General features: G+C 34.7%; 215 protein-coding genes, 1 tRNA gene, 3 pseudogenes and 3 riboswitches (1 of these 222 cut by a window edge). Of the genes and pseudogenes, 86 read left to right on the forward strand and 133 right to left on the reverse strand.

Annotated elements, in window-relative coordinates; all coding sequences use genetic code 11:
- The first annotated feature begins 957 nt into the window (after positions 1 to 957).
- The 4 genes from ACTXGU_RS03795 (at position 958) to nspC (ending at position 4925) form a co-directional block, all read left to right on the forward strand.
- Positions 958 to 1650, forward strand: a complete 693-nt coding sequence (locus ACTXGU_RS03795; protein ID WP_443480174.1) for an MgtC/SapB family protein — start codon at positions 958 to 960, stop codon at positions 1648 to 1650.
- A 414-nt stretch (positions 1651 to 2064) separates the two neighbouring features.
- Positions 2065 to 2137, forward strand: a tRNA-Ala gene (locus ACTXGU_RS03800).
- A gap of 438 nt (positions 2138 to 2575) precedes the next feature.
- A complete protein-coding gene (locus ACTXGU_RS03805; RefSeq protein WP_443480175.1) occupies positions 2576 to 3775 on the forward strand; it encodes a saccharopine dehydrogenase C-terminal domain-containing protein in 1200 nt (399 codons plus the stop codon).
- A gap of 10 nt (positions 3776 to 3785) precedes the next feature.
- Positions 3786 to 4925 (forward strand): carboxynorspermidine decarboxylase, encoded by a 1140-nt coding sequence (gene nspC, locus ACTXGU_RS03810; RefSeq protein ID WP_443480176.1) that lies wholly within the window; start codon positions 3786 to 3788, stop codon positions 4923 to 4925.
- Positions 4926 to 5038: 113 nt separating this feature from the next.
- Here the strand turns inward: nspC and tlp are convergent, their stop codons facing one another.
- The gene (gene tlp / locus ACTXGU_RS03815; protein WP_443480429.1) at positions 5039 to 5269 is read right to left on the reverse strand and encodes a small acid-soluble spore protein Tlp; all 231 of its coding nucleotides are present in this window, start codon (positions 5267 to 5269) and stop codon (positions 5039 to 5041) included.
- 246 nt (positions 5270 to 5515) lie between these two features.
- Here tlp and ACTXGU_RS03820 point away from each other — a divergent pair, with 246 nt between their 5' ends.
- On the forward strand, positions 5516 to 6937 hold the full coding sequence (locus tag ACTXGU_RS03820; RefSeq protein WP_443480177.1) for an Ig-like domain-containing protein: 1422 nt from the start codon (positions 5516 to 5518) through the stop codon (positions 6935 to 6937).
- A 47-nt stretch (positions 6938 to 6984) separates the two neighbouring features.
- Here the strand turns inward: ACTXGU_RS03820 and ACTXGU_RS03825 are convergent, their stop codons facing one another.
- Positions 6985 to 7980 carry a zinc-dependent alcohol dehydrogenase family protein gene (locus ACTXGU_RS03825; RefSeq protein ID WP_443480178.1) on the reverse strand — a complete coding sequence of 332 codons (996 nt, stop codon included), beginning with the start codon at positions 7978 to 7980 and terminating at the stop codon, positions 6985 to 6987.
- A 148-nt stretch (positions 7981 to 8128) separates the two neighbouring features.
- Here ACTXGU_RS03825 and nfsA point away from each other — a divergent pair, with 148 nt between their 5' ends.
- On the forward strand, positions 8129 to 8869 hold the full coding sequence (gene nfsA, locus ACTXGU_RS03830) for an oxygen-insensitive NADPH nitroreductase (RefSeq protein ID WP_443480179.1): 741 nt from the start codon (positions 8129 to 8131) through the stop codon (positions 8867 to 8869).
- Between the two features lie 52 nt (positions 8870 to 8921).
- Here the strand turns inward: nfsA and ACTXGU_RS03835 are convergent, their stop codons facing one another.
- Both ACTXGU_RS03835 and ACTXGU_RS03840 read right to left on the reverse strand, forming a co-directional pair.
- Positions 8922 to 9530, reverse strand: a complete 609-nt coding sequence (locus tag ACTXGU_RS03835) for an alpha/beta hydrolase (RefSeq protein WP_443480180.1) — start codon at positions 9528 to 9530, stop codon at positions 8922 to 8924.
- Between the two features lie 16 nt (positions 9531 to 9546).
- Complete coding sequence (locus ACTXGU_RS03840) at positions 9547 to 10164, reverse strand: flavin reductase family protein (protein ID WP_443480181.1); 618 nt, start codon at positions 10162 to 10164, stop codon at positions 9547 to 9549.
- A gap of 1355 nt (positions 10165 to 11519) precedes the next feature.
- Between ACTXGU_RS03840 and ACTXGU_RS03845 the strand changes: the two genes are divergently transcribed.
- Genes ACTXGU_RS03845 through ACTXGU_RS03855 form a run of 3 tightly spaced genes read left to right on the forward strand, consistent with a single transcriptional unit; the run spans position 11520 to position 13131 of the window.
- Positions 11520 to 12095 carry a chromate transporter gene (locus ACTXGU_RS03845; RefSeq protein ID WP_443480182.1) on the forward strand — a complete coding sequence of 192 codons (576 nt, stop codon included), beginning with the start codon at positions 11520 to 11522 and terminating at the stop codon, positions 12093 to 12095.
- A complete protein-coding gene (locus ACTXGU_RS03850) occupies positions 12092 to 12628 on the forward strand; it encodes a chromate transporter (protein ID WP_443480183.1) in 537 nt (178 codons plus the stop codon). Before ACTXGU_RS03845 ends, ACTXGU_RS03850 begins: the two co-directional genes overlap by 4 nt.
- Positions 12629 to 12654: 26 nt before the next feature.
- On the forward strand, positions 12655 to 13131 hold the full coding sequence (locus ACTXGU_RS03855; protein WP_443480184.1) for an Lrp/AsnC family transcriptional regulator: 477 nt from the start codon (positions 12655 to 12657) through the stop codon (positions 13129 to 13131).
- Between the two features lie 24 nt (positions 13132 to 13155).
- On the opposite strand, the gene ACTXGU_RS03860 is transcribed toward ACTXGU_RS03855, so the two are convergent.
- Genes ACTXGU_RS03860 through ACTXGU_RS03875 form a run of 4 tightly spaced genes read right to left on the reverse strand, consistent with a single transcriptional unit; the run spans position 13156 to position 16762 of the window.
- Complete coding sequence (locus ACTXGU_RS03860) at positions 13156 to 13734, reverse strand: 5' nucleotidase, NT5C type (protein ID WP_443480185.1); 579 nt, start codon at positions 13732 to 13734, stop codon at positions 13156 to 13158.
- A gap of 34 nt (positions 13735 to 13768) precedes the next feature.
- Positions 13769 to 14884, reverse strand: a complete 1116-nt coding sequence (locus ACTXGU_RS03865; protein ID WP_443480186.1) for an FAD-dependent monooxygenase — start codon at positions 14882 to 14884, stop codon at positions 13769 to 13771.
- Positions 14885 to 14914: 30 nt separating this feature from the next.
- Positions 14915 to 16009 (reverse strand): bifunctional diaminohydroxyphosphoribosylaminopyrimidine deaminase/5-amino-6-(5-phosphoribosylamino)uracil reductase RibD, encoded by a 1095-nt coding sequence (gene ribD, locus ACTXGU_RS03870; RefSeq protein WP_443480187.1) that lies wholly within the window; start codon positions 16007 to 16009, stop codon positions 14915 to 14917.
- 12 nt (positions 16010 to 16021) lie between these two features.
- Positions 16022 to 16762: a GTP cyclohydrolase II gene (locus tag ACTXGU_RS03875; protein WP_443480188.1), complete on the reverse strand. Its 741-nt coding sequence runs from the start codon at positions 16760 to 16762 to the stop codon at positions 16022 to 16024.
- 508 nt (positions 16763 to 17270) lie between these two features.
- On the opposite strand from ACTXGU_RS03875, the gene ACTXGU_RS03880 reads away from it, so the two are divergent.
- Positions 17271 to 18263, forward strand: coding sequence for a potassium channel family protein (locus ACTXGU_RS03880; protein ID WP_443480189.1), 993 nt, complete (start codon positions 17271 to 17273; stop codon positions 18261 to 18263).
- Positions 18264 to 18775: 512 nt separating this feature from the next.
- On the opposite strand, the gene ACTXGU_RS03885 is transcribed toward ACTXGU_RS03880, so the two are convergent.
- Both ACTXGU_RS03885 and ACTXGU_RS03890 read right to left on the reverse strand, forming a co-directional pair.
- Entirely contained in the window at positions 18776 to 20122 is a 1347-nt protein-coding gene (locus ACTXGU_RS03885; RefSeq protein ID WP_443480190.1) for a glucose-6-phosphate isomerase, read from the reverse strand.
- A gap of 385 nt (positions 20123 to 20507) precedes the next feature.
- The gene (locus ACTXGU_RS03890; protein WP_443480191.1) at positions 20508 to 21671 is read right to left on the reverse strand and encodes an iron-containing alcohol dehydrogenase; all 1164 of its coding nucleotides are present in this window, start codon (positions 21669 to 21671) and stop codon (positions 20508 to 20510) included.
- A gap of 454 nt (positions 21672 to 22125) precedes the next feature.
- On the opposite strand from ACTXGU_RS03890, the gene ACTXGU_RS03895 reads away from it, so the two are divergent.
- Positions 22126 to 22359: a DUF378 domain-containing protein gene (locus ACTXGU_RS03895; protein WP_443480192.1), complete on the forward strand. Its 234-nt coding sequence runs from the start codon at positions 22126 to 22128 to the stop codon at positions 22357 to 22359.
- Between the two features lie 469 nt (positions 22360 to 22828).
- On the opposite strand, the gene yugI is transcribed toward ACTXGU_RS03895, so the two are convergent.
- From yugI to ACTXGU_RS03915, 4 genes are all read right to left on the reverse strand, one after another.
- A complete protein-coding gene (gene yugI / locus ACTXGU_RS03900) occupies positions 22829 to 23239 on the reverse strand; it encodes a S1 domain-containing post-transcriptional regulator GSP13 (RefSeq protein ID WP_443480193.1) in 411 nt (136 codons plus the stop codon).
- A gap of 175 nt (positions 23240 to 23414) precedes the next feature.
- Positions 23415 to 24599, reverse strand: a complete 1185-nt coding sequence (locus ACTXGU_RS03905; RefSeq protein ID WP_443480194.1) for an aminotransferase — start codon at positions 24597 to 24599, stop codon at positions 23415 to 23417.
- Positions 24599 to 25099, reverse strand: coding sequence for an Lrp/AsnC family transcriptional regulator (locus ACTXGU_RS03910; RefSeq protein ID WP_443480195.1), 501 nt, complete (start codon positions 25097 to 25099; stop codon positions 24599 to 24601). The genes ACTXGU_RS03905 and ACTXGU_RS03910 overlap by 1 nt, the downstream gene beginning before the upstream one ends.
- Before the next feature lie 437 nt (positions 25100 to 25536).
- Positions 25537 to 25797 (reverse strand): DUF1871 family protein, encoded by a 261-nt coding sequence (locus ACTXGU_RS03915; RefSeq protein WP_443480196.1) that lies wholly within the window; start codon positions 25795 to 25797, stop codon positions 25537 to 25539.
- 144 nt (positions 25798 to 25941) lie between these two features.
- On the opposite strand from ACTXGU_RS03915, the gene ACTXGU_RS03920 reads away from it, so the two are divergent.
- Together ACTXGU_RS03920 and ACTXGU_RS03925 are read left to right on the forward strand one after the other, a co-directional pair.
- Complete coding sequence (locus ACTXGU_RS03920) at positions 25942 to 27036, forward strand: iron-containing alcohol dehydrogenase family protein (protein ID WP_443480197.1); 1095 nt, start codon at positions 25942 to 25944, stop codon at positions 27034 to 27036.
- 649 nt (positions 27037 to 27685) lie between these two features.
- Positions 27686 to 28957: an Nramp family divalent metal transporter gene (locus tag ACTXGU_RS03925; RefSeq protein ID WP_443480198.1), complete on the forward strand. Its 1272-nt coding sequence runs from the start codon at positions 27686 to 27688 to the stop codon at positions 28955 to 28957.
- Between the two features lie 213 nt (positions 28958 to 29170).
- On the opposite strand, the gene ACTXGU_RS03930 is transcribed toward ACTXGU_RS03925, so the two are convergent.
- Positions 29171 to 29683, reverse strand: a complete 513-nt coding sequence (locus ACTXGU_RS03930) for a superoxide dismutase family protein (protein WP_443480199.1) — start codon at positions 29681 to 29683, stop codon at positions 29171 to 29173.
- Positions 29684 to 29813: 130 nt separating this feature from the next.
- On the opposite strand from ACTXGU_RS03930, the gene ACTXGU_RS03935 reads away from it, so the two are divergent.
- Positions 29814 to 30197 (forward strand): kinase-associated lipoprotein B, encoded by a 384-nt coding sequence (locus tag ACTXGU_RS03935; protein WP_443480200.1) that lies wholly within the window; start codon positions 29814 to 29816, stop codon positions 30195 to 30197.
- Positions 30198 to 30277: 80 nt separating this feature from the next.
- Here ACTXGU_RS03935 and kapD read toward each other — a convergent pair whose 3' ends face one another.
- The 3 genes from kapD to ACTXGU_RS03950 all read right to left on the reverse strand — a co-directional run bounded on the left by kapD (position 30278) and on the right by ACTXGU_RS03950 (position 35456).
- Complete coding sequence (gene kapD / locus ACTXGU_RS03940) at positions 30278 to 30895, reverse strand: 3'-5' exonuclease KapD (protein ID WP_443480201.1); 618 nt, start codon at positions 30893 to 30895, stop codon at positions 30278 to 30280.
- Positions 30896 to 31520: 625 nt separating this feature from the next.
- Complete coding sequence (locus ACTXGU_RS03945) at positions 31521 to 33047, reverse strand: Ppx/GppA phosphatase family protein (RefSeq protein ID WP_443480202.1); 1527 nt, start codon at positions 33045 to 33047, stop codon at positions 31521 to 31523.
- A 195-nt stretch (positions 33048 to 33242) separates the two neighbouring features.
- The gene (locus ACTXGU_RS03950; protein ID WP_443480203.1) at positions 33243 to 35456 is read right to left on the reverse strand and encodes an RNA degradosome polyphosphate kinase; all 2214 of its coding nucleotides are present in this window, start codon (positions 35454 to 35456) and stop codon (positions 33243 to 33245) included.
- Between the two features lie 707 nt (positions 35457 to 36163).
- Between ACTXGU_RS03950 and ACTXGU_RS03955 the strand changes: the two are divergent.
- The 9 genes and pseudogenes from ACTXGU_RS03955 to ACTXGU_RS03995 all read left to right on the forward strand — a co-directional run.
- Positions 36164 to 36643 (forward strand): annotated as a pseudogene (locus tag ACTXGU_RS03955) (response regulator transcription factor); the annotation flags it as partial.
- A 318-nt stretch (positions 36644 to 36961) separates the two neighbouring features.
- On the forward strand, positions 36962 to 39355 hold the full coding sequence (locus ACTXGU_RS03960; protein WP_443480204.1) for a Na+/H+ antiporter subunit A: 2394 nt from the start codon (positions 36962 to 36964) through the stop codon (positions 39353 to 39355).
- Positions 39342 to 39767: a Na(+)/H(+) antiporter subunit B gene (locus tag ACTXGU_RS03965; protein ID WP_443480205.1), complete on the forward strand. Its 426-nt coding sequence runs from the start codon at positions 39342 to 39344 to the stop codon at positions 39765 to 39767. Before ACTXGU_RS03960 ends, ACTXGU_RS03965 begins: the two co-directional genes overlap by 14 nt.
- On the forward strand, positions 39767 to 40108 hold the full coding sequence (locus tag ACTXGU_RS03970) for a Na(+)/H(+) antiporter subunit C (RefSeq protein ID WP_443480206.1): 342 nt from the start codon (positions 39767 to 39769) through the stop codon (positions 40106 to 40108). Before ACTXGU_RS03965 ends, ACTXGU_RS03970 begins: the two co-directional genes overlap by 1 nt.
- Positions 40101 to 41573: a Na+/H+ antiporter subunit D gene (locus tag ACTXGU_RS03975; protein WP_443480207.1), complete on the forward strand. Its 1473-nt coding sequence runs from the start codon at positions 40101 to 40103 to the stop codon at positions 41571 to 41573. Before ACTXGU_RS03970 ends, ACTXGU_RS03975 begins: the two co-directional genes overlap by 8 nt.
- A 5-nt stretch (positions 41574 to 41578) precedes the next feature.
- Entirely contained in the window at positions 41579 to 42055 is a 477-nt protein-coding gene (locus ACTXGU_RS03980) for a Na+/H+ antiporter subunit E (protein WP_443480208.1), read from the forward strand.
- Positions 42055 to 42342, forward strand: coding sequence for a Na(+)/H(+) antiporter subunit F1 (locus tag ACTXGU_RS03985; protein WP_443480209.1), 288 nt, complete (start codon positions 42055 to 42057; stop codon positions 42340 to 42342). Before ACTXGU_RS03980 ends, ACTXGU_RS03985 begins: the two co-directional genes overlap by 1 nt.
- Positions 42326 to 42682, forward strand: a complete 357-nt coding sequence (gene mnhG / locus ACTXGU_RS03990; RefSeq protein WP_443480430.1) for a monovalent cation/H(+) antiporter subunit G — start codon at positions 42326 to 42328, stop codon at positions 42680 to 42682. The genes ACTXGU_RS03985 and mnhG overlap by 17 nt, the downstream gene beginning before the upstream one ends.
- Before the next feature lie 242 nt (positions 42683 to 42924).
- On the forward strand, positions 42925 to 43308 hold the full coding sequence (locus ACTXGU_RS03995; RefSeq protein WP_443480210.1) for a hypothetical protein: 384 nt from the start codon (positions 42925 to 42927) through the stop codon (positions 43306 to 43308).
- Between the two features lie 30 nt (positions 43309 to 43338).
- Here the strand turns inward: ACTXGU_RS03995 and ACTXGU_RS04000 are convergent, their stop codons facing one another.
- Entirely contained in the window at positions 43339 to 43521 is a 183-nt protein-coding gene (locus tag ACTXGU_RS04000; protein WP_443480431.1) for a hypothetical protein, read from the reverse strand.
- Between the two features lie 402 nt (positions 43522 to 43923).
- Here ACTXGU_RS04000 and ACTXGU_RS04005 point away from each other — a divergent pair, with 402 nt between their 5' ends.
- The 3 genes from ACTXGU_RS04005 to ACTXGU_RS04015 are packed head-to-tail and all read left to right on the forward strand — an operon-like array spanning position 43924 to position 46257.
- The gene (locus ACTXGU_RS04005; protein WP_443480211.1) at positions 43924 to 44691 is read left to right on the forward strand and encodes an SDR family oxidoreductase; all 768 of its coding nucleotides are present in this window, start codon (positions 43924 to 43926) and stop codon (positions 44689 to 44691) included.
- 57 nt (positions 44692 to 44748) lie between these two features.
- Complete coding sequence (locus ACTXGU_RS04010; protein ID WP_443480212.1) at positions 44749 to 45237, forward strand: hypothetical protein; 489 nt, start codon at positions 44749 to 44751, stop codon at positions 45235 to 45237.
- A 3-nt stretch (positions 45238 to 45240) separates the two neighbouring features.
- The gene (locus ACTXGU_RS04015) at positions 45241 to 46257 is read left to right on the forward strand and encodes an alpha/beta fold hydrolase (RefSeq protein WP_443480213.1); all 1017 of its coding nucleotides are present in this window, start codon (positions 45241 to 45243) and stop codon (positions 46255 to 46257) included.
- A gap of 295 nt (positions 46258 to 46552) precedes the next feature.
- On the opposite strand, the gene ACTXGU_RS04020 is transcribed toward ACTXGU_RS04015, so the two are convergent.
- Positions 46553 to 48058, reverse strand: coding sequence for a leucyl aminopeptidase (locus tag ACTXGU_RS04020; protein WP_443480214.1), 1506 nt, complete (start codon positions 48056 to 48058; stop codon positions 46553 to 46555).
- Between the two features lie 256 nt (positions 48059 to 48314).
- On the opposite strand from ACTXGU_RS04020, the gene ACTXGU_RS04025 reads away from it, so the two are divergent.
- Positions 48315 to 48791 (forward strand): divergent PAP2 family protein, encoded by a 477-nt coding sequence (locus tag ACTXGU_RS04025; RefSeq protein WP_443480215.1) that lies wholly within the window; start codon positions 48315 to 48317, stop codon positions 48789 to 48791.
- Positions 48792 to 48817: 26 nt separating this feature from the next.
- Here ACTXGU_RS04025 and ACTXGU_RS04030 read toward each other — a convergent pair whose 3' ends face one another.
- From ACTXGU_RS04030 to ACTXGU_RS04050, 5 genes and pseudogenes are all read right to left on the reverse strand, one after another.
- Positions 48818 to 49519 carry a 3D domain-containing protein gene (locus tag ACTXGU_RS04030; protein WP_443480216.1) on the reverse strand — a complete coding sequence of 234 codons (702 nt, stop codon included), beginning with the start codon at positions 49517 to 49519 and terminating at the stop codon, positions 48818 to 48820.
- 216 nt (positions 49520 to 49735) lie between these two features.
- A pseudogene (locus ACTXGU_RS04035) lies at positions 49736 to 49897 on the reverse strand (cupin domain-containing protein); the annotation flags it as partial.
- A 380-nt stretch (positions 49898 to 50277) separates the two neighbouring features.
- Complete coding sequence (locus tag ACTXGU_RS04040; RefSeq protein ID WP_443480217.1) at positions 50278 to 51111, reverse strand: hypothetical protein; 834 nt, start codon at positions 51109 to 51111, stop codon at positions 50278 to 50280.
- Between the two features lie 253 nt (positions 51112 to 51364).
- Positions 51365 to 51544, reverse strand: a complete 180-nt coding sequence (locus ACTXGU_RS04045) for a hypothetical protein (RefSeq protein WP_443480218.1) — start codon at positions 51542 to 51544, stop codon at positions 51365 to 51367.
- 175 nt (positions 51545 to 51719) lie between these two features.
- Positions 51720 to 52085, reverse strand: a complete 366-nt coding sequence (locus tag ACTXGU_RS04050; RefSeq protein WP_443480219.1) for a HesB/IscA family protein — start codon at positions 52083 to 52085, stop codon at positions 51720 to 51722.
- A 461-nt stretch (positions 52086 to 52546) separates the two neighbouring features.
- Here ACTXGU_RS04050 and ACTXGU_RS04055 point away from each other — a divergent pair, with 461 nt between their 5' ends.
- Positions 52547 to 53227: a DUF2225 domain-containing protein gene (locus tag ACTXGU_RS04055; RefSeq protein ID WP_443480220.1), complete on the forward strand. Its 681-nt coding sequence runs from the start codon at positions 52547 to 52549 to the stop codon at positions 53225 to 53227.
- 62 nt (positions 53228 to 53289) lie between these two features.
- Here the strand turns inward: ACTXGU_RS04055 and ACTXGU_RS04060 are convergent, their stop codons facing one another.
- Entirely contained in the window at positions 53290 to 53526 is a 237-nt protein-coding gene (locus ACTXGU_RS04060; RefSeq protein ID WP_443480221.1) for a YuzB family protein, read from the reverse strand.
- 176 nt (positions 53527 to 53702) lie between these two features.
- Here ACTXGU_RS04060 and ACTXGU_RS04065 point away from each other — a divergent pair, with 176 nt between their 5' ends.
- Entirely contained in the window at positions 53703 to 54779 is a 1077-nt protein-coding gene (locus ACTXGU_RS04065; RefSeq protein WP_443480222.1) for an NAD(P)/FAD-dependent oxidoreductase, read from the forward strand.
- 179 nt (positions 54780 to 54958) lie between these two features.
- Here the strand turns inward: ACTXGU_RS04065 and ACTXGU_RS04070 are convergent, their stop codons facing one another.
- Entirely contained in the window at positions 54959 to 55282 is a 324-nt protein-coding gene (locus ACTXGU_RS04070; protein ID WP_443480223.1) for a YuzD family protein, read from the reverse strand.
- 149 nt (positions 55283 to 55431) lie between these two features.
- Between ACTXGU_RS04070 and ACTXGU_RS04075 the strand changes: the two genes are divergently transcribed.
- Entirely contained in the window at positions 55432 to 55668 is a 237-nt protein-coding gene (locus ACTXGU_RS04075) for a NifU family protein (protein WP_443480224.1), read from the forward strand.
- Between the two features lie 58 nt (positions 55669 to 55726).
- Here the strand turns inward: ACTXGU_RS04075 and thrB are convergent, their stop codons facing one another.
- The 4 genes from thrB to yutH all read right to left on the reverse strand — a co-directional run bounded on the left by thrB (position 55727) and on the right by yutH (position 60252).
- Positions 55727 to 56650, reverse strand: coding sequence for a homoserine kinase (gene thrB, locus ACTXGU_RS04080; RefSeq protein WP_443480225.1), 924 nt, complete (start codon positions 56648 to 56650; stop codon positions 55727 to 55729).
- The gene (gene thrC, locus ACTXGU_RS04085) at positions 56647 to 57708 is read right to left on the reverse strand and encodes a threonine synthase (protein ID WP_443480226.1); all 1062 of its coding nucleotides are present in this window, start codon (positions 57706 to 57708) and stop codon (positions 56647 to 56649) included. The genes thrB and thrC overlap by 4 nt, the downstream gene beginning before the upstream one ends.
- On the reverse strand, positions 57708 to 58997 hold the full coding sequence (locus tag ACTXGU_RS04090; RefSeq protein ID WP_443480227.1) for a homoserine dehydrogenase: 1290 nt from the start codon (positions 58995 to 58997) through the stop codon (positions 57708 to 57710). Before ACTXGU_RS04090 ends, thrC begins: the two co-directional genes overlap by 1 nt.
- 247 nt (positions 58998 to 59244) lie before the next feature.
- Complete coding sequence (yutH, locus tag ACTXGU_RS04095) at positions 59245 to 60252, reverse strand: spore coat putative kinase YutH (RefSeq protein WP_443480228.1); 1008 nt, start codon at positions 60250 to 60252, stop codon at positions 59245 to 59247.
- A gap of 407 nt (positions 60253 to 60659) precedes the next feature.
- Between yutH and ACTXGU_RS04100 the strand changes: the two genes are divergently transcribed.
- Positions 60660 to 61151 carry a phosphatidylglycerophosphatase A family protein gene (locus ACTXGU_RS04100; RefSeq protein ID WP_443480229.1) on the forward strand — a complete coding sequence of 164 codons (492 nt, stop codon included), beginning with the start codon at positions 60660 to 60662 and terminating at the stop codon, positions 61149 to 61151.
- 91 nt (positions 61152 to 61242) lie between these two features.
- Here the strand turns inward: ACTXGU_RS04100 and ACTXGU_RS04105 are convergent, their stop codons facing one another.
- From ACTXGU_RS04105 to lipA, 4 genes are all read right to left on the reverse strand, one after another.
- Positions 61243 to 62019: a TIGR01457 family HAD-type hydrolase gene (locus ACTXGU_RS04105; protein ID WP_443480230.1), complete on the reverse strand. Its 777-nt coding sequence runs from the start codon at positions 62017 to 62019 to the stop codon at positions 61243 to 61245.
- Between the two features lie 18 nt (positions 62020 to 62037).
- The gene (locus ACTXGU_RS04110; protein ID WP_443480231.1) at positions 62038 to 63342 is read right to left on the reverse strand and encodes an EAL domain-containing protein; all 1305 of its coding nucleotides are present in this window, start codon (positions 63340 to 63342) and stop codon (positions 62038 to 62040) included.
- Between the two features lie 195 nt (positions 63343 to 63537).
- On the reverse strand, positions 63538 to 63816 hold the full coding sequence (locus tag ACTXGU_RS04115) for a YutD family protein (RefSeq protein WP_443480432.1): 279 nt from the start codon (positions 63814 to 63816) through the stop codon (positions 63538 to 63540).
- A 521-nt stretch (positions 63817 to 64337) separates the two neighbouring features.
- Positions 64338 to 65252: a lipoyl synthase gene (lipA, locus tag ACTXGU_RS04120; RefSeq protein WP_443480232.1), complete on the reverse strand. Its 915-nt coding sequence runs from the start codon at positions 65250 to 65252 to the stop codon at positions 64338 to 64340.
- A gap of 805 nt (positions 65253 to 66057) precedes the next feature.
- On the opposite strand from lipA, the gene ACTXGU_RS04125 reads away from it, so the two are divergent.
- Positions 66058 to 66996 (forward strand): M23 family metallopeptidase, encoded by a 939-nt coding sequence (locus ACTXGU_RS04125; protein WP_443480433.1) that lies wholly within the window; start codon positions 66058 to 66060, stop codon positions 66994 to 66996.
- 338 nt (positions 66997 to 67334) lie between these two features.
- On the opposite strand, the gene yunB is transcribed toward ACTXGU_RS04125, so the two are convergent.
- The 23 genes from yunB to ACTXGU_RS04240 all read right to left on the reverse strand — a co-directional run bounded on the left by yunB (position 67335) and on the right by ACTXGU_RS04240 (position 95350).
- Positions 67335 to 68087 (reverse strand): sporulation protein YunB, encoded by a 753-nt coding sequence (yunB, locus tag ACTXGU_RS04130; RefSeq protein ID WP_443480233.1) that lies wholly within the window; start codon positions 68085 to 68087, stop codon positions 67335 to 67337.
- A gap of 145 nt (positions 68088 to 68232) precedes the next feature.
- Positions 68233 to 69318, reverse strand: a complete 1086-nt coding sequence (locus ACTXGU_RS04135; protein ID WP_443480234.1) for an HD-GYP domain-containing protein — start codon at positions 69316 to 69318, stop codon at positions 68233 to 68235.
- 201 nt (positions 69319 to 69519) lie between these two features.
- Positions 69520 to 70977 (reverse strand): RNA-guided endonuclease InsQ/TnpB family protein, encoded by a 1458-nt coding sequence (locus ACTXGU_RS04140; protein WP_443480235.1) that lies wholly within the window; start codon positions 70975 to 70977, stop codon positions 69520 to 69522.
- 710 nt (positions 70978 to 71687) lie between these two features.
- Positions 71688 to 71990 carry a YunC family protein gene (locus ACTXGU_RS04145; RefSeq protein ID WP_443480236.1) on the reverse strand — a complete coding sequence of 101 codons (303 nt, stop codon included), beginning with the start codon at positions 71988 to 71990 and terminating at the stop codon, positions 71688 to 71690.
- 65 nt (positions 71991 to 72055) lie between these two features.
- Complete coding sequence (locus tag ACTXGU_RS04150; RefSeq protein WP_443480237.1) at positions 72056 to 73408, reverse strand: bifunctional metallophosphatase/5'-nucleotidase; 1353 nt, start codon at positions 73406 to 73408, stop codon at positions 72056 to 72058.
- A gap of 75 nt (positions 73409 to 73483) precedes the next feature.
- A complete protein-coding gene (locus ACTXGU_RS04155; protein ID WP_443480238.1) occupies positions 73484 to 74329 on the reverse strand; it encodes a DUF72 domain-containing protein in 846 nt (281 codons plus the stop codon).
- A 366-nt stretch (positions 74330 to 74695) separates the two neighbouring features.
- Positions 74696 to 77293, reverse strand: coding sequence for a phosphoenolpyruvate synthase (gene ppsA / locus ACTXGU_RS04160; RefSeq protein WP_443480239.1), 2598 nt, complete (start codon positions 77291 to 77293; stop codon positions 74696 to 74698).
- A gap of 586 nt (positions 77294 to 77879) precedes the next feature.
- Positions 77880 to 79277 (reverse strand): Fe-S cluster assembly protein SufB, encoded by a 1398-nt coding sequence (gene sufB / locus ACTXGU_RS04165; protein WP_443480240.1) that lies wholly within the window; start codon positions 79275 to 79277, stop codon positions 77880 to 77882.
- Between the two features lie 63 nt (positions 79278 to 79340).
- A complete protein-coding gene (gene sufU / locus ACTXGU_RS04170) occupies positions 79341 to 79772 on the reverse strand; it encodes a Fe-S cluster assembly sulfur transfer protein SufU (protein WP_443480241.1) in 432 nt (143 codons plus the stop codon).
- Positions 79762 to 80991 carry a cysteine desulfurase gene (locus ACTXGU_RS04175; RefSeq protein ID WP_443480242.1) on the reverse strand — a complete coding sequence of 410 codons (1230 nt, stop codon included), beginning with the start codon at positions 80989 to 80991 and terminating at the stop codon, positions 79762 to 79764. Before ACTXGU_RS04175 ends, sufU begins: the two co-directional genes overlap by 11 nt.
- Complete coding sequence (gene sufD / locus ACTXGU_RS04180) at positions 80991 to 82298, reverse strand: Fe-S cluster assembly protein SufD (protein WP_443480243.1); 1308 nt, start codon at positions 82296 to 82298, stop codon at positions 80991 to 80993. Before sufD ends, ACTXGU_RS04175 begins: the two co-directional genes overlap by 1 nt.
- A 16-nt stretch (positions 82299 to 82314) precedes the next feature.
- Positions 82315 to 83100 (reverse strand): Fe-S cluster assembly ATPase SufC, encoded by a 786-nt coding sequence (gene sufC, locus ACTXGU_RS04185; RefSeq protein ID WP_443480244.1) that lies wholly within the window; start codon positions 83098 to 83100, stop codon positions 82315 to 82317.
- Between the two features lie 711 nt (positions 83101 to 83811).
- A complete protein-coding gene (gene metQ, locus ACTXGU_RS04190) occupies positions 83812 to 84648 on the reverse strand; it encodes a methionine ABC transporter substrate-binding lipoprotein MetQ (RefSeq protein WP_443480245.1) in 837 nt (278 codons plus the stop codon).
- A gap of 14 nt (positions 84649 to 84662) precedes the next feature.
- Positions 84663 to 85331 (reverse strand): methionine ABC transporter permease, encoded by a 669-nt coding sequence (locus tag ACTXGU_RS04195; protein ID WP_443480246.1) that lies wholly within the window; start codon positions 85329 to 85331, stop codon positions 84663 to 84665.
- A complete protein-coding gene (locus ACTXGU_RS04200) occupies positions 85328 to 86350 on the reverse strand; it encodes a methionine ABC transporter ATP-binding protein (protein WP_443480247.1) in 1023 nt (340 codons plus the stop codon). The genes ACTXGU_RS04195 and ACTXGU_RS04200 overlap by 4 nt, the downstream gene beginning before the upstream one ends.
- Positions 86351 to 86514: 164 nt before the next feature.
- Positions 86515 to 86623: riboswitch (SAM riboswitch) on the reverse strand.
- A gap of 160 nt (positions 86624 to 86783) precedes the next feature.
- Positions 86784 to 88103: an O-acetylhomoserine aminocarboxypropyltransferase/cysteine synthase family protein gene (locus ACTXGU_RS04205; RefSeq protein WP_443480248.1), complete on the reverse strand. Its 1320-nt coding sequence runs from the start codon at positions 88101 to 88103 to the stop codon at positions 86784 to 86786.
- 161 nt (positions 88104 to 88264) lie between these two features.
- Positions 88265 to 88367: riboswitch (SAM riboswitch) on the reverse strand.
- A 104-nt stretch (positions 88368 to 88471) separates the two neighbouring features.
- The gene (locus tag ACTXGU_RS04210) at positions 88472 to 88822 is read right to left on the reverse strand and encodes a hypothetical protein (RefSeq protein WP_443480249.1); all 351 of its coding nucleotides are present in this window, start codon (positions 88820 to 88822) and stop codon (positions 88472 to 88474) included.
- Positions 88823 to 89264: 442 nt separating this feature from the next.
- Complete coding sequence (locus ACTXGU_RS04215) at positions 89265 to 89582, reverse strand: thioredoxin family protein (RefSeq protein ID WP_443480250.1); 318 nt, start codon at positions 89580 to 89582, stop codon at positions 89265 to 89267.
- Between the two features lie 2 nt (positions 89583 to 89584).
- On the reverse strand, positions 89585 to 89932 hold the full coding sequence (locus tag ACTXGU_RS04220; protein WP_443480251.1) for a toprim domain-containing protein: 348 nt from the start codon (positions 89930 to 89932) through the stop codon (positions 89585 to 89587).
- A gap of 159 nt (positions 89933 to 90091) precedes the next feature.
- Positions 90092 to 90475 carry a glycine cleavage system protein GcvH gene (gene gcvH, locus ACTXGU_RS04225; protein WP_443480252.1) on the reverse strand — a complete coding sequence of 128 codons (384 nt, stop codon included), beginning with the start codon at positions 90473 to 90475 and terminating at the stop codon, positions 90092 to 90094.
- Between the two features lie 174 nt (positions 90476 to 90649).
- Positions 90650 to 91006, reverse strand: a complete 357-nt coding sequence (locus ACTXGU_RS04230; RefSeq protein WP_443480253.1) for an arsenate reductase family protein — start codon at positions 91004 to 91006, stop codon at positions 90650 to 90652.
- Positions 91007 to 91221: 215 nt separating this feature from the next.
- The gene (locus ACTXGU_RS04235) at positions 91222 to 92976 is read right to left on the reverse strand and encodes an acyl-CoA dehydrogenase family protein (RefSeq protein ID WP_443480254.1); all 1755 of its coding nucleotides are present in this window, start codon (positions 92974 to 92976) and stop codon (positions 91222 to 91224) included.
- A 16-nt stretch (positions 92977 to 92992) separates the two neighbouring features.
- Complete coding sequence (locus ACTXGU_RS04240) at positions 92993 to 95350, reverse strand: 3-hydroxyacyl-CoA dehydrogenase/enoyl-CoA hydratase family protein (RefSeq protein ID WP_443480255.1); 2358 nt, start codon at positions 95348 to 95350, stop codon at positions 92993 to 92995.
- 321 nt (positions 95351 to 95671) lie between these two features.
- Between ACTXGU_RS04240 and ACTXGU_RS04245 the strand changes: the two genes are divergently transcribed.
- From ACTXGU_RS04245 to ACTXGU_RS04255, 3 genes are read left to right on the forward strand one after another with little or no spacing between them, the layout of a single operon-like run.
- Complete coding sequence (locus ACTXGU_RS04245) at positions 95672 to 95806, forward strand: YuzL family protein (RefSeq protein ID WP_443480256.1); 135 nt, start codon at positions 95672 to 95674, stop codon at positions 95804 to 95806.
- Between the two features lie 46 nt (positions 95807 to 95852).
- A complete protein-coding gene (locus ACTXGU_RS04250; protein ID WP_443480257.1) occupies positions 95853 to 96134 on the forward strand; it encodes a hypothetical protein in 282 nt (93 codons plus the stop codon).
- Between the two features lie 46 nt (positions 96135 to 96180).
- Positions 96181 to 96516, forward strand: coding sequence for a spore coat protein (locus tag ACTXGU_RS04255; RefSeq protein WP_443480258.1), 336 nt, complete (start codon positions 96181 to 96183; stop codon positions 96514 to 96516).
- A gap of 792 nt (positions 96517 to 97308) precedes the next feature.
- Here ACTXGU_RS04255 and ACTXGU_RS04260 read toward each other — a convergent pair.
- The 4 genes from ACTXGU_RS04260 to ACTXGU_RS04275 form a co-directional block, all read right to left on the reverse strand.
- Entirely contained in the window at positions 97309 to 97662 is a 354-nt protein-coding gene (locus tag ACTXGU_RS04260) for a hypothetical protein (protein WP_443480259.1), read from the reverse strand.
- A 99-nt stretch (positions 97663 to 97761) separates the two neighbouring features.
- Positions 97762 to 98076, reverse strand: a complete 315-nt coding sequence (locus ACTXGU_RS04265; protein WP_443480260.1) for a hypothetical protein — start codon at positions 98074 to 98076, stop codon at positions 97762 to 97764.
- A 531-nt stretch (positions 98077 to 98607) separates the two neighbouring features.
- On the reverse strand, positions 98608 to 99774 hold the full coding sequence (rodA, locus tag ACTXGU_RS04270; protein WP_443480261.1) for a rod shape-determining protein RodA: 1167 nt from the start codon (positions 99772 to 99774) through the stop codon (positions 98608 to 98610).
- Between the two features lie 375 nt (positions 99775 to 100149).
- Entirely contained in the window at positions 100150 to 101430 is a 1281-nt protein-coding gene (locus ACTXGU_RS04275; RefSeq protein WP_443480262.1) for a methyl-accepting chemotaxis protein, read from the reverse strand.
- Positions 101431 to 102219: 789 nt separating this feature from the next.
- On the opposite strand from ACTXGU_RS04275, the gene ACTXGU_RS04280 reads away from it, so the two are divergent.
- The gene (locus ACTXGU_RS04280) at positions 102220 to 102408 is read left to right on the forward strand and encodes a hypothetical protein (RefSeq protein ID WP_443480263.1); all 189 of its coding nucleotides are present in this window, start codon (positions 102220 to 102222) and stop codon (positions 102406 to 102408) included.
- 632 nt (positions 102409 to 103040) lie between these two features.
- Here the strand turns inward: ACTXGU_RS04280 and ACTXGU_RS04285 are convergent.
- From ACTXGU_RS04285 to ACTXGU_RS04300, 4 genes are all read right to left on the reverse strand, one after another.
- Positions 103041 to 104912, reverse strand: a complete 1872-nt coding sequence (locus ACTXGU_RS04285) for an ABC transporter ATP-binding protein (protein ID WP_443480264.1) — start codon at positions 104910 to 104912, stop codon at positions 103041 to 103043.
- Positions 104909 to 106639 (reverse strand): ABC transporter ATP-binding protein, encoded by a 1731-nt coding sequence (locus ACTXGU_RS04290; RefSeq protein WP_443480265.1) that lies wholly within the window; start codon positions 106637 to 106639, stop codon positions 104909 to 104911. The genes ACTXGU_RS04285 and ACTXGU_RS04290 overlap by 4 nt, the downstream gene beginning before the upstream one ends.
- A gap of 21 nt (positions 106640 to 106660) precedes the next feature.
- Positions 106661 to 107110, reverse strand: a complete 450-nt coding sequence (locus ACTXGU_RS04295) for a MarR family winged helix-turn-helix transcriptional regulator (protein WP_443480266.1) — start codon at positions 107108 to 107110, stop codon at positions 106661 to 106663.
- A 583-nt stretch (positions 107111 to 107693) separates the two neighbouring features.
- Positions 107694 to 108632 (reverse strand): NAD(P)-dependent oxidoreductase, encoded by a 939-nt coding sequence (locus ACTXGU_RS04300; protein ID WP_443480267.1) that lies wholly within the window; start codon positions 108630 to 108632, stop codon positions 107694 to 107696.
- Between the two features lie 239 nt (positions 108633 to 108871).
- On the opposite strand from ACTXGU_RS04300, the gene ACTXGU_RS04305 reads away from it, so the two are divergent.
- Together ACTXGU_RS04305 and ACTXGU_RS04310 are read left to right on the forward strand one after the other, a co-directional pair.
- A complete protein-coding gene (locus tag ACTXGU_RS04305) occupies positions 108872 to 109753 on the forward strand; it encodes a methyl-accepting chemotaxis protein (RefSeq protein ID WP_443480268.1) in 882 nt (293 codons plus the stop codon).
- 12 nt (positions 109754 to 109765) lie between these two features.
- Positions 109766 to 110245 (forward strand): PDC sensor domain-containing protein, encoded by a 480-nt coding sequence (locus ACTXGU_RS04310; protein WP_443480269.1) that lies wholly within the window; start codon positions 109766 to 109768, stop codon positions 110243 to 110245.
- Between the two features lie 128 nt (positions 110246 to 110373).
- Here ACTXGU_RS04310 and ACTXGU_RS04315 read toward each other — a convergent pair whose 3' ends face one another.
- Positions 110374 to 111321 (reverse strand): carbohydrate kinase family protein, encoded by a 948-nt coding sequence (locus ACTXGU_RS04315; protein ID WP_443480270.1) that lies wholly within the window; start codon positions 111319 to 111321, stop codon positions 110374 to 110376.
- Positions 111322 to 111820: 499 nt separating this feature from the next.
- Between ACTXGU_RS04315 and ACTXGU_RS04320 the strand changes: the two genes are divergently transcribed.
- On the forward strand, positions 111821 to 112657 hold the full coding sequence (locus tag ACTXGU_RS04320) for an undecaprenyl-diphosphate phosphatase (RefSeq protein WP_443480271.1): 837 nt from the start codon (positions 111821 to 111823) through the stop codon (positions 112655 to 112657).
- Between the two features lie 592 nt (positions 112658 to 113249).
- Positions 113250 to 113429, forward strand: coding sequence for a Spo0E family sporulation regulatory protein-aspartic acid phosphatase (locus ACTXGU_RS04325; RefSeq protein ID WP_443480272.1), 180 nt, complete (start codon positions 113250 to 113252; stop codon positions 113427 to 113429).
- A gap of 17 nt (positions 113430 to 113446) precedes the next feature.
- On the opposite strand, the gene ACTXGU_RS04330 is transcribed toward ACTXGU_RS04325, so the two are convergent.
- From ACTXGU_RS04330 to ACTXGU_RS04350, 5 genes are all read right to left on the reverse strand, one after another.
- Complete coding sequence (locus ACTXGU_RS04330; protein WP_443480273.1) at positions 113447 to 114478, reverse strand: AI-2E family transporter; 1032 nt, start codon at positions 114476 to 114478, stop codon at positions 113447 to 113449.
- Positions 114479 to 114660: 182 nt separating this feature from the next.
- A complete protein-coding gene (locus ACTXGU_RS04335) occupies positions 114661 to 116343 on the reverse strand; it encodes a DUF6044 family protein (RefSeq protein ID WP_443480274.1) in 1683 nt (560 codons plus the stop codon).
- A gap of 2 nt (positions 116344 to 116345) precedes the next feature.
- Positions 116346 to 116768: a GtrA family protein gene (locus tag ACTXGU_RS04340; protein WP_443480275.1), complete on the reverse strand. Its 423-nt coding sequence runs from the start codon at positions 116766 to 116768 to the stop codon at positions 116346 to 116348.
- Complete coding sequence (locus ACTXGU_RS04345) at positions 116768 to 117757, reverse strand: glycosyltransferase family 2 protein (protein WP_443480276.1); 990 nt, start codon at positions 117755 to 117757, stop codon at positions 116768 to 116770. The genes ACTXGU_RS04340 and ACTXGU_RS04345 overlap by 1 nt, the downstream gene beginning before the upstream one ends.
- Positions 117758 to 118458: 701 nt before the next feature.
- Positions 118459 to 121593 (reverse strand): MMPL family transporter, encoded by a 3135-nt coding sequence (locus ACTXGU_RS04350; protein WP_443480277.1) that lies wholly within the window; start codon positions 121591 to 121593, stop codon positions 118459 to 118461.
- A gap of 506 nt (positions 121594 to 122099) precedes the next feature.
- Here ACTXGU_RS04350 and ACTXGU_RS04355 point away from each other — a divergent pair.
- The gene (locus ACTXGU_RS04355) at positions 122100 to 122498 is read left to right on the forward strand and encodes a hotdog fold thioesterase (RefSeq protein ID WP_443480278.1); all 399 of its coding nucleotides are present in this window, start codon (positions 122100 to 122102) and stop codon (positions 122496 to 122498) included.
- Between the two features lie 123 nt (positions 122499 to 122621).
- Positions 122622 to 123452 (forward strand): pentapeptide repeat-containing protein, encoded by an 831-nt coding sequence (locus ACTXGU_RS04360; protein WP_443480434.1) that lies wholly within the window; start codon positions 122622 to 122624, stop codon positions 123450 to 123452.
- A 130-nt stretch (positions 123453 to 123582) separates the two neighbouring features.
- Here ACTXGU_RS04360 and ACTXGU_RS04365 read toward each other — a convergent pair whose 3' ends face one another.
- Together ACTXGU_RS04365 and ACTXGU_RS04370 are read right to left on the reverse strand one after the other, a co-directional pair.
- Entirely contained in the window at positions 123583 to 125250 is a 1668-nt protein-coding gene (locus ACTXGU_RS04365) for a glycoside hydrolase family 13 protein (protein WP_443480279.1), read from the reverse strand.
- 38 nt (positions 125251 to 125288) lie between these two features.
- On the reverse strand, positions 125289 to 126320 hold the full coding sequence (locus ACTXGU_RS04370; RefSeq protein ID WP_443480280.1) for a LacI family DNA-binding transcriptional regulator: 1032 nt from the start codon (positions 126318 to 126320) through the stop codon (positions 125289 to 125291).
- Between the two features lie 298 nt (positions 126321 to 126618).
- Here ACTXGU_RS04370 and ACTXGU_RS04375 point away from each other — a divergent pair, with 298 nt between their 5' ends.
- A complete protein-coding gene (locus ACTXGU_RS04375) occupies positions 126619 to 127335 on the forward strand; it encodes a 3-ketoacyl-ACP reductase (protein WP_443480281.1) in 717 nt (238 codons plus the stop codon).
- 83 nt (positions 127336 to 127418) lie between these two features.
- On the opposite strand, the gene ACTXGU_RS04380 is transcribed toward ACTXGU_RS04375, so the two are convergent.
- A complete protein-coding gene (locus ACTXGU_RS04380; RefSeq protein ID WP_443480282.1) occupies positions 127419 to 128381 on the reverse strand; it encodes an LLM class oxidoreductase in 963 nt (320 codons plus the stop codon).
- The gene (locus ACTXGU_RS04385; protein WP_443480283.1) at positions 128378 to 128524 is read right to left on the reverse strand and encodes a hypothetical protein; all 147 of its coding nucleotides are present in this window, start codon (positions 128522 to 128524) and stop codon (positions 128378 to 128380) included. Before ACTXGU_RS04385 ends, ACTXGU_RS04380 begins: the two co-directional genes overlap by 4 nt.
- Positions 128525 to 128792: 268 nt before the next feature.
- On the opposite strand from ACTXGU_RS04385, the gene ACTXGU_RS04390 reads away from it, so the two are divergent.
- A complete protein-coding gene (locus ACTXGU_RS04390) occupies positions 128793 to 129038 on the forward strand; it encodes a HesB/YadR/YfhF family protein (RefSeq protein ID WP_443480284.1) in 246 nt (81 codons plus the stop codon).
- 177 nt (positions 129039 to 129215) lie between these two features.
- Here the strand turns inward: ACTXGU_RS04390 and ACTXGU_RS04395 are convergent, their stop codons facing one another.
- Positions 129216 to 129566 carry a winged helix-turn-helix transcriptional regulator gene (locus tag ACTXGU_RS04395; protein WP_443480285.1) on the reverse strand — a complete coding sequence of 117 codons (351 nt, stop codon included), beginning with the start codon at positions 129564 to 129566 and terminating at the stop codon, positions 129216 to 129218.
- 123 nt (positions 129567 to 129689) lie between these two features.
- On the opposite strand from ACTXGU_RS04395, the gene ACTXGU_RS04400 reads away from it, so the two are divergent.
- Positions 129690 to 130313 (forward strand): nitroreductase family protein, encoded by a 624-nt coding sequence (locus ACTXGU_RS04400; protein WP_443480286.1) that lies wholly within the window; start codon positions 129690 to 129692, stop codon positions 130311 to 130313.
- 181 nt (positions 130314 to 130494) lie between these two features.
- Here the strand turns inward: ACTXGU_RS04400 and ACTXGU_RS04405 are convergent, their stop codons facing one another.
- On the reverse strand, positions 130495 to 130989 hold the full coding sequence (locus tag ACTXGU_RS04405; protein WP_443480287.1) for a hypothetical protein: 495 nt from the start codon (positions 130987 to 130989) through the stop codon (positions 130495 to 130497).
- Between the two features lie 309 nt (positions 130990 to 131298).
- On the opposite strand from ACTXGU_RS04405, the gene ACTXGU_RS04410 reads away from it, so the two are divergent.
- From ACTXGU_RS04410 to ACTXGU_RS04430, 5 genes are all read left to right on the forward strand, one after another.
- Positions 131299 to 131502 (forward strand): hypothetical protein, encoded by a 204-nt coding sequence (locus ACTXGU_RS04410; RefSeq protein ID WP_443480435.1) that lies wholly within the window; start codon positions 131299 to 131301, stop codon positions 131500 to 131502.
- Positions 131503 to 131524: 22 nt separating this feature from the next.
- A complete protein-coding gene (locus ACTXGU_RS04415; RefSeq protein ID WP_443480288.1) occupies positions 131525 to 131971 on the forward strand; it encodes a MarR family winged helix-turn-helix transcriptional regulator in 447 nt (148 codons plus the stop codon).
- Positions 131972 to 132069: 98 nt separating this feature from the next.
- Positions 132070 to 132906, forward strand: a complete 837-nt coding sequence (locus tag ACTXGU_RS04420) for a permease (RefSeq protein WP_443480436.1) — start codon at positions 132070 to 132072, stop codon at positions 132904 to 132906.
- A gap of 11 nt (positions 132907 to 132917) precedes the next feature.
- Positions 132918 to 133070, forward strand: coding sequence for a hypothetical protein (locus ACTXGU_RS04425; RefSeq protein ID WP_443480289.1), 153 nt, complete (start codon positions 132918 to 132920; stop codon positions 133068 to 133070).
- Positions 133054 to 133548: a GNAT family N-acetyltransferase gene (locus ACTXGU_RS04430; protein WP_443480290.1), complete on the forward strand. Its 495-nt coding sequence runs from the start codon at positions 133054 to 133056 to the stop codon at positions 133546 to 133548. Before ACTXGU_RS04425 ends, ACTXGU_RS04430 begins: the two co-directional genes overlap by 17 nt.
- Positions 133549 to 133727: 179 nt before the next feature.
- On the opposite strand, the gene arsC is transcribed toward ACTXGU_RS04430, so the two are convergent.
- The 6 genes from arsC to ACTXGU_RS04460 form a co-directional block, all read right to left on the reverse strand.
- Positions 133728 to 134147 carry an arsenate reductase (thioredoxin) gene (gene arsC, locus ACTXGU_RS04435; RefSeq protein ID WP_443480291.1) on the reverse strand — a complete coding sequence of 140 codons (420 nt, stop codon included), beginning with the start codon at positions 134145 to 134147 and terminating at the stop codon, positions 133728 to 133730.
- 21 nt (positions 134148 to 134168) lie between these two features.
- The gene (locus tag ACTXGU_RS04440; RefSeq protein ID WP_443480292.1) at positions 134169 to 135467 is read right to left on the reverse strand and encodes an arsenic transporter; all 1299 of its coding nucleotides are present in this window, start codon (positions 135465 to 135467) and stop codon (positions 134169 to 134171) included.
- Positions 135468 to 135483: 16 nt separating this feature from the next.
- Positions 135484 to 135828: an ArsR/SmtB family transcription factor gene (locus ACTXGU_RS04445; RefSeq protein WP_443480293.1), complete on the reverse strand. Its 345-nt coding sequence runs from the start codon at positions 135826 to 135828 to the stop codon at positions 135484 to 135486.
- Between the two features lie 393 nt (positions 135829 to 136221).
- Positions 136222 to 137277 carry an iron-containing alcohol dehydrogenase family protein gene (locus ACTXGU_RS04450; protein WP_443480294.1) on the reverse strand — a complete coding sequence of 352 codons (1056 nt, stop codon included), beginning with the start codon at positions 137275 to 137277 and terminating at the stop codon, positions 136222 to 136224.
- The gene (locus ACTXGU_RS04455; protein ID WP_443480295.1) at positions 137274 to 137927 is read right to left on the reverse strand and encodes an MtnX-like HAD-IB family phosphatase; all 654 of its coding nucleotides are present in this window, start codon (positions 137925 to 137927) and stop codon (positions 137274 to 137276) included. The genes ACTXGU_RS04450 and ACTXGU_RS04455 overlap by 4 nt, the downstream gene beginning before the upstream one ends.
- Positions 137928 to 138140: 213 nt before the next feature.
- Positions 138141 to 139808 carry a ribonuclease J gene (locus ACTXGU_RS04460; protein WP_443480296.1) on the reverse strand — a complete coding sequence of 556 codons (1668 nt, stop codon included), beginning with the start codon at positions 139806 to 139808 and terminating at the stop codon, positions 138141 to 138143.
- A gap of 915 nt (positions 139809 to 140723) precedes the next feature.
- Between ACTXGU_RS04460 and ACTXGU_RS04465 the strand changes: the two genes are divergently transcribed.
- The 3 genes from ACTXGU_RS04465 (at position 140724) to ACTXGU_RS04475 (ending at position 144120) form a co-directional block, all read left to right on the forward strand.
- Entirely contained in the window at positions 140724 to 142265 is a 1542-nt protein-coding gene (locus tag ACTXGU_RS04465) for a glycoside hydrolase family 68 protein (RefSeq protein WP_443480297.1), read from the forward strand.
- 539 nt (positions 142266 to 142804) lie between these two features.
- The gene (locus ACTXGU_RS04470; RefSeq protein ID WP_443480298.1) at positions 142805 to 143233 is read left to right on the forward strand and encodes a VOC family protein; all 429 of its coding nucleotides are present in this window, start codon (positions 142805 to 142807) and stop codon (positions 143231 to 143233) included.
- A gap of 179 nt (positions 143234 to 143412) precedes the next feature.
- Positions 143413 to 144120 carry a hypothetical protein gene (locus ACTXGU_RS04475; RefSeq protein WP_443480299.1) on the forward strand — a complete coding sequence of 236 codons (708 nt, stop codon included), beginning with the start codon at positions 143413 to 143415 and terminating at the stop codon, positions 144118 to 144120.
- Between the two features lie 359 nt (positions 144121 to 144479).
- Here the strand turns inward: ACTXGU_RS04475 and ACTXGU_RS04480 are convergent, their stop codons facing one another.
- Both ACTXGU_RS04480 and ACTXGU_RS04485 read right to left on the reverse strand, forming a co-directional pair.
- Positions 144480 to 144974, reverse strand: coding sequence for a hypothetical protein (locus tag ACTXGU_RS04480; protein ID WP_443480300.1), 495 nt, complete (start codon positions 144972 to 144974; stop codon positions 144480 to 144482).
- Between the two features lie 6 nt (positions 144975 to 144980).
- Positions 144981 to 145568 carry an NAD(P)H-dependent oxidoreductase gene (locus ACTXGU_RS04485; protein WP_443480301.1) on the reverse strand — a complete coding sequence of 196 codons (588 nt, stop codon included), beginning with the start codon at positions 145566 to 145568 and terminating at the stop codon, positions 144981 to 144983.
- A gap of 121 nt (positions 145569 to 145689) precedes the next feature.
- Between ACTXGU_RS04485 and ACTXGU_RS04490 the strand changes: the two genes are divergently transcribed.
- Complete coding sequence (locus ACTXGU_RS04490; protein ID WP_443480302.1) at positions 145690 to 146118, forward strand: MarR family winged helix-turn-helix transcriptional regulator; 429 nt, start codon at positions 145690 to 145692, stop codon at positions 146116 to 146118.
- A gap of 98 nt (positions 146119 to 146216) precedes the next feature.
- Here ACTXGU_RS04490 and ACTXGU_RS04495 read toward each other — a convergent pair whose 3' ends face one another.
- The 3 genes from ACTXGU_RS04495 to ACTXGU_RS04505 form a co-directional block, all read right to left on the reverse strand.
- Positions 146217 to 147032 carry a lipid II flippase Amj family protein gene (locus tag ACTXGU_RS04495; protein ID WP_443480303.1) on the reverse strand — a complete coding sequence of 272 codons (816 nt, stop codon included), beginning with the start codon at positions 147030 to 147032 and terminating at the stop codon, positions 146217 to 146219.
- Positions 147033 to 147562: 530 nt separating this feature from the next.
- Entirely contained in the window at positions 147563 to 148900 is a 1338-nt protein-coding gene (locus ACTXGU_RS04500) for an RNA-guided endonuclease TnpB family protein (RefSeq protein WP_443480304.1), read from the reverse strand.
- 85 nt (positions 148901 to 148985) lie between these two features.
- Positions 148986 to 149180 carry a hypothetical protein gene (locus ACTXGU_RS04505; protein ID WP_443480305.1) on the reverse strand — a complete coding sequence of 65 codons (195 nt, stop codon included), beginning with the start codon at positions 149178 to 149180 and terminating at the stop codon, positions 148986 to 148988.
- Positions 149181 to 150398: 1218 nt separating this feature from the next.
- Here ACTXGU_RS04505 and ACTXGU_RS04510 point away from each other — a divergent pair.
- Entirely contained in the window at positions 150399 to 151850 is a 1452-nt protein-coding gene (locus ACTXGU_RS04510) for a glycoside hydrolase family 68 protein (protein WP_443480306.1), read from the forward strand.
- A 307-nt stretch (positions 151851 to 152157) separates the two neighbouring features.
- Here the strand turns inward: ACTXGU_RS04510 and ACTXGU_RS04515 are convergent, their stop codons facing one another.
- Positions 152158 to 153279 carry a 3D domain-containing protein gene (locus ACTXGU_RS04515; RefSeq protein WP_443480307.1) on the reverse strand — a complete coding sequence of 374 codons (1122 nt, stop codon included), beginning with the start codon at positions 153277 to 153279 and terminating at the stop codon, positions 152158 to 152160.
- 252 nt (positions 153280 to 153531) lie between these two features.
- Here ACTXGU_RS04515 and ACTXGU_RS04520 point away from each other — a divergent pair, with 252 nt between their 5' ends.
- Complete coding sequence (locus ACTXGU_RS04520) at positions 153532 to 153840, forward strand: (2Fe-2S) ferredoxin domain-containing protein (protein ID WP_443480308.1); 309 nt, start codon at positions 153532 to 153534, stop codon at positions 153838 to 153840.
- A 236-nt stretch (positions 153841 to 154076) separates the two neighbouring features.
- Here the strand turns inward: ACTXGU_RS04520 and ACTXGU_RS04525 are convergent, their stop codons facing one another.
- Positions 154077 to 154463 carry a YidH family protein gene (locus ACTXGU_RS04525; protein WP_443480309.1) on the reverse strand — a complete coding sequence of 129 codons (387 nt, stop codon included), beginning with the start codon at positions 154461 to 154463 and terminating at the stop codon, positions 154077 to 154079.
- 621 nt (positions 154464 to 155084) lie between these two features.
- On the opposite strand from ACTXGU_RS04525, the gene ACTXGU_RS04530 reads away from it, so the two are divergent.
- From ACTXGU_RS04530 to manZ, 5 genes are all read left to right on the forward strand, one after another.
- Positions 155085 to 157904 carry a sigma 54-interacting transcriptional regulator gene (locus ACTXGU_RS04530; RefSeq protein ID WP_443480310.1) on the forward strand — a complete coding sequence of 940 codons (2820 nt, stop codon included), beginning with the start codon at positions 155085 to 155087 and terminating at the stop codon, positions 157902 to 157904.
- 329 nt (positions 157905 to 158233) lie between these two features.
- A complete protein-coding gene (locus ACTXGU_RS04535; protein WP_443480311.1) occupies positions 158234 to 158665 on the forward strand; it encodes a PTS sugar transporter subunit IIA in 432 nt (143 codons plus the stop codon).
- Positions 158662 to 159135: a mannose/fructose/sorbose PTS transporter subunit IIB gene (locus tag ACTXGU_RS04540; protein ID WP_443480312.1), complete on the forward strand. Its 474-nt coding sequence runs from the start codon at positions 158662 to 158664 to the stop codon at positions 159133 to 159135. Before ACTXGU_RS04535 ends, ACTXGU_RS04540 begins: the two co-directional genes overlap by 4 nt.
- A gap of 65 nt (positions 159136 to 159200) precedes the next feature.
- A complete protein-coding gene (locus tag ACTXGU_RS04545; RefSeq protein WP_443480313.1) occupies positions 159201 to 160013 on the forward strand; it encodes a PTS mannose/fructose/sorbose transporter subunit IIC in 813 nt (270 codons plus the stop codon).
- A gap of 77 nt (positions 160014 to 160090) precedes the next feature.
- Complete coding sequence (gene manZ, locus ACTXGU_RS04550; RefSeq protein ID WP_443480314.1) at positions 160091 to 160960, forward strand: PTS mannose transporter subunit IID; 870 nt, start codon at positions 160091 to 160093, stop codon at positions 160958 to 160960.
- Positions 160961 to 161059: 99 nt separating this feature from the next.
- On the opposite strand, the gene ACTXGU_RS04555 is transcribed toward manZ, so the two are convergent.
- The 3 genes from ACTXGU_RS04555 to rpoN all read right to left on the reverse strand — a co-directional run bounded on the left by ACTXGU_RS04555 (position 161060) and on the right by rpoN (position 164487).
- Positions 161060 to 161878, reverse strand: a complete 819-nt coding sequence (locus ACTXGU_RS04555; protein WP_443480315.1) for a Cof-type HAD-IIB family hydrolase — start codon at positions 161876 to 161878, stop codon at positions 161060 to 161062.
- A gap of 31 nt (positions 161879 to 161909) precedes the next feature.
- Positions 161910 to 162665 carry a DeoR/GlpR family DNA-binding transcription regulator gene (locus ACTXGU_RS04560; protein ID WP_443480316.1) on the reverse strand — a complete coding sequence of 252 codons (756 nt, stop codon included), beginning with the start codon at positions 162663 to 162665 and terminating at the stop codon, positions 161910 to 161912.
- A gap of 484 nt (positions 162666 to 163149) precedes the next feature.
- Positions 163150 to 164487, reverse strand: a complete 1338-nt coding sequence (rpoN, locus tag ACTXGU_RS04565; RefSeq protein ID WP_443480317.1) for an RNA polymerase factor sigma-54 — start codon at positions 164485 to 164487, stop codon at positions 163150 to 163152.
- A 482-nt stretch (positions 164488 to 164969) separates the two neighbouring features.
- On the opposite strand from rpoN, the gene ACTXGU_RS04570 reads away from it, so the two are divergent.
- Together ACTXGU_RS04570 and ACTXGU_RS04575 are read left to right on the forward strand one after the other, a co-directional pair.
- Positions 164970 to 165596 carry a DUF421 domain-containing protein gene (locus ACTXGU_RS04570; RefSeq protein WP_443480318.1) on the forward strand — a complete coding sequence of 209 codons (627 nt, stop codon included), beginning with the start codon at positions 164970 to 164972 and terminating at the stop codon, positions 165594 to 165596.
- 152 nt (positions 165597 to 165748) lie between these two features.
- Positions 165749 to 166282 carry a hypothetical protein gene (locus tag ACTXGU_RS04575; protein WP_443480319.1) on the forward strand — a complete coding sequence of 178 codons (534 nt, stop codon included), beginning with the start codon at positions 165749 to 165751 and terminating at the stop codon, positions 166280 to 166282.
- 43 nt (positions 166283 to 166325) lie between these two features.
- Here ACTXGU_RS04575 and ACTXGU_RS04580 read toward each other — a convergent pair whose 3' ends face one another.
- From ACTXGU_RS04580 to ACTXGU_RS04605, 6 genes are all read right to left on the reverse strand, one after another.
- Positions 166326 to 167414, reverse strand: a complete 1089-nt coding sequence (locus tag ACTXGU_RS04580; RefSeq protein WP_443480320.1) for a nitric oxide synthase oxygenase — start codon at positions 167412 to 167414, stop codon at positions 166326 to 166328.
- A gap of 114 nt (positions 167415 to 167528) precedes the next feature.
- The gene (locus tag ACTXGU_RS04585) at positions 167529 to 168917 is read right to left on the reverse strand and encodes an aldehyde dehydrogenase (protein WP_443480321.1); all 1389 of its coding nucleotides are present in this window, start codon (positions 168915 to 168917) and stop codon (positions 167529 to 167531) included.
- A 180-nt stretch (positions 168918 to 169097) separates the two neighbouring features.
- Positions 169098 to 170231 (reverse strand): Fic family protein, encoded by a 1134-nt coding sequence (locus tag ACTXGU_RS04590; RefSeq protein WP_443480322.1) that lies wholly within the window; start codon positions 170229 to 170231, stop codon positions 169098 to 169100.
- Positions 170232 to 170420: 189 nt separating this feature from the next.
- Positions 170421 to 171191, reverse strand: a complete 771-nt coding sequence (gene aroD, locus ACTXGU_RS04595) for a type I 3-dehydroquinate dehydratase (protein WP_443480323.1) — start codon at positions 171189 to 171191, stop codon at positions 170421 to 170423.
- A 109-nt stretch (positions 171192 to 171300) separates the two neighbouring features.
- Complete coding sequence (locus ACTXGU_RS04600) at positions 171301 to 171882, reverse strand: shikimate kinase (RefSeq protein WP_443480437.1); 582 nt, start codon at positions 171880 to 171882, stop codon at positions 171301 to 171303.
- A 285-nt stretch (positions 171883 to 172167) separates the two neighbouring features.
- On the reverse strand, positions 172168 to 172650 hold the full coding sequence (locus ACTXGU_RS04605) for a hypothetical protein (RefSeq protein WP_443480324.1): 483 nt from the start codon (positions 172648 to 172650) through the stop codon (positions 172168 to 172170).
- 340 nt (positions 172651 to 172990) lie between these two features.
- On the opposite strand from ACTXGU_RS04605, the gene katA reads away from it, so the two are divergent.
- Positions 172991 to 174445 (forward strand): catalase KatA, encoded by a 1455-nt coding sequence (gene katA, locus ACTXGU_RS04610; protein ID WP_443480325.1) that lies wholly within the window; start codon positions 172991 to 172993, stop codon positions 174443 to 174445.
- Between the two features lie 102 nt (positions 174446 to 174547).
- On the opposite strand, the gene ACTXGU_RS04615 is transcribed toward katA, so the two are convergent.
- The 5 genes from ACTXGU_RS04615 to ACTXGU_RS04635 form a co-directional block, all read right to left on the reverse strand.
- Entirely contained in the window at positions 174548 to 174685 is a 138-nt protein-coding gene (locus ACTXGU_RS04615; RefSeq protein WP_443480326.1) for a hypothetical protein, read from the reverse strand.
- 100 nt (positions 174686 to 174785) lie between these two features.
- Positions 174786 to 177230: a heavy metal translocating P-type ATPase gene (locus tag ACTXGU_RS04620; RefSeq protein WP_443480327.1), complete on the reverse strand. Its 2445-nt coding sequence runs from the start codon at positions 177228 to 177230 to the stop codon at positions 174786 to 174788.
- 126 nt (positions 177231 to 177356) lie between these two features.
- Positions 177357 to 177563, reverse strand: coding sequence for a copper chaperone CopZ (copZ, locus tag ACTXGU_RS04625; protein ID WP_443480328.1), 207 nt, complete (start codon positions 177561 to 177563; stop codon positions 177357 to 177359).
- A gap of 13 nt (positions 177564 to 177576) precedes the next feature.
- Complete coding sequence (locus ACTXGU_RS04630) at positions 177577 to 177915, reverse strand: metal-sensitive transcriptional regulator (RefSeq protein ID WP_443480329.1); 339 nt, start codon at positions 177913 to 177915, stop codon at positions 177577 to 177579.
- Between the two features lie 344 nt (positions 177916 to 178259).
- Positions 178260 to 179042 (reverse strand): TrmB family transcriptional regulator, encoded by a 783-nt coding sequence (locus ACTXGU_RS04635; protein ID WP_443480330.1) that lies wholly within the window; start codon positions 179040 to 179042, stop codon positions 178260 to 178262.
- A gap of 175 nt (positions 179043 to 179217) precedes the next feature.
- Here ACTXGU_RS04635 and ACTXGU_RS04640 point away from each other — a divergent pair, with 175 nt between their 5' ends.
- The 3 genes from ACTXGU_RS04640 (at position 179218) to ACTXGU_RS04650 (ending at position 180819) form a co-directional block, all read left to right on the forward strand.
- Complete coding sequence (locus ACTXGU_RS04640) at positions 179218 to 179589, forward strand: hypothetical protein (protein ID WP_443480331.1); 372 nt, start codon at positions 179218 to 179220, stop codon at positions 179587 to 179589.
- The gene (locus ACTXGU_RS04645; RefSeq protein ID WP_443480332.1) at positions 179577 to 179867 is read left to right on the forward strand and encodes a TauD/TfdA family dioxygenase; all 291 of its coding nucleotides are present in this window, start codon (positions 179577 to 179579) and stop codon (positions 179865 to 179867) included. The genes ACTXGU_RS04640 and ACTXGU_RS04645 overlap by 13 nt, the downstream gene beginning before the upstream one ends.
- Before the next feature lie 181 nt (positions 179868 to 180048).
- Entirely contained in the window at positions 180049 to 180819 is a 771-nt protein-coding gene (locus tag ACTXGU_RS04650; protein WP_443480333.1) for a TSUP family transporter, read from the forward strand.
- 221 nt (positions 180820 to 181040) lie between these two features.
- Here the strand turns inward: ACTXGU_RS04650 and ACTXGU_RS04655 are convergent, their stop codons facing one another.
- Positions 181041 to 181805: a MerR family transcriptional regulator gene (locus tag ACTXGU_RS04655; protein ID WP_443480334.1), complete on the reverse strand. Its 765-nt coding sequence runs from the start codon at positions 181803 to 181805 to the stop codon at positions 181041 to 181043.
- A gap of 192 nt (positions 181806 to 181997) precedes the next feature.
- On the opposite strand from ACTXGU_RS04655, the gene ACTXGU_RS04660 reads away from it, so the two are divergent.
- From ACTXGU_RS04660 to ACTXGU_RS04690, 7 genes are all read left to right on the forward strand, one after another.
- Entirely contained in the window at positions 181998 to 182384 is a 387-nt protein-coding gene (locus tag ACTXGU_RS04660; RefSeq protein WP_443480335.1) for a GntR family transcriptional regulator, read from the forward strand.
- A complete protein-coding gene (locus ACTXGU_RS04665) occupies positions 182381 to 182911 on the forward strand; it encodes an ATP-binding cassette domain-containing protein (RefSeq protein ID WP_443480336.1) in 531 nt (176 codons plus the stop codon). Before ACTXGU_RS04660 ends, ACTXGU_RS04665 begins: the two co-directional genes overlap by 4 nt.
- A gap of 51 nt (positions 182912 to 182962) precedes the next feature.
- Positions 182963 to 183283, forward strand: coding sequence for a hypothetical protein (locus ACTXGU_RS04670; protein WP_443480337.1), 321 nt, complete (start codon positions 182963 to 182965; stop codon positions 183281 to 183283).
- Positions 183264 to 184004 carry a hypothetical protein gene (locus ACTXGU_RS04675; RefSeq protein ID WP_443480338.1) on the forward strand — a complete coding sequence of 247 codons (741 nt, stop codon included), beginning with the start codon at positions 183264 to 183266 and terminating at the stop codon, positions 184002 to 184004. The genes ACTXGU_RS04670 and ACTXGU_RS04675 overlap by 20 nt, the downstream gene beginning before the upstream one ends.
- Positions 184004 to 184681, forward strand: a complete 678-nt coding sequence (locus ACTXGU_RS04680; protein WP_443480339.1) for a hypothetical protein — start codon at positions 184004 to 184006, stop codon at positions 184679 to 184681. Before ACTXGU_RS04675 ends, ACTXGU_RS04680 begins: the two co-directional genes overlap by 1 nt.
- Positions 184682 to 185023: 342 nt before the next feature.
- The gene (locus ACTXGU_RS04685) at positions 185024 to 185248 is read left to right on the forward strand and encodes a hypothetical protein (protein ID WP_443480340.1); all 225 of its coding nucleotides are present in this window, start codon (positions 185024 to 185026) and stop codon (positions 185246 to 185248) included.
- A 402-nt stretch (positions 185249 to 185650) separates the two neighbouring features.
- Entirely contained in the window at positions 185651 to 185788 is a 138-nt protein-coding gene (locus ACTXGU_RS04690) for a hypothetical protein (protein ID WP_443480341.1), read from the forward strand.
- Between the two features lie 197 nt (positions 185789 to 185985).
- Here the strand turns inward: ACTXGU_RS04690 and ACTXGU_RS04695 are convergent, their stop codons facing one another.
- Together ACTXGU_RS04695 and ACTXGU_RS04700 are read right to left on the reverse strand one after the other, a co-directional pair.
- Positions 185986 to 186885, reverse strand: a complete 900-nt coding sequence (locus ACTXGU_RS04695) for an SDR family oxidoreductase (RefSeq protein WP_443480342.1) — start codon at positions 186883 to 186885, stop codon at positions 185986 to 185988.
- Positions 186886 to 187245: 360 nt separating this feature from the next.
- Positions 187246 to 187452: a TOBE domain-containing protein gene (locus ACTXGU_RS04700; RefSeq protein ID WP_443480343.1), complete on the reverse strand. Its 207-nt coding sequence runs from the start codon at positions 187450 to 187452 to the stop codon at positions 187246 to 187248.
- Positions 187453 to 187709: 257 nt separating this feature from the next.
- Between ACTXGU_RS04700 and ACTXGU_RS04705 the strand changes: the two genes are divergently transcribed.
- The 3 genes from ACTXGU_RS04705 to ACTXGU_RS04715 all read left to right on the forward strand — a co-directional run bounded on the left by ACTXGU_RS04705 (position 187710) and on the right by ACTXGU_RS04715 (position 190333).
- Positions 187710 to 188420 (forward strand): DUF542 domain-containing protein, encoded by a 711-nt coding sequence (locus ACTXGU_RS04705; RefSeq protein ID WP_443480344.1) that lies wholly within the window; start codon positions 187710 to 187712, stop codon positions 188418 to 188420.
- A gap of 190 nt (positions 188421 to 188610) precedes the next feature.
- A complete protein-coding gene (locus tag ACTXGU_RS04710; RefSeq protein WP_443480345.1) occupies positions 188611 to 189477 on the forward strand; it encodes a permease in 867 nt (288 codons plus the stop codon).
- Between the two features lie 13 nt (positions 189478 to 189490).
- On the forward strand, positions 189491 to 190333 hold the full coding sequence (locus ACTXGU_RS04715; RefSeq protein WP_443480346.1) for a TIGR03943 family putative permease subunit: 843 nt from the start codon (positions 189491 to 189493) through the stop codon (positions 190331 to 190333).
- Between the two features lie 68 nt (positions 190334 to 190401).
- Here ACTXGU_RS04715 and ACTXGU_RS04720 read toward each other — a convergent pair whose 3' ends face one another.
- A complete protein-coding gene (locus ACTXGU_RS04720; RefSeq protein WP_443480347.1) occupies positions 190402 to 192054 on the reverse strand; it encodes an alkaline phosphatase in 1653 nt (550 codons plus the stop codon).
- Between the two features lie 160 nt (positions 192055 to 192214).
- On the reverse strand, positions 192215 to 193114 hold the full coding sequence (locus ACTXGU_RS04725; protein ID WP_443480348.1) for a LysR family transcriptional regulator: 900 nt from the start codon (positions 193112 to 193114) through the stop codon (positions 192215 to 192217).
- Between the two features lie 186 nt (positions 193115 to 193300).
- Between ACTXGU_RS04725 and ACTXGU_RS04730 the strand changes: the two genes are divergently transcribed.
- Entirely contained in the window at positions 193301 to 194323 is a 1023-nt protein-coding gene (locus ACTXGU_RS04730) for a dimethylarginine dimethylaminohydrolase family protein (protein WP_443480349.1), read from the forward strand.
- A gap of 73 nt (positions 194324 to 194396) precedes the next feature.
- Here ACTXGU_RS04730 and ACTXGU_RS04735 read toward each other — a convergent pair whose 3' ends face one another.
- The 14 genes and pseudogenes from ACTXGU_RS04735 to ACTXGU_RS04800 form a co-directional block, all read right to left on the reverse strand.
- Entirely contained in the window at positions 194397 to 195587 is a 1191-nt protein-coding gene (locus ACTXGU_RS04735; protein ID WP_443480350.1) for an aminotransferase-like domain-containing protein, read from the reverse strand.
- A 188-nt stretch (positions 195588 to 195775) separates the two neighbouring features.
- Positions 195776 to 196742: pseudogene (locus tag ACTXGU_RS04740) on the reverse strand (bile acid:sodium symporter family protein).
- Between the two features lie 86 nt (positions 196743 to 196828).
- Complete coding sequence (locus ACTXGU_RS04745; protein WP_443480351.1) at positions 196829 to 198001, reverse strand: aminotransferase A; 1173 nt, start codon at positions 197999 to 198001, stop codon at positions 196829 to 196831.
- Positions 198002 to 198233: 232 nt separating this feature from the next.
- Positions 198234 to 199514: an aspartate aminotransferase family protein gene (locus ACTXGU_RS04750; RefSeq protein WP_443480352.1), complete on the reverse strand. Its 1281-nt coding sequence runs from the start codon at positions 199512 to 199514 to the stop codon at positions 198234 to 198236.
- Positions 199515 to 199535: 21 nt separating this feature from the next.
- Positions 199536 to 201248, reverse strand: coding sequence for a M20/M25/M40 family metallo-hydrolase (locus ACTXGU_RS04755; RefSeq protein WP_443480353.1), 1713 nt, complete (start codon positions 201246 to 201248; stop codon positions 199536 to 199538).
- On the reverse strand, positions 201220 to 202176 hold the full coding sequence (locus tag ACTXGU_RS04760; protein WP_443480354.1) for a D-2-hydroxyacid dehydrogenase: 957 nt from the start codon (positions 202174 to 202176) through the stop codon (positions 201220 to 201222). Before ACTXGU_RS04760 ends, ACTXGU_RS04755 begins: the two co-directional genes overlap by 29 nt.
- A gap of 29 nt (positions 202177 to 202205) precedes the next feature.
- A complete protein-coding gene (locus ACTXGU_RS04765) occupies positions 202206 to 202844 on the reverse strand; it encodes a GntR family transcriptional regulator (protein ID WP_443480355.1) in 639 nt (212 codons plus the stop codon).
- Positions 202845 to 203133: 289 nt separating this feature from the next.
- A complete protein-coding gene (locus ACTXGU_RS04770; RefSeq protein ID WP_443480356.1) occupies positions 203134 to 204417 on the reverse strand; it encodes a (Fe-S)-binding protein in 1284 nt (427 codons plus the stop codon).
- 5 nt (positions 204418 to 204422) lie between these two features.
- On the reverse strand, positions 204423 to 205859 hold the full coding sequence (locus ACTXGU_RS04775) for an FAD-binding oxidoreductase (RefSeq protein ID WP_443480357.1): 1437 nt from the start codon (positions 205857 to 205859) through the stop codon (positions 204423 to 204425).
- A 5-nt stretch (positions 205860 to 205864) separates the two neighbouring features.
- Complete coding sequence (locus ACTXGU_RS04780) at positions 205865 to 207295, reverse strand: NAD-dependent succinate-semialdehyde dehydrogenase (RefSeq protein ID WP_443480358.1); 1431 nt, start codon at positions 207293 to 207295, stop codon at positions 205865 to 205867.
- Between the two features lie 541 nt (positions 207296 to 207836).
- Entirely contained in the window at positions 207837 to 208559 is a 723-nt protein-coding gene (locus ACTXGU_RS04785) for an amino acid ABC transporter ATP-binding protein (RefSeq protein WP_443480359.1), read from the reverse strand.
- A complete protein-coding gene (locus ACTXGU_RS04790) occupies positions 208556 to 209212 on the reverse strand; it encodes an amino acid ABC transporter permease (RefSeq protein ID WP_443480360.1) in 657 nt (218 codons plus the stop codon). Before ACTXGU_RS04790 ends, ACTXGU_RS04785 begins: the two co-directional genes overlap by 4 nt.
- 156 nt (positions 209213 to 209368) lie before the next feature.
- Positions 209369 to 210193: a basic amino acid ABC transporter substrate-binding protein gene (locus ACTXGU_RS04795; protein ID WP_443480361.1), complete on the reverse strand. Its 825-nt coding sequence runs from the start codon at positions 210191 to 210193 to the stop codon at positions 209369 to 209371.
- 220 nt (positions 210194 to 210413) lie between these two features.
- Positions 210414 to 211229: a basic amino acid ABC transporter substrate-binding protein gene (locus tag ACTXGU_RS04800; protein ID WP_443480362.1), complete on the reverse strand. Its 816-nt coding sequence runs from the start codon at positions 211227 to 211229 to the stop codon at positions 210414 to 210416.
- Positions 211230 to 211584: 355 nt separating this feature from the next.
- On the opposite strand from ACTXGU_RS04800, the gene ACTXGU_RS04805 reads away from it, so the two are divergent.
- The 3 genes from ACTXGU_RS04805 to ACTXGU_RS04815 are packed head-to-tail and all read left to right on the forward strand — an operon-like array spanning position 211585 to position 214089.
- A complete protein-coding gene (locus ACTXGU_RS04805) occupies positions 211585 to 212535 on the forward strand; it encodes an ABC transporter ATP-binding protein (protein ID WP_443480363.1) in 951 nt (316 codons plus the stop codon).
- Positions 212536 to 212539: 4 nt separating this feature from the next.
- The gene (locus ACTXGU_RS04810; protein WP_443480364.1) at positions 212540 to 213304 is read left to right on the forward strand and encodes an ABC transporter permease; all 765 of its coding nucleotides are present in this window, start codon (positions 212540 to 212542) and stop codon (positions 213302 to 213304) included.
- Positions 213304 to 214089, forward strand: a complete 786-nt coding sequence (locus ACTXGU_RS04815; RefSeq protein WP_443480365.1) for an ABC transporter permease — start codon at positions 213304 to 213306, stop codon at positions 214087 to 214089. Before ACTXGU_RS04810 ends, ACTXGU_RS04815 begins: the two co-directional genes overlap by 1 nt.
- Positions 214090 to 214308: 219 nt before the next feature.
- Here ACTXGU_RS04815 and ACTXGU_RS04820 read toward each other — a convergent pair whose 3' ends face one another.
- Positions 214309 to 215178, reverse strand: a complete 870-nt coding sequence (locus ACTXGU_RS04820) for a cation diffusion facilitator family transporter (RefSeq protein WP_443480366.1) — start codon at positions 215176 to 215178, stop codon at positions 214309 to 214311.
- A gap of 225 nt (positions 215179 to 215403) precedes the next feature.
- Here ACTXGU_RS04820 and ACTXGU_RS04825 point away from each other — a divergent pair, with 225 nt between their 5' ends.
- Together ACTXGU_RS04825 and glnA are read left to right on the forward strand one after the other, a co-directional pair.
- A complete protein-coding gene (locus tag ACTXGU_RS04825; RefSeq protein WP_443480367.1) occupies positions 215404 to 215574 on the forward strand; it encodes a hypothetical protein in 171 nt (56 codons plus the stop codon).
- Between the two features lie 159 nt (positions 215575 to 215733).
- Complete coding sequence (gene glnA, locus ACTXGU_RS04830) at positions 215734 to 217068, forward strand: type I glutamate--ammonia ligase (protein ID WP_443480368.1); 1335 nt, start codon at positions 215734 to 215736, stop codon at positions 217066 to 217068.
- A gap of 200 nt (positions 217069 to 217268) precedes the next feature.
- On the opposite strand, the gene tenA is transcribed toward glnA, so the two are convergent.
- From tenA to ACTXGU_RS04865, 7 genes are all read right to left on the reverse strand, one after another.
- Positions 217269 to 217943, reverse strand: coding sequence for a thiaminase II (gene tenA, locus ACTXGU_RS04835; RefSeq protein WP_443480369.1), 675 nt, complete (start codon positions 217941 to 217943; stop codon positions 217269 to 217271).
- Positions 217933 to 219222 (reverse strand): acetylornithine deacetylase, encoded by a 1290-nt coding sequence (locus ACTXGU_RS04840; RefSeq protein WP_443480370.1) that lies wholly within the window; start codon positions 219220 to 219222, stop codon positions 217933 to 217935. The genes tenA and ACTXGU_RS04840 overlap by 11 nt, the downstream gene beginning before the upstream one ends.
- Before the next feature lie 260 nt (positions 219223 to 219482).
- Positions 219483 to 219583, reverse strand: a riboswitch (TPP riboswitch).
- A 189-nt stretch (positions 219584 to 219772) separates the two neighbouring features.
- Entirely contained in the window at positions 219773 to 220960 is a 1188-nt protein-coding gene (locus ACTXGU_RS04845) for an aminotransferase-like domain-containing protein (RefSeq protein WP_443480371.1), read from the reverse strand.
- A 107-nt stretch (positions 220961 to 221067) separates the two neighbouring features.
- Positions 221068 to 222993: an FtsX-like permease family protein gene (locus ACTXGU_RS04850; RefSeq protein WP_443480372.1), complete on the reverse strand. Its 1926-nt coding sequence runs from the start codon at positions 222991 to 222993 to the stop codon at positions 221068 to 221070.
- Entirely contained in the window at positions 222980 to 223744 is a 765-nt protein-coding gene (locus ACTXGU_RS04855; protein ID WP_443480373.1) for an ABC transporter ATP-binding protein, read from the reverse strand. The genes ACTXGU_RS04850 and ACTXGU_RS04855 overlap by 14 nt, the downstream gene beginning before the upstream one ends.
- Before the next feature lie 304 nt (positions 223745 to 224048).
- Positions 224049 to 225068 (reverse strand): ATP-binding protein, encoded by a 1020-nt coding sequence (locus ACTXGU_RS04860; RefSeq protein ID WP_443480374.1) that lies wholly within the window; start codon positions 225066 to 225068, stop codon positions 224049 to 224051.
- Positions 225065 to 225748, reverse strand: coding sequence for a response regulator transcription factor (locus ACTXGU_RS04865; RefSeq protein WP_443480375.1), 684 nt, complete (start codon positions 225746 to 225748; stop codon positions 225065 to 225067). Before ACTXGU_RS04865 ends, ACTXGU_RS04860 begins: the two co-directional genes overlap by 4 nt.
- Before the next feature lie 542 nt (positions 225749 to 226290).
- Between ACTXGU_RS04865 and ACTXGU_RS04870 the strand changes: the two genes are divergently transcribed.
- The 3 genes from ACTXGU_RS04870 to tatC all read left to right on the forward strand — a co-directional run bounded on the left by ACTXGU_RS04870 (position 226291) and on the right by tatC (position 228935).
- Positions 226291 to 227928 carry a PhoX family protein gene (locus ACTXGU_RS04870; protein WP_443480376.1) on the forward strand — a complete coding sequence of 546 codons (1638 nt, stop codon included), beginning with the start codon at positions 226291 to 226293 and terminating at the stop codon, positions 227926 to 227928.
- A gap of 12 nt (positions 227929 to 227940) precedes the next feature.
- Complete coding sequence (locus ACTXGU_RS04875) at positions 227941 to 228123, forward strand: twin-arginine translocase TatA/TatE family subunit (protein ID WP_443480377.1); 183 nt, start codon at positions 227941 to 227943, stop codon at positions 228121 to 228123.
- A 65-nt stretch (positions 228124 to 228188) separates the two neighbouring features.
- The gene (tatC, locus tag ACTXGU_RS04880) at positions 228189 to 228935 is read left to right on the forward strand and encodes a twin-arginine translocase subunit TatC (protein ID WP_443480378.1); all 747 of its coding nucleotides are present in this window, start codon (positions 228189 to 228191) and stop codon (positions 228933 to 228935) included.
- 637 nt (positions 228936 to 229572) lie between these two features.
- Here tatC and ACTXGU_RS04885 read toward each other — a convergent pair.
- A protein-coding gene (locus ACTXGU_RS04885; RefSeq protein WP_443480379.1) for an MGDG synthase family glycosyltransferase crosses the window boundary here: on the reverse strand, positions 229573 to 230686 show its 3' portion. Its footprint extends 44 nt past the window's final position; 1114 of the gene's 1158 nt are visible here — the last part of the coding sequence; its start codon lies beyond the right edge, outside the window; the stop codon is at positions 229573 to 229575.

Here is a 230686-nt window from a genome sequence, read left to right on the forward strand (position 1 = left end):
TTTTTCGCTTGATAAGCGACTTTACTAATTTATCACATCATATCGTTTCTTGTCAACAACTTCCCAAAAAAAGTTTTTCATATTTCCTTTGTCTCGTTGAGGACGAGATTTAATATATCATGTATATTTCAACAACACAACCCTTTTTTCTATTTTTTTAAAAAAGAATTCAATTACTTACTTACCAAACCAAAAAACTTCCTATATTTATATAAATAAATTCACTTCAATTAAAAAAATCGAAGACTATTTTGTAAATGTACATAGTTCCATTAATATTAATAAGCCAATTTTGAACTTCGACGTTTTTTGTCGAAATAAAGCCTTCTTCTCATCTACACTTTGATTGGAAAGCAAATAGGTTAATAGTTGATATATTCAATTATTACAAAAATGTAAAGAAATATAAACCAAAAATATCAAGTGGAACTACTATAAATAATATATCATTATACTTATTCCTAATTGCCTCTATTAAACAATGTAAAGTTGCAGTTAATGGTGGGGTAAATAGGAGTAGTCTTTTGGTTAAACTTGTGTTAATTTAAAAGGCTGTTTTCGTATAGATTATTGCTTTTAAAATCGCAGCTTGAATACACTTCGTCCGTTTAGAGAGCGTCGATCCCCCTATAGGAGTCTACGTGTATACAGGTTGCTAAGAAACACTTATCCAAATGTTTTTTATGTAAAAAACAACTAACTTTGAGAAAACAGCCTATATATAAAAAAATAAAACACCTCTTCCCCTAATAGAAAACGATTCATTCCTCCATGTGCTTTTTTAATAACCCTACTTACTCTTAGTAATAAATTAAGCATTCTTTACATACGTTTAAAAAACAACCTACTATCGATGATTTTTTCAAAATAAGATTAAGAAAGAATCCCGTTTAATTTTTATAAAATTCATAAAATATATTTTTAAAATTGTACTTAAGAGGAAGGACGGGAGACATAATGCATTTTGAATTAGATTTTTTTATTAAATTAGCAATATCAACAGGTTTAGGAATTATCATTGGTTTAGAAAGAGAGATTAAACGCAAACCAGTTGGGTTAAAAACAAGTCTTGTGATATCTATCGTTAGCTGCTTATTAACCATCATTTCTATAGAAGCTGCTTATAAATTTCCCGGTAGCAAAGAAGTAAATATTCAGATGGATCCATTGCGTTTACCTGCACAAATTGTCTCTGGAATTGGTTTTTTGGGAGCTGGGGTCATCTTAAGAAGAGGAAACGACAGTATTTCAGGTCTTACTACTGCTGCGCTTATTTGGGGAGCTGGCGGAATTGGAATAGTTGTAGGTGCTGGTTATTATTTGGAAGCAATTTCTGGTGTTCTACTTTTAATAATCGGCGTTAAAGTAATTCCGTTTTTAATGAGTTTAATTGGTCCAAGACAATTAAGGGAAAAAGACATTAAAGTAAAACTAAAAGCCCATGAAAAACAAGATATATCATCGATTGTTAAATCCATTTCAACACTAGAAATCGGTATTAAACATGTTCGAATTAAAGATTTAGAGACAGGTGAGCACTCTATTCTTCTTATGCTGATTGTAGATCATAAAAGAGAAGTCACCGATGTATACCAAAAAATTTCAGAACTGCACGGTGTGGAACAAATTGAAATTGAATGCTTAAATTAACAAAGATTAGGATAAGGAAATTTCTATTAGCACTTGTTTGAAAGGAAGACGATAAGAGCCAAGAAGTTCAAGAAAGTGCAGCTTAAAGAAGTAATAAGAAAAGCTTGCGCAGAAATTCGACAGCTATATTCCCGGACTTTTTGAACAACCTTTAATAATTTGAACAACAAATTGCATTTAGTTTTTGGTTCTGGTAAATTCCATTGTTGATTTTCAAAAGATCAGGGAATCCACTCCCTTTCCGCGGACAAACTGGCAAGAGTCTCGCAGATTCCCTTCCCATAAACAACATTATCGTTAAACAGAGCCTAGTTTTTAAGATTTCCTTTTTTTTAATATCCCAGTAATAATCCATTAAAAAAGATTGAAAAAATGACAATAATCTGTATAATTAATATTGTCTTTAAATTCTGTGGGGGCTTAGCTCAGCTGGGAGAGCGCTTGCATGGCATGCAAGAGGTCGTCGGTTCGATCCCGATAGTCTCCATCTATTCAAACCTATCAAAACACTAAATTGTTTTTGAAATATGCGCATATAATTTGCAAACTAATCAAAGCGATATTAAATATTGTCAACAGTTGACAATATTTAATATCGCTTATTTTATTTAGGCTGTTTTCTAAAAGTTGGTTGTTTTTTTACATAATACATTAGGAAAAGCGTTTCTTAGCAGGCTTCGCGTTTAAAAGCAACAATGCTATACGAAAACAGCCGTTATTTATTTTTACTTTTTCCACAAACCCCATTATTTTTCATTATTTTATAAAAACATTTGTATCATTCTCCCTTATCTTCTATCCTTCATAATATTTACGAAAAAAAAAAATTATATTTTGTCGGATTTTATGGATTATTTGACATACATTCTGTATAATCAGCGCATATTGAATTTTTTCAAAACGATTATTAAGGAGGTTTTTCATTTTGGGAAAAGCATTGATCATTGGTGCTGGTGGTGTTGCAAGTGTTGTTGCACATAAATGTTGCCAAGTGCCAGACGTATTCGAAGAAATTTGTATTGCAAGCAGAACGCTTTCTAAATGTGAAGCGCTTAAAAATAAATTAGATGGTGGCGAAACAAAGGTTTCAGTAGCCCAAGTTGATGCCGATAAAACCGAAGAAGTTATTGAATTAATCAATTCTTTTAAACCTGAAGTTGTTATAAATGTAGCTCTTCCATATCAAGATTTAACGATTATGGACGCATGTCTTGCTACAGGAGTTCATTATCTGGATACAGCAAACTACGAGCCGCCAGATACAGCAAAGTTTGAATATAAATGGCAATGGGAATACAAACAAAAATTTGAAGAAGCTGGGTTGACTGCATTATTAGGCAGTGGATTCGATCCAGGTGTAACGGGTGTATTTACTGCATACGCTCAAAAACATCATTTTGATGAAATTCATTATATCGATATCGTGGATGCAAATGGCGGAGATCATGGCTATCCTTTTGCAACAAACTTCAACCCAGAAATCAACATTCGCGAAATCACAGCAAATGGACGTTATTGGGAAAATGGACAGTGGATTGAAACAGCTCCTCTTTCTGAAAAAAGAGAATATGATTTAGATCAAGTTGGAACTAAAAATATCTATCTTTTATATCATGAAGAATTAGAATCCCTTGCTGTTAACATAAAAGGTCTTAAACGCATCAGATTCTGGATGACATTCTCTGACAACTATTTAAACCATTTAAAAGTGCTTGAAAATGTTGGAATGACATCTATTGAACCAATAATGTACGAAGGAAAAGAAATTATTCCGCTGCAATTTTTAAAAGAAATTCTGCCAGATCCTGCTTCTTTAGGACCTAGAACAAAAGGAAAAACAAATATCGGCTGTATTATCCAAGGGGTAAAAGATGGCAAGCCGAAATCTTATTATGTATACAATATTTGTGATCACCAAGAATGCTACAAAGAAGTAGGATCACAAGCTATTTCTTATACTACTGGTGTACCTGCAATGATTGGTGCAATGTTAATCATGAAAGGTGTTTGGAAAAGACCAGGGGTTTACAATGTAGAAGAATTCGATCCAGATCCATTCATGGATGCATTAAATAAATACGGATTACCATGGCAGGAGAACTTCTCTCCAACTCTTTTAGATTGAGAGGAAAGAAATGACAAACATCGATTTTAACCAAGTACCTTCACCATGTTACGTAGTAGACGAACGTCTGTTAAAGAAAAACTTAGAAGTGCTGCATTCTGTTCAAGAGCGTACAGGAGCAAAAATTCTTTTAGCCTTAAAAGGATTTTCGATGCATTCCGTCTTTCCTTTAGTAGGCAAATATTTAGCAGGTGTTACATCAAGCTCCCTCTTTGAAGCAAGACTTGGCTTTGAAAAGATGGGCAAAGAAGTTCATGCATATGCACCAGCATACGTGGACAGTGAGTTTGACGAATTGCTTCAATATACAGATCATATTGTCTTTAATTCATTTGATCAGTGGAATCGTTTTAAAGATAAAGTAAAAAACGCTGGCAAAAAAATCGAAACAGGTCTTCGTATTAATCCAGAGTACTCAGAAATTGAAACACAACTTTATAATCCATGTGCTCCCTACTCACGATTCGGCGTGACATTGGACAACTTTAAACCAGAAGAATTAGATGGCATTGATGGTCTTCATTTTCATACAATGTGCGAACAAAATTCTGATACGTTAAAACGCACGATTAAAGTGGTCGATGAAAAGTTTGGCGAATACATTAAAAAAATGAAGTGGATCAACTTTGGCGGCGGACATCATATTACGAGACCTGATTATGATATTGAAACGCTTGTTGAGACTATTTTGTTCATAAAAGAAAAATACGATGTCGACGTTTATTTAGAACCAGGTGAAGCAATTGCTTTAAATACTGGCTACTTGGCTACAACTGTTCTTGATATTGTGAATAATGGGATGGATATTGCTATCTTAGATACATCTGCAACATGTCATATGCCAGATGTACTAGAAATGCCATACAGACCAAATATTATTGATGCAGGAATGCCTAGTGAAAATGAATACACATACAGACTTGGCGGAATGACTTGTTTAGCTGGAGATGTTATTGGCGACTATTCATTTAAAGAACCGTTAAAACCAGGAGATAAATTAATATTCTGTGATATGGCACATTACACAATGGTAAAGAACCATATGTTTAATGGTGTAAACCTACCTTCCATAGCATCTTACAATGATGAAGAAGGTATTAAAGTGGTAAGACAATTTAAGTTTGAAGATTACAGCAACCGATTATCTTAAAAGAAAAGCTTCAGCGCTGAAGCTGAACATCTATGTAACTTCAAAGATTTATTCATTCTTTTACAAAAAATACACCTCTCAAGGTGTATTTTTTGTTTATAATAAGTTTCACTTTATTGATAGCCATTTTCCCGATCAGATGCTTCATCTTTTATCTCTTCTTTAAATGCTTGAAGAGATTGTTCCCGTCTTTTATTTTTTTGTTCAATTTGTGCTTTTTCTTCTTCACCAGCAAATGATAATGTTTGTTCCGATTTTTCGATATTTTCAACTGTATTTTCTGCCATATCTTGCAGCTTTTCCACATTATCTAAGCGATTATCTTGGTTTGGTTTATTCAAAATACATGACCTCCTTAGTAATTAAATACGTATGTATTTTGTATGTTTTCAACTTATTTTATTCGGTGCATATTGATTTTTTTTCGCTTATCTGCATTTTCTCAACTGAAATTTTTACGAAAAAGCAGTTTCGATATGAAGTCAATAATTTCCCAATATTTTTTTCATTTCCCAGCTTTTATATCCATCTAAATATAGTAGAATTATAGAATAGGAATTTATCAGGAAAAACAGGGGGATATTTCATTCATGAACAAAATTTTCAAAGTCAGCTTAAGTCTTCTATTTGGACTTTATTTATTATCTCATTCCGTCTCTATAGCAGCTGCAGAAGATAGCACGGAATGTGGCAACATCCTTCAAGGACAAAACCCCTCCAATAAGCAAATAAATTGCTTATTAACAACTACCTCATTAAAAGCAGGTATTCCTCCTGAGGTGGCAAAAGCAATTGCTACTCAAGAAAGTGATTGGAAACAATTTAAAGATAACGGGGAAGCCAGTATATCTGCAGATGGTGGAATTGGCTTAATGCAAATTACCAACCAAACAAATTATGATCAAGAAAGATTAAAAACAGATATCGTTTATAATATTTCAACAGGCATAGAAATATTAAATAGTATGTATGATCGAACCGATTTGCCAAAAATTTCCGGAGCAAATAAACAAGTATTGGAAAGCTGGTATTTTCCAATTATGGCCTATAACGGTACAAAGCCGATTAATAGTCCGATTGTTCAGAGCACAGGGAACATAAATTCAGAAGCTTATCAGGAAAAAGTATTGCGCCAGCTATATGAACATAGCTTTTTAAGTAGTCATACCCTATCACCTATTCCTTTAATTAAAGAAGATTTTCAATATAATCCTGATACTGAAGATAATATTATTTTTCAAACATTGAACTATAATCTTCAATCGGAATTACATGAATCCATCTATTCCTTAAATAAAGGGGATAAAGTAGTAACAATAAATGATCATGTTCGTTTAAGAAAAGAGGCAAATACGTCTAAGTCCATCCACAAATTAGCAAAAAATGCGACTTTAGTGATTGATGGCACTTTCGTATATGATTCTGATCCTAATATCTCTAATCAATTTGTCTGGTATCCAGTAAAAACTTCTAATGGAAAGTATACTGGTTATATTTCGTCTGCTTACATAACAAAAAAGGTGGATGCACCGTCCGTTAATAAGATTGATGATAATGATAAATCCATTACAGGAAAAGCACCGGCAAATGTTAATGTTATGATTAAGAAAGGAGCAACACTCCTTAATTCTGCTGTTTCTGATAATAACGGGCAATTTACAATTAATATACCGCATCAAAAAGCCGGTACAAAACTTGAAGTTATGTATACAAATTATTTACATGCATTAAGTGAGAAGAAAAAAGTCACAGTGGTGGATAAAACAGCCCCTTCTGCTCCAAAATTAGATAAAGTCAAATCGACTTCAAAAATGGTAACAGGAAAAGCTGAAAGCTCATCCCATGTTATTCTGAAAGTAAATAATAAAAAAATCGGTTGGGGAACTACGGATAAAAAAGGAAGATTCAGATTTACTATTAAACCGCAAAAAGTAAACACAAAGATTTATGCAACAGCAACAGATGCCGCCAACAATACAAGCAAAGCCAGCATTATTAAAGTGGTAAAATGATGAAAAAGAAGACATCCAGTTTAATTATGCTGAATGTCTTCTTCTTTTCACCATGTATTTTTCAAAATGATTTTTCCTATTGCTTTACCTGATTGTAAATAATCATGAGCTTCTGACACATTATCAAAAGTAAACACTTTTTTATCAATAAGTGGACGAAGCTTGCCTTCTTCTATTATGGTGGCTATTTTCGTTAATGCAGCACCGTGATCTTTACGTTTCTCTTTATTTAATATTTTCAACAGCATAAACTCAACATGCAAGGATAATCCTTTACTATGTAATGGGGATAAATCATGAGTAGATCTTGCCGCAATCGCCAACACGGTTCCATTAATTGCAGCTGCTTCAAATGAATAGTCTAAGTTTTTTCCGCCTACCGTATCAAATACAACAGAAAATCCTTTTCCATTCGTGTATTGCTCTACATATTCCTGCACCGATTGTTCCTTATAATTTATCGCAGCATCCGCACCTAATTCCTTTGCCAATTCCATTTTCTTTGGGGAAGAAGCAGTTGTATACACTTTTGCTCCTGCCCATTTTGCCAGCTGAATAGCTATATGCCCGACACCACCAGTTGCACCATGAATTAGTATGTCTTGTCCGGCTGCTAATTTCCCTTTTTCAAATATAGCTTCCCAAGCAGTGATTGCTACTAATGGAATGGCAGCAGCCTCCTCCATGGAAATATTTTTTGGTTTATGTGCCAGCAATGCTGCATCAGCAAGCATATATTGTGCAAGTGCGCCGCCAGTTCCTCTAAAACCGCCTGCACAACCAAACACTTCATCGCCGACTTTAAAGTCAGTTATTCCCTCTCCAACTGCTTCTACAATGCCGGCTACATCTCCATGTATAATGGCAGGAAGCTCCGGTGCAGCAGCAGGAACAGCTCCGCTTCTTACCTTTGTATCAATCGGATTTACACTTGTTGCAGCTACTTTAATTAACACATGTCCAGAAATAACTTCTGGTTTTTCTGTTTCCACTAATTGAAATACAGACGAATCTCCAAATTCTTTTATCATTTGCGCTTTCATCTTCATCTCTCCTCTCTCTTTTATTTTACAGAAAATTTTAATACGAGAACAATAGCATTTGCTTTTTAATGATCCAAACAAAAAATTATCTCAATTAGGATGAAGTTTGTTAAGATAATAATTAGTACATAAATAAAGGAGTTTTTAGATGAATAACGTTATTGAAACATTAAAAAATCATCGTTCTTATCGAAAATACACAGAAAAACTTGTATCCTCTGACCTATTAGATACGATTATAACAACAGCTCAAGCTGCCCCATCTTGGATTAATGGCCAACAAGTATCTATTATTGTCATTGAAGACATAAAACGAAAAGAACGACTTGCAGAGCTATGCGGCAATCAGCAGCATATTAACGAAGCACCTGTTTTTTTAGTATTTTGTGCAGATTTTTATCGTGCAAAACTTGCCAGTGAGTTAGAAAATAAAAAAATGCAAGCAGTGGATGATGTAGATGCGCTATTAGTTGGGGCAACGGATGTGGGACTTGCCATGGGTAACGCAATAGCCGCTGCTGAATCACTTGGATTAGGAATTGTTGCAATTGGCGGAATTAGAAGAAATTCCATGCAAGTGATTGAGCTTCTACAATTACCTGAATATGTTATCCCAATTTCCGGTTTATGCCTTGGCTATCCTGCAGAAGACCCTGGGGTGAAACCACGTTTGCCAAAAGAAAGCATTATGCATAAAGAACATTATGATAAAGATCAACTACCTTTATTACAATCTTATAATGAAACATTTAATAAGTATTTAAGGAATCGTGGAGACAAAGAAGCCAACTGGACAGAACGTATTGCCTCCTTCTATAATCAACCCTATTATCCAAGTATTGCTGAAATGCTGAAAAAACAAGGATTTCCGGCAAAAGATTTACGGTAATAACGATTTAATAGAAGCTGTCCCGATTTATCCCTGGGCAGCTTCCTAACTTTTAAACAAAATATTGCTGAAACCATTTTGCAGCAGCTTCCACTTCTGTTCTTGTTAACTGATGTCCAAAATTTTCCCAATGCATTTCAACAGCTGCGCCTGCTTTTTCTAATAAGTCTTGTAATTCTTCTGATTCTTTTAATGGACAGATTGGATCATTATTTCCTGCTGAAATAAAAACTGGCAAATCAAATAGATTTGGAAGTTCTATTCCTTTGAGCGGCACCATCGGATGATGAAGAATAGCTCCTTTTAATCCATTTGCATAATGAAATAAAATACTTGCAGCAATATTTGCGCCATTAGAGTAGCCAATTGCAACAATGTTATTTCGGTCAAACCCATATTTTTCTGCACTTTCATCTAAAAAGGCATGAAGCTCTTTTGTACGAAAAACCAAATCTTCTTCATCAAATAGGCCTTCAGCCAATCTACGAAAAAAACGAGGCATTCCATTTTCTAAAATATTTCCACGAACACTTAATACAGACGCTTCTTGATCCACCATATCTGCAAGTGGAAGTAAATCCTGTTCATTTCCACCTGTACCATGCAATAATAAAAGAACGGGTTTATGGGGATTTCTCCCTTTTTTAAAAATATGTTTCAAATCTTGTGCTCCTCTCCTATATTAGTTTTGGTCTTTCGATTGTAAATGTTTCGCCAAGTTTACTATAATCATTTCCAGCCATCCTGCTGACGGGTTTTAAACGTTTTGCATCGATTTTTCCATCCTTATACAAATCATCTGAAATATGAAAATAAACTGCACGACCTAATATTAGATCACAAGCAGGTTTTCCTTCCTCATTATTAATCGTTATTATTTTTTCCAGTTTGCATTCTATTCTAATTTTCGCTTCCATAATTCCTGGTGTTGAAATCAGCCAACTATCAACTGGTTGTAATTTCGCTTCTTCTATTTCGCTTATATCACTTGGAAAATTTGCTGCCGTTTCGTTTATTTTCTCGATGTTATCTTCATCACAAATATGAATCACAAATTCTTTCGTTTGCTGAATATTACGTGCTGTATCTTTTTGTATCATTTCTTTTCTTTGCACCGCAATCGAAAGAATAGGTGGATCAGAAGAAACAATATTAAAGAAGCTAAACGGTGCTCCATTTAAAATAGTTCCTTCTGTCAACGTTGTCACAAATGCGATTGGTCTTGGAATAATGCTTCCTATGAAGAATTTATAGACTTCTTTTGCCGATAAAGCAGCTGGATCAATTGATTGCATCGTGTTTTACCTCCTAATTTCGATTTAAAATATCTTGAATTCGAGATAATAATACTATTTCTTTGCTTATCCTGTCAAGAAAATATACTTGGACCTGAAAGGAAAATAAAAACAAGTAACAAAAAATCGAAATCAAACTAGATGAGCTAACCTCCACTGACAATACTAATTGATTAAGAGTTGCTGACACAAATGGCCTGTTGTCAGTTTAGTTTCTATAAATAGAACATTATTATTTTTGAATAGATTCATTCCATTAGTTTAAATAAGAAAAAACCTCTACACTTAGGAGGTTTTTTTCGAATATTTGTTTAAATGTAACTTTTTAGCAAAATCACATCCATGAAAATAATAAATCATCTTCCTATCCTTAAAAGCCAAAAGTGGACTGCTTATCGTCAAATTATAAGGTATATCATTTTTAACCAGCCGAAAAAGGAAATCCAAAGAGGTATACTAATAATAACTCCCCATTTTAATCCTTTTAAAAAATTTCGTTGTTCTTCCATTTCTATCCACTCCTTAATGGTAAGTAGATTAACTAATAATTCATATCCAATTATTAAAAGAGAGCGTTTTCAAAACACGGTATTTAATATCAGAATTAGCTATTGGTTCCATTTATTATACTTCCATCTTTTCCTTATTATTAGCTTTTATACACTTTAATTTCATCCTACATGAAATATACCAAATAATTATGACCAATTTATGAAGGTTTTTTTTGGATTTCTGTATACTAGCAAAGAATATTTTTTAAATTTTATTCATCTATTCATAATTTGTTCATTATTTTTTCATAATTATCTTTTAAGATAATACTTGTTAAGAGTTTCCCCTCTTTACTATATATTTTTTTGAGGTTGCCTTAAAATTTGGACAACCTCTTTTTTATGCAAGATTTACTTCATTGCAGGAAGTTTAGCCAACTAAAAAAAGGGTTGAAAAGATTTATGCAGCAATCTTTTCAATCCTTTTTTAAACTTCAACTGATATATAAGAGAAAGATTCAAAATTAAATAGTCCTTTGCCTTTTAATTTTAATGTCGGAACAACAGATAAACATAAAAAGTATTCCCCATCGTATCATCTGCTATTGCGATATCTCCTTGCATTAACTCTCCAGTAAAAACATTTCGATATTTGCATTTTGAATCACTAAATTTGCTTTTTCCGTTTTTGCAGCACCACGTATTCTTTTTTTATATAGAATCTACAAAAATCAAAAAGCAAACTGTAATTATTTTTCTCATTTTTTATTATTTATCCACATAAAATATGCTATTATATTTACGTATTGTTTCTCTTTATTTTTAAAAAATTACAAAACGTTATCATATCGAAAGGAGAAAGTGATGTTATATAAAGAACTTATTATTGGAATGATGCGATCAGGACTTTTTGGTTTTGGAGGAGGACCTTCTGTTATTCCACTTATTCGCCATGAAGCGGTTAATCGTTTTAAATGGGTTAATAATGATGAATTTGGTGAAGTATTAGCCATTGCAAATACGCTGCCAGGACCCATTGCTACTAAAATGGCTGCTTATTTAGGATACAAGGTAAAAGGACCTCTTGGTGCCATTGTCAGCGTTTTAGCGCATATTCTTCCTACTTGTTTAGCGATGGTATTATTAATCACCTTCGTTAATGAATTAAGCAACTCCCCAATTGTTAGAGGCATGATTTCTGCTGTACAACCGGTCATTGCAGTGATGTTGGGAATAATGGCATACGAGTTTGGGGAAAAAGCTGTCAAAGGGTTAGGAATATATATTGGAATATTATTATCAGTTGTTTGTTTAATCCTTATCCAAACCATCTCTATTCATCCAGCAATCGTTATTTTAATTTCTTTAATATATGGAGCTTTCCATTTTAAAATTAAAGAAAAAGTATTTCAAAGAAAGAAAGAGGTGCGTAAAGGATGATATTAATAAGCCTATTTTTAAGTTTTCTTCTAGCAAATCTGCTTGGTTATGGAGGCGGTCCTGCATCTATTCCATTAATGTATGAAGAGATTGTTAATCGATACAACTGGCTGTCTAATGCAGAATTTTCCAGTATGCTTGCATTAGGAAATGCTTTACCAGGGCCAATTGCAACAAAGGTTGCTGCCTATGTTGGCTACGGAATGGGTGGTTGGCCAGGTTTTCTCATTGCCTTAATAGCCACTGTTTTACCATCTGCAGCTGCGCTTATTTTCTTGCTAAACGTAATGAGTAAACATAGAGATTCAGCAATTGTTAAAGGAATGACTATAATGGTTCAACCAGTCATCACAGCTCTTATGGTTATGCTTACATTTGATTTTTTTCAAGAATCACATGATTCATTAGGACTTTTTCAAACGATAGCAATTGCTGTTATTGCATTATTATTATTCCAAAAGGTTAAACTGCATCCTGCATTAGTAATTATTCTTGCTTTTCTTTATGGCGGACTTGTTGTTCCACATATTTAAAGACTTGAAAAAAAGAGGAGAATTTTATGTCAAATGACTTTCAAATTCCTAGCTTTACATTGGATAAAACAGATCAAGCCATATTAGCATTGCTTCATGAAAACAGCCGCCTTTCATATACAGATATCGGAAAATCTGTCGGTATTTCCCGTGTAGCGGTACAAATGAGAATTCAAACATTAATGGAGCAAGGAATTATTGAAAAATTCACCACAGTTATCAACCCAACAAAAATAGGGATGACTGTATCTGCTTTTTTTAACGTAGATGTAGAACCAAAATATTTAGAACATGTTGCGGACCTTTTATCGCTTGAACCTGCTGTTTCGAGTCTTTATCATATGACAGGTCCAAGTAAATTGCATATGCATGGCATCTTTGCCGATAATCAAGAAATGGAAGCATTTTTAACAGACAAATTATATGCAATTGAAGGAATTGTAAGTGTAGACTGTCAACTTTTAATCAAAAGGTACAAAAGTAGAATGGGAATGAAGCTTTAATTATAAAAAGGAAGTCGGCTGTTATTAAGCCTGACTTCCTTTTTGTTTTAGCAGCTGTGGCAACTCTGACCAATCTTTTATTCTATTAATATTTAATTCTTTATTATAAGGCTGGTCTTTTACATACACATTAATCGACGTATCTAAAAGTGTATGTAATACTGCCGGCTTATCATCGAAGTAGTAATCCAACTCTAAACGATGGATAACATGTATTTTTTCATGATCTTCCATTCCACAATAAAAATGTTCCTCGCTAATCGGAAATCCTAGTTGTTTCATCCAATCTTTTGTCTGCACTGCAAACTGTTTATTTCTTGCTGTAATATAATATACTTCATGTCCATTGTTTACCAACTCATTCAGCACTTCTACTGCCATAGGGAATGGCGGACAATTTGTAAAATAAATCTCTTCCCTCATGGAATTCCATAATGCTTTTCCTTCATGTGCAAGCAATCCGAATGGTTCATGTATTCCTACTGTTTTTATTGCTTGAAATACACTTAAATCAAGATTCTTATTCAACTTTTGATTATATAGCTGAAAAGCATATTCTCTTAAATTAATTAGTGTATCATCAATATCAAATCCAAACTTCATTTTAACTCCTCCACTGAACAAATTAAGGTTCATTTTATGGAATAAAATTTTCTTTAAAACTTGCTTCTCGTTTTAGCTGTTCTAATTGAATAGCATCTACATCTTCTTTTCTAATTTTTTCATAGTGCTTTAAGTAAGAACATGGCTGATTTTCGAACTGAATCGCTTTAATAACTTTGGCAAGAGCCTCTGCATCTTTTAAAGAACTGTTTAAACCAAATGCTCCAGTAGGACTCATTGTATGAGCTGCATCTCCCATCAATACAACATTATTTTTCACCCATTGAGGACTTTTTGAACTTTCTACCTTCAGTAATACAAAATCTTTCCATGAACGAATATGTTTGGTCACTGTTTCTTCCAATTCGGGAAATGCTTGTATAAGACCTTTAATAAAGAAATCAAACGAACCTTTTTTTAATTGTGGGTATTCATCTTCTTTAATATTCCATCCAATTTGAATACATCCTCCAAATTGAGTAAATAAAGCGACTTGCTGATCATTAACAAGCCCAATCTTTATCGTCGGCTTCCAATTAGCAGGAGCAGGTATTTTCGCCCATAATAAGTCATATCCATGTTTAATCGTTGTAAAAGGAAATGCTGCCTTTTTTCTTATAGTGGAGAATCTCCCATCCGCAGCAACTATAATGTTGCTTTCAATATCTACTTTTTCTCCATCTATTATTGCCGTGACTCCACGATAATGATGATTTTCATCTTTTCTAACATCTACTACTTTACTATTCATCTTTAGCTGAAAAGAAAGAAATTGACTTGCTTCTTTTAAAAGTAATTTTAATAGATGGTTTTGTGGAACATGTATACCTGTATGACTGCTATTTTGATTAGGTAAGATGTTTTTTATTATCTTGCCTTTATTAACATATTCCACTCGATCCATTAATAAAACGCCTATGTCTTCTAACTTTTCATACAATCCGGCATATTGAAGGACTTTTTCTCCTTCTTCATTTAAATGTTCTCCTCGGAACTCTTTGTTAATATCTTGATGACGTTCTAACAATAAAGTTGAAATATTTTCTCGTGCTAATAAGTAAGCTAATAATGCTCCCCCTGGACCTGCACCAACTATACAAACATCTGTATATAGTACCGTCATTTCTTCCACTCTTTCCGTTACTTTCATCTGAAATGTTCTTTTATAGCCATGACTTTGCTAACCAATAGGATAGGCAGTGATTCTTAAATCAGAACCAACTTTTTCAACGGTTTCATAACTTAATTCAACTGCTTCATGTATCGTTTCTACATCATCGCCCCTAAATGGTGTATATGAGTTTTTGCCGCCGAGAATTTTCGGTGCAACATAGATGATATACTTTTGAATAAGTCCTTCTCGCAAAAAGCTTGCGTTTATTTCACTTCCGCCTTCTAACAAAATATCGGTAATTCCTTCTTTATATAAATATTTTAAAGCTTCTTTACTATTGATTTTGCCGTCTTCTGAAGAAACAGTAATAATTTGGACTCCTTTTGCAGCTAATGCCTTGGCTTTTTCATTATTTGCATCTTCTGTTGTAACAATTATCGTTGCAGCTTGAGAACAGTCAGCTACATTTGCATCAACAGGTGTTCGAAGCTTCGAATCCATAATAATACGAACCGGATTTTTGGAAGGAATGCTTAATCGTGTTGTTAATTTAGGATTATCAGCCAAAACAGTTCCGACTCCAACTAGGATGGCATCCACTTCATTACGTAAATAATGAACCTCCTGCCTTGCTTCTTCTCCTGTAATCCATTGACTGTGCCCAGTATATGCAGCAATTTTGCCGTCTAATGTCATCGCAACCTTTGAAATAACAAAAGGAGTTTCATGAACCATATTATGAATAAACCGTTCGTTTATTTTTTGTGCCTCCGCCTTCAATAATCCCACTTCAACCTCAACTCCAGCATCTTTAAGCAGGTTTATACCTCTTCCAGCTACAGCAGGATTAGGATCTTCTGTTGCAACAACTACTCGTTTGACACCAGACTCTTTCACAAGCGTTGCACAAGGAGGTGTTTTGCCATAATGAGAGCATGGTTCAAGCGTTACATATAATGTTGCATCAAGTGCATGCTCGCCTGCCATGTTAAAGGCATGCACCTCTGCATGCGGTTCTCCGGCCTTCCGGTGGATGCCTGACCCGACGATAACGCCATCTTTCACAAGGATTGCACCGACAACCGGGTTTGGATTGGTTTTTCCTTTTGCCGTTTCTGCAAGATCTAATGCCATTCTCATAAAATCCTGATCTTTTTTCATCCTTTTTCTCCCTTATAACATACCGATTTTTTCGTTTACTGGAATATGACCCGATTTTTGAACTTTTGTTTTTAAATAGTTTTCATTAAATTCGGAGACATCTCCCCAAATGGGAATATTTTCTTTCGCCGTTAGTCCTAAAGATTTTAATGCTTCTAACTTTTTCGGATTGTTTGTAATCAGTTTTACTTGTTTTTGACGTAAAAACTGAAGAACTTTTATTGGTTCTTCATAGCTGCGAAGATCATCTGAAAAATCAAGTGCATGGTTCGCTTCTACTGTATCTAATCCTTCTTGCTGCAAAAGATACGCTAAAGATTTAGAAAATAAGCCAATGCCTCTACCTTCATGATCAGCAAGATAAAATAATGCTCCGCTGCCATTCTCAACGATCATTTTCATTGCTTCTCGCAATTGAAAGCCGCAATCACAACGTTTGCTTCCAAATATATCTCCTGTATGACAAATGCTATGCATACGAATTAATGCATCATCAGACTCTTTAAAATCTCCATATACAAGCACAGAAGACTGTTGATAATCAGCTAACTTTAAAGCAGGCAGTATCTCCAATAGTTCTTCTTTTGTTTGATTTTTCTCAACAGGAAGCCATGTATACCATTGAAATGTTATTACCTTATCGTCTAATTGTACCGGCAGCTTTACTGGTCCAACAAGACATAAATTATTTGCATCATTTATTTGAATTAGTTCCATTTTATTTTGAAGAAGATTGATGACTTCTTTTTTCATATTTATAATCTCCTTTTTCCGCTAGCATGTTTTCTCTTCTTATTTTGTGTAAAAGCTAGAGGAACAGTCAAGTTTTTTATTACCTTCAACACTTACTTTATGTAAGTAAGTATATATTGATTATAGATTAACGTCAAGTAATGCATTGGCTAAGTCTTCTTTAGTTTTTTTCGATTACAGACTTCATCTTATTGTACATTCTCAGAGCAAGTTATTTCTATGTTTTTTCACTAATTTATGTTTCCATTTTATCAGCACTTGCTTTACAATCCGAACAATCAGTCTGAAAGCTGTTGAGTTTGTCCATACTTATATAAGAAAAGCGCAGGCGCCCTTGCTCAGCCCCGAAGAAAAATGTTCTCTTGACTCAAAAAGTGCTATTTACTTTTTGAGTCAAGAGGTTATCTTTCACAGGGGCTAGGCGCTGGAGCTAGACACTAAACTAGGTTCGAAATTTTATACTTTCTTATCTTTTAAAAAAATTCATGCTTTAATAGAGGTGAACCTATTGCCAAATAACGTTTTAACCGCCTTTTTACGCTTACCGATGACATTAAGAATCTTATTTATTGTTGTTCTCATCATTACTACATTTGGAATTGCCATCACATTTATAGAACCGACGAAGTTCCCTACTTTTTTCGATGGCATTTGGTGGGCGATTATCACAATATCTACAGTTGGCTATGGTGATTCTGTTCCTGAAACATTTTTAGGAAAAATAACCGGAATTCTACTAATTTTTGTTGGTGTTGGTTTTATATCTACTTATTTTGTAACATTAGCTACAGCAGCAGTTTCCAAACAAAATGCTTTTATGGAAGGGAAATCTACTTATAAAGGGAAAAAGCATGTAGTAATAGTTGGCTGGAATGAACGCTCAAAAGCACTTATCTACTCTTTATTACAGGAACAAATAAAATCTTCTATTACGTTAATTGATGAGTCATTGCAAACAAACCCTTTACCAGAAGCGATTCATTTTATCCAAGGAAACCCTAACCTCGACAGTACTTTGCTGATGGCCAATATCACCGTTGCCGATAAAGTGATGATTACATCTGATCAAAGCAAAGATGAACTACATGCTGATATGAGCTCCATCTTAACCCTTTTAGCCATTAAAGGGTTAAACCCATCTACTCTATGCATAGTTGAAATTTTAAAAGCAGAGCAAGTATCTAATGCAAGAAGAGCTGGAGCAGATGAAATTATACAGTCCAATCGTTTAACAAGTCTTGTGATGCACAGCAGTTTACAGGTACAAAATACACTGACAACATTTATTGATTTACTTTATCAAGTACAAAATAAGAAACTGGAAATTATACCATTAAACAAGTGGGGAATATTTGAAGACATGGATTTTGTCACATTAAGTGCACAATTATTAAAAGAAGGACACTTACTCCTAGGAATTAAAAGAGGAGAAACATCATTTATTAATCCTGATGCTTCTTTTTTAATAGAAACTAATGATCAACTAATTGTAATTACATAATATTTTGGTTGTGGACAAATATTAATCCTTTTTACACAACTTATTTAATAATTAGACTCCCCTGAAAAGTGTGATGTTCTTGTGAGTAGTCCGCAGCCGACATACACTTCGCTTTCCATGGGTTGGGTGTCGAGCCTCCTCGTCGCTAGCGCTCCTGCGGGGTCTCGGCTATCCCGCTAATCCCATAGGAGTCTTCGTATATGCCAGCTGCTCTGCGCTAAAAAATAGGGATACTGCTTCTTTTCATGCGCCATGGTGCAAATTTTTATTGTATGAGTGTCTACCCTGAAAATAAGTTCTATTAAAAGAGGTTTTCCGAAGCTTATCGCTGCTTTTCACGGTACGAGCGCCGAGTCTTGCAGGGTCTTCTAGCCCCTTTTTTCCGCAGGAGTCTCACAGATTCCCTTACTATAAACAACATGATCATTTAACAGAGCATAATATAAAAAGAGCATATACCCGATTCCACATTCCAAATAGAATATGAAACACAAGGTATATGCTCTTGTTTATTACAGACGGCTTTCTAGTTCTGCTTTTTTCTCTTCAAAGCCTGGTTTGCCAAGTAGTGCAAACATATTTACTTTATATGCTTCTACTCCTGGTTGATCGAATGGATTAACACCTAATAAGTAGCCGCTGATTGCACATGCTTTTTCGAAGAAGTACACTAAATATCCAAATGTGTACTCATTCATTTCTGGAATAGTAACGACTAAGTTTGGTACTCCACCATCTGTATGTGCTAATAACGTACCTTCGAACGCTTTATTATTAACAAAATCAACTGTTTTACCAGCTAAATAATTTAGTCCATCTAAGTCGTTTTCTTCTGCTTCAATTGTTAATTCATGACGAGGTTTGTCTACTTTTACAATTGTTTCAAACAGATCACGACGTCCTTCTTGCACGTATTGTCCTAATGAATGAAGGTCTGTTGAGAAATTGGCAGAAGACGGATAAATACCTTTTTGGTCTTTTCCTTCACTTTCGCCAAATAATTGTTTCCACCACTCAGAAAAATATTGTAAGCCTGGCTCGTAGTTAATTAACATTTCAATTGTTTTTCCTTTGTTATAAAGGACATTGCGTACTGCTGCATATTGATATGCAATATTATCTTTTAATTCAGAGTTACTGAAATCTTCTCTTGCAGCCGCAGCACCCTTCATCATTGCTTCAACATCCGCACCACTTACAGCAATTGGCAATAATCCAACTGGTGTTAAAACAGAATAACGTCCGCCAACATCATCAGGAATGATAAAGGACTCAAAACCTTCTTCTGTCGCTAATGTTTTTAAAGCACCTCTTGCTTTATCTGTTGTTGCATAAATTCTACCTTTTGCTTCTTCTTTTCCGTATTTTTGTTCCAGTAATTTACGGAAAATACGGAAAGCGATTGCAGGTTCAGTCGTAGTTCCAGATTTTGAAATAACATTAATAGAAAAATCTTTATCTCCTAAGAAATCAATTACATCACTCATATAAGTAGAACTGATATCTTTTCCGATAAATACAATTTGCGGTGTTTTTCTTTCTTCTTTTGATAACGCATTATAGAAGCTGTGATTTAACATTTCAATAGCCGCACGTGCTCCTAAATAAGATCCTCCGATACCAATTACAAGTAGTACCTCAGAATCATTTTTAATTTTTTCTGCTGCTTTTACGATACGAGAAAATTCTTCTTTATCATAATCTACCGGCAGGTCAATCCATCCTAAAAAGTCATTACCTGCGCCTGTCTTTTCATGTAATGAATGATGAGCAACTTTCACTGCATCTTCTAAATATGTAATTTCATGTTCTCCAAAGAAACTAAGTGCCTTTGAGTAATCAAAACGAACGTGTGTCATAAATGATCCTCCATATTATTATTTTTGCTTCCTATTTCACTTTAACGAATGTATGAAAACTAATCAAGAAAGATCTTCGAATGTAAGCGCATTCATAGTGACTTTTTTTATTCTTTCACTTTTTATTCAAGAATACAAAGAAAAACGGAAGCGCCTTGATCAGCCCCGAAGAAAAATGTTCATTTGACTCGAAAAGTGCTTTTTACTTTTAGAGGCAAAGGGTTATTTTTCACAGGGGCTAGGCGCTGGAGTTAGACACTCATCTAATTTTATGGTTTCTTGTTAAAAAATAATAAATGATAAAAAACAGTTAGTCCCAGTAGGAGATGGACTCTCCCTTTCTATTGTAGATGATAGAGATGAAGCACTTGGCCCTATATCAGCCTTATAAAGATGCTTTATAAATGGCTGTTACATCAGCAGCATTTAATACGTTAAAACGGCCAAATTCACCTCTAGCCATGGCTCTATCTACCATAAGGCCTAACTTGCTGTCATTAATATCATAATCAGCTAGTTTAGACGGTGCACCGATGCTGTTCCAAAACGTTCTTAATTTCTCAATTCCTTCTAATCCAGCTTCTTCATCTGTTTTTCCCTCAGGATTTACACCGAATACTCGGACAGCTAATTGTTTAAATCGGGCTGGTTTAACAGACAAGTTATGTTTCATCCAATTTGGGAAAAGAATCGCCAAGCCGCCCCCATGCGGAATATCATATACAGCAGAAACTGCATGTTCTATATTATGGGTTGCCCAGTCTCCTTGATATCCCATATTCACCATTCCATTTAACGCCATTGTTCCACAGTATAAAATAGTGGCACGATATTCATAGTTTTCTAAATCATTTACAAGTTTTGGACCAAATTCCATGATCGTTTTCAGTAAAGATTCACACATATAATCTTGAAACTCCGTATGTTCTTCCAAATGGAAATAATGTTCAAATACATGAGACATCATATCAACAATCCCATAAATGGTTTGATCTTTCGGTACAGTGTATGTATTCTCAGGATCCAAGATAGAAAATACAGGGAATGTCAACGGACTGCCCCAGCCGTATTTTTCATTCGTTTCCCAATTCGTAATAACAGAACCTGCATTCATTTCAGAACCTGTTGCTGCAAGTGTTAACACCGACCCAAAAGGAATGCTTTCTGTCGGTGTTGCTTTTCTTATTACGATATCCCATGGATTGCCGTCATATTTTGCACCAACCGAAATCGCTTTTGTACAATCTATCACGCTTCCACCGCCAACTGCTAATAGAAAGTCAATGCCTTCTTGTTTGCAAATATCTACCCCTTTTTGCACCGTAGTTAAACGTGGATTCGGTTCTACACCAGGAAGTTCAAATACTTCTTTCCCATTCTCCGCTAATATACTGCATACTTTATCATATAACCCATTTTTTTTAATACTGCCTCCACCATAAACAAGTAAGACTTTACTGCCAAAAGGAGCAAGTTGAACTTTTAATTGTTCTAACTGTCCTTTCCCAAAAATAAGCTTTGTCGGATTCCAAAACATAAAATTATCCATGCATTTATTCCTCCTCAACTGTAAAAATGAGCTTTATCTCTTTTATTTCTATTTAAGCTATACTGGCATATTTTTTATTATCAATCAAAAAAGATACAAAAGCAAAAATTCCGCTTTATAGCTATTATTAATTAATATAATTTTTCTAAAGGCTATTTTCTCAAAGTTTGTTGTTTTTACGTAAAGAAATGGGAGAAGAAGTACTCAGCAGACTGAATACACGTAGACTCCTGTGGGAATGCGAGAAAGACGAGACCCCACAGGAGCGTATGCGACGAGGAGGCTCGACGCTCGCTAAACGGACGAAGTGTATTCAGGCTGCGGGTTTAAAAGAAACAATCTATACGAAAACAGCCTTCTAAAAAAAGCAATCCTAACAATAAACAAACAATGCATAAATACATAATATTTGCATCAAGCTAACAAGGAAGTTATAAAAAGGAGGAAAACAAAGATGAGCGCAATCCAAAGAATTGCACTAGTACTTACCATTATCGGAGCAATAAATTGGGGATTAATTGGATTTTTCCAATTTGATCTTTTATCTGTTATCTTTGGCGGAGAAGGTTCTGCCATCGCTAGAATCATTTATGGTCTTGTTGGAATTGCCGGTTTAATTAATCTTGGACTTTTATTTAAACCAAGCCGTGAAATGGTTAGAGAACCTGAACCAAGAACCACTAGATAATATAATCCCTCATAAGCGGGGATTCATTACTTTCCACACTAATGGATTTTTTGTATGAAAAGGGGACGGAATTTTGCCATTTTAAAATGACGAAGCTCCGTCCCCTTTCCCATATAAGAAAAGCGCAGGCGCCTTGCTTAGCCCCGAAGAAAAATGTTCTCTTGACTCAAAAAGTGTTTTTTCCTTTTAGAGGCAAGAGGTTATCTTTCACAGGGGCTAGGCGTCGGCCGGCTAAATGCGCACAGAGGAAAATCGACTAAGTACGCCACGTCCTGTGGCAACGCCGGCACTTGTACATCCTGTACGTCGGAGCCAGACACTAAACTAGTTTTGAAAAAAGCTGATAAAAAAGGATAGGGTTTCCCCTAAATATCTACCTTCAACAAACTTTTCTGTTTATGTTTTTGGTCATTATGCCTTTAATATCAGCTTTCATTCAAATGCATGATGCTTTTTTAGTTTTTAAAGCTTACTTCTTAATTAAATCATTACGATTTGATTGGTCAATCCACTCTTGTAGTTTATCTTTTAATGTATTAAAACCTTGTGCTTGATCAGCTTCTACTTTAATTGGTGCAGCTTGACGTTTTGCACGAGTTTTTTTTGCTTTTTCTGCTTCTGGTTGTGGAGCTGGAGCTTCTTCTGTTGCACGGATGGAAAGACCGATTTTACCAGCATTTTCATCAATAGAAAGAACTTTAACTTTTACTTCTTCTCCAACTTTCAAAAATTCATTAATATCTTTTACAAAGCCGTGTGTTACTTCTGAAATATGCACAAGTCCTTGTGTATTTTCATCTAAAGAAACAAACGCGCCATAAGGTTGAATACCCGTAACCTTTCCTGTAATTACACTTCCAACTTCAATTTTATCTGACATGAGAACACTCCTAATTTTTATTATAAATTTACTTTTATACGCAGTATAAAATTATACCACAGAATACAAGTCATTACAAAATGTTATTCACTTTGATAGAAGAAATCTTTTCCTTGGAAAAAAAAGAATAGCCCCTTTTACGGAACCATCCTTTTTAATTAATGGATATAAACAATTATTTTACTAGCTTGTAAGAATGATTTTCAACAAACCTTTTCATTCTTTTCATTGCTTCTTGGAGATGTTCCAATGAAGAAGCGTATGAACAGCGGATATGTCCTTCTCCACTTTCACCAAATACATTTCCTGGTACAACTGCTACTTTTTCTTCTAGTAAAAGCTTTTCTGCAAATTCCTCGGATGTATATCCTGTGGAAGCAATGGATGGGAATGCATAAAAAGCACCACCTGGAATATGACATGTAAGTCCCATTTCATTTAATGAGTCTACAATAAAGTTCCGTCTGCGGCGATAGCTTTTTTTCATTTCTTCTACATCATTATCACCGCTTTGAAGTGCTTCTAAGCCAGCAAACTGAGCCATCGTCGGAGCACACATTAAACTGTATTGATGGATTTTCAGCATTGCTTGAATCAGTTCTTCTTCTGCGCAGACAAAACCTAAACGCCACCCAGTCATGGCAAATCCTTTTGAAAATCCTGAGATTAAAATCGTTCTATCTCTCATTCCTTCAATTGCTGCCATGCTCGTATACTCTTCATCATAACTAAGTTCTGCATATATTTCGTCCGAGATAACGAGCAAATCATGCTTTTTGGCTACCTCAGCGATTGCTATTAGTTCTTCTTTCGAAAGAGTAGAGCCAGTTGGGTTATTAGGCGAACAAATCATTATCGCTTTGGTGTTTTGTGTTATTGCTTCTTCTAATTGTGACGGCAGCACTTTAAAATCATTTTCTTTTAATGTCTGTACGGCCACCGGAACACCACCGGCAAGTGCTACAAGTGGTATATAAGAAACAAAGCTTGGTTCTAATACAATCACTTCTTCCCCTGGGTTCAGAATTGCTCTTAAGGCAATATCTATTGCCTGACTTGCCCCAACGGTTACAATAATTTCGGATTTCGGATTATGTGAAACATGGAATCGTTTTTTCATATAATGAGCAATTTCCATGCGAAGCTCCAGCATTCCCGGATTCGCAGTATAAGATGTATATCCTTTTTCAAGCGAAAGGATTGCTGCTTCACGTGCAGACCAGGAAGTAACAAAATCAGGTTCTCCAACACCTAAAGAAATTACTCCTTCCATGCCCGAAGCTAAGTCAAAAAAACGTCTAATTCCCGACGGTTTCATTTCTTCTACCTTTTTTGCTACGTAACTTTTTGTCTGTTTCATTATGGTGACACCACTATTCGTTTATCATCATCATTTGGTTCAAAAACCGTTCCATCATGTTTATACTGTTTTAAAATAAAATGTGTCGTTGTAGATAAAACAGAATCAATTGTAGATAATTTATCTGACACAAATCTTGCCACATCATTCATGGAATTCCCTTCAATAATCACGGACAAATCGTATGCCCCTGACATTAAGTATAAAGATTTCACTTCTTTAAAGCGGTAAATTCTTTGCGCAACCTCATCAAATCCAACTCCTCTTTTTGGAGTTACTTTTACATCAATCATTGCTGTTACACCTTCATGACCTTCTACTTTAGACCAGTCGACAATCGATGTATAACGGACAACAACATTCATTTCTTCCAGCTTCGTTATCATTTGTTTTGTTACATCTAAACGCTCATTTATCATTTTGGCAATATCTTCATCAGAAATACGAGCATTTTTTTCTAATATTTCAGCAATTTCAATTTCTTTTTCTGTTAGTTTCATAAAAACCCTCCTGGTTAATAAAAAAGCGCAGGCGCCTTGTTTATCCCCGAAGAAAAATGTTCATTTGACTCAAAAAGTGCTTTTTACTTTCAGAGGCAAAGTTTTTTTCACAAGGTCTAGACGCTAGAGCTAAATACTCAAATGAATTCAAAATTTCTTATCTTTTAAAATATACCTATTATATCAAATTACTGATAAAATGAACGTTATTTTTTTAATTTTTGGCTGTTTTCTAAATTTTGTTGTTTTTTACGTAAATAAATGGGAGAAGAAGTACTCAGCAGACTGAATACACGTAGACTCCTGTAGGAATGCGAGAAAGACGAGACCCCACAGGAGCGTATGCGACGAGGAGGCTCGACGCTCGCCCACGGAAAGCGAAGTGTATTCGGGCTGCGGGTTAAAAGCAACTATCTATATGAAAACAGCCTATTTTTTTATAGCGAACAAGCTCCATTATCTTTAATCGCTAGAAGCTGCTTGGAAATATTTACACACTGGTCCATTGAAATATATTCTTCAAATGAAAATTCATAAATAGATTGAATTTTTTCCGCTAATGCATTTATATTATCTAAATCGTGAACTGCTTGAATACAGTCCGCAATTTCTGTTTCATAGTTTCCTTCCCCAATTTGAAAAGGATCCCACTTATTTAATACATTTACCATTTCTATATTCATTTCTTGAAAATTCATTATTATTCACCCTTACATCTTTTTCACTAACAATATTTTATCATAAACAAAATCGTTCCAACATATTTCTATCTGCTGAGAAGCTTTTTATTGACATTCATATGGACAAGTTTTAAGATTCAGTTAATAAAAAAAGGACGTGACATGATGGTAGCAATAGAAGTAAGAGGAGCACCTGTTTATTATGCATGTGAACCAGGTGTTTTAAATGAATTAGATGAACTGTTGCAAAAATATAATAAAAAAAACTGTTTAGTTGTACATGGAGAAAAATCATGGGATGCTATTTCTCCTTATTTTCCTAATACTTTTGAGTATGCATCTTTAACGTTTATTCCTTACAATGGGGAATGTTCGTTAACTGAAATTAATCGTATTGCAGCACTTGTAAGGGAAAATAGCTTTGATGCCATCATTGGGATTGGCGGTGGCAAGGTATTAGATTTAGTAAAAGCAGCTGGAAATGATGCAAATGTTGATGCTATATTAATTCCAACATTAGCTTCCACTTGTGCTGCCTGGACACCACTAAGTGTTATTTATACAGATGATGGAACATTTACTCATTATTCCATTTTTCCGAAAAGCACCTTAATGATTTTATTTGAACCTAGAGTTCTATTAGATTCGCCGACTAATTTCTTTATAGCAGGCATTGCTGATACTTTAGCAAAATGGTATGAAGCGGATGTTATTATTCGAGAACTAGAAGAGACACCTCTTGTTGTAACTATTGCTCATCAGACAGCACAATTATGCCGTGACGTATTACTGGAACACGGAGCACAAGCAGTTCATGATCAAAAAGATGGCCATCTTACTGCCGCATTAACAAAAGTAATGGAAACGAATATTGTTGCAGGTGGCATGGTTGGCGGTTACGGTGATAAATACGGAAGAATTGCAGGGGCCCATTCTATTCATAATGGATTAACTATATTAGAAGAAACGCATCATTTGCTGCATGGAGAAAAAGTAGCTTATGGAATACTAGTTCAATTAGCATTAGAAAAAAACTGGGATGAAATTAAACATTTAGAAAGTTTTTATCAGGCCTTGTCTTTGCCGTTAACTTTAAAAGATTTAGGCATCACAATTCAAGAAATAGATAAATTAAAAAAGGTCTCTGAAGCTGCAACGATACAAAAAGAATCTATTCATTTAATGAAAGAGGAAATTACAGCAGAGAAGGTATTACAAGCTATTTATGATTTAGAAGCTTTTATTCAAAAACATTAGAAGAATTAATGTTTTACACTCTGAGTGCTCAAATAATTTTGAGCACTTTTTTATTTTACATATAAAACAAAGGCTCTGTTAAACTTGTCTGTTGATTTCCGTTCCAGGCGTTCGCTTTCCGCGGGCGGTCCGGGAGCCTCCTCGGCGCTGTTCGACTGTGGGGTCTCCCGCTGACTCGCTTTTCCCGCAGGAGTCTCACGCCTTCCACTCCAATCAACATAGTGCCAAAATCAACAAGGAGCTTTAACATAGCCAAAACAAAAAAAACATCAATTATTAGTCATAAACATATGACTAATATAAGTCCCCATTTAGTTTTTTAATGTTAGGCAGTTTTCTCAAAATTTGTTGTTTTCACGTAAAAAAATGGGAGAAGAAGTACTCAGCTGACAGAATACACGTAGACTCCTGTGGGAATGCGAGAAAGAAGAGACCCCACGAGAGCGTATGCGAGACGCTCTCCCACGGAAAGCGAAGTGTATTCGTGCTGCGAGTTTAAAAGCTACAATCTTTACGTAAACAGCCTAATGCTTAAAAAATTGTAAATTCATTGACAATTCCATTATGTCAGAATATGATTTAATATAAAGTTGTATTTAGGAAACTTTTTAATATCAAGCAAAATTTCAAATAGAAACAAGGTGACAGCATGGATAATGAAAACTCCTTAAGCAATAAAAATCATTCTTCCGCACAAGCTGTTCTCGATGGAAGAATAACAGGATTAAAAAAAATACTTCCGTTCTTAGGTCCCGCCTTTATTGCCGCTATCGCTTATATTGATCCAGGCAATTTTGCAACAAATATAGCTGCTGGATCTAAATATGGATATTTATTGTTATGGGTTATCTTTTTCTCGAATATTATGGCACTTATTATTCAATCATTGTCTGCAAAACTTGGAATCGCTACTGGAAAAAACTTACCGGAAATTGCAAGAGAAGAATTTCCAAAACCCGTATCAATTGGATTATGGATTCAAGGTGAGCTAGTTATTATCGCTACCGATTTAGCCGAATTTATCGGCGCAGCACTCGGTATATATTTACTATTCGGCATTCCATTAATAGAAGCAAGCATTATTGCAGCTGTGGGATCATTCGCAATTTTAGAATTACAAAGAAGAGGCTTCCGTTCTTTAGAAGCAGGCATAACTGCTATGTTGTTTATCGTAGTTCTTTCCTTTATTGCTCAAATATTTTTTGCCAAACCAGAAATGAGTTCGGTCTTGCATGGATTATTCACCCCGCAATTTAAAGGTACTGACAGTATTTTGCTTGCTGCCGGTATTTTAGGAGCAACAGTTATGCCACATGCTATTTACCTTCATTCTGCCTTAACACAAAAAAGAATTGTCGGCGAAACAACGCAAGAGAAAAAAATGATTTTCCGATATGAGTTTATTGATATTCTTATTGCGATGCTTATTGCTGGATTCATTAATGCATCAATGTTGATTGTATCAAGTTCATTATTCCATAAAAATGGAATTTACGTAGAAGACTTATCGGCTGCTTTTCACCATTTTGAACATTTGGTCAGTCCACTGTCTGCAATATTATTTGGCTTAGGGCTATTAATTGCAGGACTATCCAGTTCTTCTGTTGGAACGATGGCTGGTGATGTTATCATGCAAGGATTTATTCATTATCGAATCCCTCTTTATGTAAGACGGCTTATTACCATTATCCCGCCGATTATTATCATCGCATCCGGCGTTAATCCAACAACTGCATTAGTTCTTAGTCAAGTTGTGCTATCATTTGGAATTGGCTTTGCCTTAATCCCATTAATTCTATTTACAAGCAACAGCAGAATTATGGGCTCGTTAAAAAACTCTAAAATAATTACAATTATCTCATGGGCTATGGCTGTTCTTATTATTTTCCTGAACATATTTTTACTAGTTGAATCATTTTAAAAAACCCCGCTAATCGGGGCTTTATTTTTTGGCTCTGTTAAACTTGCCTGTTGATTGCAGCGAGAGGCATTCGCTTTCCACGGGCGCGGTCCGGAAACCTCCTCGGCGCTGTACGCTGTGGGGTCACCCTTTGACTCGCTTTTCCCACAGGAGTCTCACGCCTTCCGCTCCAATCAACAAAGTATCAAAATCAACAATTAGCTTTAATACAGCCTATTTTTTAATAACACCACAAGAAATTCTCGCTCCAGAAGCCCCTGCTGGCTGTGTCATTCCATCATCTTGATTTTCCGTAATTACAATAGAGGTTCCATTTATAGTAAACAAAGAATTTTTTCCGTCCTTTAATGTCACTTGAGGCGCCATTATTTCTGCCTTTACAGAACCATCATCCTCTACGATAATATTCGGGAGATCACCAGCATGAGCTCCTTTTGGATGAAGCAGACCATGCTCTTTATTATCTGGATTAAAATGATTTCCTGCTGATTGGAAATCAGGTCCCTCACATTTTCCTACGTCGTGAATATGAATGCCATGTACGCCAGGCGTCAACCCTTTTAAATCAATATTTAACATAACACCAGATGATTTTTCCGTTAACGTAATTTTACCTAATGAGTCACCAACATCATTCATCATTTCCACCTCTACTTTGCTGACTTCCTTTTGTCCACAACCAGCAAGAAATATTATGGATAGAAAGAAAACGACAATTTTATTCATTTTATTATTTCCTCCGAAGACATTTTCTTTTATTGTTTGTAAAAATAAAATTATTATGCCTTCTTATCTATTTATCATGCATCAAATCAGTATAATATTAAATAGTATTAGATCAAAGGAGGATTCTATCATGTCAGAATTAACTGCGGGAACAATTGTTACAGCTCTTTATAAAACAGGAAAATATATTGGTGAAATTACGGAGATTCGTGCACAAAGTTATTTAGTTACAGTGCTTGGAGTATTAAAGCATCCGATGCAAGGTGATTTACATCATCCAAAAATAGTAGAAGGAGTTTTTTTTCATGAGCGAAAAGCTCTTGGATACAAAGAGAAGATGAATGCACCAAAACAAATGGTCAAAGTATATGAAGGCAGTATTCCGTCCTATAAAGAATCATTGCAGCAAGCGGTGAACAAAATGGAAGGTGAACTGATAGAAGATTCGTCTGACTATGCGCAACGAAGCTTACATAATCTAAACGAACTAAAAAAAGAATATGCGCTTAACTAAATTTTAAAATAGCATGGGCTAAAAGTGAATTTCCCACAAATAAAGGGGGGCCTTCCTCTTTATTTGTGAGGATAAGGATCTTAAGCAAACTTATTAAAAAGTTTTGTTACATCAATAAGTTCACCAATTGTTGTCGGCTCTGGTTTTTGTAAATATTTTTTATCTTTTTCTACCAGTCTGAATATATGATATGTCGTTAAAGCATCGTCTAATGCCCGATGATGTTTTCCAATTCCTTCTCTTCCGTATTCCTTTACTGCTTTCCACAGTCCGGTTTGATTTTGATCTCCAAAAAAACGTTTATATTCCATCGATAAATCAACTTCTTTACTTTGTAGAGTAAATGGAAGTCCCGCTTTTGCATAATTATTTCTCAGCACCTTCATATCCATATTGCCCCACGTCACAACCGTATTTTCAAAACCGATGCTTATCTCCTCTATTTTCTTCACTAAATCGTAAAAAGAGATGCCGTTATTCACTTGTTCCTGTGTTATATGTAAAAAGGATTTGCATCGTTCAGAAAGAATTGAAAATTTCCGAGGAGCTACATAAGAAGAAAATTGTTCTCTAATCACATCATTTACAACCGCTACAATGCCTACTTCAATTATTTCAGGATAAAACCCTTTGAATCTTACACTTTTTTCAGGCATAGTAAATTCAAAGTCTATAAATAAATGCTGAATCTTTTCCATCTTTTCACCTTCTCTCTTTCACCATATTTTACGATCAAGATGACAAAATAGATAAACTAACAAGAAAAGCGGAACCTGTGCAACATCGGCACTAGTACATCCTGTACATTGAAGCTAGACACCTGTCGGACTTCAGAAATTTTATGCTTTTCTTTACTAAAAAAATAACCTTGTTAAATACATTATGAATACAGTTAACCGATTTATGTTTACTTTTATTATAACAGAATATTCCTTCATCTTCTAAATTTTCTGCATTTTCCAAAAGAATTCTATTTTTGGTTTCGCTCTTGTGATACCGCATGATTCATCGTTTCAAAATGAGGATGAGTAACAGTATAAAAGAATGGAGTTTAGTATGATATTGAGAATAGGATGTATTTAGGTGGGATTGGGACTTATGCTAAAACCAAAAGCCCTTTTCTTCTAGGGGAGCATCAAAAGTTTTTTTGTCTTGTTCTAGTCATAAGGAGTTTTCCTCGAGTCATTGAGTTAGTATAGACATTTACTCATTTCGACATTTCGAGGAAGTACTCCTTCCTTATAACCTAGAAATTTGCTACAAATGGACAAAATAGGTGGAATTTATTTAACTTAGTCAACTAATGTGATATCAATCTATGTATCATACACAAATATAACGTGTCACAATCGATTGCTTGATTACTTTCTCTAAATGTTTCTTTTGTTTTTCTAATTGAATTTGTTCTGGTTTGTAGTCATCTTTACAATGAACAATAAGTAATAAGTGCTTCTCTTTTTGCTCTATCCTCACATCTTCCACAATATTTCTTTTCGTGGCATTTAAGCATTCTGCTATTTTTAAAACAGCTCCTAATAAAGAAAGCCTTGAAATTTCCGCTTTGTCAAACCAACTTTCAAATAATTTTACATACTGTTTAAAGCTGCCTCTTCTTTTATAAGAAGCAATAAGCGCTAGCCTAACTCTATCTTGATGCGACAGCCCTAATATTGTTCGGTTAATTAAAATGTAAAAAGTATGATGACTGCTTGATTCTTCATTTATATATTTACCTAAATTAAAAATTGCAGATCCTTGCTTTAATAGCTTTAAATCTTTTTCGCATAGTGGTTTCAACATAAGATTCGATTGTATTTCCGTAAAAAGGAGTTGAGCAATTTTGTATACTTGTTCACTATTATTTTTATTAATATTAAAGTCCTCTATCAGTTCAGCAATGCTGGCATCGACAATAGAACTAGACTTTGTTTCATTTTTATTTATCTTTTGATAAAGCACTCCTTCTCTCAATCCTTTACGGCTGTATATAAAGCGAGGAGCCTTTACTCGTTCACAGATCGCATCTAATGCCTCTATAGCTGGTAAAATCGTATCCACTCGGTCTTTTGATAAGCCTTCTAAATCTTGTAATTCAGCAACAGATAAAGGGACTATTTTTTCTTTTACCTTTTTTATTTCTGAAACTTCCATCTCATACTGGTGAATGCCAGCGATTGGATAATCAATCATCGTTTGATGAATTTGTATTATATTTCTCGCACTTCCTCCAATCGCAATAATAGGAATTTTTTTATCTTTAACCCATGGAAGTGTATCCAACTGCTTTTGAACATAATCACTAATTTTTTTTCGCTCTTCACTTGTCGGTACGTCACCTGCTACATATTGCAGCTTTAATGATAAAGAACCAAACGGCAGACTAGCATAATGAATAAGTTCTCGATTTTTAATACAAGTAATCTCTGTGCTTCCGCCCCCCATATCTACGGTTATGCCGTCAGTAATATCTGTCGATTGAATAACAGCTAAATAACCACAATACCCTTCTTCGTACTCATTTAAAATTGTTACATCTAAACCAGTTTTTTCTTTCACTAAAGTTAACACATGTTCTTTATTTTTTGCTTGTCGTATCGTAGCTGTTGCCACACAAGTAACATCTTCTACTTGAAAATATCGAAGCAACGAACTAAAGGTTATCAACGTGTCAATTAATTGGGTAGTTCCTTCTTCTTGTAAAACTCCTTTATCATCTAAATAAGTACGCAAACGTGTACTTACCTTAATGTTCTCTAATTCTTTAAAACCATTACCTCCTGCATACAGCTTGTAAATCACTAGTCTTGTTGTATTAGAGCCAATATCAATGATTGCAACTTTTTTCTTCAAAATTACACCCTCCATTCCATCTCACATATATTCATTTATACCCACAAAACCTATACAGAAATCATCTACTAGTAATAATTACTTACTTTAGCATATATACAAAAAGGACCTCAGTTTTATACTAAGGCCACTTTTTCTATTCTGAAGGGGGTTAAGATAAAGAAATCCAATCCCTTAAAAGAGCAGCAACATTAATTAGTTCAGGTTCATAAAACCATAAACTTTTTTTAAGCCCCCTAATGAAGATTGGCTGATTTTCATCAACTTTTGCTTCATTCCCTGGGGAGTCAATTCTACTTTCTCTTGCTTCACACTATAAGCCATTTCACAAAACTGTGACTGACTATTGATGCTCTCTTCTCCTTCTCCTTTTGTGACATAATGATAATTGCCATTACTATCTTGTTCACGAGCCTTTCGGTTATCTGCCAACATCAAATCTAACCAATTATAGATTCGCTTTTTCAGATGATCTTTTAATATAGGAAACAGAATTTCCACCCGATTTTCCATATTGCGTGTCATCATATCTGCAGAGGATAAAAACACTTTCTTCATCCCATTATGATGGAAAGCATAGATGCGTGTATGCTCTAAAAATACACCGATAATACTGCATACACGAATATTTTCACTCACTCCTTGAATGCCAGGGCGTAAGCAGCATACACCTCTAATGATAAGATCTATTTTTACACCTGCATTGGAAGCTTCGTATAATTTCATGATAATTTTTTTATCAGTTAACGAGTTCATCTTCGCAATAATATGACCATTTCCACTTTCTTGATGATAAGCTATCTCTTTATCAATCAATTCTATAAAAGTATCTCTTATACCAAATGGCGAAACGGATAAATGATGATAATTCGGTTTTTCCATATGTCCGCTTAAATAATTAAAGAAGTTTGTCGCATCAATGCCAATTTTAGGATCAGATGTAATTAACCCCATGTCTGTATAAATTCTTGCGGTTGCATCATTATAATTACCTGTGCCTAAATGAACGAACCGCTCTATTTTCATTTTCCTTCTACGAACAACGAGTGTTATTTTACTATGTGTTTTTAAATACGTCATCCCGTAAATAACATGACAGCCAGACTTCTCAAGCTCTTTTGCCCATTGAACGTTATTTTCTTCATCGAATCTTGCTTTTAATTCAACAAGCACTGTAACTTGCTTGCCTTTTTCCGCTGCTCTCTCCAAGCTTTTAATAATCGGAGAATCTCCACTTACTCGATATAATGTTTGCTTAATCGCCAATACATCGGGATCATCCGCTGCCTGCGAAATAAAATCCACCACCGGTTCAAATGATTCGTATGGATGATGCAATAAAATATCTTTCTCTAATGCTATTGAAAAAATGTCGGTTTCTCCTTCTAAATCTTGTGGAGGCTGTGGAATAAATGCTGGCTCTACTAAATGTTCATGTGTTGCTGAAATCGCTTTATAAAAGGAGAACAGGAAGGTCAAATCTAAAGGTGCACGCGTATAATATACATCCTTATCATGGATTTCCAATTCTTCTTTCAAATATTCTATCACTTCACTATCGAATAAATGACTTTGTACTTCGAGCCTAACAGCAGCTCCCCATTTACGTTTTTTCAATTCCTCTTCGATTTCTTTTAATAAGTCTTCCGCTTCATCCTCATGTATCGTTAAATCGGCATTTCTTGTAATGCGGAAAGGCGTTGTCGATACGACATGATAACCTTTAAATAGTTTATTGCTGAATTGTGAGATTACTTCTTCCAGCAAAACAAAAATACGTTTATCATCTTCCGCCGGAATTTCTATATAACGGCTAATAACCGAAGGAACTTGTACAATCGCAAACTTTGAGTAATCTTCTGATTTAATCGTTTCCTCTTCGATTTTAATTCCAATATTTAAAGATTTATTTAGTAGCATAGGAAATGGTCGATATGCATCAACAGCCATAGGAGTCAATACAGGAAAAATTTGTTCATCAAAAAATGTTTCTAAAAATGCTAAAGCATCGGTGGATACCTCTGATACTGGAACAATACGTACATTTTCTTTTTCTAAAAGTGGTGTTAACTCATGTATATACGTGTGATCTTGCTTGTCTACTAATTTATGAGTGATTTCAGAAATAGCACCAAGCTGTTCTTTTGGCGTCATTCCTGCTTTATTTTCTGGCTTATTGTAACCGGCCTTTACTTGATCTAATAACCCCGCAACACGTACCATAAAAAACTCATCTAAGTTGGAACTGAAAATAGCAAGAAATTTATATCTTTCTAAAAGTGCATTTTCTCCATCCATTGATTCTTCAAGTACACGCTGATTAAAATCAAGCCAACTTAATTCCCTATTATTATAAAAAGAAGGATTTTCTAAATTAATATCCGTTTTAACCTCGTTTGCCGTGTTCAATTTTCGACATCCCCTTCGACAAAATTACATTTTTTTCATCATCTAAAAAATACCATTATATTGTAAACGCTTAGTAAAGAAATTGTAAATGTTAAGTTAAAAAAAGGTTTACCACCTATTATTTGGATAATAGTTTTTTACAATATCTATGCTTGATGAATTCTTGTGTCATTTTTAGACTGACAGCCCTCTTGCATCATCGTAAATAGGTTTAGCTCTATATTTATTAAGGATTAAGTCCTTCACCTCTAAGCAAGTACAGGTAGCGTTTTCTAATTAGTGTCTTCAACTGATTCCCTGAAGTTTCAGCTTTCTGAAACGAGTTCATTTTGGTTGTTGTATTTTTCCAAAGGGATCGAAATATTTATTATTTCCACAATACTCTTATTAGTTTCATCTATTTACTTATTTCGACATTTTAAAGAGATACTCCTTTTTATATGTTAGAAAACTTGAAATAAAATGAATTTTAAATTCAAATGAAGCCATAAAAAAGTGGATTTTTCCCCTTCGACGAATATGTACACAATCAAGGTATCAAATTCTAAGAACGGGGGCTTATTTATGACTATTGCGATGTTATTAGGGAAATGATCAGAACTTCCCCACTTATTATTTCTGCATAAAAATAAATTAATATATTTACTCAAACTTCGCACCTTCAAATTCGTTTACAAATCTTGATATGACTCGGTTTAGAACAATAAATCAGAAAATATTGGGATACCCCAATCATAATGCTAACTGCAATGAGTGAAAAATCGGATATCGTAAAAGGATTAAAGCATGGGGCAGATGACTATATTACGAAACCTTTTGATGAAGAAGAGCTGACAGCAAGGATTGAAGCCGTTTTACGCCGACAAAAAAACGAATGTAAAAAAATTTCATTTCGAGGTCTAACACTTGATCTGGATTCTTTTCAAACTCGGTATAACGAAATAGAAATTGCCTTAACGCCTAAGGAATTTGAAATGATAAGCTTATTTTTAAATAACCAGAATAAAGTTTTTACGAGAGAACATCTAATTACATCTATTTGGGGTTATGATGGTTCAACTGAAGATCGAACGATAGATTCCCACGTCAGAAATTTACGGGTAAAACTGCGAAAAGCAGGCTTTCCTGCTGATGATTACTTAATAACCGTCTGGGGTATTGGATATAAATGGACTGGCAAGCGGTAAAAGTTCATTTATATCCAATACCCCACAGGAGTCTCACGCCTTCCGCTTCAATTAACAAAGTATCAAATTAACAATTAGCTTTAACATAGCCAAAAACAAAAATATTTTTTTCATTATTTTTTACGTGTTTCTACCTATTTAAAAGAAAAGACTAAATAAGGGTCTTAACATTTTTCTTCTTGTGCAGAGGGCTTTTTTTTACGTTATAATTTTATTGACTTGATTCATTTCATCAAAAAAGTTTATATCATTCCATTTAAAATATGAACAATTGGCTGGGATTTTCTATTTTCTGCTTTTGTTCGAGGAGGTTATATTTTGACATTACTGCATTGGGTTGTGCTATCCCCATTTTTATATGCTCTTTGCATTCCTTTTATTGATTATTTTTTTAAAAACAGACATATAGGCTGGTTTATTGTTCCGCTGCCGCTCCTTTTGTTTCTCTACTTTCTAAGCAATATAACATCTATATCTAATCAACATACAATAATGGAAACGGTACAATGGATACCTTCTTTAGGCATTAATTTTACTGTACATTTAGATGGACTTGCTTTGTTATTTGCTTTGCTTATTACCGGAATCGGTGCATTAGTTATTTTTTACTCCATTTTTTATTTACATAAAGAAAAAGAGAAATTAAACCTTTTTTATTTTTATCTTCTTCTATTTATGGGAGCAATGCTTGGAATTGTTATTTCTGATAATTTAATTGTTCTTTATACATATTGGGAAATAACTAGTTTATCTTCTTTTTTACTTATTGGCTATTGGAATGAAAGAAGCAAATCACGGAATGGTGCATTAAAATCGATGATTATTACTGTTTTTGGCGGTTTATCAATGTTAGGCGGCATCATCTTGCTTTATTTAATAAGTGGAACCTTCCAAATTTCAGAAATGATTTCTTATGTTCAAAACCAAAACATTGTATCGCATTCGTTATTTATCGCTGCAATGATTTGTATCTTACTCGGTGCATTTACGAAATCTGCACAATTTCCTTTTCATATTTGGCTGCCTGATGCAATGGAAGCTCCAACACCAGTAAGTGCTTACTTGCATTCCGCAACAATGGTAAAAGCAGGCATCTTTCTTATTGCGAGATTAAGTCCAGTATTTGCGGAATCTGCTCTTTGGCTTTTGATCATTTCATCTGTTGGAATCATTACATTGCTTTACGCTTCCTTTTTTGCTGTAAAACAAACCGATTTAAAAGGAATTTTAGCTTACTCGACCATCAGTCAGCTTGGCATGATCATGTCATTATTAGGAATTGGGGCAGCAGCAGTTCATTTTGATGTATTAGATAATGGTTATGCTGCTGCTACAGCTGCAGCGTTATTTCATTTAGTAAACCATTCGACCTTTAAAGGAAGTTTATTTATGATGGTTGGGATCATAGACCATGAAACAGGGACGAGGGATATTCGAAAATTAGGCGGATTAATGACGTTGATGCCGCTTACCTTTACTGTTGCTGTTATCGGTAGTTTTGCCATGGCGGGACTTCCTCCATTTAATGGCTTTCTCAGTAAAGAAATGTTTTTCACCTCGATGGTGCATATCCAAAATTTAAAGTGGATGCAATTAAATACATGGGGATCTTTGTTCCCTATTTTCGCTTGGATAGCTAGTATTTTCACTTTTGTTTATTGTATGGTCCTTGTATTTAAGACATTTACAGGAACTTATAAACCAGAACAATTGCCAAAAAAGCCGCATGAAGCGCCAATCGGCATGCTCATTTCGCCGCTTATCCTTGTTTCCCTTGTCATTGTATTTGGTTTATTTCCTAATTTGCTGTCTAACTCCATTCTGTCGCCAGCTGTATCGGCCGTTTATGGTGGACAACCTTATGAGCTAGAAATCTATCATTGGCATGGATTTAACTTGGTATTTTTAATGACACTTGGTGTCTTTATACTTGGAACGGTCTTATTCTTAACCGTCTCCAAATGGAAGAAAATTTACAGATTATTTACTGATACATTAAATCCTATCTTCCATTTCCTTTTGACTAGAAGCACTTTTGTTTCTAAAAAAATAACAGATCTTTATATGGTTGGTTCTATTAGAATTTATCTGCTTTATATTTTTGCTTTTTTAGTTGCTGTATTAGGCTATACACTTATTGTGGAAAACGCTGTAAATTTCCAACACAAAAACCTTGCTTCTATTGGATTTTATGAAATGTTGCTTTCCGTTATCTTAATTGGGGCAACGATATCGATTCCTTTTGCCAAGTCACGCTTGTCTGCGATTATTTTATTAGGTGCAGTAGGTTATACGGTTTCTTTATTTTTTGTTATCTTTGGAGCACCCGATTTAGCACTTACACAATTAGTGATAGAAACAGTATCCGTATCCTTATTTCTATTATGTTTCTATCATTTGCCAATAAAGGCGAGACGAAAGAAAAGCATGCCTTTTAAACTGACGAATGCTGTTATTTCCATAATGGTTGGCATAACAGCAACTATTATTGCCATAACTGCCTATAACACTAAATTATTCGATTCTATTTCTGCGTACTATATAGCAAACACGTATAAAAAGGCAGCGGGAGAAAATATGGTAAATGTTATTTTAGTGGATTTCCGCGGCTTTGATACCTTATTTGAAATAGCAGTACTCGCCATTGCCTCAATCGGCATTTATACGATGATAAAATTGCGTTTAGGAGGAAGAAACAGTGAAAACAAATAACCTGATACTCCAAACTGTAACAAAAACAATTGTTTTCCTTATTTTCCTTTTTTCAATTGATATTTTTTTTGCTGGACATTATACCCCTGGTGGTGGATTTATCGGCGGTTTAATGACAAGTGCTGCCATCGTGCTGTTATTGTTAGCCTTTGATTTGAAAACGGTTCAGAATATTTTTCCTGTCAATTATATATACGTTACCGCTGCCGGCTTACTTATTGCTGTATTAACAGGGATTAGCGCTCTGTTCCGTGATAAACCTTTTTTAACACATGCTTTTAATAAACATGTCTATTTACCAATTATCGGAGAAACCTCTCTTCATACTGCGGCAATATTTGACTTAGGTGTTTATTTAGTTGTTGTTGGCATAACAATGACAATTATTCAAACGATTGGAGAGGATGATTAATGGAAATTTTAATGGCTGTCATTATTGGAATCTTATTCACTTGTGCTACGTACTTAATGCTGTCGAAAAGCTTACTGCGAATCATTATCGGCACAGGGCTTTTAAGCCATGGGGTTCATTTACTGCTTTTAACAATGGGAGGATTAAAAAAAGGCGCAGCACCGTTGCTTGACCAACATGCAAGTTCTTATACAGATCCTCTTCCTCAAGCATTAATACTTACGGCTATTGTTATTAGCTTCGGTGTAACCTCCTTCTTTTTAGTACTTGCCTATCGAACGTATCAGGAGCTGGGTACTGATAATCTGGAGAAATTACGAGGGAAAAAAGAACATGACTAATTTGATTATATTACCAATTATCATTCCTTTTATAACAGGAATCGTATTGATCTTTTTTAATAAAAAAGTGCTTTTGCAACGTGTTTTATCTATGATAAGTTTGTTTTGTTCTATCATTATTTCCTTATGGATAATAGGAAAAGTCAAAGCTGATGGCATACAAACACTTAATCTGAGCAACTGGGATGCTCCATTTGGCATTACAATTGTATCGGATATGCTTTCCGCTTTATTAGTGTTAACAACCAATGTGGTAGCATTATGCTGTATCTTGTATTCGATTAAAGGAATCGACAAAGATAGAGAAAACTATTTTTATTATTCTATTATTCAATTTTTGCTTGTAGGTGTCATTGGGGCTTTCTCAACAGGAGATATCTTTAACTTATTTGTTTTTTTTGAAGTAATGCTTATGTCTTCCTATGTACTACTTGTCATCGGCGGCACGAAAATTCAATTAAGGGAAACTGTTAAATATATACTAGTGAATATTATTTCATCGGCCCTTTTTGTAGCGACAGTCGCGTATTTATATGCTGTTGTGGGAACACTGAATATGGCCCACATCTCAGCAAGAATTTCAGAAGTTGGCCATTCAGGCATTATAACCGTTATTGCAGTATTATTTTTAATCGTTTTTGGTTTAAAAGGTGCTATATTCCCGTTATTTTTCTGGATGCCAGGCTCTTATTATGCAGCACCGATTCCGATCCTTGCCTTATTTGGCGCTCTTTTAACCAAAGTAGGAGTTTACGCAATCACAAGAACTTTTACGTTATTTTTTTATCAAGATACGAGCTTTATTTTCTCTTTATTAAATGTCCTTTCCTTAATAACCATTGTACTCGGAATAATTGGTGTGATTGCCTATAATGATCTTAAAAAAATTATTATCTACAATATTTTAACAGCAGTTGGCGTTATTTTATATGGAGTTGCGTCGTTAAATGAAACAGCTATCATCGGCTCTATCTATTATTTAATGCATGATATGATCATTAAGACTGCATTGTTTTTATTAATTGGCGCCATTATTTTCGCTGCAGGATCTAATCATTTAAAAAATATAAGTGGGTTATTAAAAAGTTATCCTGTACTTGCATGGACGTTTTTTATTGCGGCGGTTTCTCTAGGAGGAATTCCTCCTTTAAGCGGCTTTGTCGGGAAATTGTTGATCGTCCAAGGAGGATTTAAACAGCATGATTACATCGGCAGTTTTATTGTCTTATTGTCGAGCTTGTTTGTCTTGCTGTCTGTAATGAAAATATTTATTAAAGCCTTTTGGGGAAACGAATCGAAAAAGGAAACCTTATCGATAAAATTATTGCTCGTTCCTTCCATTATTCTTGTCTGTCTTTCTTTTGCGATGGGATTATTTTCTGAAGCAATTTATCCTTATATTTCATTAGCAGCCGAAACATTGCTTCACCCAGAGCATTATATTGAAGCAGTTTTAAAGGAGTAGTGAACATGGCATTTCAACTATTATTAAATATATTTTTAGCATTTATCTGGATGTTTTTAAAAGGTTCTGCAAAAGCAGATGCTTTCTTGATCGGTTATATTCTTGGTTTGCTGATTATCTTTATCACAAGGCGTTTTTTTACAAGCCGCTTTTATTTGTACCGTGTTTTTGCCATTTTAAATTTGCTTGGTATTTTTTTAAAAGAATTGATAGTAGCAAATTTTGCGGTATTAAAAGCTATTTTGCAGCCAGCATCAAAACTGACTCCCGGTATTTTTGCAATGGAAACAGTTCTGACAAAAGATTGGGAAATTACGACATTATCTAATTTAATCACTTTGACACCTGGTACGTTAGTTGTTGATATTTCAGAAGATAATAAAATACTTTATATACACGCAATGGATATTCGCGATAAAGAAGAAACGATTAAAAGTATTCAAAATAGCTTTGAAAAAGCAATCTTAGAGGTGAGTAAATAATGTTGATCGTCATTATGCATATTTCCTTATTTATCATCGCTTTATCAATGGCAGGGTTTATTTACCGAGTCATAAAAGGACCATCAACTCCTGACAGAGTCGTTGCATTAGACGCTATTGGCATCAATTTAGTTGCCATCATTGGCATCCTGTCTATCCTGTTAAAAATAGATGTATATATAGAAATTATCCTTCTGATTGGAATTCTTGCTTTTATCGGGACAGTAGCGTTCTCGAAATACTTAGAAAAGGGGATTATTATCGAACGTGATCGAAATCATCATTAACATAATCATTGGTTTCCTTATACTTAGTGGAGCATTGTTGAATTTGATTGCAGCAGTTGGGGTTATCAAACTGCCCGATGTTTATACTAGAAACCACGCTGCTTCCAAATCTGCAACGCTTGGAGTAATGTGTATTCTTCTTGGAACTTGTCTTTATTTTTTACAAACAGAAGGAGTTTTTCACTCTAGTTTGATTCTCGCGATTGCGTTTATTTTTCTTACTTCACCTGTTGCCGGACATCTTATTATCCGAGCAGCCTATCATACAAATGTTCCAATGGCAGATCATACGATCAGAGACGATTTAAAAGCAAAAAAAGAAGCTGATTCATCTAAATAGTTGTTTATTTCCGAGGAGCAGCGATTTCAAATTCTGGTTTCCTTTTTGAAATCTTACGTGCCCATTAAATAGTGGTGGAGTGCCCTTCACCACTATTTTCTATCTTCATACGATTATATTCATTACCTTCACAATAACTCTACTCTTATTTAGTGCGATTTTTCCCCATTTTTTGTTCTTCATTTTATCATTTTGCATAGAATATGTAACAATATATATTCGTAAACGAAAGGATTGTCCTTATGTATCGACCTCATTATCCTTATAAAAGGATGCATTCGATCATCAATCATCCTTATTTGCATTATCCCATGATGTTCCGCGAGCTGCCGGCAGTAAACCCAAATCAATTAATTCATTCTGCACAAGATTCTTTAAGCCTTTTAAAGGATTGTGAAACCATTTTGACAAGAATTTCCCATTCGAAAGAATTTTCAAGTCAATTAATGAGTGCTGCACAAGCATCCCAAAATCAGACGGTTATCCAACTTATTCAATCACTCGGCATAAAAAACATGCCAAAAATCTCCTATAACCCTGACGGAATTACGTTTAATTTTGACCATAAAAATCAACCGCCACATTGCTGCTATTTCTCTATTCAACTAAAATGGATAGAGAAATAGCAAGTATTGCATTCGTTTTAAACGATTTTATTAATAATAAGGATACGGTCCATACGGTGCTGGACCATAAGGATACGGTCCATATGGCGCTGGTCCGTAATAATATGGTCTTGGTCTAACTATCGCCGCACCAAGAAACCCGCCTAATAAGCCACCAACAAAAGGACCTGCAAACCAAATTCTTGAATCTTGCGGATGTCTATATCCATACATCATCAGCGATTACCTCCACTCTTTTTCTATTTGCTCCCTACTCTATTACATATGCATATGCCCGTCATTTGGACTGGGCTAAAACCTCTTAGCAATTGTCATATATTATCCTTTAACCTTTACTTTTGCCTACCATGCCCACTCAGAACTATTAATGTCTAATTTTGAGTATTGTATAGGCTGTTTTCGTATAGAATGTTGCTTTTAAACTCGCAGCCTGAATACTTCTTCTCCCATTTTTTACGTAAAAAACAACAAACTTTGAGAAAACAGCCATTGTATAAATCGATATTTTCTTTTGCTGATTTAGGCAAAGGCAAATTCATCAATTTAATCACCCTTCACATAAAGCTTGTTTATACTGTAAAGAAAACACGGAAAGAAAAGGAGGGATTTTTTACATTGAACGACTTATATAATATAGAAGACAAAACAGCTATCATAACAGGTGGGGGACGAGGATTAGGACAACAAATGGCCATTGCATTAGGAGAAGCAGGTGCAAACATTGTGATTTGCTCACGAAATATAGACAATTGTTTAAAAACAGTGGAATTATTAAAAGAGAAAGGGATTCAAGCATTAGCATTACCTTGTGATATCGCAAAGCAAGAAGATATTGATGCAGTTATTGAACGTACAATAGCCGAATATGGAAAGATTGATATTTTAATTAACAACAGTGGAACCTCATGGATGGCTCCTATTCTTGATTATCCAGAAGATAGATGGGATAAAGTAATAGACACCAACGTGAAAGGCACTTTTTTATTTTCACAATCTGCTGCAAAAAAAATGATCGAGCACCGGAGCGGAAAAATCATTAATATCTCCTCTGTTACTGCCTACTATGGCACACATCCTCATTTTTTGGATGCAGTTGCCTACAATACAAGCAAAGGTGCGATCATCACCTTAACAAAAGAATTAGCCGTAAAATTAGCACCATACAATATTCAAGTCAACGCTATTGCTCCTGGTTTTTTTCCAACAAAAATAACGACTGTTTTAGATAAACTTCAAAAACCGATTCTTGCCAAAATTCCTGCTAGCAGATTTGGATCACCAGAAGATTTAACAGGGATCACACTATTATTGGCAGGGCATGCTTCCGATTATATTACAGGACAAACGATTGCGGTCGATGGCGGATTATCCTCTATGCTTTAACAGCTAACAAGATCATAACGATATCAATAATTAACGTACAGAAAGGAAATGAAACGAATGGTACAAGTTACATTAGATGTATATCAGCTAATAAGAAAAGGTGGAAATTTGCTTCAATATCGGATAAATACTATCATAAAAAATAAATTAAACAATGAAAATCTGATTTTATTAGCAAATAATCGCAGTAAAGCATTAACGAAAAAAGTTATACAAGTTCAGAACCATGTGGAAAGATTAGCCTCTATTCTTCATCTTCCTACTAAAACAGACGTATCTAATGCTACTCAGCTTATTCTTCAATCAGAAGAGAAAATCGATAGTTTAGATGAACAACTTTATGAATTAACCACTATGCTACAAGAGATACAACAGCATGTAAAGACATTATCTACTACAGATAACCCTGAATTAACAAACATTTCCACAGATCTTTTAAAACAAAAAGAAGGAATTGAAGCTATTCAGCAGGACGTGTTAGACGTAAAAGAAAAAATCTCTGAACAAAAACAGCACTCCGAAGATAATAACGATAAGGTGCTGTAAATAATGGGGAAAAATCAACGTCGTTCCTACCTACACCCAACTGACTCCTTAGATTATGATGCTGGCCCAACTACCAGACATGCTGTTTGGAAAAAAAATAAAGCAACCTTATGGTATTATCCAGCACCAACGAAACGGTATAAAGAACCTGTTTACCTTGTTTATTCTTTAGCAAATAAACCATATATTTTAGATTTAGGCCCTTCTATCAGTTTCATTCAAGCACTTACTAATGCCGGATATGACGCATATTTAATCGATTTTGGCATACCTGCATTTGAGGATCGTTTTATTTCAATCGATGATTATATAGTAAAATATATTGATAAAGGGTATCAGCGTGCCCTTAGGCATGCTGGAGTAGATGAAATGAACATAATCGGATTCTGTTTAGGAGGAACATTAGCAGCAATTCACGCAGCATTTACAAAAGAGAAAATAAAAAATTTGATTTTAGCTGTTACACCAATTGATTTTCACTCCTTCCCTGATTATGATAAATGGCTTCTTGCATTACGAAATGGAGAAGTTGATATAAATGAGTTAACGGATAGAATCGGAATTGTTCCAGCCACTTTTATTAAATACGGAACAAAAATGATTGTTGCACCTATTACCTTTAGTCATTATTTATCTTTATTAAAACTACCGCCTGATCCAAAACATTTGTACAAGTGGACGCGTATGAATGAATGGACAAATGATCATATTCCTTTTACAGGGGAAGCAGGTAAAAAAATAATGAACGACTTTATTCGTGATAACAAAGTACTAAAAGGGGGACTGACCATTAACGGTGAAATCATTGATTTCAAAAACATTACATGCAACTTCCTTGGGTTTGCGACAAAAAATGATCCTTTAGTTCCCAGCAATTTATGTGAACCTATCGTAGATCTTATTTCAAGTGAAGATAAAACGTTTAAATTACTAGAAGCCGGACATATTTCCTTAGTTACAAAAGAAAAACTAATGGACTTTATGGATCTCTGGCTGGAAGAGCATTCTACACCTTTATAAACGGAAGCGCTTTGGTTAGCCCTAAAGTAAATTGTTCTCGTAACTAAACACGACATAAAAAGGTGAAAACCCTTGTTTGATGATGGGTTCTCACCTTTTTTTACAAGATAAGAAAGCATAAAATTTCGAACCTAGTTTAGTGTCTAGCTCCGGCGCCTAGCCCCTGTGAAAAATAACCTCTTGCCTCTAAAAGTAAAAAACACTTTTTGAGTCAAGAGAACATTTTTCTTCGGGGCTGAACAAGGCGCCTGCGCTTTTCTTATTAGCCCGAAAAAAGTTAAATATTCATATCCTATTACTTCTCGTCTATTTCAAATCTTTCTACCAGCAGCGCAAGGGTTCTTGTCATAGCACCGGTCGCTCCTATATCTCCTAGATCAGAATTCGATTTTGTAGTAGAAGTGCCGGCTATATCAAGATGTACCCAAGGAGTTCCTTCCGAAAATTCTCCAACAAAAGCACCACCCATAATCGCATGGCCTTCTCTTCCTGGAGAATTATTTAAATCCGCAATGATACTGCTTCTTATCTTTTTCTTATGGCTTTCAAAAATCGGCAGCCGCCAAATCGGTTCTCCTGCTTCGTAGGATGCCTCTAGTACTTGCTCAAAAAACGATTCATTATTCGTCATCGCACCAGTTGTTTCCATACCTAATGCGATGATGACGCCACCTGTTAATGTTGCTACATCAATTAAGTAATTCGCTCCATGATGTTTTGCATACGTAACAGCATCTGCTAAAACCAACCGACCTTCTGCATCTGTATTTAATACTTCAATGGTTTTCCCGCTCATAGATGTGATCACATCATCTGGTTTAAAAGCAGCACCGCTAATCATATTATCCGTTGATGGAATAACGGCCACTACATTTTGTTCTGGCTTTAATTCGCCGATAATTTCCATCGCGCCTAGAACGGCGGCTGCACCACCCATATCTGTTTTCATGCCAACGATGCCATCCTTTGTTTTAATCGAGTAGCCACCCGTATCAAAGGTTATTCCTTTGCCAACTAAGCCAATCACATCATGCCATTTTTCCTTCCCTTGATATTTCAGCACAATCATTTTTGGAGGCTCAACAGACCCTTGATTTACCGCCAACAAGGCACCCATACCGAGCTTTAACATATCCTCTTTTTCTAAAATTTCTACTTCAAAAGAATAAGTGGCGGCAAGTTTTTGTGCATATTCTGCTAAACAAGCTGCTGTTAGCATATTTCCTGGTAAATTAACTAAGTCACGAGCAGAATTTGTTCCTTTTCCATATACATAACCAACATGTAAAGCTGCTTCCAATTTTTGTTGATCTGCTTGACTGAAGACTGTAATTTTTTCAACCTTTTTCTCTGGTTCATTTGATTTTTGCTTATAGCCTGTAAATTCATATGTCGCTAATGCAAAAGCTTCGCTAAATGCATGGGAGGCATCTGATGCGTCTATTTTTTCTGTTACAAAAGAATCGATATAAATAGATGTTTCCATCCATTTTTCTTTTTTTATGTCTTTCCATGTCGCTCCAAAAATTTCTTTTAATACATCAAAAGTTAATTCTTTTTCTTTTCCTAATCCTACAAAAATAATTCGTTTTGCGCCTATTTTTCCAAACGTATGTATTTTCGCAAGTCGTTTCTTCTTAGCTGAAATATCTCCGCTTTTCACTAAATTTGTAAGCTCTCCTTGAAAAACCTCATCCAGCTGCGCTAGTTTTCCTTCGAATTTAATTGTCTTGTCAAAGAGTCCAATAATAATGCTTTCTTGAGTACTAAAAATATCCCACTCCGCCTGATTAATAAACAAATAGATGACCTCCACCCTTTTTCTTCTTATTATACTGAAAAGATCATACTATTTAAAAAATAATGATTAGGTAAAGGCAGATTAGTACGTAAAACAAATCGTTATTGGTTATGTTATAATAATAGTAAATCTAACCCCCAGTTAGATCACATTTGTAAGGGTAGGAAATTACATACTTTTAATGTTGTGAACTAAGTTCCAATTATTTAGCGGAAAGATAATACAGTATAAACTACATAAACATGAGGTGATTTACTTGGAATTATTGTATAATTTTTCCTTGCTCGCAAGCTTAGCTGCGATATTCTTTGCTCAATTTGTTAAAGTGCCGATTACTTTTTTTATTACAAAAAAGATAGATTGGTCTTTACTTACGAGTACAGGGGGGATGCCAAGCTCTCATTCAGCAGCTGTTACCGCTTTAACTACAGGCGTCGCACTTGAATCTGGTGTCAATACTCCTCTATTTGCTGTAGCTGCTATATTTGCGGTTATCACCATGTTTGATGCAACCGGCGTTAGAAGACAGGCTGGTGAACAAGCGATTGTATTAAATCAATTAGTTTCTGATTTTAATAAATTTTTAACGGATGCAAAAGGATGGCAAAATAAGCCAGAACAACAAAAACGAAAAGAACTAAAAGAACTGCTTGGCCATAAACCAATTGAAGTATTTTTTGGAGGGTTAACTGGAATAGCCCTAACGCTTATTTTAGATATGATTTTTAAATAAAATAAAAGCGCCTTGGCGCTTTTATTTTATTTACTTTCTGCTTTTGTGTATTCTTGACGGAAAACTTGCATTGATTTTTTTTCATTTAAATTTTTTAGCGTTTCTTCTGTCAATGTTCCTTTTCCCATTTCAACTATGTATACGTCTATTGCTTTTTTACCCCAATTGTTGTATACATCATCAACCGTTTTATAATATAAATCTAGTTTATTACCATTTATTGCCGAACCTGTATCCGCTACCACACCAAATCCGTAATCAGGAATAAATAAAATCGTCCCGATTGGAAATACGTTTGGATCTGCAGCAATCGTACTATATAAATCTCTTTTTACCTTTACACCCGAAAAAGTAATGCCATACTGAGGATGATTAGGATTTTTTCCTGTGGACTCATATCCTGCCGTATACCCTGTTGCTACTACCCTCTTTTTTGGATAGGAAGACCAATCCCTGTTTTCTAATGACGGCTGTTCACCTTCTACTTCTTTACTAGATGAAATCTGTGTATTTTCAGTAAAAACTTGCTGTAATGTTTTTACAGCGACACCAATTGCTTTAAGTTTATGATCAAACTGCGATTCTTCACTTTCTAATTCACCTTGATTAACCTCTTGAGAATAGGAACTTGCTTTAACTCCTGAAATAGATTGGAATGTTGTTAATAATGCAGCAATAAAAAGCAGGACCATTCCTAATCTTTTTAAATATTTTTTACATAAATTCATTCTTTCACTCCTCTCAAAACTATTCATTTCCCATTTTCAAAGAAAATATTCATAAATAATTCAAAAGGAGTTCTAACACTTTCTAATAAATCCAATAAGAAAAGCGCAAGCCCGAAGAAAAATGTTCTCTTGACTCAAAAGTGTTTTTTACTTTTAGAGGCAAGAAGTTATCTTTCACAGGGGCTAGGCGCCAATGTCATCTAGCTATTTTTCAAAAAAGGAAAATTGACGTGCTTGATTATGATTATGCCTTACTTCTGAAGTGTTCGCAGGCATACGTTCGTGAATAACACTTAAATCTTTATTTTTTACTAAATGCCAACCATCACAATTGTCTCCCCATATGTAATGTTCTACGTTTTGTTTACTTATTTTCATTACAACCTCTCCTTGGTCTCTTTTGATTAATTTTAATCTTTGAGGATAGTTTTTCCAATAAAAAAGCTTGTTGAATTTTTTCTTAAACTATACTAATAGCTTTGCATTAAAGAGCGGGGGAGTGAAAAAGATTGACAATCCCGCATATTCCCATAAGATTAAATCCAAAGCACACCTTAAATTAATGGGGGATAAATAGAGAAGGGACTTCCGAACCGCCACACGAGCCATTTTGAGCGTCTGCGGGCGTTGCAAAATCATTATATTTATCCTCCGCTAACTGTCCGTTAATACAACAGAAAAGCGCTCCTGCTTATTAGAGAAACGCAATTCGTTTGCACCGTAAGCTTTAGGCAATCGGTGTACCATTTACAATAGGCTTATCTGCGCCTTTTTTCCGTTAAACATTCTTCTTCGGGTTTCATTTTTATCAGTTTCCACTTTCCATTCCTTGCTTTTCGAAATTGAGCAACTTCTACGTCTGTTCCATTCGTTAATGTAAAAAATATAATGCAATAATCTGCACCATCATTACCGTGAAAATAAATATTTTTAACATATCCATTCTTTGTAGTTGGGTATATTTTTTGAATCAACTTGCACCAATTACCATATTTCACTTCAACTACTGATTCCGCATCATGACTCCACCCATGATAAGGTGCGCAGAGAAAGTCCTTCCCAATCTGTTGCACATCTGAAATTCGATAACCTTCTTTTTCGTCAATAAGTTGGATAAATCCGTAATAATAACCAAAATACTCATTTCTTTTTTCCTTAAATCCCTCAATCGTTTCGATTTCATAAAAAAACCTTATTCCTTGTTTTATATCTGGCAATCTACAAAGCTTTATCAAACTCGTATGCCCCACACCAGCAAACGAATTTAAATAGTCTTCATAACTTAGTTTTCTTTGGTACTCCTTGGACAAAAAATTGTATGCAAGTGGAAATGGTATTCGTGCTTGACCAACCGAACCACAACTTCGTCCTCCCAAATTTTCTGCTTCACGTAAAATACTAAAATAGTTGAGAAGGGTATCTTCTGGAGTTTTTGTCAGTTCAATTGGCAATAAGATTTGGTCATGGGTTTTATCATAAAAAGGGGAGAAGGTCTCCCAAGTGTCGAATCTCAAATTTAAAGCGGACAAGCATGATGGACGAAAATATTTTTGATGATAAGCAGCTATGTCCTTTTGATTCCGTACAAACATATTCATCACCCCACGTTTAGTTTATGAGTAAACGTAGTATATTGCCTTTGAATTCAAAAATATGGAGGGGTAATGATTGCCTCTCTTTTTTTGTCTATATAGACTTGAATTCTCAATAAACCGCAAATGACTGAATGAAGTAAGCCACGATTCGAGACTTGGCTCACCTTTTTATTAGTCCATCATCTACATTTGGTATGCGGTATTGTATTAAATCAGCGGGAAGTGAAAGTATTATTTATTCTTCATAAAATCACAGATTTATTAATCCTTGTTCAGTTTTATAATCCTTTAATGTTCTCTCTCTTAATCCTTCCGCACTCTTTCCTGCCATGACTAGGCCTGTTGCCTGCTCCATTCTTAATTTTGGATACTCCTTTTGATTAGCCATTTTACCAACTGGTTTCTTCCTAACTCGCTTGTTTAAAGACATAAAAAATCCTTCTCAATAGTAATGTTTTTGACATTAACTAATCGAGAAGGCATGTAATCCACAACCCTAATTTGGCATATTTGGGATTGTTAATACACATTTTCAGACTTGCGTACACTCAAAAATACCTTGTAATCCATAATCCCTGCTATCACTCTTGATTTCCCTTAAACCATTAACACTCTTCAGGCGTACCAGCATTTGCAGCAGTACGGAACGAAGACCCACAACCGCATGATGCAATCGCATTTGGATTATCGATAGTAAAGCCGCCGCCCATCATTGATTGTTTATAATCAATTTTCGTGCCTTTTAAAATGGCTGAATCGTTTTGAGCCACGATCAATTGAATACCATGCTGTACTGATAACGCATCATTTTCTTCCTTTACAGCTGCAAATCCCATTCCATAAGACAAACCGCTGCATCCTCCACCATTAACAGCTACTCTTAAGTAGGTGGTTTCCTCTTCACTTTCTTTCATCATTTCCTTTATTTGAAGAGCCGCAGCTTCTGTCAGTATAACTATTTCTTCTGTCATTGTACTATTCCTCCCTTATAGTATGTGTTCAAAAAGGTAACAAATTAGAAGCAAGAAGGTCGAGGCGGCGTAGCTTTGAGCAACTGACTTCCACAGGATGTGGGGACTTCAACGTTGCTCACAGGACGTGAGCGTTTTTAGTTGAAGATCCTCTATTTAGATACGTGAGTAGCGGAAAAGCAAGCCAACGAAGAGATTCGACGCTTACCATTTGGTGCCTTTTTGAACATCCTATTATATTTCTTTACCTATAGTATATACTTCGAATAATAACTACTCAACCGAATCGAATTTGGAAAATATTTTTATCCTTTCCTCTATGAATAGTAGAAGCCATTTTTATCATTGCCGTTCCAACTTTTTTCATATATAGTTTATTTTTATAGGTATATACGCATAAAATATTGTATAATAAACATACAAATTAATGAACCATATTACCTAATACAGAAGGTGAAAATATGATCTCCATCGAGCCTCTTTATGATAAACAATGTACATGTCCATTGTGCAACACTTTCTTTACAACCAAAAAAGTTCGTACACGATTTGTCAAAATGACTAATTTAGATGCAGATTTTTTTCCAACATATGTGGACTATAACCCCCTTCTCTATTATATTAACGTTTGTCCGGATTGCGGATTTTCTTTTCATGATGAAACTTCTACCAATTTTTCTTTAAATGAGAAAATGATGCTAATTGAAAAAGTAAGTATTCGTTGGACACCACGTTCATTTGGAAACAAGCGTACGATAACAGATGCGATCATTGCTTATAAACTGGCAGCATATTGCTCTCTTTTAAGACAAGAAAAACATATCGTGACAGCAGGAATTTATCTTCGCTTAGCATGGATGTATCGTTTAATAAATGAAGCGGAACAGGAACAGCGTTTTATGAAGCTTGCTTTGCAGGAATATGAAGCTTCTTATATGTCAGGCGACTATATAGGGACAAAAGTTTCAGAATTAACAACACTGTATTTAATTGGCGAGTTATCGAGAAGAACGGATCAAATAAACCAAGCTACTAAATATTTTTCAAAAGTAATTGAAAAACAAAGCAAAACAATAGAGACCAACATTATTCGGTTAGCTAAAGAAGGATGGTATAAAATAAGAGAAGTTCAAAATATATAAAAAGAAGCAGTCAACAGAGCAAACAAGCACTATTTCTGCTTCTTTTTGTTATTTTACATGCATCACATTGGATTTTCTTCTAAAAACTGATACACATTCGCTACTAGCTGTTCGGAAGTTTCTGCCGTGACAACTTCTCCATTCACTAATGCATATAATGATTCTCCACACTGTCCGCATAAGCCTAAACAACCATAGTCCAAAACATCTAAATCCTCATCTTTTTCTAATATCTCTTTAGCATCTTCTGAACCAGAAGATAGGTTGCTTAGACAAAACTCTATAATTGGCTTAATCAAGTATTCTCACCTCAATACAACATATAGTATCTTGTTTTCTTTTAATTATCAAGAATAAAGAGCATCGTATTCATAATATACTGTTAAGAAAACAGTTTTTTGTCATTTAAACAAACATATAATTCGAAAAGAAAAAAGAATCATTTACAAAACTACTTCAATAGAGGGGAAATGATATGAAAAATCTTGTCATACTTGGAGGTGGCTATGGTGGGATGAAAATTCTTACGAGTATTATTCCTAACTTGCCATATAATGTACTAGTTACCCTTATCGATCGAACACCATATCATTTTTTAAAAACAGAATACTATGCTTTAGCCGCAGGAACTGTTTCCGATAAACATATCCGCATCCCATTCCCTAAACATCCACAAGTGAATTTTGTTAACAATGAAGTTGTTAAACTTGATTTAGATAAACATAAAATCTTTTTAAAAAACAAGGGATGCATGTATTATGATGATTTAATTATTGGACTCGGATGTGAGGATCATTATCATCATATACATGGAGCAGATACATATACACATAGTATTCAGAGTTTAGAAAAATCGCAAAAAACGTATTGTCACATAAATGAATTACAGTCCGGTTCGCGTGTTGCCATTATTGGAGCAGGTTTAAGCGGAGTCGAATTAGCCTCTGAATTACAAGAAAGTCGGTCTGATTTACTAATTACTCTGTTCGACAAAGGAAATACCATTTTACCCTCATATCCAATACGCATCAGCAACTATATTGAAAAATGGTTTGAATCACATAAGGTAGAAATTATTCGCAACAGCAATATTACTTCCATTGAAAAAAACATCGTATATAATCATGAAGAGGCAATTTTCTTTGATTGTATTGTATGGACAGCAGGTGTAAAACCAAATAAAGTAGTACAGGAATTACCTGTAAAAAAAGATAAAAAAGGGCGGATTCTATTAACAAAATATCATCATTTGCCAGAGAATGACCATATTTTTGTAGTGGGAGATTGTGCCAGTTTAAATAAACCGCCGAGTGCACAGCTTTCAGAAGGACAGGCTGAACAAATAGCCGCTGTTCTAACCGCTCGCTGGAAAGACAAAAAACTGCCCTATTATTTGCCGGAGATTCGGATAAAAGGAGTTTTAGGATCATTAGGAAAAAAACACGGGTTTGGACTTATTGCCAATAAACCTTTAACAGGAAGAGTTCCTCGTTTAATTAAATCAGGAGTACTTTGGAAAGATAAAACGAAAAAAAGACAATCCTTAAAATAAAGTCGTTTTGCCTTTACCCAGTATAAAGATTTTATATTTTTTTGAACTTAGAAGTGTGTCTAGCTTCAGAAGTGACTTGCTCGAGATGATAAGCCAATCTGTCACGGAGGTTTAAAACAACCTCAATGCTAGATTGGCTTATATTTGTTCACCGAATGCTTTGCCCCTTGTGGCTTACATTACATGCTTACGTATCCGTATTTTTCAAATTCAGCATAGATGTTTTTTAAGCGAGGATTTCCTTCCCCGACAATTTCTCCTTCAATGACAACAACAGGATAAAATAAATCTTCTTCGATTATTTTTTCACAAAATATTTTTTTCTCTTCATCTTGAGGTGGTTGGAAAATATCATAATAATTGATCGTAAATTTTTGATCAGGAAATTTACGGCCAATGGCAGCTTGCAGCCACTCATACGTATCTTTAGATGAAGGTAGATTTACACAACTTGCACAAATTTGTTCTGCTCCATATATACTTACTTCAATTTCTTTTTTCACCCTACTCCCCCCCTTTTCTGCTTTCATTTGCCAATAACGCCTAGCTTTCATAAAAGTATCCAATTATTGTTTGTCTTTTTTCGTACTTCTTGAATAGATTTTTTGCCTTATTGTGATTATAATAAATAATAGGAAAGGAGTCGATATGTATGGCTAATGTTGAAATAAAAGAACAAGTACAGGAAGTATTAGATAAATTACGCCCCTTCCTATTAAGAGATGGCGGAGACTGTGAATTAGTAGATGTTGAAGATGGTATCGTAAAATTACGTTTACTAGGTGCTTGCGGCAGCTGCCCAAGTTCTACGATCACTTTAAAAGCAGGTATTGAGCGTGCATTATTAGAAGAAGTACCTGGTATTATGGAAGTAGAACAAGTATTTTAATATGAATTCTATCTAAATAAAGAAGGTACCTAAATAATTTTTAGGTACCTTCTTTATTTTATTTTTTTATTTTAGACAGAACATTCTTTGCAACATCACTGCCACTTAAATCAACTTGTAAAGGCAAATATTCCATGTTTGGAAGAAGTGCTTTTAAGCCATTTATCACAGCAGGGGTTTGTCCTTTTTTTATAAAACATAGTACTGTAGGACCTGCCCCGCTTAATGCTACCCCATATGCACCGAATGTAAGTGCATGGTCTTCAATTACTTGCAGATGTGGAACAAGACGCTTACGGTATGGTTGATGATATTTGTCTTTTGCCATCATTTTACCCGCAAGTTCATTGTTGCCTGATAAAAGTGCTGCTACTAATAAATTAGACACGGCTCCGGCTGCAACAGCTTCAGAAAAAGACATTTCATTTGGCAAAACGCCTCTTGAAGACTTTGTAAGCAATTCTTCTTTAGGGACAACTGCAAGCAGCTCCAAATCAACAGAATGAATCACTTCCACGTCTACTTCATCCTCTAATTGACAACCAACTATTAAGCCGCCGAATACACTTGCACCTACATTATCCGGATGCCCTTCCATCATAGATGCTATACGAAATTTTTCTTTTTTCGAAAGCTTTAATTCACATAGGCTATCAGCCAACTCAATGCCAGCGACAATCGCAGAAGCACTAGAGCCTAATCCTCTTGCTAAAGGAATATCACTTGACACTTTTATTTTGCAAGGCGGCAGCTCTTTATTATATTTTGCTGCAACAGCAGCAGCTGTTTGTACGATAAAATTCGTTTCATCCTTTGGAAATTGTTCAAGCTCTTCTGATAAAGAAATAACTTCCCATTTGTCTGCAGGCGAAACTTCCAGTGTTAAGTACAAATTAAGAGCTAGTCCAATACTATCAAAGCCGGGCCCTAAATTAGCAGAACTTGCAGGCACCTTTATTTGTAGCATTTCACCTTCACTCATATTTGAACTACTCCCTTAATATGTTCTGCAACAGCTTTTTCATCATTAGGAAGAAGTACTGGTTTAATCGGACTAACATCAATAGCAGTATTTGGATCTTTTAATCCATTTCCTGTTAAGATGGCAACAACTTTGCTCCCTTTTGCAATTTTTCCGCTTTGGATATGTTTATATAAACCAGCAATTGATGCACATGATCCTGGTTCTGCAAATACACCTTCTGTTGCCGCTATTTTGCGATATGCTGCTACAATTTCTTCATCTGTTACTTCATCGATAATACCGTTTGATTCTTCTTGTGCTTGTACAGCTAATTTCCAGCTTGCTGGATTCCCAATGCGAATAGCTGTAGCAATCGTTTCTGGATTTTCAAATACTCTGTTATGCACGATAGCTGCTGCACCAGCTGCTTCAAATCCATGAATTTTCGGAAGACCAGTCTGCTTTACTTCATGATATTCCTTAAATCCTTTCCAATACGCACTAATATTTCCTGCGTTTCCTACTGGAATTGCTAAAACATCTGGCGCACTGCCAAGTTGGTCGCAAATTTCAAAAGCACCTGTTTTTTGTCCTTCTAAACGGTAAGGGTTAACTGAGTTTACAAGAGCAACAGGCTCTGTTTCACTAATTTTACGTACCATTTGCAGCGCTTGATCAAAGTTTCCTTCGATAGAAATAATTTCAGCTCCATACATAACTGCCTGCGCTAATTTTCCCATCGCAATTTTGCCTTCTGGAATTACCACAATACAGCGCATGCCAGCACGAGTTGCATATGCCGCCGCTGCTGCAGAAGTATTCCCTGTTGATGCACATATAACAGTAGAATTTCCTTCTTCTTTTGCTTTCGCTACTGCCATTACCATGCCTCTGTCTTTAAAAGATCCTGTAGGGTTCGTACCTTCAGTTTTTACGTAAAGTTCTACTCCCCACTCTTCTGATAATTTATCTAATTTAATTAAAGGAGTATTTCCTTCGTTTAACGTTAGCATAGGTGTTGAATCATTAATTGGTAAAAATTCTTTATATTCTTCTAATAGGCCTTTCCATCTCATTACTTTGTTCCTCCCTCTACACGATACGAGCTTTTTACTGTTCGAACAGATTTTAAGTCTCTTAATTGAAGTAAAATATTTTCATAGTTAAATAATGATGCATTATGTGTTACAAGTACAATTTCTGCTAAGCCTCTTTCTTTAACAGGCAATTGTAAAATTTTCTCAAAACTTACACCATGTTGTGAGAAAATAGAGGTGATTTCTGCAAATACGCCCACTTCATCTTCTACTTGCAAGCGAAGGAAATATTTCGAAAATATTTCTTTATCACTTTTTAATTTTTTCTTATATTGTGGCGCTACAGCAACTTTTCCATTCACACCAAGTCTCATGTTTTTCAAAACATTTACTAAATCTGAAACGACAGCAGTTGCTGTTGGCAAGCTACCTGCACCCGGTCCGTAAAACATCGTCTCTCCGACTGCTTCTCCATAAACATACACTGCGTTAAATTCATCATTAACAGCTGCTAGAGGATGGCTGTCAATTAACAATGTTGGCTGCACACTTACTTCTACTTTTCCTTCATGACGCTGTGCCACCCCGATAAGTTTCATCGTATAACCGAGTTGTTTTCCATATTGAATATCTTCTTCAGTCACTTGCGAAATTCCTTCTACTTTTACATCATCTAAGCTAATATTCATAGAAAAACCTAGTGTGGCAAGAATCGTCATTTTTCGAGCAGCATCTAGCCCTTCCACATCTGATGTTGGATCGCTTTCCGCATATCCAAGTTCTTGTGCTTCTTTTAGAACCTCATCGTACGCTCTACCCTGCTTGCTCATTTTCGTTAAAATAAAGTTTGTTGTTCCGTTTACGATTCCCATCAATTTAACAATGCGATCAGATGCTAATCCATCTACAAGCCCTCTAATAATAGGAATGCCTCCTGCTACACTCGCCTCATAAAAAAGATCGCAGTTATTTTTGCTTGCTTCCTGCAATAACTTTGCGCCGTATACTGCCATTAAATCTTTATTTGCTGTTACAACATGCTTTTTATTATTTAATGCCTTTAATAAGCATTCTTTTGTTTCTTCTACACCGCCCATTACCTCGATAATTACATCTATATCAGGATCGTTTATAATTTCATCTGGATCCGTTGTTAACATTTCTTGAGAAATCTCTCTTTCTTTATTTACATTTTTAACAAGGATTTTTTTTACTTTTACAGGGCAGCCAACTTGGTGCATAATTTTGTCTTGGTGATTTTCAATAATTTTTACAACACCTGAGCCAACTGTTCCTAGTCCAAGCAATCCAATTGAGATTGTTTCCATCTGCTTTCCTCCTAAAGATGTTCGCTATAAATGAACAACTGTCTACCTATAGTAGACATTATAGTGTTAGTTCCCTTCTTTTACAAGAGGTGTTTTATATATTCTTTGCAAATCTTTTTACATAAGCTTTTTTTTTCATAAAAAAGACAATTCTTCAAAAAGTTTTACGTTTTCCGCAAACTTACGTAAGAAAACTTCACATCATTTTTTATTTCATTCAATCATATGTAACACAAAAGATACTTTTCTAATTTGCCAGCCAATCTACTGTTGGGATTTTCATTTTCTTCACAGGCACTTCTACATTTTCGAAAAATTGACGTAAAAATTGTTCTGCATCCTTTGATTGACTTAAATACTTTTTCATACGATCTTCTAAAAATAAGCGATCTGCTTCATGAGAGGAAGAATAATAGCTCTCAATACATTCTACATAATGAATAGGAAATAACAATCTAGAATAAACCAATCTCCATGAAAAGGAACTTAATGGCATCACCGTTTGATAATCAGCAAAAAATTTTTTCACATCCCGATGATATGTTTTTATATTTCGGAAATATCTTTCGCGTGACCACTCTGCAAGATCTCTTCCACAATGATCAAAAACCCAGTCGAACGGATTTTTCATATAATAATTGCCCATCCATGTTTCTTTTAAAAATCGATTATGACAAATAGTTCCACTATCAACCGAACCTGGTTCATCATCTAATTCTGTATCCACCAAATACTGAATTGCATTTTCTGCCAATCCTAAATAATAGGGAAAAGATTCAAGAAACATCCGATCAAATTCACTTTCAAGTTGTTTATACAACATACCGTTCCAAAACGATTCTATTTGATCCAGACGCTTTTCCCATAATCCTTTCCATTGTCCAATGCGACTTATCTTTTCAACATTAAATGGAACGGTTCTACCTCTATAATGAAATTTCCCAAGTTTTCGTCCAAGTTGTTTAGATGTAAAACTGCTTACATTATCATGATGTATAACACAAAAGGCTTGTTCTTCTACCTCAACTTTTGTCTCTCCATCCTTCGATTGCAAAAATCTCCCTACTTGGTGATCACCCCGACTCACTAAATGTTCGGTTATTTGCTCTAATTCCGTTAATTCTTCCTGTTCCTTTTGAGCGATTGGCACTAAGGTATACAATTTTCCATTATTCATACATGCCTCATAATTGCCAATTCTCGTTTCTTCCTCTACTTCAATTCCATATTTGCTTGATAAAATATGTCGAATCATTTTCTCCCTCCTAATTGATTCAGCTAATTAAGTATATGTTGAGCTTAAAAAAACTTGTTTTTTTCTTTAAATGATAAGAAAGTTAAAGTTTTCTGAAGTCTGACGGGTGTCTAGCTCCAGCGCCCTATCGACTTCAAAGCTTCCCTCACCTCATCTACGATAAGTCAACATCGAGTCGCTACGCTCTTCGTGTTTCCTTATCTCACTCGATTCAGTCCAGCTTTTTCCGTCGATAAGCAAGGGCGCTTCCGCTTTTCTTATTAGGAGAAGCTAAAAATAGCACTTATTATTTTTATGCATAAAATATTAAGCACTATGTATATATGGTGTTTAGAGGATGTTTCAAAAAGTTACCCCATGGTTACCCTTTTGAATACACACTTACAATAGAAGAAAAGGTGAAGTGAATGTCATTAAAAAATATAACAGAACAAACGGCAAGAAATTGGTTAAACGAAAGAGGTGTGCTTGTTCAGGATATCGCTGATCTTGTTTACATCTTGCAAGAAAAATATCATCAAAATTTAAAAATGTCCGATTGTATAGAAAATGTGGAGCGCGTACTATCAAAAAGGGAGGTACAGAATGCCATAATAACGGGAATTCAATTAGATAAACTAGCTGAAAAAAAAATGCTCGAAGCCCCGCTGCAATCCATTGTGGAAAGCGATGAAAGCTTGTATGGAGTGGATGAGGTATTAGCATTTTCAATCGTTAATGTATATGGTTCCATCGGCTTTACTAATTATGGATATGTCGATAAATTAAAGCCTGGTATATTAAAAAAACTAAACGATAAATCTTCTGGAAAATGTCATACTTTTTTAGATGATATTGTTGGCGCCATCGCAGCGGCTGCTTCTAGCAGGCTTGCACATCGGGCACGAGGGAAAGAGTAAGCTATTTGCCCCCGTTAGAGTATAGGGGTAATCTACAAATATTATGTGTATGATGATATTTGTAGATTACCCCACTATAAGGAAAAAACGCTTATTTTATTAACTCCCACTCACTTAAGCTATCTACAGTAAAGGTAGGCTTTTGCTCAATTGCTACTAGGTGTTCTTTTGTTGTTACGCCAGTATGTACTAATATAGTATCAATATTAGCCTGAATTCCTGCCAATATGTCCGTGTGGTAGTTGTCGCCAACCATTGCCACTTCTTCTTTTGCCACCCCTAAAATACTAATTGCCTGATCGACAATAATAGATTCTGGTTTCCCAATTACAAGTGGTTCTGTTTGAGTAGAGACAGTGATAACGGAAGACAATGCACCATTTCCTGGCAACAATCCTCTTTCTGTCGGCAAAGCAGTATCTCCATTTGTAATAATATAAGAGGCACCTTGACGCACTGCTAAACAGGCAAGCGTTAATTTTTCATAATTTATTTGTTGATCCATACCGACTACTACATAGTCCACTTTGTCTACTTCATCAGATAAAACAAGTTTTTGATCCTTTAAAGCATTTTTTAATCCATCTTCTCCAATCATAAATACGTTTGCTTGCGCTTTTTCTGAACTAATATATTTGGCGGCAGCCATCGCCGAGGTAAACACATCTTCTTTTTTCGCTGGGATTTGAAAGTCTCTTAGCTTGCGTGCAACTTGCTCCGAGGTTTTTGTGGAATTATTCGTTACATATAAATAAGGAATATTTTCTGCTATTAGCCTTTTTACAAACTCAGCAGCTTCTTGAATGACTTCTGTTCCTCTGTACATGGTGCCATCTAGATCAATTAAATACCCTTTATACTTTTTCATGCTAGTAACTCCTCCTATTTATAAAGCTTGCAGGTTATTACTTAAACTAGTTGGTCTCGCATAAAAATATCCTTGTGCAAGATCTACTTTATTGCGTGAAAGAACAGAAGCCTCCTCAGCACTTTCAATTCCTTCTGCAACTACAATACTGCCTACTTCTTTTGCTATTAATAAAAGCCCCTTTAACATAGACTCTTTTACAGAGTTTTTATCAATATCTTGAATAACAGAACGATCAATCTTAATAATATCCGGCATGATTTCACTAATGGAATTTAAGCTCGCATATCCTGCCCCAGTATCATCTACAGCGATGCGAAACCCTAATGTTCGGAGAATTTTTAAATTGTAAATAAAATATTCTAATCCTTCAAAAGAATCTCTTTCTGTCACTTCTATAATCAATTTATTAGATGCAATATCTTTATATTTTTTCATTAATCCTTTTAAATCTTTTACAAAACACGGATTACCAATAGTCAATGGTGTAAAATTGATAAATATATCTTGCTGCCATTTCGTTCGTTTTATTTGCTCTAACGTCTTTTCTAAAACAATCATTTCTAAGTCATATAAAAATTTCGTTTGCCTGGCAAATGAAAATAAATTCAATGGACTTTCTAATGGAGTTCCTATAGGACCTCTAGTCAGCATCTCACAAGCTCGTACCTCATTTGTTTCTACATCCAAAATGGGCTGAGCTAATAAACGTATATCTTTCTTTTCTACAATATTACTTAATGCATAGACCATTTTGTTGAATTCGGATTCTTTTTGTTTCATTGCCATTATTACCGCTTGTTGGTGAGCTTGATAAATGGATTCTTGGATGGAGATGTATTTTTTCTCCAAAAACATAAAGCCTGTATTAAAGATTAACTGCACATCTGCTCCTTTATCGCTCATATATACTTGCACATTATGTAAAATTGATTTGATGGTGGCTTCAATTTCAGCAACACAGTCCAATGTACGGTCCATACGTACAAACAAAGTAACACTATTTTGATCATAATCATGTATGGAAAGGATATTTTCTGCATGCTGTCTTGTTTTTACGGCATTTAAAAAGGCAATTTTTAAGGTTTTTATATATTGTTGATAGGGACTAGGTTCTAATTGCTGATGAATTTCATGAATATTTTCAATATGATAAACAATAACAGCCACTTCATATCCATTTTTAAAAGCCTTACTTACCCCTTGTTTTATTGGATCTCTTAAAACAAATTTTGGCGGGTAATACTTTAGAGAAGCTGTGGAAAAAAACACTTTTCCCCAATCCGTTAATGTTGTTGTTTTTTTAATATAATAATTCACCATAACTCCATTCCCCTCAGCAAGCCAAAATCACGATAAGGTTGATATTTTTCATGTGTAACTTCATCCTGTTGTCTTCCTTTCAAGCTGTCGACAATCGTTCGCTACGTTCCTTCACTTGCTGAAGCAGCACCATTACCCTTTTATGGAAAATTATCCTCTCGCAATGTTGCCTGCTCCAATAGACAAACGTTTAGATCAGCTTTTTTTGACTTTTTTTACAACAAAATAAGCACAACCAAAATTACAATATTCGTATAAATATTCCGTAAGTGTGCTTATTTTAGTATCAAAGCTCGACTTTTGATTTTGATCTTCAAAAAAACCTCTAAGCCGTAATTGACCATAACCCCAATCTCCTACTATATAGTCATATTTCGTTAAGATGTCGCTGTATCTATTTTTAAAAGCTTCTTCATTAAAACCAGCTTTTCTTTCTTCAACAAGCTCATAACAAAAATTATTGATGCAAACCAAATAAACCACCTCCCAATTGTATAAATATGTATATTTTATGTATTCTTTACTTATGGATGTTTTTGTATAGATTGTTGCTTTTATACGCGCAGCCTGCATACACTCCGCTTTCCGCGGGCGAGCGTCGAGCCTCCTCGTCGCATACGCTCCTGTGGGATCTCGTCTTACTCGCATTCCCACAGGAGTCTACGTGTATGCAAGCTGCTAAGAAACGTTTTTACAAATGTTTTATGTAAAAACAACAAACTTTAAGAAAACAGCCTTACTTATAGAGGATGTTCAAAAGGCTCCAAATTAAAGCTTCTAATTAGTTCACTTTTGAACATGAATTTATGTGAAAACAAACTTCCTTTACGATTCTATTCCTTTTCATTATAACCTGTTAAAGCCTGTTTACATAGATATGATTATGGTAAAACATTGATTTATTCTCCATTTTCAACAGATTGTCTAAAGATTGTAAATTTTTTATTCCCTATTGAAAAAAATTGGAGAAATAGCACCAGCTACTTCTCCATCATTTATGCTTCCTTTGCCTGTTTTTCGCTCATTTGATTTTTTTTCGCTGCATCTACTTGTTCATCTGCATGATAAGAAGATCGTACCAATGGTCCCGCCTCACAGTGGCTGAATCCTTTGCTTAAAGCTATTTCTTTTAACTCTTTAAATTCATCTGGATGATAATACTTTTGAACCTTTAAATGTTTTTTAGTTGGTTGTAAGTATTGTCCAATGGTCATAATATCCACATTATTTTTTCTTAAATCATCCATTGTTGCAATAATTTCTTCTTTTGTTTCCCCTAAACCAATCATTAAACTGGATTTCGTAGGAATAGAAGGATACATTTCTTTTGCTCTTCTTAAAAATTCTAATGATCTGTCGTATTTTGCTCTAGCGCGAACTCTTGGCGTTAATCGTTCTACGGTTTCGATATTATGGTTAAGAATATCTGGTTTCGCATCCATTAACGTCCGTAAATTTTCTTCGATTCCACCCATGTCTGAAGGCAATACTTCGATACTTGTAAATGGACTTTTTCTGCGAATTGCTCGAACTGTCTCTGCAAAAACAGCCGCACCGCCATCTTTTAAATCATCTCTTGCAACTGCTGTAATAACGGCATGCTTTAAGTTCATGCTAAATACTGAATCAGCTACTCGTTCTGGTTCTTGCCAGTCAAGTTCTGTCGGTAATCCTGTTTTTACTGCACAGAATCGGCATGCTCTAGTACATATATCTCCAAGTATCATAAAAGTCGCCGTTCTTCTTACAGCCCAGCATTCATGAATATTAGGACATCTTGCTTCTTCACATACTGTATGAAGCTTTTTTTCCTTCATCATTTTTTTTAAACCTGTATAGTTTTCATTTGTATTCAATTTTATTTTTAACCATTCAGGTTTACGTATGTATTCCTGTTTTTTATCTGACATACAAAATCATCTCCTAGCTCAAATTAAAAATCAACCACTATACTATAACACAATAATAATTTAGAACATGTATAATATACAAAGGATTATAATCTATACTCTTCTTTTGTCACTTTAACATAATGAACTGTTTGCTACAAGTTGAAGACTTTTCTAAAAACAAGAATTTATAACTGTCTAGCTTCAGGACTGTTCAAGTAGCTTGCGCTTTTCTTTGTCTAGCTCCAGCGACTAGCCCTTATGAAAAATAACCAATTGCCTCTAAAAGTAAGGGTGTTTTCTCAAATTTGTTATTTTTTATGTAAAAAATGGGAGAAGAAGTCCTCAGCAGACTGAATACACGTAGACTCCTGTGGGAATGCGAGAAAGACGAGACCCCACAGGAGCGTACGCGACGAGGAGGCTCGACGCTCGCCCACGGAAAGCGAAGTGTATTCAGTCTGCGCGTTTAAAAGCAACACTCTATACGAAAACAACCAAAAGTAAAGAGCATTTTTTGAAGCAAATGAACATTTTTCTCAGGACTGATCAAGTTGCTTCCGCTTTTCTTATTGTCTAGCTCCAGCGCCTAGCCCCTGTGAAAAATAACCTCTTGTCTCTAAAAGTAAAATACACTTTTTGAGACAAGGGAACATTTTTCTTCGGGGCTGTTCAAGTCGCTTCCGCTTTTCTTATTTACCATTTATTGATACTAATGAATCATCCTTTTTTTCACAAAATAAGCATACCAAGGCTTTAGAAGGGATGGTTTCATTTGCGTAGAATTATTGTATTTGCATTGTTATTTGTATTAACTGCAACAAATATACGTGCGTTTGCAGCAGAAAATACCGAAGAAAATATCTATAAAAAGAGAATGGAATTATATAAAAAAATAGAGGGAGTTTCTCAACTTCCATGGTACTATATTGCAGCTGTTGATCAATATGAAAGAAATATTCGTTTTGCGAGAAGAGACCTTCCAAAAGCAGAAGGATTAACGGGAATTTATTTTTCTAAAGAAAAATGGGCAGGACTTATTAATCCTAATGTGGAGGATACTAATCCGATTACAATTGAGCTTTTTGGTGGGTATGGGTTAGATGGCGATGGGGATGGCAAAGCAGAGTACAAAAATGATGAAGATGTACTTTACGCATTTACTCATTATATTCTTCAATATGGAGTAGACGAGGAAAATTTTAAAATCGGTCTCTGGGATTACTATAAACGAGATAAAACGGTAAGTATTATTATGGGAAAAGCAGCTATTTATAAACATTTTGGCAGATTGAGCCTTGATGCTCATGCCTTCCCACTTCCTTTAAGAAGTGACTATAGTTATCGCAGTACATGGGGAGATGCTAGAGGATGGGGTGGAAGACGAATACATGAAGGAACCGATATCTTTGCCGGCTACAGTGTTCCAGTAAGAGCAACTTCTTATGGAATTATAGAAATGAAAGGCTGGAATAGATATGGGGGATGGCGTATTGGGATCCGTGATATCAATAATAATTACCACTACTTTGCCCATTTAAGCGGCTTTTCAAAAGATTTAAAAGTCGGCAAAATTGTCGAGCCTGGCATGTTAATTGGTGGTGTAGGAAGTTCAGGATATGGCCCCCCTGGAACATCTGGAAAATTCCCTCCCCATTTGCATTACGGAATGTATAAAGATAATGGATACACGGAATGGTCTTTTGATCCTTATGCTCATTTAAAGCTTTGGGAACGGCAAGAAAGGCTAAAATCACGGAAATAAAGGAAAAAAGCGGTATAGGTTTTTGAAGGACAAAATCAAGGGGAAATATCTAAGGTTTGTCCTTGATTCAGCTTATGAAGGACAAAACCTAGGGAAAAGTTCCAAGATTTGTCCTTGATTCGGCTTATGAAGGACAAAACCTAAGGAAAAGTTCCAAGATTTGTCCTTGATTCAGCTTATGAAGGACAAAACCTAAGGAAAAGTTCCAAGATTTGTCCTTGATTCAGCTTATGAAGGACAAAACCTAAGAAAAGTTCCAAGATTTGTCCTTGATTCAGCTTATGAAGGACAAAACCTAAGAAAAGTTCCAAGATTTGTCCTTGATACGTTTTTATTCCTTATTTTTCCCCTTTATCTTTCGGCAACTCCACAGATGGAACGGATCCATTTTGACTTCCATTATAAAATTGGGGTACATCTCCTTCAAATCCAGCCATTGCAATTAAAATATCTTGTTTTACTGTTGTTACTTCGGTAGCAAAAGGAATGATAATTTGAATATCTACTGTTAATTCTACATAAGCCTTTACCACCACATAATTAATCCCTACATTTTCCATTTTTGTTTTTAAATCCGATTTCACACTTCCAACAATATTAAATTTAACAGGAACCTCAGGACCAATATTGCCTAATAAGGCATTATTAGTCGCCTGACCAACTGGTATACTGTAGACGATTCCTTCTTGTTTCGCTGTTTTTTCTTTATCTAACTGTACATCTGTAAGCAGCGCAGCTTCAGAAATATTCCCTTTTTCCATTTCCATAATATTTTGCTGTACAATATTAACAATTTTTTGTTGTTTTTTCACCATTTGATCGGTATTAAAAACAAAATTATTTCCCTTTATGCTTAAGTTGTCACTTTCTTCTATTTTTTCATCTTTTAATGCATCGTTAATCACTAATGATGCTAGCTTCTTTGTTTGTGATTCTGCATATTGAATCAATGTTGGCTTTAAACCTTTATTAATCAACCAGATACTAAAAAAAGTAGAGAAAATAAAAAATACAGCAGTGATCAGAACTACTTGTTGAAATGACAATGAACCTTTTCGAGGTATCATTCGACGAAAATAAAATTTCCGCAAACTCTTCCCCTCCCTTTAATGCATATATATGCGTAATAAAGGACAGGTAGAAGCTTTTATTTATCCCGAAAAAGTCCGAGCTTATGTCGCCATTTCCTACTGAAGAACCTCCCAACTATGAAGGAAGGCACACTTTATGTACTAGTTAGATAGTCGATTCACAACCTGTTATTATCACGGATAAACTTTCTTTTAAATCTATTTCATACGGTGTAACTTCTTCGCCATTTTTCTCCAGCACACGAACAACTGGCCTTTCATTTAAGCCTTTATTTTGTCTGCATACTACACCCTTTTCCCCGCTGCTTAAAGAAACACCGAGTCCATTTGGATATAATATAATTGCTCTTCGAAACGCTTCGACAATTTTCGTATCATACAGCCTATTTATCCCACTATATAATATTTCCAGTGCCTCATGAGGCAGCATTGCCTGTCTATACACACGATTCGAAGTAATCGCGTCAAAAACATCTGCAACAGCTAATATCTTTCCAAACAAATGAATTTCATCACCTTTTATGCCACGGGGATAACCAGTGCCGTTAACCCTTTCATGATGCTGAAAAGCACAATGCGCAGCTAAAAGAGGCATATTTGGGACATCTTTTAACATTAGATAACCGGTTTCTGCATGGCTTTTTATTGTTTCAAATTCTTGTTCTGTTAATTTCCCAGGTTTTAAAAGGATATCTAATGGAATATTAATTTTCCCTACATCATGCAAAATTGCCCCTAGGCCTAGCACTTCTAATTGTTTCGATGATAATTTCAACTCTATTCCTACTGCTAATGCATAAACAGTAACATTTAAACTATGAGAAAAAATATAATCATCATATAAAAACACATCTGACATCATCGAAAACAATTCTTGATGATCACGAAGTTCTTCAAGTACTCTTGATATAAGTTCTTTAAAGTTTGGTGTAGCTTTTTCCATCATAATAAATCTTGATTTACTGGCTTTATTTTTTATGTCTGTAAAGTTTTTTTCAATTGTTTGCATGGCTTCTTTTTTTAAATCATCCGATATACAAGGTACGGGATAAATATCATCGGTTCTGGGATCTTCAATATATAAATAAGAAATTCCTAATTCCATTAATCGTTTAATCATTTTATTATCAAGCTTTATGCCACTGTTAATTAAAATTTTGCCTCTTTCATTATAAATTGGCTTTGCTAATATTACTCCGTCAACAATATTTTTCGTTCCGACTAATCTCATCAAATAACTCCCATTTCCATTTAAATATAGGTATATTATATCTTAAATGAATACTCCCCCGCCAAGCAAGCTTTGAGGAAGGGGTTTCTAATGTATTGAACCCAAGAAGGGAGCGATTAACACTAGTGGAGCTGACACATTGGCGAACTATTTACGCCCAGCCCCTCTATCCCATTGGTCACGCCTTTGGGACTTCTTTTTTTATGAAACGATTAATGTTCGTGGATTCATAAAGCATACCGTATCCACTTTAAATTCTTTTTCACCAAGCAATCCTAAGCTTGCTTTTTTCATAATATTCGCTGCACCGTTTACATCCGCATTCAGAAGAATTTTTTTCTTGGTTCTATACAATCCACGCTTTATTCGCTTACCGGAAAAGGAGTATTTCTTTCCTTTTTCGTAAGTCGGAATTTCATCTCCGTCTAGAAAACTAGCTTTTGATGTATAGGATTCTTCCGTAACTATCACTTTTATTCCATATTCCGCAGCCTTATATGTAATCATATTAATTAGCATACTGTGAGGAATATGAACAAACGATTGATTGTTACTTTTACCGATGTTTATCTCTTGTTTCCAGTCTTTATTTTGTCCAATAAAGATAGTGGAAACATTTTCTTCTACAGCAGCTTTCACAATATGATAACTTGCTTTATGAAAGACATCCTTTAATTTAAGATTTCTTTTCTGATGTAGTTTTTCCAATCTTTTGGATGTAAAAGGACCTTCATTTGTTTTCTTACCTTGTCTCAAGATACCAAGGTAATTAGATTTCATTTTGTTGTAGTATTGATTGATGGATTTCACCTGTTTGCCCTTAACTAAAAGAGGTCTTTGACCTGTATTCGTCACGATGGTTGCAAGATTGTAAATTCCAATATCAATCGACATATATTTACCGTTTGGTTTTAATTCATCTATCGAATGAGGTACATCAACAACCAATTCCACGACATATTGACCGTATTTCGGAATGACTCGAACTTGTTTTAATTTTCCTTTGGAATAACCCAACTTGCCAATATTTAATTTTTCTTTGGTCTTTGGAAATTTTAAAAACTTATTTTGTTTAATGACACAATCTTGATTGGTAAATAAGACTTCTTTTTCCGAACACCGGCTGTATCGAGGGATTCTCGGTCTTCCTTTGAATTTTGATGGATTCTTCTTATACTCTTTCAAACTAGCAAAAAAAGACTTCCAATTCTGAAAGACATTTTTCATAATCCCTTGGCTTGATTGGACAGGAAGAGAACGATAGTCTGGTTGAGAAACAATTTTAAAAAAAGAATCCAGAAAATGATAATCCACATACGGATTTTCTTTCGTGAACTCTTCAAATAGATTACATTTTATTTTCTTTCGCTTTTCTTTTGGCTTTGTTTCTTCTTTAGCAGCCTTCTTTTCGAAAGCTTCCTTTTGAACATCATTCATTTTACCGATATTCTTTTCAATTAACTTTAACACTTCTTTTTGAAGCGGTTGCAATTCTTTATTTTGAGTTAAACTTGTATACACTTGTCGATAATAAAAGTTAGTCGTGTTGTACATATTTTTTGCATTCATACAAGAACTTTTAAAATAAGAATACATACGATGTCCTTTTTTAATCCAAATTTGATGTGTTTTGTATTGTTTTTCTTTTTCCTCCTTCATATTTTCCACCTCCTCGAACTTATGTTTGTAAGTATATTTTAACATTTGTTTTGAAGAAGGGGTACTCTTGGCAAATATGATAGACGCTGTTTTCGTATAGAATATTGCTTTTACACCGCAGCCTGAATACACTTCGTCCGTTTAGCGAGCGTCGAGCCTCCTCATCGCATACGCTCCTGTGGGGTCTACCTCAATGTCATCAAGCTAATCTTCAAAAAAAAGGAAAATAAGTAACTGAATAGGAAGTAAGGGTTTCCGTTCTGTTCTCCGAGGCTTACCGCTCGCTTTCCACGGGGCGAGCGCCGAGCCTCCTCGTCGCTTTGCTCCTGTGGGGTCTCGTCTTTCTCGCTAATCCCGTAGGAGTCGAGCGGACGCCTCTCCAAACAAATTAGGTATTTCTTTTACATAAAGGGTATCTAATTCCATGATATTTCACAGTTTGAAATTTATGGAATCTTAAGTTGATGACATTGGGGTCTACCTGTATTCCGTCTACTGAGCACTTCTTCCATTTTTCATGTAAAAAACAACAAACTTTGAGAAAACAGTCTTTAAAAATGAACACCAATAATCTTTTAGGTTAGCCATTAAAAAACCTATTAAAACACAAAAAACCAGATTAGGAAATATATTATCCACCATCTGGTTTTCATCTTTATGCAATCTATCATTGCTCTTAAACGGTATTACTATTGCAGGGCAGCTTGCAATTAAACCATTTTTAATAACGCATCTTTTCCGAGCACCCCTTTATAAATACCATATTTTTCTGCTTCAAATGTTACAGATTCTAATGGTGCTTCTAACAATTGTTCAATCGTTTTTACTCCTACTGCTCTACCAGCAAGTATTTTTCGATCACTTAATTTATCATTTAATAAAGCAACATCTAATGCTCCACACATGATATAGCCTTTCTCATTTTTTACTACAAGCAAAGTAGTTTTTGGCAATTGTACACTTATAGCAATAAATAGTTGATCTTTAATAGTGATTGGATATACGTCTACCATTACACGCCACTCCTTTTTTCCTATTAATATATTCAAAAGGAAGACGAACCGTGTATTTGATCGGCTTAGTGGTGTGAAAGTTTTTCCGCAAGGATATTTCTCATAAATTCAGGAAGGAAGTATTTTTTTTCTTTTGCACGATAAATCGCAGGAAAAAAATTTCCGAATGTAAACATATCTGGTATTGCCACCGTATATTTTTCATCTGCATGCAATTCTTTCTTTTCTAAAAAATAGGTATTTCGTTCACCACTTGTTTCTAATTTTATTCCATGGGAAATCATTTTTCCCATTAGTTTTCCGCGAAATCCTAGACCTTTCAAATGGAAGTGTTCCCACTTATTATCCTGTAAATCCAATAAAATTTCTTTTAACTCTGCACCAGTTAAGGTCACTTTACATGGATTAATTGGATGCGGACAGATCGAAAGCAAATCGAAATACGATACTGGACCTGCTTGTAAATCATTTAATATTAATCCTTCATTTAAAATAGCACAATCTGCCTTACACCAGTATTGAATTTCTTTGCATAAAAATTTTGCAATTTCTTCTTTCGACCATTTTTTCGCCAACGTAACTACTTCTGTAGAAAGCTCCTGTTTTCCTTGCTCATATAGATTTTCTATATAGACTTCTCCATCTTTTGGTGCTGCCAATTTACTTGTTTCATATAAAGTTGCTTGTTTATCCATGATTATTTTATTTATTGGATCTACAGTTAATACAATATGCCCAACAAAGTATCCAAATTTCCCTGCAGCGCCTAAAAGTGTGTTATTAATTAGCTTTCCTTGATGTAGAATGTGATGTGTATGAGCACCTAGTATAAGATCAATCTCTGGAAAGCGTGCAGCCATTTCTTCATCCTCATTAATCCCTAAATGAGATAAAACGACAATGATATCTACATTGTCTTTTAATTCTGAAAGCTGTTTTTCTAATTCATGAAAGGGATCCGTTAATTTCCAGCCTAATAATTCATATAAATGATCAAAATACGCAGTAATACCTATTACTCCAATTTTAATGCCTGCAGTTGTTGTATAGATTTTATAAGGAGTCGTCCATTCCGGCCGGTCTCCATCTGCCTTATACAAATTAGCAAGAATGACATCAAATGAAGCAGTTTTATATAGAGAATCAAGTGCTTCATAAGATAATGTAATGCCTTCATTATTTCCGATTGTAACAGCAGTATAGTTTTCCCTCTCTAATAATTCTGTATTTATTTTTCCTTTGGTTGCTTCTGTATAAGGATGACATAAATCCATATGATCTCCAATATCAAAAACATAAACTGGATCTCCAGCATCCTCATGCCATTTCTTTCTTTCTCTTAATAGCTTGAAAATTTTCGGCCAATTTTCAAAATGACTATGTAAATCATTTGTGTGATATATATGGATGACTTCCATTCTTTCGCCTTCCTTTTCCGATAATGAATAAAATGATATCGTATATCTCTGCTGTATAGGAATTTAGGTTAGTATCTAAAATAAATCTAATTGCCTTGGAGCTAAATTAGTATACTCTATTTTTAAAAGGTCAATAAGCTGCTTTGCATTATCTGCAGCATCTCCGCCGGAATTATTATTAAAAAGTACAAAAATATTACTACAAACAGTATGTAAATAGTTTATATGCTCAACCCATTCTGCTAATTCTTGTTGATTGTATCTATATAGATAACGTACTTCTCTCCACTTCGGATTATTTTTTTGCTGCCAGCCATGAAGATTCCTTCCATGAAAACGAATTAATACATTATCCTTATTAGAAGTCTCAAGAACGGTTGGGATCGATCCTTTGCTTACTTGTGGTTCATCGCAAATACTATGTATCCATTTTTCCTCTTGTATAAATGTTAATGTTTTATCACGAAACTTTGGTTCAAACCAAGATTGATGACGAAATTCCAAAGCACACGGAATATCTCCCATTATCTCCTTGCACATACGTAAATAGTGGACATTTGTTTTCGTACAATCAAACCAAGGTGGAAATTGAAATAATACCATCCCTAATTTATTTACTTTTCTAAACGGATCTAACGATAGCTTAAAGGATGTAAACATTTCTTCTCTTGATGAGAATGGCAGTTCCCCTCTTTGATGACCAGTCAATCCTTGATAGGCTTTTACAATAAATTGAAAAGCTTCCGGCGTTTCTGCCACCCATTTTTCCGCATTTTTTATTGGTTGAATAGCATAAAATGAAGCATCTAATTCAACAATAGGAAAATAACTTGCATAGGTCTGCAGTTTATTCCGAGAAGTTGTATCTGTTCCATAAAGGCTATCATGGTCTCCCCATCCAGTTAACCCAATTTTAATCATATTATCACCTTTACTATAAAAGCAATTTTCTACTAATTAGTAGAATAGAATGTAAAGATTATTTCATATCTATTCTTATCATTTTATTTCAATCAATGTTTTTTTAACCTATTTATTTTCAATAATCTCGTATTAATAAACGGTGTCCTACTGCTTTAAGTTTCAAGTTATTTTATTAAACGTTCATGCATAATAAACGTATATGTCTATTTATTATCATAACATATTCAATATAAATAACTACTAAGGCCACCGATAAAGTTGGCTTCAACTTTTTGTCCCAATGGAAAGATTGTAAGACACCGCTCTGGTAACCACTGAAGCGGTGCTAATGATTAAATGATTAAATCTGGACGTATTCAGCAATTACAAGATTTCGATATACCCTTCTGTTCCATGCACGTGAATTCGTTGCCCATCTTTTATCAGTTTGGTAGCATTTTCTACTCCGACAACTGCTGGTAATCCATATTCGCGTGCGATAACTGCTCCATGAGTCATCAGTCCACCAACTTCGGTGACTAGGCCTTTTATGGATACAAAAAGTGGTGTCCAGCTAGGGTCAGTAAAGGATGTGACCAATATATCTCCATCTTCTAGATTAGCATCTTCCATGTTTAAGATGATACGAGCGCGCCCCTCTATAACTCCGGAAGAAACAGGTAGACCTACAATAGCTTTAGCTGGGAGATTTTCTCGTTTGTACTTACCTGCAATGATTTCACCATCAGACGTGATAACACGCGGTGGAGTTAGTTTTTCATAAAATCTGTACTCGTCTTTTCGCTTGCTGATCTGGCAATCAAGTTTTTTTGTGCGTACGACTTCGCGAAGTTCATTAAAAGTGAGATAGTATATATCTTCTTTTTCACGAATAACGCCCGCTTGTACGAGTTGTTCGGCTTCTTTCAGTAAAGCCTTCTTATAAACAAAATAGCGATTAATCATGCCGTATTTTGGATATTCCCTAAACCCGCTAAAATTCCGGATTTGGTCAATCATTCGTTTTGTTTCTTTGGCCTTTTGTTCACCATCCGGTAATTGCTTCAATCGGTCTAATAACTCTTGTTCCTTTTCCATAGCTTCTTGTCGCCCTTGTTCGAATTTGCGCTTGCCGGCATTGGTTTCAAAGTTTTTGATGTTACCAAGAATAATGGGGACAAGTGTAATTGGTTTTTCACTCCAACGAGTTTTCGTAATATCGATTTCTCCAGCACATCGCATTCCGTATTTGTTGAGAAAAGCATTGAAAGCGTCTCTGGTTTCTTGTTCACCATCAAAATTAACCATTTCATCCATAAAGTTATCATCTTTTACATGCTGTAAATAATCAATTACTTCTGGATATGGACGAATCACATCTGCGACATCCAATAGTGCTAATCCCATTTCCGAAGTAATATTGTTTGGTACAGATTGAGTAAGCGTGTCTGCTGCGTTTTTTTCACCTAACCACTCGTTCATTTTTTCATTGACCCATGTTGAAGCATTTATAGCAGCCATAAATACAGCTGAACTTTGTGGGTCAAATAAAATCTTCTTTAATTCCTGAATATCTTCTAGAATAAAATCTAATAAATCCGATCCTGATTTCATTTGGATGTTTTGTTTTAACTCTTCTATGGATGTTTGACTACTCTTAATCAAATCAGAAACGATTAATGAATTGTTTTCGATTTGTGCCAGCATATCTATATTGCCTCTGTTGGGACTCGGCGCTTTAGAATCATTTGGTAACGATTTTATAAAATCTCCACGCTCAATGATGTTCATAAGTGCGTCTTTCATGAGCGGATCGTGTTGTCCCATAGCATTTAATAAAATGTTTCTACTGACAGGTGAAGCCAGTTGAAGTGTGACATCAACAAACAACCTTCCACCAGCTTTACGCATGGGCGCAGAAGTCGTTAACAGGAAAAAAGACAATCCCAATGGTTTCATGGGGTCAGTCATCATTTGTTGATGACCGACAGATACATAGACATGGTTTTCTTGATCATTCACTTCAGGGATGGGGAAAAGAGTCGTGATTGGACGGCTTTGGACAATATAAAAGGTGTCATCAACCAAACACCATTCGATATCTTGAGGACAGCCAAAATAAGCTTCGATCTGTCTTCCGATACGTGCCAGTTGTAAAATTTGTGGGTCAGTAAGTGTTTGCGTCTTTTGCTGATCAGGAGCGATCTCGTGTGTCTCTGTCCCGCCTTCTTTTCGTCCATAAATAGCCAATTTTTTAGCTGCTATCATCTTATCGACAATTTTATTCTCTTTAACCTTATAGCAATCGGCAGATACCAAGCCAGAGACCAGTGCTTCTCCAAGTCCAAAACTAGCATCGATTGATAGCAGTTTGCGATTAAAAGTAATCGGATCAGCAGTAAATAAAATCCCTGAAGCCTGTGGGAAAACCATCCTTTGAATGATAACGGATAAATAAACTTGACTGTGGTCAAATCCATTTTGCATACGGTAGATTACCGCGCGATCCGTAAATAGGGAAGCCCAGCATTTGCTGATATGCTGCAAGATTGCTTCTTTGCCGATGATATTTAAATAAGTGTCTTGTTGACCAGCAAAAGAGGCATGTGGTAAATCTTCAGCAGTCGCACTAGAACGCACTGCATAAGCATGTTCCTCGCCAAACTGGGAGAGATAGTGAGTAACTGCTTTCACAACATCGGAAGGAATTTCTACTTCCATAATGATTTGTCGAATCTTCCTGCTGATTTCACCAATTTGATCTCGATCTTCTACTTTTAGCATGGTTAGTCGACCCAACAAAGCATGATACGTTTCGTTTTGTTCGATGGCTTTTTGATATCCCACTGTTATAACACAAAATCCTTCTGGTACTTGTATTCCTTGAATTTTTGATAATTCCCCTAAATTTAACCCTTTTCCGCCAACGAGCAAATGCTGTGTTTTTTCTATCTCCTGAAAACCGAGAACCAAAGAACTCATTCTACATCTCTCCTAATCATTAATGTTCTATTGATTTTAGCAGTAGTAAATGAGAATAAAAAGTCTATATTAACCATTTTTTAAATGCTATAATTAAATTAGGAAGAGTTCAAAAAAAATAGCTAGACCTTACCATAAAGTAAGCTGATGCCGCTTTGTTTTTCTTCTTCAATCCTAATCAAAACTACCTAAGTGGGTAGATTTTTTTAGAACGTCACGCCTGAGTAATCATCTTATCCCCAAATCAGTAATCTTTTTATTGTAAATTAGGTTCATTTTCTCACCTCGTAATGTCCAATTATTTCATTCAATCACTTTCAGCGCTCCTATGCTTTAGCACCTATTGTTTGCTGCTTGAATCAGGTGCAAGCCCTTAAATATGTATCAGATCGCTTGGGTCATAAAACCATCAAAACAACAGCGGATACTTACCTTGATATTACTGAAAAAATAGAAGAAGACGAACTTCAAAAGTTCGCCTCCTACACTGATAGAAAATCTGAATCGCTACAAAATCGGCACGACCAACAATTTTCATAATTTTATTTATGCCTCAACCCTTGTCGTATCAAAGGTTGAATCGGTTTTATCCAATAGAACCTTCCATTTCGAACTTGATCAGGCGATTCATTTCTACTGCATATTCCATTGGCAATTCTTTTGTAAATGGTTCAATGAATCCCATTACAATCATTTCTGTTGCTTCTTCTTCGGAAATACCTCTACTCATTAAGTAGAACAACTGCTCTTCTGACACTTTTGAAACTTTCGCTTCATGTTCTAATGAAATATTGTCGTTTAAAATTTCATTATAAGGGATAGTATCTGAAGTAGATTTATTATCCATAATTAATGTATCACATTCAATATTAGAACGTGCTCCATCTGCTTTACGACCAAAATGAACAATACCACGGTATGTTACTTTTCCACCTTGTTTTGAAATAGATTTCGAAACAATTGTCGAAGAAGTATTTGGTGCTAAATGGATCATTTTTGCTCCTGCATCCTGATGTTGTCCTTTACCAGCAAGGGCAATCGATAAAGTCATTCCTCTTGCGCCTTCCCCTTTTAAAATAACAGCTGGATACTTCATCGTTAATTTGGAGCCAATATTACCGTCAATCCATTCCATCGTTGCGTTTGCTTCACAAACTGCACGTTTTGTTACAAGGTTGTAAACATTGTTAGCCCAGTTTTGGATTGTTGTATAGCGGCAATAAGCATCCTTTTTAATGATAATTTCAACGACTGCACTATGAAGAGAGTTTGTAGTATAAACTGGTGCTGTACACCCTTCTACATAATGAACATGTGCTCCTTCATCTACAATGATTAATGTACGTTCAAATTGTCCCATATTCTCAGAGTTAATACGGAAGTATGCTTGAAGTGGTGTGTCTACTTTTACACCCTTTGGTACATAAATAAACGATCCACCAGACCATACAGCTGAATTTAACGCTGCAAACTTATTGTCTGTTGCTGGAATAACTGTTGCCCAATGCTCACGGAAAATATCTTCATTTTCCTTTAATGCTGAATCTGTATCTTTAAATACAATACCCATTGCTTCTAAATCTTCTTGCATATTATGGTAAACCACTTCTGATTCGTATTGAGCGGATACTCCAGCCAAATATTTTTGTTCTGCTTCTGGAATTCCTAGCTTATCAAATGTTTGTTTAATTTCTTCCGGAACTTCATCCCATGAACGCTCCGTTTTTTCAGATGGTTTTACATAATACGTAATTTCATCAAAGTTTAAAGAAGCTAAATCGCCGCCCCATTGTGGCATTGGCATATTGTAGAAGTGCTCAAGCGATTTCAAACGATAATCCAACATCCATTGTGGCTCATCCTTCAATTTAGAAATTTCTTCTACAATTTCTTTCGTTAAACCACGTTTAGAACGAAAGATAGAAACGTCTTTATCCGAAAATCCATACTTATAATCCCCAATATCGGGCATTTTTTTTGCCATTTCTTTTTCCTCCATTCTATGCACATTTTCTTATTTCCACCAATAGAAACGATTCTAACTTAGTTAAATTCCTTCGTTAAATCCTTTTTCCATTGCCTTCCATGCTAAAGTTGCGCACTTTATCCTAGCTGGAAATTTACAAACACCTTGAAGTGCTTCAATATCTCCTAAATCTATATCATCACTATATTCTTTTCCTTGCATCATATCTGAAAAGATTTTAGAAAGCTTAAATGCTTCCTCTACTGGTTTTCCTTTAATTGCTTGCGTCATCATGGAAGCAGACGACATGCTGATGGAGCAGCCTTCGCCTTCAAATTTTGCGTCTTTTACTACTCCATCTTCTACCTGCATTGTTAGTAAGATGCGATCGCCACATGTTGGATTATTCATATTAACAGTTAGACTGCCTTCTAAAACCCCTTTATTACGAGGATTTTTATAATGATCCATGATAACACTTCTGTAAAGTGTATCTAAATTATTAAAAGACATCGCTAAAATACTCCTTTGTTTTACTAATTCCTTCAACAAGTTTATCAATTTCGTCTTCAGAATTATAGAGGTAGAAACTTGCTCTTGCCGTTGCAGAAACATTAAGCCATTTCATTAATGGCTGAGCACAGTGATGTCCTGCACGTACAGCAATTCCTTCTGCATCTAATACAGTTGCTACATCATGTGGATGTACATCTTCAATATTAAACGTAATAACCCCTGCACGATTCTGAGCATTATTCGGTCCGTAAATGGTTAATCCATTAATTGTAGACATTTTCTCCATTGCATAAGCTGCTAATTTATGTTCATGTTCAATAATAGCATCTAAACCAACCTCTTGAAGAAAATCAATCGCCGCACCTAATCCTATTGCTCCTGCAATAATAGGTGTTCCCCCTTCGAATTTCCATGGTAGCTCTTTCCATGTTGATTCATATAACCCAACAAAATCAATCATTTCTCCACCGAATTCAATAGGTTCCATCTTTTCTAACAATTGTTTCTTCCCATATAATGCTCCAATTCCAGTTGGTCCACACATTTTGTGTCCGGAAAAACCAAGAAAATCACAATCAATGTCTTGAACATCAATCTTCATATGCGGAGCTCCTTGCGCAGCATCCACAACTAGTACTGCCCCATATTTATGGGCAATAGCAGCAATTTCCTTGACTGGATTTATTACGCCTAATACGTTGGAAACATAAGTAACAGATACAAGTTTAGTAGCATTTGTTATTGTTTCTTCAACATCTGCTAAAGAGAGTGTACCATCTTTTTGCAATGGAAAATACTTTAAAGTAGCGCCTGTTCTCTTAGCTACTTGCTGCCACGGAATAATATTGCTATGATGCTCCATTGGGGTAATGATAATTTCATCCCCCTCTTTTAGATTTGCCATAGCGTAGCTTTGTGCAACTGTATTTAAAGCAGTTGTGGTTCCTCTTGTAAAAATAATTTCTTCTACTGATTTAGCATTTATAAAGTTTTTTACTTTTTCTCTTGCACCTTCGTATCCGTCTGTTGCCTTCGTTCCTAATGTATGAACACCGCGGTGCACGTTTGAATTATACTCTCGATAATATTTATTAACAGCCTCTATTACCTGAACTGGCTTTTGAGAGGTTGCTGCACTATCAAGATAAACTAAAGGATGGCCATTGACTTCTTGATTTAAAATGGGAAAGTATTGACGAATATCCTGGATATTCATTATTTTACTTTCCTTTCAATTATTTCAACTAATTGCTTTTTAACTCCCTCAATTGGAAGTTGTTCTACAACGGGTGCCAAGAAACCATGAATAACTAATCTTTCTGCTTCATGTTTTGGAATACCACGGCTCATTAAATAATACAACTGCAACGGGTCTACTCTTCCAACAGATGCAGCATGACCTGCTGTTACATCATCTTCATCTATTAGCAAGATTGGGTTTGCGTCGCCTCTTGCTTTTTCACTTAACATTAACACACGTGATTCTTGTTCAGCATTCGACTTTGTTGCACCGTGTTCAATCTTTCCGATTCCATTAAAAATGGATGAAGCACTATCCTTCATAACGCCATGTTTTAAAATGTATCCTTCGGAGTTTTTGCCGAAATGCACAACACTTGTAGTAAAGTTTTGTTTTTGTTCTCCTCTTCCGACTACAACTGATTTTGTATCACCTAAGGAGCCATCGCCGATTAGGTTTGTTACATTTTCAGAAATAGTATTGCCATCATTCATAAATCCTAATGCCCATTCTATCTTCGCATCACGATTTGCAACACCACGGCGGTTTACATATGTTGTAATGCCTTTAGCCAAATTGTCAACTGCACCATATTGCACTTTAGCATTTGCATTTGCAACTACTTCTGTAACAATATTAAAGACAGCATTTTCCGGCTCCACTGTTGATACATAGTTTTCAACATACACAACAGAGCTATTATCTTCAGCAACTACCAACACGTGATTAAATAAATTAGCTTCTTTATCATCATGTAAGAAAATAGCTTGAATTGGTTCTTCTAATTCCACATTTTTTGGTACATATAAGAATACACCACCATTAAGCAAAGCAGCATGCAATGCCGTTAAACGGTGCTCATCAACTTTGACAGCATCTTTCATAAAATATTTTTGTAAAAGATCACTGTATTCTCTCGCCGCAGTAAAGATATCGGTAAAAATAACCCCTTTTTCTTTTAACTCATTTGATACTGCTAAAAAAGTTGGGCGATTATTGCGTTGAATATATAATGTTCTGTTTTTTTCTAAATCAATAAGTGCTTTCACTTCATCTGGAAATTCACTTACATTTGTGAAATCTTCGCTGCTTACAATATGTTTATCTATTTGTGTTAAATTCCAATTTGTAATTTTGGTCTTATCTGGACTTGGCATTGGAAGGTTCTCTGCATTATTAAATGCTTGTACACGCAATTCCGTTAACCAAGCAGGTTCGCCCATATCTTTTGAAAAGGCTGTTATATATTCCTGGTCAAATGGTAATTTAATTTCAGTTGTCATGTCGATCCCCCTAAACTTACGCTTCTTGTTCAACTGTTTCGTCTTCAATGCCAAGCTCTTGCTTAATCCAATCATAGCCCTCTGCTTCTAGACGTTGTGCAAGTTCTGGTCCACCTGATTTAACAATACGACCTTGCATCATAACATGGACAAAATCAGGAGTAATGTAATCTAACAATCTTTGATAATGCGTAATAATTAAGCAGCCGAAGTTTTCTCCACGCATTTCATTAATTCCTTTAGAAACTACTTTTAATGCATCGATGTCTAATCCTGAATCAATTTCATCAAGGATAGCGATTTTAGGCTCAAGCATCATTAATTGAAGAATTTCATTGCGTTTTTTCTCTCCACCAGAAAAACCTTCATTTAAATATCTTTGTGCCATATTTGGATCCATTTCAAGGAACTCCATATTGCTGTCCATTTTACGAATGAATTTCATTAATGAAATTTCGTTTCCTTCTTCTAGACGGCTGTTAATTGCCGAACGAAGAAAGTCAGCATTTGTAACTCCGCTTATTTCACTTGGATATTGCATTGCTAGGAAAAGACCTGCACGAGCGCGCTCATCCACTTCCATTTCTAATACATCTTCCTCATCAAGTGTTACAGAACCACTTGTTATTTCATATTTCGGATGGCCCATAATAGCGGAAGAAAGTGTAGACTTTCCTGTTCCGTTTGGACCCATGATTGCGTGAATTTCTCCTCCCTTAATTTCAAGATTAAGACCTTTAACAATTTCTTTTTCTTCAATTGCAACATGCAAATCGTTAATAACTAATTTTGATTGACCCATTATTTTTATACCCCCATAATAAAAGAAGTTTAGTTCATTAAATTGCTGAAACTTCATTATCAATTTATTCTCATTATTATATTATAACAAATAAAAACTCATCGCAACCTATAGGAATATAGATTGAATTTTCTTTTAAAGATTAGGCTCTGTTGAATTCCATTGTTGATTTTCAAAAGGTCAGGAAATCCACTCCCTTTCCGCGGACATTCTTTCAAGCCTCCTCGCTCGTTCCTCACTGCGGGGTCTTGCCAGCCCGTTTTTCTGCAGGAGTCTCGCAGATTCCCTTCCTATAAACAACATGATCGTTTAACTGAGCCAAAGGATTAAAGTATCTCATTCTTATAGTACCTTATTTTTATGCGTTTGTTGTAATTTTCTTCATTTGTTCGAAAAACCTTCAAAATTAACTGAATATTCTTATTATATTCTTATGATTAACGGTTCTTTTTGTTCAGAATACAACCGCTTCCTTACTATAATTTACTTTTTTCCAAAATATAATAAAATAAATTACAAAAATTCCCCTCTATGATTACTTGAAGTTATAACACCACCTGTTATTCCCATTATTCTCTGTTTAGAAACACCTTGTTTCATAAATTCTTTCAAAAAATAAATAATACAATATTTATTTTAAAAACGGCCAGAGTCTTCCTTATGCACAGATACAAAAGAAACCTGTCCAATGTTAAACAGGTTTCTTTTAAATTATTTAGATACCGGCAGTACGGCACCTTTGTATTCTGTTTTAATGAAATCTTGAATTTCTTTAGACTGTAATACTTCTACTAAAGTTTTAATTGATTCTTTATTTTCATCTTCTTTGCGCACTGTAATAATGTTTGCATAAGGAGATTCGCTTCCTTCTATTTCAATAGAATCTTTTACAGGATTTAGACCAGCATCCAACGCATAGTTGGCATTAATTACTACTGCATCGCCTTCTTTATTATTAAAGATCTGTGGTAATAATGCTGGCTCATAATCAGGTTTAAATTTAATGTTTTTTGGATTGTTCACAATATCTTTTACTGTTGCATTTACTTTATTAATACCATCTTTTAATTTAATAAGTCCGCCTTTTTCTAATAATGAAAGAACACGGCCATGTTCTGCAACAGAATTACTGAAAATAACGGTAGCGCCTTTTGGCAATTCATCTAAGCTTTTATATTTCTTAGAATATACTGCCATTGGTTCAATATGAACTGCTCCAGCATTAACAAAATCATAGCCATTTTCTTTAATTTGCAATTCTAAATACGGAATATGTTGGAAAAAGTTTGCATCTAATTCTTTTGATGCTAACGTTTTATTTGGCAATACATAATCTTGGAATTTTTTAATTTCTAAATCAATGCCTTTTTTTGCTAAGATCGGTTTTGCTTTTTCTAAAATTTCAGCATGAGGAACATTAGATGCACCTACTACTAATTTTTCATTTTCTTCACCATTTGATGCATTTTCTCCATCTTTGGATGTTCCACAAGCTGCTAGAACAAACACAAATGTGAACGCTAATAATAAGGATAATAATTTTTTCATACTGTAATTCTCCTTTATCTTTTGTCTAATTTTGATGTTATATAATCTCCAATAAATTGGATAATAAACACAATAATAAGGATAATAATCGTTGCCATTAATGTTACGTCAGCACGGTTGCGTTGAAATCCTTCCAAATAAGCCAAATTACCTAATCCGCCGGCACCAATTACTCCTGCCATTGCAGTGGAACCCACTAAAGCAATCGTTGTTACTGTAATCCCTGAAACTAATGCAGGCATGGATTCAGGCAATAGTACTTTAAAGATAATAGTGAATGGTTTTGCCCCCATTGATTTCGCTGCTTCAATAACGCCTTTATCTACTTCTCTTAATCCTATTTCCACTAATCTTGCATAAAACGGAGCAGCTCCAATGATAAGTGCTGGCAACGCAGCTGTTGCCCCAATCATGCTTCCTACTAAAAACACGGTTAATGGAATTAATAGTACAATCAATATAATGAACGGAATAGAGCGAAAAATATTAACAACTGCACTAATAATTTTATTTATAAAAGGATTAGCCCACATATTTCCTTTTGCTGTTAAAAACAGTGTAATTCCTAACAAGATGCCTAAAATAAACGTTACAACGATGGAAAAGCCAGTCATATACAACGTTTCCTTTGTTGCTAACCACATCTTGTCCCATTCCACATTTGGAAAAAAACGTGTCATCATAGCTGTATCACCTCCACGCTAATGTCCTGTGAATGAAGAAATTGAAGTGCTTTTTCTGTCTCTTCTTTTTCTCCATCTATATGAATGTATAACGTTCCATAAGAGCCATTTTGCGTTGGGCTGATTTTTCCTTGAATGATATTTACCGTTATATCAAATGAACGGATCAGCTTCGTTATAACAGGCTGCTCTGCATTTTCGCCAACAAAACCTAAAATAACAACTTTACCGGATGTATATCTGGAGGTAAGATTTTCAATCGTGTCTTTCGCTTCTTCTGGTTCAATTACCTGCTGAACAAACCGTTTAGTTATCTCTTGTTCTGGATGTTTAAATACATCAATCACAGGTCCAGATTCTACCACTTTTCCATTTTCCATCACGGCAACACGATGACAAATTTTTCGGATAACATGCATTTCATGCGTGATTAACACAATGGTTAGTCCTAATCGCTTATTAATATCTACTAATAAATCAAGAATGGCATCCGTAGTTTGTGGATCCAGTGCTGAGGTCGCTTCATCACAAAGCAGCACTTTTGGATCATTTGCAAGTGCTCTTGCTATGCCCACTCTTTGTTTTTGCCCCCCACTCAATTGAGATGGATAAGCATGTTCTCTTCCTTCTAGTCCAACCAATTTGATTAATTCTGCTACCTTTTTATCTCTAGCTGCTTTTTTTACTCCAGCTATTTCAAGAGGGAAACTTATATTTTGTTTTACCGTTCTTGACCACAGCAAGTTAAAATGCTGAAAAATCATGCTGATTTCTTGACGAGCTTTTCGAAGCTTGCTTCCTTTTACTTTGGAAACTTCATGTCCTGCAACATGAACGCTTCCTTCGCTCGGTATTTCTAATCCATTTAACATTCGGATTAATGTACTTTTTCCTGCACCGCTATAGCCTATTACTCCGAATATTTCACCTTGTGAAATATTTAAATTCACATCATCTACTGCAACAACTTGTCCTTTTTTTGCTGGATAGATTTTTTTTACACTATTTATGTTAATCAATATTCTTCACCTACTTTTGTCTCCACCATTACTACCTTTAAATAACAAACATTACTATTCTTCTATATCTTTTGAGTGAATAAGAAGAATCATACTTCTTTTAATCAACAAAAAGCCTTTCTGCATTGTTTGAGCAGAAAGGCTTTAGTCTATTCTAAACCTTCCTCTCATCTATCAAAGCAAACTGCTTTGTGTGAATTGGCACCATGTCAGCCTAAAACTAACGGTTGCCGGGTTTCATCGGGCACTTCCCTCCACCTCTCTTGATAAGAGTAACTAATTTATTTTCACTGTTAATTATGTTGTTATTTATTTGGATAGACGTAATGTAACACGCCCAAAATTAGGTGTCAATATTTAATAATGCATTTTTTAATATAATGTTTTTTCTGAATTTTTCATTAACTTCTGTTAGATTATCTTACAAAAATATTTAGTTAATAGCCTTAGTGTTTTTATGATTTTGTACTGCTTGTTGAAGGGCCTGTTCTATATCGGCAATTAAATCATCCACGTGTTCAATGCCAACAGATAATCGTATTAAGTCTTCTGTCACACCTGCTTCTTTTAATTCTTCCTTGTTTAATTGCTGATGTGTTGTACTTGCTGGGTGGATCACTAAACTTTTCGCATCACCAACGTTCGCTACATGTGCCCATAGCTGCAGCGAATTAATAAACTCTGCTCCACTTTCTCTTCCTCCTTCAATTCCGAATACAACAACCGCGCCTGCACCTTTTGGTAAATATTTTCTGGACAACTCATAATCAGGATGAGCGGAATCTCCAGGATATAAAACCCATTTCACCGCCGGATGGGAATGCAAATATTGCACGATTTTTTCCGTATTAGCAATATGTTCCTTTATCCTTACATGCAGTGTTTCTAACCCTAGAGTAAATTGAAAAGCATTTTGAGGACTAAGTGCTGGCCCAAAGTCACGAAGAAGCTGGACTCTTGCTTTTGTAATATATGCAACTTTTCCAAGAGCAACACTGTACACTAAATTATGATAGCTTGGATCTGGTTCAATAAATCCAGGAAATTTCGGTGAGTTCCAATCAAAATGCCCTCCATCGACTATTACCCCCCCTAATGTTGTCCCATTCCCTAACAGCCATTTTGTGGCAGAATGTATCACAACATCTGCTCCATATTCAATTGGTCTGCATAAATATGGTGTGGCAAAAGTATTATCGACAATTAACGGAATTCCGGCATCATGAGCAATAGCAGCCACTTTTTCTATATCTAATACCTTCAAGCTGGGATTGCCGATTGTTTCCGTAAAAATAGCTTTAGTTTTTTCCGTTATCGCAAACCGAAAATTATCAAGATCGTCCGGATCTACAAACTTAACGGTAATTCCATACTTCGGTAAGGTGGTGGCAAATAAGTTATACGTGCCTCCATAAAGATTGGAAGACGCAATAATTTCATCACCAGCTTGTGCAATATTTAAAATCGCCAACGTAATCGCTGCTTGCCCACTTGCTACTGCTAAAGCACCGACACCACCTTCTAATAAATTAACTCTTTCTTCAAAGACCGTAACTGTTGGATTATGAATTCTTGTATAAATAAACCCTGGTTCTTTTAAACCAAATAAATTGGCAGCATGTTCTGTATTTTTAAATTGATAAGCATTGTTTTGGTAAATTGGCACAGCTCTTGCTCCAGTTATCGGATCAGGCTGCAACCCTCCATGCACACTTAATGTTTCAAAATGGTACTCTTTTCTTCCATTAGTCATCGTCCATTCTCCTTTTCTGAAATAGTTGTAGAAGAGGGTTTTCCATAGTTGAAGTTGTCTTTCTTCTATGTTTAATAGAAAAACATTTTCAATCAGTCTGATTAAAATGACAGACAGTAAAAAAACCCTCATTCCATAAGAAGAGGGCTTAATATCGACTCTTCTTATCTTTCAAAGCATGTAAAGCTTTGCTGGAATTAGCACCGTATAATGATCGGTTGCCGGGTTTCAAAGGGCCAGTCCCTCCACCACTCTTGATAAGAAACTTATTAAATTTTCAGTCAGTTCAACTGTTAGAGAGATCGTAACATGGTAAATAATCGTTCGTCAATATATTTTTTACAAATTCTTGAAATATTATAGTGATATTATAACTTTTTATGAACTGTATTTTTTATATTGACTAGATAAAAAAGGGATTCTAACATTAATAATTTTCTGATTGTGGTTGTTATCGTTAAACTTTTCTCTTTTTTTAATTCGCGTAATAACACTTCTCCAAGAAAAATTGATTGTAAGCAACTTTCGCTGCCTTCCATTAAAATATCTGGTTTTACAGGATTACTCTTTAAAAGATCGAATCGAACTTCTTTTAATTCGATGCAATACTTTTCTTGATTGCATGTTAACAGCATAATAAATGATTCGTTTTTAATCAGTGGTTTGATAACATGACTCTTATTTAATCTTTCTAATAAGTCCATAATAAACTGTTGCATTTTCTCCCCACCTTCCTATCGTTCCCTTTATATGTATTCTTCCTGTCAAATTAAAACCCTTTAAGATTACAAAAATACCATGAAAATTCGTTTGACATGTATTTCCCGAGAAATGTCATAACGATACTAATTTTGTCGATACTGCTTATATCTGTTTCTATATATTTTTTACATAATAAAAGGCTCTGTTAAACTTGCCTGTTGATTTCCGCTTCAGGCGTTCGCTTTCCGCGGGCGGTCCGGGAGCCTCCTCGGCGCTGTGCGCCTGTGGGGTCTCCCTCTGACTCGCTTTTCCCGCAGGAGTCTCACACCTTCCACTCCAATCAACATCGTGCCAAAATCAACAATGAGCTTTAACATAGCCAACAAAAAAAGCTTCCTATTAAAAATCCCCCATTATTTAAAGCTTTAATAATAGAGAACTTTTATAGGAAACCTTTTATTATGACATTTGTTTGTGAATTACATCCACTAAATAAGGTACGGATTGAAATGCATATATTTTTTCTTCTAATTTATTTTCTTTAAAAATTAAAAGGCATGGTACACTTTCCACTTCATATTTTTCTGCTAAATGCGGTGCGTAATTTAAATCCATCTTTGCAAAAATAGGTTCTTTTATGATTGCTTGAACGACATGAAGCATTTTAGACGCCATCATACATGTTCCACAAAGGGGAGTATACAAATAAAGCATAAATCCTGTTGTTTTCACTTCTAATAAGGTTTTTTCTACTTCTTCCAACGTCCAGTCATTCATTATTAACTCATCCTTAAATCTAAATATTCGGGGAAAATATCAATATTTGCTTGCAGCAATACAGTAGCTAAATGATATTCAGGTGCCGAAGCCACTTCTCGATACATTTTGTCTATATATAAATGCTCTGCTTCAGGCAGTTCTTTCTTAAATTGCTTTCTTAATTTTTCTCCTGAATTATCTGCATCTACTAAAATATAGACATCTTTATCAAATAACTCTTCTATTAACTCATCTAATTTTGAGACACCAATTGTTCCATTTGTACAAATGATATCAATTGGCTCTCTAATAATATTTTTAATTTTCCGTTTATCCGATTTACCTTCTACAATGATTATTTTTTTCATCATGATCACCTAAAGGAAGTATTGAGTTTAACTTTATCATATTCAGAAGAGGAGATAAAGTGCTAAGGTTTTATTTTCAGAATTTTTAGTTAAATAGATTGTTCAAAAATTCTGAAAGCACATTCAAAAGCACCGGGAAAATTACCGGTGCTTTCATGATTAATCTTCTTTTATCATTTCTTCATACTGCTCTGCAGTCATAAGATTATTAATATCATCGATGTTGTTTGGTTCTATTACAACCATCCATGCTTTTTCATACGGAGATTCATTTACAAATTCAGGGCTATCATCTAAATCTTCATTTATTTCGACAACTTTTCCGCTGATTGGCGCATATAATTCAGACACTGTTTTAACAGATTCAACACTGCCAAAAGGCTCGTCCGCAACTATTTCGTCTCCAACCTCAGGCAACTCAACAAAAACAATATCACCTAGCTCAGATTGAGCAAAGTATGTAATACCTATACGAACATTTTCCCCTTCAACTTTTACCCACTCGTGTTCTTCTGAATAACGTAATTCTTTTGGTGTACTCATCTACAAATCCCTCCAAATTATATTATATTTAAGAAAAGCGCAAGCGCCTTGCTCAGCTCCGAAGAAAAATGTTCACATGACTCAAAAAGTGCTTTTTACTTTTAAAGGCATGGAATTATTTTTCACAGGGGCTAGGCGCTGGAGCTAGACACTAGTTCAAAAATTTTATACTTTTTATGTCCAACTTTCTTTAAAATCCTCTTCTTTAAACCCAATTGTTACTTTGTTACTGCCAGTAGTCAAAGGACGTTTAATCAACATTCCATCAGATGCCAATAAATCTAATAATTCATCATCAGAGGCCTCTTTTATTTTGTCCTTTAAACCGAGTTCTCGATACTTTTGACCACTAGTATTAAAGAATTTCTTTAGTTCTAAACCACTTTTATGATATAGATCTTCTAGCATGGAGCGTGAAGGAGGATTTTCTACAATATGTACTTCTTCATAAGGCACTTGATTTTCATCAAGCCATTTTTTTGCTTTACGGCAAGTGCCGCATTTAGGATACCAAAAAAAAGTAACTTTCATTCCATCACCTTATTTTATCTAGTTATTTTTTTCATATAATTGAATATTATCACAATATTACACAAAATCATAATAAAAATATGAAAAATAATATTTATTCTATTAAAATATTTAGTATAAGGAAATACAAATTATAAAAACCCTTAAACAGTTACTATTTAAGGGTTTTTTCACAAAAATTTCCCCTCTATTAGTGGAACGACAAAGGTACAATATTAAACAACATATTGATTATCTACTAATAATTGCTCTGCTGCTTCTCTTTTTAATTGAATAATTGGCTTTGGTGTGTATCTTGTTAATTTTTTTAAAGTGGCCAGCATCATTCTTAAATTATCGCCACTTTCGATATATGCCAACGATTCTGTTGCTTCTAAAACTATTTGTTGAAATGCTTCTTGGCAATAAATCTCTGTATATAATTTTTTTTGTTTATTTTCTTTTGTTGAATGATTGATTGCTTTTTCCGTTCTTAAAACGGCTGATTCCATTGCATATACCGCCGACATAATATTAGAAATTTTCGCAAGCAATTCTTGTTCCTTTTCGAGCGTATGTTCATAATGTTTTGCTGCCAACCCTAAAAGAAGCAACGCGATTTTTTTACCGTTTGCAATAAACATTTTCTCTTGTGCCAGCAATGTTTTATCTAAATCATGGGGTATCATTGTCAGCAATTGTTTTTGTAAAATTTTCGCAGATTGCAGGATGGGGAGTTCACCTTTTATTCCTTTTCTTAAAAGCGTGCCTGGAACTAGTAAACGATTGATTTCATTTGTTCCTTCAAATATTCGGTTGATTCTCGCATCACGATACATTCTGACAATGTCGTAATCTTCCATAAAGCCATTTCCTCCATGTAATTGAACACATTCATCTACAATCATATTGAGCACTTCAGAGGCAAATACTTTATTTAAACTACATTCAATCACATATTCATTTGTTGATGTAGCAACATCTTTAAATGCTGCATCAGCTTCTAATGGATCCATAATTTCTGCAAGCAACCCAGCAGTACGATAAACAGAACTTTCAGCTGCATATAGATGGGAGGACATAGTAGCAAATTTCTCTTTTGATAAAGGAAATTGGGAAATTGGGGAATGAAATTGCACGCGATTATTCGTATAAGAAATGGTTTGTTTAATTGCTTCTTTACTTGCTCCGACTGATCCAATTCCTAATTTAAAACGGCCGATGTTTAATATATTAAACGCAATAATATGGCCTCTGCCTATTTTGCCAAGTAAATTTTCTACTGGCACCTCTACATTATCTAGCCGAAGAGTACAAGTGGACGAACTTTTAATGCCTAATTTATGTTCTTCTTGACCTATGGATACTCCGTCAAAAGTACGCTCTACAAGAAATGCGGAATATTTTTTGCCATCTACTTTTGCATATACCGTAAATAGATCAGCAATTCCTGCATTCGTAATCCATTGTTTTTCCCCTTTTAATACATAATGTGTGCCTTCTTTATTTAAAGTCGCTGTTGTTTTAATTCCCAATGCATCAGAACCTGCTAAAGGCTCCGTTAATGCATATGCAGCTATTTTTTCCCCTGTAGCTAATGAAGGTAAATATTTTTCCTTCTGCTCTTTGCTGCCAAATAAGACAAGAGGGAGAGAACCAATGCCTATATGAGCTCCATGTGTAATCGAAAAACCACCTGCAATAGCCATTTTTTCCGAGATAATGGATGAACTGATTTTATCCAGTCCTAATCCACCGTATTCTTCTGGTATATCCGCACTTAATAACCCTAGCTCCCCAGCTTCCTTCAACAGTTGTTTTGTTATGTTAAAATCATGCTGTTCCATTAGAGGCAAATGTTTCAGTACTTTATTTTCAACAAAATCGGTTGTCATATCTGCAATCATTTCATGTTCTTCTTCAAAATCTTCCGGTGTAAAAATATCTTCATAATTTGTTTCTTCAATAATAAAACTTCCGCCTTGTTTCATTCTCCGACTGTCCCCTTTACTTTTTTATTTTGCCTGTTTGCAGGAGATGAATCATTCGCTCCTGTGTTGGTTGTTGCTGAATTAAAGAAACGAATGCTTCTTTTTCTAACTTTAATAAATATTCTTCTTCTACCTCTGTTTTAAAATCTACCTTTCCTCCTGTTAAAACAAAGGCCAGCTTTTCGGCAATCCTAAGATCATATTCCGATATTTTTCCAATATGAGCTAACCCTTTCAGTTCTTTCATTATCATCTCATAGCCAGGTTGCCCAGCAACAACAATTTTGTTTTTTTGAGGGGGAAGGTAATTTTCTTTCTCTAACTGCAATACTGTTTGTTTTGCATCATTTAATAAGTAGCGTTCATTTATCGTTATTTTATCGTTGCTTTCTAGAAAGCCAAGTTCCTTTCCATTTTCTGCAGATGTTGATACTTTGCCTGTTAAGATCGTATAAAGTACATTTTTTACTAACTCCATTAATTCCTTATCACTATATTGTTGTTTTTGTTTTAGTCCATTTAAATAAAGCTCTTTCGTACCACCTCCTCCAGGAATTAACCCTACTCCTGTTTCTACTAATCCTATATATGTTTCTTGCAATGCTTGAATTCGTGCTGCTGCTAAACCAATTTCTGCACCACCGCCCAAGGTTCGTTTACAAGCTGCTGCCACAACGGGTTTGTTACAATACTTAATTTTGTTCATTGCTTGCTGAAATCGATCTACCACCAAGGAAAGTTCTATATTATCTCCGGATTGCGCCTCTAATAATAATAGTGCTATATTTGCTCCAACACTGAAATTTTTGCTCGTGCTGCCAATAACAAGACCTTTGTATTTCTTATTATTTTCGATTATTTCTATGGATGATTCGATCATTTCCAAAACATCTAAACCAATGGCATTATTAGAAGTATGCAATTCCAGCAATGCAACACCTTCCCCAATATCTACAAGGCTTGCAGCATAATTAGAGAGAAGCAATCCTCCTTTTTCTTTTTTTTCTTTTACCGAAATAGTTTTTGGATTCTTTGGAACAGCCATATATTTTCCTTGATAATAGAAATGCACTACCCCTTGCTCTTCTTTATAAAAAGAGGTAAAGCCATTGTCTAGCATTGCTGTAATCCAACTTGGCACAGCAACTTTTTCTTGATTAAATCTTTTAATGGTATCAGGTAAACCCATCGTATCCCATATTTCAAAAGGTCCTTTTTCCCAATGAAATCCTGATTTTATCGCTTCATCTATTTCATAAATGGTATCGGAAATTTCCCCTACCAAAGCTGCAGAATACAATAATAAGGGAGTAATACATTTCCAAATAAAAATGGCATCTGAATGATTTTCGTAGATTATCCCCTTCAATTTCGGCACAAGTTTTTTTTCTTTTTTTACATCTATATATTGCATGCTGTTATAATCCAAAACTTGTAAACCTTTGTTTGTTTTTTTATAAAATCCACCACCAGTTTTTCTTCCTAACATGTTGTTGTTGATCATCTTTTGCAAGAAAGGGGGCAATGTGTAATAATCCTTTTCTTCTTGAGAAGTAATTCGGCTTTTTATATTTTGAAAAGAATAAAACAATGTGTCTAAACCAACCATATCCAATGTTTGAAATGTAGCGCTTTTAGTACTCCCAATTATTGGACCAGTCAATTGATCTACTTCATAAATGCTCCGTTGCGATAAAACCATCTCTTTAATAATGGTTAAAAATGCATATCCGCCAAGACGATTTGCAATAAAATTTGGAGTATCTTTTGCTTCAATTACCACTTTACCTAATGTTTCTTCCGCAAAACCTTTAAATGTTTTTAGTATGGTTGGGGCTGTTTTAGTACTAGGAATCATTTCTAAAAGGTGGATATAACGAGGTGGATTAAAAAAATGTGTACCAAAAAAATGTGTTTGAAAATCCTCTGAACAATCTTCCATCATTTTTTCAATAGATATTCCAGAAGTATTACTGCTTATAACAGATCCTGGTTTTCTCCATTTATCTATATTTTGAAATAATGATTTTTTTACCTTTATATCCTCTATTATTACTTCAATAATCCAATCTGCTTTTGATATTAGATGTAAATCATCCTCTATATTCCCTGTTTCTAACAACGAAAGCTTTTGCAAGGAAACAATTGGACTAGGTTTTATGTTTGTTAAATTCTTTTTAGCCATATTTGCATAACGATTTCTAACTTGTTGATGCTGTAATGTTAGCTGTTGAGCATGTTCCTCCGGTAACAATTGATTTGGAACGATATCAAGAAGCAATGTCGGAATATTAACATTTACTAATTGCGCAGCAATAGCAGATCCCATAATTCCTGAACCAATTACTACTGCATACTTTATTTCGCTAGCCATTTTACCCCTCCTATGAATTTCTTCCACTTAAACCCATTACTTCCTTAACGATAAAATAAAAAATAAGGAAGCACAATCAACAAGAGCGGAATTTCCCCTTAAAAATTCTTGTTATTTTTTGTCTTCGCTCTTTTCGGATAGATTGTTGTTAATTAACCCGCAGGAGTCTACGTGTATTCAGGCTGCTGCGTACTAGACACCCGTCGAGTTTCAGAAAATTTAGCTTTCTTACCTTTTAAAAAAATGGCAATTTTGTTCATTCATTAAATCATTTTGTTTAGGAAATTCTACTAAGTGTACGTATTGAAGGAGGTGACAATCATGCCTAGACTTAAAAAAGAGCCTTCTAAAGCGGGAGTTAGTGCAGCCAGTGTAAAAGGAAATGCAGGTCCTACTAATGAAATGGATGGTGGAGGTAAAGTAAACAGCCAAAATAATCAATACAAAAAACAATAATTGAAAAATTAAATCTATGTTAGTTTCAATGAATGGAGGAAAAAAAATGATACAGCAACAGCCTACTAATACCATGCAAAATACGAATATGATGATGCAGCCGCCAGCTACTCTTACCGTAAAGGATTCTCTTTATTTAACCGATATGCTTTCATGGAATTTACTCGTTATGAAAAAAGCCCATTTTTTTGCAGAAGCAACACAAAATCAAAGCATTAAATCTAGTCTGGAGAAATGTGGACAAATGCATCAAAAGCATTATGAAAAAATATTGTCCCATTTAGATTCTCAACCATCTCAATCAATGAGTAATTATCAGCAACAATAATCTTGGATCATTTATATTTTTACGTTTATTTAAGGGAGGAAAGAAAATGAACCAACAGACTATTCAAAACCAAGAAACACAAGTACCAAAAACACCACAAATGAATGACAGAGATTTTATTAATGATTTATTAGCAACAGAAAAATATATGACAGACTCTTATTCCACAGCATTAAATGAAGCTAGTCATCAAGCATTGTATCAAGATTTATTAGCGATTTTTACTGAAACACAAAATATGCAGCGCGAGCTCTATACCGTTATGTTCCAAAATGGCTGGTATAAACTAGAAGCTGCTGAACAACAAAAATTACAACAATCGTATCAACAATTTAAAGGATATAATACACAATTCCCTTATGGCGGTTCCACTCTTCAATAGAAGAAAGACAGGATATGCAACAATAATTAAGAGTGGCATCCCTGCAGAGTTTCCTAGGTAGGCCACTCTTAATAGCATATGTTTTATTTATTAATTTGTTTTTTAAATTCATTTCTTTTTTGCTGTTTGAGAAATTCTACATTCCCATGCTTAGTTCGGGCATCGATTTATTCATATGAGCTTTGTTATTAGTAAATTCCTCAATCTTCTAAAAAACAAAATAATCTAAACTAAATATTGACATTGTCAATATTATATTTTATGATAAAATCAAATCAATTGATAATGATTATCAATTTCGATTGTTCTTTCCATCTATATTTATCACTGCTTCCTTTTCCCCCTCACCCAAAAGGAAGCTAGTTGATAAATAACTTAAGTATAAAAAATTAAACTTTTTCTTTTCCTTACTCTCTTTTCGGATAGATTGTTGTTATTTACCCCGCAGGAGTCTACGTGTATTCAGGCTGCTCAGTGCTTTAGCCATGTTTATTTTTCTATTCAAAAACAACAAACTTTTAGAAAATAGCCTTTCCTTATATAGCGTAAGAAAAACCTACCTGTCACTTCCATTCATTGTATTCACGTAATTTTTACGTCAAAAGTTGATCCTATCCCACAAACCGAAAAAATGAACAAACGCCAATCCCTTAACTTATGGGTTTGGCGTTTTGCTAAACTATCTTTGCAAAGGATATATACTCTTTTAACAAGACAATGCTATACCTCCCTATACCCTCTGTCGGGAACATTTATTAAAAGGGTGGATATAATAGGGAGAAGATATTTCATTTAAAATTTTCCCCATATCCTATTACTCTTGTTTTCATTAAATAATTTTACGGTCGAATCTCCCTTTATTTTTCCTTCAGATTCTTTGTAGCGATTTGTCATCTCAACTAGTTCATTAACAGCCGATTCAAATTCTTGACGCGTCAATTGTTTATTTGCGAATGATAAACATAGCAATGAGAGTGCAATTGGCATAGTATCAATTTGAATATTTACATTAACATCTACGTCTGAATTTCCACTCTGATTAACAGAAGAAGAGAGGTTAGATCGAATATCGTTAAAAGAACTTTCCTTTGTTCTCATTAATTGATCAAAATGTTGCAATGATCGTTTTTTGCTCTGTTTTTCCATCAATTATCCTCTTCTCGTAAACTAGTTAATTTAAAGGAGTATTACTATTTATTAGAATACCCCTTTAAATCAATCATTTAAATTTACGCTTTAAAAACCTTAGTCTTGGTCTTGTTCCTGATCTTGGTCCTGGTCAGATTCAGCACGTGAACGAACTCGTGCTTTAGAGTCAGAATCTACATCAATATCAAGATCAACTTTAGAATTCCCACTGTTAAAAACTTTAGCATTTGCTCTTGAATCGTTGATATTTTTGTCTGTGTTTTTTAATTTGTTATCATTATCAATATCCGTATCTATATCGTTGTCAAAATCGAAATCAACATCTGCCTTTGCTTTTGAATCACTGTTTGCCTTTGAACGGCTTTTGCTATTATTTCTATCTTCATTATTTGGAAACCATGGTGTGCTCATGTATTCTCCCCCCTTTCATATTGTTGCTAACAGTATATTCAAACATGGAAAAATCAATTGGACGAGTTCATCAATAGAATGGCGGATTTTAAAAACAGTTATAAAACGAGTTAATGCTATTATTGTTTTACCTTATTAATTGCAGTGTTTTTCAAAGCATCTACCTTTATTTTGGTACCGTAATCGAAAAAACTGCCACAACAAGAACAAAAGCGCAAGCGCCTTGAACAGCTCTGAAGAAAATGTTCACATGACTCAAAAAGTGCTTTTTACTTTTAGAGGCATGGGGTTATTTTTCACAAGAGCTAGGCGCTGGCCGATTAAAGGCGCCACGTCCTGTGGCAACATTGGCACTAGTACGTCCTGTACGTCGAAGCTGGATACGGACACAGCCGCCAAGTTATCCACAATCCCATTTCGTTTATAATTTCCTATACAACAAAAAGAGAACGTGATCCACGTTCTCTAAAAGGTGTAACGTTATATATAAAACCTTTAAGTATAATAACAGATTCTGTTTATCTCTATTCCTTATTCATCATTAGAAAACATGTATTTTTTATAATGATAACGGATAGAAAATATTAACCCCATTGCAAGCATATTTCCCATTAGTGAACTACCGCCATAACTAATAAACGGCAATGGTATTCCCGTAATTGGCAGAATCCCAATGGTCATTCCAATATTTTGGAATACATGAAAAGTAATAATGCTTATTATCCCCACACAGATGCATGTATAAAAAGGATTTTTTGTTTCCAATGCAACTTTTGTAATGTGGTAGATGAGTAAAAAGAACAAACTTACTAGCACGCTTGCACCAATAAATCCAAACTCTTCTCCCACCACACTAAAAATAAAATCTGAATGACTTTCAGGTAAATAAACATCTCTTGTCCCAATACCTTTTCCCGCTGTTTCACCTGATCCAATAGCCAATAAAGATTGCGTTAAATGATAACCGGTCGTACTTTGATAATTATAAGGATCCAACCAAGAATAAATTCTGCCAAACTGATATTCTTGCACACCTAAATATTTTTCTAACCAATCTGGATGCCATAATACTAAATATAAAACCCCGGTTGCAAGTGCCATGCCAGATAGAAAAATAGGTGTTAAAATTCTCCAAGTTATCCCAGATATAAAAATCATTCCAAGCATAATTGCAAGAAACACAAGAGATGTTCCTAAATCGGGCTGCTGCATCACTAGAACAAGTGGAAAAAAGGTTATTAAGCCGATTTTTATTAATAACCAAAAATCAGAACGCAATGTCTTTACGATATACTTTTCCTGATGCTCGACAATAATTCTTGAGAGCGTTAAAACGATAAATATTTTAACAAATTCCGATGGCTGCAAAGAAATACCAGGCAGCTGGAACCAACTTTTTGCACCATTTACTTTTCTTGCAATACTTTCTGGTGCAACAATTAATAATAAAAGCAATACAATGCCAAATCCATATGAATACCATGAAATTTTCTTTAGTTGGTCTGAATCTAGCGTAATAACTCCAGCAACTATAGCTATTCCAACCGCGTACCAGAAAATTTGTTTCACTAAAAAGTTTTGATTATACTGTCCCGTACTTTGTGCACTATATATTGCCACACAACTCGCAATACAAAGCAGCATTAATATAAGGACAAGATTAAAATCTATTTTAGAAGTATTTTTCATTCTCGACATTTATTCATAACTCCTCGATAAAACCACAATATTAAGTAAAAATTTGTTGTGTTCATTATAGAAACTTACATGAATTCCCCTATAATTTCGTAAAAACGGCGTGAGCGGAGCACTTTTACTATTTACTGATAAAAAACAAGATACTAAGCAGAATATTTTTTCTACAATTTTTGACTAGGAGGAGCTCCGTCCCCTTTTCCATAAAAAAAGTTCATACAACACTTCATTATATTTGTAATTCAGATAAATAACAACTTTCGAAAATGAATTAATCAAAATTTAATCTTTCTTTTAGCAAAATGAAAAAAAAAGAAACCTTGCTCAGGCTTCTTGGTAAAATGTCTTTTAGAAACTATAAGTGCGTGTGAACATCCTCTATAAGTTAAAACCTTTTGTTAACATAACTAAATCATCTGCAATGTTGGCAAGCTTTTTCGTTGAATGAGCTATTTCTTCTATTGCCGCTAGTTGTTCCTGAGAAGAAGCAGAGACATTCATTGAGTTTTGACTATTTTCTTTCGCAATACTTGTTACTTGGTCAACAGATGCGGCAACTTCTGCTACATTTGCAGTTATATTGTTACCTGCCTCCAACACTCTTTGCATTTGATTTCCCATATTAGACATGGAATCAGAAATTAAATTAAACTTTTCTTTTGTATTATTTGTAATGCTGATTCCTTCTTTTACTTCATCTGTTACTCTTCTCATCGTTTTAACAGAACTTAGCGTATCTTTTTGGATTTCATTCACTAGCACAGCTATTTGCTTAGCAGACTGATTGGATTGTTCTGCCAGTTTCCTGACTTCTTCTGCAACGACTGCAAATCCTTTTCCAGCTTCTCCTGCTCTAGCAGCCTCTATTGCAGCATTTAACGCTAATAGATTCGTCTGATCTGCGATTTCCGTTATAACATTTAAAAATTGCCCTATCTCTTGAGAACGTTCTTGTAAAAGCCCAATCGAGTCATTCGATTCTTTTACAGAATTTTGAATTAAACTCATTTGTTCAACGGTTTTCTCTACTACGCCTTGCCCTTCTTTTGCTTTTATTATTGTATCATTTGATGATTTTGCCATTTCGTCTATATGTATGGCAATATCTTTTAATTCACTATTTACGACTGCCACCGATTCGACAATCGTTTCCATTCCTTTTGTTTGCTCTTCAGAACCTGCTGCTACACTTTGAATCGCGTTTGATATTTGTTCGGAAACATGACTTGTGCCAACTGTGTTTGTTGTTAAAACTTCAGCAGAGGAATTAATATGTACAGACGTTTCATTTACTTTTACAACCAGATTTTTAATCGCATCTTTTAATAGAATAAACTCATCCGTTAATAAACCAATTTCATCATTAGATTTTTTCTGAATACTCATCTTTAAATTTCCAGCTTGAATTTCTTTTGTAAATTTTAATAATGTTTTAATCGGCTTAATAACAAGCCAACTTATAAAAATTGCAGAAATAAGCGTAGTAATGAAAAGATTAATAAATGTATTAATGACAATTCCAAATTCAGGAGGCAGTACACCTGTTTTTCTTATCGTGTCATTTAACAAAATCGAAATCGGGGTACTAATAATCGTTGCAAAAACAATTACCATAATCATTTTAGCTCTTAAGCTGCGAAACTGAAGCCTTTTTTTCATATCATGTACCTTCCTAACATTTTTATATTTTTTAGGATATTATACCTAATAATCTTCGAAAAGAACATTTTTTTAACCATTGCTTTCTAATAGTTCTATCGGCATAGATCACTTATTATGAAGATGAATTAATAAAATTTATTTATCTGATATTTTTCCATTCCTTTTATCAGTGCTGTTCCGTTTTCTAATCTGTAGAATACATGACGATTAATTCCAAACAACTTATTTTTCCAAAAGGCTCTTTTCATATAGATTGTTGTTAGTTAACCCGCAGCCTGAATACACTTCGCTTTCCGCGGACGAGTGCCGAGCCTCCTCGTCGCTATGCTCCTGTGGGGTCTCGTCTTTCTCGCTTTTCCCGCAGGAGTCTAGTGTATTCAGACTGCTCCGTGCTTCAGCCATGCTTATTTTTTTATTCAAAAACAACAACTTTTAGAAAACTGACTTCCAAAAAAAAAGAGACATAGTATTGCTACTATGCCTTAAATGAGAGGAGGTTATGGGGTTACGGTATAAAGGGAAAGCATTGATATTAGCTTCCGAGAAGATAATACAAGCTATCCTTTATACTTAAAAGATATGTATTTTACAAAGAAAAGTGTGGGCTTATCCCTTTATTGTTAAAAAAGGGCAAAATAGCTGGATACAGAAATGATCTGAACTCAATTCATACCTTCTAATTTATTGCGATTGAACATATGTTAACAATAGATAAAGTGATACTTCCATCAGTGGGGGTCTTACTGCCCATTAAACGTAGGATAAAGTAGGAAAGAAGGTAGTTTTATGGAAAAAATCTTTAAATTATCTGCCGTACAGTATTGTATGCTTTGGACATTTATCAGCACTTTTTTTTGCTTCCTTGCAACAGGAATTTCTGTTTATACGATTGCAGCATTAGCAGCTGGCATTATTCTTTCGTTATTAAATTTATTGGAAGATGAAGTGATTCACGAGAAAATCCGCGGTGATTAAGAAAAGCGAACGCCTGGAACGGAAATCAACAGGCAAGTTTAACAGAGCCTTACTTTTAGAGACAAGAGGTTATCTTTCACAGTGGCTAGGCGCTGGATATAGAAACCAGTATAACTTCAGAAAGTTTATACTTTCTTTCCTGATGAAAGGCACGAATTTTTTAAATTTTTATGTATAAAAAATCAAAAAAGGGACCACAATGTTACTACAAAGTGTAATTCCCCCTTTTGTTGAAGAGGCGTTAGTAAACATTCCCCCTAAAGAATGACTAACAGCCTCTTTTTTTATGGCTCTGTTAAATTCCATTGTTGATTATCAAATGGTTAGGGAATCCACTCCCTTCCTATAAACAACATTATCGTTAACAGAGTCTTTTTTTATCAACGCTCTTTTCGTATAGATTGTAGTTATTTAACCCGCAGCCTGAATACACTTCGCTTTCTGCGGACGAGTGCCGAGCCTCCTCGTCGCTATGCTCCTGCGGGGTCTCCGTCTTTCTCGCTTTTCTAAGCAGGAGTCTACGTGTATTCAGGCTGCTCAGTGCTTCAGCCATGTTTATTATTTTATTCATTAACAACAAACTTTGGCCTTTATCAAAAACTACCTCTACTAAAAATAGTTATCTGCCAAACTCAATTACCTGCTGCGTCTGCAAATTGACTATTGTATAATTCTGCATAAAATCCATGTTTTCTTACTAATTCTTCATGATTTCCTTGCTCTATTACACTGCCATCTTTCATTACTAATATTATATCTGCATCTTTGATGGTAGAAAGACGGTGAGCAATAACGAAGCTCGTTCTATTTTTCATTAACAGCACCATCGCTGCCTGAATATGTGCTTCTGTTCTTGTATCGACACTGCTTGTCGCTTCATCAAGAATGAGCAAAACAGGGTCAGCTAATAAAGCTCTGGCAATCGTAAGCAATTGTTTTTGTCCTTGAGAAATATTTGTGCCTTCTTCATTTATTACCGTATCATAGCCGTTTGGCAATGTTCGAATAAAATGGTCAGCATTTGCGGAAACCGCCGCTTGCACAATCTCTTCTTCTGTTGCACCTTGTTTTCCGTAAGCAATATTCTCCCGTATCGTTCCTTTAAATAACCATGTATCTTGCAGCACCATGCCAAATAGGCTTCGTAAATTTCCTCGATTCATATCACGTATATCGATGCCATCAATGGTAATCGAACCGGTGTCTATTTCATAAAAACGCATTAACAGATTAACTAATGTCGTTTTCCCGGCTCCGGTTGGACCAACAATGGCTACCTTTTGCCCCGGCTTAATAAGAATTGATAAATCTTTTATTAACTCTTCCTCTTTTTTATAACGGAAATAAACCGAATCAAATGCAACAGCACCTTTAGGAAAAGCGATTGTTTTTTCCTCTTTGACGGCTGTTGATTCCTCTTCTTCATCCAACAGTTCAAATACTCTTTCTGCTGAAGCTAGTGTAGACTGAATAATATTAGATATATTAGAGAGCTGTGTAATCGGCTGTGAAAATTGGCGTGCATATTGAATAAATGCTTGCACATCACCAACTGTAATTCTCCCAGTGGATACAAAGATGGCGCCAATGACTACTACAAACACGTACCCTAAGTTATTAATAAATATCATTAGCGGCATAATCAATCCGGAAACAAATTGTGATTTCCAGCTTGATTCATATAAGTTATTATTGATGCGGTTAAATTTTTCGATCGCCTTTTGTTCATGACCAAACGCTTTAACGATACTGTGTCCTGTAAATATTTCTTCGACATGACTATTTATTTTCCCAAGAGATGCCTGTTGATTTTTAAATTGAACTTGGGAACGTTTTGCAATTTTGATTGTCACAAAAATACTTAATGGAATCGTTAGAAAACAAATGATCGCTAAAATCGGACTTATCGTTAACATCATGATAATAACACCAAAAAAAGTAACAATAGACGTAATTAATTGCGTAACAGTTTGCTGCATTGTATTGTTTATATTGTCAATATCATTTATTGCTCTGCTTAATGTTTCACCATACGGAGTTCGATCAAAATACTTTAATGGCATTTTTTCTATTTTATTCTGAACATCCTGCCGTAGTTCAAAAATGGTTTTTTGTGAAATATTCACCATAATAATTTGTTGAATGTAAGTAAACAAAGAGCTGATTATATATAGCACTATTAACAACAGTATAATTTTCCCAACGACAGAAAAATCAATCCCCGCTTCCGGAACTCCTTTCATTTTGCCGACAAAACCTTCAAATATATGATCGATTGCTTTTGCCATTATTTTTGGACTTAAGATAGAAAAAACAGTGCTTAAAATAGCAGATAATAAAACAAATACAAGCTGCAATTTATACTTTCCTAAATAAACCAATAGCCTTTTTAATGTCCCTTTTGCATCTTTCGCTTTTTGCCCAGGCATTTGCATATGCATAGGCATGCCTGGACCTCTTGAAGGGAAGCTGGAGTTTCCTTTATTTCCTGTATTTTCACTCATACACTCTCCTCCATAACCCCTTGTGAATATACGATTTCTTTATATACATCACATGTTTCTAAAAGTTCATGATGTGTGCCAGCACCTGCAATTTTCCCATCATCCAACACAATAATATGATCCGCATCTTTTATCGTACTAACTCTTTGGGCAACAATGACCATCGTCTTATGTTCCATTTCCTGTTTTAATGCTTTTCTTAAATAAGCATCTGTTCGGTAATCTAATGCAGAAAAACTATCATCAAAAAGAGAGATTAACGGTTTTCTTACTAGTGCACGGGCAATAGATAAACGCTGCTTTTGACCGCCTGATACATTTGTTCCGCCTTGCGTAATAGAAGCATGTATCCCTTTATCCATTTTCTCGACAAATTCCTTTGCTTGAGAAATCTCTAAGGCTTTTTCAATGTCCTGTTCAGAGGCGTCTTCTTTGCCAAAACGAATATTATCCGCAATTGTTCCTGAAAAAAGAACTGCTTTTTGTGGTACAAAACCAATTTCTTTTCTAAGATCACTTTGTCGGTAATCCTGAATATTTATTCCGTCTATTATTATCTCACCGCTGTTTATATCATAAAATCTCGTCAGCAAATGGAGAATTGTCGATTTTCCAGACCCTGTGCCGCCAATTATAGCTGTTACTTTACCAGGTTTTATCCGGAACGATACATTTTGCAGCACCGGTTTTTCTGCTCCGGGATACGAAAAAACAACATCGCGAAACTCAATCTCTCCTTTTTCAGGTTTGCTGCCCTTTTTTTCTTCACCAGAATCCTTTATGCTGACCTGCATAGCCAACACTTCATTAATTCTGTCTGCAGAAGCCGATGCTCTTGGCATCATCATAAAAATCATACTGACCATCATTAAAGAAAACATGATTTGCATTCCATATTGAATAAATGCCATGATATCGCCAACTTGCATACTCCCTTCATCGACTTGAATTCCGCCAAACCACACAATTGCCAACGTTGATACATTTAAAACTACCATCATAATCGGCATTGTTACAGCCATCATTTTATTTACTTTCAGCGCTGTTTCCGTTAAATCATTATTTGCATGATAAAAACGCTTTTGCTCATATTTTTCATTATTAAAAGCTCGAATAACTCGCATCCCAGTTAAATTTTCTCTAAAAATACTGCTTAAATGATCCAGTTTATTCTGTAATACTTTAAATAGTGGAATACCTTTTTTTATAACCAAAAAAATAACGAGTGCAAGCATCGGAATAGCTACAAGAAAAATAAGGGATAGTTTTGCATTTTTTGCTACAGCCATAATAATTCCGCCAATGCACAGCATTGGTGCAAAAACAACCAATCTTAACAGCATAATAGTGACCTGCTGCACTTGGTTAATATCATTTGTCGTACGATTGATTAACGAAGACGTTCCGACATTATTTACTTCTTCTAATGCAAAGCTTTCTACTTTATAAAACATTTTTCCCCTGATATCTCTGCTAAAACCTGATGCAATTTTTGCTGAATAATAGCTGGTAAAGACAGCACATACAGTCCCAAAAGCAGTAATAAGCAGCATCCACCCGCCTAGCTGCATCATATAGGTTTTATTATTTTGCACAATCCCTACGTCCACAATATCTGACATAATCGTTGGCAAATAAAGCTCTGAAAATGCTCGAAACAAAGTAAATAAAAGAACAATCAAAATACCTACGCGATACTTATTCATTTCTCGTAATAATTTGCTCATTCTACTTTACTCCAGTCTATTTTATTTATCATTACATGTTTTCCCTTTTGAAAAAAACTCATTTACATCTGTCAATAAGCTTATTAGTTCCTTGCTCTTTTCTTCTCCGAGATACTCTACCAGCTGTTTATACTTCTCGATGATTTTCTGATGAATTTCCTTTGTAACTGATTTTCCCTTTTCAGTTAATGTAATTCGAACAACTCTTCCGTCCTTTTGATCGTTGATTCTTTCCACTAATCCCTCTTTCGCTAAAACATTAATCACTTGTGTGACAGATGGCGAAGTTATTTGCAATATGGAACTAATTTCTGATATCGTTATTGCTTTTTCATTCTGATCATTCCTACAGCCAATGACAAATAACATCATGATCTCGCTTCTTTTAAAACCATGAAAAGATTGATTCATATCCTTCAGCTTGTGAAATTGTCTAAATGAATGCAAAAGTTGATGGGCTAATTCCTCCATTCTTTCCTCTCCTCTGTTTATATATTTGGCTACCCTGAAAATAAGCTTCGGAAAACCAACATCATTCTTAGCTCTAACTCCTTCTATCTTCACGCTGAATGAACACTACTTATTTTCATCCCCCTTGGTGCGAATTTTTATTAGCATGGGTGGCTCTGTTAAACTTGCCTGTTGATTGCAGCGTAAGGCATTCGCTTTCCACGGGCGATCCGAGAGCCTCCTTGGCGCTGTGCGGAGGTCACTGAAAAAGTGGATGCTATGAAATATAGATAGTGAAAATCAAGCTTTTAGAGGTTTTCGTTCGGTTTTCCGAGGCTTACCACACGCTTTCCGCGGGGCGAGCACCAAGCCTCCTCGTCGCTTTGCTCCTGTGGGGTCTCGTCTTTCTCGCTAATCCCGCAGGAGTCTCACGCCTTCCACTCCAATCAACAAAGTATCAAAATCAACAATTAGCTTTTACACAGCTATATAATTAGGTAAGTAACCTAAGTATATAAGTTGTTAAAATTTCTTGTCAAATAAAAAAGACTGTTTCACCCAAAATTCCGGGCAAAACAATCCTAAAAAAACATCATTACCACAATCACATGACAATATGTGTTAATGGCTGTTTTTGTATATAATTTTTTAAATTATCAATAATTACGTCTCCTATTCTTTCCGCACATTCTTCTGTTGCACCGCCAATATGGCTTGCGCAAATGACATTGTCTAGCTGTGCTAATTCAAGGTTTGGAGGCTCTTTGCTAAATACATCAAGTGCAGCACCCTTTATTTGATTCTCTTTTAAACATTCGATTAGGGCCGCTTCATCAATTAAATCTCCTCTAGATATATTAACTAAATACGCACTTTTTTTCATAAGCGCTAACTTTTGTTTATTTAGTAGATGGTAAGTAGATTTTTTAAGGCTTGTACAAATAACAACATAATCAGATGTACTTAACAGCTCTTCCAATTCAATAAATTGCACACCTAGCTTGGACGCTGTTGCTTCATCTTTATAATTGCCATATGCAACGATATCCATCTCAAATCCAGTTGCTCTTTTTGCTACTTTTTTGCCGATTTCTCCAAAACCAATGATGCCTATCCTTTTCCCTTCTACATCATTTCCCATTAACAGCTTCCATCCGCCGTTTTTTACAATTTCATTTGATTTTGCTAAATTCCTAGCAATACATAATAGTAAACCGAAAGCTAAATCTGCTACAGAGGAAGCATTTTGTCCTGGTGTATTTGTGACGATAATTTCCCGTTTTTCTGCTTCCTCTAAATCAATGCTATCTACACCTGTTCCAAACTTTGATATGTATTTTAACTTCGGAGCAGCCTCCATTACCGTACCATTTATTTTTTCGACACCAGTTACAATCACTTCCGCATCTTGTACATAGTCTAAAATAGAAGCTTTTTTTGTCACAATTGAAGTAACCTCTGCCCCTAATTTCTCTAGCTCCTCCGTAATTTTTTTATTTTCTGTTTCAAATCCATCACTTAAAGATAATAAAACTTTTGTCATTTATGTATTCCTCCCGCTATGGTCTAAAAATCCTTTTTTATTTATTATGATCGAATATCTCACAACAATCATTATAATTTTCAAAAAAATCATATTATTTTTACGGTAAACTAAAAAGAACAATCCATTTTTCCACTTTCTATAGTAAATTCGATCTATATATTCTAAAATTCCCAAACTTTTCTCCCGTTCATTATGTTACAATAAATGACAGGAATAATGACATAAGGAGAGGTAAAATGTCTATTTGGAAAGTAAAAAGCAAAACAAAACATATCCCTTTACAAATAAAAGACGACGAAGCATTAGAATTGAATGGAAAAATACAAGTTGCAGCAGATCAACTAAATGGCGTGATCGAACAAATGAAGCTTGCTGCAAATTCATTAAATAGTACTTCTGAATCAAGTAAAAATAGTACGTTGGAATTAATGAACCAAAGCGAAAAAACCGTCGAATACACCCTGCAAGTATCGGAGAAAATGCGAATAATTGAAGTATCTGCCAGTGAAATTTCAAAAGTATCAACTATCATTCATGAAAACAGCGAAGCTTCATACGAAGAGTTGATGCATTCTTTATCTTCATTAGCTGCACTGCAGGAAAAATATGATTCTTTATTATCCAATCACTATTCTTTATTAAAGCAGATGGAAAGCTTAGTAAATCACTCAAATAATATTAATGACATTCTTTTGAGCATTGGCTCTATTTCCCAACAAACGAGCATCCTATCTTTAAATGCAACGATTGAAGCCGCGAGGGCAGGAGAACACGGCAAAGGTTTTGCGGTAGTTGCCAGCGAAGTAGGAAAACTTGCTAATCAAACGAATGATGCTGTGGAACAAACAAGAAATAATATTTTACAAGTACAAGAAGAAATTTCTATTACTACCGATATGGTTCGAACAGAAACAGAACAAATAGAAACTGGTTCAGGAGAACTGCAGCATATTGGAAACTTATTAGATCATTTTAAAAATAACTTAAATAATATTACTTCCATGGTTTCAAATTCAACCCAAGAAGTGAATGCTCAATCTACAAGTGTGAAAGAGATTGCCAATCTTTTAGAAGAAATCTCTAAAATGACTATTCATAATAAAGAATATGTATCTTAAGTGTTAGAAGATATGGGGCAACAACATAACAATGTGGAAGAAATAATAGAAATCAATGAATTATTACACATAACTTCTAAAGAATTACAAAATATTACAACCGTTACAGATTCGATTTCTTTAACAACAGAACAAAAAGAGCTCATTCATTCCATTCAAACGCAAATTCAAGATAAAATAACGAAATCTACTCTCTCAGAAATGAATGATTCTTATCATATCAAATGGTTGAATAACGTTTTAAAGGAACATACAGAATTAGATGCAATATGGTCAAACAGACTGGATGGAAGCTTCATACACAGTAAACCAAAAGCAATGCTGATTAATGCAAGCATCCGCCAATGGTTTATTGAAGCAAGCAAAGGAAAATCGTTTATTACAAAAGCCTATACATCTGTATTAACAAAACGACCATGCATCACTATTTCTTTCCCAATTACAAAAAAAGGAGAAGTTGGTGGAGTAGTCGGAGTCGATATATCCTTTTAATCAATCGGCATAAAAATAGTAGCGCTGTCCATCATCCAATATTTACCATCAGGTAGAATTTTTGTTTTTGGACAGCACCGTTTCTATTAGGAATTGATTTTTTCACTATGTTTTTATTAATCCATCATTTATTGATAATCCTGTTCACAAGAAACGATACTATTATAGTTTACCTTAGAAGGTAAAGCCCCAATCTTTGTTGCGACCATTCCACCTAATAAATTTCCAAGTTGAACATATCTTTTTAATTCTTCCAGGGAAGTTGGCAATCCTTGTTCATAAATATTATAAAGAATGGCGGCCATAAAAGCATCGCCAGCCCCATTCGTATCTTTTGCTTCAATCGTCTCTCCATTTACTTTTATAGCTTGATGAGAAAGCAGCCCATAGGCCCCTTTTTCTCCCATTGTAATGAAAATAACAGGGATATTATATTGCTCCAGCGCTTTTAGTCCCTCTTCTACTGTTTGCACTTCAAATAAAAATAATAATTCTTCTTCTGATAGTTTTAATACATCCAATGCATGGAAAAACTGTTTTATTGTATTTCTGCATTCTTGCTCACTTTTCCATCTTTGTAATCGTATATTTGCATCAAAACTTACGATAAGTTGATTGGCCTTTGCAAATTTTATTGCTTTTTCTGTTGCTTTTCGTGCTTGCAGATGAAAGAGTGTACCCGATCCAAAATAAAAAATCTTTTTATTTTGAAATGCTTCTACGACAATATCTTCCTCTTTAACTACATCATCAGGTGTATTATTTATATAGGAATGGAAATGTCGCTCTCCTTTATCATCTAAATGAACATAAACACCACATATTTCTTTTTCAGAAGAAAAAACACTATACTTTAAATGTATCGATTCTTTTTCCATTTCTTGTTGGACAAAAAGACTATCTTCATATTTGCCTAATTTCGTTACATAATAACTTTGGATTCCTAAACGGCTTACATGCACCGCAACATTAACCGACGCACCACCTAGTTTCTTTTTAAATTCATCATTATTCCTATTTGTGGAGATATAATCAATAAATGCATCTCCTAATGAAACAATTCCCTGTTTTTTCAATAGTATCTTCCTTTATCATATTTTCTATGAAACTATCATACTAAAATCTCCTCTTATTTACCAAACCATCTTTTTACCAATTATTATTTCTTGAAACTTTCCAACCAATTTTTCCGTTAGAAGGTATGTACTGTATCTAATAATTTTTTATGGCTGTTTTCTAAAAGTTTGTTGTTTTTGAATAAAACAATAAACATGGTTGAAGCACTGAGCAGCCTGAATACATGTAGACTCCTGCGGGGAATGCGAGAAAGACGAGACCCCACAGGAGCGTATGCGACGAGGAGGCTCGGCACTCGTCCGCGGAAAGCGAAGTGTATTCAGGCTGCGGGGTAAATAACAACAATCTATACGAAAAGAGCCTTTTTTATTCACTTTTAAAAAAAAAATGGGAGTGTTTCTTTTGAATTAAATTTGTTATGATATGGTAGGACATATCTGCACGAAACAGTAAATATAAATAATAAAAACTATAAGAGAATCAATAGGAGTGAATAGATTGAACGATTTATGGAATATCATTGTTGCCATTATTTTAGGTATTGTAGAAGGGCTGACAGAGTTTGCCCCAGTTTCCTCGACAGGTCATATGATTATTGTCGATGACTTATTATTAAAATCAAAAGAAATTTTTTCGGAAGAAGTAGCCAATACATTTAAAGTAGTCATTCAGCTGGGCTCTATTTTAGCCGTTGTTATTTTATTTAAAGACCGTTTTTTAAATCTTTTAGGCCTGAAAAAAGACATTAATGGACAAAAAATAATAGGACATAAATTAAGCTTAGTGCAAATCTTTATTGGCTTGCTTCCAGCTGGGATACTAGGTGTCTTATTTGAAGACTATATTGATGAACATCTATTTACGATACATACAGTCGTATATGCGTTAATTGGCGGCGCTATTTTAATGATTATCGCTGATTTTGCACAAAAAAGAAGAGTAGCATCTGTTGAAACAGTCGACAAAATCACCAATAAACAAGCATTTTTAATCGGACTTTTCCAGTGTATTGCCTTATGGCCAGGATTTTCCCGCTCCGGGTCCACTATTTCTGGCGGGGTATTACTAGGGTTAAGCCACCGTGCCGCTGCTGACTTTACGTTTATTATGGCAGTTCCGATTATGGCTGGAGCAAGCTTTATATCATTACTGAAACACTGGGAATCTATCACAATGGATACACTGCCATTTTTTATTGCAGGCTTTATCAGTGCTTTTATCTTTGCCATCATCTCTATTCGTTTCTTTCTGAAACTAATAGACAAAATCAAATTATTCCCATTTGCGATTTATCGAATTGTACTAGCTGTTATCATTATTCTTGTCTTTTTTTAATTTCTATACTAATAAGAAAAGCGGAAGCGCCTTGATCAGCTCTGAAGAAAAATGTTCACATGACTCAAAAAGTGCTTTTTACTTTTAGAGGCATGGGGTTATTTTTCACAAGAGCTAGGCGCTGGAGCTAAACACTAAACTAGGTTCGAAATTTTATACTTTCTTATCTTATAAGAAAAGCGGAAGCGCCCTTGCTCATCGACAGAAAAAGCTGAGGTCCACAGGATGTGGATTACACAATCGTTGCCACAGGACGTGGCGGTTTTAGATTGTGTACCTTTCAGAGATAAAGGAAACACGAAGAGCTTAGCGATTCGATGTTGACTTATCGTAGACGAGGTGAGGGAAGCGTTGAAGTCGATAGGGCGCTGGGGCTAGACACCCATCAGACTTCAGAAAACTTATACTTTCTTATCTTTTGAAAAAAGTCATCCTATTTACATAAAGGGATGGCTTTTTATTTATCGATATTTTGCATAGTTATAAAGACTCATTTTGAAAATATTAGAAAAATGAACAAGAATTTTCTTCCCATAATAACATTATTTTGGTAACATCCTTAAAGTAGCAAAAATGCAAGGAGTTAACAAAAATGACTGTTGTACTAGAAAACAATGATTCTGATACTTTATTAACTTATATTAATACATTACGACAAGATTTAATTGAAGTTGGCTTAGATCATGGGCTTACAAGTAGAGAAACGATTCAACTGAGCCAAAAACTAGATTATTATCTTAACCAATATCAACAAATTATTTACAATAAATAATTTTAGGAATGTAATTCCTAGCTATTATTATTTTTTCCTATTCTCCTTTGAGGACCATTTTTCACTTGGAGTATATCTAGCAGGAAAATAAAAACTGGTATACCGACGATTAATCCCCATATACCAAAAAAATGTTCTGAAAAAATAAGGACAATAAACGTAAAAAATACTGGCAAATCTGTCTTAGAAGACATTAGTTTTGGATTTAATATATACGCTTCTATCCCGTGAATGATCATAATAAGAATAACAATCGTCATTACTTGTGTTATTCCACCTACTGTATAAGCAATTGTAGCTAATGGAATTAAAGAAAGGATAACCCCTGCAACTGGAATAAGCCCAAGAAAAAAAATCATAATAGCAATCCCAAATAATTGTGGAAACCCCAAAAAATACAATGCCAAAGTAGTAAAAGTACAATTAAATAGAGCAATAATAAATTGCGCCTCTATTACTTTTCCGAAAGTTCCCACAAACTTTTTTCCAAAATACATAAATTCATCATAAATCACCGCAATTCTACTATTGCTAAAATGATGAGAAAACCGTTTTAACTTTTCCTTTTCCAATATAAAAATAAAACTTAATACCATTGCCAAAAAAAACTGCAAACTTATTTCCCCTACCCCTGTAAAATATTGGAATAAAAAAGAAAAGCCTTGTTGTAAATAAGTAGAGATATGATAGTTTCGAATGATATGTACGAGATAATTAAAGACAATATTTTCATGCGTATTCGTATAAAAATCAATGATTTGTTTAATAAGCTGTATAATTTCGGTCAATATAATCGGTAAATACAAACTGATTCCAACAATTAATATTCCTATAACAAGCAAATATAAAAGGATAGCGATGATAGAACGTTTGATTGGAATTCTACTTGCGAAAATAGTCACAAATCGATCCATTAAAAAAGAAAAAATCACGGTAAATAAAATAAGATTAATCATATCTTGTACGGCATAAAGCGTAAATGCAAATAAAACAAGAATTAGAAACCGTTTCAAATCCTTGTTAAGCACAAACCTAGAAAAATAATCCATTTAAAAGACTCCTGACCATTGGTGAATAGCTTCTTCTGTTATGTGTGTTCCATTTATAATCCTTTTACTACCATTATTTACGAATATGGAAAAAATAACAAGATATATTTTATTAAATTCTATCCTTATCCTATAAAAAAGGCATCACGTCTCCAAATAAGTTTTGGAGCGGATGCTTTTTTTTACTTCACTTCATATAAATATACACGCCAATATCCTTTTTTTGTTTCAAATGTTTTACGAAACTCTAAATTCGTTTCCTTCGCATTTTCAATCGGAACAGCTGACAGTACAAAACGTCCTCCCATTTTTTTCAGCTGATCTGTATTTAGATTTAAGTCGTGAATAACTTTCTTTGAGTTTTTGGAGAATTGATAATGTTTTCCTAATTCATCGACAAAGATATAACATCTTCCTCCCCAATAATCGAAGTATTCACGAAGCGCTTTATTTTTGTTTAATTCAGGCTCGATTATTTTTCGGAACTCCAGTTTATACCGCAAAGGATACATATTGCTGTAAGAATCAATTGTATAAAAGCCATTATATTGGGCGACATCAGGATGCATGCCAATGCTGACTACTCGATATTGATCCATTGGAAGACCAATATAGTTTTTTATTTGCGTAAATTCTTCTTTTGCAAAGTATTGACCATAGCTTGGCTGTTTGCTGTATTTCACTTCTTCGTTATTTGGCACTAATACGAGCAACTGAAGAAAAACAAGTACATAGACGACTTTTTTTCCTAGACTCCCCATCTTCCATATCATTTTTAAAGACAGCGCAAATAAAACATAAATGATCATCGGTCTTAAATAGTGAAATCTAGCAAAATTAAAGGTTGTTAAAATACTAATTCGCTCTTTTAATGGCTGCCAGCCTTCAAAAAACCAAAATGCATACCAAGTGGATAGCAGAATGTTGAGTAGATGAAGCCAAAGAAATAGCTTATGCTCCTTCCATGTTTTTTTCCATAACACGATAACGAAGCAGAAAAGAGTTAGCGGGAGAATGATATACGTATGAATCGTTCTATCTTGATTATGACTAATCACATAGTTTTTTCCAATCAATCTAATTGTCTCCCACAACGTTAGTTTCGACTGGTAAAAAACATTTCGGTTGGTTAATTCTTGGGCTGGTGTAATCATCGATGCTACTAATCGGTAATCAATTAATAAATAAATAAGCAGCATATATAAAATGGATAAGAAAAAAGCCATATTCCATTTTTTTGTTTTGATTACATCATATAGCCATACACATCCAATTGCGGCAAGAAAATAAAAGAATCCGATGACAAATGTCGAGAAAAAAGGCAAAACAGTTAATACGATGTAATTTTTCCAATGCCGATCCCCGTTGCGAATATTAAGGAAACTCCAAAGTGCCAATGGCATTCCAAGAATACTTAACATGCCTGACGGCCAATAAGGAGTTAATGCAAAAGTAAGGGCTGCCCCAATTATAATAAAAGAAAACCCCTTCTCTTTTACCACATATTTTTTCAAAAGGAAATACATTCCTAAAAAAGCAATAAATCTTGTGATTGCTTGACTGATACCATATGCAATGACAGGCGGAAATAGTTGAAATAAAAAAACCATCGCATAATACTCAGAATAAAAAGTATCTCTCGAAAAGTTGCCGTTCATAATTTGTTCCATTGGTGTATTTAAAGGTGCAAATAACTGGCCGCTGTCCTTTAAAACTTGATACCAGCCTAAGTTAGAATCTAAATTATCATGCATTCGCATATGAGCATGTTCATTTAACAAAAAATAGGGGGCTACCCATAATGAAATAATAATAAGTGCACTAATTATATAAATTTTTTCTTTTTTTCCTTGTTGATCAATCATTATTAACTCCTTGGTTCTTGCTTGTATTTATGTGGAAATACAATATATTTTTGTCCTAAATAGTTAAGAATGGTATATAATCCACTTCCAAATAATACCGCAATTTCTTCTGTATAACCCGCTGGTATTGCAAGCATTTTCACTATTTCTTCTACTATTTCTAAACCAATTTTATAAGCAGAGATATAGGATAGAATAATCACAATGGCAAAACGAATACTGCTCCCCATAAAGGGAGCTTTGCTTTGAAAGGTAAATCGTTTATTTAAAAAATAACTCACGCAGGCTCCAAGACAATTTCCAATAATCGTAGAAGTCCAGTAGTTTAATTGTAAGAAGCTTAAACAAGTATACGTAATCGATAAGCCAACTAAAGTATTTATGACACCAATAAAAAGAAATTTAATAAAAGGATGCTGCAACATTATGCATGTACCTTTGTCTTAGGTTTTTCTTCGGTGCGTTTAGGACATAAATTATGTTCAATAATATAGCGAGGACGTTGCTTTACTTCTTCATATATTTTTCCAATATATTCTCCTATTAGGCCAATACTCATTAATAAAAGGCCTCCGATCAACCAAATGGAAATCATTAATGAAGCCCATCCAGATTCTGTATCGCCCATAAATTTTTCAATCAGAACATAAGCCCCAGCAATAAAACTAATAAAAAAAGATAAAAATCCAATAATGGTGATAAAACGGATTGGTTTCACACTAAAAGAAGTTAAACCGTCAAATGCAAACGCAAGCATTTTCGCCAGTGGATATTTGGATTCGCCTGCTTCACGTGCTTTTCGTTCATAATAAACTTTTGTCGATTTAAACCCTAATAAAGGAACTATGCCTCTTAAAAATAGATTCGTTTCTTGAAAACGCAGCATTTCCGTTAAAGCACGTTTACTTAATAAACGATAATCAGCATGATTGTAAACAAGTGACAAGCCTAACTTGCCCATCAGCTTGTAAAAGCCTTCGGCAGTGGTTCTTTTGAAAAAACTATCGGTTTCTCGTTTGCTTCTTACTCCATACACCACATCAAAACCGTTCAAATATTGTATTACAAACTCTTTTATTACGGTTGTATCATCTTGAAGGTCCGCATCAATGCTAATCACACAATCAGAAAATTTTGCAGCTTCTTCCAAACCGGATAACAGTGCTTTTTGATGCCCAAAATTTCTGGAAAGCTTTATCCCACTTACATAAGAATCTAAGCGACAAGCCGCTTCAATTTTTTCCCATGTGGAATCTTTGCTGCCGTCATCAATAAATAATAACTGGCTTTTTTCACTAACTAAATCTTCGTCGATTAAGTTATGCAGCACATCCTTTAAATGAGCATACGTGGTGTCAAATACTTCTTCTTCGTTATAGCATGGTACTGCAATCGTTAAAACTGTTTCATTCATATTAAAGACCTACCCTCTTCTAACTAAATACATGTATTTTATCTCGGAAAAACATAACTAACTATAGGATCTACTATTTCTTCCATAACAACTTGTATTAAAGAATTTTCCAAGTTTTTCACTTAATGGTTTATTTTTCAACAAGACTCTTTTTGTATAGATTGTTGTTATTTAACCCACAGCCTGAATACACTTCGCTTTCCGCGGGGCGAGCGCCGAGCCGCTTCGTCGTTTCACTCCTGCTTTCTTCTCGCCTGTCTCGCTAATCCCGCAGGAGTCTACGTGTATTCAGGCTGCTCAGTAATTCTATAAGGTTTTTCAACTTATTAAAAAGCAACAAACTTTTAGAAAACAGCCTTCAACAAAAAGTTGCCAGTTGGAATTTTCTTCATTATCGGGGATTATTGTAACATACATTATAAACATTTGATAAATATTTATTAAATTATCGATGTTTTAATAAGGGAAAAACCTAAAGCGATTAGAAAAGAATCTCCATCGTTTTAGGTTTCTTTTGTTAACGCTTTTTTTGTATAGATTGTGTTATTTAACCCGCAGCCATGTTTATTATTATTTTATTCAAAAACAACAAACTTTTAGAAAACAACCTTTGTTAAAGATGAGCTTAGGAAATTCCCCTCATTGCTTTATTTCTTTAGCTACAATATTTACAAACTCTTTTTCCCTCTATAAATTTCCAATTAATTTGGTCTTTTATACGGCCACCAGTTGGCTTCTCCAAAATTCTTCACCATTACTGGTATAAACAAAGGCAAAATGACAAAAGCGTACAATGCTAACCCTGCTAAAACAATGCTGGCGATTTGCAGTAAGGACAGCATACCAGATGGCATCATTGCTCCAAATGTACCGCCTAAAATGATTGCAGCAGAAATAATGACGGTGCCCATTTTTTTCATCGCTTCTAACATTGCCTCTGCAACTGATAGACCACGATACTCATTAAAACGATCCATTAAAAAGATGCTGTAATCAACGCCTAATGCTACTAATATTACAAATCCAAAGAAAGGAACAACCCAACTAATCCCTGAATATCCTAATAGTTTGACATAGATTGCTTCATTTATTCCCATTGCAGTATAAAAGGATAGGATCAAAGATCCAATTATATATGCAGGCATAATAATCGAACGGAATAAAAAGACCAGTATAACAGAAATCCCCAGCAGCATGAAGACAACTGTACGAGAATAGTCTTCATGCGAAATTGTCCGTAAATCAGCATTTGTACTCGTTATGCCACCAATCGCCACCTCTGCATTTTCCAATTTCGTTCCTTTTGTCACTCTGCTCACTGCATCTTTTAATTCATCTACCTGATTAATTGCTTCATTTGAATAAGGATTAGCAGCAAAGATAACATCCAAAGTCATTATTTTACGATCTTTAGACATATACGTATTGATAGATTCGGCAAAATCGTTGCTTTCCAGTACTTCCTGTGGTATATAAAAGCTGTCTTTATTATGCTGAGATAAACCAGATAAATAATTTGTTGCCGAACCTATTCCTCCCGATACTTTATCTAAACCTTCCACACTTTGATTCAGTCCATCAGATAATTGCTTGATTTGACCGTCTATATTACTAAATCCATTTAATAATTGTTTTTGACCATCATTAATGCTGCTTAAACCATTGGTTAATTTGGGCATAATGGAAACAATTTTACCTTGACCATCTGCTAGTTGGTTTAATCCTTTTTGCTGTGCTTCAATTCCTTCGATTAATTGTTCTAATCCGGTTCCGAGTAATGCTTGATTTTTCACTACTTCAGCGTATATGCTATTTCCCTGCTTTATTCCTGTTTGCAATTGATTTTGCAATTGAGATAAACTAGTATTTAACCCTGTAATACCCTGTACCACTTGTGGCAATTGAGGTTGTGTGGTTAACAATGCATTTTTTATTACTTGATATGCCTGTTCCTCATCGAGTCCATTATATTTTTGTTCTAAGTAGCCAAAAGATTCGCTTGGTATTTGATTGATGTCACCCGACAGTTCTTCTAATTTCGCTCCTATTTTTTGATTCTGAGTTATAATGTTGAATAAATTTGTATCGATTTCCTCATAGCCTGGCTGCAAGTTTTGATGTGTTGCCAATAATTTTTCAGCGCCAGTTTTTGCATCTTCTAACACTTGAATAATCTGTTCAGATTTAGCTGAACCTTGACGGATTCCATCTTCAATTTTCATTAAATTGGTTTGAATTTCTGTTAAACCTGATTGAATGCCGGAAGTACCGCTTATTAAATCATTTATGCCTTTTGAAGTATTAGTTAATTTGGGTTCAAATTTAGAGAGCTCACTGCCTGAATAATGAAGGCCATTACTAATTTTATCTAATCCTTGTTTTCCTTTCTCAAGCCCTTCTTCTAAACTTTGTGCTTGTGTTCCTACATATAATTTTTCAATTGGTTCTCCTGTAGGATGTGTAACAGAACGCACTTTATCTACATGCTCTAACTTTGCTAATTCTTTGTTTAAATTTTCAGCTAATCCTATGTATTCTATTGAATCCATTTTTTCATCATTTTTTATTACAATTGTGGAAGGGTTCGATTTTCCAGGTCCAAAGCTATCTGCTATTGCATTAAATGCATTAATAGAAGAAACTTTATCACTAATTTCATCCAATGAGTTGAAAGAAAGTTTTCCATCATATGTCATGAGAAAAGGTACACAAATTACCGCCACAATCAGTAAAGTAAGAAGCGGTCTAGTTAAGGAAAATTTTCCTGTGATTGCCCAGATTTTACTGTCCTCATGTTTTGTACTGGACTTAGACGGCCAAAATATGTTCGGACCAAGAACAAACATAAAAAACGGCACCAATGTAAACAAGGCGATTAATAATAACGCTACCCCGACAGCAACAGCAGAAGCAGACTGGTATAGCTTAAATTTTGAAAATCCGATAGCTGCAAATCCAATCATAACGGCCATGCTGCTGAAAAAAACCGTTCGACCAGCGGTTTTGTATGTTTCCAATATTGCTTCAACTATACTTTCTCGATGGGAAAATTCTTCTTTAAAACGGGATAATAAAAGAATACAATAATCTGTTCCAATTCCAAATAACACTGCTACTAAAAATATTTGTGTATAATTTGAAATGGGAAAATTACATTTATCGACAAGAATAGCAACAATCGATTGAGATGCTAAATAAGAAACACCAACGGTAATTAATGGTATAAGCGGTGCAATAATAGACCGGAAAATGATCAATAATACCGCTAGAATAAATATAACCGTAATACCTTCCGTTTTCTTTAACCCTTCTTGGAAGCCTTTGGTTATATCGCGATTAATCATCCAATTACTCGTATAGTAATGTTCCACATCGTAACCTTTAATTGCAGCATATAATGCATCACTTACTTCATCTCGATCTCTATCATTCCAACTAAAGGACAGCAATACTAAGATTGTTTTTCCATCTTTTGAAAAAAGCTGATCTTTTAAATTTTCATCTATGAAATGGGAATGTATTTCTGTAATGCCTAATTGTTTTTTATCACCTTCTAATTTATGTAACGCCTTTTTCGCCTCAGCTATTTCCTTGTTCGTTAACTTTTTATCATCTTGAAAAACAAGGGCGACTGTTGATTGATCACCAATATTCTTTTGCTTTTGTATTTCCTTTATTATGTTTCTTGCTTGTGCAGAACTATAATTATTAGGAATACTTAATTGTCCTTTTTCTCTTACTAAATCAGCAATATTTGGCGCTAGAAAAAATAAACCTATAATAACAACAAGCCATGCAAAGGGAATAAACCATCTCCCTTTTAAAATAGTATTCACTCTGTCTCCTCCTCTACTATTTCTTAGTTTTCTACAATTAATTTATCCTCATAGGTAGTTAAAAAAATGTTAATTCTGTTTCATCGAATGGATTAGTAATGGATTCTTATAACGATGTATTCTTTCTTCCATCTTTTTAAAAACAGAATATCCTTTCTCTGTAATCGTTAAATAGACTACACTCGTTCTTTATAACGAACTTAAAATATCACCAGTTTCCAATCTAATCAGGTTTTCCAGTTTCCTATTAACAAAAATTTAATATATTCATAACGATCTACTATTATCTTTAATTTTCTGATTTTAACTTTTTTCCTTTTTACTGTCAATTATAAATTCATTTTTTCACTTATTTGTCATAAATCGATATGTATCTTTTATACTAAGCATATATAAAAAGGAATCGAAAAGATGAATAAAGATTGTCGTTTCACTACAATAGGAAAACGTTTTCTACTATCATGTCTATGCTATAATGGGGAAAAACAGGATATTTTGGAGGAATTATGGAGAAATTTGAAATGAAAAATACTTTAATGGAAGCCTTAGGAATTGAAATTAAAGAAGTAAAAAAGGATGGTACATGTATTGCTACCATGCCGGTTGACTCTCGCACGAAACAGCCTTTTGGCTATTTGCATGGAGGAGCATCTGTTGCGTTGGCAGAAACAGTTGCAAGCCTTGGTGCTGCTAGTCTGGTAGATTTACAGACACAGGCTGTTTTCGGTCAAGAAATTAACGCTAATCATATTGCTTCCAAAAAAGACGGAATGGTGACAGCCATTGCAACGGTTATTCATCAAGGCAGAACTAGTATGGTATATGAAACGAAAATTATTGATGAAGATGAAAAATTAATCAGCATTTCTCGCTGTACGATTGCAGTTGTCACGAAGAGAAAATAAAATGAAACTTCCTTCAGGAGGAAAAAGTCTAGCAAACAAATTTTGTTCATTTATTACCTAACAGAAGCAAAGGACGTGTACGTATTGTTTGAAAATCGTGATGATCAAAATCTAAAAAGCGACATGCGTCGCAGCAGTCTGCGTGCTGATTGTGAGAACTGCTTCGGCTTATGCTGTGTTGCACTGCCCTTCGCCGCTTCTGCAGATTTTGCAATCGATAAAGACGCTTGCAAACCTTGTCCCAATTTACAATTAGATTTCCGGTGCGGCATTCACAAAAGCCTCAGACAGCAAGGTTATAAAGGTTGTACAGTTTTCGACTGTTTCGGTGCAGGTCAAAAGGTTTCTAAAGTTACTTTCGAAGGAGTTGACTGGAGGGAAAGTGCAGAAACGGCAAAAAAAATGTTTGATCTGTTCCCCATTATGCAACAACTTCATGAGATGCTCTGGTATCTTGCCGAAGCACTAACTTTAAAAGCATCTCGTTCCATTCATAAAGAACTTAGCTTCGTACTTGACGAGACAGAACGACTTACTCAACTTAGTCCCGATTCTCTCATGGAATTAAATGTTCCATCACATCGTGCAGAGGTAAATGCTCTGCTTTTAAAAACAAGTGAACTTGTACGGGCCGAGTCCCATCGCCAAAATAATAGTTATAAAAAAAGCAAAAAAACGGACCATAGAGGAGCGGATCTTATCGGGAAAAATCTTAAAGGGGCGAACCTTAAAGGAGCTAACTTAAGAGGAGCATATCTTATTGCAGCAGACCTCCGAGACGCAGATTTGAGAATGGCCGATCTTATTGGGGCTGATTTCCGAGACGCAGACTTAAGGGGAGCGGATCTCACTGAGAGTATTTTTCTCACCCAAGTTCAAATTAACTCAGCAAAGGGCGATGCACGCATAAAATTACCGCACTTGCTTTCTCGCCCAACACATTGGTCTAGGTGAGCATAAAAGCGTAAGTGACTGGAAACTGTCCAATAGAAGGGGTTTCATTTAGTAGAAGGAAAAGAAAAAGCTGACTCTAAAAAGTCGTTATTAACGACCTTTTGAGACAGCCTCTTCCCTAGTTTTCTTCTTAATTACTACTGTAAACCCTTGCTTCATATGGCTTTAATGACAAACTATTAACAGCAGGATGCTCCTCTACCTCATAGTTTGCAAGCAATAAATTTCTTGAATGCAGCTCTACTTCCTGACTATTAAATACGGCCTCAGATGAAGTCATATTCACTATTACTACGATTTTTTCATCATCTAATGTTCTTGTATAGGAAAATACTTCCTCATTTTCTTCATCGATTAAATCAAATGTTCCATACGTTAAAATTGGTCCAGATTTCTTTAATTCGATCATCTTTTTAAAATAATGATAAATGGAATAAGGATTCTGTTTTTGATTTTCTACATTTATGTCTATATAATTTGGATTTACCCCCATCCATGGAGCAACCGTAGAAAAACCAGCATACGGCTCACTTGACCACTGCATCGGTGTACGCGAATTATCACGGCTGGAAGACCAAATAATTTCCATTATTTCTTGGTGAGAAAGTCCTTCTTTTTGTTTTAGTTGATATAAATTTTTTGTTGCTACATCATCATATTCTTCAATTGTCGGAAACTGGACATTTGTCATGCCGATTTCCTGTCCTTGATAAATAAAAGGAGTTCCTTGCATAAAAAAGTACATCGTTGCTAAAGCTTTTGCACTTTCTTTCCAATACTCTTTATCATCTCCCCATGTGGATACGCTTCGAGTTTGGTCATGGTTTTCAATAAACAGGGCATTCCATCCTTTATTCTCAAGACCCTTTTGCCATTTATTTAAGACTTTTTTTAATTTTAATACATCTACTTTTTTCTTTTTATCTGCATCCCATAAATATAGGTGTTCAAATTGGAAAGCCATATTAAATTTCCCTTTTGTTTCACCTACCCATAATTCTGCTTCTTCGACTTTTACACCGTTGGCTTCCCCGACAGTCATAATGTCATATTTAGCGAATGTTTCCTTTTTCAACTCTTCCAAATATGGCTGAATTCCCTCTACATTCATATGTTTATCAAAGGAGGGGACATACTCTAGTTCTTCTGGATTTTCCATATCTTCGAGTCCATCTTCTTTTTTAATATGACTGATGGCATCAACTCTAAAGCCATCGATACCTTTATCCAGCCACCAATTAATCATTGTATATAACGCTTTTCTGACCTCTTCATTTTCCCAATTTAAATCCGGCTGTTTTTTCGAAAAAATATGTAAAAAGTATTGCTCCGTTTTTTCATCGTATTTCCATGCGGATCCGCCAAAAATACTTTCCCAATTGTTTGGCTCTTTGCCATTTTTTCCGTCTCTCCATATGTACCAATCTCTTTTTGCATTTTCTTTGGAAGAACGGGATTCAATAAACCAAGGATGTTCATCACTCGTATGATTAATTACTAAATCAATAATCAGCTTCATCCCTCTTTGATGAACTTCATTCAGCAATTGATCAAAATCCTCCATTGTTCCGAAGTCTGGCATTATATCTTGATAGTCGCTAATATCATAGCCATTATCATCATTTGGAGATTTATACATTGGACAAATCCAAATACAATCAATTCCTAATTCCTTTAAATAATCTAATTTTGAAATGATACCTTGTAAATCACCGATTCCGTCTCCATTCGAATCCATAAAACTTCTTGGATAAATTTGATAAGCAACTGCTTCTTTCCACCATTTTTGTGTTTCCATTCAAGATTTCCTCCTCTATTTTCTCAAGATTTTACTTCTCATAAAATATTTGGAATAGGGGAACAAGATTTTCTTTCCACCATTTTTGCAGGGATAATCATTTTTTTAGGCAGAGAATCAGAATTTTTCATATTATCTATTAAGCAATCAGCTGCTTCTATACCAAGCTGATAAATATTTATATCGATGGAAGTTAAAGAAGGCTTTATATGCTTAGCGACAATAATATTATTAAACCCAACAATTGATATATCTTCAGGAACAGATATATTCCATTCCTCTGCATAGCTAATCAGCTCAATTGCTACAAAATCGTCTGCAACTACTAGTGCTGTTGGAGGCACATCTTTTTGCAGCAGCTGCTGAAATTGCTTTTTAGCATTCACTTTCATCTCTTTATCATAAATAATAATCGATTCATCAAATGGAATATTTGCCTGCTCTAGTGCTTGTCTATACCCTTCTAAACGGTCAATTGTAAACACCATTTCCATATTAGCCCCTACAAATGCAATATGTTGATGCCCCATATTAATTAAGTATTCCGTAATTTGTTTTGTAATGGAAATATTATCGTTGTCGACATAGGTGATTTGTTCTGCATTGCTATATGGTCTTCCTATCACCGCAAAGGGAAATTTCACTTTTACTAAATAATCCATTACTTTATCATTCTTTTTACTGTACAAAAGGATAATGCCATCCACTCTCTTACCTTGTACCATTTGCACAACTTCTTGATAAATCTCCTCTTCTTCTGCGCCTGTTGTTAAATAAATTCCATACTTATTCTCACGGGCTTTTAAACTAATTCCTCGAATTACTTCTGGAAAAAAAGGATTTTCAAGCATCGATTCAGCAGAGTGAGGCATCACAATCCCAATGGCATTCGCTGATTTCACAACGAGACTTCTTGCTTGCAAGTTCGGATGGTACCCCAATTTTTCCATCGCTTCCCGAACTTTTCTTTTTGTTTCTTCACTTATTTTTGGATGGTTAGCAAGTACTCTGGAAACAGTTGATGGAGACACATTCGCCTCTTTGCCAACATCTTTGATTGTAATTGCCAAAACGCCCCTCTTCCTTTCGTTATCACTAAATGAAAATGTTGTTAAACCTTCCTATAATTCATATAAAAGGGATGTTTCCTATTATTTTGTTATATGTTTTCAAACACCAGTGCAAACGATTGCACTTAACGATATAAAAAATAATACCACAGGTCTATTAAATGAACAATATGCTGGTGTCTATTATTCACTATTCAAACAAGGTTTTCTTTTTCTTTTCGTCATGCATAAAAGTAGACATAAGGCATGATATTCAATTATATTTTGTTTATAGTTTTTTAGAAAGGAAGTGCTCTCATTGGCATCACTAAAAGGAAAAACAGCGCTTATTACTGGCGCAGGCAGAGGCATCGGCCGTGCAACTGCCATCGCACTTGCACAGGAAGGTGTTAATCTTGGTTTAGTTGGTTTAACTTTATCTAATTTAGAAAAAGTGGCAGAAGAAGTGAAACAATATGGCGTTTCTGTTTCGATTGCAACTGCAGATGTAGCAGACAATGCTTCTGTTATAGATGCTGTAAACCATATTACCTCTGAATTAAAACAAATTGATATATTAATCAACAGTGCTGGTATTGCGAAATTCGGCGGTTTCCTAGATCTTGCTACAGAAGAATGGGAAAATATTATCAAAGTGAATCTTCTTGGTACATACTATGTGACAAAAGCCGTTTTACCAGGCATGATCGAAAGAAAAGCGGGAGATATCATTAATATTTCCTCTACTGCAGGACAAAAAGGTGCGCCTGTAACTAGTGCGTACAGCGCCTCTAAATTTGCTGTACTAGGATTAACCGAATCGCTTATGTTAGAAGTGAGAAAACATAATATACGTGTAACTGCGTTAACACCAAGTACAGTTGCTACAGATATGGCTATCGATATAAATTTAACAGACGGCAATCCTGAGAAAGTTATGCAGCCAGAAGACTTAGCAGAATTAATGGTCGCACAATTAAAATTAAATCCACGCGTCTTTATTAAAACTGCTGGTATGTGGTCAACGAATCCGTAAACAGGCTAATAAAAAAAGGACATATAAGCATTCTTTTTAAGAAAAGAAGGCTATATGTCTTTTTATTGAAAATTACTAGAATTCTAGTTGCTGTCTTGTGTTGAAAAATATGGTAAAACTTCTTGCCCTAATTCATGAATTACTTCTTCCGCAGGTCTATTGCTATCGAATAATGCGAAGAATAGATGATTTACGCCTATTTCCTTATAGATATTTAATAGATCAATTAAAGCGTTTCTCCCAACCCGGAATCCAAGTCGTATAGGAGTTGGTCCTTCGTTTGGATCTTCCGATAAATCTAAATGCATTGGCTGCGTGAATGGCTTAAACACGCCTGGATGATAATGATCTACTAACTGTCTCCACTTTTTGATCGATTCTGCTTGTAGATGCGGACTCCGAGGATAATACATCCAGCCATCTCCATTTTCAGCAAACCAACTCATATCTTGCTGACTGTACCCAGTAATCATTGTAGGAATTTTTTTCGTTGGCTTAGGTACTAGATTTGCACCTGCAACTCCTCCTAATGATGAAGTAATCATAGGAAATTCTTTGTATAAGAGCTGATTGAGGTATTCAAAAGCTTCAACGAATCTTTTTCCTCTATTTTCGTGAGAGATCCCTAGTCCTAAAAAATCTGCTCTTCGATCACCAGACGATACACCCATAATGAGTCTTTCCGGAAACAAATTTTCTATCGTAGCTATCTCTTTTGCTACACGCAAAGGATGACGAAGTGACAGCACAACAGCGGATGTTCCTAATGCAATTTCTTTCGTCTTGCTTGCAAGATACGTTAAATAAATAAGCATATCATATATTTGTCCTGTTGCCGGATCCCCAAAAGAGGGATCTTGCAGCAGAACATCACGGAACCAAAGACTTGAGAAGCCATAGTTTTCTGCAAGTTGTGCTAGTTCGACCTGCTTCTCCATGGTAGGCGTTTGAAATTGATAATTCTCTAACGGTATATGCAAGCCAAGTGTTAGCTCAGCTTCTTTATACATTCGATTGAATGCTCGGTGTTCTTGTAAAAAATTCATTTCTTCCACTCCCTTCTTCTTTGTTTAAGCGCTATTAATGCACCTAAAAAAGAACCAATTGTAACAACTAATGATAAAATTAATTTATTTTTATTTAGCGATTGTTTTTTCATCATTTCTAGCATTTCTTCACGATTGTTCATTTAAAAGCTCCTTTAATTCAGGTTTCGTTTTTCCAAGGGCTGGTGTTCCTCCTTTTTTCTCTCTTGAATCTATAGCAATTGAGTCCATCAAACTCCGCCTTGTAATAGTAAATAATTATTCATGGACAACGTGATCAGGCGCCGTTCAAATTTTCATCACACTGCCTTTATGAATGTTATTATGTCGCATACAAAACAAAAAGAAAAGTACGTACTTTTTAGTAGTATAGGAACTAAAAAGTATCTATAGTTGTTGGAGGAGATTAGCTTGAATTTAAAGATTGAAGAAAATGCAGTACAATGGTTTAAGGAAGTGGCTGAATTGAAAAAAGGCGAAACTGTCCGTTTAATGATCAGCTATGAAGAAGAAGCAATAAACAGATCCTATTACCCCGGTTTTTCGTTAAAATTTCTTGTAGAAGTGCCCAACCTTCTTGTTACACATTTTAAGAAAGACGGCATCCTTTTTATATTGAGATTTCCGATGATGCCATTTTTCAAGAAAAATCATTAGATATTAAATATGACCCTATACATGACGATATATTTTTTGAAATGCAAGATATGAAATGATTGTCGTTTTTTCTAAAAAAGGAAGCGGCATACAAAAAAAGTGCCTGTTCTATAAGTTTCTTAAAAAGCTTATAGAATAGACACTTTTTGCAAAGAGTTAACTCTAGGAAGAGTATATTTATTTATGCTGACAACAAATCTGTTTATCTCTATCAATGTCCCTCACAACCGCATATTCATTACCCCACTGACACATTGTGTTTAAGACTGGTACGAATGATTTGCCTAACTCCGTTAAACTGTATTCTACTTTTGGCGGCACTTCGTTAAATACCTCTCTTCGGACAAGACCATCTCTTTCCAACTGCTTTAGTTGATCTGTTAAGACTTTTTGGGTAATTCCCGGTATTAATTCATAAAATTCTTTTGTCCTGATTGATTTTTGACTCAAGAAATAAAGGATTAAACATTTCCACTTTCCACCTACAATATTCATGAAAATATTGATGCCAGTATTATGACTAACCATATCCTGTTCCTCCTAAATAGGCACCTAAAAGTGGTTATACCACATTATTGTGCGTTATTTTCTTATTAATTATTGCCTACTATACTTTTAGGTGCAACAAATAAAACCTTGGGAGTGGATATCATGAGTGTAAAAAACATTTTAGAAAAAAGACGTTCCGTTAGACATTATGACCCAAATTATAAAATTAGTTCGGAAATTCTAACATCCTTAATTGAAAGTGCAAGCAAGTCGCCTAATGGAAATAATATTCAAGCAACTCGATACTTAATCATTGAAGATCCAACTTTACGAGAATTATTATTGCCTATCGCTTTTAATCAGCAGCAAGTTGTAGAAGCTTCTACTTTAATCGTTATGCTGGGTGATTATCAAGCTTTTAATGAAGATAATATTATTACAATACATGAGCAAGAGTTTCAAGCAGGTTTTTTTGATGAATCATTAAAAGATTTTCTAACGAATGCTGCAATCAATTACTATGCAGCTAAATCAAAGGATGATTTAAAGCTTGAATTAACTAGAGACGTCAGTCTCGCTTCCATGTCATTAATTTTATTAGCAAATGAAGCAGGTTTTGAAACAATCACTATGTCCGGTTATGATTCTAACCAACTAAGAGCGGCCTTAAATATTTCGGAAAGGTATTTAGACGTTATGCTTATCGCTATTGGGAAAGGGATTAAAGCTGGTCATCAAACGGTAAGACATGATGTGGATAAAGTGATTTATAAAGATAAGATATAAGTTGATTAAAAGTTTATAAGCACTGCAACTCTCAGGCTGTCAACAAACTTACCTTGAATCAGCCTGAAAAGTTTGCAGATTTAACTTGATCTGTACTTAAAAGGAAAGGATTTTTCTGTTTAAATGAAATGGAACTAAAATTCCAAAGAAAGAGCCTAACCAGCTTTCGTTGTTATATATTTTAATTTAAGTTTAAAGGAACTTTAAATACTACACCATCTAATGTTATTACTAAAGTATTTTTGTTATTTTTAATTTCTTTTTCACTGAAAGAAAAAACTAGATTCCCTTCTATCTTTCCTTTATTAGAATGATTAAAATTTATTATATTCTGCTTTTTATGGTACTCAACATCTGAAGGCAATGCCTCATATGGAGTTATATCACTATCTGTTTCGCTTTCAATAACAAAGTTAGTATGGTCTACTTTATTAGACCCTGTATTCATAGATATATCTACTAATATAGCTTTATGTCCTTCATCAAAGGTTAAATCCATATTCTCTCCATTTTCCACCAACAATAATTTGTTATATATCTTTGTTCCTTTTACTGTCAATGCATTTTCTTCATACTTTAATTTCTCATTTACCTTTCCACTAACAGTTTCATCACCACACCCTGCTAATACAATTGTAAATAATAATACCATTAAAAGCCCTGCAATTTTTTTCATTGAACTCTCCTTTATTATTGTATTTTATTTTAAAGTTACCAAAAAAACTACTATATGGATATATAGGAATATTTAGTAACCTTATATTCTTCATTTTTTATCATACCTTTTCATTTGATAATATTCACCATAATAATTAACGCTTGATTTTATTTTTAAGGCGTTTTTAATCGTAAAAGGATCATTGTAAGGAAAATCGGCTTTTTCGATTGAATTAGCTCCTTTAACATTAAAAATACTTGCGTTTTGCAAATAATAAAATATAATAATATTAAATTAACAGTATTTGGAGTAAGGAAAGTGATTATCATGATTATTAATAACTCCGGGAATTTATCGGTTGAATATTTTCATTCTTACTTTCAATTAATCATGAATACATTTGAAATGGAAATTGAAGAAGTAAAATATTATATCATAACTCAATTCTTCCAAGGAGAATTATGTTCTAGGGGAGAAAAAACAAAACGTAATTTTCAGGTTGCCTACAAACAATTGGTAAATAATAAGTAAAGTATGAAATGAGGTTATTAAAATGGAGAATCTACGAGAAATTTTACAGAAAACAATGAGAGGATTTGGATTGCTAGATAAAAACTGCTGTTCTATAGGAACTACTGAAATATCCCTTGTTCAGAGTCACATCTTATACGAAATTGATAAAAGGCATCACCCCTCCATGCAGGAAGTATCAGAAATATTAGGCATTGATCTTACAACTTTCAGCAGACAAATTCAAACCTTAATTAAATTGGAATTGGTGGAGAAAAGACAGTCCCTTCAAGACAAGAGGGTTTATGAACTCCATTTAACCACTCAAGGGAGAATAATCGCTGCATCAATTGATTCGCAAATGAACCAGTACCTAGATGAAGTATTTTCCTACATGACTGATTTTGAAAAAGAAACGGTTATTCGTTCCTTAATCTTACTTAATAAATCCATGGCTAAAAGTAAAATGTGCTGTAAACCTGTTCAATAAACAAGTATCTACTTGCTTTTCAAATAAACATAAACTTGCATTTTGCAACTAAATAAAGGAGGACTTACAATGTGGTTCGAAGTTTTCAAGAGTTTTCTATGGATTGCAAAGAATTAACCGCTTTATTTATCGGGATTTCATTTATTATTAACATCATTCAAGCATTTGTTCCTTATGAAAAAATGGAACTACTTATGGAGAAGAGTCATTCAATCATTAGTGCATTAATTGCTGTATTTTTCGCATTTGTCACTCCATTTTGTTCATGCTCCACGATACCTGTTGTCGTAAATCTATTAAACAATCGAATTCGGTTTGGCGTTGTGATGATCTTTCTTTTTTCATCGCCTGTCTTAGATCCAACGATTTTAACAATTATGACTGCAATGCTTGGGTGGAAAGTAGCTCTTTATTACACTCTGATCACAACCATACTTTCCATCATTATTGGATTCACTCTTGAAAAGCATGGTTTTGAAAAAGAAGTAAAAAACGTATTAGTCAAAAATTTTGTACCAGAAACAAAAGGATTTAATTTAAAAAACGCCTTTTCAGAAACCATAATACTCATAAAAACGGTGTATCCATATCTCCTAATAGGAGCTGCCATTGGATCTATTATCCACGGAGCTGTTCCAACTGAATTTATTGCTCAATATTTCGGAGGAGATAATTGGTGGCTTGTTCCTATTGCAGCTATTGTAGGAATCCCCCTATATATCCGATTATCAACGATGATTCCAATCTCCCAGATTATGATAGCAAAAGGAATGGCGTTAGCTCCAGTTATGGCACTTATGATTAGTTCTGCTGGGGCCAGTCTGCCAGAAGTAACCTTGCTCAACAGCATTTTTAAAAAGAAATTAGTCTTTGCCTTTATTCTTTCCGTTATCAGTATGTCGACGATTTCAGGATTCTTATTTTACTTTATCTAGGAGGGATATCATTGAGTTTATTTCAAAAATTATTCAAAACAAACAAGAAAAATGATTGCTACAATATTATTGTTGAAGAAGTTGATAAAAAAGAAGATGAATCTTGCTCCCAAAAAGTAGAAAAACTTAAAGAAAAGGAAGATGACGATGAACGTTCAAATTGATTTATTAACGAAGGATCATTGGGAACAAATAGAAACAATCTATCGTCTTGGGATTGAAACAGGAAACTCCACATTCGAGACCACTACACCTGGCTGGGAAAGTTGGAAAAACAATCGTGATCTATCTTGTAGCCTTGTTCTAATGAAAACCCATCCACTTCAAACCATTGGTTGGGCTTCTATAAGCAAGGTATCAAGCCGATGTGTCTATAAGGGAGTTGGAGACGTCAGCATTTATCTTCACCCCGATTATCATGGGAAAGGGTTAGGGAAAAAACTGTTAGAAACTTTAATTGATCACTCTGAGAAAAAAGGATACTGGACCTTACAGTCTGGGATATTTCCTGAAAACAAAGCGAGTATTCATACTCACAAAAGTTGTGGTTTTCGGGAAGTTGGCATAAGAGAAAAGATAGGAAAACATAAAGGTATTTGGAGAGATGTTTTATTCATGGAGAGAAGAAGTCAAAAATTTTAAAAGTCCTTTTCATTTAGACGTTTCTATTTTTAGTTTTTATATTTATTCTATAAAAAAAGAGGTCGCAATTAAAAGACCTCTTTTTTAACAACAAACTCATTGAATGTTCTCTTTATCGAAGTTTAAATCGTTAAGCTTGATTTCTAACCGATAGAAATTTGCAACTCTTCATTTAGTATCTACTCACCAGTTTTCGCGAAACGTTCAATTCTGTCGCCAATTTCATCACGAACACGTTGGAAGAAAGCCCATTTTTCTTCTTCTGTCCCTGTAGCTTTTGCAGGATCATCAAAGCCCCAGTGTACACGTTTGATATGCGTGGGAGTTACAGGACAATTGTCTGCTGCGTGACCGCAAAGTGTTACAATTAAATCAGCATTATTTAATATTTCTGGATCAATCACATCAGATGTTTGATTCGAAATATCGATTCCTGCTTCTTTCATTGCTTTTACTGCATTTGGGTTTAGTCCATGTGCTTCAAGTCCTGCACTTTTCACTTCCCACTTCCCACCTAAGTATTTTTTTGCCCAGCCTTCTGCCATTTGGCTTCTGCAAGAGTTGCCTGTACATAAGAAATAGATTATTTTTTTAGTCATGTTGTATTTCTCCTTTAATAATTAATGAATAGTGATCAACCATATATATAAACCAACTAAAGTAATAAACAATACTGGAATGGTTAGAATGATTCCTGTTTTAAAATAAGTTCCCCAGGATATCTTAACCCCTTTTTGCGATAAGACATGCAACCATAATAAGGTTGCAAGGGAACCGATTGGCGTGATTTTAGGACCTAAATCTGAGCCGATGACATTAGCATAAATGAGCGCTTCTCTTATTGGACCACTTGTCGTTGTATCTGCAATAGCTAGTGCGTCAATCATAACAGTAGGCATGTTATTCATAATGGATGAAAGAATAGCAGCTATGAATCCCATTCCTATCGTTGCAGCAAATAAGCCTTGATCGGCGGTCATTTGAATAAGATCAGCTAATATATTTGTTAATCCTTCATTTCTTAATCCATAAACTACCACATACATTCCAATTGAAAAAAAGACAATTGCCCAAGGTGCACCTTTAATGATAGCTCGAGTATGAACAGCTGGGCTTCTTCTAGCCATAGCAAGGAAAAAAATAGCGACAACACCCGCGATAATAGAAACAGGAATTCCAGTTAATTCACTTGCGAAATATCCAATTAAAAGGATTCCTAGCACAAGCCAAGATAATCGAAACATTTTTTTATCTTGAATCGCTTCGACTGGCTGCTGAAGTTGAGACAGATCATAATTTTTCGGTATGCTTTTACGGAAAAAGAGATATAAAACCAAAATGCTTGCAATCAAGGAAAAGAGGTTTGGAATAATCATTCTTGAAGCAAACTCAGTAAATTTAATCCAAAAAAAGTCCGCTGAAACAATATTAACTAAATTACTAACAACTAACGGAAGAGATGTCGTATCCGCAATAAAACCGCTCGCAATAATAAAAGGAAATACCATCTTTTCATTAAACTTTAAATTTCGGACCATTGCCAAAACAATAGGAGTTAAAATTAGAGCTGCACCATCGTTTGCGAAAAAGGCAGCTACCAGTGCTCCAAGAATCGCCGCGTAGACAAACATTCGAACCCCGTTTCCCCGTGCAGCTCTCGCCATATGTAAGGCTGACCACTCAAAGAAACCAATTTCATCTAAGATAAGAGAAATAATAATAATTGCTATAAAAGCTAATGTAGCGTTCCATACGATAGAAGTAACGGCTATTACATCTTTAAAATCTACTACTCCTATGATTAATGCAAGAATGGCTCCCCCGCAGGCTGACCAGCCGATTGATAACCCTTTTGGCTGCCATATAACTAAAATAAGTGTTACTAAAAAAATCACTAATGCTAAAACTACCGAAGTCAATGTACTAGCCTCCTATTTACTCACACGATATACGTAATCCTTGTTCTTCTAATTCTTGTAGTTTGAAATCTTGATTTGGCAGTTGTTGAAGCAAGTTTTGAACAAATGGATAATACTCACTTTCTTTGTTCAATGAATAGATAATCCATTGCCCTCTTCTCGTTTCTCTTACAATTCCAACATCTTTTAATTTGCGTACGTGTTGACTAATAGCAGGCTGACTCGTTTTAAATATTTCCACAAATTCGCAAACACAACAGTCATGCAACTCTAAAATCTTCACCATTGTTAAACGGGTTTTATCCCCTAATAGCTTTAAGATTGTCGCAGCTTTTTCGATTTCAACAGTTGATACTTTCAAAACAACACCTCCCAATACCCAAATAAATATCATTACATAATAATGTGCTTATATAATAAACTTAAATTACCGTTTATTTTCTAGAACTCCTCCTTATGATTATTTTATTATATAAAAACTTACTTATATATTAATTTGATTATATAGTAATTACAATGGATTTTTTGATAAGTTATTGTAAATTAAAAATCGATAATAAACCTTTAGTTTATTACCTATCTGAAAAGTAGCTTCTCATAGTAAATAGATGGTTAAATGTAACCTAAACATAATCACCCTTCAATATACAGAAAACATTAATAGTTGATTACTACGAAGGAAGAACTTATATAGTTAGGCAGTTTTTGCTCGATATATGTTGAACAAAAACTGCCTAATTTCTTTTGTATTCATTTATTTTTCAAATATTTCTCTTAAAATTGGATCTTCATCAAGCAGCTTCTTCGCTATATCACGGTATGATTTTTCATGAAGATATGTATAGCGGTTAGGCTTTATTTCAGGAGATAAGTCAATGGCCTGCTTATATTCTTCTTTATCTAAACCTAATTTTTTTACATAATCGAAAAAGCCGGTTCTTTGAAAAACCTTTCCCACCCTTTCATATCGATGCTCCTGTACTAGAGCCATTAAATAGGTGGAAATCCCTACTTGTACACCATGCATTTGTGGTTTTTTTGAAATCTTGTCTAATGCATGAGAAATAAGATGCTCTGATCCACTAATCGGTGCGCTCGTCCCGCTAATTTCGGTCGCAATTCCTCCCATTGTCATAGAGCTTACTAATTCTTTTAGAAATATAGGTTGTTCCACATCTGACATTGGGGTTCGTACAAAGCTGTTTACTCCTTTTTTACTAAGCATGGCCGCAAATGCATCTACATTAGCAACTCCGTGTTTTTCTTCAAAGCTCCAGTCATATAATGCTGTAATATTGGACATTAAATCCCCAACTCCAGCAAGAATTAAATGTTTTGTAGCTGTTCGAATAATGTCTAAATCTACTATAATGCCGAAAGGAATTTTCGTAGGAACTGTTGTTTTTTTATTATTTACTTGCAGGGAACAACTGCTGCTTGCAAAGCCATCATTAGAAGCAGATGTTGGGATGCTAATGAACGGTATCTTTCTAGTAAATGCAATATATTTTCCAAAATCAATAATCGCTCCTCCCCCCAAGGCAAGGATTGCATCATAGTTGCTCATTTTAAACGCTATCGAAATAAGCTCATGAATATCCATTTTAGCAGGAAGAACTTCCGTTTCAATTTTGACTGTAATAAAAGATTCTAAAATGCCTGGTGCAAAATGTTTGTTCGTATAATCATCTAAAAAAAGAATAATTTTCATAAACTCGTATTTCTTTAAATGAACTTCTAATTCCTGAATAACTCCTTCACCAATTTCTAATATCGCAGGTGCATTAAAACTTCTTCCTTGATTCATCATTTCAAAATCAAACCTTTATCTACTAGATATTTTTCTATTTCCATAAAGTCCTCAAAAGCAATAAATGGCACCCCTTTTTCTTTCAGTAAATCTTTTAAAAAATCCTTTGCAAATGTTAAATCTGCAAAAACAGCTGGGTGTGAATCAGGCTCACTGTCTCCTGCGTAATAAACCAAATTATATTCTTCCTTTAGTTTTTTGATGACTATCGCTTTATCTATGCCATAGCGTTCAGAATACTTCCAGTCATTAACATCAACATTCAGATGAATATTTCTTTCACGAAATACGCCTTCGTTTGAGAATATTTTTACATTTTCAATCTTGTACTTATTAATAAGATGCTTGATATAATAATCCGTACCGGCACTTAAAATATAAAAATCTCCGCCATTTTTTTGTACAAGCTTAATAAATTCTGGCACATATTCATCAATTGGAATACCGTGAACATCTTTAATAATTTGTTCTTCGTCTTGGTGAATCGCTTTAAATACAGTCCGCAAAAAATCAATATCTTTCACCTTCCCTTTTTTCCATTCTTTATAAACATCATTCCCTTCTGGATAATATTGCTCAATAACAAGCCAATAAAAGTCTTTTTTTGAAATAGTTCCGTCAAAATCAGATACAAATGCCCAACGTTTCATTAACTATATCCCCCATTCTTTTTCATATAAGATATTTCATAACTCTTAAAAAATAATGACAGCAAAGAGAAAATACATCCACCTCAAAGCCTTAAAAAAAGAAAATATAATGTTTTTATTATACTGCTTTTTAATATTACTACTAAAAAACTCATAAAATTTTTATATAAATTTCACAAAAATTGCCCCCCTATTAGGAGAGGCAATTTAGTCTTAAATTTCAATAATAATCGGCAAAATCATTGGTTTTCTCTTCGTTTGTGTGAATAAATATTGTCCTACTGATTTTTTAATATTTTGTTTTATTGCTTTCCATTGTCGGATATTCTCGGATTGCAAGTCATTAACCGTTCTTGTCACAAGATGGTTCACTTCGCTTAGAAGATCATCTGCATTTCTGGCATATACAAACCCACGAGTGATGGTGTCAGGTCCTGAAATGATCTTTCTTTCTTCTTTACTAATAGTTATCACAATCACTAACATTCCATCTTCCGAAAGCTGTTTTCGATCTCTTAAGACAATATCCCCAACATCACCAACCCCGATTCCATCAATATATGTATCTCCTGATGGAATCTTCCTTGTTTGACGGGCAATTTTGTTTTCAATATCAACGACATCCCCATTTTTGATAATAAAGGTGTTTCCTTCCTTTACTCCTACAGATTCAGCCAGCTGCCGGTGATGATAAAGCATTCTAAACTCACCATGAATGGGAATAAAATACGTTGGCTTCATTAAAGTAATCATGAGCTTAAGATCTTCCTGGTAGCCATGCCCAGTAACATGCATGCCTGTTGTACTGCCGGATCCATAAATAACATTGGCGCCAAGCTGAAATAAGTTGTCGATTATTCGAGAAACATCCCGTTCATTTCCGGGTATTGGAGATGCAGCTAAAATAACCGTGTCGCCAGGATAAATAGAAATATCCCGATAGTTTCCAGTTGATAGTCGGGCAAGAGCAGCATTTGGTTCTCCCTGACTTCCTGTACACAGGATAACTACTTTTTCAGAGGGGAGTTTATCTACTTCATTTGCCTCAATCAGCATCCCATCAGGAATGGATAAGTAGCCACGCTCCATTGCTACAGACACAATATTAACCATACTTCGTCCAAGCAGCGCAAGCTTTCGATTCGTTTTGATGGCAGCTTGAACTACTTGCTGAACACGGTTCACATTGGAAGCAAAAGTAGAAACAAAAATTTTCCCGGCTGCTTTCGTAAAAGCTTCATACATATGGCCTTCTACCATTTTTTCCGATGGAGTTAAGCCAGTTCGTTCTGCATTTGTACTTTCAGATATTAGAAGCAAAACACCTTGTTTGCCAATCTCGGCCATTTTATGAATATCAGCATATTGATTATTCATTGGGGTTAAATCAAATTTAAAATCACCTGTATGAACAACATTTCCTTCTGGAGTATGAAAAACCATGCCTAGACAATCAGGAATACTATGGCTAGTTTTAAAAAAGGATGCTTTTATTTTTCCAAAATCAAGTTCTGAATTCGAATCAATCTGAACTAGCTTCGCATCTCTTTTTAGCCTATGTTCGTCTAATTTTAATTCAATTACCCCTAATGTAAAGCGTGTAGCATAAACAGGTATATTTAGTTTTCTTAATAAGTAGGGAATTCCGCCAATATGATCTTCATGACCATGTGTAACAAGCAATGCCCGAATATTATCCTTATTTTCTTCTAAGTAACTAATATCAGGGATAATTAAATCAATGCCTAATAAACTCTCATCGGGAAATTTTCCTCCACAGTCAATAATGACAATATCGTCTTCATATTGAATAACATACATGTTTTTTCCAATTTCATTTATGCCACCTAAAGCAAATATCGATAATTTTTCTGTAGTCATGATTTTTTCCTCCCAATTCCTCGATATTATTAGTATCCCCCATTTGATATTCTTTATTTGTCGATTCCATCTACTAGACACTAAAAATACACGATTTTTTTACTGTGTTTAAACAATATACAGGGCTTTTTATATTATCAATTCATTATTTTTATCATTTTATGACCAAATATTTCTATCTAAGGGGATATAAAGAAATTTTTTTATGATAAAAGTACCGATTTATACTAAAGCCCATCCCCTTCTATTGTCAGTAACATTTAACATTATTTTACATCTAAAAAATATAAAAAATTAAGAAATAGTTACTTTCATTCCATATGAATGAAAAAAATGATGTATTTATCTGTCCCGCTACTCTATTCCTTTTTGAAATAAAAAATAGAGATAGAACGTGAAAAAGTTAATATTCATAGGCTTTGAACATGTATATTATGCATGGATTTCTTATTCATAAAAGACTAATAGATAGTGATTAGAGAAAAAATAATACATTCTCTCATAAAAGAAAAGAATCGAAAAAGATGATAAAAATTTTGTGTTCTGCTTGCTTTAAAATCAGGAAAAATTGTTAGTTTTATCCTAGTTATTTTTTACCAAGCAATAAATACGTTTTGAAATTTGTTACATTTGGTCGAATTGACCACACCTCCTTATCAGAGTAATCTTGTGTTGAAACTAAATCTTGTTATTCTATTTAGAAATTTCTCTCAACTACATAGATGCTTAAATTATAGAAATTCATATATAAACTTGCACATTGTGCATATACTTTATGAACTTTATTAGTTTAGCAATACAAAAATATCTAAATAAATAATAGAGAGGCAGTTTCTTGGTCTAAAAAGTGAGAAAACAATATGATATATCAATCTAACTTTTTAGATACATAGGTTAAAAGAAGAGGGGAAGTTTATGAAAATTAAAAACATTGCCAAAAGAGCAACAGTACTAACCTTAACGACAGCATTACTTGCGGGAGGAGGATCGCTAGCTTCTGCAAAAGGAAAAGACAGTATGGATTACATAAAAGATTATGGCTTTTCCCACATTACACGTTATGATGCGTTGCAAATTCCTCTGCAACAAACAGACGAGCAATTTAAGGTGCCTCAATTCGATGCATCCTCTATTAAAAACATTAAATCTGCAAAAGGTTATGATGAGTTTGGAAACCTTATTAATTTGGATGTTTGGGATTCATGGCCGCTGCAAAACGCAGATGGAACAGTAGCAAATTACAAAGGCTATGAAATCGTATTTGGTTTAGCTGGAGACCCAAAAAGACCATGGGACACATTTATTTACTTGTTCTATAAAAAAGTAGGCGAAGATTCTATTGACAGTTGGAAATGTGCTGGAAGAGTATTTAAGGACAGTGATAAATATAATACAAATGATCCTATTCTACACACTCAAGCAGAAGAATGGTCTGGATCTGCGACTTTAACTTCTAATGGAAAAATTCGCTTATTCTATACAAATCGCCAATACTGGGATGAATCAAAAGGAATGTTTGGTAAACAAACATTAACAACAGCTCAAGTTAATGTATCTCAACCAAACAATAGTACACTTAAAGTAGATGGCGTGAATGATTTTAAATCAATCTTTGATGGAGACGGTAAGAATTATCAAACTGTTGACCAAGCATTTGGTAACAGAAACTTTGATGATAACCACACATTAAGAGATCCTCATTATGTAGAAGATGAACAAGGACATAAATACCTTGTATTTGAGGCAAATACAGGAACAGAAACTGGCTATCAAGGAAAAGAATCTTTCTATAATAGAGCTTTCTATGGCGGAAATAATAAATTCTTCAACAAATCTTTCGATGGCGGAAATAATAAATTATTGGAAAAAGCTTTCTATGCTGCGAACAACAAATTCTTCCAACGAGAAAAAGCTAGATTGCTTCAAAGTCCGAGTAAATATTACTCTTCTTTAGCAAATGGTGCACTTGGTATCATTGAATTAAATGATAACTATACGTTGAAAAAAGTGATGAAGCCATTAATTGCATCCAATACAGTAACAGATGAAATTGAAAGAGCTAACTTATTTGAAATGAATGGAAAATGGTATTTGTTTACTAGTTCAAGAGGATCTAAAATGTTCATTGACGGAATTGATAAAGAAGACATTTACATGTTAGGATATGTAGCAGATTCAATCACTGGACCATTCAAACCATTAAACGGAACAGGACTTGTATTGCATCAAGATCTTAACCCATATGACATTACTTGGACTTACGCTCACTTTGCAATACCACAAGTTAAAGGTAATAAAGTGGTAGTCTCAAGCTACATGACAAACAGAGGTTACTTTGAAGATCATAAATCTACTTTTGCACCAAGTTTCTTAATGAAAATTAAAGGTTCAAAAACTTCTGTCGTAAAAGACAGCATCCTTGAACAAGGTCAATTAACAACTGAAAATACTAGATAACAAAGAGTTTTCGCTTACTTCATATAAGCAAAAATAGTGTATTAACATATTATAGGATACTAAAAGTATCCTATAATATCTAAAAAAGAAAATGCCAAATTATATCGGCATTTTCTTTTTTTCAGATATGTCACATAATCACACCTACAACTAAGCAATAAACAGAATTTATAAACTCAAGAATCATCACTTTAATCGGGCCACTTTTGTATAAAAGATCCCTCAATTAATCCACAAACTATCAATGCTATTCATCCAACAAGAGGGTATATTTTGAAAAATGAGGTGCTCATAACGCTTTATTGGTTAGATCTTAAGATGATAGTAGAAGATAACAATACAACCCTTATATTCCCTGCCAATTTTCAGCAATTTTTCAATAGTAGGATAAACCCGATTTTTTTATAAATAGCGTAGAATTTCTACTAATTTTTCATTCAGTGTTCTAGCTGAAATTTTCATTATGTATATATACATGGTAGAATAGATGTGTACGTGGTTTACAATGTTTGACAAAATCTTACTTAGAGGTGAAACAAATGTCTGTTAATGCTTATATTAATTTTAATGGGAACTGTCGAGAAGCAGTAGAGTTTTACGCAGAGGTTTTTGGAACAGAAATGACACAAATTATGACCTTTGGAGAAACACCACCTCATCCAGACTACCCTCTACCAGATGAAGCAAAAAATTTAGTCATGCACACAATGCTTATCATTGATGGAAGCCCTGTTATGTTTTCAGATGTCTTCCCTGGAATGCCTTTTATTGAAGGAAACAACATCACCCTTGCAGTTGTAAATAGTAATATGGAAGAAATGATCTCTCTTTTTAATAAACTAAAAGAAGGCGGCACGGTAGGCATGGACCTTCAAGAAACATTTTGGAGTAAACTTTACGGACAAGTAACAGATAAGTTCGGAATTCATTGGCAATTCAACCATGATAGTGGAGAAATGAACATGTAATTCTCTTAATATAAAGGGATATGGAACTCTCTTCTGAAGAAGGATTCTATATCCTTTTTTTGATTTCTAATACTATTTACAACAAATGAAGAAATACATATAAAACAACCTATATTTAGATAAATGATATGGAACGAATGGCACTAAATTTTCGTCTAACGTAAAAAGGGGCGATGTTTATGAAAAAATGGAGTCTATTTATTTTACTTATCATCATTTTAACAGGTTGTAGATCAACACCATTTGATGGTCATTCCGAAATCGAAATCGATTGGGTTGATTTTATTAAATGGGATGGAAAAACATATGATGGAGTATATACTGGCGTTTTAGCTGATAAAAAGTTAATTGGTAAAAAAATCGGAACTGTTAAATTTAAAGTCGCTGATAATGTCACAAACCCTCATTACAAAATAAAAGACGGAGATGCGGCATTTTACGAAAAAGGTACGACTATCTTTTCTTTAAAGGGTCACTCAAATTTAATTGCCGTTGAATCTCTAAATACAATAAACGGCTATCAAGTTTACTATTCAACTGAAGATAGTAAATATAAATGGCATTATAAAGATATGCCCACCGAAAAAGTAACTAAAGTGGAAATTTATCAAATGAATACGCCAGACGGTACAAAACTTGTGAATAAATTGAATAGCCAAAAAGAAATCAATACCTTCCTAAAAATATTAAAGCATAGTAAAAATAGCCCGAATTTTCAACCTGATACGTCGGAGAAAGACCCCACTTATTATGAAATGATTTTTTATATGGATGAACCAATTGCATATCATTTCAACCTACAATTTGACGGAAAAACATACTTTTGGCATCCCTGGGACACATCCATTTTATCAAAAGACATCAGTTTGTTTATCCGAGCTAATTAATACATTATTACTTGACGTTAAATGGTCCTATGACAACGATGTAATATAAGCTACAGTACCCAATTTAACAATAAAGACTGAAATACTTGTACTTCAATTACTTCTTTGTCTAAGGCTGTTTGCTCAAAGTTTGTTGTTTTTCAAGTAAAAAAAGTGGGAGAAGAAATACTCAGCAGACTGAATACACGTAGACTCCTGTGGGAATGCGAGAAAGACGAGACCCCACAGGAGCGTATGCGACGAGGAGGCTCGACGCTCGCCCACGGAAAGCGAAGTGTATTCAGTCTGCGAGTTTAAAAGCATCAATCTATACGAAAACAGCCTTTCATAATAAAAAAGTGTTATGTACCCTTTCTAACTTACTTGGATACATAACGTCCTATTTGATTCTTTGCTATTTTGATTATCATTTCGGTCAATGTTTGCTCACTTATATTGGATATATTGTCGCCATAACGAAAATCATCCATCCATTCAGTTATCTTATACCACTCTATTAGATCCTCAGGATATTCCAAACTCCTCACTACGCTATATATCTCATTGGCAACTTCAACCATGTTATTACCGCCAGCCAATATCATTTCCGATAAGTGGACAATAAAGCTTCTTGCACATTCCTCATATGACGGTTTATAAATATTCAGTTCCTTCACTGATCTTTTAAAATAATCCTCTACCTCAAATAAATTCAGAGGCTCTTGCAAGGAACTTAAAATAAGGAGAGAGTCACTCGAATAACCGCTTTTCAACATAGCAATTGTCCAATCTATATAATCGATAGCCTCTACTTTGTTTTCGTACATTTTATAATAAAGTATGAAAGTATTTATACAATCCTCACTCCTTGTCATTTCCCCTTAACGATCTATGTTTTTAAAATAACGATAGATTTTATCCAATTTTTCCGCTTGTTTTCCTTTTGGACTTTCCATATTGCCAAATTCAAAAAATTTCACTTTTTTGATGCCTACAAAATTAAAAAGGGCTTTTTTCATTAACATTTTATGCGCATTATTTAAGAAAAACAATGGATAATGTGTTGGCCCCTTCATGGCGGAAATACACACGACAGACTTTCCTTTCAAGAGTCCCTCTGGTAAAAGTCCCCCTTTATCGTTATAGGCAAAGCCAGAAGCAAATAGTTGATCAATATATCCTAAGAGCATGGCAGGAGGTCTTCCCCACCAGATCGGATAGATCAAAACAATCTTGTCGGCCCAACTAATTTGTTTTCTATATTTTTCTAAGTTCGGGTCACTATGCATATCACGTCTTCGTTTTGTCTCATTAAATACAAGCCTCGGATCAAACCCTTCTTCATACAAATCTAATACCTGAACTTCTTTAATATTGGAGTTCTCACTACTTCCTTTGATAACTTTTTGCAAAAATGCATAACTTAAACTCTTGTGATTAGGATGTGTATAAATAACAAGCATGTTCATATCGCCATTCCCCTTTAATTATCATTTGATAACTAAATAATAATCCTATCTCTTTTAATTGTCAAATGATAATTGTTTTTTGATAATTATTTTGCTATCTTGTTAATACGAGGTGATAATTTTGGACAAGAAAGATTTTTTTCAGAAATTTATCGTGTTTACAACTTCTGTTCATCAAGTGACACATGAATTAACAAAAAACGCTAAACTGGATACCGTTACTCCGGTTCAATTTAATATTCTTAAATATATATATGTAAATCAGCCCGTTACCATTAGTGAAATTAGTGATTGTCAGCACATGTCCATGCCGAATACAAGTCGTGAGCTGAAAAAATTAAGCGAAAAAAAATTAATTGAAAAATTGGAAGATATGGAGGATCGAAGAAAACAATTTATCCGTCTTTCAAATAATGGGAAAACAATGATGAACGAAGCCTTTAAATATGTAGAAACGGGTTTCCTAAATCGAATACAAGATGCTTCAAAAGAAGAATTAGAGGAGATGGACCGAGCCTTAGAAATACTGCACAAAAAACTATTTTATTAAGCTGATTAATACATCTTGTCATGGACAGAAACGATTATTTCTATCCATGACAAGATTCTCTTTGATCATCACTCTATCGAATGACAAAACCAATCAAACTATGCAATAAACTTAGTAAGCCAAGCAATGTATTCAGCTCCTGGAATCAACAAAAGTTGAGCAAGCAGCGTTCCTGCTACGCGAGAAGTAATCATCATGATCGACATACTTTTTAATTGAAGGTAGCTTCCCTTTTGATTAATGACACCATCAGCAAGGATAGATATTTTCGGATCAATAAAAATAGTAAGTAAAATAGTGGCTATTCCATTAATAAGTCCTGATGCCATTATTGCTGTTGAGTCTCTTTCAGGAGCCAATAACGACGCATATAAAGCAGCAATCACTCCAATGGTATAGACTGCTGTTACGACCATATTAATAAGAAATAATTTAACTGGGATATTTTTCAACTGAATATCCTTTATATAAGAAAGCCTTGGTAGGTGTATATGTTTTAAGCCCCGCTTAATGAATTCTAAAGTAAAACCTTTTTTCAATAAGGAAGGAACAGAACCTTCCCCTTCCGACAAATGAATGATGGCTCTAGAAAAAAGAGCAATAAAAGTAGGAAGCAAGAGAATTCCTAAAATTGTGCCTAATGATGCAGCACCAATAATAACTCTAAATTGATTTTCTACAAATTCCAGCTTATGTTCTTTAGGAGCATTGTCTATTAAACTCCCTGTAAAAGGCTGCTGCATCATATTCGAAAAACGAGAAAATACAACCATTACGTTAAATAAAGATAAAGCAGAGGCTAATAGTTTTACCCTTGCACCAGATAATCGAACTGCATACGCAAGTGTTTCGATTGAATGAATGATCAAAATAAATAAAGAGATGAACAATAGTTTTTCAGTGATAAATTCCAAAATAGTTACCTGCTTTTTTATTTTTGGCTGTTTTCTCAAAGTTTGTTGTTTTTTACATAAAAAAATGGGAAAAGCAGTACTCAGCAGACTGAATACACGTAGACTCCTGTAGGAATGCGGGAAAGACGAGACTTAAGCAGAGCGTATGCGACGAGGAGACTCGACGCTCGCTAAACAGACGAAGTGTATTCAGGCTGCGCGTTTAAAAGCAACAATCTATACGAAAACAGCTTTATTTTTTATATTACCATATTTATACTATTTATTGTTATTTCATTAATCTGACACTCCCACCGCTAAAGCAATGGGGTTCTGAAAAACTCTTGCTTCTCTTCATTCATACATGTACAAGTACATTCACACACTCCACACTCTTACAAGTAGACGGCTTGGGAATGAAGCACTGACATTAATAAACATTATGTTTAAAAGGTTTATTCAGAACTTTCACAGCCAAAGCAACCTCTGTTGCCATTTGCGACTGCATCTATGGTCCTCACAGACTCGGTAGGTCACACCGCCATTATATTTTAAACTGCTGCAGCAGTTTTTTTGTTTTTTAATCGAATACCTGAATTTAACACCAACATACCTTGTTTCTCTATTCTTTCTATTTCTTTATCATGTAAAGATCGAAACAGCTCAAACGTCTCTTTGCAACGTTTTCTATTAGTTTTTGTTCCTGTCTGATTGGAATTCATCAACAGAAACGCCGAATATAAATCTCGCTGAATGCTTGTCCCATTATCAAAGATGTGCCACCTTTCTTTCAATTCTTTTTTCGTATAATCATTTGTCTTATGATTATACTGACTAGCTTTGAATGTTCTTGTATTCACTTTCTTAAACATTCCGCCTTGAGCTTTTACTTTATGTTCAAGTATGCTTATAAACATCGCAGGAGCTCGATGTCCAATGCTATTCCCAAAACGCTTTTTACGTTTATATTTTCCTGTTTTTTCATTGATTTCTGTTTTCTTAGAACGCTTTTGCAAACTCTTTATGTTCATTTCTTCCCAGTAATGTTCATCTCCGAAAGAGAGCAGTCTATTAACTAATGTACGATGAGATTGTTTTCTGTTATCAGCTTGTTTACGGTATAATTCTATTATTTTGGCTTTCAACTTCAAATAACGATTGGAGTAAATCCACGTCTTTTTTCCTTTTTTAATGGTTCCGTCTTGATGATAATTTTTCGGATTTATAGCTCGTTTTGAACGATCCATTTTTCTTTGAATCAATCGAATTTTTCTTGATTGATTCATCACAATCTCAGCTAAATTCGTTAAGAGAACGTTATTCTCTCCAACGACTGCAATAGAAGAAGTTCCTAAGTCTCCGCCAACACGACCTTTTCCAATTTGATGCTTGAATGATCCATCTTTATTTCGTTTCGCTGGAGGAAATCCTTGAACAATCAATTGTGCAAAATAACGAGTTTCCCCTCGTATTACACGTTTTACAATACGAACATATTTCACTTTATGGAAAGCTTCTTTTAGCATGCCTTTTTTCGTTTTGTATTCAAATTCAACGTTGTTTTCGATGTTAGACAACGCTTCCTGCATGTACAAATCATTTTTTTTCATGATTAAATGTATATTTGTTTTTCTAAAAACAATGGCTCCATTTCGATAAAACCAGCCGATATTGTTTTTCTTCCCTTCAAAACTAAACATTTCTCCGCGTTTAATAAAGTTTACTTTCTTGGATTCACCCTTCAATTTTTTATGAAACGTATTCCAAGCACGAGTAGCTGCCTTTTGAGCAATATCTACATTTAATGTATTTCCAAAATGGCTCCGAATGGTTTTAAGATAATCGTGCATAGCATACTCCGTTAACTCCAATTGTTCTTGTATATCCAATATTTTCCTCATAATTTGCTTTTTCTCGTTTTGATAGAATTGTATGTTCTCTTTGTTTCTTTGTGTTTCATAATAGGAGAGTTTTTTAGAAACAGCATCTTCTTAATTTTTTATATTTCTTTGTCCGTTTCATTTGTTTTTCACGTTTTAATAGTTCTCCAAGACACGAATTATAAATGACGCGACTCACTTCTAAATCGCTTTCAATATCTTTTATAATAGAAGGATTTGTCCATAATTCCATCGTTATTACATAGGAAGGCGTTGTCTCCTTTGCCATTACAAAAACCCCCTTTACGAACGTTTGTTTGTATAATAATTATAACAAACAAAAAGGAACAAATGTACCTTTTAACAAAATGTTCAAAAAAAGCCCATTCCTCCACACCTGAAGGAATGGGCTTCCTTTGCCTAAAATTCTGTGATGTAAAAAATGCGCTCTTTCCAACTGTATAAAAATCAATAAGCATGTTTTGAAATCACTCAAAACATGCTCTTATTTCATTTATTTAATCATCTTTTTATTTAAGATTTTTATTCGAACGTACTGGATAGTTCTATAAGAGAGTATAACATTTGGAAAATACAGTATATTCTATTGAGGACGATAGTTATCTTTTATATAATATCTCTATCATTTTTTACCAAATTTTAATATTTTCAGGGGAGTGACAGCAGCTTTCCCAAAAACAATTTATGTTAAAGGTCCTAATTTCGTTTAAAAGTCCATCTCATCCTTTTGTCCCAGATCTGTTAATAGTATATTTACAATAGAAAATATTAATGTAATTGATTAAAATCCAACACCTTCTGCTATTCTATTCCTAATTAAAATAAATAGTAGAGTTGAAACGATAAAAGTTAATTTTAATAACTTTGGAATGTATGCTGTGCAAAGATTTTTTATAAAAAGTTAACATATAAACATTGATTAGAAAGAGTAAATATTTTCTTAAAAAAGAAAAAATAGGATTATTTTTTTGCGTCCAGCTTGTTTTAATAAAATGGAAAAAACTTATTATTTTCGTCCTGGTAATATTTTATCATATAACGATTGTATGTAGAAGTTTGTTACATTTGGTCGAATTGACTGAACTTTCTTATCAAAGTAATCTTGTGTTGAAATTAAATCTTGTTATTTTTTTTAGAATATTTTGCCCGACTTCATAGAGGCTAATCATTAATAGTTTCATATTCATATTTGTACATTGTGTATTGAATAAGTTATGAAGGTAATCGATTAAATAGCTATATATAAACAAGTTAATATTAGATTTACGTTCCATATCAAAAAAAGGTAGACAATGTTACGAAGTTACACTGTACATAATTTATTGGTTTGAACGATTGTTTTCAAATCAAAACTATGAATCATATTAATTTAGCATCCAACCTATTCTAAATAAATAACACAGAGGCAATTTCTTGGTCTAAAAAGCAGGTTAACATCGTTTTCCAACTTTTTAGATACATATATAAAAGAGAGGGAAAAAAAAGCATGAACATCAAAAAGATTGCTAAAAAAGCAACAGCAGTATCCTTTACTACAGCATTACTGTTAGGTGGTGCATCTCTAGCATCTGCAAAAGAAAGCACGAGTTTCAAAGAAGATTATGGTTTTTCCCACATTACACGTTTTGATGCGTTGAAAATTCCTGCGCAACAAACAAACGAGCAATTTAAAGTGCCTCAATTTGATGCATCGACTATTAAAAACGTTGAATCAGCAAAAGGCTTCGATGAGTTTGGAAACCTTATTAATTTAGATGTTTGGGATACTTGGCCGCTGCAAAACGCAGATGGAACAGTAGCAAACTATAATGGCTACGAAATCACATTTGGTTTAGCAGGAGATCCTAAAAGAGGATGGGACACATTTGTTTACTTGTTCTATAAAAAAATAGGCGATAATTCAATTGACGCTTGGAAATCTGCTGGTAGAGTATTTAAAGACAGCGATAAATTTAATACAAATGATCCTATTCTTCATAATCAAGCAGAAGAATGGTCTGGATCTGCAACTTTTACTTCTGATGGAAAAGTTCGCTTGTTCTATACAAATCGCTCAATCTGGGATGCATCAAAAGGATATTTTGGTAAACAAACATTAACAACAGCTCAAATCAACGTATCTCAACCAGACGGCAACACGCTTAAAGTGGATGGCGTGGAAGATTTCAAATCGATTTTTGATGGTGACGGCAAAAACTACCAAACTATGAACCAAGCTTTCGGAAATGGCAACTTTGATGACAACCATACATTAAGAGATCCTCATTATGTAGAAGACAACGGTAAAAAATACCTTGTATTTGAAGCAAACACAGGAACAGAAACTGGCTATCAAGGTGAAGAGCAGTTCAATAATAGAGCATACTATGGCGGCAGCAAAAAGTTCTTCGAAGCAGAAAGAGCTAAATTGCTTCAAAGCCCAAGCAAATATTACACTTCATTAGCAAATGGTGCACTTGGTATCGTTGAATTAAATGATGATTATTCATTGAAAAAAGTAATGAAGCCGCTTATTGCATCTAATATAGTAACAGATGAAATTGAACGTGCTAACATTTTCGAAAAAGATGGAAAATGGTACTTATTCACAGATACACGTGGATCTAAAATGTTCGTTGACGGAATTGATAAAGAAGACATCTACATGTTAGGATATGTAGCAGATTCAATCACTGGACCATACAAACCATTAAACGGAACTGGACTAGTATTGCATCAAGACTTAAATCCATATGACATCACTTGGACTTATGCTCACTTTGCAATTCCACAAGTTAAAGGTGATAATGTAGTAATCACAAGCTACATGACAAACAGAGGCTACTTTGCAGATCATAAAGCTACTTTCGCACCAAGTTTCTTAGTGAAAATCAAAGGTTCAAAAACATCTGTTGTAAAAGACAGCATTCTTGAACAAGGCCAATTAACAATTAAATAATAAAAAACCTTATAATATTAAGGAAAAGAAAATGTCGAAAGCATATCGGCATTTTCTTTTTTTAATTGGCTGTTTTCTCAAAGTTAGTTGTTTTTTACGTAAAAAAATGGGAGAAGAAGTACTCAGCAGACTGAATACACATAGACTCCTGTAGAAATGCGAGAAAGACGAGACCACACAGGAGCGTATGTCGCTAAACGGACGAAGTGTATTCGGGCTGCCTCTATTTTAAAAGTCCTATTCGTTTAAAGCAAATAGCTCTGCAGAAGCGAACTTCCGCAGAGCTATTAATCCATATTTTCTTAATTTAATCTAAAATCACTACTTTAACTGTTTGACGCCCCCATGATCTTGCTTTGCTGTTGGATGGCATTAGCACATCGATTTTGTGACCATTTATTGCTCCGCCTGTGTCTCCGGCAATGGCTTCTCCATAGCCTTCCACCCATACTTTTGTTCCTAATGGAATAACAGAAGGATCAACGGCGATTAATTTCATATTCGGATTCTTTTTAATATTAATCCCTACCGCTGTGAATTCCGAACTTACACTTTCATGACTATAGGCTGTTGCTGTCACATATATTTCTTCTCCGCTTTCATTGTCTTTTTTTGTATTGGAAACAGCTGCTGCTTTTTTTATTGTTTGCTTTTGCTGTGTAAATGTTTTTTTATTAGTCTTCGCTTCTTGCTGCTCTTTCTTTAAATCATCTTGCTGCTGATTGATTTCCAATTGAATCGCTTCTTTTTCCTTTTTAGCAAGATTTACCTCATTGGATATTGTTTTATATTTTTTTTGAACAGAAGCAAGCGCTTCTTGTTTTTGTTGCAAATTCTTTTCTAAATTTACTTGATTGGCAGCCAATGATTGAAATTGCTTTTGCAGCTCTTTCTCTTCCTCTGCAATTTCTTGCTTTTCTTTTTCCATTTCTTCTAAATCTGTTTTTTGTTGCTCTAATATCTCTTTATCCATATTATAAATAACTGTAACTGCCGTTGCTCGATCTAAAAAATCGGAAAGGTTCTTCGCATTAACAAGAACTTCAATAACTACATTCGTTTGATTATTATGCTGCAGAGAGACAAGGCGATCTTTCATGATTTTTTTTCTTGAAAGTACTTTATCTTCTAATTTCACAATGTCTTTTTTCTTCTCTTCTATCCTTTTTTGAGAATTTGCAATATCTTGTTTCAACGCAGCTATACTTTTCTTATTTTTTTCCAATTCGTTATTAAAATTTGCTAAATCTTTATGTACAGCTTCCAGTTCTTTTAATACTTTTTGTTGTTCTGCTACTTTTTCGTCCATTACACGTTGATTTTTCTTCAGTGATTCTTGATTCGTTTCTGCTTGAGCCATTATTGCTGTTGACAGGAAAAACATACTTGTCAGTGCGATGACCATCATTTTTTTTAAGGAACGCATCATAAAACCCCTTTCCCTATTGTTATACCATAAGAAAGGTGCCAATAAGTTACAATCCAATTAAACTAAAAAGTCATTTCGCTTAAAAATTCTTTACAGATGAGATACATTATCAAAAGAAAGGAATTCTTTTCTTTTTTCAGATAATTGACAACTTTTCGACAATATGTCATTTACGCTCATTTTCTATTCATTACACTATATAATGGAGACATGTTAACGTTAACTTCCATTATTATGAAAAGAGTGATGTGAATGAGTCGTTTAAATTTAATAAAAAAACATATTTTGTATTGCGGAAGCCAACATTGTGAATCAGATGCTGACAGTGTAATGGATGCTTTTAAAGAGCAATTTGTTGAACATGGCATTTATAAAGAGATTAAAATAACGAAAACAGGCTGTTTAGGAATGTGTGGAAATGGTCCCTTTGTCCTTGTTTATCCTGATGGAGTTTGGTATTACAACGTTACAGAAGATGATGTGGAGAGAATTACAGAAGAACATTTTATTAACGGTGAGCCGGTTGCGGATTTAGTGATACATACATTGGCTAAGGCTTAACCAAAATAAAGGCTGTTTTCTCAAAGTTTGTTGTTTTTTACATAATACATTTGGAAAAGTGTTTCTTAGCAGACTGAATACACGTAGACTCCTGTGGGAATGCGAGAAAGACGAGGACGCTCGCTAAACGGACGAAGTGTATTCAGGCTGCGGGTTTAAAAGCAACAATCTATACGAAAACAGCCAAAATAAAAAAGCATCTACGTTAACAGTATAGTTATCGTTAGATGCTTTTTTTACTTTCCTAACAAGCCCCAAACAAACAAGTAATAGACAGCAAAGACGATAAATATAATGATAATCAATAAAGATAAAACAATAATTAATATCTTGGGAAATAGAAAAGACTGCTGATTAATGTCTTTCCCTTTATGAAAATAAGAATAAGTGCTCATCAGGATAATAACGATTCCTACCAGAATAGATGATAACCCAACTATTTCAGCTAACAAATTGGCTATTTTTATATTTGTTTTATGCGTAGAAAAGTGAAGATTGGTTATTAAAAAACCTACACCAATAATCGTAACACTAGTTCTTATCCACGCAAGGTACGTACGCTCATTTGCCAAATGCTGCTGAATATATTGTGAATCTTTCGTTTTCTCTAACTCTTGCATCATTTGTCCTTTCTCCCTTAAATGAAAACTAGTAAAACATAGGCTGTTTTCTAAAAGTCTGTAGTTTTTGAATAAATAAAAACATTTTTGACATACAGAGTAGCCTGAATACACGTAGACTCCTGCGTGCGGGAAAAGCGAGAAAGATGAGACCCCACAGGAGCATAGCGAGGCCACTGAAAAAGTGAATGCAATAAAATATATGTAGTGACAATCCAAGCAACGAAGAGGTTTTCGTTCGGTTTTCCGAGGCTTACCACACGCTTCGGGTTAAATAACAACAATCTATACGAAAAGAGCCAAAACATAAAAGGGAAAATAGATTGTTAACGAATATCTTTAGTATACCATTAATTTGACAGATTTTTATTCCTTGTAAATCATTACATCGTATACTATCCCTTCTTTTTTCATTCATTCCAACTGACACTAATTCCACACAATTATTCTCCTTTTTTTAAAGCTTTTTTTCCGTTTATCCCTTAAAATAAATAATAAGAACATCTATATTTCCGTTGTCAAACTTCTATGAAAAGGTTTACAAACATATAATCATCATTAGCAGTACTTGCTTGCTCCTAATTTGGGAGTTTAAAAGTGCTTTTCACAATATGAGGTGATTCAATGAAAAGAATGGAACGTATCTTTCAATTATTAGTTGATAAGTGCGAAAAATTATCAAAAGATGAACTAATAGTAAAAGAAGGTTTTTCTGCAAATGAATTAGTAGAAGACTTAGCGATGTTAAGAAATAATGTAAGCTTAGAATTAAATAATCTTGTGCGATTAGGGAAGGTTGTAAAAATCAAAAAACGACCTGTACTATATCTCCCACGTGACGTTATCAAACATCATTTCGGGAATATTATCGATCGCAGCATCTTAGAAATTCCATCGTTAAAGGAATTATATGAAAAGAAAAAAAAGGGACAACAATCATATGATCAAAATCCATTCCGCCTTTTGATTGGCGTAGAAGGCAGTTTAAAAAAACAAGTGGAACAGGCAAAGGCAGCCATTGTGTATCCTCCTAAGGGGCTGCATACATTAATACTCGGTCCTACTGGTTCCGGTAAAACATTATTTGCTCATATGATGCATAATTACGCAAAGTTTGCAGAATCGATGGATGAAAAGTCTGCCTTTGTTGTATTTAATTGTGCCGATTATTATCATAACCCCCAATTGCTTCTTTCTCAATTATTTGGACATATAAAAGGCGCCTTTACTGGTGCCACTTCCGATAAACAAGGTATGGTAGAAAAAGCAGATGGAGGGATTTTGTTTTTAGACGAAGTACATCGCCTTCCCCCAGAAGGACAAGAAATGATTTTTTATTTTATGGATAATGGTCTGTTTAATCGATTAGGAGAAACAGAAAGAAACCGGAAAGCAAAAGTATTAATTATCAGCGCTACAACAGAAGATCCTTCTTCTTCTTTTCTCAACACTTTTTTACGAAGAATACCGATTACCATCACGATGCCATCTTTTCATGAACGGCAAGTAAAAGAAAAAATTGAACTAACAAAGTTTTTGCTTGGAAAAGAAGCGGTGCGTATTCAGAAAAGTATTCGTGTTCATGAGGATGTAATGCGAGCATTAATCGGAAGTGTAACATTTGGAAATATCGGTCAGCTTAAATCCAATATTCAACTCGTTTGTGCCCACGGTTTTCTAGAGAGTATTCAAGAGTCTGCCGTTTATTTATATGCTAAAACTCTTCCTCCTGAAATGAAGGAAAGGCTGAGTCTTCTTCCTCGAAACCGTCAAGAAAATGAAGAAATCGCAAAGTTCGTCGATCCAATCATTAATATTACAGGGGAAGGAAATGAAGATTTATTAGAGGATGATGTATATGAGCTGCCATTTGACATGTATAAAATTATTGAAGATAAAGCCCGACTCTTAAAAGATGAAGGAATTGATAAAGACGAAATCAATAAATTTGTAACAACCGATATTAAAGTTCATATCAAAAGCTTTTATCAGCAAGTGACAAAACAAAACTTTTCAAAACTAGCCAATTTAGTAGATAAAAAAGTGCTTTTGCTTGCAGAAGAGCTGCGTTCTTTATCACAAAGCATACTGCAGCGACATTTTAATGATAAATTTATTTATTTTATCAGTTTGCATTTGGAAGGATTATTAAATAGAAAGAACCGGTTAAAAAAAGATAATCCTATGCTTCAAGATATATATGAAACGATGCAGCAGAATCAAAACGAATATAAAGTTGCCCTTAAAATGAAAGAATTAATTGAAGCTACATTAAATATTGTACTTCCTGAGCTAGAAGTGATGTATTTAGCACTGCTCCTTCTTTCAGCCGATGAATGGAATAATAAAGGTAAAGTCGGTATTGTTGTTGCAGCACATGGAGTATCTACAGCAAGCTCTATCGTAAACGTTACACAAGAGCTATTAGGGGAGCATAATATAAGAGCAGTTGATATGCCTCTTGACGTTAGCTTCCACGATGTTTTTGATACGATTGTGCATGCTGTGAAAGAAACGGACCGAGGCGAAGGCGTATTAATGCTTGTAGATATGGGATCTTTATTTTATTTCGAGGAAAAAATAATTGAAAAATCCGGAATAACCGTAAAAACGATTGATATGGTCTCTACTCCACTAGTACTCGATGCCGTCAGAAAAGCGAATTTTTTAGAAATGGATTTAAATACCATCTATTCATCGCTTCGATATCATAATGACAGCGAAGTTATTATAGAACCTGCTCCAAAAAAAACAGTCGAAAAAAAAGCCATTATCACAATATGTTCTACAGGAAAAGGTACTGCTTTGCGCTTAAAAGAAATGGTAAAGTCTTATATTGCAGAAATCGCAGATGAACCTATCGATGTTATTCCTATTTCAACAGCAGGTTTAAAAGAATCTATCGAAGAAATACAAAAAAAATACAGCATTATCGTTTCCATTGGGGTGAAAAATCCACGTATTAATGCTCCTTTTATTTCTTTAGAAGATTTTATTGAAGGAAAAGGGGAACGAATAATCGAACAGGTGATTAATAACCATGCTATTACCATAAAAAACAGCCACTCAGATGTTATTCTCCGCAGTTTATGTGAAGATGGCATGAAAAAAACATTAATCTACTTAAATCCATATCGTGCCACATCCAGCCTATTGTTATTTTGTCAACAATTAGAAAAAGAGTGGGATATGCATTTTAAAAATACGACCGTTATCAAGATTGTCATGCATACTGCCTTTGCGATGGAAAGAGCCATTATGAAAACCGAATTAGTTTATCATGAAGGAATAACGGAAGAAATAACTAATAGGATGAAAACAATCAAAAGCTGCTTCAGTACAATTAATGAACAATTAAATATTATGTTATCAGATGATGAGTTTTATTATATTGTCGAGTTACTTTCTGAAGAAATAAAAGAAAAATGTTTGAGAAAAAGATAATAAAATATTATCGATAAAGTGTTTTATTAACATGCTGCCGCTCCTTTTTAGTGTATCAATTCCTCAAAAAAAAAAGAATAGTGTATCAAAATAAGAAGCATTTGAAGCATTTTTGAGTGCTTCTTATTTTTTAGTGTATTAAATACGGAAAAACCACCCCAAAAAACAACGAATTAAAAAAAACATTATTTTTTCACAAAGAATGAAAACGCTTTAATATCAATATTTTTTTCTATTTTTGCAAAAAACAATCGCTCACTTCCGAAAAGTTGGCACGGTTCTTGCTTTATATATTAGTGTAAGGCAAAAAAAATTAGGAGGTGCATCAGATGGTTGCATTTATTATTGCGACTCACGGGGAATTCTCCAGAGAAATCATCAAATCAGCTGAAATGATTTTCGGCAAACAAGAAAATATAGCATATGTAACATTTTCTCCAGGAGAAGGACCTGAGGATCTACAAAAAAAGTATCACCAAGCATTACAGGAATTAGATAGTAGTAAAGGAACACTATTTATGGTAGACCTCTTTGGAGGAAGCCCATATAATGCTGCAGCATTAATTGCTGCGGATAAGGAAGATATGGATGTAATTGCTGGAGTTAATTTACCAATGTTAATTGAAGGACTGGATAAGCGGCAAAGAAATAATCTTCATGATCTAATTCAGGCCGTTAGTCAAACAGCAGCAGATGGCGTTAAGTCTCTAAAACAAAGTTTGGCATACAGTGACGCTAGCGGAGAGGATGATTTATTATGAATATTACATTAGTTCGAATTGATGATCGTTTAATTCATGGTCAGGTTGCTACAGCTTGGTCAAAAGAAGCAGATTGTGAACGTATTATTGTCGTATCTGATGAGGTGGCAAAAGATACATTAAGAAAAACACTGTTGATTTCTGTATCCCCTCCAGGGATTAAAGCAAGTGTAGTTCCAATCGATAAAATGCTCAGAGCCTATAGTAATCCTAAATATGAAGGCGTTAAAACTTTGCTTCTTTTCACTAACCCAACTGATATTGTAAGAGTAGTGGAGGGTGGAGTGAAAATTGATAAAGTAAACGTCGGCGGGATGAGCTTTAAAGAAGGAAAAAGACCGCTTGCCAACGCGATCAATGTTGACGAAAAAGATATAGAAGCCTTTAAAAAACTTGATAGCTATCATATTAAATTAGAAATAAGACATGCAATTACAGATCCAAAAGTTGATTTAATGACTAGATTGTAAGTGCATACCTTGTCCTAATAGCTTTTTATATTAATAAAATTATACTTTTTGAGAGGTGAATAATCGTGACGACTTTACAAATTGTTTTAATTCTTATAATCGCTGCGATCACAGGGATGGGCAGTGTATTAGATGCCTTTCAAACACATCGTCCAATCGTTGCTTGTACATTAATCGGTCTTGTACTTGGAGACCTTAAAACAGGGATTATTCTTGGCGGTACATTAGAAATGATGGCCCTTGGCTGGATGAATATCGGTGCAGCAATGGCACCAGATACGGCGATGGCCAGTGTTATATCTACTATTCTTGTTATTACAGCAAACCAAAGCATCGGAAAAGGGATTGCCGTTGCAGTAGCTTTAGCTGCCGCCGGCCAAGTACTGACAATCTTCGCAAGAACGTTAACAATCGGATTACAGCATCGTGCCGATAAATATGCAGAAGAAGGCAATTTTAATGGTATTGATCGAATGCATTATTTCGGTCTCGCCATCCAAGCGCTGCGCGTTGTTATTCCAACTTTAATCGTAAGTTTAATCAGCGTTCATTCTTTCGAAGCTATGTTGAACAGCATTCCAGAAGTGATTACAAAAGGACTGCAAATTGGAGGCGGAATTGTCGTTATTGTCGGTTATGCCATGATTATTAACATGATGGGCGCTAAATATTTAATGCCATTTTTCTTCCTTGGATTTGTATTCGCAGCATTTTTAAACTTTAACCTAGTGGCATTTGGTGTCATAGGAATAGTTGCTGCAATTGTTTATATTCAATTGCATCCAAAATATAACGTTGCGAAAAACCAAGCTGTCGCAGCTGCTTCACCAACCAATGCAAGTTTTGACGATGATTTAGATGATGATTTAGACAGTTAAGAAAAGCGGAAGCGCCTTGTTCATCTGGGTTGAATAGTATACTTTTTTATCTTTTTAACAAAAAGGAGGCAATCAATATGGGTGAATCATTAAAGAAAACATCTATCGAAACGGAAATACAAACAGAAGAAGTAAAATTAACAAAAAAAGATTTAACGAAAATGTTTTTCCGGACAAATCTATTATTAGGATCCTTTAACTTTGAGAGAATGCAGGCAATTGGATATTGCTATTCCATGATCCCAGCCATTAAAAGACTGTATAAAAAAGGAGAAGATCGCAACAAAGCACTGAAACGCGGTTTAGAGTTTTTTAATACACAGCCGTTTTTAGCCGCACCAATCATTGGCGTTAACGCTGCGATGGAAGAGAAAAAAGCAAATGGTGCAGAAATTGAAGATAGTTCTATTGCTGGTGTAAAAGTCGGTCTAATGGGACCACTTGCTGGTGTCGGGGATCCTATTTTCTGGGGTACGCTGCGCCCTGTACTTGGTGCACTTGGGGCATCTATTGCATTAACTGGAAGCATTATTGGACCGCTTATTTTCTTCCTGGTATTTAATGTGATCCGTTTAGGTGTTGTATGGTATGGTGTACGCTACGGCTACAGTAAAGGGATGGAAATCATCTCCGACCTTGCAGGAAACAGACTGCAAAAATTAACAGAAGGCGCCTCCATTCTGGGTCTCTTCGTAATGGGTGCGCTAGTATGTAAGTGGACCAGTATCAATATTCCTGTTAAAATTGCAGAGTTAACTGACCAAGCAGGCAATACAACCGTTACAACAATTCAAAGTGTACTGGATCAATTAATGCCAGGATTAGTTCCATTATTATTAACCTTCTTAGTTGCTAAACTATTAAAGAAAAAAGTAAATCCATTGATATTAATCTTATCGATTTTTGTCATCGGTATTTTAGGCTACTGGGCAAAAATTTTAGCGTAATTCGCTTAGGATTGCTGTATAGCCATTAAATATTTGCATGATTAAGGGATTCTGATTTCTTCGTTGTTTCTTGAGGAAATAGAATCCCTTTTCGGTTAATTACTGTTCTTTATTACTAAAGTATTGATCGATTACTTTTACAATCCCGTCTTCATCATTACTGCTTGTAATTAAATCTGCAGCATCTTTTACAATCTGTGGTGCATTCCCCATTGCTACCCCTAATCCAGCATACTTCAGCATATCGATATCATTATAATTATCACCGAATGCCATTATTTCATCTTGATAAATTCCTAATTGATTTGCAAGAATACAAATGGCATTAGATTTTTTAACACCTTCTGCCATTATCTCCAAATAAGTTGCTTTAGATTTATAGATAGAGAGTTTGGGATAATCCTTCTTTAGCTCCTTTTCAAGTGAAGTAATATGCTCAGGTGTACCCATACATAAAATTTTGTAAACAGATGGATAAGATGACGAATGAAAAACAAAAATTTTTGGGATAATGCTGGTTATTTCTTGCTCCTGTTCTACCCATTCATCCTTCAGAGATTCCACAAACCAATTGTCTTTACTGTACATGGTGAAACAAACTGATGGAAACTGTAAAGAAACTAACTTGTAAATTTCTTCAACATCTTTTTCCTTCATTGTCGCTTTATACAATATCTCTCTTTCCCCATTTATTTGTTCTTTTCCTAATAATAGTGCTCCACTAAAACAAATAATCGGTTCATTTAGTTGACAAGATTTCAGCAGCGGAAAGATCCCTTCTGGCATTCTTGCTGAAACGAGAGCAAAAGGAATCCCTTTATGCTGTAAAAATTTTAAGGAGTTTTGTGTTTCTTCACTAATTTGGTGATTAGAATTTAACAATGTTCCATCAATATCACTGAAAATAAGTTTATACACCCTTATCATCTCCCAATCTACTGATTATTCTTTAATCAGCAATACAAAGCATTATGTTATGAGCAGAAATAATGTCGCAAAATACGGGCGGAGGCGACTGATCTGTAATAAGAACATGTATGTTCTCCCAGTTCATCCCTTTATAGTAACTATTTGAAGAAAATTTATTAAAATCAGCCAGAATAATATTTTTAGAACTTTTATGAACAACCATGTTTTTAATGGAAGCATCTTCTTTATCTTCAAAGTAAATGCCATCTTCCATAACCGCAGCTGCCCCTAGAAAAGCAGCATCAAATTTGATTTTATCTAGTTGATTGATACTTTCGATATCAAAGAAAAAACGATTTTGTTCATTTAATTTTCCCCCGAAAAGAAAAAGGGAAGCATATGATTGATTAGCCAGCACTTCTGCAATATCTAAAGAATGAGTAAATACTTGCATCTGCTTATTTACTTGTTCTGCCAAGCAACAAACCGTTGTTGAAACATCAAAGAAATAAACTCCATCTTTATCCAAAAAGCCTGAAGCATACTTGCCGATTCTTCTTTTTTCATTTGAAAACGATTGAACTCTTTCTCTATAAGCTAAAATCGTCTCCTTTATCGCAGGCAGAGAAATTCCGCCATGTGTTCGGATTGCCGCACCTTGCTCTACCAGCTTTACTATATCCCTTCTTGCCGTATCTCGAGAAATATTAAAGCGCTCACAAATTTCTTGAACAGCCATGCTATGTTGTTTATTTAATATTTCAAGTATTTTAACAAGTCGTTCTTCTTGATACATATTAACCTCCTTTATATAAGTAATTATAAGTATTTATGTAAGTAATTACAAGTGATAAACACTTGTTTTTCAATAAATTAACAAAAAAACACTTATATCAAAAGGAAAAAAATCTCCTTTCAAGTAGAAAAAGGAGATTTTTTTCTTTGGCTATGTTTAAGCTCATTGTTGATTTTGGCACTATGTTGATTGGAGCGGAAGGTGTGAGACTCCTGCAGGAAAAGCGAGTCAGAGGGAGACCCCACAGGCGCACAGCAAGGCCACTGAAAAAGTCCATCGGAAAGGAAAAAGATACGAACAACCTACTATATATAGAATGATAAACTCATTTGTCATCTGTATATAGATGACAATTCAAGTTTTTTTAAAAAATAATCAGTTTTTCAGTGGCCTCCGCACAGCGCTGAGGATGCTCCCAGACCGCCCGCGGAAAGCGAACGCCTGGAGCGGAAATCAACAGGCAAGTTTAACAGCCCCTTTCCTTTTAAAACTGCTTTCTTCTTGTAGAAGAAGGAATATTTAATTCTTCGCGATACTTTGTAATAACACGTCTTGACACAAACATTTTATGATTTGTTTCTAATAATTTTTTTATTTTCTCATCAGAAATAGGATGCTTTTTATCTTCTTCCTTTATTAAATCAATCATTGCTTTTTTTACAGCAGCAGACGATAGTTCCTTTTCATTTTCCCCTTTCATTCCTTGACTAAAAAATGATTTTAAAGGAATTATTCCAAATGATGTTTCCATATATTTATTGGCAACTACACGGCTGATGGTTGATTCATGTACACCGAGTGCATCTGCTACTTGTTTTAATGTTAATGGCTTTAATTTACTCGAACCTTTATCAAAAAAATCGCTTTGCAGTTGTGCAATAATGGTACTAACTTGAAGTAAAATAGCCTCTCTTTGCTTTAAACCGTTTCGCAATGATTGAAATTCTGCATATTTCTTGTGTATATACTCATACTCCTTTCCTTTTTTATTTTTTAAAAGGAACATATAATCTTCATTTATAGTAAACTTAGGAAAAAATTGAGTTTTCAACTGGATTTCGAAGTTGCCATTTACACAATAAACAGAAACATCTGGTCGGATATATAATGACAAATCTTGCTGAAAGCATAGACCAGGTCTCGGCTGAAGTTCTAGAACCTTCATTTGCACTTCTTGAATAGCAGATACGTCTACACTTAATTCTTTTGCAATCTTTTTCCACTTTTTCTCTGCAAAAAGAACAAAATAATCGGCTACAATAGCAGCTGCCAATTTGTCTTCCGGATATTTTTTTTTCAACTGAAGCAGCAAACAATCCTGCAGATTTCTTGCCCCAACTCCAGTCGGTTCCAAGCTTTGCAATAAAGTTAAATAATTTCTTCCTTCTTCTGCTGTAAGTGATAAATTAGCAGCAATTTCTTCTAACGATGTAGTTAAATAACCATTTTCATTAAGACTATAAATAAAATATGCTAACTTCTTGTAATCGTTTTCATTTATTTTTAACAATCTTGCCTGCTCCAAAAGAAACTCCGCTAATGTTGTACCATTTGTATCTTTTAAATTTTCAATGATGTCGTTTTTTTCACTCGTATTTTGTTGTCTTTTTTCTTTCCTAGGAAATTCATCGCCATCTCCTTGCGCCACAGCATTCTGCAAACTTTGTTCACATTCTATTAACGGATTCTCCATTGCTTGTTCACGAATATAATCAAGCAAGTCATCAGTAGAATATGCTAAAAGTGATATCGTTTGAAGCATTTCGTGATTTAAAACCATCGCTGCTTTTTGATATTGTAAAATAGTTGGCTGCAGATTCATCTTAATCCCTCCAAACATCCAAATACTATTAATGAATTCGTTAAAACCGCGGACTTTCCTTTATATACCATCTCATGAACAAAACTTGCTTCTTTTTCCCTTCTTTTGTCCTTCATGAGCCGTCTCATGGATTTCTTCCTTACTTCTTCACTTCCATCATTACGTAGCTCCGGACTTTGTAACTTCAAGGCCCTTGGCTTTATCTACTCTGCTTTTTGAACATCTACTGATACTGAATATAGGCTGCATTTATTGATAAAAATATGAATGCGTTTTCTTTTAATAGTAAAAATTTTTAGATAATTAAATATTATACTATCATTATATCGAATTTGCATAATATTTACTATAGGTTATTAGTGAATACAAAACATAAAATTGGCAATGATAAACGTGATATTGCCGAGAATACATAAACATTGATTGTCTTCATTCATACCATCGTAATGAACAGTAAAGTATATATAGAAAGGTCCGATTTTATGACTATATATGTAGAGGTTGCGATAAAATTAACCATAGGATTTTTTTGTTTAATTATCTTGATGAATTTGTCTGGAAAAGGAAACTTAGCACCGATGACTGCAGCTGATCAGATTCAAAACTATGTATTAGGGGGCATTGTTGGAGGAATTATTTACAGTCCTGCAATCACAATAATGCAGTTTTTGATTGTTTTATTGATATGGGGGTTTTTAGTCTACATTATCCGGATTTTAAGACTGAAAAATCGATTTGTAAAACAATTTATCGATGGGGAAAGAATTGTCGTTGTGCAGGATGGTGTCTTGCTGATTGATAATTTTAAAAAAGCTAAGTTATCAACGAAAACATTTCATACGATGCTGCGGTTAAAAGATATCCATTATATTGGCTCATTAAAAAAAGCCCAAATTGAACAAAATGGTCAATTAACTGTAATTCATATGGATGATGAAGATTATTCTTATATGTTAATATCCGATGGAGATATTCATCAAGAAGGATTAGAGGATATCGGCAAAGACGAAAAATGGCTGCATACCATGTTAGAAGAAAAAGGCTATAAAATAGAAGATGTCTTTTTTGCCGAATATTATAAAAATGATTTAAAGCTTTATACATATTAATTCTAATTGAAAGGGAAAACAAAATTTTTTGTTTTCCTTTTTTCTCTTTTTTAAAAGTTGGCATCTTTGTAAAAATTTGAAATGTAAAAATCATAATGATAGACTATTAAACAGCTAATCTTTCAATTAAAAGGAGCGTGTCCTAGTTTATCATGAACTGGAAAAAAATTCTTTTATGGTGTTTCGGCATTATTATTGGCGGAGGTGCGCTTATTGCCTCTGTATCTTTTGGGTTGCTGCTTTTTTTAGAAAAAGAAAAAGCACAACAAACAGGGAAGAGTGCAGCTGTTGGAGAATCAGCGGATTTTACTAAAAAAACCGTCAATGATCCTGTCGAGGAAGATGTCGTAACACTAGCGGATGAAACAAATGGCCATACCTTTATTGCAGACTGGCATAATTTTTACAATGAGACACTCGGTTGGGGAAAAATGGAGACAGCTAGTTACAGCGAACAAAAAGAAGCGGCTTCCTCCATCCTGCAGCAATTAGAGAATGTATCGGTAAAAAATAAAAAAATCAAACATGATCTGGAAAGCATTCAACAACATGCACAACAAGTCATAAACGGGGATGATCGAGATGCGATGCGTTTGCTTCATCGCTACTTTCACGATTTAGATATTTTATTTAATGGATATGATTATAATCAAACATTTGGCGTAACTGAATTTACAGGACAGTAGCAATATTTAAGTAAACTCAGTTACGCCATTGACCGCAAATAATTTATTCATACGGTCTTTTTTGATCAAAATAATTTGGTGTTTTCACTTCGTTGTCATATTGCTTATTAAAAATATGGGTTGTCGCTGGTGATAAAGGCGGAATAAGCCATGCCCAATTCCCAGTAACTTCTCTTCCTTTCACTTGCTCTTTCTTTTCAAATGTTTTAAATTGCTGTGCAGCTGTATGATGATCAACAATCATTACTCCATCTTCACGGAAAGAATGTAAAACAGCAATATTTAATTCCACCAGTGCCCTGTCCTTCCACAAAGACATATTTTTGTGCATATCCAACTCCATTAAAATACCTATTTTCGGCAGCATATTATAGCGATTTTCATCTGCCAAGTTTCTGGCTCCTATTTCTGTACCCATATACCAGCCATTAAATGGTGCAGCTGTATATGTAATACCGCCAATCTCTAAACACATGCTTGAAATAATCGGAACAGCGTACCACTTTAATTGTAAATCAACGAACCGTCTAAATTCGGGATGGCGAATAGGTACTTCAAGCAGTAATTCTTCTGGAATATCAAAAACCTTTGGATGATTGTCATTGATTTGTACCACTAATGGCAATACATCAAAATCGGTTTTGCTGCTGGTCCACCCTAATTTTTGACAGCATTCAGTAAACGCCAGAGAATCTGGATCCCCTATTACTCCCTCTTCTGTTTCATAACCTGCATAGCGTATTAATTGATGATTCCATATTCGCATCGTTGTTTCTTCCGTTTTTTGCTGGAATATCGTGATAGTTGGTCGTATTTGGCCACCATTTGTTGCATACGAAATATGATCAAACAAGGCATCCCGCATTTCCTCTTCAGTCTTCACTTCTCTTTTATCGATTACATGCAAGCTTTCCCAAAACAGCCTCCCGATACAGCGATTACTATTTCGCCATGCCATTTTTGCTCCATGCTCTAACTCTTCCTTTGTATGTGTATAGTAGCCTTGTTCGTTTATTTCCTTTTTTATCTTATCTATTCTATCTTTTATTTGCTGTGCACTTTTGTTTAATTCGTGATAACAAGTATAAATAAATGCTGCTGCTTCTTGTAGAATGTCTATTGATCGACGCAAAATAGTCCTCCCTATTAGCAATACTGGCTTTATCATAACACAGCAGATTTTAAACGAAAAAGTAAACTACTTTCTCCAGACTATAAAAGCTCTAGTCCTCTTCCCACAGGTTTCCTACTTTAAAACTTTACGAACTAATTTCCTTTTCTTTTCTGTGTAAGGAGGAAATAAAGTCGTAATATTCCATCTATTGTTTTTCTTTAGTACACTTCTTTTGTGTGAAAAAGTAAAAAAGCTATACACGCCATGATACATTCCCATTCCAGAACTCCCAATACCACCAAATGGCAAATATGGGTTTGCCGCATGTGTAATGGTATCATTTATACACACTCCCCCAGAAGAAATGCTGCTTACAATTTTCTCTTCTACCTCTCTATTTGTTGTAAAAACATATAATGCCAGTGGTTTGGACTGTTTTTGGACAGACTGTATGACATCATCCAAGTCAGAATACGTAATAATAGGAAGAATCGGTCCAAATATTTCCTCTTTCATCGATAAAGAATTCCAATCAGCCTTCAGTAAGGTTGGCTCGATAAATCTTGTTTTCGCATTGCTATTTCCTCCAACAAGAATGTTTTCTTCCTCTTGCTGAAGGATTTGTGCTAGCCGGTTAAAATGTTTGTCATTCACTATCCTGCCAAAGTCTTTACTGCTTGCTACATTCGATCCAAAAAAAGTATGCAATGCTTTTTTCAATTCTACAATCAAGTCTTCTTTTACTGATTCATGGACTACAAGATAATCGGGAGCAATGCATGTTTGCCCAGCATTAACTGTTTTCCCCCATAAAATACGTTGTGCAGCGATGGGAATATTGGCACTCTCATCGACAAATGTTGGACTTTTTCCGCCTAATTCTAACGTTACAGGTGTAAGATTTTTAGCGGCTGCTTCCATGACCATTTTTCCGACAGAAACACTTCCTGTAAAAAATATATAATCAAAAGAAGCCTGTATTAATGCCGTATTTGTGGCAACTCCACCCTCAACAGAACGAATATAGTTTTCATCAAAAATAGACGAAATCATCTCCGTAATAACAGCTGATATAGATGGAACCAATTCAGAAGGCTTTAATACGACACAGTTTCCAGCAGCAATCGCACCAATTAACGGTTCCATTACAAGCTGAAAAGGATAATTAAATGGCCCAATGATTAACACCGTTCCATATGGTTCATACTGTACATAACTTTTTGATGGAAACAACGTAAGCGGACTTTTTACTTTTTTTCGCTTTGCCCACTTTTTTAAATTCTTTAGCGTATGCCTGATGCTACTTAACACAAAACCTACTTCATAGGCATACGCTTCAAACGCATGCTTTCCTAGATCCTTTTGCAGTGCTTCTATAATCTTTTGTTTAAATTGTTCGATTCCTGCTTTTAACTTTTGCAGCTGCTGTAAACGAAATTCAATGGATGCCGATTCGTTCGTATAAAAGAATTGTTGATGCCCGCTGATCAGTTGCTCCACATCTTTTGAAGTTAGTTCCATATATTTTCGTTTTCTTCCTTTCAATTGAAGTGATTTGTTTCGTCCCAATTAAAAAACTTAACAAGAATAAGAAAAAACAAAAGCGCTCAACTCTTATCGATTCACTTTTGTTTTATTTCTGATAATAATAACTTTAAATTCTATTGATGTAATCTATACTTAGCAGCGATTTTGGTTCTCTTAAGTAAGAATACGAACTAACTCATAATTTCGGTACTTTTTATTGCGTTTTGTATGGCGATCCGTAAATAATAGGTCTTTCTCCACTAAATTATTGAGTGATTTTCTCGCGGTATTAGGCGATATATTTAATGCTTTTGCAACAGAAGCTACATCGGTAAAAGGATTTGAAAAAGTATATATCCATACTTTTGTATCAGAAGGAGTTTCACATTTCAGTAACCCACCTCTTGCTAATTCTTCAGCTTTATCCAATTTATCATTAATTTTATCCGCCATTCGATTACATGCATTTAAAAAGAATAAAATCCAACTTCCCCAATCTGGATCTTGCCCTCGTACTCCATTTAATAAATCATAGTAACGCATTCTCTCTTTTTCTAACTCTTCACTTACAAAAAAGATGGGTTTCGTTACAAGTTTAGACTGCATAAGATATAGTACAATTAAAATCCTACCTAATCGACCATTTCCATCTAAGAAAGGATGAATGGATTCAAATTGCGCGTGAATAATAGCTGATTTAATAAGGGGATCACTCTCTTCGTCAAACACAAAACGCTCTAAAGAATTTCCCAAATGCTCTATTGATAATTTCTGATTATATGGATGGCCATTTATAAAGTTTTCTAAATTATTCATATAGCCACTAATTTTCTCAGCCGATATAGGAATATAAGAAGCATCTTCTATTTTATTCGTGGGACCAATAAAATTTTGGATTTTCCGGAACTGTCCACTGGATTGAACAGAACCTCTCGCCCCTTTCATCAGAATCTGATGTAATTCTTGGATGAGCCTTGTAGTTATTGGATAACCATTTTTTATACGCTCAAATCCTTCAAACAGAGCTTGTTGATAGTTATTTACTTCTATAACTTCCCATCGAGGATTCTTATCATCTTTTTCTTCCACCATATCAGTAAATGTAACTTGTGTACCTTCAATTCGTGTCGACTCAACGGATTCACTTAGAGATAATACTTGAACTAATGCTTCACTAACAATAGAGTGTTTAAACTTTTCTTCAAGTCTACCTATTTTATTACTTGCCTGGGATAGAACATTCAAGATTTTGATGGCGTCTTTGTTTTTTACATCTAAAGGTAATAAATTCAATCCATGAATTGCCATTAATGTCCCTCCTTTGCATTTTTTGCTCTTATTTATCCATATTACACTAAATTAGATCAAAAAATACAAAAAAGTGATTTATAAATCATACTTTCTTCCGTAACTAGAGTTAATAACAAGAATTAAATATAAAAAACCTGAATGAAGAACTTTTTAACAGTTTTTCGTTCAGGTTTCTTTTTTCTTCTCTTATAATTTTATGGCATTGTGTACGATATTTAAAACTGTTCTTAACTCTGCAACAGGAATTTGTCCTGGAGCGGATGCTTTTTTCGCTGCGGCAAATGTCAATGCTGATCCAAATACTTCTCCTGCCATTCGGCTGATTGCACCTTTTCCAGCCATAGACATCACAATAATTGGTCTGTCTGCATATTGTTCTTTCATCGTGCTTGTTGCATCTAAAACAGTAATAACATCGGCAGCACAGTTAGGCATAACAGCAATTTTTGGCAAGTCTGCACCCAATTGCTGCGCTTTACATAGACGAGCTATTATTTCCTCTTTGGAAGGAGTTTTTTCAAAATCGTGATTCGATATAATAACAGCAACCTTTTTACTATGGGCATAGTTTACTATTTCTTGTATTTCTTTTTCATCATTAAATAGTTCTATATCAATAATATCGGCAATCCCAGCTTCACAAGCTGCCTTGTTTAAAGCAAAATACAAGGAAGAATCAAGTTCTTTTTCTCCCCCTTCCTTTTTACTTCTAAAAGTAAAAATAAGCGGAAGATCTGCCAGTTCATTTCTAATGACACTTAATGCCGATAGTACTTTTTCTACATCATCTGCTTGTGCAAAGTAATCAACCCGCCACTCGATCACATCTACATTTAATGTTTTTAAATAGGCAGCCTCTTCTTTTAGCTGCTGCACTGTTTGTCCAATCATAGATACACATATTTTCGGAATGCCTGCACCTATTTCTATATTTTTCACTTTAACTACTTGATCCATCAAACGTTCACTCCAGTTACATGATAAAAAGAACAGACAGCAAAAACACGCACGTTTTAATCTAGCTTATTAGGTAGCAAAAAAACGAGTGTTTTTATGCTGATTCTCCTTATTGTGGTTCATTTAACTCCCAAGCCCATTTTAATGAATTCACAATATAATCTGCTACTTCTTCAATTTCTTGGCTATCTGTCAACACTGAGGAATGGTGATCAGCGTATATTGCTTTTCTTTTATTAAACAGCTCTTCCATATCTTCCATTGATTTTCCTTTTAAAACGGGCCTGCTATCGATTATAAGATTAATTCTTTCTTTCCAAGAATCCCAAGATAAATCTAAATGGATAACGATACAATGCTCTAAACAAGCTTTTTTTATCTCTTCCTGTAAAAAGGAACCTCCACCTAACGAAAGAATATGAAGCTTCTTCTTCTGACAAAGGTTGATGATTACTTCCTTCTCTTTCTCTCTAAATGTCTTTTCTCCAAGCTTATTAAAAATTTCAGGAACAGGCATTCCATATTCTTCTTCTATCACTTGGTCAACATCGAGAAAGTCTCGGTACAACTTCTTCGCAACGGCTTTTCCAATCGATGTTTTCCCTACTCCCATAAATCCAATAAAAATAATATTTTTTTCTTTAAGCGGAACACTGCGTGTATTCAAGGTGAAGCCCCCTATTTCTTGCATTTTAACATTTATTACCAATAAGTTGTTTTTTTCTCCTTATATTATACGTCATCGAACCTCTTAATCATAGAAGATTATTAGGCGATGGATTTTATGATAAATGTTCGAAATCAATAGGGGCTTACTTATCTATTTGGACGAAATCGTTTCAGCAAACTGAAAAATAAGAAATAGAGCCTTTTGTCTACCTCAAACACTTAGTGATGAAAGGCTCTAGACCTTGATGCAAGCCTTGTTAAAACTTCCATTTGCAAGAATTTTTCTCTCTCTGATGGAAGCTGAACGTTAATACCCATTATACTCTCCGCCCTGCTGTTCGGCTTCTGCTGGAATAGAAATTCCCATTTTTTTTAGTTCAGACTTCGTTTGATTTAAATAAAATTCCGTCTGATTTTGCCAGCGAATGATCATTTGGATAAATGGTTTAAATTCAGAACCGGCATTTCCCTCCATAACACCTAGCCATTTTTTTACAGATACATCCTGTTTCTCAGCATTTTTTATACAAGCTGTCATCGTATCGATGATTGATTGCCTCTGCTCGCCAGTTGCTAGTCTTTGAGCCGATCCAACTGCTGTCACACGATGGTAAGATGCTGGAACTAAATGATTATGCATTTCATTATTCCCTTTTATATCTTTCGCTTGCGGAATATGATAAAGCTCACTGCTCATCGCACAAACCATTTCTTCAGCGTATAAACTTCTTTGCAGCAAATTTAAGATGTCTTGCCAATTTGTTTCCCTATAGTAATTGTAAGGATACAAGCATATTCCCCCCTTTAAAATGTGTGTTCATAAAGGTAACCATCTTCTTAAAAAACTTTTCTTTTATAAAGGTATGTTGGCACTTCCAATTGGGTGATTGTACATAATTGAATTTAACCCTTCAAACTCTTTTTGTTAGTAAATTTATTACTTTTCTATTATTCTATATATACGTGGAAAATTATTGTAATTCATCTAATTGATCATTATGAATTTGTCTTTACAAATTGCTTACGATAACTTTATTTATAATAATTATAAAGTAGTATTGATTTTTTTATTATAAATGCTATTATTATTTAAGACAAAGAAATTATTAAAAATTATGAGGTGATTTTAAATGACAAATAATAAACTAACAACAAGTTGGGGAGCTCCTGTTGGTGATAATCAAAACTCCATGACGGCAGGGCATCGTGGACCAACATTAATTCAAGATGTTCATTTACTCGAAAAATTAGCTCATTTTAATAGAGAACGTGTTCCAGAACGTGTCGTTCATGCTAAAGGTGCTGGTGCACATGGTTATTTTGAAGTAACAAATGATTTAACAAAGTATACGAAAGCCAACTTTTTATCAGAAGTTGGTAAAAGAACACCGTTGTTTATTCGTTTTTCTACAGTTGCTGGTGAACTTGGATCTGCAGATACGGTTCGTGATCCTCGAGGATTCGCGGTGAAATTTTATACAGAAGAAGGGAACTACGATATTGTTGGAAATAATACACCTGTATTCTTTATTCGCGATGCGATTAAATTCCCTGATTTCATCCATACACAAAAAAGAGATCCAAAAACACATTTAAAAAATCCAACTGCCGTATGGGATTTCTGGTCTCATTCTCCAGAATCTTTACATCAAGTATCAATTCTTATGTCTGACCGCGGTATTCCAGCAACATTAAGACATATGCATGGATTTGGCAGCCATACATTTAAGTGGGTGAACAAAGAAGGAGACGCTGTCTGGATTAAATATCATTTTAAAACAGACCAAGGCATTAAAAACTTAGCGGTAGATGCAGCTGCTAAAATTGCTGGTGAAAATCCTGATTACCACACAGAAGATTTATTTAATGCGATTGAAAAAGGAGATTTCCCTGCTTGGACGCTATATGTACAAATCATGCCATTAGAAGATGCAAACACATATCGTTTCGACCCATTTGATGTAACAAAAGTATGGTCACAAAAAGACTATCCATTAATCGAAGTTGGCCGCATGGTTCTTGACCGCAATCCTGAAAACTATTTTGCAGAAGTAGAACAAGCTACATTCTCACCTGGAACATTCGTGCCTGGCGTTGAGGCATCTCCAGATAAAATGCTGCAAGGTCGCTTATTTGCATACAGTGATGCACATCGCTACAGAGTCGGAGCTAACCATCAAGCATTGCCAATCAATCGTCCAAAATGCCCTGTAAACCATTACCAACGTGATGGACAAATGCGTTTTGATGGCAACGGAGGCGGTTCAGTCTATTATGAACCAAACAGTTTTGGTGGACCAACTGAATCTGCTGAAGATAGAACAACAGCATTTGCAGTATCCGGTGTGGCAGATAGTGTCGCATACGATCATCATGACCATTACACACAAGCTGGTGATTTATACCGTCTAATGTCTAAAGAAGAACGCACAAGATTAGTGGAAAACATTGTTGCCGCAATGAAACCAGTAGAATTAGATGAAATTAAACTTCGCCAAATCGGCCACTTCTACAAAGCAGATCCTGAATACGGAACTCGCATTGCAGAAGGACTAGGTTTAACCGTACCTAAAGCTGTAAAATAAGTTCAAAGATAAAAAGCTTCCTTCAAACAGGAAGCTTTTTATCTTTGATTCATCAGCTTAAAAAGTTTGCTATTTTGTACACAAAGACATCTTTAAACACCATTATTCCATTGATTTTTTATTTGTATTCGCCCATTGATTATTTGTTGCACTTTTTTTATTTTCTTTTGAACTTTCTGTAACCTCTACATTAGCAGTAGCCCATTGATTATCATATTCTGATTTTTTATCTTTCTCCATAGCTATTCCCTCCATCTATAATAAGATTTTTAAGACGTACAAAATTAGTATGGATAGAAGAGTATTAAATTATGAACTTTTTTATAAAACCTAATTGCTTTTACAATTTCACCCGCTGCAGACGAAGGGCATTTAAAACAACAGATATCGAACTGAAAGCCATTGCAGCTCCAGCAAGCCATGGCGCTAAAAAGCCTAATGCGGCAATCGGGATGCCAATTACATTGTATGCGAAAGCCCAAAACAGATTTTGTTTAATATTGCGAATCGTTTTTTTGCTCATCATAATGCTGTCGGCAATGCTGTTTAAATCTCCTCTGATTAATGTAATATCAGCTGCTTCCATTGCTATATCTGTTCCAGTTCCAATCGCCATGCCTATATCTGCTAATGCTAGTGCCGGTGCATCGTTGATTCCATCTCCAACCATCGCTACCTTTTTCCCTTGCTTTTGCAATTTTTTCACTTCTTCTGCTTTTCCTTCTGGGAGCACTTCGGCAATTACTTGCTCAATGCCTGCTTGTGCCGCAATTGCTTGTGCTGTTTTTTGATTATCCCCTGTAATCATGATTACATCTACACCGAGTTGCTTTATTCTTTCCACCGCTTCTTTTGAAGATTCTTTTATCGTATCAGCCACTGCCACCATTCCTGCGAACTTTCCATTTACAGCAGCAAGCATTGCCGTTTTTCCTTGTGATTCTAAAGCATCCATTTCTAATACAATGGAATCAATTGGAATATTATTTTTACACATTAAACGGCGAGTACCGACCAAGACTTCTTCTGACTCTACTGTTGCTTTTATGCCATAACCAGGTATAGCTTCAAAAGCAGATACCATTTTTAGTGGAATATTTTTTTCCTTTACTCCGCTGACAATTGCCTGTGCCAATGGATGTTCTGATTGACTTTCTGCGGACGCAACTAGAGATAAAAAATAATCTTCATCTAAAACTGTTTGCACATCCGTTAATACAGGAGCACCATTTGTCACCGTACCTGTTTTATCTAACAAGACTGTATCAATCTTGTGGGTCATTTCTAGATGCTCTCCACCTTTAAAAAGAATGCCGAATTCTGCTGCACGTCCTGAACCAGCCATAATAGACGTTGGCGTAGCGAGACCAAGGGCACAAGGACAGGCAATCACAAGAACAGCAATTAGCTTTTCTAATGCTTCAGAAAAGTTGCCAGGATCGACTGCAAAAAACCAAATGAAAAACGTAAGTACCGCTATTCCGACAACAACTGGTACAAAAACGCCTGAAATCGTATCGGCAAGGCGTTGAATCGGCGCCTTTGATCCTTGCGCTTCTTCGACTACTTTTATTATTTGAGAAAGGGCTGTTTCTTTTCCGACTTTTATTGCTTTTATTTTTATAAAACCATTTTTATTAATCGATGCACCAATTACACTGTCTCCTGTTTGTTTATCTACAGGAATGCTTTCCCCTGTAATCATCGATTCATCAACTGCTGATATTCCTTCTATTATTTCCCCATCGACTGGAATTTTTTCACCTGGTTTGACAAACACAATATCCCCTGCTGTCACTTCTTCAAGAGGAATGATCTTCTCTGCTCCATCTCGCCATACAGTAGCTGTTTTTGCCTGCAATCCCATTAATTTTTTAATTGCATCAGATGATCTTCCTTTTGCCTTTGCTTCCATTACTTTTCCTAAAATAATTAATGTAATAAGAACGGCACTTGTTTCGAAATAAAGTCCTTCTGTATGACCATAATGACCAATTGATTGAAAGGCTAAATACACGCTGTAAAAATAAGCGGCGGAAGTTCCTAATACGACAAGCACATCCATATTTGCACTATAATTTTTAATCGCTTTATACGCACCTATATAAAATTGTTTTCCAATAATAAACTGAACAGGTGTTGCTAATAACAATTGCACCCATGGATTCATCAAAATTTCAGGAACGTATAGAAAAGAAGTAAAACGAAAATGACCAACCATTGTCCATAATAGCGGCAAAGATAAAATAAGGGAGACAATAAATTTTCTTTGCTGTTTTTTTAATTCATTTTGCCGATAATCATTTACTTCCTCCTCATTTTTTTCATTTTTTATGCTAGCTCCATACCCTAGTTTATCTACTTTTCCGATAATTTCTTTTGTGGATATAATAGAAGGATTATATTCAACTGTCGCTTTTTCCAATGCCAGATTTACATTTGCCTCGTTAACGCCTTCCAACTTTTTTAAACCTTTTTCAATTCGGGTGGCACATGCTGCACACGTCATGCCTGTAATGGCAAGTTCTGCCTTATCCTGCACAACACCATACCCAAGTCCTTCCACTTTTGCTTGAATATCTTTAGCAGTTAATTGATCCTCATTATATTTAACAGTTGCTTTTTCTAATGCTAAGTTAACGGTTGCTTCCGTTACTCCTTCCATTTTATTTAATCCTTTTTCAATTCTTGTAGCACAAGCTGCACAGGTCATACCAGTTATTTGAAACTGATTTTCTTTTAGTATTTGCCCTCTATCTTCACTTCTCTGCAATGCTTCGCTCATTTTGAAACCTCCTTATACCTATATGGGGTATATTTTATAGAAAAAGAAAGAGGCTTTCTTAGTACATAAGTTTAAGCCCCAAATTGTCTTTAAAGGGACTCTAAATAAACCCCTTTCACCAAGTGATTACTTCACATCATAACCTTGATCATCAATTGCTTCTTTGATTGCATCCAAACTTACTTCTGCTTCGTTATATGCTACGTCAACAAGTCCTTCTTCAAGCTTCACCGTTACTGCTGATACTCCTGAAAGCTCTCCTACACTGCTCTCTACAGCTTTTACACAATGACCGCATGACATGCCTTCTACTTTTAACGTTACTTTTTCCATCTTAGTACACTCCTTATTTTTTCATTAATTTTTGAATCGTTACTAATACTTCATCTAGCACTTCCATATCTCCTTCTTGGATGCGATCGACCACACAATTCTTCATATGGCCTTCCAATAAAATTTTAGCAACACTGTTTAAAGCCGATTGTGTTGCCGCTATTTGGGTGATGACATCATCACAATACGTATCTTTTTCAATTAAACCCTTTATTCCCCTAATTTGACCTTCGATACGATTGAGCCTGGTAACTAGATTTTTTTTTACTTTATCGGAATGATGACTTTTTCGTTCGCTAGTTTCATGACAAGATGTTTCATCCTCATGATTCTCCTTTAATTCTATCTCCAATAAAAGCACCCCTTTGTATAACTTATTTACATATATCATACCCCTGTATGGTATATAAGTCAATTAGTCTGTTTACTTATTTTTTGACAAATTTATGTCAGTGATGAATTTTTCTCTTAAACATAAAACAAAAATATTAGCGCTCTAGAAAAGCATTACTTAATCGAAGTCACAACAACTATCTTCTTACCAATTTTAATAACTAACCTACCTCCAAAAACAGCCCTTGTATAACTATTACAATTACGAAAAATAAAGGAGAGTACATATTTTGTTATGTATACTACGTGTTCTCCTTTAATCTTTTATTAAACTAAAGCTCCTTTTCTTTAAGTTTTTTTATTTTAAATACAAAAGAAATCTTCTCTTTCCTTCGATATCCATTTATCATGATTACCTTTACTTTCTTTAACTAACCGATTAACTAAAATATCGTGCCAAATATAATTTTCCAAAAGGTATATATGAATTGGGTCATCTGTTAAAAAGGCAGTGGCTCTTTCTTCTACAGATGGTCCATATATCATTTCTTTCCCGTCAATTGATAAAATAAACCATTTATTTTTCCCAATATTATCAACATAGCTTGTTTGTCTATGTACATTCAGTTCTGGTAAAGGGTTTTCAACTTGAAACACAATTCCTTTCAAATTAGCATGCTTTCTTACATCTTTTAACTCGTTTTCAATCTCCTCATACATTGGTCCCCATATAGAAACAACTACTTTTCTTTTAGCTTTTTGTATTAAAGTACGGCAAAAAGCTAGAATTTGCCTTTTTCCTTTAAGTGTTAAAACTCGATTGTCTGGTATAAGCTCCGTTTTTTCCAAATGTCTTAATTTCTCACTTATAGATTCATAAGTATTTTTCCACTGTGACTGAACAGATTCTAAAAATACATCCACTGGTAATGGAGAATATTGTACAGACTCATTAATTTCTTCTTTCATTACAATTCCTTTTTCTTCAAGACCATTTAATATTTCATATATACGCGCCCTAGGAATGCCTGATTCTTTGCTCACTTGATAAGCACTTGTCGGTCCTTGTTTAACTAAAGAAACATAAGCTTTTGCCTCATATTGACTAAAACCTAAAGATTGAATTTGCTGAATAATGTCGTTCATCATTTCCTCCCAGTAAAATTAGTAACTTATATACCTATCATATCAAACTTTTGTTTCGGATTACTTAAATTCAAAAAATGAAGATATTGTAAAAAAAGCAATTTACTATTTACAGGAAATTATTTTTTAGTTACTATTATAGTAATAACTAAAAAGGAAATATTAGGAGGATAAAATGATTTCAATTCTAGAAAAGTCTGAGCTTAAAAATTCAAATATTTATACTCTAACTGATAAGGAAAAAGATGAGTTATACGCATTAATTAATTCTATTAATCTTGATTTAAATCAAATTGATAATTACACTTTGAATCAATTGGAAAGAGAATCCTTTAAGCTTCCTGAAAAAATAATTGATCATCTTATCAGCTTTAAACGGGAAAAAAATAAATATGGAACTATTTTATTCAGAAATCTACCAATTGATGAAAATTTACCTAATACTCCAAATAATGGCGAGCCATCTAAAAAGAAAGAAAGTAATGTAAGTAAACTTTTATCATATTTATTCATGTTGCATCTAGGAGAAAACCTTTGTATGTATTAAGTCCACCTTCATCATTCAATTCACCAAATTTATCTATTAAAACATCCGTATTGTCAGGCAATATTGTCAAACCCAATTTATGTATTTACGGTTCTTTAATGAAGGGAATTAATGATAAAGCTGAATGGGCTTTAGAAGAACTAAAAAAAGCTTTATCCAAAGTATCTTCTGGCATAGTTTTAACACCTGGTGACCTTATTATTATAGATAATCATTTAGCAGCTCATGCTAGAACAGCTTTTAAACCAAAATATGATGGAAAAGATAGATGGTTGTAGAGAATGTTTACAGTTGTTGATTTTAATAAATCAAGTGCAAGTCGATCTACTGAAAGCCATGTTTGTATACCTTTAAAAATAGAGTTAGAGTTGCAAAAATAATAATAAATAGAACGACTCAACTTACTTTTAAAAAGGGAGTTAAGCCGTTCTTATTCGTATCGCTTAGGAGGTTGCTTAGTTGGATGATATTAATATGTATACACTTTTGTTGTTAGTATGTTTTGGATTTTTAGCTTCTTTCATTGATGCAGTAGTAGGAGGTGGAGGTTTAATTTCTATACCGGCTTTATTATTTTCTGGTTTTTCACCTTCGACAGCTATTGCAACAAATAAGTTAGCTAGTTCAATGGGGTCCTTAACAAGTACGATTGCGTTTATTAAATCAGGAAAAGTCAACTTCAAGTTAGTAGCTAAATTGTTTCCTCTCGTTTTCATAGGATCTTTATTAGGGGCTTTAGTAGTAAACTTTATTTCTTCAGAGTTTTTAAAACCATTAGTATTAGTACTTTTAATAGCTGTAGCTATTTATACAATTTTAAAGAAAAATTGGGGTAAAGAATCAACTTATAAAAAACTAACTTTAAAAAAAGCTTTTCTTTTTTCTCTCATAATATTTTCTATTGGTTTTTATGATGGATTTCTAGGAGCAGGTACAGGTTCATTTATTTTGTTTGCTTTCCTTATTATTGGATTTGACTTTTTACAATCTGCTGGAAATGCAAAATTTTTAAATTTCGGAAGCAACATCGCTGCACTTATCACCTTTATTGCTCTTGACATGGTTAATTTTTCATATGGTATACCAATGGGTATTTCTATGATTTTGGGTGCTTTAGTTGGTTCAAATTTTGCTTTAAAAAAAGGAGTAACTTATGTAAGAGCTTTATTTATTTTAGTTACTTTCTTCTTAATTGGAAAAAATATTTTTGATTATTTAAAAATAATGTAATAGTGGTATAAAAGGGGTCATATTATGTTCAATTACATAGACCTATTTATATTCTTAAGCTTATTTTTTAAACTTAGTTTATTCTACTTCCAAAACAACTAAACGGCTTTAGCTCTATTTAACATAGAGCTAAAGCCGCTTAGATCCTTTTGTTATTTTTACTGTCTACAAAAAAGGGGAAAGTTCAAATTTCAACAACATTTTAATGATTTTCCTTTTTTCTACTTCTTTACACCTGTATAAAAATAAATAGCATCCCTCAAAAACTCCGCCATTCCTGGCTGCTCTTTATCATAATAAGCGGTATATCTTTCATCATCAACATACATTTGGGCAAGGCCAGCATGTGCTTCTTTGCTGTATTCTGTCCAATAAAAGGTAAGCCATTGTTTGTGAAGGTCCGCTGCTTTTTGCGCCAACTCACTTGCTGGATTGCCAGTTTTAAAAGCTTCACTTAACGTTTTCATTACGTCTTCAGCAAGCTTTGTCACTTGTTCGTATTCCTCTTCCGTCATATTCATAAGCTTGCTATTAGATTGATCTACCTTTTCATCCCCATATTTTTCGCGAATCTCTTTCCCGTATTTCTCTTCATTTTCTTTTATCATCTTCTGTTTAAATCCTGCAAATTTTTCTTTATTGCTCATCGTTATTCTCCCTTCTGATGCAGCGATTGTTTTTTCTACATTTTTTATTAATGCATCCATCTGCTTTCGTTTCGCCAGGAGTTTTTGTCGATGCTCTTTTAGTGCATCTTCTCTATTAAAAGACGGGGACATCAAAATATTTTTGATTGTTTCTAAACTTACTCCCAACTCTCGGTAAAAAAGAATTTGCTGCAAGCGGTCGACCTCTTTTTCCCCATAAATCCGATACCCTGATGAATTGATTCTCGCCGGCTTAAGAATGCCAATTTCATCATAATACCTTAATGTTCTAGTGCTTACTCCCGCTAATTTCCCTAACTTTTGTACGGTGTACTCCATCATTTAACCTCCTGACAATTACATCATAAGGGTTTACGTAACGTGAATGTAAATAGGTTTTATCATAATTATTTATTATTTACCATCCTTCTTTTAACATTTATTTAAAAAAAATATGGATTTTTCCACCAACTTAACATATACTACATTACATCACTAATGTACTAATTCACGTAATAAGGAGGTGTTCCTTTGATTCTTAATCATGATGGGATGAAACCAATCTATGTTCAGATTGCCGAATGGCTGGAAACGGAAATTTTAAATGAACACATAAAAGATGATGAAAAAATCTATTCTCAATACCAGCTTGCAGAAATGTTTCATATTAATCCTGCAACGGCAGCAAAAGGATTAAATATTCTTGCTGATGAAGGGCTTCTTTATAAGAAAAGAGGTCTTGGAATGTTTGTATCCCCTAATGCAAGACAATGGATCTTAAATAAAAGGAAGGAGCAAATTATGAACAAATTGGTGTTGGAACTTGTAATAGAAGCTGAAAGACTTGGTGTCGAAGAAGACGAATTAATTACCATGATTCATACTGTAAAGAAGCAATATAAGGAGGGACAAGAATGATAGTAGTCAAGTGCAAAAACTTGGAGAAACGATATAAGCATCATACAGCAGTCAACAATCTTTCTTTTACAATAGAAGAAAACAAAATCACCGGCCTAATCGGGCGCAATGGAGCAGGAAAAACTACTCTATTAAAAATGATTGCAGGACATTACAAAAAATCTGCAGGAGACTTAAAAGTTTTTTCAGAAGATCCTTATGCTAGCTTAAAGGTATCTACTAATATGATCTTTGTAGACGATCAAATGGTCTTTCCCCCATCCTTAACTCTTTCGGAAATATTTCAATACGCTAAAAGCTTCTATGCAAATTGGAACGACCCGCTAGCCAAAGGATTATTTGATTATTTTTCTTTTCATCCAAAAACGCTGCACCATAAGCTATCGAAAGGAATGAAAAGCACCTTTAATATGATTATCGGTTTAGCTGCTCGTTGTCCTTTAACAATATTTGATGAGCCAACAACAGGGATGGATGCTGCAGTCCGTCAAGACTTTTACCGTGCTTTATTAAAAGATTATATCTAGCATCCACGGTCGATTATTCTTTCTAGTCACCTCTTAAATGAGATCGATGATATGTTAGAAGACGTTTTACTTATAAATAATGGCGAGAAAATTCTTCACTTGCCTGTAACAGATTTGAAGGAATATGGCATTGGACTTAAAGGAGAGCAGAAAGTTATAAACGAGGTCATAAAAAACGAAGACGTCCTCTATTTTGAAACAATTGGAGTAAACAGCTGTTATGCTGCGATTAAAAATGACTTTACGGAAGCAAGGATCCATCAGTTAAGAGGCTTAGGTATTGAACTGTCTTCTATTTCAACAAATGAGCTTTGTGTATATCTTACTTCCGAAAATAAAGGAGGAATTGATAATGTATTTAAACGAATCTAGCATGTTTTCTGTTGTAAAAAAGCAGTTTTTTTATAAATTCCGCTGCAATACCAGCAGTTTTTTTCAGTTAATTGCTATTCAACTTTTGGCATTATTTTTTAGTTTTACTAATATTTCATCATGGGCAACTGGCAACAACCTTCTTTCCGTTGAAGCAAAAGTATACTCAAATGCTTTTATTATTACTTTAACAATACTATGGGCATTGTTTACTTGTATTTCTTATGGAGGAAGAAAATTCAGGAACTATGATTTTACGCTAGTTTCCAATCGTTTGGCGAGTTATTTCTCTACTCTTCTTTTTATTTTTTTTCAAAGTATTATTGCCAGTGTTAGTGCATTATGTACAGGGCTTTTATTCCATGTTCTTATTTTTTTCACCAAGAATAGTGACTTTTTATTATGGGATAATTTTTATATTTCTTTTTCTGAATTGCTGCTTAGTATGTTTATCCTTTTTTTATATGTTTTTTTAGCAAGTTCGATTGGGTTTTTTATGGGTAGCCTTGTCCAGCTGAGTAAAGCATTTGTTGTCATTCTCCCAGCACTAGTTATCGGTCTCTTCATCTTAGAAGGAAGCAATGTAAATACTGCTAGTTTTGTAGAATATTTTATACATGAACATTCATTAATAATATTCACAGTAAAAACAATTGCTGCATCAGGAATTATTTGGTGTTTTGTATTACTTATTTTATCAAGACTTGAGGTGAAAAATTAATGATGTGGCTGTCTATTTTACTCATCATTTTTATCTGTCTATTTTTCTTACGTGGCTCCATGCCTCAGTTTTCTCATTATCGTGCAATGCGAATGATCATCATTGGATATTTTGGCGTGCTGCTCCTATCAGGCATTGCTTATTACTTGCTTCCTGCAAAAAAATTTATACCATCACCTTCTATAAGTAATACAAATGCTAATGCTGCATTCGACGATTTTTATGAGTCTGCACAAGAAGGAACGCTAGACAAATACGAAGGTGCCTTTTTAAAGGAAAAGTGGAATTTTTCATTATCGGATACAAGCATTGATTTAAGCTCATTAGAAGTTGGAGATTATTCTGTTTTTGTGGAAAAAAATAGGAATGCTACGGATCTCGAATGTATGCTATATCGTACAAAAGTGATCCTAAAGGACAAAAATATAATGGAGAATGTTCCTTCCTATCATTTGACATTTAAAAACAATAAACTATATATAAAAGAACCAGAACAAACGAAATTGAACATATCTACTTTTAAAAAGGATTTTCTCCTAACACAATTTTCTAAAGAAGATGAAGCGACTTTTAATGAATTAATAAATAATTTTCATGGGAATGATATTCTTTATCTTCGTGTTCCGAGTCATTTAACAATAACAGGGGACGACGCAGTAAATTATGTTGGCGAATAGTAGTAAGAAAGACTCACTTCCCTTGGTCAGCCCTGAAAAAAAATGTTTATTTACTAGGGATTGTGCTTGTTTCTAAAAGGCTATTTTCGTATAGAATGTTGCTTTTAAACTCGCAGCCTGAATACACTTCGCTTTCCGTGGGCGAGCGTCGAGCCTCTTCGTCGCATACGCTCCTGTGGGGTCTCGTCTTTCTCGCATTCCCACAGGAGTCTACGTGTATTCAGTCTGCTGAGTACTTTTTCTCCCATTTTTTTAAGTGAAAAACAACAAACTTTGAGAAAACCGCCTTCTAAAAAGATAATCGAAAATATATACAATAAAATGTGATGAGGAAGTGTTCAAATGAAATGTAAAAGATTTATCTTTACCTTCCCAACGTTTGTTTTAACGACAGGTCTGCTTTTTTTAGTAGGATATGTGTTTACTATTCCTTGGTTAATGCTTCATCAGGAATATACAGATAACGCAAATGGTTTCTTCGTTTCAACTGGGTCAATTCTTCCTTTTATTATTGGTCTAATCGTCAGTTTTTTTGCAGAAAAACTTTATGTTTACAAATACCGGTAAAAACTCGGTTGATAACACGCTAAGCTGACAGCTGCTCTGTCCTATTTAGAGCAAGCTTTTTTCACTAAATAATTAGCAAATATTTTTATTATTTTTCGAAAAAATTGTGAATTTTTCGATATTTTAGTGTATAATAATAGTAGGAGTTATCTAAATTGAACCTCTTACAAAAGGTATTACTTCATTACATTTACTTAAACACCCCAAATAGAACTTTCAGCAAGTTCTATTACAGTGAATAAAAAATAACCGTTTCCCTTCTTGTTTATAAAAATATTCAAAATATATCCTATGCTTTACCCACATCATTCCCAATCCAATATAGTATTTTCACTATGATACTGTATAAACCCATCATTTCAGATTAATACTAACACTACAAATAAAGAAAGAGGTGATTATATGAATATCGAAAGAGAAGACGTTATTACAGATGATTTCTTAAATAAAGTAGTAAGTGAAATTAATGAACTTTATGGATGGCAATCACAATTGCTAGAAGAAGTGGAAAAGAAAGAAAATGAAGTAAAGGAAAATTAAATGCATCTGTAAAGATCATTTATTTTCCTTTCTTTTTTTGTTTAGAGAAGGCAGTCGAGTGCGCCAACAGAAGATTATCTGCTGCAAATGATAAAAAAGACAGCCACAATAGACTATCTTAGAGGATAAATACTATATGTTTTTATGCATGGATTATAGATGAGCAATAACTATTGTACTACCGAAACACTACTTGTTTATGTCGTTACCATTTGCCCTCCGTTTACATGAATCGTTTGCCCGGTTATATAAGAACCATCGTCTGATGCTAAAAGCACATAAACGGGTGCAAGCTCATATGGTTGACCGCCTCGTTTCATCGGTACGTCTGTGCCAAAATGCTTGATGCTTTCAGGTGGCTGAGTCGCAGGCTGCAATGGTGTCCAAATAGGGCCTGGAGCTACTGCATTCACGCGAATTCCTCTATCGACCACATTATTTGCCAACGCTCTAGTAAAGCTGACAATCGCTCCTTTTGTAGCGGAATAATCGATTAAATTGTCCCGCCCAATATACGCATTCACCGATGTCGTACTGACAATGCTGCTTCCATTTGACATATGAGGAAGTGCTATTTTTGTTAGATGAAAAAAAGACATAATATTCGTATCAAATGTATTCTTTAATTGTTCGTCCGATATATCTTCCAAATTATTTTGGACGAATTGAACGCCTATATTATTGATTAAAACATCTATTTTGCCGAAAAGATGAACTGTCGTTTCCACCACATATTGACAATGTTCTTTTTTTCTTAAATCACCTGGTATTAAAACACAAGGTCTCCCTAACTTCTCTACAGCAGCTTTTGTTTCCTTCGCATCTTTATGCTCATCAAAATAAGCAATAACGATCGTGGCGCCTTCTTTCGCAAAGGCAACTGCAACAGCTCTGCCAATTCCGCTGTCTCCACCACTTATAACAGCTACCCTATCTTTTAACTTTCCTGTTCCTTTATAGTTTGGGTTATCATAGATCGGACGAGGAACCATCAAATATTCCAACCCTGGCTGATGATACTGCTGCTGAGCCGGAAAAGTAATTGGCACTTCTTCACATATTTTTTCCGATCCGATATAAGGATACTTTGGGTTCATCCTTGTCTCCTCCCTCTTCATAAATACTGAAATCAGTATATTCAATAACATGAAATGGGTGAAAGAACTACATCAAATGATTAAGGAAAAGCAGTGATAAACAAAGGCTGTTTTCTCAAAGTTTGTTATTTTTTAAGTAAAAAATAGGAGAATAAGTACTCAGCAGACTGAATACACGTAGACTCCTGTGGGAATGCGAGAAAGACGAGACTTAAGCAGAGCGAATGCGACGAGGAGGCTCGACGCTCGCTAAACGGACGAAGTGTATTTAGGCTGCCCGTTTAAAAGCAACAATCTATACGAAAACAGCCTAAACAAAAAAAAGGTCCCTATTAGTAAATAAGGACCTATTTTTCTTCACTATGCCATTAATAGCACATTAGAAGCTTTAATTAATGTTGTTACAGATGAACCTTCTGTTAATCCTAGTTCTTTTACAGCGTCCATTGAAATAATAGACGTAATAACTTTGCCTTCTCCTAAATCTACATCTACTTTTGCGTTAACCGCACCTTCTGTTACTGATAATACTTTTCCTTCTAATTGGTTTCTTGCACTAATTTTCATTTTGAATTCCCCCTATTAATATATATTTACAAGTTTAGTATATATTATATTTTTCTGAATTTTCTATTAAATTATGACAATTTAGTGAACGTTTCTACAAATTATGTGAAATTTAGAGGAATTCTACTAAAAAATTCAACATTTTTACATTTTTGAATAATCAGAAAAATGATGCATTGTGATTTTTATCACTGCCTTATTCCAGAATGAACGTTATGATAAAAAGGTATGTAAAATAAATTTTTGGAGGGATAAGAATGGAAGCTGTTTTTACAGGAAGTTCAATCATTCGTGATATTGTCACACAGTTGCCGAAAGCAACAGATATTTTAAAATCATACGAAATAAATTACTGTTGTGGAGGCAACAGGCAACTGCAAGCAGCAATAACTGAAGCCAACCTTCCTGCCGATGAAATTATCACAAAACTAAATACATTGTACTATGTTACGAAATCATTAGCAGAAAAAAGCATCGATGACCAAACTGCTTCTAGTAAAGAATTAATTGACTATATTCGGATAAAACATCACGGCTATTTAAATGATGAATTGCCACAATTAAGTCCATACTTAACGAAAATGTTACGAGCTCATGGAGCCAAAAACCCTCACATTTATTCACTTCATAAACTATTCCATGAAATCAGAATAGAATTAGAACAGCAAATGATTCGAGAAGATACTATCGATTTCCCGCTCCTTTTAGCATCTCAAAATGAAGAGTCAAACGATATGACAGTTCAGCTTCAAGAATCGATCGAAAAAGCAAAACAATCACATACTTTTGTTCGAAACCTTTTCCAAGAACTTCGAGAAGTAACAAACCAATATACACCACCGGAAGGTTCATGTGCAACACAACGAGTAGTAAATACACGATTAGAGGCTTTAGAATCAGAGGTTTTCCAACTATTTGATTTAGAAAACTCAGTTTTATTTCCTAAGACATTGGAAAAAGCATTATAGAAAATTGTAAGCTAATAAAGGAGTGTGTCCTAAAAGTTATACTTTTGGGACACACTCCTTTTTCCTTTTGCATACCAATAACTACTTTAACCAGAAATTACTTATCCAATTTTCATTTAATCTTCATTTAAACATGCTATACTTTGTTATCATTCTGTTTATTTAAACTTACTGACATTAGGAGATGTTTATGAATACGCAGACATTGTTGCAAATGAATACTATATTTATCAGCATTATCATTGAGGCACTTCCATTTATCTTAATTGGCGTCATTGTATCCGGCATTATTCAAATTTTTGTGTCGGAAGAATTGATTGCAAAAATTATGCCGAAAAATACTATTTTAGCCGTAATTGTTGCGTCCCTGCTAGGCAGTATTATACCTGCATGTGAATGTGGTATTGTTCCCATTACAAGAAGATTAATTTTAAAAGGAGTTTCTTTGCCTGCTGCGATTGCTTTTATGATGACGGGGCCAATTATTAATCCTATCGTACTGTTTTCAACCTATATTGCCTTTGGAAACAGCTGGACCATGGTATTATATCGGGGAGGATTTGCTTTACTAGTTTCTATTATTGTAGGACTTCTTTTAAAAATGATGATAAAAAGCTCTCCGTTAAAAAATAAAGAATCCCATCATACGCATTATCATTCTTTTAAAGACAGACTGGTCGCTATGCTTAAGCATTCTATTGATGAATTCTTTTCCGTAGGCAAATACTTGGTAATTGGTTCCTTTATCGCGGCGGCTGTGCAAACTTTTATTAAAACATCCACCCTTGTTTCGATTGGAAATGGACCTGTATCTTCTCATCTAGTCATGATGGGATTAGCATACGTGTTGAGTCTATGTTCCCAAGCGGATGCTTTTGTTGCTTCTAGTTTTAGAAGCAGCTTTTCAACTGGTTCCATCGTAGCCTTTTTAGTTTTTGGACCAATGTTAGACATCAAAAATACGTTCATGTTATTAAGTACATTTAAAAGTAAATTTGTTTTGCTATTAACAGCGTGTATAACGATCACTGTTTTACTTTTAACCATCTTTTTATAAAGGGGGCTTGTTTATGTTTCGTATATTTGTCCTTATCGGATTCACTTATTTATTTTTCCACCTTCATGCTTCTGGCAATATATCAAAATATATAAATATGAAATATGCCTATATTTCAGAGTCAGCTATTTATATTTGTATCTTTTTCACCTTAATCTGTATTTACTTTTATATAAAACGGGACAATTCTGCTCATGAAGATTGCAGTGATCATTGTGGCCATGATCATGCGAAAGAGGAAAACACATGGTGGAAAAGAGGCTTTACATTTTTAGTTTTATTAACACCGGTTATTACAGGTCTTTTTTTGCCTGTTGCTACATTAGATTCTAATATTGTCGCTAAAAAAGGGCTGACTTTCCCAGTGTACGCGGAAGGAGATGAATATAGCCAGCATCAGTTTCTCCAGCCAGATACAAGTGGATATTATGGAAAAGAAGGGTATAGAGAATTGATGGATACCGGGCTTAAAAAGCTTAACAACAAAGACACGATTACTTTAAACGAACAAAATTTCTTAAATGATTTAGAGACAATCTATAACTATCCAGGCCAATTTATCGATAAGCAAGTAACCATCACAGGATTTTCTTATCGCGAAAAAGAGTTAGATGCAAATCAAGCCTTTTTGCTGCGATTCGGCATTATCCATTGTATTGCGGACTCAGGTGTTTACGGTATGCTATTGGATCTTCCTGATGAGTTGAAAACAAAAAATGATGAATGGTTAGAAGTATCAGGGAAGTTGGAAACCATCTACTATCAACCTTTCAAAAAAACAATTCCCGTTCTAAAAGTAACCACATGGAAAAAAGTTGCACAGCCGGAAGATCCTTATGTGTATAGACGAAATTAAATATTATTCTATTAAAATAGCAAAAGCCTTTCAGAGAGATGAAAGGCTTTTGCTGCTGAAAAAATATCTTATTTACCTTTTTTCACGATGTCTTGCGCTTGTTTTGACACAAAGAATCGACCGTTTTTATCTTGTACAACGACGCTCTTCATTTGAATTTGTTTTCCATTTACAATCGCAATGTTTTTATTCACTGGGAATTTAACGGTGCGTTTGTTTGTTTTGACAACAAGTACTGGATTATTTTGGTCTTTAGAATCAACTGTTACTTTAGCGTTTTTAAATGCTTTATCTGCTTGAATAAATAGTTGATTTGTTAACTTGTTTAAATCAAAGTTCATTGATTTTGCCATATGTTTTGCAATATCAGTGTTGTCAAAGTGACCAACTGGACGTTTAACGCCATAAGAATATAGGAACATATCTTCACCAGTATGTCCGCCTGTTGTAAATCCAAGGTTTGCACGATTTGCTAACAATTTAGGTAATGTAGCACCAATTGCCTTTTTATCTTGGGCTGCATCTAACTGTGCTTTTTCATCAGCAGTTAAGTTATCTAACCCATATAAAGCAGCTGCTTCTTCTTTATTAGATAAATCCTCATTTAAAGAAGCTAAAACACCTTCCATCGTCATTTTCGCTTTTTTCAATGGATTGATATAAGCGGATACAGGCGTTGTATCATAACCTTTTGTTGTGTTGGCGTTTCCGATGGAAAGACCGCTATTACCGTGGTCTGATACAGCAATAACCATCGTGTTGCCATCTTTTTTCGCAAATTCAACTGCTTTTCCAACCGCTTCGTCAAATGCTAAAACTTCACTTAGCATGCCTATAGGCTCATTTCCATGTGCAGACCAGTCAGGCTTGCTTCCTTCGACAAATAAGAAGAATCCATCTTTATCTTTTGATAATGTTTTAATCGCTTTATCCGTCATTTGAGATAATGTTGGCTGTTCTGGCTTTGTTTGTTTGCGATCCATATCATTTGCTAAATCACGATCAGCGAAAGCACCCCAAATTTTTCTTGATTTTGATTTCATTAACTCATCTTTTGTTTCAACGAAGTCATAACCTTTTTTGTTGATTACTTTCACAAGATCTTCGCCATCTTTGCGGCTCTTTTCTCCCTCACCTGGTAAAAGAGATTGTTTTCCTCCACCTAACACGACGTCAATATTTTGATAAACTTGCTGTTCACCAAGCACTTCAAAGTTGCCGCGATCATAATGGTGAGCAGAAAATCCAGCTGGTGTTGCGTGCTGAATCTCAGATGTAGCGATAATACCTGTTGCACGACCAGTTAATTTCGCCCCTTCAAGAACATTTGCTACTGGGCTATATTGTTTATTTTTAGATACAGGTTTCACACCTGGTGTGTTGACTAAAGATGGTAATACACCGATATACCCTGAGTTTGATTTGTTGCCAGTTGCTAATGCTGTTGCTGCTGGAGCTGAATCGGTAATTGCTGATTCTGCTGAATAAGCACGTACTCCACCTGCCATTAATTTATCCATATGTAGCGGTTTGCCCTTATACCAACGAGCTAACGTTGTCGCACTAGAGCTTGTCCCATCCATCACCATCATAATAACGTTTTTTGGCTCTTTCGGCATTTTCTTTGACGCTTTCGCTTCTGCTTCTAATCCATTTCCAAATCCAAATGATCCGAGCGCTACTGCACCTGCTAGCGTAACACCTAATAATTTCTTTTTCATGACCTTATAAGATCTCCCTTCGCATTCAATTTCACCTATACAAAGGTAACATATGGTTGTAAATCATTTTTTAATTCTTTGTATAAAATATGTAAAAATATGTGAAGTTGTCTTCATATTTCCATTATATGAATAATAAGGTATTGAAGGTTTTCCTGAGCTAAGTAAACGATGGCAATTCATGTACTTTGTCCCAAACCAACTGAATCATTTCACAAAATGATTTAAGTGTTTGGAGCTGTGAATTTTCCTGAAGTGCAATCAGTGATGTTTTTACCATTACCTTTTCTTCAAATAAACGTAGAGCTGCCAGTTTGCCTGTTTCCAGTTCCCTTTTCACATAATTGCTGGACATCACACCAATCCCTTTTTGATGAATGATTCCTTGTTTGATTGCTTTTTCACTTTCCACAAGAATCGTTTGGCTTGGTTTAAAGGGAAGTTTGTTCATATAGATATCCATCATTTTTTGGAATTCACCATCTGCTCTAAATCTCATAAATGGGAGCTCTGCCAGCAGGCGATCAACTGAGTATTTTTCATACAGTGCTTTGCTGACTACTAGCAACAGTTCTTCTTCCTCCAGAACTGTGCTGGATATGGCATTATCTTGAAACTCTCCAGCAATAATCCCGACATCATACTGTTTATTTAAGACGCCTTTAATAACCTTGCTTGTTTGCCTTGATAATATCTCTATATTAACACTTGGATGATTTTTAATGTATTCCGTCGTAATGGGAAGCAAATAGTTCGTACAATAAACTTCCGCTGCAGCAATTGTAAGTTTCCCCTTCGGTTCAGAAAGTGCAGCAAATCCCTGTTCTATTTTTTGAACAGTAAGTAAAAGCTCGTTAGTATAATTTTGCAACATTTCCCCAGCAGGTGTAAGTTTTAACTTTTTGTTGATACGGAGAAATAAAGGTTGACCTAACTCTTGCTCTAACGCCTGAATTTGCGAGCTAACAGTTGGCTGTGTGAAATTTAATATTTCTGCAGCTCTTGTAAAATTTAAATGTTCTGCTGCAATAGCAAATGTCTTTAATTGACGTATTTCCACACTTTTTCACCCTTTTATATTATTTAACTTATAACTAATTAATTCTATAGAAAAATATATACTATTTCAATAACCTTGTAAGAAAATCTAACATCAAAAACACATATGAATATGATTAAAACTTTGAATTTTTAAATAATTAAGATTGATGTTACATTACCTGTATAAGATTTGGGATAAAAATAAATGAAAAATACTATAAAAGGAGTCAATATGATGCTAGTACCTACTCAAGAATATTTAGGAACAAGTTTATTAAAAGAATCTTTTTCAGAACCTAATGCTATGAAGGTAGTTTGGGGAGAAAAATGGGGTGCTTCTAATTATATTGGACAAATCAAAAAAGTATTGGTCCACCGACCTGGCAAGGAGCTAGAATTATTTCGAAAAATGCAGTACGAAGAAAATGTAGATGCACAAGTACTTCGAGATGGAAATGGACGTATTATTAGTTATTTGCAAGGAAAAGAACCAATTAATGAAGAGCTTCTGCACTATCAGCATGATCAACTGCGTGCAACCTTAGAAAAATGTGGAGCTGAAGTGGTAGATATTGATTTCGCTTCTCCACAACATACAAAAACAATGTACACAAGGGATATTGGACTTGTTGTACCGAGTGGAGTTATTGTTACGCGCCTTGCATTGCCAATGCGTCAAGGGGAAGAAAAAGCAGCCTATCAAACATTTGCGAAATTAGGGATGCCTGTTCTCGCTACAATTCAAGGGGAAGGTTTTATTGAAGGTGGAAGCTTTGCAATGCTTGATGAAAAAACAGCTCTAATTGGCCGCTCCATTCGTGTGAATCAAGCCGGTATTGATCAGCTGAGACAAATTTTATCATGGCAAAATATTGACTTAATTGTAATAGATGTACCAAATGATCGCATCCATTTAGATGAAATGTATGTTATGATCGATCATAAGACAGCTCTTGTTGAACCAGGTCGTCTTCCTTATTGGTTCTTAGAAGAGCTTCGATCAAGAGGGATAAAACTAATCTATACGGATCCATCTGATCCTGAACGTGCTGCAAACTGTTTAGCAGTCTCTCCTGGAAAAGTACTGGTTGCTGCAGATGCACATAAGACAATAGAAAATCTTAAAAATCATGGCATCGAAGTATTTCCAATTGAATTAACAGAAATTCGCAAAATGGGCGGAGGAATCCACTGTTCTACCTTGCCATTAATTCGAGAAGATATTTAAGATGAAGATTAATTTTAAAAGGGGTTCAGAATGATACCATTCTGAACCCCTTTTATCGACAAATAATTAAATTTTATATAGAATTCGAAAGAAGCTCTCCAAGCTTTTGAACTCCTTTAACAATGTCTTCTTTATCAGAATAACTGAACGAAAGTCGGAGAAACTCGGTTCCTTCCTCTTGATTAAAGTAAAAGTATTTCCCCGGTATATATGAAACACCGATTGCTAAAGCTTTTTCTAACAACCGTGATGTATCGACACCCGGAATTTTTATCCACATAAAATATCCACCTTTTGGTACATACCAAGTAGCCGATTTTGGGAAAAATTGTTCCACGGCCTTAACCATCGCATCACATTTAGTCCGGTACACTTCTGTTAACATTTTATTTCGTTCTTCAACATCAACACTTTCTAAGTATACCGCCATAGCTGCTTGAATAAAGGAATGGTCTAAATCTTTTTTAAACCACGCGAAAGTAGATATTAACTCCTTAGGCCCTGCAATCCATCCAATTCTCATTCCGGGCGCAACAACCTTGGATAATGAACCAACATGCAAGACTCTCCCATCTAAATCGATTGCTTTACAAGGCAGCGGAGTTTCAAAGAAGGATAATTCTCCATACGCATCATCCTCAACAATAAGAAAATTAAATTCTTTCGAAAGCTCAAGCAGCCGTTTGCGTCGTTCAGGCGACAAGGTTGTACCTGAAGGATTATGAAAGGATGGAATCGTATATAAAAATCGAGGAAGCGCAAACCCATTACGTTTTCTTTCCTTCAATACCACTTCTAATTCATCTGTTTGGATTCCATTTTCATCTAACGGTATTGTAATTATTTCCTTCGTATAGTTTTGAAAAGTTTCTAGCACCTCCATATAAGTTGGAGATTCAACAGCGACAGCCGCTTCTTGATCTAGTAAAGTTCGTGCAATTACATCCAGAGCCTGATATGCTCCTGATGTAATTAATAGCTCACCATCGCTAATGCTAATCCCACGCTTTTCCAACCTTTTTTGAATGAGCTCCTGTAAACTCGCTGAACGAGGGCTTCCTTGATAATGAAAAGGAAGATCTCGTTCTTCTTTGATTAAATTGTCGACTGCTTTCTTCATTTCTTCTGAAGGAACTAGGGAAGGTGCTGGATAGCCGGAGCTTAAGGAAATGCACTCTTTTGGAAGTTGAGGCATCCATGCTCCAGGTGGATCATTTTTAAGCGCCTCTTTTATGTAATTAGGAAAAAAAGCATGATAATTCATATTAAACTTATTCCTTTCTTGTCCATATTATTCAAACAATGTCTGTATATTCTATTGTTCTCCTGCATTATAACTACATAAGGAAAACCTAGCTTTCCTATAATGATAACATCTATATAAAAACGAGGCACTTATCACCTCGTTCGTTTTTCTACGCTATGGATATTATAATCTTTTCTTGAAACTTCTCATTCTTTTAAAGCTGTATATTTATATTTTTTTAAATAATATTTATAAAGCATTTGTCCAAAGACTGATGCTAAAACTTGTTGAAAAAGCATTCCAAGAACAACAGGCAATGCAACAGCAGCAGGAAAGAAAGTGATGGCTAATACAGATCCTGCACTTATATTTCTCATGCCGCTGCAAAATGTCATCGACACCACAACATCTCGTTCCCATTTTAACAGCAAGCTTATCCCCAAACTAATTAAATATCCTGTGCAAGAGATGACGAATACAGTACTTATGATAAGAAGCACCTTTACATCCAATTTATTTAAATATGGAGCTAATATGCCTCCGTTGATACAAACTATGAAAACAACACCTATTTTAGAAAAAGGAGAAAGCTTTTCTGCTAATACTAGATTTGCTTTTCCTTTTGTTAAATGATTTAGCAGCATTCCTAATACGGAAGGAAAAACAATCATTAAAAATAAATTTTTTATTAATCCCCACGTATCCATCGCAACTGTCTCTCCAACAAAAAAAGATAAACTTGCTGGAACGATAAGAGGAGAAAGCAGCGTATCAAATAGAATAATTGCTAATGCAAAGGAAAGATTTCCTTTATGAATTGTTGCCCATATAAAACTTGTAACCCCTGTCGGAATGACAACAGCCAAAACAAAACCTGTAATCGTAAATGAATCTCCATGAAAAATCAGATGACCTAATCCCCATGCAAAAAACGGCATCACTATATGCAATACCATTAAACTAACAAGAAAAGGAAAAGGTCTCCGTATTTACAAAATCTAATTGTTTAAATTTAGAACCTAAATTCCCAATTAATGTAACATATGCAAATATCCAAGGAATTAAAAAGGAGAGATGGGTAATTTTATCACCAAAAAGAACACCGATTAATAAACCTGCTGGTGTTAAAATAGGCATTGCTTTTATTATGAATTTGTTAAAATTTTTTAACATATTTAGCCCAACTTTCTAGCTATCAACAAATAACAAATGAATTTATCTATGATGTAATAATTGCATAAACTTTAGGTTGATTAATATTAAACAATCTTTTGAGTAGTAATTTCTTTTACAAAGGCTTCCATTCGATTCATTGCTTCTTGAAGGTTCTCAAAAGAAGCAGCACAAGAAATACGAATATATCCTTCTCCATATTCTGAAAAGGCAACGCCAGGTACAACTGCCACATTCATTTTTTCAAGCAGCTGATCAACAAATTCCAGTGAACTTATATTTAAGCTTTTGATAGAAGGGAAAATGTAAAACGCACCTTCAGGCTTCAGTACTGAAAGTCCCATTTTAGTCAGTCGCTCATAAACAAAGTTTATTCTCTTTTCGTACTCTTTTTTCATCCCACCTGCATCATTTATACCAATAGTTAAGGCTTCAGCTGCTGCATGTTGACTGACTGAACAAGTACAAGTTGTACTGTATTGGTGAACCTTAAATATTTCTGATGTCAGATATTCTGGTGCAAATAATAGTCCTATTCTCCAGCCTGTCATAGAATGGGATTTAGAAAGCCCGTTGACGATAATCGTTTTTTCCTTCATTCCTTTTAACGATGCAATGGAAGTATGCTGTTTTCCATAGGTTAGTTCACTATAAATTTCATCAGATAGAATAAAAATGTCTTTTTCTCTAAGCAACTCAGCAATCTCTATTAATTGTTCTTTATTTAGTATGCTTCCAACTGGATTGGAAGGAAAAGATAATACAATACAACGAGTTTTATCTGTCATTTTTTCTTTTATCATATCAACAGTTAAAATAAAATTATTAACAGTAGTGTCTATATAAACAGGTACTGCACCAGCTAACTTAATTAAAGGTTCATATCCTGGATAGATAGGAGCTGGCAGTAGAACTTCACATCCTTCTGTAAGAATTGTTCGAAAAGCAATATCCAGAGCTCCTGTTGCTCCCGCAGTAACAAGCACTTCCGTTTCAGGATTATAGGAAAGCTGATATTTTTCCTCCATAAATTTAGTTGCAGCATATCTTAATTCAAGTATTCCAGCATTACTAGTATAGTTTGTATGATTCTTTTCAATCGCTTGTATTCCAGCCATTTTAATATGATCAGGCGTATTAAAATCTGGCTGTCCTACAGTCAAATTGATCGCATTATTATATTGAGCAACTTTGTCCGATACTTTTCTAATCATAGATGGTTGAATATTATTCGTTTTTGGGTTGATTAAATGTTTCACAAAATATTTCTCCCTTTTTTAGGTATTAAGTATTTGTTGTTTTTTCATCATTCTACAAGATGTATATTCTTCGTTTAATACTCCAAAACAACTGAATAGGAAGCTGCTAATTTGCATAAAATATGAGGCCCCAATTGCTAGTTCGACTGTCTAAGGGCCCCTATTTCAATTATTCTATTAAATTCATATGAAAATTTTAACGTTATTAAATTGTATTTTACAGTTTAATAATTTATTGTATTTCTTCTAAAGAACCTTTGATGATGCTAAATGCTTCATCAATTTCTTCTTTTGTAACCGTAAGTGGAGGAATAAAACGAATTACATTTTTTTCTGTTCCACAAGTAAGCAGAATTAATCCTTTTTCCAATGCTTTTTCTTTTAATGCAGCTACCGTTTTTGCATCCGGTTGGCCATCAGCTTGAACGAATTCCATTCCAATCATTAATCCTAGTCCACGAATATCACGAATGTTCGTAAAAGTAGAAGCTAGGCCAGAAAGTTTCCCAGTAAAATATTCTGCCATTTTGACTGATTGCTCTAGCAAACCACTTTCCAATATTTCAATAACTGCAAGTGATGCAGCACATGAAACTGGATTTCCTCCGTACGTTCCTCCATGAGTGCCAGCTGTCCATTGGTCCATCAATTCCGCCTTTCCTACTAAGGCACTGAGTGGGAATCCATTTGCAATTCCTTTTGCAAGCGTCAATATATCTGGCTGCACACCAAAATGCTGCCATGCAAACATTTTTCCTGTACGTCCAAAACCAGTTTGAATTTCGTCAAAAATTAATAGAATGCCATGTTGATCGCAAATTCTTCTAATCTCGTTAATGAATTTTGCCGGTGGAACGATATATCCGCCTTCTCCTTGAACAGGTTCCATGATAATTGCCGCTACTTGATCTGGAGCAATTAAGAATTTAAAGATTTCTTCCAATGAATCTAAACAACGTTGTACTTCTTCCTCTTCAGACAATCCAGTGCGGAAAGCATAAGGATATTCAGCATAATAAACACTTGGCAGAAGCCCTTCATATCCTTTTCGGTATAAAGAGCTGGAAGCAGTCAATGTAGTAGTAGCCAATGTACGTCCATGGAAACTACGTTTAAATGAAATGATGCCAGGACGTTTCGTTACATGTTTTGCTAGTTTGATAGCCCCTTCATTCACTTCTGCCCCACTGTTCGAAAAATATACTTTGCAGTTGCCACCGTTTAATTCATTTAGCTTTTCAGCAAGTTCAACATATACCGGATAATATAGTACGTTATGGCCGCCATGGATTAACTCATCGATTTGTGCTTTTGCTCTTTCTACAACAAGTGGATGGTTATGCCCAACATTTGTTACTGCTACTCCGCTGGCAAAATCTAAATATTGTTTTCCATCTTCACCTGTAACGTAAGAACCTTCTCCTTTCACAATTCCAACAGTAGTTGCTCTTTGTGCAATTGGAGGAAATACTTTATTTGCGCGTGTTGCTAAAGATTCTGATGTTAATGTCATGATTATCACCTTTTCCTTTGCTTATAATTGTTTGGCAGAAGCCTTTAACCAAGAATTTGTCATATCTCGAATAAGTTTTGGTACAGTATCGAAGGAATACGGTTTATATACGCGTTCCGTCCAACGATGAGCATCAAACCCATACACGCCAACATTAATAGAAGGGATATTTAATTTGCGAATATCTTTAATTGGCACTGGGTAAATCTTATTCCATTCAGGAAAGTTATCGACAAGATAGTCAATTTCCTCATCTGTATCATGAAGAGATAAATAGCTGCTATCGGAAAGATAAGGAAAGAATTTCTTTACTGAAAAAGTATCATTCGTACGTTGAGAAATACTTGCTGTTGCCTCTTCAATCGTTTGTAAAATAACTTGATCCCGTGCACCTTTCCCAGTCAAATAATTATGTGGACAATATGGTGGTGCATAGAAAATAATCACACATGGCTTTACCGCTTGATCTAATTCTCGTAGTCTATCCACTATTTTGAAACAAAGCTCCCGCAACTCAAGTGTTTGATTTTCTTTGAGCACCTGCTCTGAGACAGCCTTTACATCTATTCCTTGTTTAGAAAGCTTCTCACAATACTCTACATAGCTATATACTTCCATATCCCAATTAGGGCGATCAGATGGAAAATTATTCACTTTCGCAAAAGTATCGTAATTTTTTTCATAATATTCTGTCACTTCTGCCGCAGCTTCTTGTGCCACCACTTTTAACTTTTCCATAATGTCCTTCGGTGAAGCTTCTAATACCATAAAATTAAAATATAAGTGACTAGATACCGCAGTTTGTACATTGTAAAACTCTTTCGTATCTCTATGATAAAGTGCGGAAGGAGGAGTAATCAGTTCACCTTCAATTTGTTCGGTTAATTCCATATTATTGTTGATGCGTTTATTTAATTCTGCTGTCACTAGTGTTGGGTCAAGTCCATTAAGCGTTTGTCCTACATGGGTTTCACGCCCATATACATAAAAACATGGCAAAAGCTTTCCTCCTGCACCAGTGTAAATGTACTTGTTCGTATCACCAGGGTAGAAAGCAGAAATATAGTCCGTATTAATTGCCACTACATAATCCAAGCCTTCTTCCGCGCGCAGACGCAGCAATTCATCCACAGATGCAATAGCACCTGAATGCTGATTTTCCTCGACTGGATTTGCCATAAAAATGATGTCTCCATCCCACTCATCCTGATGTTCACTAAAGTAGAGAACATTCGCTAAATGAACGGCAACCCCACTCTTCATATCCAGTGCTCCACGTCCAAACATCCAGTCTCCGGATAAAGCCTGCGAACGAATCTCTTCATCTGAATACGTTTTAAAATACTCTAATAGTGCTTCCGGATCATTAGCGCTTGATTGCAAAGCACCGAAATCTTCAATTCCAACCGTATCAATATGCCCATGAAAAACAACTGTTTTCTTTGATTTTCCATTGCCTTTTATATGAGCAAACACATTCTTTCTGCCGATTGCATCATTTGGCAGCTCTTGTGTCCACACCTGATCGGGGCGTTGTTTAAAGTAAGGAAAACTACGTAAAAATTGTTCAATCTTATCTGCAATCTGTACTTCTCCATTTGTTCCATTTACACTCAATGTTTTTACAAGAGAGATTGTAATTGCTTCTACTTGATCAAATAATGGCAGATCTTTTATTTTTGCATACATCAAATCACCTCTCGCCTTAATATTCTCTGCTTGTATTAATAACATTTATCATTTCTCCGTCTGTTCGCCTTGCATTGGTATTTTTGATAAAGATGTCAACACAACGATCAATATAATAAATCGATTTCGCTGACATATGTGGTGTCAAAATCAAATTCTCACATTCCCATAAGGGACTACTCGCCGTAAGCGGCTCTTGTTGAAACACATCCATCGCTGCTCCTCTTAATGCCTTACTTTGAATCAGTTCTACTACCGCTTGCTCTTCCACTACATCTCCACGGCCAATACTAATAAACACAGATTCTGGCTTCATCTTCTGTAAATACTCTTTTGTAAAGAAATTTCGCGTTTTTGTAGTGGACGGAAGAAGGGAAATGACATAATCAACTTGACCAATTTCCTTTTCTGCTTCCTCTAATGTGAACGTTTTTTGAAAATGAGGTACAGGCTTTCCGGATGTATTTACCCCATAAACAGTTATATCAAACAACGAAAGTGTCTTGGCGATGGCTTGCCCAATAACACCAGTGCCGTATAGCAGCACTTTTAGACCTGTTAACTCCCCAACTAACTTACTTCGATCAAATTGTTTTTTGTTCTTTAATGTTTGGTAGCGATCCATGTCTTTTTCAAAGTGAAGCATGCACATAAGTACATATTCACTCATCGGTTTAACGTGAATTCCAGAGGCATTTGTCAAAATAATGCCTCTTTCATCTAATTCACGAATGTCTAAATCATCGATGCCTGCACTAAACCACTGAACCCATTTTAAGTTTGGAAACCGCTCAAAGGTAGCTACTTCTTGCCCATCAAAACTTGGTCCGTATGCTAGTAAAACTTCAAGAGATTCCTTGATATGATCCGGAACATCTTTTAAGGAATTAAAATGAAGTATTTCTTCCCCTGTTTCACGTAATATTTTCTCTTGATGTGAAGGCAATACTTCCTCACAAATAGAAACAATCATTCAAAATACCTCCATTTATGATGTTAAAACTATGAACGCCGTTCTACATTTTCTATATGAAAACGGATGGCTTCTCCAGCTTTCTTTGCATTCCGTTCTTTTAATGCTTCGATAATTTTTATATGCTCTTCATGTGCTTCTCGAGCACTTTCGGCAAGTGTACCAGAAAGCACTAAATATCTTGATAATTGATTATGAATTTGTTCAATAAAGTCTTGTAATTTTCTATTACGAGAAATTTCAGCTATACTAAGATGGAATTGAGAATCTAAATCAATGTAAGTATAGAGATCTTTCTCCTCTATTGCTTTTTTCTGATTTGTCATAAGCATCTCTAAATGACTTATCATGCCATCTGTTACAAGAGGAGCAGCTTCTTCTGCTGATAATACTTCCAGCACTTTTCTTAATTTAATATAGTGCTCAAAATCTTCGTCAGAAATGAAGGAAATACGTGCCTTTTTCCCACTCTCTGATGTAACCAGCCCATCAAATGTAAGTTCTGCAATTGCTTTGCGTATTGGTGTTCTGCTAATTCCAAGCATAGAAGCAATTTCTTCTTCTGGTAATGGATCACCCGGCTTAAAATCTCCACGAATAATTGCTTTTTTTATCTCATTATAAGCACGATCTGCTAACGTTTCCGATTGTACAATTTTCTGCATCATCAAACATAACCTTCTTTCATTATTGTATTCTGTATCCAAAATACGCGTGTTATGTGATAAGTATATAAAAACTGTAGAATAATGCAATGTTCTTGTTATATTATCTAACACTACCCAACCAATATTTTCTATTTCACCTATAATATTTCTTCTCTGCTTACCATTCCTTTAGATGAGTCCTTTTTGATCCTCTTTTTCTTCTATATACAATTATTCCCACTTTACGCACTTAGATATATTCTTGAGATCTTGAATCTGAATATATTTTGGAATCTATTTATTTATATTCTTAAAGAATGTCCATTGATTCTGCCAACAATTCAACTAGATGCAACGTACGAGTTTGTTTCTCTAATCCTTCTCGTTTAATTCCTAATTTCATTTGTAACAAGCAACCTGGATTAGTCGTAACAATAATGCTAGCCCTCGTATTTTTTGCATTGTTCATCTTGTCATCTAAAATTTGCATGGATTCATTGTAGTTTACTACATTATATATACCAGCTGATCCACAACACATCTTGGGATTTTCCATCTCTTTATATATAACACCAGGAATTTTCTTTATTAGTTCTAGTGGTTCATGGACCACTTTTTGAACGTTTGTCATATGGCATGAATGCTGATACGTAACAATTTCTCCGATAGATTTTTTGAACGGCAACTCAACTGTATTTAGCAACTCACTAATATCTCGTACTTTAGATACAAATACCTTTGCTCTATCTGACCAATCTGCTCCTAATAAGTGATCATACTCAACAAGCATCGCTCCGCAGCCACCTGCGTTGTTCACGATAAAATCAGCGTCTATCTTTTCAAAAGCTGCAATATTTTGTTTAGCCAGCATACGTGAATCATCTGTTCGACCTGCATGTGCATGCAAAGCGCCGCAGCAAGTTTGATTGCTAATGACATGTACTTCAAAACCAACTGCCGCTAATACCTCTATGGAAAGACGGTTGATTTTCTCAAAAACAGCGTCCATCACACATCCTGTAAAAAATGCTACTTTATACTTCTCTGGAACCTTATCTACACCTGGATAAAATACATTCGGTCGATTTTTTCTAGCTTTTGGCGACGTTACTGTCGGTAAAACGGATTCAAATACTGCTAAGTTTTCTGGCAGCACCTTCGTTAATTTTGCTTTGTGAGCCACATTTTGCATGCCGGTTTTTTGATACAGCCAAATCAAATCCGCTGCTTGCTGCAGCCTTTTGGAATTGGAGAATACTTTTATAAACATTGCATCTTCCAGCTTCCCACTTATTTTTGAAGCACTTTTTCTTTTTTCTTGATAAAGGGCTTCTTTTGCAGCCTCTAAAATTTTTCCATACTCCACTCCGGAAGGACAGGCTGTTTCACAAGCTCGACAGCCTAAGCAAAGATTGATCGCATCTTCTGCATCTGTGATAGAAATTTGTCCTTCAGCAGCCATCTTCACTAAATTGATTCTTCCTCGTGGGGAATGTGTTTCTTTTTCAAAGGTTAAGTACGTAGGACACGCTGGCAAACAATACCCACACTGAACACATTGATTCGTTTGTTCGAGTAATGATTTAATGTCCATTTTCTTCACCCTTCTAATACAAATTCAGCATCTGGATCTGCGAATATTTTTTTAGGATTCATAATATTTTTAGGATCCCAGCTTTCTTTAATAGCCTTCATTAGTTCAAGTCCATCTGTACCTAATTCCATTTTCATAAAAGGTGCTTTCATTATTCCTATTCCATGTTCGCCTGATAGCGTTCCACCTAAAGTAACCGCCGCTTCAAAAATTTCTGCAACAGCCAACTCTACACGCTTCATTTCTTCCTTATCTCGTTTATCCGCAACAATGTTCGGATGTAAATTCCCATCCCCTGCATGCCCAAAAACAACAAGGTTGAGATTATACTTTTCTCTTATTTCCTTCAGCCTTTGAAACATCGCTGGTATTTTGCTCCGAGGAACGGTCGCATCTTCAGAAATTTTTGTTGGCTTAATGCGAGTAATTGCTGGAGACACCATTTTTCTTGCCTTCCATAACTCTGCTTGCTCTTTAGGATCTTGAGCTGCAAATACATCCCTAGCACCTATTTCTTTACATATATGTTTAGTTTTCGTTAATTCTTCTTCCACTGCTTGTTCTGAACCATCTAATTCAATTAATAAAATTGCTTCTGCATCTACAGGTAAACCACTCGGCTGGTAGCTTTCTACCGCTTTAATACATTCTTGATCCATCATTTCCATTTTAGATGGCAATATTCCTGATGTTAAAATACGTGAAATAGCCTCTCCAGATTTCACAAGATCATCAAAAACAGCCATTACTGTTCCTATCGCTAACGGTTTCGGAATAAGCTGTAAGGTTGCTTCTGTAATAATGCCTAGCGTCCCTTCTGATCCAACTACAAGCTTGGTTAAATCGTATCCCGTCACATTTTTTACCGTCTTGCCGCCCATTCTGACTATTTTTCCTTTAGGAGTTACTACCTCTAAACCAAGTACATAATCTTTTGTAACACCATATTTCAACCCTCTAGGCCCTCCAGAATTCTCTGCAAGATTCCCGCCAATCGTGGAAACAGCAGAGCTGCTTGGATCGGGTGGATACATTAAACCATGCTTTTCAGCCTCACTATGGATCGCTGCAGTTAGTACTCCTGGTGAAACAATGGCAATTAAATCCTCTGGTATTACTTGAAGCACATCATTCATTCTGCTTAAATCAATGACAATGCCTCCTTCTAATGGTAGAGGGCCACCAGATAAACAGGTAGATTGCCCTCTCGGATAAACAGGAATGACATGTTCATAAGCAAGTTTGACGATACGCGCTACTTCATTCGTTGTTTTCGGCTGTACAACAATTTCAGGAAAATACGTTCCAAATGAAGCATCAAATGAATAGCTTGCTAAATCTTGCACTTCCGTTAAAACGCGTGATTCATCTTGAAAAATTGCCTTTATTTCTTTTTCGATTGCTTTATCTATTTTTTTATAATTCTCAACTTTTACTCCCATAGCGATCACGCAAAATCGAAAGAGACAAATTTCGTCTCTAGGTAGTCGTCGATTCCATATTTCCCGCCCTCACGGCCAATTCCAGATTCCTTTACTCCCCCAAATGGAGCTTGTGCCACTGTCGGCATCGCATCATTTACTCCGACAATTCCGTAGTCTAATGCTTCTGACACACGGAACATTCTCGCTCCGTTTTGTGTGAAAATATACGATGCTAAACCATAAACGGTGTCATTTGCTTTTTGAATTACTTCTTCTTCTGTTTCAAAAACAAAGATTGGCGCTACTGGCCCAAAAGTTTCTTCATAAGCTATTTTCATTTCATTCGTAGCATGTAAAAGGACTGTTGGATTAAAGAAATGTCCATTGCTAAATGCTTCTCCTTCTGGTTTCGAACCTCCATAAATTACCTTTGCTCCTTTAGATACAGCATCCTGTACATGACTTACTGTTTTTTCAATCGCTCGCTCATTAATTAATGGTCCAATATTAACTCCCTCGTCTAAACCATTTCCTACAACTAATTGCTCCATCTTCGTTTTTAATCTATTAGCAAATGCCACAGAAATAGACTTTTGCACATATATACGGTTTGTACATACACATGTTTGTCCAGCATTTCGGAATTTACTTGCAATTGCTCCTTCTACCGCTCTATCTAAATCTGCATCTTCAAAAACGATAAATGGTGCATGTCCGCCTAACTCCATCGATACTTTTTTCATCGTATCAGCTGATTTACGCACTAGTTCTTTTCCAACTGCTGTAGATCCAGTAAAGGTGATTTTCTTCACAACTGGACTGCTCATCAGCACATCGCCAATTTCTTTCGGTAATCCATGAACTAGATTGACTACTCCATTAGGGATGCCTGCTTCATGCAGTGCTTTTATTACTTCGATTGCTGATAATGGGCTTTCCTCAGAAGGTTTTAAAACGACTGTACATCCTGCAGCGAGAGCTGGCGCTACTTTTCTAGTGATCATGGCTACTGGAAAATTCCAAGGAGTAATAGCTCCAACAACGCCTACTGGTTGGCGTACTACCATTAAACGTTTAGTCGGGGAAGATGCAGGGATAGTATCCCCATAAATGCGTTTTCCTTCTTCTGCATACCAGTCTAAATAATCAATAGCTAAGCCAATTTCACCTTTTGCTTCAGACACGGGTTTTCCCATTTCTTTTGTAATTAATTCCGCTAAACTATCCACTCTGCCTCTTAAAATATCTGCTGCTTTTTTTAAATACGCATATCTTTCCTTTGCAGTTAATTTCGACCAAGATAAAAACGCTTTTTGCGCTGCATCAATTGCTAGTAACGCTTCTTTTTTTCCACCTTTTGCAACACGATCAACTATTTCTTCATTCGCCGGATTTAAAACATCAAAGGTTTCCTTGCTTTCTGATTCTTGCCATATTCCATCAATATAAAGCATGATTACTCCCACCTTTTCTTTTCTATGAATTATTTAATATAAAACTTTCATTATATATATTTAGAAGTATAACGGGTTATCTTCTGTATCCTGTATACAGTATTCATTATATTTCAATATTACGAACAACTTGTAGTTTTGTAAAGAGTTTTGTGAGAATTTCTTACATGTTTTTTCAGAAATATTTTTCTATTATTCCCCTTTCTATCTATTCATTTTTACTGTTAATATTTCCTTTTTATAATCAGTGGCGGTAAACAAAATAAAAAGGTAAATCGATTTCATCTCTTTTTTTATTTAATGAAAAAATCCCCTCTCTTAAACGAGACGAGACTTATCTACACTTACAGTTTTTATAAACTCGCAGACTGAATACACTTCGCTTTCCGTGGGCGAGCGCCGAGCCTCCTCGTCGCATACGCTCCTGTGGGGTCTCGTCTTTCTCGCATTCCCACAGGAGTCTACGTGTATTCAGTCTGCTGAGTACTGCTTCTCCCATTTTTCATGTGAAAAACAACAAATTTTGAGAAAACAACCTTTTCTAAAGCACTTTACTTAAAAAAGATTTTGTTCTAAATTCACGCGGGTTTCCAAATAATTCATTTGGAATATTCTCCTCTACTATATATCCACCGTCCATAAAAATAACACGGTCGCCTACTTCTCGTGCAAACCCCATTTCATGGGTTACTACGACCATCGTCATTCCTTCTTTAGCCAGCTGTTTCATTACCTCAAGCACTTCTCCAACCATTTCCGGATCCAACGCTGAGGTTGGCTCATCAAATAACATGATTTTTGGTTCCATCGCAAGGGCTCTTGCAATCGCCACCCTTTGCTTTTGTCCTCCAGATAAAGAATCAGGATATACATTAGCCTTATCCTCTAATCCAACCTTGCGAAGGAGCTCCAATCCCTTTTTCTTAGCTTCTTCTTTATCTATTTTTTTAATTTTTGTAGGAGACAGTATAATATTATCAATCACCTTCATATGGGGAAAAAGATTAAATGACTGAAAAACCATTCCGACATCTGTTCTAATTTGATTGATGTCTGTTTTTTTATCAGTTATATCTACCCCTTCAATAAGGATTCGCCCAGCTGTAATTTCCTCTAATCGATTGATACACCTGAGAAAAGTTGATTTTCCAGAACCAGAAGGGCCTAGTACTACGACTACCTCTTTCGCCTGTATTTCTGTATTAATATCTTTTAATACTTGATTTTCTCCAAAGGACTTCTTTAAATTTTCAACTTTGATCATACTGTTGCCAACCTTCTTTCAAGTCGATTTAACAGGAAGCTTATAACAAGCGTTAAAATTAGATAAATAACCGCGGCAGTAAGATACGGTTCCCATACACGGAAGTATTGTGCACCCATTGCTCTTGCCCAATACATAATCTCTGGAGCTGCTACAATAGAGATAAGGGAAGAATCTTTTAATAACACAATAAATTCATTTCCAAGAGGAGGAATCATTCGTTTGAAAGCTTGAGGCAAGATTACATATCTCATTGCCTGTATATGGTTCATCCCAAGAGAACGAGCTGCCTCCATTTGTCCTCTATCGATGGATTGAATTCCGGCTCTAAAGATCTCTGCTATATAAGCTGCGGCATTTAGGGATAAAGCAATAATTCCAGCGGCAATTCCATTCGTTTCACCAGTGAAGAATGGAACCACTCCAAAATGTACTATTAATATTTGCACCAGTAATGGGGTTCCACGAAAGAAAGTAATATAACAAATAAAAGGAAAAGCAAGTATTTTATTACTCGATATTTTCCCTAAGCCAATTAACAGTCCTAATCCTGTTCCTATTAATACCCCAGCCAACGATAAACCAATTGTAAGCATGGTTCCTTTTAAAAAAAACTGAGCATACTCAACAATAATACTTATTTGAAAATCCATTTATTTCCTCCTCAGAACAATACCTTTTTATCAAAATTACTGTTACTTCATTAAAACTTGTTTTATCATTCTATTGCTCTTACATTTTGAATCGTTTTATGAAACACAGGAAGAAAACAACTTTTTCTTCCTGCGTTTCATTCAATCGTTTGACGATTATTGCGCTGCTTTTAGCTGCTCTACCTCAGGTTTTTCTTTAAACCATTTTGTGTAAATTTTTTCATATGTCCCATTTTCCAAAATAGTTTTGATGGCTTTATCAAAGTCTTCCTTTATTTCACTATTTTTTGGAAACATTAATCCTAAAAAGTTTGTTTTAAAATAGCTGCTATCTTCAATAACGGTTAATTTTTTATCTGGATTATTTTTTGCATATTCTTCTACAACCAAATCTTCTGCAACAACTGCATCTGCTCCACCGTTAAGCAATTCCATGATTGCTAGATTATTGTTCTCAAACTTTTTTACATTTTTACTATTTTTCCCTAATATTCCTTCAGCTGCTACTTGTCCAGTCGTTCCATTTAGAACAGCAACAACTTTATTTTTCAAATCTTTAGCACTCTTAATATCGCTTCCTTCGCGAACTAAAATTTTATTTGCTGAAGTAAAGTACGGAGTAGAAAAGTCATAAGTCTCTTTTCTCTCATCTGTAATGACAATCGATGCAACAGCCGCATCAGCAGTTTTATCTTTTACCTCTACAAACAATGGGTCCCATCCAACATGTACAAGCTCATATTTGTAGCCTGCTTCTTTCGCTACAGCTTTAAATAAATCAGCATCAAATCCAACAATTTCTCCTTTATCCATGTATTCAAATGGTGCATACGCTGCATCGGTTACCACTCTTAACGTCTTTTTGGAATCTGTACCGCTGTTAGCTCCTCCTGTATTACTGTCCTTGCTTGCTCCACAAGCAGAAAGGATCAATGCCAGCATAAGTACTAGAGATAAGATAGAAAATTTTGTTGTTTTCATAATATCCTCCTAATTATATAGTTAATAGTATTATTTCATTTCTAAAATACTGTATACAGGATACAGCACTCTTTAATAGTAAAGCGCTGTTTAAAAAATGTCTCGAATATTGTCATATTTTTTGACATACTTTTTAAGCCTTTTTAATGTGAAATTGGAATTCCCTTTCTTTTTAAGGGCAATTTAGAAGAAAAAATTCAACCTTATCCAAAAAGTATTTTTATTGCTGCGCTTTAAGGTTTTCTATATCAGCATCTGCTTTAAACCATTTTGTGTAAATTTTTGCATATGTCCCATTTTCATAAAGTGTGTTGATGGCTTTATCAAAATCTGCTTTTAATTTGCTTCCTTTTGGAAACATTAATCCATAATATTCTGAAACAAAGTTTCCTTTATCTTCAATTACAGTTAGTTTTTTATCTGAATTATTTTTTACATATTCATCCACAACCGTATTATCAGCCACAACAGCATTTGCTCCGCCGTTAAGTAAATCCATGATTGCTAGGTTGTTGTTTTCATACTTTTTAATCTTTTTATTATTTTTGCCTAATAGTTTTTCAACTGCTGCTTGTCCAGTCGTTCCATTTTGAACAGCGACGACTTTATTTGTTAAATCTTTCGCACTTTTAATATTACTTCCTTCTGGAACTAAAATTTTCAGCGTTGATAAAAAGTATGGAACGGAGAAATCATACGTTTGCTTTCTCTCATTAGTCATGGTAATCGCTGCAGCACCGATATCAGCCGTATTATCTTTTACCTCTACAAACATTGGTTCAAATCCAACATGTACAAACTCATATTTGTAGCCTGCCTCTTTCGCTGCGGCTTTAATAAGGTCAGCATCAAATCCAACAATTTCCCCTTTGTCCATGTATTCAAATGGTGCATAAGTTGCTTCTGTTACCACTCTTAATGTCTTTTTTGAATCTGTTCCGCCGTTAGCGTCTTCACTACCATTCTTGCTTGTTCCGCATGCAGAAAGGATCAATGCAAAAACAAGCACTAGTGTTAAAATAGAAAATTTCTTCATTTTTATTACACACTCCTAAATTCTTTTCATAGTTTTTCATTCATTTATGTCTAACATAAAGCCATTTTCAATTGAGAGATCAGTTTTAGCATTAGTTCCCCCTTTTTCAAAATACTGTATACAGGATACCGTGTTTTTAATAGTAAAGAATACTTTGAAAATTGTCTAGAATATTGTCATATTTTCTGACAATGTTTTTCATAGAAAAATAAAAAAGATTTTTCTGAACTAGTTTTAAGTTAACAATCTACAATAGGTGTTTTTCCTAACAAGAATTCTATCTACAAATCATTTACAATTGGAAAATATTATAATAAAATCATTATTATCAAAATTTTCTGAAAGGTGTGGTGTGATGAACAAAATTATTGAAGTAGAACAGCTGACTAGGACATATAAGCTGAAAAAAGGAAAAAAAACAGCATTAGATCAAGTTTCCTTTGATGTTTATGAAGGAGAGGTTTTTGGATTATTAGGTCCAAATGGAGCAGGTAAAACGACGATGATAAAAATATTAACTACTATGCTATTACCTACATTAGGAAAAGCTACTGTACTAGGTTATGACGTGGTAAAGGAAAGTAAACTGATTCGAAATCAAATTAATTTTGTTTTCGGGGGAGAAAGGGGCGTTTATGGAAGGTTGACTGCAAAAGAATACATCTCTTATTTCTGTACACTCTATCAAATTCCACAAAAAAAGCAAAAGGAATTAATAGATTCTCTACTTACATTAGTCGGATTAAACGATGTAGCGGATCAACAAATTTTTACGTTTTCGAAAGGGATGATCCAAAGATTGCATTTTGCCCGAAGCTTAATTAATAATCCAAAGTTAATCTTCCTTGATGAACCAACAATTGGATTAGATCCTGTCGGTGCCAAACTGCTGCGAAAAATTGTAAAAGAGCTTGCAGCAAAAGGAATCACGATCCTCTTAACGACTCATTATATGCAAGAAGCAGACGAGCTATGTGATCGAATTGCCTTTATTAAAGAAGGAAAAATTCATTTAGCAGGGAAACCAGAGCAAATCAAAGAAACATGCAACCATTTAAACCTTTACGATGCCACGATTCAAACGCAAAACGTCCAAGTTCTTCAACAAGATGATTATTTTCAATCTATAGAGGTGGAAGAAATCAATTCTTCTTATTATGTCATAAAATTCGAAATCGAAAATAGCAATCTCACGATCGATCAATTAAAGTCTTATTTAAGTAAGTATGGGGAAATACTGAATGTAAAGCGTAGAGAAATTTCACTAGAAGACGCGTATATATATTATATGAAAGATGCAAGTTAAAAAAATGTACTTTATGTCTTTGTTATGGAAAGAACTCAAGTTTTTTACCAATTTACATAATCGCATGTACCAATTTATCCTTTTTTTCCAGCCGTTATTATTTTTATCGATCACTTTCTTTTTATTAGAAGTAAGAGAAACTGCAGCTTCAGACCATTTTGTGGTTGCATCTTCTTTAATTAGCATGTGGAGCTATGTTCTGTATTCCTCTGGTTCCGCTTTAATTGGGCAGAAATGGAGTGATACATTACAGCTTTTATTAGCTTCTCCAACATCCCTGTTTCGGATTCTGTTTACGAAAACAATCAGCAATTCATTTATCGCTTTCATCTCCATGATTATTAGCTTTATTTATGCAGCATTGATTTTTCATTTTAACATTGGGATACAAAATTATACGCTGTTTTTTATCGCTGTTATTGTTTTGTTATTTTCGCTAAGTGTTGTAGGCATTTTGTTAGCCCTCGTATTTGTTGCTTTTAAAAATGTATTTGATTATCAAAACTTAATTGTTCTTCCAATGCTTTTAATTTGTGGAGTATATGTACCAGTCGACAGCATGCCTACTATCCTACAATGGATTGCTTATGCGATGCCAATGACTTGGGGAATACATGCTGTATATGACTCAATAAACGTATCCAAAACGCTATTCCATTCAATATATATTTCATTAATAATAAGTTTCACTTACCTCGTTATTTCTTTTTTCGTGATAAAAAAAATAGAAAAAGTTCTTAGAAAGAATGGAAGAATAGGAGAAATTTAATGAATGCTATGAACAAGTTTTTATTTCCTTACTTATCGTATAAAGCATTGTATTCGTTTCAATCTATTAAATCATTTATTTTATTTCGGTTATTTGATTCACTTATGCACTACCTCTTTTTTGCGGTAATTGTCAGTGCTATCGCTGGAACGGACTATATTAAATATGCCGTGCTTGGAAATATTGTGTACTATGCAGGAAGAACGATGATGTTCCAGCTGATGTCTATGTTTCAAATGGAGAGAAGGTTTGGCACGTTAGAATTAAATATCGTTTCTCCTCTATCCACCTTTAAAAATTTTTTTATTAAATCATTAGTTCCCTTATTAGATGGTTTCTTTGTCTTTATTTACGGCATTATGATCGGAATAATCCTTTTTCAGCTGCCCTTCCCTATTGAACAAATATTTTCTCTTTTCCTATTAATAATAGTCACACTATTCTCAATGATTAGTTTTTCCTTAGTGATTGCATGTACAAGCTTACTATTTTCGAATGTTAATTTATTTTCCAATATTTCAATGGCACTCTTGCAAGTATTTTGTGGTGTAAACTTTTCTGTACATCTTTTTCCAGATTGGATTCGAGCATGTACAAGCTTCTTACCATTAACCCATAGCATTGAAGCAATACGATCCATTTATGAACTGGAATCATTTTCTATCTATCCGCTAATAGGAAAAGAATTTATGATTGGAATTCTATATTTCTGTCTTGCCTTATTGGTTGTCAACGTAATGGAAAAACAAGCGAGAAAATATGGATCTTTGTTTCTTAATCTATAAAGAAAATGACTATTTCTATGTTACTTTTAAGCACAAAAAAGGGAAGGTGTAGAATAAGTCTGTTTGTTGTACTACGAAAGAACAAGTTTCGGAAAGTAGTGGTTCACGATTAAAAAGCAGCTTAAAAAAGCTGATTGCCTTACGCTAAAGGAATCAGCTTTTTTATGTAAAATAGATATTATTCATTTGAAGATACTGTTTCAAATCACTTAAAAGGTTTTAATTAGGTTCAACATGAACATGTACATCATATACATCATGTACTTGCTTTAATTCATTTTCAACTTTTGTCGAAATTTCATGAGCATCTCGAATATCCAAATTAGATTTGACAAGAAGAACAATATCCACTACAGCATTATTTCCGTAGCTCCTTGCACGTATATCTTTCACACCTTTCACTCCATAAACAGTTAAGACGGTTTCTTTATAAGATTGTATTTTATTTTCATCGTATCCATCCGTTAAATGGTGAGATGCTTCACGAAAGATATCCCAAGCTGTTTTACAAATTAAGAATCCTACCACTACAGCTGTAAGAGAATCCAGCCATGGCAGATTAAATTGGGCGCCAACGATCCCTACTACTGTACCGATACTTACCCATGCATCTGAAATGTTGTCCTTTGCTGCTGCCATAACGGCTTGGCTATTTATTTTATTCGCAAGCCTCTTGTTATATCGGTAAACAAAGTACATAACTACCGCACAAAAGATACCAGTCCATGCTGAAATTAAATCAGGCGATTCATGTTTCCCTTCTAGAACAGAAGATATAGCTTCATATAACACTTGTAAACCTACCGCCATCATAATGAAGGAAGCAATTAAGGAAGACACCGTTTCTGCCTTCCAGTGTCCATAAGGATGATCTTCATCTGCAGGCTTTCGCGATAATCGCAATCCAATCAAAACAGCGATGGATGCTACGATATCGGTAGCATTATTTAATCCGTCTGCCCTTAAGGCTTCGGAGTTCGCTGTATAACCAATAAATAATTTAAGGGCAGATAAACATATATATGCAATAATGCTGATAATGGCGCCTCTTTCGCCTAATTTTAAATTATCATATTTTTGTTGTTCCACATCTAGCAGACTCCTTCCCCACATTGCAAATAATACTTGATTATCTTACCAAGCACATATCGTGTGGGTCTATAGCAACGTTTTTTCCTATTTCTTAATAAGTGACGACGGACAAAAAAAGTTGCACTAAGCTAAATAAATGTTTATTGGGCTTATCTGATAATTCTGTCATAAAGTAGAAATGAAAGTTTTGGCGGGCATGGATTTTTACCTTTTGGATGGGACATGGTCCTTCTTACAGCAGGATCACTATTATTTTATTACTGGGAAGTGAATAGCGCCATAGTAACAGAAGAATATTATAAAGAGGCTCAACATATGAACACACTAGCTAAACTTGAAGACGATAAGGAACCTGAAATGCAAAAAGTAGAACATTTATTATTTATTTATTGACCGCTCTTCCTAATATTTTTGTCAAAGGGCTGTCCGATAACTCCCTAAAAAGAAAAATATTAAAAAATACCAAAAACTAAAATTATATTGAATAAAAATTAAAAATAGTTATAATAAACCTTGTTAGAAAACAGAACACCCATCGGGAGGTAACATAACTTGACGCAAATTACATTAGAACAAATACAGAATACAATTAAAGAGAAAAGTGTAGAACTATTACATCTACAATTTGTTGATATTGAAGGAATCTTAAAAAATATCACTATTACTGCAGCACAATTAGAAGATGCTGTAGAAGGTAAAATCATGATTGATGGTTCATCTATTAAAGGTTTTTCACCTATCAATAAATCAGATTCTTACCTACAACCAGATTTAAATACATTTGTTGTAATGCCCTGGACTGAAACAGAAGGTTATGCAGAAGCACGTTTCCTTTGTTCTGTTGCAAATCCAGATGGAACATTATTTGAAGGAGATACTCGTAACGTTCTTAAGAAAACTGTTGCACGTGCTGCTGAAAAAGGTTATTCAATCTCAGTTGGTCCAGAACTAGAATTTTTCTTATTCGAAACAGATGGAAAAGGATATCCAACAGATGAACTAGGCGATTTAGGCGGATACTTCGAGCCATCTCCGAAAGATTTAGGAGAAAAAGTTCGTGTTGAAATTTATAAAACATTAAAAGCAATGGGCTTTACAATTGAAGCACTACACCATGAAGTTGCGGAAGGTCAACATGAAATTAGCTTTAAATATGCAGATGCTTTAGGTGTTGCAGATTTAGCTACTACCTACAAATGGGTAGTAAAAACCATTGCAGCACAATATGGATTACATGCTACATTTATGCCAAAACCAGTTTTCGGAATCAATGGTTCAGGTATGCATGTAAATATGTCTTTCTTCAAAGACGGAGAAAATCTATTCTATGATGCGTCTAATGATTTACAACTTTCAACGGCAGCATATTCATTTATTGCTGGAGTATTAGAAAACGTAAAGAGTTTTGTTGCGGTAACAAACCCACTTGTAAACTCATATAAACGTTTAGTTCCTGGTTATGAAGCTCCTGTTTACCTTGCTTGGTCTACATCAAACCGTTCAGCACTAATCCGTATCCCTGCAAGTCGTGGAATGGGTACACGTGTAGAACTTCGTTGTCCAGATCCATCTGCTAACCCATATTTAGCTTTTGCCGTAATCGCATCTGCTGGTTTAGATGGGATAGAAAGAGAATTAAAAGCGCCAGCACCAATAAACGAAGATATTTTCCATATGACAGATGAACGTCGTGAAGAGCTTGGTATCGACAGCTTACCAGGTGGCTTGGATGCAGCTATAGCTGAATTAGAGACTGGTGAATTCGGCCGTAAAATACTTGGAAATCATGTATTTAATGAATATGTAGCGGCGAAAAAAGAAGAGTGGGACAACTACCGTACAACTATCCATGCTTGGGAAATTAAAAATTACAAATTTAAGTTCTAATTTGCAAATAATGAGAGAAAGCAACTTGAATAGAAAGGGATAATCCCTTTCTATCAGACTGTGACAAACCCCTTTTAAATATATGTATAATAAACAGAGGTACATTATTTTTACGTTGTACCTCTGTTTCCTATATTTTGTATTTTTATAGGGTTTTGATTACGCCTTCTGATTAAAGCGATATTTAAAGTTAAACGAATTTACTCGTCAGTAGGCCACATCGAATGGTTATAGGCCATATCCCAAAACATATACTCAAAGCGGGTCGTGTTTAAGAAAATTTCTTCTAGTTTCGCTAATTCCGACTCTGGTTTTCCAGCTGTTAAGTCATCGAATAAGTTGATGCACCACGTTGCAAGCTCGCCAAATTCAGCAGAGCTGTACATCGAAATCCATTCTCCGTAAAATTCATCATCAATTGCTCCTGGCTTTTGACTTAACTCTTTGCCAATTTCCCAATAGCTCCACATACACGGTAAAAGGGCTGCAACTAGCTCTGCTAGCGTACCATTTTGCGCAACGTGCAGCATGTAATGTGTATAGGCTAATGTCGTTGGCGACGGCTCGGCGTTTTCCAATTCTTGTTCACTAATCCCGAACTTTTTCGCATACTGACGGTGAAGGGACATTTCTTCATTTAACGTCGAATGAAGCAGCGCCGCAAATTTCCCCATCGTTTCCAAATCTGTTGCCTTTACTGCACCTAATGCGAATAACTTTGCGTAATCAATTAAATATAAATAATCTTGAATCATATAAAAACGAAATTTTTCTTTATCTAATGAGCCACCGCCCATTCCTTGCACGAATGGATGGGCATGGTTTTTGCGCCAAACTGGCTGAATGTTTTCATATAATCGTTCACTAAACTTCATTCGTCTCACTCCTTGTATGTAGCCAATTATAAATAAATTGGATCATCACTTTTGTATATTTAACGAGCTGTTCAATCGATAATTGTTCGTTGACTGTATGAGCATTTTGCAAATCCCCTGGTCCATAAATCGCAGCTGGAATGTTGGCATCCGCCAACCAGCCGCCGTCTGTCACACTCGTTGATACATCCATTATTGCTTGTTTTTGTAAAATTTGTTCATGGGACTGTGCTAGCAGCTGCACGGCTGCATGATTTTCATCCACCTCTAATGAAGGAAAAATCTCACCGCGATCTACAATCATCGACGTGCCGCCCCATTCAAATGTTGGCGGATTTTCTTTTAACCACGGATCCGCTTTGGCAACGTGTAAAATATGTTCTTCAATTTCCTTTGCCACTTGTTCATACGATTCATTTGGATAATAATGAACGGTAATCCATAAACGGCACTCGTCTGCGATAAACGCAGCATGTCTTCCGCCTTCAATAACAGCTGGGTTAATTGTATTTGTGCCTGGCAAAAAGCCTGGGTAGCTTTTTGTAACAGCCCAATGACGCTCTAAGTCTTGCAGCCCTTGAATAACCTTTGCCATTTTTTCAATCGCACTCGCTGCGAACAATCCCCCGCCAGCATGAATCATATTGCGGCGTCTTCCATCATGGTGCGTGTTTTTGCTTTTAATCGTAATCCAGCCAGTAATAACGCCGCCTTGACCTTTAATATGCAAGTCACTCGTATCCATCACTACTGCAAAATCTGCTGAATAGCCGCGCATGCAGCATTGAAGTGTTCCCGCTTCTCCTACTTCTTCCCCAACAACCGATTGAAAAATTAAGTCCCCAGGAAAGTTTACACCTGCTTCCGTAAAAAGCTGCATCGCAAACAGCGCCCCTGCTAAACCGCCCTTCATGTCAGCAACTCCGCGCCCGATAATGACATCATCTTTTACAATCGGGGTAAATGGATCACCCTGCCACTGTTCTCCTTCGTTTACTTCTGCCACATCAATATGGCCGTTAAGAATTAAACTCTTATAACTGGAAGAATTCGTTCCTTTTAAAACGCCAACAACGTTCGGGTCATTCGGATACACATCCCACATATCAATCGAAAAACCGAATTTCTCTAGTAAACTAGCAACATAGTCCTGTGCATCCTTTGTATTTCTTGCAGGCGGCGCCGGTGTTTTATAAGACACAAGCGTTTTCAACAACTCGACTAATTCTTCTTTCCGTTCATCCACTTGCTGAACAAGCGACTGTATTATCTCTGCCATCGAATCCTCTCCTTATAAGAAAAGCGCAGGCGCCTTGCTCAGCCCCGAAGAAAAATGTTCATTTGACTCGAAAAGTGCTTTTTACTTTTAGAGGCAAAGGGTTATTTTTCATAGGGGCTAGGCGCCGGAGCTAGACATTCATCTAACTTCAGATAAAAATTCTAATATTTTTACGTAAAAAAAACACTTCTTTTTTCGAAAAGAAGTGTTTGGAATAAACAAATAATTACGAATCATCAGCGTATGCACGCTGATAATCATCCATTACAAAACCTCTTTCCTACGCTAGTATTACCTAGTTCAGGTTATAAGGGTTGAGACAACAGTCTCTCTCAGCTTAAAAGCACCCCTAGTGGCATCTATCTATTTAATTATGAATTTACTGATTATCTTTATCAGAGGAAGTTCAAAAAGGCACCAAATGATAAGCTGCGAATCTCTTCGTTGGCTTGCTTCTAATTTGTTACCTTTTTGAACACATATTATTATTTTTATCACACTAAAGCAGTTTGTTCAATAAATATATATGAAGTCTATGAAGCTTTCGGCTTTAACAATGTTCTTTTAATATTTTTCCTAATTGTGTCATTCCGTCGATAATTTTTTCTTCCGACATATATGAATAACTGATGCGGCAATGGTTATGTTCGGGTTCTCCTGGGAAAAAGCTACTGCCAGGTACATAAGCTACTTTTGCTTCTGGCAATACATGCTCTTTCATCAGCCAAACCGTATCAATATGCTTTGGAAGGGTCAACCATGTAAATAATCCACCTTCAGGCTTCGTATAGTGAACATTCTTTGGAAAAGTATTTTCTATTATTTCTAACATGATATCTTTTTTATGTTTATACATCTTTTTCAGTTGAACAATATGTTCATCTAAATCATACAGATCCATAAAACGATTTACTGCATGCATATTTAAAGTAGAACTTTGTGTGTCTGCTGCCATTTTCAATAAGCAAAGCTTTTCCGCGAGTTCTTTCTCTGCTACAACCCAGCCAAGACGCATGCCTGGACAAAGAATTTTAGAGAAGCTTCCGAGATGAATAACACGTCCTTCCGTATCGAGGCTCTTAATAGCAGGCAAATCTTCCCCTTCAAATCGAATTTCTCTGTAAGGACTGTCTTCAATAATAATGACATCGTATTCGTTTGCCAACTCTACTAATCGTTTTCTCCGATTTAAACTCATCGTTACGCCTGTCGGATTTTGAAATTCTGGTACCGTATATATCATTTTCGCAGAAGGATTTGCTTTTAATAATTGTTCCAGGTGATCCATATCCATTCCTTCTTCATCCATCGATACACCTAAGTATTCTGGTTCATATGGATTAAAAGCAACCAATGCTCCTAAGAACGTTGGCTCTTCTGTTATAATAATATCTCCTCTATCAATAAACATTTTCGCAACAAGATCCAATCCTTGCTGCCCTCCATTAATCATAAACAAATTATCTAAATCGCATGATACCCCAACTTTCTCCATTCGTTTCACTAACTTGCGTCGAAGCTCCAAATGCCCCTCTGAAGTAGTATATTGCAAAGCTTGCTGTCCTTCTTCCAGCAGCACCATATCAAATACATTGCGTAATTTATCAATCGGAAACAAAGTTGGGTCAGGATAGCCGCCGCCAAATGAAATAACATCCGGGTCTGCCCCTAATTTTAATAACTCACGAATTGCTGAAGGTTGTACCTTGTCCATTCTTTTTGCATATTGATACCCCATGTTCTTTTCCCCCTCGACCTATTGCATCCTAGTTGTTTGCTATTCTCTCATGTTATTATTTTGAGGGGGAGAAGTAAACATTGAATTGTAAAAAATCGATAAGCATTCTAGTCTTCATACACCATTTTCGTATAATTTTTGCTTATACCTGCATAAAAAAAGATCATTATAATTACAAATACTCCTATACTAAATAAAGTTGGTAATGTAAATTTGACATTCATTATCTGTTCTAACATGTTCATGGCCACGATACTATGAATGATTCCAATAATAACGGGTAAAAGAAATGTTATCCCTACTTGTAAATAAACTGATTTTTGAACTTCTTTTTTATTCATTCCAACCTTTTTCAGTATAGAATACTGTTCTTTATCCGTAAATGCATCGCTCAAAATTTTAAAATATATCGTACCGAATGTAGCAAGCATAAATACAATAGACACAATCAACCCTAAAAAGAAAAAGATGCCTAAAGCGTAATATTCCCAAATATACTGATTGAGCAAGCCGTTTACATTAGCTGCCCCGCCTGGAACAATTTCTCTGATTTTCTTTATAATCTCTGTACTCTTTTCTTCATTTGAGATTTTGATTCCATTCAATATAACTTCTGGTGAGTTTCTGCTTAAATTTTTATAATCACGATCATTTAGAACATACACATTTTTTTTGCCGTATTTTGCAGTGTTGCCTGTAAAAGGAACTTGCGTATATTCAGCGATATTAAAATCTTTTCCATATAAGCTTATCTTTTCTCCTTTAACATAAATAGGAGAAGCTATTGTATTAGCATTTAGAATAAAAGTGACTTCATTGCGTTTAGGCTTTATTTGCTTTAATAAGCTCTTTTTACTTTTATAAGCTAAAAAATCAAGTGTTTTCTTTATCTCAGAATAACTAGTAATTATCGCTTCATTATTAGAATCAACCTCTTTGTCCATCCCTACATATTCAACCTTACCAATAAAGAACCTCGTTTCATTTATCCCTAATAGTTTGTTGTCTGATTGTTGAATGGCTGCTTCTACTTTAGCCTTAATTTCATTAGAATTACTTTCAAAACTCAAGCTATATGGGGATTCTGTCATCTTATGATTCTCTGCAAACTGCTTAAAGGAAATACTTACACTAAAAGCAGTAACGGTTGCTGCTGCCAATATCGCTGTCATTGCTAGACTTCTATAATTGGCCTTTAGTCTGAAGAAAATATTGCTTATACTTACCAGTCTTACACCTTTATAAATAATCTTTTTCGATTTTGTTAGTTTACTGAATATGATTGTCATGGAACTCCCAAAGAAGAAATACGTTCCTAAACTAACCAAAACCAGTATTGCCATAGAGGCAATCAATAGATCCAAATTCCAAGGCTTAAAATTTAATGCCAATACATATCCAGATGCAATTAGAAGAACTCCAAGAAATCCTTTTTTATAACTAAATTTTGGTGCAGCTTGCTTCTCTTTTGCGGCATTTAACATATTTATCAACTGGGATTTTTTTATCATTTTGTAATTTCTTACTCCCAATACTACAAATATAATTCCGAAAACGATAACGAGATGCAAAATAGCTTCTATTGAAACACTAAATGGGAATTCAACTTCTAAAAACATTGCTTTGCTTAATAACATGAAGAAAAGCTTTGAGAATAATATGCCAATAATTAAACCTATTGATAAAGATAATCCGCCTATAAGCATGCTCTCTATTGCAAACACTCTTCCAATCTTAGCAGTGCTTATTCCCATCAACATATATAACCCGGTTTCTTTTTGTCTTTGTTTCAAAAAGAATCCATTTGCGTGCCACATAAAAAACACGACTGTACAGATTAAAACAAACCCAGAAGTCCCACTTGCTACTACGGCTGACTGAATTCGTTCTGCCAATTGAACAAACATTTCATTGTATTTTATTGCTATGAAATTGTAATAAGTAGCTACTGTTACGACTAGAACTACGAAATATAATCCGTATATCTTCAAATTGTTCTTTAGAAGCTTATATGCAATTTTAAAGGAGTTCATTTTCCGATCCTCCCATTACAGCAAGCATATTTAAGACTTTCTTGAATAGTTCTTTTTTGTCGCCATCACTATCGAGCCTTCCATGAATTTTTCCATCCTTTAAGAACATAATTCGGTCACAATAGCTTGCAGCATTTGCATCATGAGTTACCATAATAATAGTTGTTCCTAATTTTTTATTAATATTTTTAAAACACTCGAGAACTTCAGAAGAAGCTTTGGAATCGAGCGCACCTGTTGGCTCGTCTGCAAAGATTACCTTTGGTGATGTAATAAGCGCCCTGGATATAGCAGCTCTTTGCTTTTGCCCACCTGACAATTCATAAGGATACTTATCTAACTGGTTAGAAATTCCTAATAATTTAGTAAGTTCATCTATCTTTTTTATAATGATAGGGAGCTTTACATTATTTAAAGTAAGAGGCAAAGCAATATTATCTCTTATTGTCATATTATCTAGTAGATTAAAAGCTTGAAAAACAAAGCCAATCGAATCTCTTCTGAATCTAGCTAGTTCATCGTCTTTAAAAGTGTTAATTTTTTTCCCATCTATTAAAACCTTTCCATAAGTAGCTTTATCTATAGTAGACATAATATGCAGTAAAGTTGTCTTGCCAGATCCGGAAGGCCCCATAATACCAACAAATTCACCTTTATAAATATGTAAGCTTACCTCTTTTAAGGCTCTAAACGTACTACCAATCTCGCCATACTCTTTAATTACATTCGAAACTTCCACCATTTTTTTCAATTAATACAACCTCCATATTTGTTTGTATCTAAATTATAATGGATTAAAAAAGCCAGCTACTATCGACTTAGGTTACATTTTAAAAATCTAAAGTGACATTGTTGTTAGGTTGGAGTTTTATTTGTTTATAGTGTAAGTTCAAAGTGGGGGAGGTCCGGAGTTCAGATGCTTAGCTTTAACTGAGGATTGTGGTGAAAAAAATCCTTTTTACTTATTACTAGTCCATGGGAGGGAATTTTATTTAATGAAGATTTTTGAAGTATTATTAATTACTGCATCTGCAGGGAGCATAATTGCCCCCTTGCTAATGTGACATAGATGAAACATGATAATAATCTGATAGTTTATAAAAAATGATCGTAAATTCTGTATATATTCCTTCTTCACTTTTAACGTCTATTCCTATACTAAGCGTTCCTGCCATTTTTTTTGCATAGTAAAGTCCCATACCGGTGGATTTCGTTCCTACTTTTCCATTTTTCCCCGTAAAGCCTTTATCGAAAATTCTCGTCATTTCTTCTATTGGAATACCAATTCCGTTATCTTTAATGTTCACATAATAAGCTTGTTCATCTTCTTTTGTATATATGTGTAATAATCCTCCCTCAGGAGTATATTTACTGCTGTTATTAAGGATTTGACAAAAAATATAATAAATCCACCTTTTATCATTAATAACACTAAATGGTTTCAGCTTTGTTTCTATCTCAATATTTTTATTAATAAAGAAAAGAGCATTTTCTTTAATGGCGCTCCTTAATAAATGACAAACGTCGACATCTTCTGCTGCAATATCCTGATCATAATGATTAGCTCTTGTTACATGAAGAATGTGATTTATCCTAAATTTCATTTGTTCTATTTGGTTTTGAAATTTTTTACTGCTCTCATCTTCTAATTCTTCAAGCAGCAAATCACATACAGCTATATTAACTTTAATATCATGCACCCATTGAGTCATATAATCCTGTATTTCATTAATTCTTTTCTTATAATCATCTTCCATTTCAAGAAACTTATTATGCTGTTTTCTAGATTCTTTTAATAACAAATTTATATAAAAGTCTCCGTCATTAGAGGCTTTTTTTTCTAAAGCATCTATTGAACTAGTAAAAACATTTTCATATTTTCTTTTCTGTTTAATGTATCCATAATACATAATTAATAGCTGTATAATCACTATCAGCAAGTCCATATATAAAATATCTGCCATGCTTTTTTCAAGCGATATACTGCTAAATAATATCCCATTAATAATGATAAGAATGGTTATATTACTCATCATCCATAGTTTATTAATCTTTAAATAATCTGCTATCTTCATTGAATAATATATCCCATTCCTTTTTTCGTCTGAATAATATTCTGAACCCCTATTTCTCCAAGTCTGTTTCTTAATCTATTCAAGTTAACTGTCAGCGTATTTTCATTCACATAAACATCATCATTCCAAAGTTGTTTCATTAGACTATCTCTAGTTACCACTTTCCCCTTATTTTCCATCAGCGTTTTTAGGATTTTAAATTCATTCTTTGTAAGCTCTAAACGTTCATTTTGATAATGTATGGTTGTATCATGTAAATTTAGAATAACATCATGGCATTCAATAAGCTGGTTTTCTAATGTTTTATATTCATAAGTTCGCCTCATAATAGCCTGTAATTTAGCTACGAGCACATGACTATCAAAAGGTTTTTGTATGTAGTCATCACCCCCGTTGCTAATAGCCATTACAATATCTAAATTGCTGTCTCTAGAGGAACAAAAAATAATAGGGACATTTGAATATTCTCTTATTTTCTTACACCAATAAAAACCATCCAAGCCTGGAATATTAATATCCATGAGAATAATATGCGGCTTTTCTTCCTCAAATGTTTTTAAAATATTGTCAAAATCCTCACAAATAATTGTATCGAATCTCCATTTTACCAGAATATTTTTTATAACATTTGCCAAATCCTTATCATCTTCAATAATCAATAATTTATAAATATGATTCAATTTCCTCATCTTCTTTCGTGAAATTTTTATCCAAATTACAGAAATACCAAAGGGAATATTAACCTTTTATAATAGTATCGTCAAATGATTCGTTTTAGTATAAAATCTATTCAATTTCTTCCAGATTTTAATCTAATATTTCTGTGGTAATTACATAAATATTCTATTTACTTTTTAAAAAGTATAGACTGAAGGGACTTTGACTAACCGTAGGGAAAAGTCCTGAAGTATGATAAACAATAGGCACTGGCGGGTTAACGAAATGACTTGGCCGTTTCGTTTCACTTCCCTTTTTAAAATGGATCGATAATCATAACTAATCTTAACCAATCATTTAAATAATATTAACACCCTCTTTACATTAGTTTCCTACACTAAAAATGCAGATTGGACATCTTATTAATAGATTAATAGAGATTAAACGCACAAAGTCTAGTTCTTTTTGCAAAGAAAAAGACTGCAGCTACAAAAGTGGAAGGAACTTGGTTTCGAATAAACCTGACGATGAGTAAAGATTCTTGAAAATAGAGGAGGATATTTTGATGGAAGAAAAATCATTAGATCGACGCACCTTTTTAACAAAAATTGGAACAGGAGCTGCTGCCCTTGCAGTTGCCACTTCTGGTTTAGGTATTTTAAGCGAGACAGCCAATGCAAAATCCAACAGCCTATTAAATGTAAAACCAAAGAAAAACGGCTTTAAGTTTACGCCAATCAAAGCTACTGCAAAAGACGAGCTCGTTCTTCCAAAAGGATTTAAATATGACGTTGTAGCCGCTTATGGCGATGTAATCAATCGTAAGGGGGACACATTTGGTTTTAACAATGACTTCACCCTTTACTTTCCTATTAATAATTCCAGTAAACGAGGATTATTGTGGGTAAATCACGAATATTCAAACCCTCTGTACGTGGAAGGAGCAAATGCAGACGATAAATATACTCCTGCCCAAATTGAAAAAATGCTGTACAACCTAGGTGGTTCCATTATTGAAGTGTATTATGACAAAAAAGCAAACAAATGGAAAATGGATCCTTCTTCTACTTATGCTCGTCGAGTATCAGGATTAACAACTTTTACACTTACTGGACCGGCAAAAGGAAGCAAGGCAGTAAATGGTGCAACAAGCGTTCAAGGAACATTCGCTAACTGTTCTGGTGGAAAAACATTATGGAATACAGTTTTATCTTGTGAAGAAAACTTTGAAGAACCTGCTATGAAGGCAGGATTAAATCAAACACATTACGGTTGGGTAATCGAGGTTGATCCATTCAATCCAAAGTTTACTGTCCGAAAACATACTGCTCTTGGACGTTTCAACCATGAAAATGCTTCAATGGGACTTTCTAAAGATCATCGTGTCGTTGTTTACATGGGAGACGATAAAAAAGATGCTTGTGTCTATAAATTCGTAAGTAAACATAAATATGTACCTTCATTAGGGAAAAAGAATTCTCGTCTTCTTGAAGAAGGAACGTTATATGTAGCAGACTTACAAAATGGCAAATGGATCGCTCTGACAATTGATGCCGTAAAAAAAGCAGCTGCTGGCAAACCAGATTTACTGGAAAAATTCCAAACGCAAGCTGATGTTTTAACCTACTGTCAAGAAGCGGCTATCCTTCTCGGGGGAACACCTACCGATCGACCAGAGGATGTAGAAATTTCACCATTTGATCACACGATTTTTATTGCACATACAAATAATGACAAGCACGGAAACTTACACGGGCACATTACTCGTATCTTTGAAAAAAATGGTGACCACGGTGCAACTGAATTTGAATACGAAATTTTTGCAGCAGGCGGACGTCAAAGCGGATTTAGTGCACCGGACAATTTGACTTTTGACAGCAATGCGAATTTATGGACTGTAACAGATATTTCATCAAGTAAATTAAATACTGGTGCATGGACAAAATTCAAAAACAATGGAATGTTTGTCATTCCTACTGTTGGCCCGGATAAAGGAATTGCTAAGCAGTTTGCCTCTGCTCCTGTAGAAGCAGAACTTACTGGTCCCTGTTTTGCTCCGGATGAACAGACCTTGTTCTTATCTGTTCAACATCCTGGTGAAGAAACAGAAGATATTAAAAATCCTACAAGTACATGGCCGCACCGAAAAGGCGAAAAAATGCCTCGCCCGGCAGTTGTTGCTATTACGGGATTTAAATTTTAAGGAGGAAATACGATGCTACAAAACATTGGTGTACCTGGACTAATATTGATTTTAGTTATTGCCCTTATAATCTTTGGTCCGTCTAAACTGCCTGAAATTGGACGTGCTTTTGGAAATACTTTAAGAGAATTTAAAAACTCTGCGAAAGATTTAATTTCTTCAGACGAGAAAGAAGATAAGTCACAATCTAAGTAATGTAGAAGAAGATGTAAGCGGGTAAGCTTACATCTTCCTCTTATTTTTAAGAAAGGAGCAGTTATATGGCTAAACAAGAAATGCTTTTTGTGGAGCACCTCGAGGAACTCAGGAAGCGGATTATCTATACGTTGATTGCCTTTATGATTTTTTTAGTTGGATCTTTCATTTATGTGCAGGACATTTACACATGGCTTATTCGTGATCTTGACCATCAATTAGCTGTATTGGGGCCAAGTGAAATCCTCTGGGTATATTTTATGATTTCCGGCGTGATCGCGATTGCTCTTACCATACCAATTGCCGCCTATCAAACATGGCTATTTGTAAAACCAGCGCTTTCTAAAAAAGAACAAAAAACAACCTTGTCGTATATTCCTGGACTGTTTATCCTTTTTATCGCTGGCTTATCATTCGGTTATTTTGTCGTATATCCAACTGTCCTTAGCTTTTTATTGTCTTTATCTGAAGGCCAGTTTGAAACGATGTTTACGTCTGAAAAATATTTTAAATTTATGGTTAACTTGACACTGCCATTTGGATTTTTATTCGAAATTCCGCTTGTTGTCATGTTTCTTACCTCTCTTGGTGTTGTTAATCCTATGATTCTTTCAAAAGCAAGAAAGATATCTTACTTTTTGCTTATCGTTGTATCTATATTAATTACACCGCCTGATTTTATTTCAGACATATTAGTTACCGTGCCTCTTTTAATTTTATACGAATTTAGTGTAACATTATCAAAAATCGTCTATCGAAAAAAACTTAAACACGAACAGGATAACGTCATTGAAATAAAGAAAACTTCGTAAGCAAAAACTCATAAGAAGTTCGTTTTTGTTAAAAATTTGCTTAGCGTCGAAAATTCTATTTATATTATGATGAAGAAAGTGAGGTTCAAATATGTTGATGGTGTGCAGCAACCATGTGAAAGATGGTCTTAAAAATACAAATGTTCCTCATGTAAAAAAAATCAAACATTATAAATATACCTGTTCATTTTGTCATCAAGAAGCTATCATAAAAATCTTTTACTCCATGCCTTTTTATAGAGAAGATAGATGCAGCTTGATTAAAAAGTTTGATCAAAAAGAGCTTTGTGTTAATTAATTTTAAAAAATATAAGAGCATGTTTTGAGCAATCTTTTTTCAAAACGTGCTCTCTTTTTTAGAAGCTATTAAAAAATGCAGGCGATGAATCTTTAAAACCTGGATAGGAAGTTATTTAAGAGGCAGATCATATGAAAAGTATAAAGGGTGCAACCGTGTAACTATGTACATAGTTGATTACACTCAAACAACCGGCGAAGAAACAGTGAAAAATCATCAATGAGTAACAGAAAGTGAATTATCACCACTTGAAATAATGTTTGGATTAAAATTTAAAAAAGCTTATCCCCTGAGTAGATAAGCTTTTTTTACTTGGGTCCTTCTAATAAGATTTAACAATTAACATATCTCTTGCTTCTGTTCCCGGTTGCTCATCCGAACAATAACATCAAGAGCATCTAAGGATGACGTTTTCTTTTGATGCTGCTTAGTCCTTTGTTTCATCAACATTAATGGTTTTGAATCATGTACTACACTTTGAATGTTGAAAATCAAGTCATTTTTAGTTTTAGCCAACAATGCTAATCCTGATTGTATTAAAAAACTAGCGTTGTCTTCTTCTTGACCAGGAAGAGGATTGTAGATTAATAGCGGTAATTCCATCGCTAAAGCTTCTGCAGTAGTTACCCCACCCGGCTTTGTTATCATAACATCTGAAATTGCCATTAATTCATGTATATTCTCGGAGAAACCCATCAATAAAATATCATGTTTAGAATTCTTTAGTTCGTGCTCCAACTGTTCTTTCAATTTCTTATTTCGTCCACAAACAATAATCAGTTGTAAATTAGATGATATAGATTCTAATGCTTGGAAGGTCGATAAACCTTTGCCGATAAAACCATCTCCTCCTCCCATCACTAGAATAGTGAATTTATTAGCATTCATCCGGTATTTTTTAAATAAAAATTCTCGCGACTGTTTCTCAATGAATCTTTGACGAATTGGGATTCCTGTATGTTTAATTTTAAACTCCTCTACTCCTACTGAAATTAATCTATCTTTCACCTGGCTAGAGCCGACTAAATATTGGTCGGTAAATGGGTGAATCCAGGAAGAATGATCTGTATAGTCGGTAATGATTGTCACTGCAGGAATATCGATTAAGCCCTGCTCTTTTAATTTTGAAATGATTCCAGCGGCAAATGGGTAGGTGCTGACAACAACCATAGGTTTAACCCTTTGTATTATTTCGAGCATAGATTGCATTCCAATAGAAAAGAGTGAATTCAACTTGGTCGAAAACACAGTCTTTACACGGGTCTTTCTATATAAGTAGCTATAAACTTGAGGGAATTTTTTAATGCTGCTTTTGTAAACATAGTTGCTGACAGGGTAAAGATACGGGTGAACCCAATCCTTCATATCTAAAATAATCGGCTCTGCATCAGGAAGTGTATAATCGACAGCCTCACTTATCGCCCTCGCCACTTGTTTATGCCCATCTCCAAAA

Origin of the sequence: Niallia sp. 01092, from assembly GCF_052318935.1 — a bacterium.
GTDB lineage: Bacteria > Bacillota > Bacilli > Bacillales > Cytobacillaceae > Niallia.

What these genes read in the sequence shown, in the direction of transcription:
- ACTXGU_RS03795 (WP_443480174.1), top strand. Translation starts at nt 958, where the DNA reads ATGCATTTTGAATTAGATTTTTTTATTAAATTAGCAATATCAACAGGT.
- nspC (WP_443480176.1), top strand. Translation starts at nt 3,786, where the DNA reads ATGACAAACATCGATTTTAACCAAGTACCTTCACCATGTTACGTAGTA.
- ACTXGU_RS03820 (WP_443480177.1), top strand. Translation starts at nt 5,516, where the DNA reads ATGAACAAAATTTTCAAAGTCAGCTTAAGTCTTCTATTTGGACTTTAT.
- ACTXGU_RS03825 (WP_443480178.1), bottom strand. Translation starts at nt 7,980, where the DNA reads ATGAAAGCGCAAATGATAAAAGAATTTGGAGATTCGTCTGTATTTCAA.
- nfsA (WP_443480179.1), top strand. Translation starts at nt 8,129, where the DNA reads ATGAATAACGTTATTGAAACATTAAAAAATCATCGTTCTTATCGAAAA.
- ACTXGU_RS03840 (WP_443480181.1), bottom strand. Translation starts at nt 10,164, where the DNA reads ATGCAATCAATTGATCCAGCTGCTTTATCGGCAAAAGAAGTCTATAAA.
- ACTXGU_RS03845 (WP_443480182.1), top strand. Translation starts at nt 11,520, where the DNA reads ATGTTATATAAAGAACTTATTATTGGAATGATGCGATCAGGACTTTTT.
- ACTXGU_RS03850 (WP_443480183.1), top strand. Translation starts at nt 12,092, where the DNA reads ATGATATTAATAAGCCTATTTTTAAGTTTTCTTCTAGCAAATCTGCTT.
- ACTXGU_RS03855 (WP_443480184.1), top strand. Translation starts at nt 12,655, where the DNA reads ATGTCAAATGACTTTCAAATTCCTAGCTTTACATTGGATAAAACAGAT.
- ACTXGU_RS03860 (WP_443480185.1), bottom strand. Translation starts at nt 13,734, where the DNA reads ATGAAGTTTGGATTTGATATTGATGATACACTAATTAATTTAAGAGAA.
- ACTXGU_RS03865 (WP_443480186.1), bottom strand. Translation starts at nt 14,884, where the DNA reads ATGAAAGTAACGGAAAGAGTGGAAGAAATGACGGTACTATATACAGAT.
- ribD (WP_443480187.1), bottom strand. Translation starts at nt 16,009, where the DNA reads ATGAAAAAAGATCAGGATTTTATGAGAATGGCATTAGATCTTGCAGAA.
- ACTXGU_RS03875 (WP_443480188.1), bottom strand. Translation starts at nt 16,762, where the DNA reads ATGAAAAAAGAAGTCATCAATCTTCTTCAAAATAAAATGGAACTAATT.
- ACTXGU_RS03885 (WP_443480190.1), bottom strand. Translation starts at nt 20,122, where the DNA reads ATGACACACGTTCGTTTTGATTACTCAAAGGCACTTAGTTTCTTTGGA.
- ACTXGU_RS03890 (WP_443480191.1), bottom strand. Translation starts at nt 21,671, where the DNA reads ATGGATAATTTTATGTTTTGGAATCCGACAAAGCTTATTTTTGGGAAA.
- ACTXGU_RS03895 (WP_443480192.1), top strand. Translation starts at nt 22,126, where the DNA reads ATGAGCGCAATCCAAAGAATTGCACTAGTACTTACCATTATCGGAGCA.
- yugI (WP_443480193.1), bottom strand. Translation starts at nt 23,239, where the DNA reads ATGTCAGATAAAATTGAAGTTGGAAGTGTAATTACAGGAAAGGTTACG.
- ACTXGU_RS03905 (WP_443480194.1), bottom strand. Translation starts at nt 24,599, where the DNA reads ATGAAACAGACAAAAAGTTACGTAGCAAAAAAGGTAGAAGAAATGAAA.
- ACTXGU_RS03910 (WP_443480195.1), bottom strand. Translation starts at nt 25,099, where the DNA reads ATGAAACTAACAGAAAAAGAAATTGAAATTGCTGAAATATTAGAAAAA.
- ACTXGU_RS03915 (WP_443480196.1), bottom strand. Translation starts at nt 25,797, where the DNA reads ATGAATTTTCAAGAAATGAATATAGAAATGGTAAATGTATTAAATAAG.
- ACTXGU_RS03920 (WP_443480197.1), top strand. Translation starts at nt 25,942, where the DNA reads ATGATGGTAGCAATAGAAGTAAGAGGAGCACCTGTTTATTATGCATGT.
- ACTXGU_RS03925 (WP_443480198.1), top strand. Translation starts at nt 27,686, where the DNA reads ATGGATAATGAAAACTCCTTAAGCAATAAAAATCATTCTTCCGCACAA.
- ACTXGU_RS03930 (WP_443480199.1), bottom strand. Translation starts at nt 29,683, where the DNA reads ATGAATAAAATTGTCGTTTTCTTTCTATCCATAATATTTCTTGCTGGT.
- ACTXGU_RS03935 (WP_443480200.1), top strand. Translation starts at nt 29,814, where the DNA reads ATGTCAGAATTAACTGCGGGAACAATTGTTACAGCTCTTTATAAAACA.
- kapD (WP_443480201.1), bottom strand. Translation starts at nt 30,895, where the DNA reads ATGGAAAAGATTCAGCATTTATTTATAGACTTTGAATTTACTATGCCT.
- ACTXGU_RS03970 (WP_443480206.1), top strand. Translation starts at nt 39,767, where the DNA reads ATGGAAATTTTAATGGCTGTCATTATTGGAATCTTATTCACTTGTGCT.
- ACTXGU_RS03975 (WP_443480207.1), top strand. Translation starts at nt 40,101, where the DNA reads ATGACTAATTTGATTATATTACCAATTATCATTCCTTTTATAACAGGA.
- ACTXGU_RS03980 (WP_443480208.1), top strand. Translation starts at nt 41,579, where the DNA reads ATGGCATTTCAACTATTATTAAATATATTTTTAGCATTTATCTGGATG.
- ACTXGU_RS03985 (WP_443480209.1), top strand. Translation starts at nt 42,055, where the DNA reads ATGTTGATCGTCATTATGCATATTTCCTTATTTATCATCGCTTTATCA.
- ACTXGU_RS03995 (WP_443480210.1), top strand. Translation starts at nt 42,925, where the DNA reads ATGTATCGACCTCATTATCCTTATAAAAGGATGCATTCGATCATCAAT.
- ACTXGU_RS04000 (WP_443480431.1), bottom strand. Translation starts at nt 43,521, where the DNA reads ATGTATGGATATAGACATCCGCAAGATTCAAGAATTTGGTTTGCAGGT.
- ACTXGU_RS04010 (WP_443480212.1), top strand. Translation starts at nt 44,749, where the DNA reads ATGGTACAAGTTACATTAGATGTATATCAGCTAATAAGAAAAGGTGGA.
- ACTXGU_RS04015 (WP_443480213.1), top strand. Translation starts at nt 45,241, where the DNA reads ATGGGGAAAAATCAACGTCGTTCCTACCTACACCCAACTGACTCCTTA.
- ACTXGU_RS04030 (WP_443480216.1), bottom strand. Translation starts at nt 49,519, where the DNA reads ATGAATTTATGTAAAAAATATTTAAAAAGATTAGGAATGGTCCTGCTT.
- ACTXGU_RS04040 (WP_443480217.1), bottom strand. Translation starts at nt 51,111, where the DNA reads ATGTTTGTACGGAATCAAAAGGACATAGCTGCTTATCATCAAAAATAT.
- ACTXGU_RS04045 (WP_443480218.1), bottom strand. Translation starts at nt 51,544, where the DNA reads ATGTCTTTAAACAAGCGAGTTAGGAAGAAACCAGTTGGTAAAATGGCT.
- ACTXGU_RS04050 (WP_443480219.1), bottom strand. Translation starts at nt 52,085, where the DNA reads ATGACAGAAGAAATAGTTATACTGACAGAAGCTGCGGCTCTTCAAATA.
- ACTXGU_RS04055 (WP_443480220.1), top strand. Translation starts at nt 52,547, where the DNA reads ATGATCTCCATCGAGCCTCTTTATGATAAACAATGTACATGTCCATTG.
- ACTXGU_RS04065 (WP_443480222.1), top strand. Translation starts at nt 53,703, where the DNA reads ATGAAAAATCTTGTCATACTTGGAGGTGGCTATGGTGGGATGAAAATT.
- ACTXGU_RS04075 (WP_443480224.1), top strand. Translation starts at nt 55,432, where the DNA reads ATGGCTAATGTTGAAATAAAAGAACAAGTACAGGAAGTATTAGATAAA.
- thrB (WP_443480225.1), bottom strand. Translation starts at nt 56,650, where the DNA reads ATGAGTGAAGGTGAAATGCTACAAATAAAGGTGCCTGCAAGTTCTGCT.
- thrC (WP_443480226.1), bottom strand. Translation starts at nt 57,708, where the DNA reads ATGAGATGGAAAGGCCTATTAGAAGAATATAAAGAATTTTTACCAATT.
- ACTXGU_RS04090 (WP_443480227.1), bottom strand. Translation starts at nt 58,997, where the DNA reads ATGGAAACAATCTCAATTGGATTGCTTGGACTAGGAACAGTTGGCTCA.
- yutH (WP_443480228.1), bottom strand. Translation starts at nt 60,252, where the DNA reads ATGATTCGACATATTTTATCAAGCAAATATGGAATTGAAGTAGAGGAA.
- ACTXGU_RS04100 (WP_443480229.1), top strand. Translation starts at nt 60,660, where the DNA reads ATGTCATTAAAAAATATAACAGAACAAACGGCAAGAAATTGGTTAAAC.
- ACTXGU_RS04105 (WP_443480230.1), bottom strand. Translation starts at nt 62,019, where the DNA reads ATGAAAAAGTATAAAGGGTATTTAATTGATCTAGATGGCACCATGTAC.
- ACTXGU_RS04110 (WP_443480231.1), bottom strand. Translation starts at nt 63,342, where the DNA reads ATGGTGAATTATTATATTAAAAAAACAACAACATTAACGGATTGGGGA.
- lipA (WP_443480232.1), bottom strand. Translation starts at nt 65,252, where the DNA reads ATGTCAGATAAAAAACAGGAATACATACGTAAACCTGAATGGTTAAAA.
- ACTXGU_RS04135 (WP_443480234.1), bottom strand. Translation starts at nt 69,318, where the DNA reads ATGAGATTAGTCGGAACGAAAAATATTGTTGACGGAGTAATATTAGCA.
- ACTXGU_RS04140 (WP_443480235.1), bottom strand. Translation starts at nt 70,977, where the DNA reads ATGAAGGAGGAAAAAGAAAAACAATACAAAACACATCAAATTTGGATT.
- ACTXGU_RS04145 (WP_443480236.1), bottom strand. Translation starts at nt 71,990, where the DNA reads ATGGTAGACGTATATCCAATCACTATTAAAGATCAACTATTTATTGCT.
- ACTXGU_RS04150 (WP_443480237.1), bottom strand. Translation starts at nt 73,408, where the DNA reads ATGGAAGTCATCCATATATATCACACAAATGATTTACATAGTCATTTT.
- ACTXGU_RS04155 (WP_443480238.1), bottom strand. Translation starts at nt 74,329, where the DNA reads ATGATTAAAATTGGGTTAACTGGATGGGGAGACCATGATAGCCTTTAT.
- ppsA (WP_443480239.1), bottom strand. Translation starts at nt 77,293, where the DNA reads ATGAGTTCTTTGGTTCTCGGTTTTCAGGAGATAGAAAAAACACAGCAT.
- sufB (WP_443480240.1), bottom strand. Translation starts at nt 79,277, where the DNA reads ATGGCAAAAAAAATGCCCGATATTGGGGATTATAAGTATGGATTTTCG.
- sufU (WP_443480241.1), bottom strand. Translation starts at nt 79,772, where the DNA reads ATGTCTTTTAATAATTTAGATACACTTTACAGAAGTGTTATCATGGAT.
- ACTXGU_RS04175 (WP_443480242.1), bottom strand. Translation starts at nt 80,991, where the DNA reads ATGAATATCCAGGATATTCGTCAATACTTTCCCATTTTAAATCAAGAA.
- sufD (WP_443480243.1), bottom strand. Translation starts at nt 82,298, where the DNA reads ATGACAACTGAAATTAAATTACCATTTGACCAGGAATATATAACAGCC.
- sufC (WP_443480244.1), bottom strand. Translation starts at nt 83,100, where the DNA reads ATGGGTCAATCAAAATTAGTTATTAACGATTTGCATGTTGCAATTGAA.
- metQ (WP_443480245.1), bottom strand. Translation starts at nt 84,648, where the DNA reads ATGAAAAAATTATTATCCTTATTATTAGCGTTCACATTTGTGTTTGTT.
- ACTXGU_RS04195 (WP_443480246.1), bottom strand. Translation starts at nt 85,331, where the DNA reads ATGATGACACGTTTTTTTCCAAATGTGGAATGGGACAAGATGTGGTTA.
- ACTXGU_RS04205 (WP_443480248.1), bottom strand. Translation starts at nt 88,103, where the DNA reads ATGACTAATGGAAGAAAAGAGTACCATTTTGAAACATTAAGTGTGCAT.
- ACTXGU_RS04210 (WP_443480249.1), bottom strand. Translation starts at nt 88,822, where the DNA reads ATGCAACAGTTTATTATGGACTTATTAGAAAGATTAAATAAGAGTCAT.
- ACTXGU_RS04215 (WP_443480250.1), bottom strand. Translation starts at nt 89,582, where the DNA reads ATGAATGACTGGACGTTGGAAGAAGTAGAAAAAACCTTATTAGAAGTG.
- ACTXGU_RS04220 (WP_443480251.1), bottom strand. Translation starts at nt 89,932, where the DNA reads ATGAAAAAAATAATCATTGTAGAAGGTAAATCGGATAAACGGAAAATT.
- gcvH (WP_443480252.1), bottom strand. Translation starts at nt 90,475, where the DNA reads ATGAGTACACCAAAAGAATTACGTTATTCAGAAGAACACGAGTGGGTA.
- ACTXGU_RS04230 (WP_443480253.1), bottom strand. Translation starts at nt 91,006, where the DNA reads ATGAAAGTTACTTTTTTTTGGTATCCTAAATGCGGCACTTGCCGTAAA.
- ACTXGU_RS04235 (WP_443480254.1), bottom strand. Translation starts at nt 92,976, where the DNA reads ATGAAACAAGGCGGAAGTTTTATTATTGAAGAAACAAATTATGAAGAT.
- ACTXGU_RS04240 (WP_443480255.1), bottom strand. Translation starts at nt 95,350, where the DNA reads ATGGCTAGCGAAATAAAGTATGCAGTAGTAATTGGTTCAGGAATTATG.
- ACTXGU_RS04245 (WP_443480256.1), top strand. Translation starts at nt 95,672, where the DNA reads ATGCCTAGACTTAAAAAAGAGCCTTCTAAAGCGGGAGTTAGTGCAGCC.
- ACTXGU_RS04250 (WP_443480257.1), top strand. Translation starts at nt 95,853, where the DNA reads ATGATACAGCAACAGCCTACTAATACCATGCAAAATACGAATATGATG.
- ACTXGU_RS04255 (WP_443480258.1), top strand. Translation starts at nt 96,181, where the DNA reads ATGAACCAACAGACTATTCAAAACCAAGAAACACAAGTACCAAAAACA.
- ACTXGU_RS04260 (WP_443480259.1), bottom strand. Translation starts at nt 97,662, where the DNA reads ATGGAAAAACAGAGCAAAAAACGATCATTGCAACATTTTGATCAATTA.
- ACTXGU_RS04265 (WP_443480260.1), bottom strand. Translation starts at nt 98,076, where the DNA reads ATGAGCACACCATGGTTTCCAAATAATGAAGATAGAAATAATAGCAAA.
- rodA (WP_443480261.1), bottom strand. Translation starts at nt 99,774, where the DNA reads ATGTCGAGAATGAAAAATACTTCTAAAATAGATTTTAATCTTGTCCTT.
- ACTXGU_RS04275 (WP_443480262.1), bottom strand. Translation starts at nt 101,430, where the DNA reads ATGAAAAAAAGGCTTCAGTTTCGCAGCTTAAGAGCTAAAATGATTATG.
- ACTXGU_RS04280 (WP_443480263.1), top strand. Translation starts at nt 102,220, where the DNA reads ATGGAAAAAATCTTTAAATTATCTGCCGTACAGTATTGTATGCTTTGG.
- ACTXGU_RS04285 (WP_443480264.1), bottom strand. Translation starts at nt 104,912, where the DNA reads ATGAGTGAAAATACAGGAAATAAAGGAAACTCCAGCTTCCCTTCAAGA.
- ACTXGU_RS04290 (WP_443480265.1), bottom strand. Translation starts at nt 106,639, where the DNA reads ATGAGCAAATTATTACGAGAAATGAATAAGTATCGCGTAGGTATTTTG.
- ACTXGU_RS04295 (WP_443480266.1), bottom strand. Translation starts at nt 107,110, where the DNA reads ATGGAGGAATTAGCCCATCAACTTTTGCATTCATTTAGACAATTTCAC.
- ACTXGU_RS04300 (WP_443480267.1), bottom strand. Translation starts at nt 108,632, where the DNA reads ATGACAAAAGTTTTATTATCTTTAAGTGATGGATTTGAAACAGAAAAT.
- ACTXGU_RS04305 (WP_443480268.1), top strand. Translation starts at nt 108,872, where the DNA reads ATGTCTATTTGGAAAGTAAAAAGCAAAACAAAACATATCCCTTTACAA.
- ACTXGU_RS04310 (WP_443480269.1), top strand. Translation starts at nt 109,766, where the DNA reads ATGGGGCAACAACATAACAATGTGGAAGAAATAATAGAAATCAATGAA.
- ACTXGU_RS04325 (WP_443480272.1), top strand. Translation starts at nt 113,250, where the DNA reads ATGACTGTTGTACTAGAAAACAATGATTCTGATACTTTATTAACTTAT.
- ACTXGU_RS04330 (WP_443480273.1), bottom strand. Translation starts at nt 114,478, where the DNA reads ATGGATTATTTTTCTAGGTTTGTGCTTAACAAGGATTTGAAACGGTTT.
- ACTXGU_RS04335 (WP_443480274.1), bottom strand. Translation starts at nt 116,343, where the DNA reads ATGATTGATCAACAAGGAAAAAAAGAAAAAATTTATATAATTAGTGCA.
- ACTXGU_RS04340 (WP_443480275.1), bottom strand. Translation starts at nt 116,768, where the DNA reads ATGTTGCAGCATCCTTTTATTAAATTTCTTTTTATTGGTGTCATAAAT.
- ACTXGU_RS04345 (WP_443480276.1), bottom strand. Translation starts at nt 117,757, where the DNA reads ATGAATGAAACAGTTTTAACGATTGCAGTACCATGCTATAACGAAGAA.
- ACTXGU_RS04355 (WP_443480278.1), top strand. Translation starts at nt 122,100, where the DNA reads ATGGAGAAATTTGAAATGAAAAATACTTTAATGGAAGCCTTAGGAATT.
- ACTXGU_RS04360 (WP_443480434.1), top strand. Translation starts at nt 122,622, where the DNA reads ATGCGTCGCAGCAGTCTGCGTGCTGATTGTGAGAACTGCTTCGGCTTA.
- ACTXGU_RS04365 (WP_443480279.1), bottom strand. Translation starts at nt 125,250, where the DNA reads ATGGAAACACAAAAATGGTGGAAAGAAGCAGTTGCTTATCAAATTTAT.
- ACTXGU_RS04380 (WP_443480282.1), bottom strand. Translation starts at nt 128,381, where the DNA reads ATGAATTTTTTACAAGAACACCGAGCATTCAATCGAATGTATAAAGAA.
- ACTXGU_RS04385 (WP_443480283.1), bottom strand. Translation starts at nt 128,524, where the DNA reads ATGAACAATCGTGAAGAAATGCTAGAAATGATGAAAAAACAATCGCTA.
- ACTXGU_RS04395 (WP_443480285.1), bottom strand. Translation starts at nt 129,566, where the DNA reads ATGGTTAGTCATAATACTGGCATCAATATTTTCATGAATATTGTAGGT.
- ACTXGU_RS04400 (WP_443480286.1), top strand. Translation starts at nt 129,690, where the DNA reads ATGAGTGTAAAAAACATTTTAGAAAAAAGACGTTCCGTTAGACATTAT.
- ACTXGU_RS04405 (WP_443480287.1), bottom strand. Translation starts at nt 130,989, where the DNA reads ATGAAAAAAATTGCAGGGCTTTTAATGGTATTATTATTTACAATTGTA.
- ACTXGU_RS04410 (WP_443480435.1), top strand. Translation starts at nt 131,299, where the DNA reads ATGATTATTAATAACTCCGGGAATTTATCGGTTGAATATTTTCATTCT.
- ACTXGU_RS04415 (WP_443480288.1), top strand. Translation starts at nt 131,525, where the DNA reads ATGGAGAATCTACGAGAAATTTTACAGAAAACAATGAGAGGATTTGGA.
- ACTXGU_RS04420 (WP_443480436.1), top strand. Translation starts at nt 132,070, where the DNA reads ATGGATTGCAAAGAATTAACCGCTTTATTTATCGGGATTTCATTTATT.
- ACTXGU_RS04430 (WP_443480290.1), top strand. Translation starts at nt 133,054, where the DNA reads ATGAACGTTCAAATTGATTTATTAACGAAGGATCATTGGGAACAAATA.
- arsC (WP_443480291.1), bottom strand. Translation starts at nt 134,147, where the DNA reads ATGACTAAAAAAATAATCTATTTCTTATGTACAGGCAACTCTTGCAGA.
- ACTXGU_RS04450 (WP_443480294.1), bottom strand. Translation starts at nt 137,277, where the DNA reads ATGATGAATCAAGGAAGAAGTTTTAATGCACCTGCGATATTAGAAATT.
- ACTXGU_RS04455 (WP_443480295.1), bottom strand. Translation starts at nt 137,927, where the DNA reads ATGAAACGTTGGGCATTTGTATCTGATTTTGACGGAACTATTTCAAAA.
- ACTXGU_RS04460 (WP_443480296.1), bottom strand. Translation starts at nt 139,808, where the DNA reads ATGACTACAGAAAAATTATCGATATTTGCTTTAGGTGGCATAAATGAA.
- ACTXGU_RS04465 (WP_443480297.1), top strand. Translation starts at nt 140,724, where the DNA reads ATGAAAATTAAAAACATTGCCAAAAGAGCAACAGTACTAACCTTAACG.
- ACTXGU_RS04470 (WP_443480298.1), top strand. Translation starts at nt 142,805, where the DNA reads ATGTCTGTTAATGCTTATATTAATTTTAATGGGAACTGTCGAGAAGCA.
- ACTXGU_RS04475 (WP_443480299.1), top strand. Translation starts at nt 143,413, where the DNA reads ATGAAAAAATGGAGTCTATTTATTTTACTTATCATCATTTTAACAGGT.
- ACTXGU_RS04480 (WP_443480300.1), bottom strand. Translation starts at nt 144,974, where the DNA reads ATGACAAGGAGTGAGGATTGTATAAATACTTTCATACTTTATTATAAA.
- ACTXGU_RS04485 (WP_443480301.1), bottom strand. Translation starts at nt 145,568, where the DNA reads ATGAACATGCTTGTTATTTATACACATCCTAATCACAAGAGTTTAAGT.
- ACTXGU_RS04505 (WP_443480305.1), bottom strand. Translation starts at nt 149,180, where the DNA reads ATGGCAAAGGAGACAACGCCTTCCTATGTAATAACGATGGAATTATGG.
- ACTXGU_RS04510 (WP_443480306.1), top strand. Translation starts at nt 150,399, where the DNA reads ATGAACATCAAAAAGATTGCTAAAAAAGCAACAGCAGTATCCTTTACT.
- ACTXGU_RS04515 (WP_443480307.1), bottom strand. Translation starts at nt 153,279, where the DNA reads ATGATGCGTTCCTTAAAAAAAATGATGGTCATCGCACTGACAAGTATG.
- ACTXGU_RS04520 (WP_443480308.1), top strand. Translation starts at nt 153,532, where the DNA reads ATGAGTCGTTTAAATTTAATAAAAAAACATATTTTGTATTGCGGAAGC.
- ACTXGU_RS04525 (WP_443480309.1), bottom strand. Translation starts at nt 154,463, where the DNA reads ATGATGCAAGAGTTAGAGAAAACGAAAGATTCACAATATATTCAGCAG.
- ACTXGU_RS04530 (WP_443480310.1), top strand. Translation starts at nt 155,085, where the DNA reads ATGAAAAGAATGGAACGTATCTTTCAATTATTAGTTGATAAGTGCGAA.
- ACTXGU_RS04535 (WP_443480311.1), top strand. Translation starts at nt 158,234, where the DNA reads ATGGTTGCATTTATTATTGCGACTCACGGGGAATTCTCCAGAGAAATC.
- ACTXGU_RS04540 (WP_443480312.1), top strand. Translation starts at nt 158,662, where the DNA reads ATGAATATTACATTAGTTCGAATTGATGATCGTTTAATTCATGGTCAG.
- manZ (WP_443480314.1), top strand. Translation starts at nt 160,091, where the DNA reads ATGGGTGAATCATTAAAGAAAACATCTATCGAAACGGAAATACAAACA.
- ACTXGU_RS04560 (WP_443480316.1), bottom strand. Translation starts at nt 162,665, where the DNA reads ATGTATCAAGAAGAACGACTTGTTAAAATACTTGAAATATTAAATAAA.
- rpoN (WP_443480317.1), bottom strand. Translation starts at nt 164,487, where the DNA reads ATGAATCTGCAGCCAACTATTTTACAATATCAAAAAGCAGCGATGGTT.
- ACTXGU_RS04570 (WP_443480318.1), top strand. Translation starts at nt 164,970, where the DNA reads ATGACTATATATGTAGAGGTTGCGATAAAATTAACCATAGGATTTTTT.
- ACTXGU_RS04575 (WP_443480319.1), top strand. Translation starts at nt 165,749, where the DNA reads ATGAACTGGAAAAAAATTCTTTTATGGTGTTTCGGCATTATTATTGGC.
- ACTXGU_RS04585 (WP_443480321.1), bottom strand. Translation starts at nt 168,917, where the DNA reads ATGGAACTAACTTCAAAAGATGTGGAGCAACTGATCAGCGGGCATCAA.
- ACTXGU_RS04590 (WP_443480322.1), bottom strand. Translation starts at nt 170,231, where the DNA reads ATGGCAATTCATGGATTGAATTTATTACCTTTAGATGTAAAAAACAAA.
- aroD (WP_443480323.1), bottom strand. Translation starts at nt 171,191, where the DNA reads ATGGATCAAGTAGTTAAAGTGAAAAATATAGAAATAGGTGCAGGCATT.
- ACTXGU_RS04600 (WP_443480437.1), bottom strand. Translation starts at nt 171,882, where the DNA reads ATGCAAGAAATAGGGGGCTTCACCTTGAATACACGCAGTGTTCCGCTT.
- katA (WP_443480325.1), top strand. Translation starts at nt 172,991, where the DNA reads ATGACAAATAATAAACTAACAACAAGTTGGGGAGCTCCTGTTGGTGAT.
- ACTXGU_RS04615 (WP_443480326.1), bottom strand. Translation starts at nt 174,685, where the DNA reads ATGGAGAAAGATAAAAAATCAGAATATGATAATCAATGGGCTACTGCT.
- ACTXGU_RS04620 (WP_443480327.1), bottom strand. Translation starts at nt 177,230, where the DNA reads ATGAGCGAAGCATTGCAGAGAAGTGAAGATAGAGGGCAAATACTAAAA.
- copZ (WP_443480328.1), bottom strand. Translation starts at nt 177,563, where the DNA reads ATGGAAAAAGTAACGTTAAAAGTAGAAGGCATGTCATGCGGTCATTGT.
- ACTXGU_RS04635 (WP_443480330.1), bottom strand. Translation starts at nt 179,042, where the DNA reads ATGAACGACATTATTCAGCAAATTCAATCTTTAGGTTTTAGTCAATAT.
- ACTXGU_RS04640 (WP_443480331.1), top strand. Translation starts at nt 179,218, where the DNA reads ATGATTTCAATTCTAGAAAAGTCTGAGCTTAAAAATTCAAATATTTAT.
- ACTXGU_RS04655 (WP_443480334.1), bottom strand. Translation starts at nt 181,805, where the DNA reads ATGGAGTACACCGTACAAAAGTTAGGGAAATTAGCGGGAGTAAGCACT.
- ACTXGU_RS04665 (WP_443480336.1), top strand. Translation starts at nt 182,381, where the DNA reads ATGATAGTAGTCAAGTGCAAAAACTTGGAGAAACGATATAAGCATCAT.
- ACTXGU_RS04670 (WP_443480337.1), top strand. Translation starts at nt 182,963, where the DNA reads ATGTTAGAAGACGTTTTACTTATAAATAATGGCGAGAAAATTCTTCAC.
- ACTXGU_RS04675 (WP_443480338.1), top strand. Translation starts at nt 183,264, where the DNA reads ATGTATTTAAACGAATCTAGCATGTTTTCTGTTGTAAAAAAGCAGTTT.
- ACTXGU_RS04680 (WP_443480339.1), top strand. Translation starts at nt 184,004, where the DNA reads ATGATGTGGCTGTCTATTTTACTCATCATTTTTATCTGTCTATTTTTC.
- ACTXGU_RS04685 (WP_443480340.1), top strand. Translation starts at nt 185,024, where the DNA reads ATGAAATGTAAAAGATTTATCTTTACCTTCCCAACGTTTGTTTTAACG.
- ACTXGU_RS04690 (WP_443480341.1), top strand. Translation starts at nt 185,651, where the DNA reads ATGAATATCGAAAGAGAAGACGTTATTACAGATGATTTCTTAAATAAA.
- ACTXGU_RS04695 (WP_443480342.1), bottom strand. Translation starts at nt 186,885, where the DNA reads ATGAACCCAAAGTATCCTTATATCGGATCGGAAAAAATATGTGAAGAA.
- ACTXGU_RS04700 (WP_443480343.1), bottom strand. Translation starts at nt 187,452, where the DNA reads ATGAAAATTAGTGCAAGAAACCAATTAGAAGGAAAAGTATTATCAGTA.
- ACTXGU_RS04705 (WP_443480344.1), top strand. Translation starts at nt 187,710, where the DNA reads ATGGAAGCTGTTTTTACAGGAAGTTCAATCATTCGTGATATTGTCACA.
- ACTXGU_RS04710 (WP_443480345.1), top strand. Translation starts at nt 188,611, where the DNA reads ATGAATACGCAGACATTGTTGCAAATGAATACTATATTTATCAGCATT.
- ACTXGU_RS04715 (WP_443480346.1), top strand. Translation starts at nt 189,491, where the DNA reads ATGTTTCGTATATTTGTCCTTATCGGATTCACTTATTTATTTTTCCAC.
- ACTXGU_RS04720 (WP_443480347.1), bottom strand. Translation starts at nt 192,054, where the DNA reads ATGAAAAAGAAATTATTAGGTGTTACGCTAGCAGGTGCAGTAGCGCTC.
- ACTXGU_RS04730 (WP_443480349.1), top strand. Translation starts at nt 193,301, where the DNA reads ATGAAAAATACTATAAAAGGAGTCAATATGATGCTAGTACCTACTCAA.
- ACTXGU_RS04735 (WP_443480350.1), bottom strand. Translation starts at nt 195,587, where the DNA reads ATGAATTATCATGCTTTTTTTCCTAATTACATAAAAGAGGCGCTTAAA.
- ACTXGU_RS04750 (WP_443480352.1), bottom strand. Translation starts at nt 199,514, where the DNA reads ATGACATTAACATCAGAATCTTTAGCAACACGCGCAAATAAAGTATTT.
- ACTXGU_RS04755 (WP_443480353.1), bottom strand. Translation starts at nt 201,248, where the DNA reads ATGTTATTAATACAAGCAGAGAATATTAAGGCGAGAGGTGATTTGATG.
- ACTXGU_RS04760 (WP_443480354.1), bottom strand. Translation starts at nt 202,176, where the DNA reads ATGATTGTTTCTATTTGTGAGGAAGTATTGCCTTCACATCAAGAGAAA.
- ACTXGU_RS04765 (WP_443480355.1), bottom strand. Translation starts at nt 202,844, where the DNA reads ATGATGCAGAAAATTGTACAATCGGAAACGTTAGCAGATCGTGCTTAT.
- ACTXGU_RS04770 (WP_443480356.1), bottom strand. Translation starts at nt 204,417, where the DNA reads ATGGACATTAAATCATTACTCGAACAAACGAATCAATGTGTTCAGTGT.
- ACTXGU_RS04775 (WP_443480357.1), bottom strand. Translation starts at nt 205,859, where the DNA reads ATGGGAGTAAAAGTTGAGAATTATAAAAAAATAGATAAAGCAATCGAA.
- ACTXGU_RS04780 (WP_443480358.1), bottom strand. Translation starts at nt 207,295, where the DNA reads ATGCTTTATATTGATGGAATATGGCAAGAATCAGAAAGCAAGGAAACC.
- ACTXGU_RS04785 (WP_443480359.1), bottom strand. Translation starts at nt 208,559, where the DNA reads ATGATCAAAGTTGAAAATTTAAAGAAGTCCTTTGGAGAAAATCAAGTA.
- ACTXGU_RS04790 (WP_443480360.1), bottom strand. Translation starts at nt 209,212, where the DNA reads ATGGATTTTCAAATAAGTATTATTGTTGAGTATGCTCAGTTTTTTTTA.
- ACTXGU_RS04795 (WP_443480361.1), bottom strand. Translation starts at nt 210,193, where the DNA reads ATGAAAACAACAAAATTTTCTATCTTATCTCTAGTACTTATGCTGGCA.
- ACTXGU_RS04800 (WP_443480362.1), bottom strand. Translation starts at nt 211,229, where the DNA reads ATGAAGAAATTTTCTATTTTAACACTAGTGCTTGTTTTTGCATTGATC.
- ACTXGU_RS04805 (WP_443480363.1), top strand. Translation starts at nt 211,585, where the DNA reads ATGAACAAAATTATTGAAGTAGAACAGCTGACTAGGACATATAAGCTG.
- ACTXGU_RS04810 (WP_443480364.1), top strand. Translation starts at nt 212,540, where the DNA reads ATGTACTTTATGTCTTTGTTATGGAAAGAACTCAAGTTTTTTACCAAT.
- ACTXGU_RS04815 (WP_443480365.1), top strand. Translation starts at nt 213,304, where the DNA reads ATGAATGCTATGAACAAGTTTTTATTTCCTTACTTATCGTATAAAGCA.
- ACTXGU_RS04825 (WP_443480367.1), top strand. Translation starts at nt 215,404, where the DNA reads ATGGTCCTTCTTACAGCAGGATCACTATTATTTTATTACTGGGAAGTG.
- tenA (WP_443480369.1), bottom strand. Translation starts at nt 217,943, where the DNA reads ATGAAGTTTAGTGAACGATTATATGAAAACATTCAGCCAGTTTGGCGC.
- ACTXGU_RS04840 (WP_443480370.1), bottom strand. Translation starts at nt 219,222, where the DNA reads ATGGCAGAGATAATACAGTCGCTTGTTCAGCAAGTGGATGAACGGAAA.
- ACTXGU_RS04845 (WP_443480371.1), bottom strand. Translation starts at nt 220,960, where the DNA reads ATGGGGTATCAATATGCAAAAAGAATGGACAAGGTACAACCTTCAGCA.
- ACTXGU_RS04850 (WP_443480372.1), bottom strand. Translation starts at nt 222,993, where the DNA reads ATGAACTCCTTTAAAATTGCATATAAGCTTCTAAAGAACAATTTGAAG.
- ACTXGU_RS04860 (WP_443480374.1), bottom strand. Translation starts at nt 225,068, where the DNA reads ATGAAGATAGCAGATTATTTAAAGATTAATAAACTATGGATGATGAGT.
- ACTXGU_RS04870 (WP_443480376.1), top strand. Translation starts at nt 226,291, where the DNA reads ATGGAAGAAAAATCATTAGATCGACGCACCTTTTTAACAAAAATTGGA.
- ACTXGU_RS04875 (WP_443480377.1), top strand. Translation starts at nt 227,941, where the DNA reads ATGCTACAAAACATTGGTGTACCTGGACTAATATTGATTTTAGTTATT.
- tatC (WP_443480378.1), top strand. Translation starts at nt 228,189, where the DNA reads ATGGCTAAACAAGAAATGCTTTTTGTGGAGCACCTCGAGGAACTCAGG.